Source organism: Paraburkholderia sp. RL17-337-BIB-A (assembly GCF_046025895.1).
Lineage (GTDB): Bacteria > Pseudomonadota > Gammaproteobacteria > Burkholderiales > Burkholderiaceae > Paraburkholderia > Paraburkholderia fungorum_C.
Genome location: NZ_JARESY010000001.1, coordinates 1,954,236 through 2,184,921, shown reverse-complemented (window position 1 = coordinate 2,184,921; position 230,686 = coordinate 1,954,236). Strand labels below are relative to the sequence as shown.

General features: G+C 61.6%; 185 protein-coding genes and 10 pseudogenes (1 of these 195 running past the window's edge). 101 read left to right on the top strand and 94 right to left on the bottom strand.

Annotated elements, in window-relative coordinates; all coding sequences use genetic code 11:
* The 3 genes in view from P0D84_RS09775 to P0D84_RS09765 are tightly spaced (each overlapping or abutting the next) and all read left to right on the top strand, a layout consistent with a single transcriptional unit that may run on beyond the window.
* Positions 1–938 carry the 3' portion of an SDR family NAD(P)-dependent oxidoreductase gene (locus P0D84_RS09775; protein ID WP_408335445.1) on the top strand. It extends 9,061 nt beyond the left edge of the window, so only the last 938 of its 9,999 coding nucleotides appear in the window; its start codon lies beyond the left edge, outside the window; the stop codon is at positions 936–938.
* Entirely contained in the window at positions 935–8,695 is a 7,761-nt protein-coding gene (locus tag P0D84_RS09770) for an SDR family NAD(P)-dependent oxidoreductase (protein WP_408335442.1), read from the top strand. The genes P0D84_RS09775 and P0D84_RS09770 overlap by 4 nt, the downstream gene beginning before the upstream one ends.
* Positions 8,685–13,910, top strand: a complete 5,226-nt coding sequence (locus P0D84_RS09765) for an SDR family NAD(P)-dependent oxidoreductase (RefSeq protein WP_408335439.1) — start codon at positions 8,685–8,687, stop codon at positions 13,908–13,910. Before P0D84_RS09770 ends, P0D84_RS09765 begins: the two co-directional genes overlap by 11 nt.
* Here the strand turns inward: P0D84_RS09765 and P0D84_RS09760 are convergent.
* On the bottom strand, positions 13,870–14,169 hold the full coding sequence (locus tag P0D84_RS09760) for a hypothetical protein (protein ID WP_169491107.1): 300 nt from the start codon (positions 14,167–14,169) through the stop codon (positions 13,870–13,872). The genes P0D84_RS09765 and P0D84_RS09760 overlap by 41 nt on opposite strands.
* Positions 14,170–14,181: 12 nt before the next feature.
* The gene (locus P0D84_RS09755) at positions 14,182–15,264 is read right to left on the bottom strand and encodes an IS630 family transposase (protein ID WP_211709225.1); all 1,083 of its coding nucleotides are present in this window, start codon (positions 15,262–15,264) and stop codon (positions 14,182–14,184) included.
* A 39-nt stretch (positions 15,265–15,303) separates the two neighbouring features.
* On the opposite strand from P0D84_RS09755, the pseudogene P0D84_RS09750 reads away from it, so the two are divergent.
* The 10 genes and pseudogenes from P0D84_RS09750 to P0D84_RS09705 all read left to right on the top strand — a co-directional run.
* Positions 15,304–15,423 (top strand): annotated as a pseudogene (locus P0D84_RS09750) (KR domain-containing protein); the annotation flags it as partial.
* A 21-nt stretch (positions 15,424–15,444) separates the two neighbouring features.
* Positions 15,445–16,122 (top strand): acyl carrier protein, encoded by a 678-nt coding sequence (locus P0D84_RS09745; RefSeq protein WP_408339750.1) that lies wholly within the window; start codon positions 15,445–15,447, stop codon positions 16,120–16,122.
* Positions 16,122–20,411 (top strand): type I polyketide synthase, encoded by a 4,290-nt coding sequence (locus tag P0D84_RS09740; protein WP_408335435.1) that lies wholly within the window; start codon positions 16,122–16,124, stop codon positions 20,409–20,411. Before P0D84_RS09745 ends, P0D84_RS09740 begins: the two co-directional genes overlap by 1 nt.
* Positions 20,412–20,431: 20 nt before the next feature.
* Positions 20,432–21,556: a beta-ketoacyl reductase gene (locus P0D84_RS09735; RefSeq protein ID WP_408335432.1), complete on the top strand. Its 1,125-nt coding sequence runs from the start codon at positions 20,432–20,434 to the stop codon at positions 21,554–21,556.
* The gene (locus P0D84_RS09730; RefSeq protein WP_408335429.1) at positions 21,553–26,979 is read left to right on the top strand and encodes an SDR family NAD(P)-dependent oxidoreductase; all 5,427 of its coding nucleotides are present in this window, start codon (positions 21,553–21,555) and stop codon (positions 26,977–26,979) included. Before P0D84_RS09735 ends, P0D84_RS09730 begins: the two co-directional genes overlap by 4 nt.
* The gene (locus P0D84_RS09725; protein ID WP_408335426.1) at positions 26,976–30,074 is read left to right on the top strand and encodes a MupA/Atu3671 family FMN-dependent luciferase-like monooxygenase; all 3,099 of its coding nucleotides are present in this window, start codon (positions 26,976–26,978) and stop codon (positions 30,072–30,074) included. The genes P0D84_RS09730 and P0D84_RS09725 overlap by 4 nt, the downstream gene beginning before the upstream one ends.
* Before the next feature lie 10 nt (positions 30,075–30,084).
* Entirely contained in the window at positions 30,085–33,069 is a 2,985-nt protein-coding gene (locus tag P0D84_RS09720) for an FkbM family methyltransferase (protein WP_408335423.1), read from the top strand.
* Between the two features lie 149 nt (positions 33,070–33,218).
* On the top strand, positions 33,219–34,001 hold the full coding sequence (locus P0D84_RS09715) for a thioesterase II family protein (protein ID WP_408335420.1): 783 nt from the start codon (positions 33,219–33,221) through the stop codon (positions 33,999–34,001).
* Positions 33,998–34,807 carry a methyltransferase domain-containing protein gene (locus tag P0D84_RS09710; RefSeq protein WP_408335417.1) on the top strand — a complete coding sequence of 270 codons (810 nt, stop codon included), beginning with the start codon at positions 33,998–34,000 and terminating at the stop codon, positions 34,805–34,807. The genes P0D84_RS09715 and P0D84_RS09710 overlap by 4 nt, the downstream gene beginning before the upstream one ends.
* 125 nt (positions 34,808–34,932) lie before the next feature.
* Positions 34,933–35,760: a 4'-phosphopantetheinyl transferase family protein gene (locus P0D84_RS09705; protein WP_408335414.1), complete on the top strand. Its 828-nt coding sequence runs from the start codon at positions 34,933–34,935 to the stop codon at positions 35,758–35,760.
* On the opposite strand, the pseudogene P0D84_RS09700 reads toward P0D84_RS09705, so the two are convergent.
* From P0D84_RS09700 to P0D84_RS09680, 5 genes and pseudogenes are all read right to left on the bottom strand, one after another.
* Positions 35,730–35,900, bottom strand: a pseudogene (locus P0D84_RS09700) (4-hydroxyphenylacetate 3-monooxygenase reductase subunit); the annotation flags it as partial. The gene P0D84_RS09705 and the pseudogene P0D84_RS09700 sit on opposite strands and share 31 nt — an antisense overlap.
* Positions 35,901–36,644, bottom strand: coding sequence for an SDR family NAD(P)-dependent oxidoreductase (locus tag P0D84_RS09695; RefSeq protein ID WP_408335411.1), 744 nt, complete (start codon positions 36,642–36,644; stop codon positions 35,901–35,903).
* A gap of 68 nt (positions 36,645–36,712) precedes the next feature.
* The gene (locus tag P0D84_RS09690) at positions 36,713–37,840 is read right to left on the bottom strand and encodes an amidase (RefSeq protein ID WP_408335408.1); all 1,128 of its coding nucleotides are present in this window, start codon (positions 37,838–37,840) and stop codon (positions 36,713–36,715) included.
* Positions 37,837–38,352, bottom strand: coding sequence for a nuclear transport factor 2 family protein (locus P0D84_RS09685; protein ID WP_408335405.1), 516 nt, complete (start codon positions 38,350–38,352; stop codon positions 37,837–37,839). Before P0D84_RS09685 ends, P0D84_RS09690 begins: the two co-directional genes overlap by 4 nt.
* A 20-nt stretch (positions 38,353–38,372) precedes the next feature.
* Positions 38,373–38,750 (bottom strand): hypothetical protein, encoded by a 378-nt coding sequence (locus P0D84_RS09680; RefSeq protein WP_408335402.1) that lies wholly within the window; start codon positions 38,748–38,750, stop codon positions 38,373–38,375.
* A 6-nt stretch (positions 38,751–38,756) separates the two neighbouring features.
* Here P0D84_RS09680 and P0D84_RS49045 point away from each other — a divergent pair, with 6 nt between their 5' ends.
* Positions 38,757–39,101: an ATP-binding protein gene (locus P0D84_RS49045; protein ID WP_459252199.1), complete on the top strand. Its 345-nt coding sequence runs from the start codon at positions 38,757–38,759 to the stop codon at positions 39,099–39,101.
* A gap of 47 nt (positions 39,102–39,148) precedes the next feature.
* Here P0D84_RS49045 and P0D84_RS09665 read toward each other — a convergent pair whose 3' ends face one another.
* Genes P0D84_RS09665 through P0D84_RS09655 form a run of 3 tightly spaced genes read right to left on the bottom strand, consistent with a single transcriptional unit; the run spans position 39,149 to position 42,306 of the window.
* Positions 39,149–40,465 (bottom strand): MFS transporter, encoded by a 1,317-nt coding sequence (locus P0D84_RS09665; RefSeq protein ID WP_408335399.1) that lies wholly within the window; start codon positions 40,463–40,465, stop codon positions 39,149–39,151.
* Positions 40,466–40,525: 60 nt separating this feature from the next.
* Positions 40,526–41,026 carry an aromatic-ring-hydroxylating dioxygenase subunit beta gene (locus tag P0D84_RS09660; protein WP_408335396.1) on the bottom strand — a complete coding sequence of 167 codons (501 nt, stop codon included), beginning with the start codon at positions 41,024–41,026 and terminating at the stop codon, positions 40,526–40,528.
* Positions 41,023–42,306: an aromatic ring-hydroxylating oxygenase subunit alpha gene (locus P0D84_RS09655; protein WP_408335393.1), complete on the bottom strand. Its 1,284-nt coding sequence runs from the start codon at positions 42,304–42,306 to the stop codon at positions 41,023–41,025. Before P0D84_RS09655 ends, P0D84_RS09660 begins: the two co-directional genes overlap by 4 nt.
* 104 nt (positions 42,307–42,410) lie before the next feature.
* On the opposite strand from P0D84_RS09655, the gene P0D84_RS09650 reads away from it, so the two are divergent.
* Positions 42,411–43,331, top strand: coding sequence for a LysR family transcriptional regulator (locus P0D84_RS09650; RefSeq protein WP_408335391.1), 921 nt, complete (start codon positions 42,411–42,413; stop codon positions 43,329–43,331).
* A 20-nt stretch (positions 43,332–43,351) separates the two neighbouring features.
* Here P0D84_RS09650 and P0D84_RS09645 read toward each other — a convergent pair whose 3' ends face one another.
* Positions 43,352–44,239, bottom strand: coding sequence for a LysR family transcriptional regulator (locus tag P0D84_RS09645; RefSeq protein ID WP_408335389.1), 888 nt, complete (start codon positions 44,237–44,239; stop codon positions 43,352–43,354).
* Positions 44,240–44,341: 102 nt separating this feature from the next.
* On the opposite strand from P0D84_RS09645, the gene catB2 reads away from it, so the two are divergent.
* The 3 genes from catB2 (at position 44,342) to catC (ending at position 46,879) form a co-directional block, all read left to right on the top strand.
* Positions 44,342–45,499 (top strand): muconate cycloisomerase CatB2, encoded by a 1,158-nt coding sequence (gene catB2 / locus P0D84_RS09640; protein WP_408335386.1) that lies wholly within the window; start codon positions 44,342–44,344, stop codon positions 45,497–45,499.
* A gap of 47 nt (positions 45,500–45,546) precedes the next feature.
* Entirely contained in the window at positions 45,547–46,455 is a 909-nt protein-coding gene (catA, locus tag P0D84_RS09635) for a catechol 1,2-dioxygenase (RefSeq protein WP_408335382.1), read from the top strand.
* Positions 46,456–46,588: 133 nt separating this feature from the next.
* On the top strand, positions 46,589–46,879 hold the full coding sequence (gene catC, locus P0D84_RS09630) for a muconolactone Delta-isomerase (protein ID WP_408335379.1): 291 nt from the start codon (positions 46,589–46,591) through the stop codon (positions 46,877–46,879).
* Between the two features lie 59 nt (positions 46,880–46,938).
* Here the strand turns inward: catC and P0D84_RS09625 are convergent, their stop codons facing one another.
* Together P0D84_RS09625 and P0D84_RS09620 are read right to left on the bottom strand one after the other, a co-directional pair.
* On the bottom strand, positions 46,939–47,916 hold the full coding sequence (locus P0D84_RS09625) for a PDR/VanB family oxidoreductase (RefSeq protein WP_408335376.1): 978 nt from the start codon (positions 47,914–47,916) through the stop codon (positions 46,939–46,941).
* 173 nt (positions 47,917–48,089) lie between these two features.
* Entirely contained in the window at positions 48,090–48,974 is an 885-nt protein-coding gene (locus P0D84_RS09620) for a LysR family transcriptional regulator (protein WP_408339746.1), read from the bottom strand.
* Positions 48,975–49,116: 142 nt separating this feature from the next.
* Here P0D84_RS09620 and P0D84_RS09615 point away from each other — a divergent pair, with 142 nt between their 5' ends.
* The gene (locus tag P0D84_RS09615) at positions 49,117–49,869 is read left to right on the top strand and encodes a sulfite exporter TauE/SafE family protein (RefSeq protein WP_408335373.1); all 753 of its coding nucleotides are present in this window, start codon (positions 49,117–49,119) and stop codon (positions 49,867–49,869) included.
* Between the two features lie 536 nt (positions 49,870–50,405).
* Positions 50,406–51,152, top strand: a complete 747-nt coding sequence (locus tag P0D84_RS09610) for a glucose 1-dehydrogenase (protein WP_408335370.1) — start codon at positions 50,406–50,408, stop codon at positions 51,150–51,152.
* 239 nt (positions 51,153–51,391) lie between these two features.
* Here P0D84_RS09610 and P0D84_RS09605 read toward each other — a convergent pair whose 3' ends face one another.
* The 4 genes from P0D84_RS09605 to P0D84_RS09590 all read right to left on the bottom strand — a co-directional run bounded on the left by P0D84_RS09605 (position 51,392) and on the right by P0D84_RS09590 (position 57,890).
* Positions 51,392–54,253, bottom strand: a complete 2,862-nt coding sequence (locus P0D84_RS09605) for an Hsp70 family protein (RefSeq protein ID WP_408335367.1) — start codon at positions 54,251–54,253, stop codon at positions 51,392–51,394.
* Positions 54,250–56,100 (bottom strand): Hsp70 family protein, encoded by a 1,851-nt coding sequence (locus P0D84_RS09600; protein WP_408335364.1) that lies wholly within the window; start codon positions 56,098–56,100, stop codon positions 54,250–54,252. Before P0D84_RS09600 ends, P0D84_RS09605 begins: the two co-directional genes overlap by 4 nt.
* Complete coding sequence (locus tag P0D84_RS09595) at positions 56,097–56,696, bottom strand: DUF2760 domain-containing protein (protein ID WP_408335361.1); 600 nt, start codon at positions 56,694–56,696, stop codon at positions 56,097–56,099. Before P0D84_RS09595 ends, P0D84_RS09600 begins: the two co-directional genes overlap by 4 nt.
* A 297-nt stretch (positions 56,697–56,993) precedes the next feature.
* Positions 56,994–57,890: a LysR substrate-binding domain-containing protein gene (locus P0D84_RS09590; protein WP_408339744.1), complete on the bottom strand. Its 897-nt coding sequence runs from the start codon at positions 57,888–57,890 to the stop codon at positions 56,994–56,996.
* Positions 57,891–57,972: 82 nt separating this feature from the next.
* On the opposite strand from P0D84_RS09590, the gene P0D84_RS09585 reads away from it, so the two are divergent.
* From P0D84_RS09585 to P0D84_RS09570, 4 genes are all read left to right on the top strand, one after another.
* Positions 57,973–58,683: an NADPH-dependent F420 reductase gene (locus P0D84_RS09585; protein WP_408335358.1), complete on the top strand. Its 711-nt coding sequence runs from the start codon at positions 57,973–57,975 to the stop codon at positions 58,681–58,683.
* A gap of 135 nt (positions 58,684–58,818) precedes the next feature.
* Entirely contained in the window at positions 58,819–59,541 is a 723-nt protein-coding gene (locus P0D84_RS09580) for a septal ring lytic transglycosylase RlpA family protein (protein WP_408335355.1), read from the top strand.
* Positions 59,542–60,120: 579 nt separating this feature from the next.
* Positions 60,121–61,527 carry a selenium-binding protein SBP56-related protein gene (locus P0D84_RS09575; protein WP_408335352.1) on the top strand — a complete coding sequence of 469 codons (1,407 nt, stop codon included), beginning with the start codon at positions 60,121–60,123 and terminating at the stop codon, positions 61,525–61,527.
* Positions 61,524–62,177: a hypothetical protein gene (locus P0D84_RS09570; protein ID WP_408335349.1), complete on the top strand. Its 654-nt coding sequence runs from the start codon at positions 61,524–61,526 to the stop codon at positions 62,175–62,177. Before P0D84_RS09575 ends, P0D84_RS09570 begins: the two co-directional genes overlap by 4 nt.
* Positions 62,178–62,296: 119 nt before the next feature.
* Here P0D84_RS09570 and P0D84_RS09565 read toward each other — a convergent pair whose 3' ends face one another.
* The 3 genes from P0D84_RS09565 to P0D84_RS09555 form a co-directional block, all read right to left on the bottom strand.
* Positions 62,297–63,070 (bottom strand): SDR family oxidoreductase, encoded by a 774-nt coding sequence (locus P0D84_RS09565; protein ID WP_408335346.1) that lies wholly within the window; start codon positions 63,068–63,070, stop codon positions 62,297–62,299.
* Positions 63,071–63,145: 75 nt separating this feature from the next.
* Positions 63,146–64,000, bottom strand: a complete 855-nt coding sequence (locus tag P0D84_RS09560; RefSeq protein ID WP_408335343.1) for an alpha/beta fold hydrolase — start codon at positions 63,998–64,000, stop codon at positions 63,146–63,148.
* A 74-nt stretch (positions 64,001–64,074) separates the two neighbouring features.
* The gene (locus P0D84_RS09555; protein WP_408335340.1) at positions 64,075–64,770 is read right to left on the bottom strand and encodes an alpha/beta fold hydrolase; all 696 of its coding nucleotides are present in this window, start codon (positions 64,768–64,770) and stop codon (positions 64,075–64,077) included.
* Between the two features lie 177 nt (positions 64,771–64,947).
* On the opposite strand from P0D84_RS09555, the gene P0D84_RS09550 reads away from it, so the two are divergent.
* Entirely contained in the window at positions 64,948–65,580 is a 633-nt protein-coding gene (locus P0D84_RS09550) for a CGNR zinc finger domain-containing protein (RefSeq protein WP_408335337.1), read from the top strand.
* Positions 65,581–65,678: 98 nt separating this feature from the next.
* Here P0D84_RS09550 and P0D84_RS09545 read toward each other — a convergent pair whose 3' ends face one another.
* Positions 65,679–65,993: a hypothetical protein gene (locus P0D84_RS09545; RefSeq protein ID WP_408335334.1), complete on the bottom strand. Its 315-nt coding sequence runs from the start codon at positions 65,991–65,993 to the stop codon at positions 65,679–65,681.
* A gap of 266 nt (positions 65,994–66,259) precedes the next feature.
* Here P0D84_RS09545 and P0D84_RS09540 point away from each other — a divergent pair, with 266 nt between their 5' ends.
* Together P0D84_RS09540 and P0D84_RS09535 are read left to right on the top strand one after the other, a co-directional pair.
* A complete protein-coding gene (locus tag P0D84_RS09540; protein WP_408335331.1) occupies positions 66,260–67,234 on the top strand; it encodes a response regulator in 975 nt (324 codons plus the stop codon).
* A 73-nt stretch (positions 67,235–67,307) separates the two neighbouring features.
* On the top strand, positions 67,308–68,747 hold the full coding sequence (locus P0D84_RS09535; RefSeq protein WP_408335329.1) for a sensor histidine kinase: 1,440 nt from the start codon (positions 67,308–67,310) through the stop codon (positions 68,745–68,747).
* 105 nt (positions 68,748–68,852) lie between these two features.
* Here the strand turns inward: P0D84_RS09535 and P0D84_RS09530 are convergent, their stop codons facing one another.
* A complete protein-coding gene (locus tag P0D84_RS09530) occupies positions 68,853–69,350 on the bottom strand; it encodes an acyl-CoA thioesterase (protein WP_408335326.1) in 498 nt (165 codons plus the stop codon).
* Positions 69,351–69,969: 619 nt separating this feature from the next.
* Here P0D84_RS09530 and katG point away from each other — a divergent pair.
* Entirely contained in the window at positions 69,970–72,228 is a 2,259-nt protein-coding gene (katG, locus tag P0D84_RS09525) for a catalase/peroxidase HPI (protein ID WP_408335323.1), read from the top strand.
* A gap of 312 nt (positions 72,229–72,540) precedes the next feature.
* On the opposite strand, the gene P0D84_RS09520 is transcribed toward katG, so the two are convergent.
* Positions 72,541–73,317, bottom strand: a complete 777-nt coding sequence (locus tag P0D84_RS09520) for an SDR family NAD(P)-dependent oxidoreductase (protein ID WP_408335320.1) — start codon at positions 73,315–73,317, stop codon at positions 72,541–72,543.
* A 212-nt stretch (positions 73,318–73,529) separates the two neighbouring features.
* On the opposite strand from P0D84_RS09520, the gene P0D84_RS09515 reads away from it, so the two are divergent.
* From P0D84_RS09515 to P0D84_RS09500, 4 genes and pseudogenes are all read left to right on the top strand, one after another.
* Positions 73,530–74,111 (top strand): TetR/AcrR family transcriptional regulator, encoded by a 582-nt coding sequence (locus P0D84_RS09515; protein WP_408335317.1) that lies wholly within the window; start codon positions 73,530–73,532, stop codon positions 74,109–74,111.
* Positions 74,112–74,192: 81 nt separating this feature from the next.
* Positions 74,193–75,587 carry an alpha,alpha-trehalose-phosphate synthase (UDP-forming) gene (gene otsA, locus P0D84_RS09510; protein ID WP_408335314.1) on the top strand — a complete coding sequence of 465 codons (1,395 nt, stop codon included), beginning with the start codon at positions 74,193–74,195 and terminating at the stop codon, positions 75,585–75,587.
* A gap of 377 nt (positions 75,588–75,964) precedes the next feature.
* Positions 75,965–77,446 carry an ISNCY family transposase gene (locus P0D84_RS09505; RefSeq protein WP_408335311.1) on the top strand — a complete coding sequence of 494 codons (1,482 nt, stop codon included), beginning with the start codon at positions 75,965–75,967 and terminating at the stop codon, positions 77,444–77,446.
* Positions 77,447–77,636: 190 nt separating this feature from the next.
* Positions 77,637–78,392, top strand: a pseudogene (locus tag P0D84_RS09500) (ISNCY family transposase); the annotation flags it as partial.
* A 41-nt stretch (positions 78,393–78,433) separates the two neighbouring features.
* Here P0D84_RS09500 and P0D84_RS09495 read toward each other — a convergent pair.
* The 4 genes from P0D84_RS09495 to P0D84_RS09480 all read right to left on the bottom strand — a co-directional run bounded on the left by P0D84_RS09495 (position 78,434) and on the right by P0D84_RS09480 (position 81,709).
* Positions 78,434–80,488, bottom strand: coding sequence for a recombinase family protein (locus tag P0D84_RS09495; protein ID WP_408335308.1), 2,055 nt, complete (start codon positions 80,486–80,488; stop codon positions 78,434–78,436).
* Complete coding sequence (locus P0D84_RS09490) at positions 80,485–80,718, bottom strand: hypothetical protein (protein ID WP_408335305.1); 234 nt, start codon at positions 80,716–80,718, stop codon at positions 80,485–80,487. The genes P0D84_RS09495 and P0D84_RS09490 overlap by 4 nt, the downstream gene beginning before the upstream one ends.
* Before the next feature lie 53 nt (positions 80,719–80,771).
* Positions 80,772–81,182 (bottom strand): helix-turn-helix domain-containing protein, encoded by a 411-nt coding sequence (locus P0D84_RS09485; protein WP_408204010.1) that lies wholly within the window; start codon positions 81,180–81,182, stop codon positions 80,772–80,774.
* Between the two features lie 227 nt (positions 81,183–81,409).
* On the bottom strand, positions 81,410–81,709 hold the full coding sequence (locus tag P0D84_RS09480) for a DUF5372 family protein (protein ID WP_408335302.1): 300 nt from the start codon (positions 81,707–81,709) through the stop codon (positions 81,410–81,412).
* A gap of 32 nt (positions 81,710–81,741) precedes the next feature.
* Here P0D84_RS09480 and P0D84_RS09475 point away from each other — a divergent pair.
* The 3 genes and pseudogenes from P0D84_RS09475 to P0D84_RS09465 all read left to right on the top strand — a co-directional run.
* Positions 81,742–81,930: pseudogene (locus P0D84_RS09475) on the top strand (ISNCY family transposase); the annotation flags it as partial.
* A gap of 19 nt (positions 81,931–81,949) precedes the next feature.
* Positions 81,950–82,150: pseudogene (locus P0D84_RS49180) on the top strand (transposase); the annotation flags it as partial.
* A 328-nt stretch (positions 82,151–82,478) separates the two neighbouring features.
* Entirely contained in the window at positions 82,479–83,048 is a 570-nt protein-coding gene (locus tag P0D84_RS09465; protein ID WP_408335299.1) for a hypothetical protein, read from the top strand.
* A gap of 147 nt (positions 83,049–83,195) precedes the next feature.
* Here the strand turns inward: P0D84_RS09465 and P0D84_RS09460 are convergent.
* The 4 genes and pseudogenes from P0D84_RS09460 to P0D84_RS09445 form a co-directional block, all read right to left on the bottom strand.
* Positions 83,196–83,529, bottom strand: a pseudogene (locus tag P0D84_RS09460) (transposase); the annotation flags it as partial.
* 430 nt (positions 83,530–83,959) lie between these two features.
* Positions 83,960–84,739, bottom strand: a complete 780-nt coding sequence (locus tag P0D84_RS09455) for an SDR family NAD(P)-dependent oxidoreductase (protein ID WP_408335296.1) — start codon at positions 84,737–84,739, stop codon at positions 83,960–83,962.
* 480 nt (positions 84,740–85,219) lie between these two features.
* A pseudogene (locus P0D84_RS09450) lies at positions 85,220–85,372 on the bottom strand (VIT1/CCC1 transporter family protein); the annotation flags it as partial.
* Between the two features lie 13 nt (positions 85,373–85,385).
* A complete protein-coding gene (locus P0D84_RS09445; RefSeq protein ID WP_408335293.1) occupies positions 85,386–85,967 on the bottom strand; it encodes a cytochrome b in 582 nt (193 codons plus the stop codon).
* Between the two features lie 336 nt (positions 85,968–86,303).
* Between P0D84_RS09445 and P0D84_RS09440 the strand changes: the two genes are divergently transcribed.
* From P0D84_RS09440 to P0D84_RS09425, 4 genes are all read left to right on the top strand, one after another.
* Complete coding sequence (locus P0D84_RS09440) at positions 86,304–87,650, top strand: PQQ-dependent sugar dehydrogenase (RefSeq protein ID WP_408335290.1); 1,347 nt, start codon at positions 86,304–86,306, stop codon at positions 87,648–87,650.
* A 557-nt stretch (positions 87,651–88,207) separates the two neighbouring features.
* Positions 88,208–88,453: a FeoA family protein gene (locus P0D84_RS09435; RefSeq protein ID WP_087753623.1), complete on the top strand. Its 246-nt coding sequence runs from the start codon at positions 88,208–88,210 to the stop codon at positions 88,451–88,453.
* Positions 88,450–90,309 carry a ferrous iron transporter B gene (gene feoB / locus P0D84_RS09430; protein WP_408335286.1) on the top strand — a complete coding sequence of 620 codons (1,860 nt, stop codon included), beginning with the start codon at positions 88,450–88,452 and terminating at the stop codon, positions 90,307–90,309. The genes P0D84_RS09435 and feoB overlap by 4 nt, the downstream gene beginning before the upstream one ends.
* The gene (locus P0D84_RS09425) at positions 90,216–90,635 is read left to right on the top strand and encodes a DUF6587 family protein (RefSeq protein WP_408335283.1); all 420 of its coding nucleotides are present in this window, start codon (positions 90,216–90,218) and stop codon (positions 90,633–90,635) included. The genes feoB and P0D84_RS09425 overlap by 94 nt, the downstream gene beginning before the upstream one ends.
* 634 nt (positions 90,636–91,269) lie before the next feature.
* On the opposite strand, the gene P0D84_RS09420 is transcribed toward P0D84_RS09425, so the two are convergent.
* Both P0D84_RS09420 and P0D84_RS09415 read right to left on the bottom strand, forming a co-directional pair.
* Positions 91,270–91,518 carry a hypothetical protein gene (locus tag P0D84_RS09420; protein WP_408335280.1) on the bottom strand — a complete coding sequence of 83 codons (249 nt, stop codon included), beginning with the start codon at positions 91,516–91,518 and terminating at the stop codon, positions 91,270–91,272.
* A 1,020-nt stretch (positions 91,519–92,538) separates the two neighbouring features.
* Positions 92,539–92,850 carry a DUF4148 domain-containing protein gene (locus P0D84_RS09415; RefSeq protein WP_408335277.1) on the bottom strand — a complete coding sequence of 104 codons (312 nt, stop codon included), beginning with the start codon at positions 92,848–92,850 and terminating at the stop codon, positions 92,539–92,541.
* Positions 92,851–93,643: 793 nt separating this feature from the next.
* On the opposite strand from P0D84_RS09415, the gene P0D84_RS09410 reads away from it, so the two are divergent.
* From P0D84_RS09410 to P0D84_RS09360, 11 genes are all read left to right on the top strand, one after another.
* Positions 93,644–94,315: a heavy metal response regulator transcription factor gene (locus P0D84_RS09410; RefSeq protein WP_408339742.1), complete on the top strand. Its 672-nt coding sequence runs from the start codon at positions 93,644–93,646 to the stop codon at positions 94,313–94,315.
* Complete coding sequence (locus P0D84_RS09405) at positions 94,312–95,706, top strand: heavy metal sensor histidine kinase (protein WP_408335274.1); 1,395 nt, start codon at positions 94,312–94,314, stop codon at positions 95,704–95,706. The genes P0D84_RS09410 and P0D84_RS09405 overlap by 4 nt, the downstream gene beginning before the upstream one ends.
* Positions 95,707–95,968: 262 nt before the next feature.
* On the top strand, positions 95,969–97,243 hold the full coding sequence (locus tag P0D84_RS09400; protein ID WP_408335271.1) for an efflux RND transporter periplasmic adaptor subunit: 1,275 nt from the start codon (positions 95,969–95,971) through the stop codon (positions 97,241–97,243).
* A 16-nt stretch (positions 97,244–97,259) separates the two neighbouring features.
* Complete coding sequence (locus tag P0D84_RS09395) at positions 97,260–100,364, top strand: efflux RND transporter permease subunit (protein ID WP_408335268.1); 3,105 nt, start codon at positions 97,260–97,262, stop codon at positions 100,362–100,364.
* Positions 100,365–100,380: 16 nt separating this feature from the next.
* Entirely contained in the window at positions 100,381–101,877 is a 1,497-nt protein-coding gene (locus tag P0D84_RS09390; RefSeq protein ID WP_408335265.1) for an efflux transporter outer membrane subunit, read from the top strand.
* 383 nt (positions 101,878–102,260) lie between these two features.
* On the top strand, positions 102,261–103,151 hold the full coding sequence (locus P0D84_RS09385) for a LysR family transcriptional regulator (RefSeq protein ID WP_408335262.1): 891 nt from the start codon (positions 102,261–102,263) through the stop codon (positions 103,149–103,151).
* Between the two features lie 172 nt (positions 103,152–103,323).
* Entirely contained in the window at positions 103,324–104,490 is a 1,167-nt protein-coding gene (locus tag P0D84_RS09380) for a CaiB/BaiF CoA transferase family protein (protein ID WP_408335259.1), read from the top strand.
* Positions 104,487–105,251: an enoyl-CoA hydratase gene (locus tag P0D84_RS09375; RefSeq protein WP_408335256.1), complete on the top strand. Its 765-nt coding sequence runs from the start codon at positions 104,487–104,489 to the stop codon at positions 105,249–105,251. The genes P0D84_RS09380 and P0D84_RS09375 overlap by 4 nt, the downstream gene beginning before the upstream one ends.
* A 23-nt stretch (positions 105,252–105,274) precedes the next feature.
* The gene (locus tag P0D84_RS09370) at positions 105,275–106,591 is read left to right on the top strand and encodes an MFS transporter (RefSeq protein ID WP_408335253.1); all 1,317 of its coding nucleotides are present in this window, start codon (positions 105,275–105,277) and stop codon (positions 106,589–106,591) included.
* Positions 106,592–107,201: 610 nt separating this feature from the next.
* Positions 107,202–107,336: a DUF3563 family protein gene (locus tag P0D84_RS09365; protein WP_408335250.1), complete on the top strand. Its 135-nt coding sequence runs from the start codon at positions 107,202–107,204 to the stop codon at positions 107,334–107,336.
* Positions 107,337–107,415: 79 nt separating this feature from the next.
* Positions 107,416–108,570, top strand: coding sequence for an alpha/beta fold hydrolase (locus tag P0D84_RS09360; RefSeq protein WP_408335247.1), 1,155 nt, complete (start codon positions 107,416–107,418; stop codon positions 108,568–108,570).
* A 664-nt stretch (positions 108,571–109,234) separates the two neighbouring features.
* Here P0D84_RS09360 and P0D84_RS09355 read toward each other — a convergent pair.
* On the bottom strand, positions 109,235–109,546 hold the full coding sequence (locus P0D84_RS09355; RefSeq protein ID WP_494478244.1) for an HU family DNA-binding protein: 312 nt from the start codon (positions 109,544–109,546) through the stop codon (positions 109,235–109,237).
* A gap of 113 nt (positions 109,547–109,659) precedes the next feature.
* Here P0D84_RS09355 and P0D84_RS09350 point away from each other — a divergent pair, with 113 nt between their 5' ends.
* Together P0D84_RS09350 and P0D84_RS09345 are read left to right on the top strand one after the other, a co-directional pair.
* On the top strand, positions 109,660–109,875 hold the full coding sequence (locus P0D84_RS09350) for a hypothetical protein (protein ID WP_408335241.1): 216 nt from the start codon (positions 109,660–109,662) through the stop codon (positions 109,873–109,875).
* Between the two features lie 135 nt (positions 109,876–110,010).
* Positions 110,011–111,181, top strand: a pseudogene (locus P0D84_RS09345) (tyrosine-type recombinase/integrase).
* A gap of 515 nt (positions 111,182–111,696) precedes the next feature.
* On the opposite strand, the gene P0D84_RS09340 reads toward P0D84_RS09345, so the two are convergent.
* A complete protein-coding gene (locus P0D84_RS09340) occupies positions 111,697–112,617 on the bottom strand; it encodes a LysR family transcriptional regulator (protein ID WP_408335238.1) in 921 nt (306 codons plus the stop codon).
* 155 nt (positions 112,618–112,772) lie between these two features.
* Between P0D84_RS09340 and P0D84_RS09335 the strand changes: the two are divergent.
* Both P0D84_RS09335 and P0D84_RS09330 read left to right on the top strand, forming a co-directional pair.
* Positions 112,773–113,009 (top strand): annotated as a pseudogene (locus tag P0D84_RS09335) (hypothetical protein); the annotation flags it as partial.
* A gap of 151 nt (positions 113,010–113,160) precedes the next feature.
* On the top strand, positions 113,161–113,829 hold the full coding sequence (locus P0D84_RS09330) for a response regulator transcription factor (RefSeq protein WP_408335235.1): 669 nt from the start codon (positions 113,161–113,163) through the stop codon (positions 113,827–113,829).
* A 220-nt stretch (positions 113,830–114,049) separates the two neighbouring features.
* Here the strand turns inward: P0D84_RS09330 and P0D84_RS09325 are convergent, their stop codons facing one another.
* Positions 114,050–114,352 (bottom strand): VF_A0006 family four-cysteine protein, encoded by a 303-nt coding sequence (locus P0D84_RS09325; RefSeq protein WP_408335232.1) that lies wholly within the window; start codon positions 114,350–114,352, stop codon positions 114,050–114,052.
* A gap of 105 nt (positions 114,353–114,457) precedes the next feature.
* Positions 114,458–115,261, bottom strand: a complete 804-nt coding sequence (locus tag P0D84_RS09320; protein WP_408335229.1) for a DeoR/GlpR family DNA-binding transcription regulator — start codon at positions 115,259–115,261, stop codon at positions 114,458–114,460.
* Positions 115,262–115,292: 31 nt separating this feature from the next.
* On the opposite strand from P0D84_RS09320, the gene P0D84_RS09315 reads away from it, so the two are divergent.
* From P0D84_RS09315 to P0D84_RS09305, 3 genes and pseudogenes are all read left to right on the top strand, one after another.
* Entirely contained in the window at positions 115,293–115,883 is a 591-nt protein-coding gene (locus P0D84_RS09315) for an NUDIX domain-containing protein (RefSeq protein ID WP_408339740.1), read from the top strand.
* Positions 115,884–115,888: 5 nt separating this feature from the next.
* Complete coding sequence (locus tag P0D84_RS09310) at positions 115,889–116,257, top strand: DUF4406 domain-containing protein (protein ID WP_408335226.1); 369 nt, start codon at positions 115,889–115,891, stop codon at positions 116,255–116,257.
* A gap of 155 nt (positions 116,258–116,412) precedes the next feature.
* A pseudogene (locus P0D84_RS09305) lies at positions 116,413–116,646 on the top strand (SDR family NAD(P)-dependent oxidoreductase); the annotation flags it as partial.
* 89 nt (positions 116,647–116,735) lie between these two features.
* On the opposite strand, the gene P0D84_RS09300 reads toward P0D84_RS09305, so the two are convergent.
* The 4 genes from P0D84_RS09300 to P0D84_RS09285 all read right to left on the bottom strand — a co-directional run bounded on the left by P0D84_RS09300 (position 116,736) and on the right by P0D84_RS09285 (position 120,848).
* Positions 116,736–118,094 (bottom strand): acyclic terpene utilization AtuA family protein, encoded by a 1,359-nt coding sequence (locus tag P0D84_RS09300; RefSeq protein ID WP_408335223.1) that lies wholly within the window; start codon positions 118,092–118,094, stop codon positions 116,736–116,738.
* A complete protein-coding gene (locus P0D84_RS09295) occupies positions 118,091–118,456 on the bottom strand; it encodes an AtuA-related protein (RefSeq protein ID WP_408335220.1) in 366 nt (121 codons plus the stop codon). The genes P0D84_RS09300 and P0D84_RS09295 overlap by 4 nt, the downstream gene beginning before the upstream one ends.
* A 31-nt stretch (positions 118,457–118,487) precedes the next feature.
* Positions 118,488–119,435, bottom strand: coding sequence for an amidohydrolase family protein (locus P0D84_RS09290; protein WP_408335217.1), 948 nt, complete (start codon positions 119,433–119,435; stop codon positions 118,488–118,490).
* Between the two features lie 66 nt (positions 119,436–119,501).
* Entirely contained in the window at positions 119,502–120,848 is a 1,347-nt protein-coding gene (locus P0D84_RS09285; protein ID WP_408335214.1) for an MFS transporter, read from the bottom strand.
* A 95-nt stretch (positions 120,849–120,943) separates the two neighbouring features.
* Here P0D84_RS09285 and P0D84_RS09280 point away from each other — a divergent pair, with 95 nt between their 5' ends.
* Positions 120,944–121,858, top strand: coding sequence for a LysR family transcriptional regulator (locus tag P0D84_RS09280; protein ID WP_408335211.1), 915 nt, complete (start codon positions 120,944–120,946; stop codon positions 121,856–121,858).
* Positions 121,859–121,901: 43 nt separating this feature from the next.
* Here P0D84_RS09280 and P0D84_RS09275 read toward each other — a convergent pair whose 3' ends face one another.
* The 3 genes from P0D84_RS09275 to P0D84_RS09265 form a co-directional block, all read right to left on the bottom strand.
* Positions 121,902–122,474: a hypothetical protein gene (locus tag P0D84_RS09275; RefSeq protein ID WP_408335208.1), complete on the bottom strand. Its 573-nt coding sequence runs from the start codon at positions 122,472–122,474 to the stop codon at positions 121,902–121,904.
* Positions 122,471–122,638, bottom strand: a complete 168-nt coding sequence (locus P0D84_RS09270) for a M15 family metallopeptidase (RefSeq protein WP_408335205.1) — start codon at positions 122,636–122,638, stop codon at positions 122,471–122,473. The genes P0D84_RS09275 and P0D84_RS09270 overlap by 4 nt, the downstream gene beginning before the upstream one ends.
* Before the next feature lie 131 nt (positions 122,639–122,769).
* Positions 122,770–123,384 carry a tetratricopeptide repeat protein gene (locus tag P0D84_RS09265; protein ID WP_408335202.1) on the bottom strand — a complete coding sequence of 205 codons (615 nt, stop codon included), beginning with the start codon at positions 123,382–123,384 and terminating at the stop codon, positions 122,770–122,772.
* 712 nt (positions 123,385–124,096) lie between these two features.
* On the opposite strand from P0D84_RS09265, the gene P0D84_RS09260 reads away from it, so the two are divergent.
* Together P0D84_RS09260 and P0D84_RS09255 are read left to right on the top strand one after the other, a co-directional pair.
* Complete coding sequence (locus P0D84_RS09260; RefSeq protein WP_408335199.1) at positions 124,097–124,744, top strand: hypothetical protein; 648 nt, start codon at positions 124,097–124,099, stop codon at positions 124,742–124,744.
* A 204-nt stretch (positions 124,745–124,948) separates the two neighbouring features.
* Complete coding sequence (locus tag P0D84_RS09255; RefSeq protein WP_408335196.1) at positions 124,949–127,996, top strand: EAL domain-containing protein; 3,048 nt, start codon at positions 124,949–124,951, stop codon at positions 127,994–127,996.
* 109 nt (positions 127,997–128,105) lie between these two features.
* On the opposite strand, the gene P0D84_RS09250 is transcribed toward P0D84_RS09255, so the two are convergent.
* On the bottom strand, positions 128,106–128,600 hold the full coding sequence (locus P0D84_RS09250) for a hypothetical protein (RefSeq protein WP_408335193.1): 495 nt from the start codon (positions 128,598–128,600) through the stop codon (positions 128,106–128,108).
* Between P0D84_RS09250 and P0D84_RS09245 the strand changes: the two genes are divergently transcribed.
* Entirely contained in the window at positions 128,574–128,777 is a 204-nt protein-coding gene (locus tag P0D84_RS09245) for a hypothetical protein (RefSeq protein WP_408335190.1), read from the top strand. The two genes, P0D84_RS09250 and P0D84_RS09245, sit on opposite strands and share 27 nt — an antisense overlap.
* 169 nt (positions 128,778–128,946) lie before the next feature.
* Here P0D84_RS09245 and P0D84_RS09240 read toward each other — a convergent pair whose 3' ends face one another.
* Complete coding sequence (locus P0D84_RS09240; RefSeq protein WP_408335187.1) at positions 128,947–131,220, bottom strand: alpha/beta hydrolase domain-containing protein; 2,274 nt, start codon at positions 131,218–131,220, stop codon at positions 128,947–128,949.
* Between the two features lie 254 nt (positions 131,221–131,474).
* Here P0D84_RS09240 and P0D84_RS09235 point away from each other — a divergent pair, with 254 nt between their 5' ends.
* Positions 131,475–132,140: a GntR family transcriptional regulator gene (locus tag P0D84_RS09235; RefSeq protein WP_408335184.1), complete on the top strand. Its 666-nt coding sequence runs from the start codon at positions 131,475–131,477 to the stop codon at positions 132,138–132,140.
* A 59-nt stretch (positions 132,141–132,199) separates the two neighbouring features.
* On the opposite strand, the gene P0D84_RS09230 is transcribed toward P0D84_RS09235, so the two are convergent.
* The 5 genes from P0D84_RS09230 to P0D84_RS09210 form a co-directional block, all read right to left on the bottom strand.
* Entirely contained in the window at positions 132,200–132,595 is a 396-nt protein-coding gene (locus tag P0D84_RS09230) for a RidA family protein (RefSeq protein WP_408335181.1), read from the bottom strand.
* A 166-nt stretch (positions 132,596–132,761) separates the two neighbouring features.
* Positions 132,762–133,586: an isocitrate lyase/PEP mutase family protein gene (locus P0D84_RS09225; RefSeq protein WP_408335178.1), complete on the bottom strand. Its 825-nt coding sequence runs from the start codon at positions 133,584–133,586 to the stop codon at positions 132,762–132,764.
* Positions 133,587–133,630: 44 nt separating this feature from the next.
* The gene (locus P0D84_RS09220; RefSeq protein ID WP_408335175.1) at positions 133,631–134,173 is read right to left on the bottom strand and encodes a carboxymuconolactone decarboxylase family protein; all 543 of its coding nucleotides are present in this window, start codon (positions 134,171–134,173) and stop codon (positions 133,631–133,633) included.
* 256 nt (positions 134,174–134,429) lie between these two features.
* Complete coding sequence (locus P0D84_RS09215; protein WP_408335172.1) at positions 134,430–134,930, bottom strand: methylated-DNA--[protein]-cysteine S-methyltransferase; 501 nt, start codon at positions 134,928–134,930, stop codon at positions 134,430–134,432.
* Positions 134,931–135,020: 90 nt separating this feature from the next.
* A complete protein-coding gene (locus tag P0D84_RS09210) occupies positions 135,021–135,974 on the bottom strand; it encodes an AraC family transcriptional regulator (RefSeq protein WP_408335169.1) in 954 nt (317 codons plus the stop codon).
* A 697-nt stretch (positions 135,975–136,671) separates the two neighbouring features.
* Here P0D84_RS09210 and P0D84_RS09205 point away from each other — a divergent pair.
* The 5 genes from P0D84_RS09205 to P0D84_RS09185 all read left to right on the top strand — a co-directional run bounded on the left by P0D84_RS09205 (position 136,672) and on the right by P0D84_RS09185 (position 143,479).
* Positions 136,672–137,517: an alpha/beta fold hydrolase gene (locus P0D84_RS09205; protein ID WP_408335166.1), complete on the top strand. Its 846-nt coding sequence runs from the start codon at positions 136,672–136,674 to the stop codon at positions 137,515–137,517.
* Positions 137,518–137,903: 386 nt separating this feature from the next.
* Entirely contained in the window at positions 137,904–138,560 is a 657-nt protein-coding gene (locus P0D84_RS09200) for a peroxiredoxin (RefSeq protein WP_408335163.1), read from the top strand.
* A 43-nt stretch (positions 138,561–138,603) separates the two neighbouring features.
* On the top strand, positions 138,604–139,674 hold the full coding sequence (locus P0D84_RS09195) for a rhodanese-like domain-containing protein (protein WP_408339738.1): 1,071 nt from the start codon (positions 138,604–138,606) through the stop codon (positions 139,672–139,674).
* 338 nt (positions 139,675–140,012) lie between these two features.
* Positions 140,013–142,328, top strand: coding sequence for a sigma-54 interaction domain-containing protein (locus P0D84_RS09190; protein ID WP_408335160.1), 2,316 nt, complete (start codon positions 140,013–140,015; stop codon positions 142,326–142,328).
* A gap of 962 nt (positions 142,329–143,290) precedes the next feature.
* On the top strand, positions 143,291–143,479 hold the full coding sequence (locus tag P0D84_RS09185; RefSeq protein ID WP_408335157.1) for a hypothetical protein: 189 nt from the start codon (positions 143,291–143,293) through the stop codon (positions 143,477–143,479).
* A 158-nt stretch (positions 143,480–143,637) separates the two neighbouring features.
* Here the strand turns inward: P0D84_RS09185 and P0D84_RS09180 are convergent, their stop codons facing one another.
* The 9 genes from P0D84_RS09180 to P0D84_RS09140 all read right to left on the bottom strand — a co-directional run bounded on the left by P0D84_RS09180 (position 143,638) and on the right by P0D84_RS09140 (position 154,511).
* A complete protein-coding gene (locus P0D84_RS09180; RefSeq protein WP_408335154.1) occupies positions 143,638–144,516 on the bottom strand; it encodes an ABC transporter permease in 879 nt (292 codons plus the stop codon).
* Positions 144,513–145,343, bottom strand: a complete 831-nt coding sequence (locus P0D84_RS09175; RefSeq protein WP_408335151.1) for an ABC transporter ATP-binding protein — start codon at positions 145,341–145,343, stop codon at positions 144,513–144,515. The genes P0D84_RS09180 and P0D84_RS09175 overlap by 4 nt, the downstream gene beginning before the upstream one ends.
* 70 nt (positions 145,344–145,413) lie before the next feature.
* Entirely contained in the window at positions 145,414–146,466 is a 1,053-nt protein-coding gene (locus tag P0D84_RS09170) for an ABC transporter substrate-binding protein (protein ID WP_408335148.1), read from the bottom strand.
* A 47-nt stretch (positions 146,467–146,513) separates the two neighbouring features.
* A complete protein-coding gene (locus tag P0D84_RS09165; protein ID WP_408335145.1) occupies positions 146,514–147,422 on the bottom strand; it encodes a TauD/TfdA dioxygenase family protein in 909 nt (302 codons plus the stop codon).
* A gap of 371 nt (positions 147,423–147,793) precedes the next feature.
* Positions 147,794–148,783 (bottom strand): ABC transporter substrate-binding protein, encoded by a 990-nt coding sequence (locus P0D84_RS09160; RefSeq protein ID WP_408335142.1) that lies wholly within the window; start codon positions 148,781–148,783, stop codon positions 147,794–147,796.
* Positions 148,784–148,890: 107 nt separating this feature from the next.
* Positions 148,891–149,595, bottom strand: a complete 705-nt coding sequence (locus tag P0D84_RS09155) for a class II aldolase/adducin family protein (RefSeq protein WP_408335139.1) — start codon at positions 149,593–149,595, stop codon at positions 148,891–148,893.
* A 92-nt stretch (positions 149,596–149,687) separates the two neighbouring features.
* Complete coding sequence (locus P0D84_RS09150; protein WP_408335136.1) at positions 149,688–150,791, bottom strand: Bug family tripartite tricarboxylate transporter substrate binding protein; 1,104 nt, start codon at positions 150,789–150,791, stop codon at positions 149,688–149,690.
* Between the two features lie 88 nt (positions 150,792–150,879).
* Positions 150,880–153,054, bottom strand: a complete 2,175-nt coding sequence (locus P0D84_RS09145; RefSeq protein ID WP_408335133.1) for a tripartite tricarboxylate transporter permease — start codon at positions 153,052–153,054, stop codon at positions 150,880–150,882.
* Between the two features lie 218 nt (positions 153,055–153,272).
* Positions 153,273–154,511, bottom strand: a complete 1,239-nt coding sequence (locus P0D84_RS09140) for a Rieske 2Fe-2S domain-containing protein (protein WP_408335130.1) — start codon at positions 154,509–154,511, stop codon at positions 153,273–153,275.
* A 351-nt stretch (positions 154,512–154,862) separates the two neighbouring features.
* Between P0D84_RS09140 and P0D84_RS09135 the strand changes: the two genes are divergently transcribed.
* Genes P0D84_RS09135 through P0D84_RS09125 form a run of 3 tightly spaced genes read left to right on the top strand, consistent with a single transcriptional unit; the run spans position 154,863 to position 157,762 of the window.
* Entirely contained in the window at positions 154,863–155,438 is a 576-nt protein-coding gene (locus tag P0D84_RS09135) for a MarR family winged helix-turn-helix transcriptional regulator (protein ID WP_408335127.1), read from the top strand.
* Positions 155,435–156,649: a Gfo/Idh/MocA family oxidoreductase gene (locus P0D84_RS09130; protein WP_408335124.1), complete on the top strand. Its 1,215-nt coding sequence runs from the start codon at positions 155,435–155,437 to the stop codon at positions 156,647–156,649. The genes P0D84_RS09135 and P0D84_RS09130 overlap by 4 nt, the downstream gene beginning before the upstream one ends.
* A gap of 54 nt (positions 156,650–156,703) precedes the next feature.
* Positions 156,704–157,762 (top strand): PDR/VanB family oxidoreductase, encoded by a 1,059-nt coding sequence (locus tag P0D84_RS09125; RefSeq protein ID WP_408335121.1) that lies wholly within the window; start codon positions 156,704–156,706, stop codon positions 157,760–157,762.
* 84 nt (positions 157,763–157,846) lie between these two features.
* Here P0D84_RS09125 and P0D84_RS09120 read toward each other — a convergent pair whose 3' ends face one another.
* Positions 157,847–158,875, bottom strand: a complete 1,029-nt coding sequence (locus P0D84_RS09120; protein ID WP_408335118.1) for a 2Fe-2S iron-sulfur cluster-binding protein — start codon at positions 158,873–158,875, stop codon at positions 157,847–157,849.
* A gap of 24 nt (positions 158,876–158,899) precedes the next feature.
* Positions 158,900–159,712 carry an IclR family transcriptional regulator gene (locus P0D84_RS09115; RefSeq protein WP_408335116.1) on the bottom strand — a complete coding sequence of 271 codons (813 nt, stop codon included), beginning with the start codon at positions 159,710–159,712 and terminating at the stop codon, positions 158,900–158,902.
* A gap of 627 nt (positions 159,713–160,339) precedes the next feature.
* On the opposite strand from P0D84_RS09115, the gene P0D84_RS09110 reads away from it, so the two are divergent.
* From P0D84_RS09110 to P0D84_RS09085, 6 genes are read left to right on the top strand one after another with little or no spacing between them, the layout of a single operon-like run.
* The gene (locus tag P0D84_RS09110) at positions 160,340–161,470 is read left to right on the top strand and encodes a porin (protein WP_408335113.1); all 1,131 of its coding nucleotides are present in this window, start codon (positions 160,340–160,342) and stop codon (positions 161,468–161,470) included.
* Positions 161,471–161,481: 11 nt separating this feature from the next.
* Positions 161,482–162,561, top strand: coding sequence for an ABC transporter substrate-binding protein (locus tag P0D84_RS09105; protein WP_408335110.1), 1,080 nt, complete (start codon positions 161,482–161,484; stop codon positions 162,559–162,561).
* 15 nt (positions 162,562–162,576) lie between these two features.
* Positions 162,577–163,479 carry an ABC transporter ATP-binding protein gene (locus P0D84_RS09100; RefSeq protein ID WP_408335107.1) on the top strand — a complete coding sequence of 301 codons (903 nt, stop codon included), beginning with the start codon at positions 162,577–162,579 and terminating at the stop codon, positions 163,477–163,479.
* Complete coding sequence (locus P0D84_RS09095; protein WP_408335104.1) at positions 163,476–164,318, top strand: ABC transporter permease; 843 nt, start codon at positions 163,476–163,478, stop codon at positions 164,316–164,318. The genes P0D84_RS09100 and P0D84_RS09095 overlap by 4 nt, the downstream gene beginning before the upstream one ends.
* A 48-nt stretch (positions 164,319–164,366) precedes the next feature.
* Complete coding sequence (locus tag P0D84_RS09090) at positions 164,367–165,065, top strand: class II aldolase/adducin family protein (RefSeq protein WP_408335102.1); 699 nt, start codon at positions 164,367–164,369, stop codon at positions 165,063–165,065.
* A complete protein-coding gene (locus tag P0D84_RS09085) occupies positions 165,062–166,057 on the top strand; it encodes a CobW family GTP-binding protein (protein WP_408335099.1) in 996 nt (331 codons plus the stop codon). Before P0D84_RS09090 ends, P0D84_RS09085 begins: the two co-directional genes overlap by 4 nt.
* Positions 166,058–166,135: 78 nt before the next feature.
* Here the strand turns inward: P0D84_RS09085 and P0D84_RS09080 are convergent, their stop codons facing one another.
* Positions 166,136–166,459, bottom strand: a complete 324-nt coding sequence (locus P0D84_RS09080; RefSeq protein WP_408335096.1) for a non-heme iron oxygenase ferredoxin subunit — start codon at positions 166,457–166,459, stop codon at positions 166,136–166,138.
* A gap of 140 nt (positions 166,460–166,599) precedes the next feature.
* Here P0D84_RS09080 and P0D84_RS09075 point away from each other — a divergent pair, with 140 nt between their 5' ends.
* From P0D84_RS09075 to P0D84_RS09060, 4 genes are all read left to right on the top strand, one after another.
* A complete protein-coding gene (locus P0D84_RS09075; RefSeq protein WP_408335093.1) occupies positions 166,600–167,886 on the top strand; it encodes an aromatic ring-hydroxylating dioxygenase subunit alpha in 1,287 nt (428 codons plus the stop codon).
* A gap of 48 nt (positions 167,887–167,934) precedes the next feature.
* Positions 167,935–169,107 (top strand): zinc-dependent alcohol dehydrogenase, encoded by a 1,173-nt coding sequence (locus tag P0D84_RS09070; protein WP_408335090.1) that lies wholly within the window; start codon positions 167,935–167,937, stop codon positions 169,105–169,107.
* On the top strand, positions 169,098–169,673 hold the full coding sequence (locus P0D84_RS09065) for a hypothetical protein (RefSeq protein WP_408335087.1): 576 nt from the start codon (positions 169,098–169,100) through the stop codon (positions 169,671–169,673). The genes P0D84_RS09070 and P0D84_RS09065 overlap by 10 nt, the downstream gene beginning before the upstream one ends.
* Before the next feature lie 127 nt (positions 169,674–169,800).
* Positions 169,801–171,096, top strand: a complete 1,296-nt coding sequence (locus P0D84_RS09060; RefSeq protein ID WP_408335084.1) for an MFS transporter — start codon at positions 169,801–169,803, stop codon at positions 171,094–171,096.
* An 81-nt stretch (positions 171,097–171,177) separates the two neighbouring features.
* On the opposite strand, the gene P0D84_RS09055 is transcribed toward P0D84_RS09060, so the two are convergent.
* Together P0D84_RS09055 and P0D84_RS09050 are read right to left on the bottom strand one after the other, a co-directional pair.
* Positions 171,178–172,161, bottom strand: coding sequence for a PDR/VanB family oxidoreductase (locus tag P0D84_RS09055; protein WP_408335081.1), 984 nt, complete (start codon positions 172,159–172,161; stop codon positions 171,178–171,180).
* Between the two features lie 49 nt (positions 172,162–172,210).
* Positions 172,211–172,966 (bottom strand): IclR family transcriptional regulator, encoded by a 756-nt coding sequence (locus P0D84_RS09050; protein WP_408335078.1) that lies wholly within the window; start codon positions 172,964–172,966, stop codon positions 172,211–172,213.
* A 198-nt stretch (positions 172,967–173,164) separates the two neighbouring features.
* Between P0D84_RS09050 and P0D84_RS09045 the strand changes: the two genes are divergently transcribed.
* From P0D84_RS09045 to P0D84_RS09035, 3 genes are all read left to right on the top strand, one after another.
* On the top strand, positions 173,165–174,514 hold the full coding sequence (locus P0D84_RS09045) for a Rieske 2Fe-2S domain-containing protein (RefSeq protein WP_408335075.1): 1,350 nt from the start codon (positions 173,165–173,167) through the stop codon (positions 174,512–174,514).
* Positions 174,515–174,652: 138 nt separating this feature from the next.
* On the top strand, positions 174,653–175,678 hold the full coding sequence (locus tag P0D84_RS09040) for an aldo/keto reductase (protein WP_408335072.1): 1,026 nt from the start codon (positions 174,653–174,655) through the stop codon (positions 175,676–175,678).
* Between the two features lie 45 nt (positions 175,679–175,723).
* Positions 175,724–176,785 (top strand): ABC transporter substrate-binding protein, encoded by a 1,062-nt coding sequence (locus P0D84_RS09035; protein WP_408335069.1) that lies wholly within the window; start codon positions 175,724–175,726, stop codon positions 176,783–176,785.
* A gap of 119 nt (positions 176,786–176,904) precedes the next feature.
* Here the strand turns inward: P0D84_RS09035 and P0D84_RS09030 are convergent, their stop codons facing one another.
* Both P0D84_RS09030 and P0D84_RS09025 read right to left on the bottom strand, forming a co-directional pair.
* Entirely contained in the window at positions 176,905–178,020 is a 1,116-nt protein-coding gene (locus tag P0D84_RS09030; protein WP_408335066.1) for an ABC transporter ATP-binding protein, read from the bottom strand.
* Between the two features lie 49 nt (positions 178,021–178,069).
* A complete protein-coding gene (locus tag P0D84_RS09025; RefSeq protein WP_408335063.1) occupies positions 178,070–179,809 on the bottom strand; it encodes an ABC transporter permease in 1,740 nt (579 codons plus the stop codon).
* A 486-nt stretch (positions 179,810–180,295) separates the two neighbouring features.
* On the opposite strand from P0D84_RS09025, the gene P0D84_RS09020 reads away from it, so the two are divergent.
* From P0D84_RS09020 to P0D84_RS09010, 3 genes are read left to right on the top strand one after another with little or no spacing between them, the layout of a single operon-like run.
* Positions 180,296–180,733: a carboxymuconolactone decarboxylase family protein gene (locus P0D84_RS09020; protein ID WP_408335060.1), complete on the top strand. Its 438-nt coding sequence runs from the start codon at positions 180,296–180,298 to the stop codon at positions 180,731–180,733.
* 60 nt (positions 180,734–180,793) lie between these two features.
* The gene (locus tag P0D84_RS09015) at positions 180,794–181,483 is read left to right on the top strand and encodes an FMN-dependent NADH-azoreductase (protein WP_408335057.1); all 690 of its coding nucleotides are present in this window, start codon (positions 180,794–180,796) and stop codon (positions 181,481–181,483) included.
* A 4-nt stretch (positions 181,484–181,487) separates the two neighbouring features.
* A complete protein-coding gene (locus tag P0D84_RS09010; RefSeq protein ID WP_408335054.1) occupies positions 181,488–181,919 on the top strand; it encodes a cupin domain-containing protein in 432 nt (143 codons plus the stop codon).
* A gap of 80 nt (positions 181,920–181,999) precedes the next feature.
* On the opposite strand, the gene P0D84_RS09005 is transcribed toward P0D84_RS09010, so the two are convergent.
* Complete coding sequence (locus tag P0D84_RS09005) at positions 182,000–182,395, bottom strand: hypothetical protein (protein ID WP_408339736.1); 396 nt, start codon at positions 182,393–182,395, stop codon at positions 182,000–182,002.
* 399 nt (positions 182,396–182,794) lie between these two features.
* On the opposite strand from P0D84_RS09005, the gene P0D84_RS09000 reads away from it, so the two are divergent.
* From P0D84_RS09000 to P0D84_RS08990, 3 genes are all read left to right on the top strand, one after another.
* A complete protein-coding gene (locus tag P0D84_RS09000) occupies positions 182,795–183,913 on the top strand; it encodes a porin (protein ID WP_408335051.1) in 1,119 nt (372 codons plus the stop codon).
* Between the two features lie 213 nt (positions 183,914–184,126).
* Positions 184,127–184,396: a hypothetical protein gene (locus P0D84_RS08995; protein ID WP_408335048.1), complete on the top strand. Its 270-nt coding sequence runs from the start codon at positions 184,127–184,129 to the stop codon at positions 184,394–184,396.
* Positions 184,397–184,514: 118 nt separating this feature from the next.
* On the top strand, positions 184,515–185,867 hold the full coding sequence (locus tag P0D84_RS08990) for an MFS transporter (RefSeq protein WP_408335045.1): 1,353 nt from the start codon (positions 184,515–184,517) through the stop codon (positions 185,865–185,867).
* Between the two features lie 31 nt (positions 185,868–185,898).
* On the opposite strand, the gene P0D84_RS08985 is transcribed toward P0D84_RS08990, so the two are convergent.
* The 4 genes from P0D84_RS08985 to P0D84_RS08970 all read right to left on the bottom strand — a co-directional run bounded on the left by P0D84_RS08985 (position 185,899) and on the right by P0D84_RS08970 (position 191,148).
* Positions 185,899–188,424: a penicillin-binding protein 1A gene (locus P0D84_RS08985; RefSeq protein ID WP_408335042.1), complete on the bottom strand. Its 2,526-nt coding sequence runs from the start codon at positions 188,422–188,424 to the stop codon at positions 185,899–185,901.
* Between the two features lie 883 nt (positions 188,425–189,307).
* Positions 189,308–189,688 (bottom strand): copper resistance CopC family protein, encoded by a 381-nt coding sequence (locus P0D84_RS08980; protein ID WP_408335039.1) that lies wholly within the window; start codon positions 189,686–189,688, stop codon positions 189,308–189,310.
* A gap of 25 nt (positions 189,689–189,713) precedes the next feature.
* On the bottom strand, positions 189,714–190,610 hold the full coding sequence (locus tag P0D84_RS08975) for a hypothetical protein (protein ID WP_408335036.1): 897 nt from the start codon (positions 190,608–190,610) through the stop codon (positions 189,714–189,716).
* A 103-nt stretch (positions 190,611–190,713) separates the two neighbouring features.
* On the bottom strand, positions 190,714–191,148 hold the full coding sequence (locus tag P0D84_RS08970) for a DUF2946 domain-containing protein (protein ID WP_408335033.1): 435 nt from the start codon (positions 191,146–191,148) through the stop codon (positions 190,714–190,716).
* A gap of 479 nt (positions 191,149–191,627) precedes the next feature.
* Between P0D84_RS08970 and P0D84_RS08965 the strand changes: the two genes are divergently transcribed.
* Positions 191,628–192,974 carry a TAXI family TRAP transporter solute-binding subunit gene (locus tag P0D84_RS08965; protein ID WP_408335030.1) on the top strand — a complete coding sequence of 449 codons (1,347 nt, stop codon included), beginning with the start codon at positions 191,628–191,630 and terminating at the stop codon, positions 192,972–192,974.
* 34 nt (positions 192,975–193,008) lie between these two features.
* Here the strand turns inward: P0D84_RS08965 and P0D84_RS08960 are convergent, their stop codons facing one another.
* The 5 genes from P0D84_RS08960 to P0D84_RS08940 all read right to left on the bottom strand — a co-directional run bounded on the left by P0D84_RS08960 (position 193,009) and on the right by P0D84_RS08940 (position 199,557).
* On the bottom strand, positions 193,009–193,725 hold the full coding sequence (locus tag P0D84_RS08960) for a ProQ/FinO family protein (protein ID WP_408335027.1): 717 nt from the start codon (positions 193,723–193,725) through the stop codon (positions 193,009–193,011).
* 1,003 nt (positions 193,726–194,728) lie between these two features.
* Positions 194,729–196,408 carry an IS1634 family transposase gene (locus tag P0D84_RS08955; RefSeq protein ID WP_408331403.1) on the bottom strand — a complete coding sequence of 560 codons (1,680 nt, stop codon included), beginning with the start codon at positions 196,406–196,408 and terminating at the stop codon, positions 194,729–194,731.
* A 694-nt stretch (positions 196,409–197,102) separates the two neighbouring features.
* A complete protein-coding gene (gene hpnK / locus P0D84_RS08950) occupies positions 197,103–197,927 on the bottom strand; it encodes a hopanoid biosynthesis-associated protein HpnK (RefSeq protein WP_408335024.1) in 825 nt (274 codons plus the stop codon).
* Entirely contained in the window at positions 197,917–199,203 is a 1,287-nt protein-coding gene (gene hpnI / locus P0D84_RS08945) for a bacteriohopanetetrol glucosamine biosynthesis glycosyltransferase HpnI (protein ID WP_408335021.1), read from the bottom strand. The genes hpnK and hpnI (P0D84_RS08945) overlap by 11 nt, the downstream gene beginning before the upstream one ends.
* A 12-nt stretch (positions 199,204–199,215) precedes the next feature.
* Complete coding sequence (locus tag P0D84_RS08940) at positions 199,216–199,557, bottom strand: hypothetical protein (RefSeq protein ID WP_408335018.1); 342 nt, start codon at positions 199,555–199,557, stop codon at positions 199,216–199,218.
* Between the two features lie 326 nt (positions 199,558–199,883).
* Between P0D84_RS08940 and P0D84_RS08935 the strand changes: the two genes are divergently transcribed.
* Both P0D84_RS08935 and P0D84_RS08930 read left to right on the top strand, forming a co-directional pair.
* Positions 199,884–200,543, top strand: a complete 660-nt coding sequence (locus P0D84_RS08935; RefSeq protein ID WP_408335015.1) for a response regulator — start codon at positions 199,884–199,886, stop codon at positions 200,541–200,543.
* Positions 200,543–201,943 carry an ATP-binding protein gene (locus P0D84_RS08930; protein ID WP_408335012.1) on the top strand — a complete coding sequence of 467 codons (1,401 nt, stop codon included), beginning with the start codon at positions 200,543–200,545 and terminating at the stop codon, positions 201,941–201,943. The genes P0D84_RS08935 and P0D84_RS08930 overlap by 1 nt, the downstream gene beginning before the upstream one ends.
* Before the next feature lie 62 nt (positions 201,944–202,005).
* Here the strand turns inward: P0D84_RS08930 and P0D84_RS08925 are convergent, their stop codons facing one another.
* The 4 genes from P0D84_RS08925 to P0D84_RS08910 form a co-directional block, all read right to left on the bottom strand.
* On the bottom strand, positions 202,006–203,058 hold the full coding sequence (locus P0D84_RS08925; RefSeq protein WP_408335009.1) for a lysylphosphatidylglycerol synthase domain-containing protein: 1,053 nt from the start codon (positions 203,056–203,058) through the stop codon (positions 202,006–202,008).
* An 89-nt stretch (positions 203,059–203,147) separates the two neighbouring features.
* The gene (hpnI, locus tag P0D84_RS08920) at positions 203,148–204,332 is read right to left on the bottom strand and encodes a bacteriohopanetetrol glucosamine biosynthesis glycosyltransferase HpnI (protein ID WP_408335006.1); all 1,185 of its coding nucleotides are present in this window, start codon (positions 204,330–204,332) and stop codon (positions 203,148–203,150) included.
* On the bottom strand, positions 204,329–205,750 hold the full coding sequence (gene hpnJ / locus P0D84_RS08915) for a hopanoid biosynthesis associated radical SAM protein HpnJ (protein ID WP_408335003.1): 1,422 nt from the start codon (positions 205,748–205,750) through the stop codon (positions 204,329–204,331). The genes hpnI (P0D84_RS08920) and hpnJ overlap by 4 nt, the downstream gene beginning before the upstream one ends.
* 454 nt (positions 205,751–206,204) lie before the next feature.
* Positions 206,205–206,408 carry a cold-shock protein gene (locus P0D84_RS08910; RefSeq protein WP_007181784.1) on the bottom strand — a complete coding sequence of 68 codons (204 nt, stop codon included), beginning with the start codon at positions 206,406–206,408 and terminating at the stop codon, positions 206,205–206,207.
* A 382-nt stretch (positions 206,409–206,790) separates the two neighbouring features.
* Here P0D84_RS08910 and P0D84_RS08905 point away from each other — a divergent pair, with 382 nt between their 5' ends.
* Together P0D84_RS08905 and P0D84_RS08900 are read left to right on the top strand one after the other, a co-directional pair.
* A complete protein-coding gene (locus P0D84_RS08905; RefSeq protein ID WP_408335000.1) occupies positions 206,791–208,236 on the top strand; it encodes an NAD-dependent succinate-semialdehyde dehydrogenase in 1,446 nt (481 codons plus the stop codon).
* Between the two features lie 75 nt (positions 208,237–208,311).
* Positions 208,312–208,911 carry a GNAT family N-acetyltransferase gene (locus P0D84_RS08900; RefSeq protein WP_408334998.1) on the top strand — a complete coding sequence of 200 codons (600 nt, stop codon included), beginning with the start codon at positions 208,312–208,314 and terminating at the stop codon, positions 208,909–208,911.
* Positions 208,912–208,977: 66 nt separating this feature from the next.
* Here P0D84_RS08900 and kdgT read toward each other — a convergent pair whose 3' ends face one another.
* Positions 208,978–209,994 carry a 2-keto-3-deoxygluconate transporter gene (kdgT, locus tag P0D84_RS08895; protein ID WP_408334995.1) on the bottom strand — a complete coding sequence of 339 codons (1,017 nt, stop codon included), beginning with the start codon at positions 209,992–209,994 and terminating at the stop codon, positions 208,978–208,980.
* Between the two features lie 330 nt (positions 209,995–210,324).
* Here kdgT and kduD point away from each other — a divergent pair, with 330 nt between their 5' ends.
* Positions 210,325–211,080, top strand: coding sequence for a 2-dehydro-3-deoxy-D-gluconate 5-dehydrogenase KduD (kduD, locus tag P0D84_RS08890; protein WP_408334992.1), 756 nt, complete (start codon positions 210,325–210,327; stop codon positions 211,078–211,080).
* A gap of 162 nt (positions 211,081–211,242) precedes the next feature.
* On the top strand, positions 211,243–212,127 hold the full coding sequence (gene kdgR, locus P0D84_RS08885; RefSeq protein WP_408334989.1) for a DNA-binding transcriptional regulator KdgR: 885 nt from the start codon (positions 211,243–211,245) through the stop codon (positions 212,125–212,127).
* 55 nt (positions 212,128–212,182) lie between these two features.
* Here kdgR and P0D84_RS08880 read toward each other — a convergent pair whose 3' ends face one another.
* Positions 212,183–213,115: a TauD/TfdA dioxygenase family protein gene (locus tag P0D84_RS08880; protein ID WP_408334986.1), complete on the bottom strand. Its 933-nt coding sequence runs from the start codon at positions 213,113–213,115 to the stop codon at positions 212,183–212,185.
* 585 nt (positions 213,116–213,700) lie between these two features.
* Between P0D84_RS08880 and P0D84_RS08875 the strand changes: the two genes are divergently transcribed.
* From P0D84_RS08875 to P0D84_RS08865, 3 genes are all read left to right on the top strand, one after another.
* Positions 213,701–213,826, top strand: coding sequence for a hypothetical protein (locus tag P0D84_RS08875; RefSeq protein WP_408334983.1), 126 nt, complete (start codon positions 213,701–213,703; stop codon positions 213,824–213,826).
* 52 nt (positions 213,827–213,878) lie between these two features.
* Positions 213,879–214,220, top strand: coding sequence for a hypothetical protein (locus tag P0D84_RS08870; RefSeq protein ID WP_408334980.1), 342 nt, complete (start codon positions 213,879–213,881; stop codon positions 214,218–214,220).
* An 80-nt stretch (positions 214,221–214,300) separates the two neighbouring features.
* Positions 214,301–214,549 carry a hypothetical protein gene (locus tag P0D84_RS08865; RefSeq protein WP_408334977.1) on the top strand — a complete coding sequence of 83 codons (249 nt, stop codon included), beginning with the start codon at positions 214,301–214,303 and terminating at the stop codon, positions 214,547–214,549.
* A 4-nt stretch (positions 214,550–214,553) separates the two neighbouring features.
* Here P0D84_RS08865 and P0D84_RS08860 read toward each other — a convergent pair whose 3' ends face one another.
* From P0D84_RS08860 to mprF, 8 genes are all read right to left on the bottom strand, one after another.
* A complete protein-coding gene (locus tag P0D84_RS08860) occupies positions 214,554–214,802 on the bottom strand; it encodes an OmpH/Skp family outer membrane protein (RefSeq protein WP_408334974.1) in 249 nt (82 codons plus the stop codon).
* A 202-nt stretch (positions 214,803–215,004) separates the two neighbouring features.
* On the bottom strand, positions 215,005–216,180 hold the full coding sequence (locus P0D84_RS08855) for a 4-hydroxybenzoate 3-monooxygenase (RefSeq protein ID WP_408334972.1): 1,176 nt from the start codon (positions 216,178–216,180) through the stop codon (positions 215,005–215,007).
* 330 nt (positions 216,181–216,510) lie between these two features.
* Positions 216,511–218,082 (bottom strand): threonine ammonia-lyase, biosynthetic, encoded by a 1,572-nt coding sequence (ilvA, locus tag P0D84_RS08850; protein ID WP_408334969.1) that lies wholly within the window; start codon positions 218,080–218,082, stop codon positions 216,511–216,513.
* Positions 218,083–218,333: 251 nt separating this feature from the next.
* The gene (locus P0D84_RS08845; protein WP_408334966.1) at positions 218,334–220,151 is read right to left on the bottom strand and encodes a serine aminopeptidase domain-containing protein; all 1,818 of its coding nucleotides are present in this window, start codon (positions 220,149–220,151) and stop codon (positions 218,334–218,336) included.
* 22 nt (positions 220,152–220,173) lie between these two features.
* Positions 220,174–220,434, bottom strand: a complete 261-nt coding sequence (locus P0D84_RS08840; protein ID WP_408334963.1) for an acyl carrier protein — start codon at positions 220,432–220,434, stop codon at positions 220,174–220,176.
* 178 nt (positions 220,435–220,612) lie between these two features.
* Positions 220,613–222,250 (bottom strand): amino acid adenylation domain-containing protein, encoded by a 1,638-nt coding sequence (locus P0D84_RS08835; RefSeq protein WP_408334960.1) that lies wholly within the window; start codon positions 222,248–222,250, stop codon positions 220,613–220,615.
* A gap of 357 nt (positions 222,251–222,607) precedes the next feature.
* Positions 222,608–223,873 (bottom strand): virulence factor family protein, encoded by a 1,266-nt coding sequence (locus tag P0D84_RS08830; protein WP_408334957.1) that lies wholly within the window; start codon positions 223,871–223,873, stop codon positions 222,608–222,610.
* Entirely contained in the window at positions 223,870–226,422 is a 2,553-nt protein-coding gene (mprF, locus tag P0D84_RS08825; protein WP_408339734.1) for a bifunctional lysylphosphatidylglycerol flippase/synthetase MprF, read from the bottom strand. Before mprF ends, P0D84_RS08830 begins: the two co-directional genes overlap by 4 nt.
* A gap of 591 nt (positions 226,423–227,013) precedes the next feature.
* Between mprF and P0D84_RS08820 the strand changes: the two genes are divergently transcribed.
* Positions 227,014–227,556 carry a PaaI family thioesterase gene (locus tag P0D84_RS08820; protein WP_408334954.1) on the top strand — a complete coding sequence of 181 codons (543 nt, stop codon included), beginning with the start codon at positions 227,014–227,016 and terminating at the stop codon, positions 227,554–227,556.
* A gap of 24 nt (positions 227,557–227,580) precedes the next feature.
* On the opposite strand, the gene P0D84_RS08815 is transcribed toward P0D84_RS08820, so the two are convergent.
* Positions 227,581–227,733 carry a hypothetical protein gene (locus P0D84_RS08815; RefSeq protein WP_408334952.1) on the bottom strand — a complete coding sequence of 51 codons (153 nt, stop codon included), beginning with the start codon at positions 227,731–227,733 and terminating at the stop codon, positions 227,581–227,583.
* Between the two features lie 236 nt (positions 227,734–227,969).
* Here P0D84_RS08815 and P0D84_RS08810 point away from each other — a divergent pair, with 236 nt between their 5' ends.
* Complete coding sequence (locus tag P0D84_RS08810; protein ID WP_408334949.1) at positions 227,970–229,367, top strand: MFS transporter; 1,398 nt, start codon at positions 227,970–227,972, stop codon at positions 229,365–229,367.
* A 45-nt stretch (positions 229,368–229,412) separates the two neighbouring features.
* Here the strand turns inward: P0D84_RS08810 and P0D84_RS08805 are convergent, their stop codons facing one another.
* Both P0D84_RS08805 and P0D84_RS08800 read right to left on the bottom strand, forming a co-directional pair.
* Positions 229,413–230,066 (bottom strand): glycosyltransferase family 2 protein, encoded by a 654-nt coding sequence (locus tag P0D84_RS08805; RefSeq protein WP_408334946.1) that lies wholly within the window; start codon positions 230,064–230,066, stop codon positions 229,413–229,415.
* A complete protein-coding gene (locus P0D84_RS08800; protein WP_408334943.1) occupies positions 230,063–230,668 on the bottom strand; it encodes a class I SAM-dependent methyltransferase in 606 nt (201 codons plus the stop codon). The genes P0D84_RS08805 and P0D84_RS08800 overlap by 4 nt, the downstream gene beginning before the upstream one ends.
* Positions 230,669–230,686 lie beyond the last annotated feature (18 nt).

Below are 230,686 nucleotides of genomic sequence, written 5' to 3'. Positions count from 1 at the left end.
GTCTGCTGGACGATGCACCACTGGCGGAGCAGAGCCGGGAAAGATTCGAGGCCGTCATGGCGCCCAAAGCGACCGGAGCGCTGCATCTGGATAACGCTATTGCAAATTTGCCACTGGACTTCTTTGTCTGTTTCTCGTCGGTGGCTTCGCTGCTGGGCGCGCAGGGTCAAGCCAATTACGCCGCTGCCAATGCGTTTGTCGACGGTCTCATGCAGCAGCGTCGCGCGCGGGGCTATCACGGTCTGAGCGTGAATTGGGGACCGTGGGCGGAAACCGGGATGGCGGCAAGGCTCGATCCGGTCTTGCGGCGACGCGTAACGGAGCAAGGATACGATTTCCTCGCACCTGAGCTGGGCATCGAAGCGCTTGAGCGCTTGTTGAGTGCCGATGTCACGCAAGCTTGCGTTGTGTCCATGAACTGGACACATCATGCCAGGAGTCTGGTCAACCCACTGCCTCTGCTGTCTCGATTACTGCCCCAACAATGGCACAGGGTCGGCCAAACGGCGCAGAAGCTACGGCATCAAATTGCCACCGCCACTGCGCCAGAACGCGTGCGTCTGGTTTCCAACTATTTATCTGGAGAATTAATAGAAGTCCTTGGCATTAGTGCAAGCCAGCCCATCGATCCGCAGCAAGGATTCAGCGAACTGGGGCTCGACTCGCTGATGTCGATCGAACTGAGAAATCGTGTGTCACGGGATCTTGAAATGCCGTTGTCCACTACAGTGATATTCGAATATCCCACGTTGCATTTGATGACCGAATTCCTGGTTAAGCGAATCGCGGCGCCCGCTGCATCGGCCACTCCCGCCGTAGCACCCGCACAAGACCACCCGAGCGAATCCGATGCGATCGAGACCGCTGTCGGGGCGCTTTCCGACGCAGAACTTGCTGCGCTCATCGAGCGTGAATGGATTGGCCTGGAGGGGCGATGAGCGAACTCAATCCGTTACAGCGCGCTGTTCTTGTCACGCAAAAACTGCGCACCCGTGTCGATGAACTGGAGGCGGCCCGCAACGAGCCAATCGCAATCGTCGGTATGGCGTGCCGTTTCCCAGGCAGAGCCGATAACCCGGAAGCGTATTGGCAGCTACTGCGCGAGGGCGTCGATGCGGTAGGTGAAGTGCCGCCGGATCGTTGGGACTGGCGCGAGCACTACTCGGACAACGCTGCGGCGCCTGGCAAGACATATGCGCGCTACGGGGCATTTCTGCAAAACATCGACGAATTCGACGCCGCTTTTTTCGGTATTGCGCCGCGCGAAGCACGCGCCCTGGACCCCCAGCAGCGGTTGGTGCTCGAGTTGGGATGGGAGGCAATGGAGCGCGCGGGCTATGCGTCCGGGAAGATGCGCGGCAGCAGCACCGGCGTGTACCTGGGCGTCACGACGGAGGACTATGCGCACAACACGCTGAGTTCGGGCAACCTGGAGGGGGTCGACGCCTACAATCTGCTGGGCAACGCGCGTGCAGTGGCGGCAGGGCGGTTGGCCTATGTGTGCGGATTTCAGGGTCCGGTCATGCAGTTGGACACGACTTGCTCGTCGTCGCTTCTGGCGGTGCATCTGGCCATTCAGGGTTTGCGTCAGAGGGAATGCGAGATCGCACTGGCCGGCGGTGTCAATGTGATGCTGTGGCCTGGCGGAGCGATTGGTTTCAGCCAGTTGAATGCGCTTGCGCGCGACGGTCGCTGCAAGGCCTTCGATGCCGGCGCCGACGGCTATGTGCGTGGCGAGGGCGGCGGCATCGTCGTGCTGCGGCGCCTCAGCGATGCGCTGAGGGACGACGATCACATCGTGGCGGTGATTCGCGGCTCGGCGGTCAATCACGACGGTCGCAGCAGTGGCTTGACCGTGCCCAACGGTTTGGCGCAAGAAGCCGTGATACGGCAAGCGCTCAAGAATGCGCAGCTTGAGCCAGAGCAGATTGGTTATGTCGAAATGCATGGTACGGGTACGTCGCTGGGCGACCCCATCGAGGTGAATGCGCTGGCGAGAGCATTGCCGACGAGGCGCGCTGCGAGACAGCTGGTTCGCATCGGCTCGGCCAAGAGCAACATCGGGCATCTTGAGGCGGCCGCCGGGATCGCCAGTCTGATCAAGGCGGCGCTCGTGGTGGAGCAGGGCGAGATTCCACCGCAGCTGCATTTTCGTACACCTAATCCCGAGATTTCATGGGGCGAAATCCCCATCGAAGTGCCGCTGGCGCTGACGCCCTGGCGTTCGCAGGATGCGCCGCGCCGCGCGGGGGTCAGTGCTTTCGGGATGAGCGGTACCAACGTGCATGTCGTACTCGAACAGCCGCCGGTGCCACGGGAGGGAGCCGGCGAGCGTGCCGGTTCGCATGTGTTGCATCTGTCGGCCAGGAGCGACGCCGCACTGCGGGCGCTGAGCGGACGGCTTGGGCATTTCCTCGTGACGCATCCCGATACTTCGTTGCACGACCTATGTTTTACAGTCAATACCGGGCGATACCGCTTCGAGAAGCAAATTGCGATTCACGCGCAAAACATCACCGAGCTGAAAGCGCAGCTCGATTCGTTTGCTGACGGAGGCAGTATTGCCTTGCCGTTGCCGGAGACTTCAAACGTTCAGGATTCTTCAAAAGGTCGAAAACTCGTTCTGCCGACATACCCGTTTGAGCGCAAACGACATTGGATCGATGCGCTGAAGCCATCGTCCGTCCCGCATGAGGTTCAGGACGACGAGGTACGCGCCTGGTTGTATGAAATAGCATGGCGCGAACAGGCATTGACTCATACGCCCGCAGAGAATTTTCCGTCGATCCGGACACTTGAGCCGGAGATTTGCCGGGTCAGACGTACAGCGCTGGCCGAACCCGATGCGCTGGCGTTCCCCGCCGTTCTGGCCGCATTAGAGGCGCGCAGCCTTGGATATGTGCGAGCGGCATTTGACCGCCTGGGCTGGAGTGCCGATCAGCAGCCCGGCTTGCTCTCCTGTTACCGGCGTCTGGTGACAAGAATGTGGGAGATGCTGGCCGAAAATGCAGGAGATGCACAGGTCGATGCGCAACCGCCGACGTGTGCCGAAGCGAATTTGCTGGCGGTGTGCGGGCCTCGCCTGGCTGACGTGTTATGTGGAGCGTGCAACCCGCTGGATTTACTTTTCCCGAACGGCGACGACAGCGCGGTCCGCGCGCTCTACGAATACTCGCCGAGTGCACGGGCGCTGAATGCGCTCATCGTGACGTCCATCAAGATGCTGATGCAGAGCGGCGCGCCGCTACGCATTCTCGAAGTTGGCGGCGGGACGGCCAGCACGACTGCGGAACTGGTGCCGATGCTGGCGAGAGGGCCGGACGCTGTCGCCTGCCAATACGTCTTTACCGACATTTCTCCGGCGTTCACTTCCAAAGCAAGCGATCGATTCAAATCGTTCGGATTCTTTACGAGTCATTTACTCGATATCGAGCGCGATCCGTCCGCGCAGGGATTCGTCGATCACCGTTTCGACGTGATCGTTGCTTCGAACGTCATCCACGCGACTCGAGACATTGAGGTAAGTCTGCGGCATCTGCGCGGCTTGCTTGCGCCGGGCGGCTATCTGCTGCTGGGCGAGGGGACCCGGCCTTTAAGATGGCTCGACCTGACCTTTGGCCTGACGGTCGGCTGGTGGCATTTCACCGACACGGCGTTGCGCAACCACGCGTTGATGTCTCCGGATGCCTGGCGCTCCGTGCTAGGGCGTCAAGGTTTTTCTGAGCGGGAGATTTACGTTCTTCCCGAATTGTCTGCACAGTCGTTGATCGTTGCCCGGACGGAAAACACGACACAAGCGAGTGAGCAAACGGCAACGGGATTCGACAGAGATGCCATTTATCGGGTGCCGGAGCGGCATGCCGGCGGTACACCTTTCGAACAGGTATGGCAGTCTTGCGGCGATGTCCTTGCCTTGGCGCAGTCGTTAGTCGCGCAGTCCCCGGAACCGGCAAGGCGGCTATGGATCGTGTCGCGCGGGGGCCTGATGCAGGCTCCCTTGCGTGGGATGCGCAAATCGATCGCGCTGGAAAATCCTGAGCTGCGTCCGACGTTGATCGAGATCGATGCGGAGTACGACGGAGACGTCGAAGCGCTGATTCGAGCCGAGGTGGACAACGCGGGTGCCGAGGAAGAAATTGCGTACCGGAACGGGCGCCGGTCGGTGGCGCGCCTCGTGCCGCTCGAGGCGCTACCCGTCAGCTTGCCGGCAGTACGGAGCGATGCGAGCTACCTGATCGCGGGTGGCTTCGGCGATCTGGGCCTGCTGGTGGCGGAATGGCTTGCCGGGCATGGCGCGACGCATATCACTCTGCTGGGGCGGAAGGAACCTTCGCCGGCAGCGCAGGCCAGAGTCGACGCATTGACACAACGCGGCGTGGACATGTTGGCCATTTTGGGTGATGTGGCGGACGTCGGGACAGTCGCTCATGCAGTGGCGCAGACCTGTCTTACCGGCAAGCCGCTACGCGGCGTGTTCCATTCGGCTGGCGTGCTGGACGATGCGACGCTGACAAGACAGTCAAAGCAAACGTTCGAGCGTGTGATGGCGGCCAAGGTCAATGGCGCATGGAATTTGCACGAACAGACTCGCGACATTCTGCTCGACTTCTTTGTCTTGTTCTCGTCGATCGCCTCAGTGATCGGTAGTCCCGGGCAAGGGAATCATGCCGCTGCCAGTGCGTTTCTCGATGGTCTGGCGCAGACCCGTGCGGCCGAGGGATTGCCGGCCCTCAGTATCAACTGGAGCACCTGGTCCGGGGTTGGAGCCGCCGCGCGCATCCATGCGGACGAGCAGATGATGAAGCGCGGTGTGCGGCCGATTTCCCCGCAAGATGGGCTCCGGGCACTCGACATACTGATGGGCGAGGGACACAGTCAGGCAGCGGTTGCCCCAATAGACTGGCGGACATTCACGTCGCGAGGCCGGGCGCTGCCCTTCCTGTCTGAACTCCTGACAGCGCGAAGCGCATTACCGGCGAGCGAGACGGCTACCGCGCGTTCGACACGCGTCACGGCCTCCTTCGACCGCGAGTCCCTTAGAGAGCATATTCGTGGCGAACTGGCCTCTGTGCTCGATTTTGCGTCGCCCGAAGACGTGCGCCCTGATATGGGTTTCTTCGATCTCGGGCTCGACTCCCTAACCTCGGTCGAATTGCGCAATCGTTTGAACCGGCATCTAGGCGTCGCTTTGCCGGGTACTCTTGCGCTTGACTATCCGACGCTCGATGCGTTGACGGATCATATTTTCAGTAAGCTCACGCCTGCTTCGGCAGCGTCAAGCGCACCGGAGGCACCGACTGTTCGCGCTACCGGGCGCGATGGCTACGAGCCTATCGCGATCATCGGCATGGCCTGTCGCTTCCCCGGTGCCAACGATCTGGAGTCCTTCTGGTCGCTGCTGGAGAAGGGGGGCGATGTGATTCGGGACGTGCCGCCGGATCGTTGGAGCCTGAACCGGTATTTCGATTCCAATCCGGATGCTCCCGGCAGGATTTCCACACGCTATGGTGGTTTTCTCGACGACATTCAAGGTTTCGATGCCGAATTGTTTCATATTTCCCGACGTGAGGCCGAAAGCCTCGATCCGCAGCAGCGGATTTATCTCGAAGTCTGCTGGGAAGCGCTGGAACGCGCCGGGATAGCGCCCGACCGTCTAACGGGAACGACAACGGGCGTCTTTGTCGGCGCTTCCGCGCATGACTATCTGCAAATGCTTCTGTCGCGTGGCGGCGAGGCTATCGATCAATATGTCGGCTCTGGCAACGCGGCGTGCATGATCGCCGGTCGGGTGGCCTACACATTCGGGTTTCAAGGTCCAGCAATCTCGCTCGATACGGCATGTTCATCATCGCTCGTTGCATTGCATCAGGCTTGTCAAAGCCTGCGCAGCGGCGAATGCGAAATGGCATTGGCCGGGGGAGTGAATGTCGTGTTGATTCCCGAAGTCAGCATCAACTTCTCAAAGGCCGGCATGCTTGCTCCAGACGGACGCTGCAAGGCATTCGATGCGGGCGCCGATGGCTACGTTCGCTCTGAGGGCTGCGGTGTGGTGGTCCTGAAGCGTTTGTCCCATGCACAGCGGGATCACGACACAGTGCTGGCCTTGATCCGGGGCTTGGCGATCAATCACGACGGACGCAGCAGCGGACTGACTGTGCCAAACGGGCCGGCGCAGCAGAAAGTAATTCGGGCAGCACAAACCCTGGCGGCAATAGCACCGGGCGACATCGACTATGTGGAAGCACACGGAACCGGCACCGCATTGGGCGATCCCATTGAGATGGAGTCCTTATCTGAGGTATTCCGCGATGGCCGAACCAGTGATCGTCCCTTGCTGATCGGCGCGGTCAAGACGAATCTGGGGCACCTGGAAGCCGCGGCCGGCATGGCGGGTCTGATCAAGACAGTGCTCGCATTCCAACACGAAGCGATTCCCAGGCATCTGCATTTTGAATCTCCGAATCCGCATTTGCCGTCTCCACAGTGGTTTCCGTACCGCATTCCGCAGGCGCTAACCGCGTGGCCCAGAGCGTCGCGAGTCCGCCGCGCAGGGTTGAATGCCTTTGGTTTCAGCGGAACCAATGCGCATATCGTGCTGGAAGAGGCGCCCGACGATATCTGGCGTATTGCGGAAACGGGGGTATCCCCGATTGCCGCCCCACGGGCTCACCTGCTCACGATTTCAGCTCGCACCCCGGAGACACTGCGAAATCTGGCCGTGGCGTACATACGTCGGCTTGAATCGTTGTCCGAGGCTCACTTTGCGGACTTCGCCTACTCGAGCACTGTAGCGCGCGCTCAAATGCGGTTCCGGATCGCGGTAACCGCCTCTTCGCCGAGGGAAGCCGCGCAGAAGATTTCCCAGGCGCTACGGGAAGACCGATACGAGAAGGATGTTTCAGACGAAGGGAAAACGCGTTGCTGCAGCGGCCCGCGCCACCGGGTCGACTTGCCGGTTTATCCGTTCGAGCGCAAGCGCTATTGGATCGATACGCCCGCTACGGAGGAATCAATACCGGCGTGGGCCGATTTGCTGTACCGGGTCGAATGGCGGCCCACGGTGGCAGTGGCGGCGCGTGAATCACACAAACGACACTGGATTTTTGCCTCGGCCGAGGACTCGCTCGGGACCTTGCTTGCCGCCGTACGGCAGGCGGCGGCTGACGGGGCAGGCAGGCAAATATGGATCGCCAGCCAGGGGGCCGTGGCGACCGGGCATGAAAAGCATGACCGGTTGCGTATCGACCAGGCTCCTGTTTGGGGTGTCGCCCGCGTATTGAGCCGCGAGCACCCGGAACTGTTCGGCGGAATTGCGGATATCGAAACCGAGGCTGCCGATTTGACCACCAGTTCTCTGCTTGAGACAGCGCCGCCAGGCTTCAGTGCGTGGCGCGCGGGGCAGTTCTATACGCCGCATCTCACTGCGCTTCCGTGGACGGTGGGCACGCCTCGCGCGCGGATATCGGCTCAGGCGAGCTACCTTGTAACCGGTGGTCTCGGCGCGGTCGGATCGCAGGTTGCGCAATGGCTGGCGCAGCGCGGCGCTCGCAGGCTGATTCTGGCCGGGCGTACGGCGCGTGCTGAAGCAGTGCATCGTCTGCGCGCCGACATGCCGAAGGATGTGGAGCTGGTCCTGGTGACGGCCGATGTTGCCAACGAATCCGATGTCAGGCGCTTGCTCGAACAATCACATAGCGATATGCGGCCCTTGCGCGGCATTATTCACGCGGCTGGCGTCACGGACGACGGTCTGCTGCTGCAACAGACCGCTGAACGTTTCGAACGGGCCATGGAGGCGAAAGCAAAGGGAGCCTGGCATTTGCACCAGCTGACATTGGCGCAACCACTAGACTTTTTCGTGCTCTTCTCGGCAGGCGCCGCTTTGTTTGGGGCGCCCGGCCAGGCAAGCTATGCGGCCGCCAACACGTATCTGGACGCGCTGGCGCACTACCGCCATCAGCTCGGACTGCCGGCGGTCAGCATCGATTGGGGCCTATGGGCAGTGGGCGGCATGGCTGCCCGCGATCGGGGCTATATAGACCGGCTGGCAAGCAACGGAATTCGTTCCATGGAAAGTCATGAGAGTCTGGCCATTCTTGAGCACATGCTGATCTCCACGACACCGCAAGTACTGGCAATGGATGTCGATTGGGACAGGTTCGCGCGGCATTGGCCCACGACCGGTGCCCCCATCGTGCTTGACGACGTGCTCTCAAGATCAGCCGACATGAGCGCTCGCAATGAAGGGAAAGCCACCGGTATTCGTGTGCGTCCGGCAAGCGTTTCACCGCAGCAGGCCGAGGCGGTCATTGGTGAGCGTGTCGCTGTGTTGGTATCTCAGGTTCTGCGGCGGGATGAGCCCAGTCGGATCGATTCAGAGCAAGGTTTCTCCGACATGGGACTGGATTCGATGTTGGCGCTGGAATTGAAGAATCGCCTTGAAGCAGAGTTTGAAATTTCGCTGTCGGCGACGATCGCGCTGGAGTTTTCCACGCTCGCATCTCTGACACGGTATGTGGCCGACCGTGTGCTTGCCGACGCGACCCCGTTACCTGAACCGCGGTCTCGCATGCCGTTGTCTAAATCGGTGGCAGTTGAAGAAACGGCCGATCTGGACACCTTGTCAGATGGCGAGGTCACCGCGCTGTTGATGCAGAAACTGGCGTCGCTTTCTGGGCCACCCCATGACAGATAAAGTTAAAGAGGGCGGCGACACCGGTGCTGTCATCCGGCAAGCGCTGCGTACTATCAACCGTTTGCAGGAACGGATTTCCCACCTCGAGTCAGCGCATGCCGAACCTGTTGCCGTCGTCGGCATGGCTTGCCGTTTTCCGGGAGGCGCCGATACGCCCGACAACTTTTGGGCGCTGCTGCACGACGGCCGCGATGCCTTGGGCCGAATTCCGCCGTCCCGCTGGGACAGTGAAGCGCTTTACGATCCGGGGCACCAGACAGCCGGGAAAATGTATGTGCGGGACGGTTGCTTTCTCGATCAGGTCGACGAGTTCGATGCGGATTTTTTCGGTATCTCGCCGCGTGAAGCCGCCAGCCTCGACCCGCAACAGCGACTCTTACTCGAAGTCGTCTGGGAGGCATTGGAGAATGCGGGTCTGCCGCCCGAAGCGTTGCGCAAGACGTCGAGCGGGATATTTGTCGGAATGGGACAGATCGACTATTCACGGCACGAACTGTTTAGCGGCGACCTCGCGGCGATCAATACGTACTCGGGTACGGGCAACGGATTTTCCTTTGCCTCCGGTCGGCTTTCCTATTTTCTCGGGTTGACTGGACCGAACATGGTCGTCGACACGGCTTGCTCCTCTTCGCTAGTCGCTGTGCATCTGGCGTGTCAAAGCTTGCGCATGCAGGAATCCCGTGTAGCGATCGCGGCGGGCGTGCACCTCATCATTTCGCCCGAGATCGCAGTCTTTCTGTCCCGTACGCAGGCCATCGCGCCTGATGGCATTTCCAAAGTATTTGATGCGGATGCCAACGGATATGGTAGAGGCGAAGGTTGTGGCGTGGTGGTGCTGAAACGACTAGCGGATGCGCTCGCCGACCACGACCGGGTACTGGCGGTCATCCGCGGTTCTGCAGTCAATCACAACGGCCGCAGCAGCGGCTTGACCGTACCGAACGCGCAATCGCAGCAGGTACTGCTGCATCAGGCATTACATAACGCAGCAGTGCGTCCGGAACAGATTGTTTTCGTCGAAGCGCACGGCACCGGTACGTCCTTGGGCGACCCGCTTGAAGTCGAGGCGCTTGGGGCCGTATTCGGCGCACGACGGGAGACTGCTGAACCTCTTTGGGTAGGGGGCGTGAAGGCGAATATCGGGCATCTGGAAGCCGCTGCGGGAATAGCGAGCCTGTTGAAGGTTATTCTCGCGCTGCATCATCGGGAAATTCCGCGACAAATTCATTTTAATAGCCCCAATCCGCATATCGACTGGCACGGTCTGCCTCTTTCGATTCCACGTAGTCCGATCGCGCTCCGTGCGGCGAAGCACCCGCTGCTGGCCGGGGTCAGCTCGTTTGGGATCAGCGGAACGAACGCCCACGTGATCGTCGAGCGCGCCGCGCAGGGCCCGGTCGAGGCAGTTGCGCACCATGCGTTGCCGTTGCCGTTGCCAGTCGTCATTTCGGCGAAGACGCGCCGGGCATTGTTCGAACTGGTCGGTCGCTACGAGCACTACCTCCATGCAAACCCCGGCGTTGCGTTGCTGGATTTCTGGCATACCACCGCGCTTGGGCGGACGCATCTGCCGCATCGGGTCTGTTTCACGGTGGCGTCAACCGAGGAACTGCTGGCGAAACTTGCGGACTTCCGGCATACGCAGACTCACCCTGTTGACCAGGATCTCAGCGGGCGAACCGCAAAGATCGGTTTTATGCTGACAGACATGGCGTGCCCAAATCCACCACGGGACGGCGAACTGTATCGCACCGAACCGGTATTCAGGGAGGCGGTCGAACGTTGCAATGTTGTTCTGGCCGCGGTGCCGGTAGCGAATCGGCTGCGGGGGGACCAGTTCGTCTTTGGGTTCGCATTATGGGCGTTGCTGCGCTCATGGGGTATCGAACCCGTCGCGGTGTCGGCAAGTGGGGTTGGCACCTGGGTAGCGGAGTATGCGGCCGGCCGCCTGACCTTCGAGGAGAGTTTGCGGCACGCGATCCAGGCCGGGGAAGCGCTTGCGGAAGATAAGCAGACTTTGTCTGCGGCAATACGCCAGCTCGGCGCGGGCGAACTGCGCGAAGCAGTCGATATCGTAGCTGAACTGCCGGGATGGGACGGACAGGTAACGGATAGGGTTCAACTGCTAACCCGCCTCGGCAGTTGGTATGAGCAGGGCGCCCGGATTGCGTGGGATGAGATGGGGCGTGTACACGGCGGACGGCGCATTGCGCTGCCAACCTACCCATTTCAGCGTATGCGCCACTGGATATCGGCACCCGGATCGACGGCGGCCATGCCGTCGGCCCAGTTGCCGACGACCAGCGGCCTGCTGCTGGGGCAGCGCCTGGATACCGCGCTCGACGAGGCGATCTTCGAAACAGGGATATCGACCCGATCGCCTGCCTACCTTGCTGACCATCGCGTTCATGAAACGCCAATCCTGCCGGCGACCGCTTACATCGAGATCGTGTTGCAGGCAGGGCGCACTCTGCTGGCGAGTGAGTGGTTGAGCATCCTGGACATGACGTTTGAAGTCCCGTTGCCGCTTAAAGACAGTGAGCTTCAAACATTACAGACCATCGTTTCGCAGACCGAAGATGCTCGAGTACTTTCCTTTCGCATCGCCAGCCGGTTCGGGGATACCTGGGTTACCCATTCGCGGGGCAAGATAGCTGCGGAAGATCAAACCGTACGGGACGAATGCAGCGATCCGCGCGGGTTGAATAAAGTTATTGGAGAGGCCATCGAGGCGGCTGATCTATATCGACACTTCGCCAGCCTGGGGCTGGATTATGGACCCCAATTCCAGGTGCTCGGTCGGGTGACTCGGCGTGGTGCCGAGTCGTTCGGTGAGGTTCGTCTGCCGGCGGACATTGCGGACACAGAGGGTTTCATGTTGCATCCGGCGCTGCTTGACGGCTGTTTGCAATTGCTTGGCGCGTCGCGTTATGACGCAGATGATGCCGCAACCTATGCGCCCTCCACGGCCCGACGAGTCAGGATCTATAGGAGAGCTGGCAACGCATGTTTCTGCCATGCTTCGCTTGGAGAGACACTGGAGCGAGGCAGCGACAGCCTGGAAGCATCGTTAAACCTGTTCGATCTGAACGGCAGGCTGTTGGCCACCGTCGAAGGACTATGTATCAGGCGTGTGGAGCGGCAGGAATTTCTTAAACACAATCATGAAGCGAAGCAGGACTGGTTTTACCAGATCGCCTGGCAGGCCCGGGAATCGGCCAGCGAGCCGCGCGATGCCGCCTCTTCGGAGCGCTGGCTGGTGGTCGCAGCGGCCAGTGAGTTTGCCTCCAGGCTCGCCGGGCAGATCCGGGCGCGCGGCGCGGCGGCCGAATTGGCGGACCCTTCTACCGAATATGGCGTCGACGACGCGACCGGCATGGTTTTCCTCGCCGATGCGAACGATGAGGCAACCAGTTCGGACGATGGTGCGAGGATTATCGAGCTCGTGCAGCGCCTGGTCAAACAGGATGCAGGCACAGTACCCCGCCTGATTCTGGTTACGCGGGGTGCACAACCAGTTGAGGGCGGATCCGACGCACTGAACGTTTGGCAATCTCCAGTGTGGGGACTGGGCAGGACAATCGCATCCGAGCATCCCGAATTGAAAAGCGTATTAATCGATTTGCCGGCCGTGCCGCAAGACGCCGATATCTCATTGCTGGCCAGCGAACTGGTTGTTGCACAGCGTGAAAACCAGCTGGCGGTGCGCGGCGGTTGCAGATGGGTCGCCAGACTGACTCGGACGAGGCGGCTCGGCGGCACGTCGCGAGTCAGATTGCGAGTGCCGGGAATTCTCGATGAATTCTCCGTCGAACCCATGCGCCGGAGCACACCGGGTCCGGATGAAGTGGAAATTCAGGCACAGGTCTCTGGATTGAACTTCAAGGATGTGCTGATTGCCTTGGGGGTTTTCGGCAAGGCCGATAGCACGGCATTCGGTTTCGAATGCGCAGGGCGTGTTGCCGCGCTCGGTAGCCGGGTGAAGGACTTCCAGGTGGGGGACTTTGTACTGGCCTACATGGCGCCGGGATGCCTCAATGACTTCGTCAATGTTCCCACCCGCTTCGTTGCGCCAATACCGGAAGGGTTTAGTCTTGAGCAGGCGGCGACGCTGCCGATCGCTTTTCTCACGGCTTTCTTCGGACTTTCGCATCTGGCTCAGGCTCGACGCGGCGAACGTGTCCTGATTCACGCTGCGGCCGGCGGCGTAGGACTGGCCGCGGTGCAGATCGCGCATTGGTTGGGGCTGGAGGTGTTCGCGACGGCCAGCCGCCCCAAATGGGGAATTCTGAAACAACTCGGCGTGAGGTATATCGGTGATTCGCGCAGTGTGGATTTCGTGCGGGAAATTCGCGAGGCCACGGAAGGAGAAGGCGTTGACATTGTTCTCAACAGCCTGAGCGGAGATTTCATCGCCGCAGGATTCAGCCTTTGCCGCAATCAGGCCCGCTTCGTCGAACTTGGCAAGAACGGCATATGGAGTCCGGAACACGTCGAGCAGGCGTTTCCCAACGTGCGCTATCAGCCTTTTGATCTGCTGGATGTTGCGCGCAATGACGCCGCGCTGCTTGCGCAACTCTGGCAGCAATTGGCGGTCCAGTTCGACGCCGGCGTGCTGCACCCGCTGCCGTACCGCACCTTTACGCTTACGCAGACCGCCAACGCCTTTCAGCATATCGCCCAGGCGCAACATATCGGCAAGGTCGTCATCAGCCGAAGCGCGGTCCGGCCCGACGCAAGTTATCTGGTTACCGGGGGGCTTGGCAGCCTGGGTTTGCAGGTAGCCGAATGGCTGGCAAGGCAGGGTGCCCGGCACCTCATTCTGGCCGGTAGGAAGCCACCCGGAGAATTCGCATGCGATCGCTTGCGGCAGCTCGCCGGAATTGGGGTCGATGTGTCCGTGAGGGCGCTCGATGTCAGCGATCCAGTTGCCGTGCGTGCGCTACTCGACGAACTTGCGTCGCGGCCTGAACTGCGCGGCGTGTTTCATACTGCCGGCGTGCTGGACGACGGGGTTCTCTGTCAACAAACCGCCAACCGCCTGTCTGCGGTGATGAAGCCCAAGGCGATTGGCGCGTGGCATTTGCACCAGATGACGTTGCCGCGTCCGCTCGATTACTTCGTCTGCTTTTCTTCCGGCGCCTCCGTACTAGTACAAGATCCCTCAAATAGCTTTAATAATTGTCTGGCTGCAAATAAGGTTGCAGGAGCGTGACAACCAGTTGAGCCATTTCGGCGAGCGAACCTGAGCCAGGCAGAGGTTCCCATCGCCCGCTATGGCTACGAAAGGCCGCACCATAAAGATTGCGGCCGAGTTCACTCAGGCGTGCCACAACGGTCGACTCCTGATTGTCCAGGCGCTTGATCAGCAGATGACGCCCGTAAGCCTGCGTGACCACCTGGTCGTGGCCCAACAATTCGCGCAGCTGACGCTGCAGTTCGCTTGCATGATGTTTCGCGGGTAAGGCAGGCATGACCGCTCCGGTTCAGGATGCGCCAGTTTGCAACGGGTAGCCGCGGAAAGTCCATCTGAAGGGACGTGCCGTCTGGTTGCGCTCGCGGATGAACTGCTCTGTACGCTCGCGAAGATGCGCCGTGCTGGTGTGGCTGGCGTGACGTAGCACACGGCGCGTATAGAGCCCAAACCACAGTTCGATCTGGTTCACCCAGCTCGCGTGCAAAGGGGTGAAATGGAAATGAAACCGTCCATCGTGCCGCGCATTGAATGCCTGCCACACGGCCTGGGCGCGATGCGTGTTCAGATTATCCCAGATCACATGCACCTGCTTGCCCGGATACGCGGCTGCCACACTGTCCATGAAAGTCACCAGGTCGTCTTGGGTACGCCGGTCGCGGCAGCTTCCCAGTACCCGTCCGGTATGAACATCCAGCGCGGCAATCAGCGACTGCGTACCGTGACGGATATATTCAAATTCCCGGCGGCGCAACCGTCCGGCTGCCGGGGCGCGCCCTGGATGCTTGCGCTCGATGGCCTGGATGCCGGTCTTCTCGTCAATACTCAGTACCACCGCATTCTTCGGCGCCTTGCGGTACAGCTTGCAGATCACGTTGACCTTCTCGCGAAACGCCGGATCCGGACTATGCAGCCACTGCTGCACCCGATGCGGGCGAACGTCGCCAGCCTGCAGGATGCGCTGCACATGGCTGCGACTGATTTGTTCGACGATCCCTCGCTCGACTGCACGCGTCACAATCTCATCGAGCGTCGGCGTGGCCCGACCTTGCGCTTCCTGCACTTCACACGCCAGTGCGATCAGCTGCAGCCGCGTCTCCTGCGTGATGCGCGGCGGACGACCACTGCGCTCTGCCTCCCGAATCCCCTGCGCGCCTTGCCGCGCAATGCGCTGGCGCCACTGGCTGACGGTCTGCACGGACACGCCCAGTTCCTGTGAGATCGCCGCGCTCGTGTAGCCCTCGTGAGCCATTAACGCGATGCGTGCCCGTGTCACATCGCGCTGTGCAGCCGTCGTGCGTCGGATCAGCGACTGCAGCTCCTGTCTTTCCTTTCTGGCCAGCTTCACTGGCGTTGCATGGCGTCCTCGACTCATACCGCCAGGATAAACCATGCAATCAATTATTAAAAGTAATTGCGGGATGTTGTACTAGGCCCCCCCGGGCAGGCGCCCTATGCAGCAGCCAATGCGTTCCTTGATGCGCTGGCGCATTTCCGGCGCAGTCAGGGGTTGGCCGGAACCAGTATTAACTGGGGCCCTTGGGCTGGCACAGGGATGGCGGCGAACGTTGCGGGCAGCGCGGCGGGACGCTGGGAGGAACGTGGCATTGAGGCCCTGGATGCCGCTGCGGCACTGCATGCCATGGAGCACATATTGAGCTCGGGAGAGCCCCAGGTTGCTGTACTTTCCATGCAATGGCAGAAGTTTTCTCGCGCCTTTCCGGGCTATGCGCTGCCGCCTTTCTACGACGATTCCGTCGGCGTAACACGAGAACCGGGCGTCTCCCGCCCGGTATTGCCGAAACTCAGAAACATGCCGATCAAGGAGCGGCTTGCGGGACTCATCGCTCTGCTGAGGCAGGAGATCGCCGCCGTGCTACATCTTTCAGCACCTTGTCATATAGGATTGCGAACCAGATTTTACGATCTGGGGCTCGATTCCCTTATGTCGATCGAATTGAAGAACCGTCTGGAGGTCGCATTGGGTCAGTCATTCGGCTCGACATTGGTGTTCGACTATCCGACGATCGAAGCGCTGTCGAATTACTTGACTGCGTTGATTTTTCCATCGGAAGCCGCCTCGGGAATGATTGAAGGTGCGGATGTGGAGTCGGTAGCCGGAGAGGCGCAAGTGGAGATCGCGGAGGTTCTCGATAAGGTCGAATCGATGACGGACGAAACGGCAATTCTGGCAATGAAACGCATGCGAGCTGGCGCAAGGAAACAGCACTAATGAGCGAAATATTGAAACGGCTTGCCAGGCTAACTCCGATCCAATTGGCGTATTCAGTCAGGAAGACGGAAACGCAGTTGGCACTCGCGAGCGCTGAGCCGATTGCCGTAGTCGGAATGGGATGCCGGTTTCCGGGCAATGCCTCTGACCCGAAGTCGTATTGGGAATTATTGCGTAGCGGCACCGATGCGATTACCGAAATTCCACACGACCGCAGGCATCTCGAAGATTTTTTCGACGCGGATCCCGAGGCACGAGGCAAGATGTATAGCCGGCATGGTGGCTTTATTGAGCGGATTCTCGATTTCGATCCCGAATTTTTCGGTATCGCTCCGCGCGAAGCTGTAAGTCTGGATCCTCAGCAGCGCTTGCTGCTAGAGGTGACGTGGGAAGCGCTGGAGCACGCGGGATACGCACCGGACCAGCTATATGGACGACAGGTAGGAGCCTGGGTAGGCATTACGAAATCCGAGTACGGCGCCAGCTATCTTGATGCAGTCGGTTACGAGGGTATCGATGCTTATCTTTGTTCAGGGAATGCGGGTAGTGTGGGCGCTGGGCGGATCTCCTATACCTTTGGCTTTACCGGCCCAAGTATTGCAGTCGATACCGCCTGTTCCTCTTCACTTGTGACGATTCATCTGGCGTGCGACAGCTTACGCCGTCGCGAATGCGAACTGGCCGTTGCCGGAGGGGTGAATCTCATTATTTCGCCCGAGGTTTTCATCAGTTTTTGCCGAGCCAGGATGCTCGCGCCGGACGGCCGTTGTAAAACCTTTGACGCTGCCGCGGACGGCTACGTACGTGGCGAAGGGTGCGGCATGGTCGTGTTGAAGCGCCTCGTCGACGCAATTGACGACGGGGACGATATTCTGGCACTGGTGCGCGGTTCCGCAGTCAATCAGGATGGCGCCAGCGGAGGCCTGACCGTGCCGAGCGGACCGGCACAGGAAGCCGTTATCCGACGAGCGCTCGAAAACGGCGGGGTTTCGCCCGAGCAAGTCGGCTTTGTGGAAGCGCATGGCACCGGCACTTCGCTGGGCGATCCCATCGAAGTGAAAAGTTTGGGCGCTGTATTCGGACAGCATTCCAGAGAACAGCCACTCGTAATCGGCTCGGTGAAAACGAACTTTGGTCACCTCGAAAATGCGGCCGGTATCGCAGGTTTTATCAAGGTCGTGCTGGCTTTGAAACACGAAGAAATTCCACCGCACCTGCATTTTCGCAACCCGAGTCCGCATATTGACTGGCATGATCTGCCGATCGAGGTCGCCGTTGAAGCGTTGCCGTGGCGGCGGGGTGAGCGGCGCCGTCTGGCGGGCGTCAGTTCTCTATCATTTAGTGGAACAAACTGTCACGTGGTGCTTGAGGAAGCACCGCTGCTGACGACTGATCCGGCAACGTTCCGGCGGCCGCTGCATTTGTTGACTGTTTGCGGCAGGAGCAAAGCGTCGTTGCGGTCACAGACAATTGCGACTCGCAATGCTTTGTCGGAAACGTCCAATACTGCCTTTGCCGATTTTTGCTTCAGTACGAATACCGGAAGACCGGCGTTTCAGCATCGGTTGGCTTTGGTCGCGAATTCGAGTCATGCCTCGCAACAGCAACTCGGCGAATTTCTCGAGCAAGGTGCATCGGCTGCGGTATTCACCGGTGTCGCTGGCGAGTCCGGCCCGAAGGTCGCGTTTCTGTTCACCGGTCAGGGATCGCAGTATGCCGGCATGGGACGCGAACTGTACGAAACTCAACCGGTCTTTCGAGAAGTTATCGACCATTGCGACGTGTTTCTAAAGGACGAACTACCCGTTCGTCTGCTTGACGTGCTGTTTCCTTCGCCGCAAAACGACAAACTGATCCACCAGACCGCTTACACGCAGCCGGCGTTGTTTGCATTTGAATATGCGCTCTATCGGCTATGGAGGTCGTTCGGCATTGAACCGACCATTGTCATGGGACACAGTGTTGGGGAATATGCCGCAGCGTGCGCGGCCGAAGTATTTACGCTGGCGGATGGACTCCGGCTGATTGCAGCGCGCAGTCGCCTCATGGGTGCTTTGCCCGCCGGCGGCACGATGGTTTCGGTATTTGCCGGACAAAGCGCGGTGGCACCTTATGTCGAGTCTTTCCGGCATGTCCTTTCGATTGCGGCGGTCAACGGACCGAACAGTACCGTAATTTCAGGCGCAGCCAATGCAGTGCGAGAGGTAACAGCGGCGCTGGAAAGAAATGGCTTCGCCGTGCAGCCGCTGGCGGTATCTCACGCGTTCCATTCGCCGCTCATGGCGCCAATGCTGCGCGAATTTGAACACGTGGCCCATCAGATCCGTTTCAATGCGCCGCTGCTCGGGCTAGTGTCGAATCTCGACGGCGCGAGAGCAGGGGCGTCGATTGCGAGCGCGCAATATTGGATTGATCACGTGCGGCGGCCTGTGCTGTTTGAGCAAGGCATGAAGACGTTGGCGGCTGACCACGTTGACACCTTTGTCGAGATCGGGCCAAAGCCCGTGCTAATCGGCATGGGCAAAGCCTGCCTGCCCGGTGTCGAAGCCCGGTGGCTAGCCGGCGCCGGCGCCGGGGTCGGGCCTGCGGGCTGGTCGTCGCTGCTGGAGTCGCTGGCCGAACTATTCGTGCGCGGCGCCCCGGTTGACTGGGGCGGCTTCGATAACGGCTACGCCCGCAGCCGGGTACCGGTCCCTGCTTCTATCTATGAGCGGCGTCCAATCGGGATTGAATCTGACCGACTGGCGAATGGTTTTCAAGTGCGGCGGACACTCCCCACCCATCAATTTGCACCGGCAACGGCGGAGCATCCATTGCTGCATCGTCGGATTCGCGCACCGTTGGTGAAGGAAGCCATCTATGAAACAGATTTCAGCACCTCGAATCAGCTGTGGCTCGGCGATCATCAGATTTACAACGTGACCGTGGTGCCCGCGGCAAGCCACCTGTCGTTGCTGATCGGCGCGGCTACGCTGGAATCCGGCGGCACATCCTGCGCGATTCGGCAGGTCGCTTTTCCGCAACCCCTGGTGCTGGATAAGCCAGGCCAACGAACTGTGCAACTGGTCGTCGAACCGGGAGAAGCACGACGCGCGTTCAGACTGACAAGCTGGACCGGCGACGCGGCCTCCTGGGCACTACATGCTAAGGGCGAGTTTGCGTCTATTCCTGAAACCGTAGCCGACGCGGTACCGCGAATCGTCGATCTCGACGCCATTCGGGCGCGCTGTCCAGGCAGCATGGCCGGCGAGGCGTTCTATCGCAGACTGGGCGAGCATGCGGTCGCATTAGGACCCGCTTTCAGCGTCGTTCAAAGTGTGTGGCTTGGCGACGACGAAGCGTTGTTTCGGCTGGTAGTTGCTCCACAAGTCGCCGACCCAGCCGGTTTTCAGGTTCATCCCACGGTTCTGGATGCCTGTTTCCAGGCTCTGGCGGCCCTGATTCCCGGTGATGCCGCTGGTACTTCTGTACCGACCCGGGTTGCGGCACTCTCCTATTTCGGGCAGAGGATGTCGTCCGCGGGATGGTGTCACGTGCGCTTGCATGCTCCCGCGCGTACAGACGCCGAGTTGATAGCTGAGGATGGCTCGGTAGTGTTGGAGTTGGCGGATATCCAATACCAGCAAGTGGATTCTGCCATGCTGATCAGTGAGCAGAGGCTCAACTGGCGTGACTGGTTGCACGACCTTACCTGGCACGACGAAAAGATTACCGCGCAACGCAGCGTACAAGACCAGACATGGGCGATTCTGGCGGATCGCGGCGGTATCGGTGTGGCGTTGGCACAGCGCCTCGACGCTTTGGGTTGCAAAACGGTCTTGCTGAAAAGCGCCACGATCGAATCTCCCGATGCCTACGACGGCGTAGTGCATTTGCAAGCGCTGGACTACCGGCTTGATAGCCATACGTCTTTCGACGATATCGAGAACGCGCATCGGCACGGATCGATCGCAGCGCTTAACCTGTTGCAGGCCACGCGTCGTCTGTTCCTCGTGACTCGCGGCGCCCAACCGGTGGGCGGCTCGCACGAGAGAACCGAAGTTGCCCAGGCAGCGCTGTGGGGTTTCGGGAGGACGGTTACCAAAGAACTGACGCAGAGCCGATGCACCTGTATTGACCTCGATCCGTTGTCCAGCGAGGCGGCAGACGAATTGCTTTGCGCGATTCTCGCCGACGACACGGAAGATCAGGTTGGGTTCCGGCAAGGCGTCCGTCGAGTAGCCCGGCTTGGACGCAATGCGATGGAGATTACGGAATCGGTGCCGACAGGCCAGACCGCAGCTACCTGATTACCGGCGGACTAGGCGCATTGGGGCTGCAAGCGGCGGCCTGGCTGGCGGAGCAGGGCGCCCGCCGGATCGTTCTAGCAAGCCGCCATGCCCCTTCCTCGAAAGCACTGGCGGCGCTCGATGCGATCCATGCAACCGGTGTGGAAGTTGTGGCCCACGCGGCCGACATGGCAAAGATCGAACAGGTCAGGGCATTGTTCGCCGAACTGGACGCCACTTCACTACCTTTGGCGGGCGTGCTGCACGCGGCAGGCGTGCTGCACGCGGCAGGCGTGCTGGACGACTGCGCTCTGGTGAATCAAAGCGCGGAACGTTTTCTCAACGTCTTCGCGCCCAAGGCTGCTGCATGGAATCTGCATTTGCTCACCAGAGAGCGTTCGCTGGACTTTTTCTGCTGCTTTTCCTCGGCCGCAGGCTGGCTCGGTTCACCGGGGCAAAGCAATTACGCGGCGGCCAATGCATTTCTTGACGGCCTGGCCCAGTTACGTCGCGCGCAAGGACTGCCGGGTGTCAGTATCGCTTGGGGGCCCTGGTCCGGTGCAGGCATGGCGCAGAGCCTCATGCGCGAAGCAGGCAAGCAAATCGAGCCGCTCGATACAAAGCAGGCACTGCTAGCGCTGAGCGCATTGCTGAATTGCGAAACAGCGTCTGTCGGCGTTATGCAGGCAGAACTGGCCAGAACGGCCACCGATGTCAATTACGACGACAGCGATTTTATTCAGCAATTACGGCGGATCCCAGTGGCGCAACGGCGCGCAACGCTTAGCCGGCACGCCGCCGCGTTGATCGCACAGGTCCTGGGACTGGCTTCGCCCGACAGGGTAAAGCCGCGTCATCGGCTATTCGATCTCGGTCTGGACTCCATCATGGCGACAGAGCTGAGCGGGCGCCTCGAACGGACTCTCGGTGTGCCGTTGGCAGCCACGCTTATTTTTGATTATCCAACGCTGGAGGCGCTGGTTGAACATCTTGCTACGTCCGTCCTGGCGGCGGAGTTCGTTGCCTTGCAGGTGCGAGGTCAGGATAACAAACAAGCCGACTTCAACGCGACCCGCGCAGCGGAACTCGACGCGCTTTCCGAAGATGAACTGGCCTGTCTGTTGGAGCAACGGTTATCTGATCTAAAAGAGGAACATGCTCGATGAGTGACAATCAACCAGGGGTCGAGCGTCGCGACCTGCTCACGCGCGCGCTCGTTCAAATCGAGTCCATGCAGCGCGAGCTGAAGCGGTTCGAAAACGCGAAAAACGAACCGATCGCGATTGTCGGCATGGGTTGCCGTTATCCCGGCGGCGCTGACAGTCCCGATGAGTTCTGGCAATTACTTCAGCAGGGTTACTCGGGGGTCTGCGAAATTCCAGCCGACCGTTTCGAGGTAGATGACTATTTCAATCCGGACCCGGAAGAACCCGGGAAAATCTATGTACGTCACGGCGCGTTTCTCGGACGCGTCAAGGAGTTCGACTCGCAATTCTTCAATATTTCACCTAACGAGGCCGCATGCCTCGACCCGCAGCAGCGCCTACTACTCGAAGTCAGCTGGGAAGCGTTCGAGTCTGCTTGCCTTCCGGCGGATCAATTGCTTGGCAGCAATACGGCGGTATTCATCGGCACCAGCAGTTTCGAGCACGCCAGTCATATTGGGCAGGCCTCGCCGCCGGAGCGTATCGACGCCTATTTCGGGACCGGGGGCGCATTGTCTGCAGCCGCAGGGAGATTGTCATACTTCTACGGGCTCAAGGGACCGGCGCTGACAGTCGATACCGCCTGCTCCTCGTCCCTCGTGGCCATTCATCAGGCCTGCCAGGCGTTGCGTAGCGGCGAAGCTGATCTGGCCTTGAGCGGCGGTGTGAACGTCCTGATGACGCCGCAAGTCTATTTGACGTTTTGCAAAGCCCGCATGCTGGCGCGCGATGGCCGTTGCAAAACTTTCGATGCTTCGGCCGATGGTTTTGTGCGTGGCGAGGGCTGCGGCCTGCTTGTATTGCAGCGCTTGTCCGACGCTCTATCCGAAGGGCGCCGTATTCTGGCCGTGATACGGGGATCGAGCGTCAACCAGGACGGAGCCAGCGGTGGGTTCACTGTACCCAGCGGCCCTTCGCAGCAGGCCGTCATTCGGCGCGCACTGGCGAGCGGCGGCATCGATGCGGCAGACGTTGGTTATATTGAAGCACATGGCACCGGAACGTCGCTGGGGGATCCTATCGAAGTAGGGGCACTCAATGCTGTCTTCGGTACTACCCGAGTAAACGGTGAGCCGCTCTGGGTCGGCTCAGTCAAGGCCAATATCGGCCATCTGGAGGGCGCGGCGGGCGGCGCCGGCATCATCAAGCTGATTCTTGCGCTTCAGCACGGCGAGATCCCAGCGCAATGCCATTTTGAAACGCCCAGTCCGGCCATTCCCTGGGAAAGGATACCGGTGCGTATCCCTACCGCGACGACGCCGTGGTTGCGTGGAGCACGGCCCCGCATCGGCGGCGTGAGTTCGTTCGGCTTTACTGGTACCAACGCCCATGTGCTGGTGGAGGAGCCGCCTGCCACTGTGCGGCCGGAGCGTGCGGGCGCTCCAGAACAACACTTGCTGCATTTGTCGGCGCGCAACGAGGACGCGTTGCAGCAACTGGCCGGGCGCTATGCGGAGTTTCTGACGGCCCGCACAGATGCCGATCTGGTCGACGTTTGCCATTCCGCCAACCGAGGCCGTACCGAATTCACCAACCATCTTGCTGTAACGGGCAGTACCGCTGCAGACCTGGCTCGGCAACTCATTGCCTATCAGACCTCGCGGGATGCACCGCAACCGGTGTTGGATCGGGCTGAGTGGGAATCGCTTGAGGACACCCAAGGGCAGTGGATTGATCTGCCCAAATATCCGTTCCAGCGCGCGCGTCATTGGTTCGAACCCGACCGTCGCGCAACGGCGTCCCATCCGCTGATCGGCAGATTGCCGGCGGGAGATCCGCAATGGACAGGAACGTTACGTTTTGAGCTCAATGCGGACAGGGTCACCTGGCTTGCCGATCATCGAGTGTTTGACCGTATCGTAGTGCCGGGTGCGGCCTATCTGGAAATGGCGCTGGCGCTTGGCGTCGCCCGATTTGGCGGCGGTGCGACGCTGAAGGACGTGTTGTTCCATGAGGCGCTGATACTGGAGGACGGTGGGGCAGCGCACATGGAAATTGGGTTGGAGTGTGGAGATGCCGGTGAATTGCGGTTCAGGATCAGCAGCGCAATGGGACGCGTGCATTGTTCGGGCATCGTCGAGCAGCTCGACGAGACGCTCGCAGTGCACGACGACCGATCCGGCACACCAATGGCAGATGCACGAGAACTTTCCATCGAGGAGTTCTACAACGCGGCGGCAGCTGTTTCGCTGCATTACGGTCCGGCATTTCAAGGATTGAAGGCGCTGCAAGCGAAACACGGCGAGGCTTGGGGCCTGGCGCGGATCGACCTGGACGCCACTGATTACAAGATTCATCCAGCGTTGCTGGACGCCTGGTTCCAGATCGTCGGCGCAGCGCAAACCACCGGTGCCGTTCAACGCACGCTGATACCGGCTGGCGTTGCACGGCTTGATTTCCGGGGCACGCCGGGACAAAGCGGTTCATGTCATCTGTACTTAACCGAGGTCCCGCGTGCGGAAGTGGGTGTGCACGCGAATCTTGATGTAGTCGATCAGAACAATGTGCAGGTTGTCCGTATCGTCGGCCTGACGTTTCTTCCGGTTGAACGCGACAATCTGTTCGGTCGGCCGGAAATTGAAAATCTGCTGTATCGCATGGAGTATCCCGAGAAGCCATTGTTGTCCGACCGACTGACTGCACCCGAAGAGATCTGTCGCATTCTGACGGAAACCGCGGTCCAACTCGGCGCGGATCCGGAGTTGCGGTTGTTCGGCGCGCTACAGGCGGAATTGGACCAGTTGAGTTTGCTTTATGTGGTCGAGGCATTCCGCAAGCTGGGTTGTCGCTTTGAGCCGTCTCAACGACTGGACACGGAGCAATGGGGTATTCGGGAGAAATACCTGCGCTTGCTGAACCGCCTGCTGACAATCCTCGCAGAGGCTCAAATCCTGAAGAAAACGGCCGAAGGCTGGATCGTTATTCGTGATCCGGATTTGCCCGACGCAGAGACGTTTCGGCAAGATCTTATGGTGCGCTATCCATGTGGAAAGGCTGAACTGACCTTATTGGGCCATTGTGGTCCCCGCTTGGCGAATGTATTGCTGGGACAGACCGACCCGCTGGAATTGCTCTTTCCGGGCGGAAAAGTCGATGCGGTGCAGGCCGTCTACGAGACGTCGCCGGGCGCTCGGGCGATGAACCAGTTGCTCGTTACCGTCCTGCAGTACGCGGAAGTTGCCGGAAAAAGCCCGGAACCGTTGCGCGTGCTTGAGGTGGGTGGAGGCACCGGAGGTGCGACAGCACACTTGCTGCAATATCCGGGCAGCAGCGCCGTCCGCTACATTTTTACCGACGTGTCGCCAACGTTCGTGGCGCAAGCCGCAGAGCGTTTCCGCGAGAAGGCGTTCTTCGAGGCACGCGAGTTCGATCTGGAGCAGGCTCCGGACGCGCAGCAATTGCCGCCTGGCTATTGCGACGTTGTTGTGGCAGCCAATGTGCTGCATGCCACGCGAGACCTGAGCGCTTCTTTGAGGCATATCCATCAGGTACTGGCTCCTCGCGGCATGCTTATCCTCCTCGAGGGCACTGGCGCGGAGCGATGGGTGGATCTGACTTTCGGCCTGAGCGAAGGATGGTGGCGTTTTGCCGATACGGACCTGCGCGCGGACTATCCGCTGTTAGCTGCCGAAGACTGGCTGAGCCTCCTGGAGGCCAGTGGGTTCGAACTGGCCCGAGCCGTCGGTATTCCCGCCGATGGTGGATCGGCGTCCGGCCAGCGAGTCATCTTCGCCCGCCGCAAACCGGAAACTGCGGGTGATGGGAAGTGGCTGATCTACGCAGATCACGCCGGTGTCGGTCAGCAACTGGTGCAACGTCTGGAGCAACAAGGAGAACGTTGCGATTTATTGTCACCGCCGCAGATGGCATGCAATTCTTCGGCGGCCGGCAATTATCGAGGTGCGATCTATCTGCGCAATCTCGACGCGAAAGCGCACGAAGATCTGGCGTCGGGATGCGGTGATGCTTTGGCCTGGCTTCAGGCGCTCCATCGTCTCGATAGCGCTAAAACTGCACCGGTCTGGTGGGTCACTTGCGCAGCAACTGCCGTGGCTGGGCGTTCGACGTTCGTCCCCGTCCAGGCAGCATTGGCCGGTATTGGCAGAACCATCTCAAGCGAACATCCGGAACTGCGGCTGCGCCAGGTGGATCTGGCTGATCCCATAACCGACATGGCTTCACTGGTAAGCGAGATACTCGAAGGCGACAACGAAGCCGTCGTTAGTTTGAGCGCGCAACATCGATATGTTGCCCGCCTTGCTCGGCATCCTCGTTTGCCCCGCGCAGAGGTTGCCGGCCGGGTAAGACCCGATGGCGCCTATCTGGTGACCGGCGGCCTGGGCGGCCTTGGCTTGTGCACCGCGCAATGGTTGATTGGACAAGGTGCCCGGCACATCTTCCTGATGAGTCGAAACCGGCCCAGCGCGGACGTTAGGACTACGCTGGAAAGGTTTCGTGGTCACGGCATCAACTTGACCGTTCACCAGGCCGACGTGACCGAGCCACAGCAGGTCGCGCATGTTCTGGACGAGATCCGTGCCGGGGGAATGCCGCTGCGCGGCGTATTCCATGCGGCCGGTGTGCTCGAAGATGTAATCTTGTTGAACCAGTCTGCCGAGCGAATGCTGGGCGTAATGGCGGCAAAGGTGGACGGTTCGTGGATTCTCCATGAGCTAACGATCAATCAGCCGTTGGATTTCTTCGTGCTGTACTCGTCGATTGCATCGCAGCTGGGGTCTGCTGGACAGGGCAGCCATGTAGCCGGCAATGCCTTTCTTGATGCGCTAGCGCATTCGCGGCGCACAGAGGGATTGCCTGCGACGACCATCAACTGGGGCCAGTGGAGTGAGATAGGCTCGGCAGCGCAAGGCAACTGGACCGACCGTGGGATCTCTCCGTTCCCGCCCGAAACGGGTATCGCGGCACTGGAGACGCTGTTGAGCGTGGAAGCGACTCAAGCCGGAGTATTGGCAGTCGATTGGCCGACATTCTTTGCGCAGTGGCGGGACGGCGGCGAGCCGCCCGAGTTGTTTTCCCGTTTGCGGACGAAACGCAAGGTGGCTTCTGGATTGCCTGGTGCCTCACGGCAGGTCGACACCTCGAATATTGACGGAGCAGTGCGGGAGATCGTCGCATCGGTACTCGGATTCCCGGCGGCGCAAGCAGCGTCAATCGATCCCCAACGCCCTCTGGTCAACGAGGGCCTCGACTCACTCTCGGCTTTGCAATTGACCCGCCAACTGAAAAATCGTTTCGGGACCGACATTCCGGCATTGCGGCTGATCGATGGCATGACCACGTCGCAACTGAGCCTGTTGATTCGGGCCGGACTCGGCCCTGGCGAATTCAAAGAACTGCCGCAACAGCGTAGGGGGCCGGAATGAACGATCGACCTGGCGACACCGCAATCGACCCCAACGGGCTTTCGTCCGCAGCGAAGCAGGCGCAACGCGGATCCGTACTGCGCGAGAAAGCGCAACAGGCCCGGACCATTTCTCCTCTGTCGTACAACCAGCGCGGACTATGGACCATTCATCAGAATAACCCGGACGGGGCCGCATATCATGTCGCGTTTGCGGCCCATATCGTTTCGCATATCCGCGTTCCAGCGCTGCGGAAGGCGTTTCAGTCGATTGCGGATCGTCATCCCGCTCTCCGAACTACCTTCACTTTGGAAAACGGCGAACCGGTCCAGGTGATTCACGCCGCGCAGGAGGTTGCTTTCGAAGAGCGGGCAGTCGATGGCAAAACCGTTGATGCTGAAGTTCGCCGCGATTACGAGCGCCCATTCGATCTCGAAGCCGGCCCGCTGATGAGGGTCACGCTGTTTCGTATCGAGCCGCAACGAAGCGTATTGCTCGTAAATATTCACCACCTGGTGTTCGACGGCTGGTCTTTATGGATACTGCTGAGCGAACTTGGCGAACTATACGAAGCAGCAAGGGGCGAGGGAGAACTGCCACCGCAGCAGATCCGGCACACCTATGTAGACTTCGTGCGCTGGCAGGCGGATCTGCTTGAAAGCGAACGCGGGCAGCAGCTTTGGAACTTTTGGCGCGAACGGCTGAGTGACGAACTGCCGGTCCTCGATCTGCCGACAGATCACCCGAGGCGCATCATGCAGGCGACGCGCGGATCGACGCACCTATTTGATCTGTCCTCAGGTCTTACCGACGAATGGAAGCGGTTTTCCCGGCAGGAAAGTTCCACACCGTTTCATACGCTGCTGGCCGCATGGAGTGTCCTGTTGTATCGCTACACGGGGCAGACGGATATCGTTGTAGGCGTGCCGATGACTGGCACAGCACGGGGCCTTGATGCCTTCCAGCAGGTAGCAGGCTGTTTCGTCAACACGGTGCCGGTGCGCATCGACCTTTCCGGCAATCCAGGTTTCCGGGTGTTGCTAGCGCGTGTGCGCAGCGCATTGCTCGGAGCGCTCGAACACCAGGACTATCCGTTTCCGCTGCTAGTTGAAAGGCTGAAAATCGCGCGTGACCACGGTCGCTCGCCGGTATTCCAGGTTGCCATGATTTATCAGAAGCCTCAGGCGGACAATTGGCTGATGGACTTGCTGGTCCACTCTGCAGCCCAGCGCCGCGTCAACCTCGGTGGGATGCTTCTCGAGCCGTATCAATTGGCCCAACAGGAAGGTCAGTTTGATATCACGCTGGAAGTGATGGAATACGAAGGATTGGTTTGCGCATTGAAGTACGATCGTGATCTGTTCGAACCGGCGACCATAGAACGTCTCGCCCAGCATTACCGGACTTTGCTGGAATCCATACTTGAAGATGCCGGCAAGCCCATTGGCGAGTTGGCTATTCTGCCTGCGCAAGAGCTGGTCGCATTGCTGGCGGACGTCCATCTCACAGCTGATGATTCTCAGCGCGAGCAGTGCATGCATCAAACTTACGAAGCCCGGGCAGCGCGTGTGCCCAAGGAGATTGCGCTGGTCTGCGGCAAGCGGGAAATTACGTTTGGCGACTTGAATGCACGAGCGAATGGCCTCGCCCGGCGGTTGGAGAGTCTTGGAGTGCGGCCCGATGTTCCTGTCGGCATTTGCGCTTCGCGCTCGATAGAAATGGTGACAGGCATGCTGGCAATCCTGAAGGCGGGCGGGGCGTACGTGCCGCTCGACCCTTCATTTCCGGAGGACCGGCTGGCCTGGATGATCGAGGACTCAGGCATACGCGTCGTACTGACCGAATCGGCACTGCAGCAGCAAGTACAGGACTGTGGCGCCAGTATCGTTCTGCTGGGCGAGCATACCTGCGGGGAACAGCTCGACACGGACGTCCGTCCTTGCCATTTGGCCTACGTGATTTATACCTCCGGCTCAACCGGGCGTCCGAAGGGCGTCATGGTGGAACACCGGCAAGTATCGAATTTCTTTTCGGCAATGGACGCCCGTCTGGAGCCCGGACCGCCCGCCACGTTCCTCGCGATAACGACGATTTCCTTCGATATTTCGGTGTTGGAGATCTTTTGGGCGTTGACGCGCGGCTTCAAAGTCGTACTGCAGGGTGACGCAAGCGACTATTTTTCGAAAACTTCCGAAATGGCGGCCAAACCGCTCGAATTCAGTCTTTTTTATTTTGCCAATGAAGGCGCTGGGGCAGCGCGGGATCGTTACCGCTTGTTGCTGGAGGGTGCGAAGTTTGCCGATGTGCATGGTTTCTCCGCTGTCTGGACGCCTGAGCGGCATTTCCACTCATTCGGCGGGCCCTATCCGAATCCTTCGGTGGCTGGCGCGGCGCTTGCGGCCGCGACAGAACGAATCCACATTCGCGCCGGTAGTGTTGTGTTGCCACTGCATTCTCCGATCCGGGTCGCCGAAGAATGGTCTGTGGTCGACAACCTGTCGGACGGCCGCGTCGGATTGTCGTTCGCCAGCGGATGGAATAGCAATGATTTCGTACTTGCCCCGCAAAACTATGAACACCGGAAATTGGCGTTGACCAAAGGCGTCGAGACGGTACGGCGTTTGTGGCGCGGCGAAACGATTGAATTTCCCGACCATCAAGGCAACGCGATTGCGGTCCAGACTTTGCCCAGGCCAATACAGGCAGAATTGCCGTTCTGGCTCACTTCGGCGGGGGATCCCGAAACGATCCAGAATGCCGGCCGGATTGGCGCCAACCTCTTGACCCACCTTCTGGGGCAAAGTTTCGAGCAGCTTGAAAAGAGCATTGCATTGTATCGCCAGGCACGGCGCGAGGCCGGTCATCCCGGAGACGGACACGTCACGCTGATGCTTCATACCTTCGTCGGCGCCGATCTTGATGCCGTCAGAGAGACCGTCCGCAAGCCATTTTGCGATTACCTGAGAAGCTCCAGCGGTTTGATGAGCAATATGGCAAGGAGCGCCGGGCATCGACGCGACGCTGGATCAATTCAGCGAGGGCGACTGGGATGCCCTTTTGTCGCGTGCGTTCGATCGATATTTCGGTACCAGTGGATTGTTCGGTACACCTCATAGCTGTCTGGAGGTGGTCGATAAATTGCAACTGCTGGGCGTCGACGAACTTGCCTGTCTGATCGATTTTGGGGTAGACAGCGATGTCGTGCTCGGCAGCCTGAAACATCTCGATGATCTGCGTAGGGTTGTGAGCGAGCGATCCGGTGCGAAAAGCGACGGGCTTTCAATCGCGGCGCAAATCCGCAGGCACAATGTCACGCATCTTCAGTGCACGCCTTCCCTTGCGCGCATGATGGTTGCCGATCCGGAGACGCGCGAGACATTGAAGACGCTCCAGTTTCTTCTGGTTGGCGGAGAAGCATTACCGTTCGACTTGGCGCGCTCGTTGCGTGACGCAGTCGGAGGTCTGGTTTTCAATATGTACGGCCCGACCGAAACGACGATCTGGTCGTCCGTCTGGAATCTATTGAATCTTGAAGATCGGGTAAGCGTCGGCACGCCAATCGCTAATACTCAGTTTTATGTCTTGAGCGAACACGGTCAGTTGGCACCAACCGGTGTGTCCGGTGAATTGCATATCGGGGGAAAGGGTATTGCGCGGGGCTATTGGAAGCGATCGGAGCTGACCAGTGAGCGCTTTATCGCCGACCCGTTTCGCAATGCCACCAATGCGCGCCTTTATCGCACCGGCGATCTGGCAAGGCGGCTGGCCTCCGGCGACATCGAAATTCTCGGTCGCATCGATTCTCAAACCAAGATTCGCGGTTTCCGCATCGAACTCGAGGAGATCGAGACGATATTAAACGAAGCGGCAGAAGTGGCCGAAAGCGTTGCCGTCGTGCGGGAAGACGAGGCGGGTGATCGGCGTCTGGCCGCGTATATACGGCTGGTTGAGCCGATTGCGGTGCCGACGCTACAGATCAACGAGGCCGTCAAGGCCACTTCAGACCCTGCGCGATTGATCGAACTGCCGAATGGACTGGAAGTGTTTCATCACGATGCGCACCAGACTCATGGGATCGCAGATGAGGTGTTCACCAATCACGACTATTTGCAGCATGGGATTACCTATTACGAGGGCGATTGCATCTTCGACGTGGGCATGAATATTGGCCTGTTCGCGCTTTTCGCGCATCAACAGTGCCAAAAGCCGGTGGTATACGGATTCGAACCGATTCCGCCTACTTTCGACATTGCGCGGCGCAACTTCGAGCTTTACTCCCTCGATGTCCGTTTGTTCAATTGTGCGCTATCGGACGAGGAGGGTACGGCGCAGTTTACCTTCTATCCGGAGATGTCGGGTTTGTCGAGTCAGTTCGGCGATCCGAAGGCGGACATCGATGAAGCCAAGTCGATGTTTTTCCATTTGCTCGATCACAACGAACATGACGAACGACGTCGGAAAGCTGCTGTACCCGACCTGAGGGACCTGGATGCGCTGATGCAGGCCCGTTACAGTGCCACCCATTTCGATTGCGCCCTGAGAACACTCTCCTCAGTCATCGACGCAAACGGCATCGACCGTATCGATCTTCTTAAGATCGATGTGGAAAAGGCAGAAGGCCATGTGTTGCGAGGCATCCGGCAGGAGCATTGGGCGCGAATCAGGCAGATGGTGGTGGAAGTGCATAGCGGTGCATTGCTGCAAGAGGTGACGGGTCTTTTGTCTACGCACCATTTCGAGTTTTTCATTCGTGATCTTTTCCGTATTCCTCCCGCTGATGGCCGTGCCTCAGTCGATATCTTTCTTATCTATGCATTCAATCCGGCAATGGACCCACGTTGTGCCACGCAGAGCATGGGCGCGGATAGGCTGACCATGCAACTGCGGCAGCGTTTGAAGGAAAAATTGCCCTCCTATATGGTGCCGGGAGAAATTCATCTAGTACCGGAAATACCTCGTACGCCGAACGGTAAAGTCGATCGCGCGGTGCTCGCCCTGGATAGGAAATGTGGACGCAGCACACGTGCGGCGCGGGTCGAACCCCGCACAGAGACTGAGCGAAAGATGGCGTCCATGTGGGCCCGACTGCTGAATGTTTCTGGCGTGGGCATTTACGACAACTTCTTTGAGTTGGGTGGACACTCGTTGTTGGCAACCCAGTTGCTTTTCATGATCCGTGACGAGCTCGGCGTGAACGTATCGCTGCAGACGTTGATGCAGCAAGATACGATTGCCGCGTTGGCGGAGTCCGTTGACAAATTGTCGTTGAATACCTGTGATGTACATATTTTGGCATCGCTCGACAAGGTTGCTGGCGAACCGTTCTTCCCGTTGACGTCTTTCGGCGGCAAAAACCTTTTTCTGGTTCCCGGCACGACGGGCAATCCGCTGGCTTATCGGCCGCTTGCCAAATATCTGGAGGGAAAGATACGACTCTTTGGTTGCATTACCCATCATGTGCTCGATTTCGATCACGGCTCGATCGAGGCGATGGCGTCTGAATTGACAGGGTCGGTGTCCCGTCTGCATCCCGTAGGACCCGTCCATCTTGCGGGACATTCGTTCGGGGCTGTCGTCGTATTTGAAATGGCAAGGCAATTGGGTGCGCAGGGGCGGACCGTCGGCAGTTTGACGTTGATAGATCTTCCTGCGCCGGGTTCAGCCGACTTTCGATTCAAGGCTCGGGACGATATCGACTGGCTAGTGGACATTGGAACCATGGCCGGCACTCTTTCTGGCAAGAATATTCTGCTTGAGCGGCAGGCGCTGGAGAAGCTCGAGCAGCGAGAGCAACTTCAGTTGGTATTGCGTCAGTTCCAGCAGGAAAAAATTGTTTCGGAGAGTGCGAGTCTGGACTTGATCGAGACGTTGTGGAAAACACATCGCCGCAGCCTCGATATTTTGCTCGCTTACCAGGCGGTCTATTGCGATGTCGATCTTGTTGTTATCCATGGTAATTCGAGTTCATCTGGAGCGGACGGTGCGTTGGGATGGTCAGGACTGACCGGAGGCAAAGTCCGTGCAGTCAAGGTGGCGGGGGATCATGTTTCAATGATTGCCGAACCGCATGTCAGGGAACTTGCAGCAGAGCTCATAAAAATTCTGAGGTGATCGCAACCGATTGGAATTACTGCAGAGAACGTAACCCGATTTCGTAAAGTAAGTATTCCAGTTTGATTTTAAGGGGGTAGGAATGCTCGGAAAAGAAGGAACACAAGGTGGATGACCCGTCGCGACGCCCATGTAACGCAAGGGAGGTTATGAAGAATCCGTGGTTCCGTGGTTGGAATGCGGTCTCGGGCGGCTCCCGTTTGCGACTGTTCTGTTTTCACCATGCAGGCGGTACCGCATCCTTTTTTCGGGAATGGCCGAGCTTGCTAGGTAACGATGTCGAGGTGGTTGCCGTCCAGTTGCCAGGAAGGGAAAACCGCCGAGGCGAAACAATGTGCACGTGTATGGATGCCTTGATAGGTGATCTGCAACAGGCCATGGTCGGGGAGCTGGATAAGCCGTTCGCTTTCTTCGGTCACAGTTTAGGCGCGTTGGTGGCGTTCGAGCTGGCGCGCTGTCTTGAGCTTTCGAGGCAACAAACTCCGTCGCACCTATACGTCTCCGGGCGGATTGCGCCGCAATGCTCCGATTCCTTGCCACCGATTGGACGGTACACAGACGACGAACTGCTCAGGGAGCTGCAGCTGCGTTACGGGGGAATTCCGCCCCAGGTGATAAAGGAGGAAGGCCTATTGCAATTTTTTTTGCCGGTTTTGCGTGCAGACTTGCAATTGCTGCAAAGCCACACATACATCGCTGAGCCGCGGTTGAAATGTCCAATCACGGCATTCACCGGGATTAGCGATCCGAATGTGCACATCGACAATCTCGAAAGATGGGCAGACCAGACGGTGTCGATATTTCGGAGCGAGCGATTCCCCGGCGGCCACTTCTATATCAAAGACGTAGGCGAGCAAGTGGCTGCAAGGATCCTCGAAAATGTCCGGACTGACGAACAGGTCGCCCGTCAATTATCTGTTGCCCGACAATGAAAAGCCAAACGATTGCATCTCAATTCGGCGACGTCGATGCGGAGCCGAACTCAAAGGAATATATCGACTATCTCGATGCCCGCGCGAATCTCCCCGGAGAGCCGGAGATAAGAATGCGTGCCATGGAAATGCTCGATATACGCCAGGGTCATCATGTACTCGACACTGGTTGTGGATCCGGTAACGCAATTCTGGCGCTTGCAGCGAGTACCGGTCCGAGCGGTAAGATCGTCGGGCTTGACTCTAGCGCCGTCATGATCGACGAAGCGCGCAAACGCATTCCAGCAAGTGCTTTGCCGGTAGAGTTTGTCGAGGGCAATGTGCTCGATCTGCCGTTCCTTGATGCAAGTTTCGATCGGGTGCGCGCAGACCGGCTGCTGTTGCACGTAGACGATCCAGTCAAAGGCCTGAGCGAAATGGTCCGGGTGCTGAAACCGGGCGGCCGTATTGTGGTTTGTGAGCCCGCTTCCAGTACCAGTTTTCTTGATAGCTATTATCCGGAAACCGCACGAAAGATTCTTGAGTGGGTCGGCTCGCTTGTCTGCCACCGGGACGTAGGGGGAAAGTTGCCTCGAATGTTTTACGAGGCAGCGTTGCGCGGGGTGCGGTGCATGCCACAGGCGATCCGCATCGAATGGAGCTTTGTTGAGGCCACATTCAGCACACTGCAACACAACGCCAACGTGGCAACATTGTTCACTTCGGGCGAACTGGATACCTTCCTGGACGATATGAAGGAGGCGCAGGCGCGCGGGTACTTCAACTTTAGCCTGAATATCTTCGTGACTTCTGCCTCGAAACCGTAAGTGAAAACGCGCCCCTTACCGAAGCATGGAGCACACCGGCTCAGCAATATCGTCACACTGCATCTGTGGGGGATCATAGCCAAATCACGGTCTCGCATTGGGGCGCGCGGCCGCATCCAGACGTCGTGCTGACGCTTGCTTGCGGTCAAACCGACATATGGTCTTGCTTCTATCACCAAATTTGCGATGAAGCATTGCTCAATCGATACCGGGCAATGTTGTCCGAGGGTGAGCGGCAACGGGAATTGCGCTTTCGTTTGCCTGAGCATCGACGGTGTTATCTGGTGACCCGTGCGCTGCTCAGAACCGTGCTGTCGCGCTACGCTAAACTCGATCCCGCAGCGTGGTCGTTCGCTGTCAACGCCTATGGCAAACCGGAAATAGCCAACCCTTACCTGGCAAACCAGCGCATCAGCTTCAATTTATCGCATACAGACGGACTGATCGTCCTGGGCATAGCGGCCGGGCGACCAATAGGCGTCGACGCGGAAAACATGCGCTCCCGTCCAGCACCGCTCTGTATCGCGCCCACCTTCTTTGCGCCTGAAGAGAGGGTGGCACTGCGTTCGCTCGCCCTCGACGAACAACAGGAGCGCTTTTTTAGCTATTGGACACTGAAAGAGGCGTATATCAAGGCTCGTGGTATAGGATTGTCAATCCCGCTCGACAAAATCAACATCCGTTTTTACTCCAGTCGGAGCATTGACGTTTCGTTCCATCCGTCTCTGAACGATGTGCCATCCAATTGGCGCTTCCGGTTATTCAGACCATCTCTCGATCACCTCGCGGCATTGTGTACCGAAGGTGACGAATTGATCGGTTGGGGGACGGAAATCGCGATCCGGAAACTGCTTCCGTTACGCGAGGAGGAGATAGTAACTTGCCCAGTGTTGTGGGAATCCGGATGCACTCCGGCTGCGCATCAATGCGATGCCAACCGCTTGATACGATGAAAATTCCGATCAAAATAGATCCGTCCATCCCCGTCGTTGCGCACGCTGATACGAGTGGTTTTATCAAACATCACCGAATGAGACCCCACCTCCTTCAAATCGACAATCTCACCCTGCAATCTCACGAGCGCATCGTGCACTTAACGCATGAACAGACCGCCGTTCACATCCCAGCACGCGCCGTTCGCGAAGTAAGCGTTCTGCGCAGCGAGCATGACGGCGACATCGGCGACATAATCCGCTGAGCCCAGACGTCCTGCGGGAATGTTGGCGATCACCGCTTTCAGCTTGTCGGGTGCGACGCTCTCGTGCACGATCGGCAGATCCATCGGTCCGGGTGAAATCGCATTGACGGTCACGCCCGCTGCGCCGAGGTCGCGGGCGAACACCTTGGTCAACGTGATCACACCGCCTTTGGCCGCTGCATAATGCGCGCCGGTGGCCGATCCGCCGTTCTGTCCCGCCAGCGAGGCGATGTTGACGATGCGGCCCGCGCCGGCATCGGCGAAATGCTGGCCGAACACCTGGCAGCCGAACAGCACGCTGCGCAGGTTCACGTTGATCACCTGATCGAATTGTTCGGCGCTGATCTCCATCACGGGTACGACTTTGGATGCCCCCGCGTTGTTGATCAATGCGTCGATACGGCCCCAGCGTTGCAGGATCGCATCGCGTGCGGATTCGAACGAGGTCTTCGAGGTGACGTCCAGATTCAGTGCGAAGGCGCTCGCGCCATCGGCGCTCAGCTCGCGGGCGAGAGCCTGTGCCGCATCGAACGCAATGTCGCCGATCGCCACGGCGTAACCCGTTGCGTGAAAGCGTCTAGCAATCGCGGCGCCGAGACCGCGCGCGGCACCGGTGACCAGTACGACTCTATTCTGCATTGCTGCTATTCCGTGAGAAAGCTACTGCTTTTATAGCGGCGTTGTGCATTGCCTGTTTGCGCCCGGCATCAGGCAGCGAGCGCCGCTTCGAAGCGCGCCGCAATCGCGCAGACCTGTTCATCCGCACCTTTGCGTCCGACAATCTGCAAGCTGGCCTTGAGCGGCGAGCCGGCGATAGGCAAGGGCAAGCTCAGTGCCGGATGTCCGCTCAGATTGAACGGCCGGATCAACGACGACATGGCGATAACCGAGGTGCCGCCGCGCGCCTCGTCGAGCGTGATAGGCAGCGCGGGTAACGTGGGAAGAATCAATACGTCGACGCTTGCCAGCGCATGGTCGACGGCTGCGGTGAATTGCCGGCGGACTGACTCCGCCGCCTCGAGTTGCGCCGCGGTCGTTTTCGCGGCGGCACGCAACCGTGCATCGAGGTCGGCTCCGAGCTTGCCGGTTTCCACAAGGTGACCGAATGCACGCGACGTTTCGGCGTTGATGACTGAGAGGCCCGCTTCGAAGGCGGCGGTAAGGCCTGCGAGTTCTACCGTGCGAGCGGAGCAGTCCGCCTGATTCGCTGCACGCGTCACGGCTTTAAGGATGTCAGACGTTGCGTCGACCTGCACGATACCGACATTCCACGCGCCTGCCTGTGACGCGTGGGCGGCATGCGCGTCGAAGTCGGTAGTGATCGCCTGCATCGCGGCTACGATCATCTGCATCTCGCGTGCGAACGGCCCGACGCAATCGAGCGTCGATTCGCGCGGTGCAACGCCGCGCCTGGAGACGCGCCCGAAAGTCGGCTTCAAACCGATCACGCCGCAACATGCAGCGGGGCCGCGAATCGAACCGCCAGTATCTGTGCCGAGCGCGGCGTCGGCGAGCTTCAAACCAACCGCCGCCGCCGAACCGCTCGACGAGCCGCCGGGAATGCGCAAGGCGTCCTGGGGATTTTGCGGCGTGCCGGTGTAGTCGTTGATACCGGTCATGCCGAACGCCAGTTCGTGCATGTTCGACTTGCCGACGATGTGCCAACCGCCATCGAGCAATCGCTCCACGACTTCCGCGTGCCGGGAAGCAGGGGCTGTATCCGCCAACGCGCGACTCGCGGCGGTGGTCGCGTAGCCGGCGATATCGATGGTGTCCTTGATCGCGATGGTCGGACCCGTGCCGCCCAGCGACAGGGTTTGGATAAACTCGTTCATGGGTTTGGTTTCCTTGTGTTGACGTGCCAGGGCGCATCGAAGAGACGCTCGGTGCGAAAGTACGTGATGAGCCAGTCGTGACCATTATCGGCAGGCGCGAAATCCACTTCGAGGCGCGCCGAGATCAACTCCGCTTGCGCGTCGACATAGCCGGACGCTTGCAGCATGATCCAACGACCTTTCGCGGTTGCGCCATCCACCGCGATGCTTTCCGACGTGAGGAAGTGCACGTTGACCGAGAAATGCGGCGACGGCGGCAAGTAACGCGTGAGCATCGCGAGAATTTCCGCGTGGCCGGTGAGGCGGCCGAACTTGCCGGCGTACTGCGGGCCAATGCCCTCCCAGATCGCGCCGGCAGCGAAGAGGCCCGCTAGCGCCTCGCCTTCGAGCGCACCCAAGGGCACGTCACAGAGCGCCATATAGCGCGCCATCGTGCGGCGCACCGCGGATTCGGCTTCGAGCGCGGCGAGCCGTTCGGTCAACATGGCCAGCGTCTTCGTGGTCTCGTTCATGGCGTCATGTTCCGGCATGCTCAGGCCGCATTGGCATGTTGCGGCGGCACTTGCAGCGCACGGCCGACACGCGCTTCGATCTTGCCGTAGCGCCACAGGTTGTACTCGCCGACCGGGGTGGTGCGATACAGATTGCACACGGCCACGGCGGTATCGAAGTCGCGCACGTCGGCCATGATGTAGAAAGTCCACGGCGAGTTGTCGGCATTGCCGACGGTGAGCCGGTCGTCGTCCATGATGCCGAGCACGTCGACACCGTCCATCGATTCGACCGCGGCCAGCATCTTGCCGTAGGCCTGCCAGACTTCGCCGATCTTCTCGCGCGGCAAGTCGAAGAAATTCTGCGTCACGCCGCAGCAGAACAGAACGCGTAGCGGCAGCTTCTGGTTATCGGACATTGTTGGGTGCTCCATGAAATCAATGCGATCGAGGCGCTGACGGATTGCGCGAATACTGCAGCACGGCGCGGTGAATTGCGCCTTGTCACGAGTCTGCGGGGCAAGCATGCGCGCGTGCAGGTCATCGATAACGGCTCGGGTGTGCCCGCCGAAGCGCATGGGCGGTTGTTCGACGGATTTTCGTCGTCGAAGGCGGGCGGCAATGGGCATCGGTTTGTCGCTGTGCAAAAACATCGTCACACGGCACGGTGGCGAGATCTGGGCCAAATCGGCACCGCAGGGCGGGCTTCAATGCAGTTTTACGCTGCCAATCGTGGCCGTTCCCGCCCGTTGAGCGCAGCAGATGTGTGACGGGCGCAACGGAAGCACCCGGCGCATGGGCCGGGTCGGGCTGACGCTCAATCATGCGTGGTGTTGACGTTCTTCGGAATGGTCACGAGCGTAATCGCGGTGATGAGTCCAAAGCCGATCAGCATCAATGCGACCGGCCACGCCGCATGCACCTTCGAATACAACGCGATGGCCACCACCGGCGCGAGTCCGCCGGAAAACACCGAAGCGATTTCGTGGCCTAGCGCCATGCCGGAATAGCGGACTTCGGTGGGAAAGAGTTCGCCCATCAGCGCGGGCTGGGTGCCGATCATCGCACCGTGGCAGAACGGCAAGCCGAGTGCGAGCGACAGGAACACGAGCAGCGGTTCATGCGTGTCGATCAGCCAGAACGCTGGAAACGCGATCACGACGAGGCCAAGCGCGCCGATCATATACACCGGCCGGCGTCCGATCACGTCCGATAGCCGGCCCCACAGCACGATCGTGACGAGTTCGAGCAGCATCGCGAGCATCACGCCGCCGAGCATCACCGGGACCGGCACGCCGACTGTTTTTCCGTACACCAGCACGAATGACAGGAAGATATAGGTGCCGCCGTTTTCGGCGACGCGCAGCCCCATGGCCTGCAACACCTGCTTCGGATGGTTGCGCAGCACGGTCAGCACCGGCATGTGCTTCGGTTTGGCAGCGGCGAAGTCGCGGCTCTCAGGCAGGCTCCGACGAATATAGACACCGACGCCGAAGATCAACACGCTCGCGAGAAACGGCACGCGCCAGCCCCACGACATAAATCTCTCGAGCGGCAGCCGCTGCACCAGGTAGAACGCGGCGGCCGACAACACGAAGCCGCCCGCCACGCCCAACTGACTGAACGACGCGTAGTAGCCACGGCGATTCGCGGGCGCGCTCTCGCTAATGAGCAGCACACCGCCGCCCCATTCGCCGCCTGACGCGATGCCTTGCACGATCCGCAAACAGACGAGCGCGATGGGCGCGAGGAAGCCGATCTGCGAGAACGTCGGCAGCAGGCCAATGCCGAAGGTCGCCACGCCCATCATCATCAGCGTGACGACGAGCGCGCGTTTGCGGCCATGCCGGTCGCCGATGTGGCCGAACACGATACCGCCCAACGGCCGCGCCAGAAAGCCGATCGCGAAGCCGGCGAAAGCGGCCAGCGTGCCCATCAGCGGGTCGCCGTGCAGCGGAAAGAACAGCGGGCCGAAGATTAGCGCCGCGGCGGTGCCGTACAGAAAGAAGTCGTACCACTCGAGCGCGTTGCCGAGCACGGAGGCGACGATGATCCGGCGCAGCCTGCGTGAGGTCGCCGGCGCGGCAGGGGCGGCAGGCGATCCAGCTGTGGGAGATAGCGTGTCGTTTGGCATCGTCGGGTTCGCTGATTCGCTTGTAAGGAGGGAGGGGACGCTAGCTCGAATCGTGACCAGTCACAACAGGAAGCCGATGGCGCTGAGCGCCTCGGTCGAATCGATCAGGCGAATCACCTTCTGCGCGATGCGCGGCTCGCCACTCGCGAAACTGATGCGATGCGTGAGGTCCGCCGCAAACAAGGTCAACTTGCCGCGCTTGTACGCAACGATGACTTGCGCCGAGTTCACTTCGACCTCGTCGCTCGAATCGCTTGTCAGCGTAAAGCGTGAGACCGTGCGCACGGTGCGGGCCGCGTCGCTCGCCGAGGCCGAATAGCCGGACGTCATGCGCTGCACGCGTTTTTCTCGCATGTCCTGATCGTCGTAGGCGTAGTTCAGCGAGGCGGCGAAATCCGTGGCGTCGGGCTCGATCGGCACCACGTAGAAGCCCGCCGGGTCCCACAGCGAAAGCCACTCGCGATAGTCTTTGCGATCCAGCAGTTCGGCTTCGCGCCAGATCAGTTCGATCGCATCGGCAAAGGTCTTCTGCGAGAACAGCGTGTTCCTGTCGTCCATCATGCTTGCTCCATCATCGTGCGCCATTGCGCGTACGCTTCGCGCATCCCGGTTTCGTCGGTGGCGTGGGCGGTCTTTTCGCCGTTCGGCGCCGTGCTCTCGCGATTCAGGCCACGATTCACGAGAATCGGCAGGTCAGGGCCGGCATGCGAGCCGCGCTGCACACGCTCCCATGCTTCGGCGTCGTCGGGGCTGCCGAAACCGAACGGCCCCTGGAAGTGTTCATGAATGCGCAGACGCACGCGGTTCGCTTCTTCCGGGCCGCCGTCCATCGCGAGGGCGACGTGGCGAATTTCGGTCTCGTTTGCGGAGATGGGCCGCAGCACGCGGAAAAACGCCATCGACAGCGCGAGGTTTGGAAACAGATTCAGGTTGAAGCCGACCCCCATCAGCGAACGCACGATGCGGCGCACTTCATCAGGCGCGTGTTTTTTCGCGAGCGTGGCGGCAAGTTCTTCGAAACGCTCGGGGATCGGTGCGCCGTCGTCGCGGTCGAGATCGACGAGTTCCGGCACCAGCACGGCGAGGCTATGGCCGTTGCCGAGCGAGCGGCAGAAGGCTTTATCGCTCGTCATGAAGCTCGTGATCGCGGCAGCGGTTTCGTCGTCGATCGATTTCATCCACGACTTGTGGACGACCGGGAAGTGATACAGATCGGTGGTGTTTTCAAGCTGGATCTTCCAGTTGCCGTTAAAGCGGAAGCGATGTTCGCCGTTGGCTTTGATCGGATAGCCCGCGCCTTGCTTCATGAACAGATCGATCCACGGCTTGGCGCCGCCGAGAAAATCTTCGAGCGGCTCGATCTCCTGATTGAAGCTCGCGAAGATCAGGCCTTGATAGATGCCAACCCGCAAACTGGCGAGCGGCAACTCGGTCTTGTCGATTACGCCTTCATAACCGTCGCCATAGGGCAGTGCGCGCAATGCGCCGTCGAGGCCATAGGTCCAGCTGTGATAGGGACACGTGAAGCCTTTCGCATTGCCCTTGTGCTGCTCGCACACCGTGGCACCGCGATGGCGGCAGCGATTTTGCAGCACGTTCACGGCGCCGCTTTTGTCGCGCACCACGATTACCGGCTGGCGGCCAATCGTGGTGGTGCGGAAGTCGCCGGGGTTCGGCAATTCGCTTTCGTGCGCGACCCAGATCCATGTCTTGTAGAAAATGCGCTCGAGTTCGGTTTCGAAAACCGCCGGGTCGTAGTACAGCGACGGGGCGACGCGGTCGGACTGCGCGCGCTGATACAAGGCGCTTGTGTCGACGGTCTGATATGAGGATTCGCTCATCGTTTCGTAGGTGGGGTGATCGATGAAGCAAAGTCTCGCTGAGGGACTGATATGCGTCAAATTGATCTAAAATAAAATATAAAATCAATCTCATGGATATCTCGATGAATTCACTGGACCACGTCGACCTCAATCTGCTGCGCGTTTTCCAGGCAATCGTCGAGGAGCGCAGCCTCACACGGGCCGGGCAGCGGCTCGCGCTATCGCAGCCGGCGATCAGTTATTCGCTGGGGCGTTTGCGAACCCTGTTCGACGATCCGTTATTCATTCGCACGCGCGCCGGCATGCAGCCCACGCCGATCGCACTCGAACTGTCAGGCATCGTTGCGCGGGCGCTGGATACGGTGCGTGAGGCACTGCGCTACGCGGAGCACTTCGACCCGGCGGTGAGCACGCGCACGTTTCGGTTATCGCTGTCCGATGCGGGCGAGTTGGCCTATTTGCCGCCGATTTGCGAGGCGTTGCACCGGCAGGCGCCGCGGGTGAAATTGCGTATCGAGCCTTTGCCGGTGGAAGAAATCGAAGATGCGTTGCGCGCGAGCCGGCTGGATTTTGCAATCGGCAATCTGCCTACGCTGACTGCGCGCACGCGTCATCAACCGTTGTTCGAGGAAACCTACGTTTGCATGACGCGCAAACGGCGCGGCTTGCCACGCACGAAAGAGTTGAGCATGAAGGCCTTTCTGGATGCGTCGCATGTGCAGGTCACGTCCGTCGAGCACAGCCACTATGCGCTCGACGATGCATTTCGCGCGCAAGGTGTGGGCCGGCATATCGCGCTGGAATTGCCGCATTTCGTGGCCTTGCCGAGCGTGCTGGCCGTGACCGACCTGTTCGCGACGCTGCCACGGCGTCTCGCACAGATTTTCAATCGGGACGGCGGGTTTCAGCTTTACGAGTTGCCTGTCACGTTGCCCATGGCGGCGGTCACGATGCATTGGCACGAGCATTTCGATCAGGATGAGGGCAACGTGTGGTTGCGCAATCTGATGGCCGATATCGTGCGGCGGTTTGACGAGCGTTGAGAGGGGCGCGGTGGGCGGCATCAAACCCGCTTGAACAACTCCCGCGCCAACGAACACAGCAACGTCGTCGCGGGCGACTCGTCCTGCAAGCGTCGGCTCATGATGATCGGCGACGCGATCTTGGCCGCCGGAACTGGCCGGTACACCACGCCATGAGCGCGCAAACCCTCTACGCTTTCCGGCACGAGACATACGCCCACTTGCGCCGCCACCAGACCCAGCGCGGTTTGCAATTCCCTCACTTCATGAATCGCCTTCGGTTCCAGCGCGTGGTCGTGCATCGCCGAGAGTTGCTGGTCCGCATAACTCGGCCGCGGCGTGCTCGGATAGACGATCAGCGTTTCCTGCGCGAGCGCGGCGAGCGTCAGCGGTTTCTTTTGCCTTGCGAGCGGATGGTCTTGCGGCAGTGCCGCAATCATCCGTTCTTCGACGAGTACTTCGCGCGCCAGTTGTGCATCGTCGAAACGCAAGCGGCCGAAGCCGACGTCGATACGGCCGCCTTTGAGGGCCGCGAGTTGCTCGATCGTAAACATTTCGATCAGCGATAGCTCGATATTGGGTGCGGCCTCGCGAAAGGCGCGGATCACCGCCGGCAGCGCGCGGTAAAGCGTGGACGGCACGAAGCCGATCACGATGCGCTCGGCCAGTTGCGCGAGACGTCGTGTGAGCGGGGCGAGTTCGTCGGCGTCGTCGACCAGGCGCCTCGCCTGCGCGTAGAAAATCCGGCCGGCTTCCGTCAGCCGCAGAGGCCGCGCGCCGCGTTCGAACAGCGGCAAGCCGACGCTTTCTTCGATCTGCTGGATCTGGCGGCTGAGCGGCGGCTGCGTCATATGCAGGCGATGGGCGGCCCGCGTGATGTTCATTTCTTCCGCGACCGCGATGAAATAGCGGAGTTGGCGAAGTTCCATGCATACCCCTAAGGTATGGAAGTAGTCGGAATCGGTGTTGGACTGCTTCGCGGGTTGTTTCTACTATGGAACCCTCGATCAAGCAGTTCAGGAGGGCAACGAATGATAGCAACACCCGTGAAGATCGAAAGCGTGGAGACGATTCTCGTCGACGTCCCGACGATTCGCCCCCACCGGCTCTCGGTCGCAACGATGAACTGCCAGACGCTCGTGCTGGTGCGTATCCGTTGCGCGGACGGCGTGCTCGGCGTGGGCGAGGGCACGACCATCGGCGGCCTCGCGTACGGCGAGGAAAGCCCGGAAAGTATCAAGGTCAACATCGACACGTACTTCGCGCCCCTGCTCAAAAGCATGGACGCGACCCGCCCAGGCGTGGCGATGGCGAAGCTGCGCGCGCTGTTTCAGGGTAACCGTTTTGCCAGATCCGCAGTTGAAACCGCCTTGTTCGATGCCCAGGCGCAGCGCCTCGGCGTGCCCTTGTCGGAACTGTTCGGCGGCCGCGTGCGCGATTCGGTGGATGTGGCATGGACCCTCGCGAGCGGCGACACGACGCGCGATATCGACGAAGCCGAGCGGGTATTCGAGGCGAAGCGGCATCGCGTCTTCAAGCTGAAGATCGGCTCGCGCGCGGTCGCCGACGACGTCGCGCATGTCGTGGCGATCCAGAAAGCCCTGGACGGGCGCGGCGAAGTACGGGTCGACGTGAATCAGGCATGGACCGAATCCGAAGCGATCTGGGCCGGCAAGCGTTTCGCCGATGCAGGGATTGCACTGATCGAGCAGCCGATCGCCGCGGAGAATCGCGCGGGCCTCAAACGTCTGACCGATCTTTCGCAAGTGCCGATCATGGCCGACGAAGCCTTACATGGCCCGGCCGATGCTTTCGCCATTGCCAGCGCGCGTGCCGCCGACGTCTTCGCCGTCAAGATCGCGCAATCAGGCGGTTTGACCGGCGCGGCCCAGGTGGCGGCGATCGCGATGGCCGCGAACATCGACCTGTACGGCGGCACGATGCTCGAAGGCGCGGTCGGCACGATCGCCTCGGCGCAACTCTTCAGCACGTTCGGTGAACTGAAGTGGGGCACCGAACTGTTCGGGCCGTTGCTGCTGACTGAAGAGATTCTGACCGAGCCACTGCGTTACGAGAATTTTGCCTTGCATCTTCCAGAAGGGCCGGGTCTCGGCATCACGCTCGACTGGGACAAGATCGACCGCTTGCGGCGCGATACGAGGAAGGGCGCAAGCGTCACCACGAACTGACGGTTCATCCGCTAGCCGCCAAGCACATTAAACGAAGGAGATACCCCATGAACAAGCAAGCCATCGACGCACTACTGCAAAAGATCAACGACAGCGCCACCAGTGAAGGTAATCCGCGCACCAAGCAAGTCGTCAATCGCATCATTCGCGATCTGTTCTACACGATCGAAGACCTCGACGTGCAGCCGGACGAATTCTGGACCGCGCTGAACTACCTCGGTGAAGCAGGCCGGAGCGGCGAGCTCGGTCTGTTGGCCGCGGGCCTCGGCTTCGAGCATTTTCTCGATCTGCGTCTGGACGAAGCGGAAGCGAAAGCCGGTATCGAAGGCGGCACGCCGCGCACCATCGAAGGTCCGTTGTATGTGGCGGGCGCGCCGCTGTCCGACGGCCATGCACGCCTGGATGACGGTACCGATCCCGGTCAGACGCTGGTGATGCGCGGCCGCGTGCTCGGCGAAGACGGCAAGCCGCTGGCCAATGCGCTGGTTGAAGTGTGGCACGCGAACCACCTCGGCAATTACTCGTACTTCGACAAGTCGCAGCCGGCCTTCAATCTGCGCCGCTCGATTCGTACGGATGCCGAAGGCAAGTACAGCTTCCGCAGCGTGGTGCCAGTGGGTTACTCGGTGCCGCCGCAAGGGCAGACGCAGTTGTTGCTCGATCAGTTGGGCCGTCATGGGCATCGTCCGGCGCATATCCACTTCTTTGTTTCGGCGCCGGGCTGCCGCAAGCTGACCACGCAGATCAATATCGACGGCGATCCGTATCTGTGGGACGACTTTGCGTTCGCCACGCGCGATGGCCTCGTGCCGGCCGTCAAGCAGGCCGAGGGTGCAGAAGGCAAGCCGTATGGCGTGGAAGGCCAGTTCGCGTTGATCGACTTCGACTTCACGCTATTCAAGGAGCGCGACAACCTGCCGGGCGCTGAAGTGGAGCGCGTGCGCGCCGAAGCCTGAGGCTCCGGCAGTCAGACGCTTCGAAGCCTGAAAGGCCTGGACGTACCGCATGAATCTATCAACCCTGGCTGCGCGGCATGGTTTGCCGGGTCGCCAGGGTTCTTTTATGACCGATCAGAAAAGGAGAGCAAGCATGCTGTTTCATGTTGAGATGACCGTCAATCTACCGACCGATATGGACGCCGAGCGCGCCGCGCGCCTCAAGGCCGATGAAAAAGCGATGTCGCAGAAGCTGCAGCAGGAGGGCGTGTGGCGGCACCTGTGGCGCATCGCCGGGCGCTACGCGAATATCAGCGTGTTCGATGTGGAAAGCCCCGCGCAGCTGCATGATGTGCTGAGCCAGTTGCCGCTGTTTCCGTATATGGATGTCGAAGTGCGCGCGCTGTGCCGGCATGCATCGTCGATTCGCGACGACGACCGCTAAGCGCTAGAAGGAGAAGGTGCTGCGAATGCAGCACTGGTTTGCATTGTGAAGGTTAAGCCTTAAAGATCGAGCACCAGCAACGGCGAGCTCGCGCGTGAGACGCAGCAGCAGATCACCTTACCGCTCGCGCGTTCCGCTTTACTCAGGCAATGGTCGCGATGCTCGGGCGTGCCGCTCACCACGTCGACCATGCAGGTGCCGCACACGCCTTCGCCGCATGACGTGTCGACTTCGATGCCGATCGACGCCAGCGCCGCGACGATTGTCGTGTGTTTATCCACGTGTACCGTTGCACCGCTGCTGGCGATCTGCACGTCGAATGCGTCGAGCGAATTCGCTTCACCGGCAGCAGCCGGAGAAGGTTCGGCCGCGAACCGTTCGAGATGGATCGCGTCGGCCGCAACACGTGCTTCACCGATCGCCACGACACGCTCCATGAAAGGCGCTGGGCCACAGATATAGATGTGCGTGCCGGCGCGCGCGTTGGCAACGCACTCGGCCAGCGCCGTGTCCAGTTGTTCTCGTTCGACGCCAAAATGAAACCGCACGAAATCACTGAATGGTGCACGCGACAGCAGCGGCAGGAAAGCGGCATGGTCCGCGCTGCGGGCGAAATAGTGCAATACAAACTGCTCGTTCTGTTTGAGCAGGCGGTACGCCATGCTCAGGAGCGGCGTGACGCCGATGCCCGCGGCAATCAGAATGTGCTCGCTTGCACCGGCGGCGAGCTGAAACAGATTGCGCGGCGCGCCGATCGTCAATTCGCTGCCGACGCTGACTTCGTCGTGCAGCGAACGAGAACCGCCGCGCGACGCGTCTTCGCGTTTCACTGCGAATAAATGCGCCTCACGATGATCCGGGTCGCCGCATAGCGAATATTGGCGCGTGACGCCCGAGGGGCCGGTGACGTCGATGTGCGCGCCAGGTTCGTAGTGATCGAACGGTTGACCGTCCAGACGCGACACGCTGAACGAGCGCACGCCGTGTGCTTCGTCGCGTACGCTGTCGACGCGCACGTTGAAGGTGGTTCTTTCCATGATCTTGCCGGCAAAAGGACAGAGAGGAGCAGAGCGGACGCCGCATGCATTGCGCGGCGTCCGGTTGTGCGTCAAGGATAAGAAACAGCCGACAATCAGGCAAATCGATTAAAAATCGGTTGTGGAATAAGTCGCACTGATAATAAAGTGCCAGGCGTGCACGCTCGCCGCCCTCAGATACCCGCCAGATGCCGGACCAGGGCTTTTTCCGGCCGTTTCAGCGCGTTCAGGTCGCGCATGCAGATCAGCAACTGCCGCGTGGCCCACGTGTCCGTCAATTCGATCGTGCGAATGCCCGGCGCGCCACGATAGCGTTTCGCGGCGGTGGCCGGCACGACGGCGATGCCCACGCCTTGTTCGACCATGCAGCAGATGCTCTCGAAGGTTCGCATGTGCGCGCGAACGCTGAGCGGTTGCCCGGATAACAGTGCGCGTTCGCCAAGATACGCGTGCAACGCGCTGCCCGTACTCAGCCCAATGAATTCACGATCGGCCACTTCCGCGAGCGTTACGCGACGGCGCGCGGCCAGCGGGTCGTCGCGGCTGGTGATCAGCACGAGTTTGTCGACGGCGAAGGGCAGCGTCTGCAACGCGCCATGTTCGACGGCATCCGAGATGATGCCGATCTCCGCCGCGCCGGTCAGCACCGCTTTCACGGTTTCGGTGCTTTGCCGTTCCTTCAGATCGATCTGCACATTGGGGTGATCGCGCAAAAACAGGCCGACCGCGGACGGCAGGAACTCGGTGATCGCGGCCGTATTGGTCCACAAGCGGATGCACGCTTTGCGCCCGGCCTGATGTTCGCCGAGTTCGCCTTGCATGCGGTCGATCTGGCCGAGCACGAGTCTCGCGTGATGCGCGAGCGTATCGCCTGTCGCCGTGGACTCCACGCCGCGCCGGCCCCGCTCCAGCAACGGCTCGCCCAAGGCGTCCTCCATGCCGCGCAAACGCGCGCTAGCCGACGGCAACGACATGTTCGCGCGCGCCGCGCCATGCGTGATGCTGCCGGTTTCGAGGATGTGAAGGAAAAGGCGGAGGTCGATCAGATCGAAGCGCATGGAGTCGGATTTGAGTTGGGGCTGCGCCCGCGGCTGAGTTCGAGCCTTAGGCATTGCCTAAGGCACAGTACGTATCTTACGCATTGTGGGCGGCGCCGCGGCAATCGAAAATCGCTGGCATGACTTTCAGAACACCATCCCGATGATCTCGTCCTTTGCTATGCGCGTGAGCGTGGTTGCGGCCACGTTCGTGGTGGCCGGCTTCGTCAAGGGCGTGACCGGCATGGGGCTGCCGACGGTTGCCATGGGCGTGCTCGGCACGCTGATGCTGCCGGCGCATGCGGCCGCGATGCTGTTGTTGCCGTCTTTCGTGACCAACGTCTGGCAGTTGTTCGCCGGACCCGGCGTGCGGATGCTGGTCAAGCGGTTGTGGCTGATGATGGCGGGCATCGTCGTGGGCACGGTTGGCGCTGCGTCGTTCATTGCCGGCGGGGGCGGCGAATGGGCCGTCGTCGGCCTGGGTGCCGCGCTGACGCTCTATGCCGCAGCCGGCCTGATGGCGTGGCGCTTCTCGGTGCCGGTGCGTCACGAGCGCTGGCTCTCGCCGGCGGTCGGCGCGGTCACCGGCGTAATCACCGGTGGCACAGGCGTATTTGTCGTGCCCGCGGTGCCTTATCTTCAAGGGCTCGCGTTAAAGAAAGAGGACCTGGTTCAGGCACTCGGTTTGTCCTTCACCGTTTCGACCATCGCGCTCGCGATCGGGCTGGCGCGCGAGCACGCGTTTGCCGTCGACGATCTGGGCGAATCGATGTTCGCCGTGATGCCCGCGTTGATTGGTATGTGGATTGGGCAGCGAGTGCGCGGGCGTATTAGTCCGGAGAGTTTCCGGCGCTGGTTTTTTGTCTGCTTGCTTGGCCTCGGCATTCAGTTGCTCGCGCGTGCGTTCGTTTCATAGAGAGATAGCGCGGGAAATGAAGGAGGGTGAGATCGTGTGGTCGGCTATTCTGGATACGGTGGGTGCGTTGGCGGTGTTGGCAAGCGTGACAGTGCAGATCGCGCTGATATGCAAACGCTGAAATCAATCAGACGTTTGCGACGTCGTTGTTTGGCCCATCTTTGATCGACGTGGCGCGATCCGCTCGCGCGCGTCAAACCCTTGTTTCGCGCGCCGTGTCGCCGGCCGCACGGTGGCCGCCATCGCGGTGGCTGCCTATGTGATCGTCCGGCGCATTATCGGCCTCGATACGCGTCACTTCGCCAGGCAGGAACGTGTAGCACAACACCGCGATCACTGCGCTTCCTGAGCGTCACGTGCCGATTGTTCGGCTCATCCGACGTATCTATTCGCCTTCAGCCGCTTTATCCCTACGCTCGGCGTGCCTACATTGTGTCCTGTGACAGCGCCACTGCATTTCCGCTTTCATCGACGTCAACCTGGCGAATCTTTCGCAAGCGCGACGTTGGCGCGAACTCCATCCAAAGGAAACGATCATGAGCAAGCTCACAGGTAAGGTTGCGGTTGTAACTGGCGCATCGAAAGGCATCGGTGCCGCGATTGCGAAGGCATTGGCGGCACAGGGTGCGTCGGTGGTGGTGAACTATGCGTCCAGCAAGGCGGGCGCGGACGATGTGGTCGCCGCCATCACCGCGGCGGGCGGCAAGGCGGTGGCCGTTGGAGGCGATGTGTCCAAAGCGGCCGACGCAAAGGGCATTATCGATGCGGCAGTCGAAACGTACGGGCGCCTCGACATTCTCGTCAACAATTCCGGCGTGTATGAAATGGCGCCGATCGAAGAGATCACCGAAGCGCACTTCCATAAGCACTTCAATGTGAACGTGCTGGGTCTGCTGTTGGTCACGCAAGCGGCGGTGAAGCATCTGGGCGAAGGCGCCAGCATCGTGAATGTCAGTTCGGTGGTCAGCCGCATCACGCCGCCGGGCAGCGCGGTCTATACCGCCACCAAGGGCGCAGTGGACAGCATCACGGGCGTCCTCGCAAAGGAACTCGGCCCGCGCAAGATTCGCGTCAACTCGGTGAATCCCGGCATGGTGGAAACCGAAGGCACGCATAGTGCCGGCTTTGTCGGCTCGGACTTCGAGACGTGGGCCGTCAGCACGACGCCGCTTGGCCGCATCGGTCAGCCTGACGATATTGCTGACGTCGCCGTGTTTCTCGCGTCAGACGATTCGCGCTGGATGACCGGCGAAAGCCTGATTGCCAGCGGCGGTTCGCGGTAAGCGGGAGATGCGCAGGGTGTGTTCGTGTGAGTGAGGCATAGGCGATACACCATCGCGAGACACGCGTGGCGCGTCAAGACAGGGTGAGCATGAAAAAGCCGCCGGGCAGCCTTTGCCTGGCGGCTTGAGGTTTTTTATGAGCCGTCACGCCTGTCGCGCTCAGCAACTCCACCGCGAACAACGTGCAACGCGAGAATCCCCTGGCGCAGGCGCAGGCCGTGCTGTCTTTCGAGCCGTCGCTATAGCGCTGCCGTTATCAGCTTCAGCCCCGCCGGCAGCGATTCGCCGAACACGCGGCCTTCGTCGGCGCTATCGAGTTCCACGATCTCGCTGACCATCGTGATCCACGCACGCGGCGCATTGGCCGCTTCGAGCCGGCGCACCACGGTATGACGCAAATCGTCGGACAGGTCGCGCGAGCGGTCGCCGGTCAGGCGAGCGATCTGCACGGCGGCGAATGCCGCGGGGTCGACCTTCTTCCAGTCGAGCGCGAGGATCGTGTTCAGCCAACGCGCCGCGACCTCCGGCGGCACGACGCCATGGGCGCTGCCATAGAACGGCCGCCGCGCACCGATGCGCCCGATCGCCCACCAGCTCTGATGATTTTCAGCAGGTTTCTTCAACCGGGTAAGCACCGATTCGCCGAGTTCGATCTTGCGTTCGACCGGAATGCGTTCGAGCGATGCGCTCAGCCGGACCATGTCGGTGAAGCCGGTTTTCGACACGTCGAACGGCAGCTTGTGGCGCGATTGCGCGGCCGTTTGCAGATAGGCCATTGCGTCGAGCACGCGCAGTTGCGCGGTCTCGTCGAGGCCACCCGCCGCGCGGCGCCAGAGCGTCCACCATTCCGACCAGACCTGACCTTCGTTGACGTACTGAATGCCGTCGTCGAACAGCGACCACAGTTGCTCGACCCGCCATTCGTCGAGCGGGTAGCCGAAACCCGGACGGACGCAATAACCGGCGAGATTCAGCCACAACCGTTCGTGGTCCGCCGAGCGCCGCCGGCGGCGGGCGCGTTCCCACAGCGCGCCGAACAGTTCACGCAGCAGCGCGCTATTCCAGCTCTCGCGCGGACCCAGTAGCTGTTCGAGTTGCGAGCGCAGGCGTTTGACTTCCTTGGGGTCCACCTTTTGCGCACGCGAGCCGAAACTGCGGTCGATATGCTCGATCGCTTCGTCGAGCGCGGGGTGCCGGGCTTGTAGCGGATCCGTCGACGAATCTACCTGGGCATCCGCACGACGCAGCTGGAATTCGAGCAGCCAGCGCTGCGCCGGATTGTCGAGTTCGATGCAGTGGACTTCGAGCGTGCCGACTTCCGTGAGTGACGTGGCGATCTGTACCGCGGTTTCGCCGCGCGATGGGCTCGCGCCGCGCGCTTGCACGATCGTCGCGATAGGGGGCAGCCGAACGAAGTCGCCTTGCGCAAGGTCGGCCAATTCGCCGGGTTGATAGACCGTGTCGGCGCTTGACGATGCCAGGTGAAAGCGCACAGGATGCCCGAGGCGCAGCGCGAAGGTGCGGTCTTCGATCCTGATCTCGTGGCCTTCTTCGGTGCCGCGCGGCAGCAGGCAGATGCCGCGTTGCGCCGGCAAGGCGTCGCGCTCGCCGTCGCTGGCTTCGTCCAGCACGAGGAAATAACTGCGCGCCGAGCCGCCGCCGATTTTCGGCGCCTGACCCGCGCGGGCGAGAGCATAAGCAACCGCGCCGCGCGCCACGGCGACGTCGGGATTGTCGTTGTGCAGCACGTTGAGCGCTGCGCCGCGCCACGTACCCAAGGTGCCGGACAAGCGCTGCGCGAGCGCGTGGGCGCGAAACACGCCGCCGTTCAGCAGCAGCGTGTCAGGCACCGGCAAAGGCGGGTCCTCGCCTTCGCCCGTATCAGAGGAATCGGGAGTGGCGGAACCGAGCGCCTTACGCGACTGCGCCGCGAAGCGGCTCAGAAACGCCGCGATATGACGCGTGACCGCCGCATCGGTGGCATAGGGCAGGCCGAATTCGACGATCGCGCCGCGCGCTCTGCCGGGCCGTTCGTTCGAGGCCACGGCGGGAAAGAATCCGTCGACGATGATCTGCTCGACTTCCTCGCGTGTGACCTGCGCTGTGCGCGCGCCGCCGATCAGCTTCGAGCCCGCGCCGAGCAGCGTGATAGAAGCGGAGTCCGGCGCTTGCGGGCCGAGCAGCTGTTCCTTCGCGCCGCGGCAACGCTCGACCAGTTGCGACAGACTCGCCGCCGACAAACGCGTGCGCTCGCCACCGGCTTGCGGCAAACGCGACTCGACCCGATGCGCGAGCGCGAGATCCATGTTGTCGCCGCCGAGCATCAGATGGTTGCCCACGCCGATGCGCGTGAGTTCCGGCTCGTTGTCGCGCAGGCTGACTTCGATCAGCGTGAGGTCGGTGGTGCCACCGCCCACGTCGCAGATCAGCACGAGCCGGGTATCCGCGAGTTCAGCGGCCAGGCTCTCGCGATGATGAAACAGCCAGTCGTAGAACGCGGCCTGCGGCTCCTCCAGCAGTCTTAAGGTGGGCAGGCCCGCTTCACGCGCCGCTTCCACCGTCAGCGCGCGCGCACCTTCGTCGAAGGAAGCGGGCACCGTCAGCACGACGTCCTGCGCTTCGAGCGGCGCGTCCGGAAAGCGCTGATTCCAGGCCGCTCGCACGTGCGCCAGATAGCTCGCGCTGGCTTCGACCGGCGAGACCTTGCGGACGTCGTCGGCGGCGCCCCATGGCAGGATCGGCGCGGTGCGGTCGACTGATGCATGCGACAACCAGCTCTTCGCACTCGCCACCAGCCGTCCCGGCACCTGCCCGCCGAGCGCGCGCGCGAGCCGGCCGATGACGACCGGCTGGCTTTCAGCGCCATCGGCAGAACCCTTTGCCGTACGCCAGGGCAACTCCAGATCGCCCGCGTTCAACTCGCCCGGCGCCGCGTGATAGCGCACCGAAGGCAGCAGCGGCCGCGCGGCGACTTCGCCGAGACTCACCAGCTGCTCGATCTCGAAGACGTGAATCGCCTGTGAGCCGGTCTCGGCATAAGCAAGCACCGTGTTACTGGTGCCGAGATCAATGCCGACGCTATAGCGCTTCATTGCTGTCATGCATTGGCGCCGCCGCGCACGTCGAACTCGACCTTCCAGCGTTCATCGGTGCCGCGCGGCATGGCTTCGAGTTCGAGCGTGCCGGCTTCCGTCACGCGCGCATGCAGCTTCACGGGAACGACTTCACCGGCGGTGCGGCCAGCGGAGGGCAGCGTCGCCTGGATTTCCTCGAGTTCCTGCAGTTCTTCGGGGCCCCAGAAGTCGAGCAGTGTGCCGACCTGATCCTGACGGCGCACCGACGATCCGAAGAAACGAAAATGCACCGGCTCGCCGACGACCAGCCCGAACTCCTGCGCCGGCAACTCGGCATCCGTGCCTTCCTCCATGCCGAACGGTGCGACGCACAGCGCCTGCACCGGCGGCTCGAGACCGGGGACGGCGGGCATCGCCGATTCGATCGCGATGTAGTACGCGCGTGCGGTGCCGCCGCGAATGCGCACGCCCTTGCCGCGCCGCACATAGCCGTAATAGGCCGCGCCGCGCGCAACGGCGAGATCGAGATCGGCGCCTTCGAGCAGGCGAGCCGGCGGCGCACCTTCGGCGCTGAGCCAGCCATTGAGCGTGCCCATGATCCGCTCGACCAGCAACGGCGACTTGAACACACCGCCGTTGAACAGCACGGCGGTGGGATGCAGGAAGGTCGCGCCTTCCGCCGTGGCGATATCGCGCAGCCCTTCGAGTTCGGCCAGCGCGCCGACCTGACGCCCGAGGAACGCCGCCAGATGCCGCGTGATGCCCGCGTCCTGCGCATATGGCAGGCCGAGTTGCGTCAGACCGGCACGCGCGCGGCTCACCGGGCGCGCCGCGCTATCCACTTGCGGGAAGAAGCCTTCGAGGATCGTCTGGGTCAACTCCGCGCGCGTCAGCTCGGTGCGGATCGAACCGCCGATCAGCTTCGACCCTCGGCTCGGCACGACGAGCGGCACGGTATCGGTAGTGGGATCGCTCAGCAGCGTTTCTTTCGCCGAGCGGCATGCGTAGGTGAGGGCGCGCAGTTGCCACGCGTCCGCCTGGGTGCCTAGCGCCGCGAGCTTGCGGGCCACCCCATGCGCGAGCGCGAGGTCCATGTTGTCGCCGCCCAGCAGAATGTGTTCGCCGACCGCGACGCGATGCAGTTCGAGATTGCCGTCACGCTCGATCACCGCGATCAGCGAGAGGTCGGTCGTACCGCCGCCCACGTCGACCACGAGAATGATGTCGCCGACCTTGACCTGCTTGCGCCATTGGCCGCCGCTCTTCTGAATCCAGCTATACAGCGCGGCTTGCGGTTCTTCGAGCAGCGTCATGCGGCCGTAACCGGCGGCCTCGGCGGCTTCGGCGGTGAGCTCGCGTGCGGCCGGATCGAACGACGCGGGGATCGTCACCGTGATGTCCTGCTGGCTGAACGGCGCGTCCGGATGCGCGTTGTCCCACGCTTCGCGCAGGTGGGTCAGATAGCGCACCGAGCTTTCGAGCGGCGAGACGCGCGCCACTTCAGGCGGCGCGTCGTTCGGCAGAATCGCCGCGCGACGGTCGACGCCCGGATGGCACAGCCAGCTCTTCGCGCTCGACACGAGCCGGATCGGCGTGGCCGCGCCACGGCTGCGGGCGAATTCGCCGACTGCGAATTCACGTTGGCCGGTCCACGGCAGGTACAGGTCGCCGGAGGCGAGTTCGTCCGGATGCGGCAGGTAGAGGAACGAGGGCAGCAGATCGAGGTTGTCGATTGCGCCGGGGCCCGTGAGTTGCGCGATCGGCAGCACGCCTTGAGTGGTCTTTTCACCGTCGCTGGCCGTGGTGTCCACGTAGGACAGCGCGCAGTGCGTGGTGCCCAGATCGATACCGATTGAGAAGCGTGCGTCGCTCATAGCTCCACCTCGGCCGGTGCGATCACCTTGGCATTGTGGCTGTCGGTCAGCTTCGGCAGACGCACTTCGTCGACACGCCAGCCGCGGTGGCTGATGCTGCCGTTGAACGGTGCCTTGCCGACCACGTTGCCGGTCAGGCGAACCGAGCTGGCGTCGAAACCTTCGGCGAGCGTCACGCGGCTGCCTTCGGCTTCGTCGCGCACCGGGCGGATCGTGAAATGCTCGCGCAGCGTCGCGCGGCAGCCGTCGTGCACGAGGCGGGCGGCAGCGCCGATGTCGGCGTCGCTATAGCCCTTGATGTCTTCTTCGATGAAATCGATGAAGCGTGCGTCGCGTTGCAGCAGGCCGAGCAGCTGGAGCGCGGCGTCCGGGTTTGCTTCCTTGAGCACGGGCGCCGCTTGAGGCACGGGCGCCGGGGCAGCGGCAGGAGCGGTCGCGGAGGCGGGTGCTTTTACAGGCGCGGCGCTCGCGCCGGCGGCGCCACCGTGACGCAGACGCAGCACCCCGGCGGCGAACTCGCCGTCACCGAGAATGCTGAAAAACGTACTGACGGCAAGGGAAATCCTGCCGAGAAAAGAGGGGTTCGAATCGGTCATGAATGCTCCTGAGGGGCTCTGTTAAAGAACGAGCTGTCCTGGCTGCGGCGCACGCGACGGGCCCGGCGAGCCTGATTGGGCTGCCGGACCGTCGTCGTCATGCGTCTTTGCGAGGGTCGGCGGCACGCATGCCGCCGAGGTCTGATTCATCCGCTCTTGCGCTGCGTTTTGCGCGCGCAAAACCCGTATTTTGCCTTGTCGCGCGCCCGACGCGGACAAAGCCGGCAATTCTAGCGGTGAATGGGTGGAGATTGGCGGCTAGCGGAAGGCGCCTGCCAGCTCTGGCCGGCGGCTCATTCACGCGGCGTGCGGCCCGAATTCGGCCACCACCTGGTCGATGAACGCGCGCAGTTTCGGGGTGGCGCGGCTCGCCGGAAATACCAGATGCATGGGGCGCGCGGGCGCTTCGTAGCCGTTCAGGAGACGCACCAGCCGGCCCGCGGCGAGCTCGTCCTTCACCGCCACTTCGGGCGCGAGCATCACGCCGCCGTCATTGAGGGTGGCGGCCAGCAGCGCCTTCACGTCGTTGGCCTGAAAACGGCCTGAGACCGGCACCACGTGTTCGCCTTGCGCATCGGCAAAACGCCATTCGGTCGCGACCGGCAAGTTCGTATAGACGAAGCCCAGGCACTCGTGCTCCGTCAGCGCTTGCGGTGTGAGCGGCTCGCCGCGTTCGGCGAGGTAACCAGGCGACGCACAGGCGATCAGCCGATACGGCATCAAGGGCCTTGCGATCAACGAGGAATCCGACAACGAGCCGAGACGGATCGCGGCTTCGTATCCTTCGTCGATCAGATCGACGAAACGGTCGGTCAGCGCCAGCTCGACCCGCACTTCGGGATGGGCCTTCAGATACCGCGTGATCATCGGCGCGAGACAGCAGACGCCGAAGGTCACCGGCGCGGTGATGCGCAACCGCCCGCGTGGCGCGGCCGATAGCTCCTGCGCGACCGATTCGGCTGCTTCGGCATCCGCCAGCAACACCTTGCAGCGCTCGTAGAAAATCTGGCCGATCTCGGTGAGGCTTTGGCGGCGCGTGGTGCGGTTGAGCAAACGCGCACCGACGCGCTCCTCCAGCGTGCTCACATGCTTGCCGGCCATCTGTGACGAGATGCCGAACGCGAGTGCGGCCGCGGCGAACGAGCCGCTGTCGGCCGTTTTCACGAATACAGCCATGCTGGTCAGACGGTCCATCATTCCCCACCCATAGTTTCGACAGTCGCCGAATTATGCCTATTTATCCGGCTTCAGTTTTGAATCATAGTGTTTCTCACCGATGGGCGGGCGCTCAACGGAGCGATCCTCAGATAGACATGGAGTGTGGAACATGAAGATAGGCATTCTCGGCGCCGGCTTTATCGGCCGCGCGATGGCGACGCTCGCGAAGAGCAGAGGTCACGAAGTCATGATCAGCAACTCTCGCGATCCGCGGACCTTGATCAGCACGGCCGCGGCAATCGGTTGTGCGCTCGGCACGGCGGAACAGGCGGCGGAGTTCGGCGACGTGGTGGTGGTTGCCCTGCCGTTCAGCAGCATTGATGCGCTGCCGGTTGCGGCGCTCGACGGCAAGACCGTGATCGACACGTGCAATCACTATCCCGAACGCGACGGCCGGAGCGAAGCGCTGGAGAGTCACTCGACAACGACGAGTCAGATGCTGGCCGCCGCGTTGCCGGGCGCGAAGGTGGTCAAGGCCTTCAACGCAATTCTGGCCAGGGACCTGGAAACGCACGGCAAGCCCGCCGGCACGCCGAAGCGCCGGGCGCTGCCGTTCGCCGGCGATGATGCGCAGGCCAGACACGTCGTGAGCGGGCTTCTCGATCAATTCGGTTTCGATCCGGTCGATGCCGGGGCGCTCGAAGACAGTTGGCGTTTCGAGCGTGCAAAACCGGTCTACTGCATTCCGCTGGATCGTGCGGGCATCGCCGAAGGATTGGCTGCGGCGAAGCGGGACGTTGAATTACCGCATGGGTCGTGGCGGCGTTGAAAGCGGTAGCCTCCGCCGCATTCCAATCGGCAGGAATGCAGATTGCGTCCCAACCTCCTGCATACACCCGTCATTCAGATGCCCGTTTCGCTGAATCAGGTGCCCGCTGCTTTTGACAGACTAAAAGGAGGGGCAATGGAAAGTGATCTTCATACCACGGAGAATCGGCTATTCGGCCGTCGTCTCGAAGCGGAAGGCGTGCGTGTGAAAACGCAACGGGCGCAGGTTGGGAGGGCGCTTCTGGTTCTGGTCCTGTCGTGCGGCCTGAGCACGGCAACTGCGGCGCCAAAGCCGGCAAGCACCACTGATGCCGCGCAGGCGAGCCCCGGGGCAAACGCCGTAAAGGTCAGCCCCACGGCAAATGCAACACAGGTGAGCCCCAAGGCAAATGCCGTGCAAGCGAACTCCACGGCAAATGCCACACAGGAGAGCCCCAAGGCAACTCACCACACCGGTCTTGACCGCACCGGCAAGGCACGCAAGGGCAGGGCCTCGTATTACGGTCGAAACTTCTACACGAAAAAGATGGCCGACGGTACGCCCATGGATCCGCAGTCCAATATCGCCGCGAGCAAGACGCTACCGATCGGCACCAAGGCCCGCGTCACGAATCTGCAAAACGGCGCCAGCGAGGTGGTCGAAATCAGGGATCGCGGCCCCTACGTCAAGAATCGAATCGTCGACGTGACGCCCAAGACCGCCGACAAGCTCGGTTTGAAAGAAGACGGTACCGCCCCTGTCGTCGTCAAGCCCATCGAAGTGCCGCAGGCCGACGGCAGCGTGAAGGCGGGCGCGGGCGCAGCGGATACCGCTGGAGGCAAGTCGTCAGTCGACGCGCAGGTTCGTCGTTCCCCCTAGCGTCAAACCGCTTCCTTCTGTGTCCGCATTGCTATATGCGAGTGCCATGTGAAAAGTTCTCTGGAAATCGTCAGGGAACCGAAGCAGTAGCGCTGCTTCAAATATCCTCGCGACGATTCTCGCGGCGCGGTGGCGACTGCTCAAGGCGGAAGGCATCGCGCTGACGCCGGTCAATAGCAAACGTACGACTTGCCGGTGCCGGAAAAACATGCAAAGCCGCGTTGAGGCCATGCTCGACGGTCGCGGCTAAATTGCATCCGGATGTCACACGGAAGATTCGACCAAACAATGCGATAGAACCAGGGCGTCTGTTATCGTTTCAGATATGACGTTTGATCCGACAAAATGCCCAGCGCTCGAACGGCTAACGAAACTTTCGGTTGCTCTCACTTCTGCCGTGGACTACATCTAATACTGAGCGCGGTTCAGCCTTGGTCCGCCGCTGTCAGTTGTCAGGCCGTGCAGCTCACCGACGCACGCCGGTTCGCCATCACGCGGGCGGCCCCCGTCCGGGTGAATAACAAGGTGAATGAGCAGGTGAACGCCTCACGCCCCGAACCATAAAAGGAGAGTGCCGTCATGGGTATGCGCCCAGATCCTACGTTCCACGCCTCACCGAAACTCGCGATGGATGCGCCCGCGGAAGAGTACGCCTACACGGTGCTGCTCAGCCCCGATTTCTCGCAGCCCGACGCACTCGCCGTCGTCGATGTGAAGCCGGGCTCGCCGACCTACAGCCAGGTGGTTCACACGGTGCCGGTGCCGCACAAGGGAGACGAATTCCATCATTTCGGCTGGAATGCCTGCTCGTCGGCACTGTCGCCGCTGACCGGCCACGCCTTTCTCGAACGGCGCTATCTGATCATTCCGGGCATGCGTTCTTCACGCATTTACATCGTGGACACGCATCCGCATCCGACGCAGGCGCGGATTCACAAGATCATCGAACCGGAAGAAATCTTCCGCAAGACGGGCTACTCGCGTCCGCATACGGTCCATTGCGGCCCGGAAGGGATTTACGTCAGCACGCTCGGCGGCGCAGGGAAAGACGGCACCGACGGGCCGCCGGGTATTTTCATCATGGATTGCGAAACGTTCGAGGTGCTCGGCCGTTGGGAGATCGACCGCGGTTTGCAGGAGAAACACTACGATTTCTGGTGGAATCTGCCGCGCGACTATATGGTGTCGAGCGAGTGGGCATTGCCGCCGCAATTCGAGAACGGGATCGTCCCCGAGGACCTTCTCTCGAACAGGTATGGGCATCGCATCCACTTCTGGGACCTGCGGGGCAGGCGCAATGTGCAGACACTCGACCTCGGCGCGAACCACCAGATGGCGCTCGAAGTACGGCCCGCGCACGATCCGAGCCGGGAGTACGGCTTTATCGGCGTGGTGGTCGACACGACCAACCTGGAAGGGTCGATCTGGACCTGGTGGCGCGAAGGCGGCGAGTTCCATATCGAGAAGACCGCGACCATTCCGGCCGAGCCCGCCGCCACGGAACTGTTGCCTCCGTTGCTTCAGGGATTCGGCGCGGTGCCGCCGCTCGTCACCGATATCGATCTCTCCATCGACGACAAATTCCTTTACGTCGCCTGCTGGGGCACCGGCGAGATGCGCCAGTACGACGTGACGGAACCCCGCAAGCCGAAGCTCACAGGATCGGTCCACATCGGCGGGATTGCACGGCGCACGCCCCATGCGAACGGTAAAGTCTTCGCGGGCGGTCCGCAGATGGTCGAGATCAGCCGCGACGGCAAGCGGGTCTATTGGACCAATTCGCTCTATTCGACCTGGGACAACCAGTTCTACCCGGACGGCGTGCCCGCGGCACAGGTCATGGCGCGGGCCGAGCCCGGCGGCGGCCTCGCGCTGGCGGACGATTACTGGGTGGACTTTCCCCAGGGATACCGGGCCCACCAGATCCGGCTCGAAGGCGGCGACTGCTCGACCGATTCGTTCTGTTATCCGTCGGTGGGCGTTTGATCGGGAGCGGCTGGTCGCAGACCAGCCTCTGGTTAGCCGTCCTCGCGAGTGGCCTCTATCACGGCGTCAATCCGGCGATGGGATGGCCGCTCGCGGTTTCCAACGGACTGATGCAAAGACGCGCGCGGGCGCTGCTCTCAGCGCTCGTCTATCTCGCGGCGGGGCATGTGCTGGCGATGTTCGCGGTGATCATGCCGTTCGCCGTGCTGGCCATCCTGCTCGCCTGGCAACGTCAGATCCAGGTCGGCGCCAGTATTCTCGTGATTGGCTTCGGCGCCTTCCTGCTGATCCGGCGACGCCATCCGCGTGTTCTCGCGCGCATCCCGCCGTCACGGCTCGCGCTCTGGTCTTTTGCCGTGGCCATTGCGCACGGTGCCGGACTGATGCTCGTGCCGATCTACCTCGGACTGTGCCGATCTTACGATCTGGACGGAGGGCACCAGGCCGCGCAAGCGCTGATCGGCGCCAATCTGGGCATGGCGCTGCTCGTCTCCGCCGTTCACGCTACCGCCATGCTGCTGGTCGGCGGACTCCTCGCCTGGCTGGTCTTCCGCTACCTGGGGTTGAAGTTCGTGTCACGGAGCTGGTTCAACCTGGATGCAATCTGGGCATCGAGCCTCATTCTGGTTGGCCTGCTCTCCCTGTTGTGACGCGTTTGCAAAGTTTTGCCGAACGGGAAATTGAAGAATGTCCGGCTGAGTATCAATCTATCAATCGACCCGCGGCGTTCTGGCCGTCTCGCGATCGTCCGGTTCAGACCGATTTGATTTCAGATCGACTTGACCTCGCCGCCATCCATCCTCAACGTCGAGCCCGTCATCCAGTGAGCTCCAGGCGAGACGATGAACGCCATCAGTTCGGCAATCTCCTCGGGCGTGCCGTACCGGGCGATCCCCGCTTCGAGAGGAAACCGCGCTGTCGCTTCTTCGACCGTCATGTGGTGCAGCGGCGCCCAATGTTCCAGATAGGATTGCCGCCGGCCGGTCATCACCGGGCCGGGCAGCACGCTGTTGACCTGCACGCCGTCTGCGATCCCGCGGTCCGAGAAGGCTTTCGCGAGAGCCACGATCGCCGCATTGATGGTGCCCACGGCGGCGTACGGTGCTTTGGGAAACAGCGCCGAGTTGCCCGACATCAGCACCACCGACCCTGAGGTTTTCTTCAACGACGGCCACGCCGCGATCGTCAAGCGCCGCGCGCCGTGCAGCTTGAGCGCGAAGCCTCGCTCCCATTGATCGTCGGTCATCTCGAAGACATCGATTTGCGGCACCGCGCCCGCGATGTTGAGCAACGCGTCGATCTGCCCGAACGCCGACAATGTCTGGTCGACGACGGTTTGCGCGGCCGCCGGATCGGACAGGTCGAGGTCGAGCGCAAGCGCCTCGGCGCCGGCCTTTTTGACTGCGTCGGCGGTCTGGTCGAGGTTCTCGCGATTGCGCGCAACCAGCACGATTGACGCAAAGTCTCGCGCCAATCTGATGGCGGTGGAGCGGCCGATACCCTGGCTCGCGCCTGTCACGATGGCTACCTTGCTGGACGGCATTTTCTATCTCCTCGACTCGTGCATGAGCCGCTTGAACATCGATTGAGTGGACAACAACCTTCCTGTGTTTCCAGATCAGCGAATCAGAAATCCGGAAATGGCCGCGGAGATGTCTGCCGCATGCGTTTCCAGTGCGAAGTGACCCGTATCGAGAAAACGCACGTCGGCGTCCGGTATGTCGCGCTTGAATGCCTCGGCGCCGGCCGGCAGGAAAAACGGGTCGTGCTTTCCCCACACGGCAAGGAAAGGGGGCTGGTGGCTGCGGAAATACTGCTGGAATGCGGGATACAACGCGACGTTATTCCGGTAGTCGCGGAACAGATCGAGCTGGACTTCGTCCGCGCCTGGGCGGCTCAGATAGAAGTCGTCGAGCGAGTAGCCGTCGGGGGAGACGGAAGCCGTATCCTGCACGCCATGGGTGTACTGCCACACGGTCGTTTCATGCGTCAGCATCGCGCGCAGTGCCTCGCGATTGGCGTGGGAAGGATCTTGCCAATAAGCGCGGATCGGATTCCAGCCCTCGCTCAAGCCTTCTTCGTATGCGTTGCCATTCTGCGAGATGATCGCGGCGATCCGTTCGGGGTGCCTGAGAGCAAGCCGGAAGCCCGTCGGCGCACCATAGTCGAACACGTACACGGCGAAGCGATCGAAACCGATCTGCTCGGTGAAGCGTTCGATCACGTTGGCGATGTTGTCGAACGTGTAGGCAAACGTATCGCGACCCGGCATGTCCGATTGACCAAAACCGGGCAGATCGGGCGCGACGATATGAAACTGTTCCGCAAGCAGCGGGATCAGGTCGCGAAACATGTGACTCGAGCTCGGAAAACCGTGCAGGAGCAGCAGCTTCGGCGCGTTCGACCGACCCGCTTCGCGGTAGAACACATTGAAGCCGTCTACATCAGCGTGACGATAGGCAATAGAGGACATGGTTCGACTCCTGATTGGGTGAATGGCGTGTTGAAAATGGCAGGCGTATGCCGCTATGACAGTTACAGATATCCCTAACGAGCCGAGACCGTTTCGATCGCTTCGACGATCACGTCGGTGACGGCGTCAGGTGCGGTGATCATGGGCGTGTGATCGACCTCGTGTGAATGCACGCGCGCGTTCATGCGCTGTGCCATGAAACGTTGCGTGTCGGGATTGATCATCCGGTCCTCGCCAGCGCTCAGGAACCAGCTCCGCCGGTCCTTCCAGAGCGGGCGTCCAACCGCCTCGCCAATGCACGAAACCGAAATGGGACGTTGAATCGCACCGAGCACCGTCAGCTCCTGCGCGCTGGCGTGCTGTGCGAACGCCGCCGCGAATGCCTCGTCGGGCAGCCAGATCAGGCCGTGCCGATCCGGTGACAGTTTGGGCGCCAGCGGGTGCGCGGCGCCGCGGTAGAACACATCGCCGACGGTTTCGCCTTCGTCAGGCGCAAGCGCGGCCACATAGACCAGCGCCTTGACGTTGCCGGCGCGCGTCGCGCCGAGCACAGCGCCGCCGTAGGCATGCCCTGCAAGCACAACCGGGCCTTCGATGCGTTCCAGCGTTCTGTCGAGCGCGGCCACGTCATCCTGCAGGGCACTGAGCGGCAACGGCGCCGCAACGGTATGAATGCCGCGTGCATTCAGACGTTGGATGACCTTGCTCCAGCTCGAACCATCTGCCCACGCGCCGTGCACTAGCACCGCAGTCGCATGACCAATCGACATTTTTCGCTCCTTTGAAGGAATTAGGCGCTGCGTGTCAGGCACTCACGTCGTGTTTGCGTCGCGTATGTAGTAACCTTATTAATGCGCATTTACAGGTTACAAACTAGCCATGTAACTTGTCAAGACCATTTTTAGAGGTTACAATGCTTTCATTGTCACTTCAGATCGCGATGAGAGATGGACGACCGTCAAATCCCTGCGATATTGCTGGCCGACGCGCCAGGCCTCGATTTCCTCAACTCGATCGCGACCCCGGTGGATGAACCGGTGGACTGGATCAGCGACGGGGAAGGTTTGCTGGCGTGGCTGGATCAGGCGGGGCTCGCGCCGCGCGCGGCGCTCGAAGACATACGGAACCGGTCGACGGCAGCCGAACTCGACGAGGTCGCGGCACGCGCGCGCGAATTGCGCGAGTGGTTCAGGGAATTTGTCCGGGAGAGGAGGGGGCGGCCGCTGCTTGCCACGGATCTACGCGAACTCGAACCGTTGAACCAACTGCTCGAGCAGGACCAGCAGCACGGCCAGATCATCGCGAACGCTTCGGAGGGGGTCACGCATTTCGAGCTTCGCGCGCAGCGGCGCTGGCAGGCGGCAGCGTCGCTATTAATGCCCATCGCCGAGGTGTTGGCGAAGCTGATATGTGAAGAGGATTTCACGCACGTGAAAGCGTGTGAAGGCCCCAAATGCACGTTGTTATTCGCGGATCACACGCGCGGTCACGCCCGCCGGTGGTGCAGCATGGCAATCTGCGGTAATCGCGCGAAGGTCGCGGCGCACCGCGCGCGGCTCAAGGAGCAACTGAACGATTAGGCGGGCCTCGACGTGGCTCGCGCCGGGTGCGAGCAAGGTCCGCCGCGCAACGGGCGCCGAACTGGTGGGAAAACGGCTCGCTTCACTGCGTTTCTACGTTAGTCGTTGGTAATGAAACGCCAGAGCGCGGCGCACTCGGTATCGGCAAGCTCGTAGCGAGGCATGGACTTGCGCAGCATGATGTTGTCCGGATCGATGCCGTCCCTGAGCGCGCGATAGAGGGTCGCCGGGTTATAGCGACTCGGGGGGCCGCCACGGCGGCTTATTGCATCGAGCAGATAGCTGGGCGTCAACGGCTGGGCGAAGGCAGTCGTCGACGCCGTTTGCGTGTGACAGTTGACGCATCGGGTAGTCCAGGCCGGCAACGGGCGGTCGTCGTCACGCAGGTGCGCTGACATCGCATGGAGAGACAAGCGTAGGCGCCGAATGCGATTCTACGGAGGCGAGTTGCTCGCGATTGTGCAGTGGCGCATATTTCTCGTGGGGCGTCGCGAGAACACGGCTTGATTGAGAGAAATTATTCCATTTGCATACTGTGACGCACACGTAGCGCAAGTTTGCACGTTCATGTGAAGTCCCCGGTACTATATGGGGCAGCGGGAATTGGCCCGGGAGCCAGCGTGAGAGAAACCGGCGTGTCAGCCGGTGCGAGGCGCGCCGCATATTCCACGTAAAAAACATGAACAACTTTATTCGCCCCCCAGTCTTCTATCCGTCATCTGTCGTTTTCGTGGATGACAACGACAGCTACCTCGATGCGTTGCGCCGATTTTTTCCGGATATTTCCACCAATCTGTTTTTCACGCGACCTCAAACCGCACTCGCTTTCATCCGCAAACATGCCCGCGAGAATTCGCTGCAGTTCGCGCCGGCGTCGGCCGGTCTGAGCGAGACGGGCCTCGAGCGCTTTGTCGAAAGCTCGGCGGAGCGAGACATACTGGCGCGCGATTCCCGATTTTCGGAGGTAGCCGCGGTTGTCGTCGATTACGACATGCCGGGACTGAGCGGCGTCGAATTCCTTTCGTCCATTTCCAATTTGCGTTGCGCGAAAGTGCTGTTGACCGGCGTCGCGGATGAAACCGTCGCGGTCAAGGCTTTCAATGCCGGCATTGTCGATCTGTATCTGCGAAAGACGGATGCGGACTCAGCCAGCAGACTGGTCCATTTTCTGAAAGACGCCAGAAAGCGGCATGGTTCAGAGGCGGGCTGGCTTGGCCTGGGCGAGAATGGCGTCACCTATTGCGACCCGAGAACGAGAAAGGTTCTCGACGAGGTGGTGGCCGCTGAAGGCATTGTCGAGTACTACTGGCGTCCGGAGCAGAATGCCATTCTGATGTTCGACCGTGAGGGCAACCCGAGCGTTTTCCTTGCGTGGGCTGAGAACGACTGGATCGCCCAGGCGGAGATCGTGGCGGATGAGAGCGGGCCGGTGGATCTGTTGAGGCGCATGGCGGTACGCGAGTCGATGCCCGTTTTCTGGCCGCACCTGGCGTTTCGTCCGGACGCGGGTTTCACGACGCTGACACCCCGAACCATCCCCGACTGGGACGACGCGTTCTATTGCTGGACCCGAATAGACGCGAAAGACCTGGGTTTGAACGCACAGACGTTTGCGCGATGGCGGAGCGACCGGAATCAGCACGCCCGCGGCTGACGGGTTGGGCCCTTCGCGTAGTCCGTTATGAATATGCCGGGATAGACCAACGTTTCCAGACACATCGAGCCACATGTACGCCATTCCGACTGCCTTTGTGTCCGCGCTGTTCGTGGTGTTCGGCCTTTACGTACTGATTACACAAGGCGTGACGCGTCTGTCAGCGCCATTCCTTTTGATGTGCGCGACCACGTTCGCGTGGCAGGGCACGTGGACCTTGCTGTTCCAGACCGAAAACCCCCATCTTGCAAGCGTGCTGGTCCGCGTCGGTTATCTCTTTATTCTCTTTCTGCCCACCACGTTCTATCACTTCGTCACCGAGGTGGCGGCAAGACGCCGTGAACGGCCGTTATTGCTCGCGTCTTACGGCGTGTGTCTTGTGCTGGCCGTGCTGCTGCCCGGCAGCGAAGTGGTTGCCGGCTACCGGCACTACTTTTTTGGCTACTATCCGAGCGCCGGGACGTTGCACCCCTTGCACGTGTTGCAAACCGTGTTGCTCGCCGGCCGCAGCGGACAGCTTCTGCTCGCCGCCCGCAAACAGGCTGGTGGCGAAGCGCGCAGGCGCCTCGACCTCTGCTTTGCGAGCCTTTGCCTGTATTCGTTTGCAGCGGTCGACTATGCGGTCAACTACGGCTACCCGTTCTATCCGCCGGGCGTGTTGTTCATCGCCCTCAGCCTGGGGCTGCTCGCGATCACGATCGTCCGCTACCACCTGATTCATCCCTATGCAATCGCGGCGACCATCGCGCACGAGATCGCGACACCGCTCGCGACGATCGCCATGCACGCCGATGAAATCGCCAGCGTCTGGTCCCACGTGTTCAACGGTTACCAGCTGGCCGTCACACACGGGCTTTACGACGATCATGAGATGCAAGCCGGGCAGGCCGAACGCATTAGCCAGCTCGCCACATCGATCAGACGGGAGGTGTCGGGCACGAGCGCAATGGTCGAGATGGCGCTCGCTTCGTTCACCCTCGATCGACTGGACCGCACCCGCTTCAGCCCGCATTCCATCCAGCAATGCGTGACGTCGGCGCTGGAACGCTATCCGTTCCGCGGCGACGAACGGGCGCGCGTTAGCGTGGCGCCGATCGACCCGGCCCTCTGCTTTTCAGGCTCGGACACGCTGGCGGTTTTTGTCCTGTTCAATCTGCTGAAAAACGCATTGCACGCCATTCATGTGAGCGGCGAGGGCGAGATTGCGATCAGTGCGGTGCCGGAGCAGGGGTTTTGCGTACTGCGATTCCGCGACACCGGCCCGGGCATCACGCCCGACGTCCTGCCGCATATCTTCGACGCCTTCTTCTCGACCAAGCGCCACGGCAGCGGCGCGGGAATGGGGTTGGCATTTTGCCGCCGCGCCGCGGAGCTTCTGGGCGGCAGTATCGAATGCAGTTCGACGCGTGGCGCCCACACCACGTTCACCGTGCGCTTGCCGGTACCCGGCTCGGTAGCGGATCGCGCACTGAAAAAAATGCCGGCGCGTTCCATGCGCCGGCGTCAGAGGTGAAGGTTAAGGTTGGAAGTTAGTGTTGAAACCCACTAGTAAAACTCAACGAGAAAACAGCGAGAAAAACCAGCGAGAAAACTTAACGGCGAAAGTCATTCGTCACGCTCAGGCGCTTAGCGCCGTCAACGGCAGCTCATACTCCTTGACCCGTTCGACGATACCTTCCGGGAACCGCCTGATCTTGCGGTCCCGTCCGGCGTACAGGATCTGCTGATAACCCTTCGAGACCTCGCGTCCATCCACGCAGAAGCGAAACAGCAGGTAGGCCGAGCACTGCTTGACCTGCACCGTGTTCAGATAGCAATCCACGTGCTGGAAAGGGAAGGTTTCGTGGACATATTCCTGGTGCGCGCGTTTGGTTACGAACATGCCGTCCGATCCCAGCAAGTCGTTGTGTATGCACTCATGAAACCACCGCTCGCGGCATACACCTTGCCACTCGAAATAGCGCGAGAAATACGTATTCATGAACGCGTTCGAGTCCTTGAGATAAATGTCGAACGTATGGTGGAAAGTCTTTAGCGGCTCCTGGGTCAGCGAGTCTTCGGAAAGAAGGGCGGATCCGCGATTCAGGGCGTTAGGGATGGGGTCACGCATCAACATACGATTTTCCTTTTGCAGGAATGGCTGCTCGCGGCAACCACGCATGCCTTCCTATATGGCAGGCACATCCCATTCTGTTGGGATGTGGGCTGCATGGCTATTGGCTGACAAACACGCCACGCAGAAATCCTGAATGACAGCTTGCATAAGAACGACATGTTCAGATGGGCAAATGTTTGCTGCAGTGCAAGAACGAACGGAAACATCGCTGCTCGATGCACAACGCATGTGTGGCCGATTGCGCTGGCACGACGGTATGTCCCTCATGCGCATTGAACGGCCGCTGTGTGGTGCGCCGAACGCTGCCCCAGAAGCGCTTGCCACGCCATAGTCATGGTCTATCACTGGCATTGCCACAATCCCATACTATTGGCGGCCACTCTCACGTATATTTTGAAGTGCAGCAGCCTGCCGACGCGAGCCATCCTCGTCCAATGCGCGCCACTTGATCCGTCACGGACGACGACCATGCACGTCGGGTGATCAACAGTGGTACACCAGAAACGCCCATTATGTGACTTCCCGCCAGCCCCGCCGGTGTAAGTCGGCGATGCACCATACATAGAATTCAGGAGCCGTAGCACAACAAGTAGTGGGTACGTCCTCAAGGAGATGACGCATGTCAGACGAAGCAAAATGCCCGTTTAACCACGCCGCCGGCGGCGGCACGACCAATCGTGACTGGTGGCCGAAGCAACTGCGGCTCGATCTGCTCAGCCAGCACTCCAACAAGTCCAATCCATTGGACAACAACTTCAACTACGCCGAGGCGTTCAAGAGTCTCGATCTCGCTGCGGTGAAGAAAGACCTCGCAGCCCTCATGACCAATTCGCAGGATTGGTGGCCGGCGGACTTCGGCCACTACGGTCCGCTCTTCATCCGCATGGCCTGGCACAGTGCCGGCACGTACCGCATCGGCGACGGCCGCGGTGGTGCGGGGCGCGGTCAGCAGCGTTTCGCGCCGCTCAACAGCTGGCCGGACAACGTCAGTCTCGACAAGGCTCGCCGACTACTGTGGCCGATCAAGCAGAAGTACGGCCAGAAACTTTCGTGGGCCGACCTGCTGATCCTCACCGGCAACGTCGCGCTCGAAACCATGGGCTTCAAAACCTTCGGCTTCGGCGGCGGTCGCGAAGATACGTGGGAACCGGACCAGGACGTCTACTGGGGCAATGAAAAGACGTGGTTGGGCGGCGACGTCCGCTATGGCAAGGGAGCCGCAGGCGATAACGAAGACGGCGGCGTGATCGTTGCCGACGTAGAAAAACACGGTGAAGAGGTAAGCCGCGACGACAACGGACGGATTCTGGAGAATCCGCTGGGCGCCGTGCAAATGGGGCTGATCTACGTGAACCCGGAAGGTCCCGACGGCAATCCCGATCCGGTTGCCGCGGCACACGACATCCGCGAAACCTTCGCGCGCATGGCCATGAACGATGAGGAAACCGTCGCGCTGATCGCCGGTGGCCACACCTTCGGCAAGACGCACGGTGCCGGTCCTGCCGACAACGTCGGTGCCGAACCCGAGTCCGCCGATCTCGAGAACGTGGGGCTGGGCTGGAAGAACAGCTTCGGCACCGGCAAGGGCGCCGACACGATCACCAGCGGTCTGGAAGTCACCTGGACCGCCGCGCCGACGAAGTGGGACAACGGCTTCTTCGAGAACCTGTTCAAGCACGAGTGGGAACTGACCAAGAGCCCCGCCGGTGCCAATCAGTGGGTCGCCAAGGGTGCCGACGAAACCATCCCGCACGCTTACGACCCGTCGAAAAAACTGCGGCCGACGATGCTCACCACCGATCTCGCACTGCGCCTGGACCCCGAGTACGAGAAGATTTCGCGGCGCTTTCTGGAGAATCCCGACCAGCTCGCCGATGCCTTCGCCCGTGCCTGGTTCAAGCTGACGCACCGTGACATGGGACCGCGCGCCCGCTACCTAGGCCCGGAAGTGCCCGCCGAAGAACTGCTCTGGCAAGACCCCATTCCGGCGGTCGATCACCCGCTAGTCGGTGAGCAGGAGATCGCCTCGCTCAAGCAGAAGATTCTGGCATCAGGGCTGTCTGTCTCGCAGTTGGTGTCGACCGCCTGGGCGTCGGCATCCACCTTCCGCGGTTCGGACAAGCGCGGCGGCGCCAACGGCGCACGCATTCGCCTCGCCCCGCAGAAAGATTGGGCGGTCAACCAGCCCGAGCAGTTGGCGAAGGTCCTGAAAGTCCTCGAAGGCGTTCAGGGCGAGTTCAACGGCGCGCAGTCCGGTAAGAAGGTGTCGCTGGCCGACCTGATCGTGCTGGCCGGCAGCGCCGGCATCGAGCAGGCGGCGAAAAACGCCGGCCATCAGGTGAGCGTGCCTTTCACGCCCGGCCGCATGGACGCCTCGCAGGAACAGACCGATGTGCAATCCGTCGGAGCCCTCGAACCCATCGCGGATGGGTTCCGGAACTACGTCAAAGGCAAATACAGTGTTCCGCCCGAAGCTTTGTTGATCGACAAGGCGCAATTACTGACCCTGACCGCCCCTGAGATGACCGCGCTCATCGGCGGCTTGCGCGTGCTGAACGTAGGGACCGGGCAGAATCCGCAAGGCGCCTTCACCCACAAGCCGGAAACGCTGACCAACGACTTCTTCCGCAACGTGCTCGACATGGGCACGGAATGGAAACCGGCTTCGGCGGCTCGCGAGGTGTTTGAAGGGCGTGACCGCAAGAGTGGCGAGGTGAAGTGGACCGGCAGCCGCGTCGATCTGGTCTTCGGTTCGCATGCTCAGTTGCGTGCCCTGGGCGAAGTCTATGCAAGCGAGGACGGGCAGGAAAAATTTGTCCATGACTTCGTGGCGGCCTGGGTCAAGGTGATGAACCTCGATCGGTTCGAGCTCGCCTGAACGGCGCGCGGGACCCGCCAGGGCTGTTTGTTGCCCTGGCGGGGTTTTACGAAAGGTAAGCTTGGAGGTCGCTGTGGGGCACACGCCTTTTCCGTGTCATGGCGAGAGCTTTCCTGAAAGGTCATCATGCATGCGCTAATACCAGCCGCCAGCGCGGCGGGTTAGACGATGACGCGGAGTCGGCTGGCGGCGCACCGTCGAGTGCATATTTACCGAAGTCGGAAGTCATGACGCAACCCGCGTTTTACGCGGGTTGGCCCAACGTCTTTATGGCGCGCTGTGTCGTTAAGGATGTCCTCGAGAAGCGGCCCTTCATCCCTTGCGGAACATAGGCGCTCCCCACGGCGCACCGATCGTGCCGCCGTCGACGACAATTTCCGCCGCGGTGATTCCCGAGGCGTCGTCGGACGCGAGGAAAAGCGCGGCCCTGGCAACTTCTTCAGGGGTAGCAAGGCGTGCCATCGGAATGCGCGGCGCGAATGCCTCTTCGGTCGCGTCGAGTGTGGCGCCGGCCCGAGCGCCGCGCGTCCAGATCGGCGTGCGCGTGCCGCCTGGAATCACGGTATTGACGCGAATGCCACGCTGCACGAGTTCGGATGCAAATACCTTGGCCATGCCGGTGACGCCTGCCTTCGTGGCGGAATAAGCAGCCGACCCAGGCGAGCCCAGTTCGCGCATCACGGAGCCGTTCAATACGATCGAGCCGCCGGCGCTCATCAGCGGAAGCGCCGCTTGAACCGTGAGAAAGACAGCGGTGAGATTGGTGCGAAGAATCGCCTCAAATGCAGCCGCGGTCGTGCCGCCGAGCGGCGTCGGACCGGAGATCCCAGCGTTGGCGAACACGATGTCGAGCGAGCCGAATGTTTCCTTGATCTGCTTGAACATTGACTCGATGGCGGTTTCATCGTCGAGATCGGCTTGAATGCCAAGCGCGTTTTCGCCCAGCTCGGATACTGCCTGATCCAGTTTCGCGCGATCGCGGCCGGTGATCGCAACGCGGGCACCTTCAGCAATCAAAAGCTTCGCTGCGGTAAAGCCAATGCCGCTGTTGCCGCCAGTGACGAGCGCTGTCTTTCCAGTAAAACGCATTTCCTTCTCCTGTGTATTACGCCGCGAGATCGCAGTGGCCGCGCCTGCTGGTGGCGCAAAAACCTCGCAAAAACCCTGTTAAGCAGCGCATGACAGCCGCCGCATCCAACCCGGCATGAGCATCGTCAACATCTCGTTCTGTATGTTGATCATCATGCACAAATTCAGTATTATGCTCGTCATGCAGATTGTCAAGGGTAGCGAGGTAAAAAATGGGTTACTCGCAGGCACAAAAGGCGGAGAGCCGGCAGCGTGTTCTGGAGAACGCGTCGCGGCAGATTCGCGAACACGGCATCGAAGCGCTCGGCGTCGCTGACTGCATGCGTAGCGCGGGGCTCACGCATGGCGCGTTCTATGGACATTTTTCATCACGCGATGCGTTGATTCTGGAAGCGCTCGAGCACGCGGTTAGTCAGAGCGAGAAGCGCATAGCGTCTCTGGCAAGCGGTGCGGTAAAGCGCGGGGAAACGCCTCTGCAGGCTATCGCCGAGGTTTTCCTCAACGAGCGTCACGTGAAGAATCCCGGCAATGGATGTGCGCTGTGCGCACTCGCCGGAGAAGCGCGGCATGCGAATCCGGACGTCAGGGAGAGGCTTACCGGCTACGTGCGCAAGCTCGCGTCGCAAATAGCGCAAGCCGCATCCAGCGATAGCAAAGAAGCTGCGCTGGGTAGCGTCGCGACCATCGTGGGAGCCATTACGCTGGCGCGCGCTGTGGACGACGACAAGCTGGCGAAATCGATTCTCTCCGCATCGCTCGCGCTGGTCATGACGCAGGAGGGCGGGGCGCGCTAGCCTTGCCGTGCCCTAACCGCAACGACAGAGTAAACTGGGTCGATCAGCACGTGATTGTGAACGCAACAACACAAGGACCTCATGAGTCGACTAGTCGTCGTTTCGAATCGCACTACAGACCCGCGAAAACCTGCAGCCGGAGGGCTCGCCGTAGCGTTACGTGAGAGCTTGCAGCAGACAGGTGGACTCTGGTTCGGCTGGAGCGGCAAGATCCGCGAAGCGGCGGATGGCGCGCAAGCCGGGCAGGGCGAAGTTCAAGTCCAAACGGCCGGCAACGTCACGCTTGCGACACTCGATCTGAGCCGCGAGGATCACGACACGTATTACCTGGGTTACTCCAATGATGTCTTGTGGCCGGTATTCCACTACCGGCTAGACCTGGCTAATTTCGACACGCGATTCGCCGCGGGCTATCGCAGGGTCAACCAGCTATTCGCGCGCAAGTTGTTACCGCTATTGAAGCCGGACGATCTCATCTGGGTTCACGACTACCAGTTGATCCCGCTCGCGGCCGAGTTGCGCGCCATGGGATGCACCAACCGCATTGGTTTTTTCCTGCATATTCCGATGCCGCCGCCGCTGATCATGGCAGCGATTCCGGAACACGAATGGCTGATGCGTTCGCTCTTCGCATACGATCTGGTGGGCTTCCAGAGCGAAGCCGACCTGACGCATTTTTCTCACTACGTTGAATCGGAGGCACAGGCGCAGCGGTTGAGTCCGGATCGCCTTCGGGCGTTCAATCGAACGCTGCGGGTCGGCGCGTATCCCATCGGCATCGACGTCGATGACTTCATTCGTCTTGCCGACTCGAAGGAAGGGCGCGACATGTTTGTCCGAATGCGTGACGAATATTCGCGGCGGCGTTTGCTGCTGGGCGTCGACCGGTTGGACTATTCAAAGGGGCTGCCGCAACGCGTTCATGCATTCCGCGAACTGCTGACTTACTACCCGGAAAACCGCGATAGCGCGACGCTGATCCAGATTGCCTCGCCGAGTCGCGAGGACGTCGGCGCCTACGACGATCTGCGGCGCCAGATGGATAGCCTGTGCGGCGCGATCAACGGCGACTTCGGTGAGCTGGACTGGATGCCGGTGCGCTACATTCATCGGAACGTGGCCCGTAAGCGTCTGCCGGGACTCTATCGCGCGAGTCGCGTGGCGCTCGTCACACCTTTGCGTGACGGGATGAATCTGGTCGCGAAGGAATTCATCGCCGCACAGGACGCTGCCGACCCGGGCATGCTGGTGCTCTCGCGGTTTGCCGGCGCCGCCGAGCAATTGAAGGAAGCGCTGCTGGTCAATCCCTACGATACGCAAGGCACGGCGCAGGCCATTCAGCGGGCGCTAACGATGTCGCTCGATGAGCGGATCAACCGGCACGAAGCGCTGCTTAACCGGATCCGCAAGTTCGACGTGCACTGGTGGAGTTCGACGTTTCTGCAAGCGTTGGAGGACTGCGGGGCGAAGGAATAGGCGGTGGTTGGGGACGCGGAACGGCTGACTGAACGATGCTTATCGGTGTTGGTCTTTGAGGCGTGTTGGGCAGTGTGAGTTGCTTGGTCATTTGACTCGCGTGCGTCGGCGGTCTGGCGCGGCGAATCGTCGATAGGTACTGGGTCCGTCAGTTTGGCTTTTGGAGTGCATGCAGGCTAGTGGGAACAGATTTGTGTGAAGCAACGGGTGCAGGACGACGTGGCAATTTTCAGATATTTGATTTTACATAATATAAATTATCAACATTTGGATTTGTAGAGGCTAAGTAGTAATGTCCGCTTTTAGCCAAGTTCAAATGTCCGCTTTTTCGCAGCGTAAGCTGACCAGCCGCCGGCGTTCCGGCGCGGGAGGCTTTAATGGCTGCGACCGAACGGATAACCATGACGATGCGCGAACTGGACAGGTTCAAGGTCATTCAGGACGTCGCCGACGGCAAGCTCAAGCCGTGGCGCGCGGCAGAACGGCTCAGGCTGACGACGCGGCAGATCCGGCGCCTGGTTGCGCGACTGCGCGAACATGGACCGGAAGGCCTCGTGTCGCGTCGGCGCTCGAGGCCCAGCAACAACCAGCTGGACGCGGTGATGGCCGATCGGGCACTCTCGATCATTCGTGATCGCTATGTCGATTTCGGGCCGACACTCGCGTGCGAGAAGCTGTACGAATGTCACGGCATCCGGCTTGCAAAGGAGACGGTCAGGCGTCTGATGACGGATGCAGGTCTCTGGGTGCCCCGCCGGCAGCGGCCACCGAAGATCTACCAGCCGCGTGCGCGGCGCGCGTGTCTGGGCGAGCTGATCCAGATCGATGGCTGCGATCACCGGTGGTTCGAGGAACGGGCGCCGGCCTGCTCGCTGCTGGTGTACGTCGACGATGCGACGAGCCAGCTGATGACGCTGCATTTCACAGCCACCGAGTCGACCTTCAGCTACTTCGAAGCGACGCGTGCGTACATTGAACGCCACGGCAAGCCTGTCGCGTTCTACAGCGACAAGTACAGCGTGTTTCGCAAGACGGGTGCGAACAAGGATGGCAACAGCGTGACCCATTTCGGCCGGGCGATGTACGAGCTGAACATCGACACGTTCTGCGCGAACAGTAGCCCCGCCAAGGGGCGCGTCGAACGGGCCCACCTGACGTTGCAGGACCGGCTCGTAAAAGAATTGCGGTTGCGTGGCATCAGCACGGCGGCCGGAGCCAATGCGTATGCGCCTGCCTTCATGGCAAATTACAACGCGCGCTTCGCGAAGCCACCAAAGAGCGGATTCGATGCTCACCGTCCACTCAGGGCTGACGAGAATCTTGATCTGGTGCTCACGTGGCGCGAGCCGCGCAAGGTGAGCAAGTCATTGACTGTGCGGTATGACCGCGTCACGTATCTGCTGAACGACACGCCCGAGCACCGCAAACTGATCGGCCGGTATATCGAGGTCTGGGAGTACCCGGATGGGCGTATCGAACTCCGCGCCGATGGTCATGCACTGTCATGCAGACAGTACGACCGGCTGACCGAAGTTGACCAGGGCGCGGTCGTTGAGCATAAGCGGCTGGGTCACGTGCTTCAGGTCTCGCAGGTGATCCAGGCTCAACGCGATAACAGTCGGATCGGAAAAGCGCCTTCGCGAACCCACCTCGGCGTTGCAACCAGGGTCCAAAGCCGCTCGCCAGGCAAGAAGAAGCAACGCGAGTTCACGCAGGCCGATATCAATGGTGTGATTCTGGAACAGTCGCAGCAGCGGCAAATGCAACAACCACGCAAACCTGGCCGTCGGTCTGCAAAGGTGATCGACGCAGACGTAAGCGCCCTGCCAGTTCAGGCGTCGTCCTTCAACAATGTGTGAGACAAAAGGCGTTAGAAACAAACCCCTTAAACCCGGACATTTCAACTTGGCCGGAAAGCGGACATTTCAGAATGGCCTCGACAGGATTGTAGCGGCAATATGAGAATGTCGTGTTCTGGCTATTTACAGATGTCGTGTTTTGCAGCGGGTGCCATGCTCGGCGTTTCCGGTCTGATTGCGGGAGCCCGCCATGCGTGCAGCCGAACTGGTGACACTGAACATGCGCGAACTCGACCGTTTAAAGGTGATTCAGGCGATTGTGGAGCTGGGACTGAAGCCCGGGCGCGCAGCTGAACGGCTCGGGCTGAGCGTGCGCCAGGTCGAGCGGCTGGTGATCCGCTATCGGGCTTCGGGTGCCGCCGGTTTGTGCTCGGGCCGACGCGATCGCCCGGGCAACCGGAAACTGGATGAAGGACTGGCTGTGCGGGCGCTGACGATCATCCGTGAACGCTACGCCGATTTCGGGCCGACGCTGGCCTGCGAGAAGCTGCACGAATGCCATGGGATCACGCTGTCGAAGGAAACCGTGCGGCATCTGATGACCGATGCGGGCTTATGGATTCCGCGCCGGCAGCGCCCGCCGAAGCTCTACCAGCCGCGGGCCCGGCGCGCGTGTCTGGGCGAGCTGGTGCAGATCGACGGCAGCGAGCATCCGTGGTTCGAGGCACGGGCACCGCAATGCACGCTGCTGGTGTATGTCGACGACGCAACCAGCCGGCTGATGGCGCTGCATTTCACGGCGACCGAATCGACCTTCAGCTACTTTGAGGCGACGCGTGGGTATCTGGAGCGCTACGGCAAGCCGGTCGCGTTCTATAGCGACAAGGCCAGCGTGTTCCGGCCGACGCACACGCAGACCGGCGACCGGGGCGTGACGCACTTTGGCCGCGCGATGTACGAACTGAACATCGACACGTGGTGCGCGAACAGCAGTTCCGCCAAGGGCTACGCTGCATAGTGCACCTCATATGTCGGTTGCGTTGGTGTTTATGCGGCCGAGCGTCGGCCACGGGTCTTTCCCTGATGCTGGAACTTTACTGGTGCGTCGGCGCCCGGAGGTTCGAAGAGATATCCGCCCTTGTCGTCGTAACGGTGCGCTACAAGCAGGCCCGCACGACGCCAGCTCTTGACGGTCGTCGGCGCCACGTCCAACCGCTCTGCGATCTCGTCTTGTGTAAGCATTCCACGTGCGCGCAGCCTGTCATGATGACTCGGTAGCCCGTGGGACAGCCGAATCCGCGTGATCATTCTGGAATTAAACCGCTTACCCCAGCCGGAGATGAGCTGCTGACGATTCAGCTGCTCCGCCGTTTCACCCTCGGTGTACTCGTCGAGAAGCCGGTCCATTTCGGCAACGACTGCGCGTGGGGTCTGCCGTAATATCCACGCTGGCATGGATAGCGGCACATGTAGCGTATGCGTGGCGCCACCGTTAAAGCGTATCTGAACGCAGATGTCTGCACCCTTGAGCAAAGTCACGTCAGCGATGAGCAGTCGCGCCATGCGCTTTCGCTCGCGATCAGGTGTGCGCGGATCGTTCCACAGACGAGGGAAGTCTCTGGCTAGTGCCATGATGTGCGCACGCTGTTTGTCGTCAAGTCCGGCATGATCAGCCTCACGCTTCTTTTCGTAGCAATCCTGAGCTTCGGCGAGAGCGCGAAGCGCATGGTTCCATTCCGATTCAAGCGAGTCCGCAACCAATCGATTCGCTGGATCCACCTGCATATAGCGGCGACGCGCCAGATCGGCCTCGTAGCGTGCCCGCTCGAACTCCTGGCGGTGCAGTCGGTCGCGCTCTTCAGAACGGCTGTCAAGTTCTTCCTGTACCGCCAGCGCGACCTCAAGCGTGACCGGCGTGACTGTCTCCACGAGCAACCTGCCAACAGCATCGTCAAGCTCGCCACCGTGAACATGCTGGCATACCGGCCGCCCATGTTCGATGCCGTGACGCTGGCACATGTAGTCCGGCACCCTGCGGGTGCCCTGGACGTGATAGCGCACCGTCATTCGCTCACCGCATCTGGCGCATATCGCCAGGCCCTGCAGCAGCGCCGGCCCCTCACGTGGCGCCCCCCTTTCCCGGTCGATGCCCAGTGCGTGGGCATTCTCGCGCAACACCTGAACATTCTGTTCGAACTCTTCCCAGCTCACATAGGCCTCGTGGGCGTCAGGGATCAGCGACACCCATTGCGCAGAGGGCAGCCGGACGGAGACCGTCTGACCATCGGGATGCTTTCGATAGCGCGTGCGCCCGAAGCAGTATGCACCTGCGTAACGCGGGTGATGCAGGACCCACAGCACACGTGAGTGATCCAGTTCGCCCCACTGCACATCGCCCTTTCGTGCCCCGCGGTAAATCCGGTGGGGGAACAGAAGACCCTGCACGCGAAATGCCTTGACCGTTGCCGTGGCCGAACCGGTGCGCCGGAACGTGCGGAAGAGCTGCCGGATACTTTCCTGGATACGTGCGTCGGGATCCAGACGCACGCGTGCCTCGGTGTCATACACAAAGCCGATGGGCAGCCGCATCTCCAGCTCTCCGCGACGTGCCTTGTTGAGAATTCCGCCGCGCAGTCGTGCCCGCATGACATGCAACTCAGCCTCGCTCATCGTGCCCTTCAGGCCGAGCAGCAACCGATCATTGAAGTGCGCGGGATCGTAGACGCCATCCTCGTCAAGGATCAGGCAGTCGGCCAGTGCGCAAATCTCCAGTAGCCGATGCCAGTCGGTGGAATTGCGCGCCAGGCGCGACACCTCGAGGCCCATCACAATCCCGGCGCGGCCCAGACTCACCTCGGCGACAAGACGCTGGAACCCCAGGCGATCAACCGCAGACGCGCCGGACAGGCCGAGGTCCGAGTCGATTACAACCACCTGATCAATGCGCCATCCAAGAGCGACCGCGCGCTGTCGCAGGTTGTACTGGCGCTCAGTGCTCTCGGTATTCTCGAACAGCTGTCGCAACGTGGACTGGCGGACATACAGGTAGGCGCTTCTTTTCAGATGCCGGGCCTGAACTTTCGCGTGCGTCTGATCGGTCATGCCATCACCTCCGCTGTCGCAATTGCCATCGCCGCCACAATGACGATCAGGTTCTGTTCGAGACCGACAGGCAGATTCAGCCCGCTCGGGCGCGTGACCGGTAATGGACTAAACGGAAACGCTTCGGTCACCGACTTCATCCAGACCGCCATGCCCTTGAACATGAACAGCGCCCGGCCTCGCATCAGCGTGGGACCACCTCCGCCTGTATCGAGAACCTCCTGGCGCAAGACCTCGTAGCATCGGCTCAGGGACTGGGCATCGCGCGCCGTTACGGGGGGATTTACCGTCGTTTTTTTTTCAAACGCGCCAGGGCGCGCTCCACGGTGCGTCGATGCACCGCCAGGCCAAACCGCCCCGCAATCCGATCGACCAGCTCCTGCACTTCCAGCCCAACGTGAGTCGCGCGCGCTTCTTCGATGAAGCGCGTCACCTCATCGGTGATCTTATGAGGTCCGTGCGGGCCGCGCTTGACCGGCAGCAACCCAGCCAGGCCGTCGCGCTCGAAGTCGGCCTGCGCCTTGTAGAAGGTCGGCCGACTGACTCCGAAGTGTGCGGCGGCATCCGCGATGGTTTGCCCTTCCACGCGTACGCGTCGCAGCATTTCGTAACGGACCTGAACCAGATCCCGGGGATCGAAGAAGTCGCTGTCGCTGAAGGCAGGATCATCGATGTCCTGCGGGCGCGGATTCACAGTGCCACTCTCTTCGAGAGCAGCGAGTTTGGGATCGGGTTTTCGGGTACGAGCCATATGTAATATAAATTATGACCATTTACAGTCGATGTCAAGGTCTTTTTCAAGACTGTCACCCGGCGCGCCTCATATCTTCAAACAAAGGCTCTCATCTGCTTCATCAGCTAATCATTTGCGGAAGTATTGCAGGCGCATCGAATGGCATAATTACATTTACACAGATGGCATTATTTCCTTGACAGCTTGCGCTTGCCTGTGTGCCCTTTTGAATGTCCGTTTGTTTCTCTGTACCGGGCGATTAGCATGGTCAATTGCAACAGATCTTCGATGCGGAAATGCGATCGTCCCGCCGAAACTGTCTCGAATGCATTTGGCGGCGCTGCGCTCGTCCAGCCTGCCGGCATACGTTTCAGATTCCCCATGTCGTCATGGAAGTAGACGCGATCCTCTCCCCACGCCTTGCGCCGGTCCACTAGCATGAACTCTCGCCCGTACAGCGGATGGAAGGGATGGGTGACCCGGAACAACTGCGTCGCATCGGTCAGATCACGTGCAGTTGACTGCTTTGAGGAAGGGCCGCGTCGAGCGTGCGCACCTGACGCTGCAGGACCGGCTCGTGAAGGAACTGCGGCTGCGCGGCATCAGTACCATTGACGCCGCGAACGCGTACGTGCCCGCCTTCATCGCGTCGTATAACGCGCGCTTCGCGAAGCCGCCGAAGAGCGCGTTCGACGCGCACCGACCGCTTTGAGAGGCATCGGTCACTCCTTGATCTGTGCGATCTATGCCAGCATCTCGCGCCGTTCTACAGTCCGATGGGGCCGCCATTGATTGATCCGGATCTCATGATCCGCATGTTGATCGTCGGTTACTGTTTCGGCATCCGGTCCGAGCACAGGCTATGCGAAGAGGTGCATGTGAACCTGGCGTATCGATGGTTCTGCCGCCTGGACCTGGAGGACGCCGTGCGCAGATCGCGTTTCCACGCTTTCCATCGTTTCCACGCGCGCCTCACGCGCGGGCCGGGCAGGCTGACGCCGGCCACCAGGGCGATGTGCGCCGCCCTGCCCGTTTCGCGTCACTTTCGCCACATACCGTCGATGCACGGTTAACGATTTCTTCATGCTCTGTCGATGGCACAGGCTCGCGCTTCTGACCACCATGAATCAGGTCAGCGTGAGCGGCGCGGTGTGCCGCCGCTGGCCAGCCTCTGCCCGACGCTTTATGCCTGTGCATGCGCCTCGGCATCACGCACACGCCAGCGAGGCGACCGCGGTCGATGACAAGGAGATGAACATGAAAAGCAAGCGTTTGACCTGTGCGGCGGCCGTTGTGGCTACCCTTCTGTCGTTGAGCGGTGCGGCGCATGCCAATGGCCCCACCTGTTCCAACGAAACGCTGAGAGGCTCGTATGGATTCAGCGCGCAAGGCGAAATACTCGGCATCATCGGCACAGATGGTGCGGTTCACTACGCGCAGTCGAGGCTGCTGCTCAACGACGTCGCCATCGTCAACTTCGATGGCAACGGCAACTTCACTCGCAGCGATGCGGGCAATATCGGCGGCTTGCCGAAAACGGGCGGCGCCTTCAATTCCGCGCAGTTCGGCACCTACGAGATGAATAGCGATTGCACGGGAACGATGACGATCAACTACGGCACGAAAGCGAGTCCCGCAGGCGTGGTGCTCGTCGTGAATATCGTTATCTCTTCGGATGCGACACTGGTGATGGGCGAGATGACCAGTGAGACGGTCCCCTTCGCTGCTGCGCCCCCCACCGTCGATGGCACGTGTGGGAACCCATGCTCCGAAGCGGTGCAAATCAGTTTCGAGGGCAAGAAGGTGCTCGCCTACGGATTCCGTTAGGCGGACGGACGGGACAGGGCTTCAGGGGAAAGCGGCAGCGACATCGGTACGTCGACGCTTGCCGCTTTGGTTCGCGTAGGCCGCGCGGCTTGCGCTGGCGCATCGGCGCGCGCGCACGCTCGAAGCTGCGGCGATCCCTCGGGCAACGTAGCTGGCATCACTGCTGAGTCGTGCCTGGATAACACGCGCGTTATGATTGGCCAGCGCAACCGCGGTGCAGTTATATCCCCGTCGCGCTATGAGTTGCTGCAGCCACACGCTGTGCAGGTCGGTCTTGGTCGTCGCGAACCGCAGCACCGCTCGCGCGCCGCGAATGAGCAAAGTGCTCAGGTAGGTGTCACCGCGCCGGCTGACACTGGCGCGACTTGCCCCCTGAAGAATACTGCCGAGGCACGAGGCCCAGCCAGGCAGCCAGGTGCCGGCCATTGCGGAACTGTCTGGCATCGCCGACTGCTGCGACGATGGCCGTCGCGGGCCCCGGCTTCAGCGTATGCAGGCATTCAGCCAGCGAGCCACGCGAAGCCTTTGCGATGCACCGCCCGCCCGCGACGATCGGCCCCGTGAAGCTGGAAGACCTGTTTCGCGAGATCGATACCGAGAATGTCGAATTTCATGACGAACTTCCTCACGTCAGGCTGACGTCCGTCAGTGTCTCCCGAAGGGAGGCGCCGGGTCCATCCCAGTAGAACCTGCCGACGCAATTCCTGTCGGGCTCGACGAGCGCAGCGGCATCGAGTTGATCAACGCAATGGGCAACCTGATCGGGCCCGGCAGCGCGCACGATGTCGCAAAAGACGGTCCTGAAACCGGACACGAGAAGGACCTCGTGCTAGAACAATGTAGTCCCCACTGCGTGACAAGTCCGTGGCGCGCCGATGGCAGTCCTGCCAGAAACTTATGCGTGGGCCGCACTACATAACTGGCGACATATTTCCATCCACATTGAGAGACGTTCCCGTCACGTAACTCGCGAGATCCGAAGCCATGAAACAGGCGACATTGGCGAACTCTTCTGCCGTGCCAACGCGTCCAAGCGGGACATTTTCGCCCAACTTCGAAAGAAACTCTTCATAAGAGCCGTGACCAGACTGTGAGTGTTTGCGTACCCATTGGTCACTCTCTATCAAGCCAACGTGCAGCGAATTGACGAGGACATTATATGGCGCGCCCTCTCCCGCCAACACTTTCGTCAACGCCATGCCGGCTGCGCGAGACACGGACGTGGGCGCGGATCCCGCTTTCGGAGCCTTTGCGCCTATATTGAGCACATTGATCACGCGCCCCCAGCGTCGTTCGATCATTTGCGGCCAGGCAAGTCGCGTCAGGCGAATTGCCGCGAATAGTTTCAGGTCGAGATCGGCCTGCCAGATCTCGTCGGAAATAGATGCGAACGGGCCGGTTTGCGAGACACCTGCGTTGTTGACTACCACATCGACCCGGCCAAAAGTTTTCATCACGTCGGAGTAAGCAGCCGCGATATCCTCGGCTTTTTTCACGTCACAGGGAAATACGTGAACGCGACCTTTTGCCGTCTTTGACACGATAAGCCGCGCCTCCTCGAGCGTCTCGGGGCTGCGTGCAAGCATCGCGACGTCAGCACCGCTTTGCGCCATCCTGGCAGCGATGGCTCGTCCGATCCCTTTGCTACCTCCGGTGATCACTGCGACCCGCCCATTCAGATTTGCTTCCATTGCACTCTCCCTTTGAAGAAGCCACGAAATGACGAATTGGGGAGTGTAGCAACTCGTCCGCTATTTGGCGCGCTCTCCAATCAGGTTCTGGGGCATCGCTAAACGATTGAACAACCACGCCAAGCAACGAATTATTGGAAGCTTATATAGATTCCAATGAAAGCGGCATCGCGGTCCACGCCGACGACACCGCGGCGGTGCGGCTTGGCGAATCACGGCCGAGATGGAATGGGCGCCGCTCTCCTTCGTATCTTGGAGCTCATTTTTTATTCATCATGAAGTACTACTGCGTCACAAAGCCATGTGGAGTAACGCAGCAATACGAGCATCTCTGTAATCGCCTTGAGATGTGGGCAGCAATTCGCCAGCGCAGCGTTGCGATCGAGTCAGATACGTGTCGCTGCATCTGCTGTGGTGACGCGTGGAATGTAGTCCACGGCTACACGTCGCCCTGGAATGCCCGTTACAACTGCCAGAAAGCGTCAGCACGAGATGGTCGTGTTCGGCATGCGCCGATGCGACGCCAATCAGCAGACTGGCGGTCGAGATGATCCCGTCGTTTGCACCGAGCACTGCAGCGCGCAACCAGCCAATCGGATTGATGCGATGGGGCTCTTCCTGTCCTTTGCGCATCGATTGCGAGGCCTCAATAATTCCGGTCGGCGTGCTGCCTTCCTGATTGCACCCGCTCAGGCAGCATCCGCTGCAAAACATGGTCCCTCAAAACAAAGCGATGAAAAAGCGCGGCCCCTATGTGCAGACCGATCAATGCGAAAAGCACCCATGCGAGGATGCCGTGCACGTCACCCATTTCGTGGCCGAACGCCGAACCCGGAGCGCTCAGGGCGGGATATGGCACGACGCCCAGCAAGCGAACCGTCCATCCGCGCGATGATGCGTTGATCCACCCAAGCGCTGGCACAAGGATCAAGGCGGCATACAGAAGAAAATGCGTGAGTCGCGACACAATCCTCAATGCGGGTGGCAAATCGTCCGGCGCGGGCCTGTGGGTCAGCCGCCAGACGACCCTGACAACCATCACGGCGACAAGCGTCGAGCCCACAGCGAGATGCCAGGCAATCAACCCAACGGGCTGCGTATCCTTATGGACACCAGGCATCGTCCAGCCGATCGCAAACTGAATCGCGATCAATAACACCGTAAGCCAGTGCAGTGTGCGCGCGACGGCGTCATATGCTGGTCGCGGACTTGCGTTGACCTTGACCACTGCCGATCCCCCGTTTGTCTAACTAATCGCCGTATTCGATCATGCGAGCGGCCCGCGACAACCAGAAAAACTGCCAGCATATGATCGGTGTGAATAATAAAGGATGCTAACAATCCCACCTTAAGGAAACCTGATGCTCCGCGCCGACTGATCCTAATTACCAGCTCGCCGACAAAATCGCACTGGCCGTGAAGAGATGATCGTCGGCATGCAGCTATAGGCACGAAGTACCGCGTTGACTCCTCAGACAGTTGGCTGGAAGACATACGGCTTCACAGGCCGGCTTCTTGCTCGTCAATCAGATCTGCTTGACTCAAGCTCGCCACAGGAAGGCACATGCACCTGTTCAGACATCTGGTTGTAGTATCGGTTTTGCCGTTTGCCGCATGCGCGCTAGGGCCATCAGGTCCAGCCGATACTGCGTTCGGCGCGTCGCCCGCCATTCCGGCGTACGAGTCGGCCTTGATTCCAATGGTCAACATCGCGCCCGTTCAGGCGCGCCCCGACGGCTTCATGCCTCGCGCTCCTGCCGGTTTCGCGGTCACCGAGTTTGCCAGCGGTCTAACGCATCCTCGCTGGCTCTACACATTACCCAATGGTGACGTGCTAGTGGCGCAAAGCGATGCGCCTCGTGAACACGACTCAGGAAGCGGCCTATCCGGCTGGATCCGACGACAGGTCATGAAGCGTGCGGGCGCAGGTGAACCGAGCCCCGATCGCATCGTGCTTCTACGCGATGCAAATGGCAGTGGCGTCGCACAGATGCAAACAGTGTTTTTGCGTGGCCTGCATTCGCCGTTCGGCATGGCGCTCATAGGCGATGAACTCTATGTGGCCGACACCGACGCGTTGCTGCGTTTCGACTATGTGCCGGGCGCCACGTCGATCGAAAGCCCCGGAGTCAAGGTCGCCGAGTTGCCGGCCGGTCCGATCAACCATCACTGGACGAAAAACATCCTGGCGGACCGCTCGGGCAGATGCCTATACATCTCGGTGGGTTCGAACAGCAACGCAGGCGAAAACGGCATAGCAGCGGAAGAAGGCCGGGCGAGGATCCTTGAGTTCAATGTGCAAAGCGGCAGCTTGCGTCCCTATGCGACAGGACTACGCAATCCGAACGGTCTTTCCTGGCAACCCGAAAGCGGTGCGTTATGGACGACAGTCAATGAGCGGGACGATCTCGGCAACAACCTCGTTCCGGATTACATGACGGCGGTAAGGGACGGCGCCTTCTATGGTTTCCCGTACAGCTATTACGGCCAGCATGTCGACACGCGAGTCAAGCCACAACGTCCGGCGCTCGTCGCGACCGCCATCGCCCCGGACTATGCTCTGGGCAACCACACGGCATCGCTGGGGTTGGTCTTTTATGATCGGACCGTCTTCCCGCCACATTACCGAGGTGGGGCTTTTATCGGTCAGCACGGCTCATGGAATCGCAAGCCACGCACGGGATACAAAGTGATATTCGTGCCGTTCGTCGACGGGAAGCCGGCCGGACTCCCCGAAGATTTTCTGACCGGTTTTTTGACGCCAGACGGTCACGCGATAGGACGGCCTGTTGGCGTTGCGCTGGATGCACGCGGCGCGTTGCTGGTAGCGGACGACGTAGGCAATGCTGTCTGGCGAGTCGCGCCTACCAGCGAAATTACCTCGGCGCACCCTCGATTTTCCGGCGAGTGACCTGATCCTGTCTTCAGACGCATGCGCGCGCTCCGTGAGCCGTGGGCGCGACATGACCGATGACAGTCCTTCTTCGTGATACCGAAAGCGCGGCATAGTCAGCGGCAGTGGTCGCCCAGCCGGTATGGGATATGGCAACGCGGATGTGTGCAGAGCGACGCCGGGCGGCAATCGCGCTCATCTCCATCGCATTACCTGGCACACTGACGACCGCTTATGCGCAAATGATCGTGATCGGCGTCGGTGCTGCGCTAGGGCTTGCGATGTGCCGGGCAACACCAACGACGGATCCCGGCCGCCTATCCCACCATCCGAATAAATTCCCCGCCTCCCGCGCCGTGGGGATCTCTGCCTTGATCCTTTTCTTCTCGGTCTTGCTGGGGCTTCCTGTGCTGGAATTGGCTCAGCGACATCCAATTACCATGACCGCGCGGTCGATGTCATGGAAGAACTGCGTGAAAGTATTCGTTCACCACGCAGCGATAGCATGGCCCGTATGCGTTGGCACAGGTAAACATCTATAATGAGAACGTTTCTCATTTCAAACTGTAAGCCAGATGCGCCTGCCCGAACTGCCCAAAGGTGCCCCCGCTATCGTGGAAAGTGTTCAAGATATCCACGCCGGCGATTCGATCGCCCAACGTCTGCGCGATCTCGGCTTTGTGCCGGGCGAACCCGTGCGCGTCGTAGCCTATGGCCCGTGGGGCGCGGACCCCCTTCTTATCCAGATCGGCTCGACCCGTTTCGCACTGCGCCAGGCCGAGGCCAATCGGGTCAGTGTGCGTGAGGTCGCCGGTTCATGAGCGAAGCAAGCTTGCGCGTTGCTCTCGTCGGCAATCCAAACTGCGGAAAAACAGCGCTATTCAACCAACTCACCGGCGGGCGTCAGAAAGTTGCCAACTACGCTGGCGTCACGGTCGAACGCAAAGAGGGCCGCTTCACTGCGCCTTCTGGGCGGCAGATCCAGTTGCTCGATCTGCCAGGCGCGTACAGTTTCAAATCCACCAGTCCGGACGAGCGTGTCACAAGGGATGTGCTGCTCGGCAACTATCGAGGCGAAGCGATTCCGGATCTCGTCGTATGCGTCGCGGACGCCACCAATCTTCGCTTGCATTTGCGCTTCGTACTTGAAGTGAAGCGGCTGGGGCGCCCGGTCGTGCTGGCGCTGAACATGATGGATGCCGCCGCGCGGCGCGGCATCACGATCGATGTTGCCGAATTGCAGCGCCGGCTCGGCGTGCAGGTGGTGCAGACGATCGCGGTTCAGCGCAACGGCGCCCGCGCGCTGATCGAACTGATCGACCTCGTGGATGCGCAGCCGTCAGACTCAACGCGCGTTTTAGCCGGAACGGCTAACAAAACGCACGATCAAGCCGACCTGCACGCCGAAGTCCGCGCGTTGCTGGCCGCTGCCGTGACGATGCCGCGCGCCACCGACGCGGTCGATGACGCCATCGACCGCTGGGCGCTGCACCCGGTGTTCGGTCTGCTGATCCTCACCGCGGTGATGTTTCTCGTCTTCCAGGCGGTCTATTCGGTGGGCAAGCCGATGACCGATGCAATCGGCGACGGCTTCACCTGGCTTGGCGTGCAAGCGGGGGCATGGTTGCCGGACGGTCCGCTGCACAGCCTCGTGACCGACGGTTTGCTGGGTGGCCTCGGCACCGTGCTTGGCTTCCTGCCGGAAATCCTGGTGCTGTTCCTGTTCATTCTGGTACTGGAAGAATCCGGCTACCTGCCGCGTGCGGCGTTCCTGCTTGACCGAATGATGGTGTCGGTGGGCCTTACCGGGCGCTCGTTCATCCCGCTGCTGTCCAGTTTCGCCTGCGCGATTCCTGGCGTGATGGGCACTCGTAGCATCACGGATCCACGCGACCGCCTCGCCACCATCCTCGTTGCGCCGCTGATGACCTGTTCGGCACGCTTGCCGGTCTACGCACTGCTGATCGGCGCGTTCATTCCCAACCATCGGGTGCTGGGCATTTTCAACCTGCAGGGGCTCATGCTGTTCGCGCTGTACGCAGCGGGCATTGCCGGCGCGATGGCAGTGGGCTGGGTCATCAAGCGTCTGCGCCGCGATCATAGCGAGCACGCACTCCTGATGGAATTGCCGTCATACCGCCTGCCAAAAGCACGTGACATTGCGATCGGCCTGTGGGAACGCGGCCACATCTTCGTGAAGCGGCTGACCGGCGTGATCCTCGCGCTGACGGTGCTGATGTGGTTTATCTCCACGTTTCCGTCGCCGCCTGTGGGCGCCACCGGGCCCGCCATCGATTACAGTTTCGCCGGCTACATTGGCCGCGGCCTGCAGTACATCTTTGCGCCACTCGGCTTCAACTGGCAGATCAGCCTGTCGCTGATCCCCGCGTTTGCCGCACGTGAGACGGCGGTTGCGGCGCTCGCCACCGTTTATGCTGTGGGCGGCGACGCCGACACGGTCGGGCTCGTACACGCATTGGCCGCTAACTTCTCTCTCGCGAGCGCGCTGTCGCTTCTGGTGTGGTTCGCGTTCGCGCCGCAGTGCATGTCGACGCTGGCGGTGATCCGCCGCGAAACGCGGTCGTGGCGCAATGTCGCGATCTCCTTTGGTTACATGTTTGTGGTGGCCTACGCGGCATCGCTGCTGACGTATCAGATTGCGAGGTGGTTCACGTGAGCCTGAGTCTCGGATTGCAGTATGTCGTGATTGCCTTCCTTGTGGCGCTAAGCCTGCTTCACACGTTTCGCAAGCTGGCGCCTCAATTGACGACGCGTTGGCAGGCCGTCGCCTCGGCCTGGCTTGTGCAACCGCAACGTGCGCGCGCAGCGCAGGCGCTGGGGCGCTGGCTGCGCCCTGGTCAGGCAACCGGCAACTGCGGGGATGGTTGCGGATCCTGCGGCAGTTGCGGCACCTCGCAGCCGTCATCGTCCGGAAGTTTGGAGCTGCAACCGCTCGAATTCCGGCCGCAGCAGAAGCGAAACACGAGCGCCACACGGCCATAATGGAAGTCGCGCTTCAATTGCCGCCAGCTTACATTCGAACGCCTTGCGGGGCCCAGCCGCACTACAGAAGCCTGTGTCGCCTTGCCTGCTGCGTCATTAAAAATGACCCGAGACCTCTTATGTTTGGCCTGGTTTGGTGACACCGATTCATCAGGATTTGAGCCTCGAGCGGTCTCAGGAGCTTGTGGACCACTGGATTGTCGACGCGCATGGCAATGATGTCGAATGACAGTCAATGGTTGCGGACTGTCATCCCGATCGAAAGCAGCGGTTCAATGGCAAGGTCTCTTTCCATTCGTCGGAACTCAGCCGCCGCTTACTCGATCCTGTCTCTCGGATTGCGTGCTTGATATGTTGACCCTTTGTGCGGTCGTCCAGAACGGTCCATATAGTTCAGGCCCTGCACAGATGACGGCGCATGATTTCTGTGTAACGAGATCGGCTTAAGCGGCCGACTGCGCACTTCTGCTACCGGGGGACGATCCGGCTCGCACGACACCGGATGCCTCCTGGCGGGCCACGACGGTTTCCAATTCCGCCCGACGATCAGCATCACTTGCGACGCGGCATAGTGCGCACGCGAACAGCACGAGAATGCCCCATGCGGACAGGCCAGCAGCCACGATCATTCCGGTCATGGTTGGCTCCCGCAGGGTGCAAATCCGCTGTACTGCCCGGTCATTTCGGCGAAGAACTTCGTAAGGCAGATGGCGAACGCACCTGCATCGGTCGGCAGTGCCGCTGTTCGAGCGCGTTCATGTCGGCAGCCCTCGTGTTGATCTACGACGCCGACGGCGATGATGTTCGCGGCCATCTTCCGCCGTTCTGCTGACGTCGGATCACCTCGGCGCAGTTCAAGCAAATCCCTTCCGTTCGTGCTCATCGTGGCGCTCACTGGATACAGATTCGGCTAAGTCAACAGTCCGGCGCTATACGTTCTTATTCAACCAGGGGACGAACGTGTACTCGTCGTACGCGTTGCTGCCGATATAAACCCAGTTATGCAGAACGTTTGACATGACTGACATTCACATGAAATCGCTGACTTCATGGAATCAAGATAGACGGACAACGCCAGGAAAACCATTCTACGAAGGGTCACAGCGGTTCTACGTAGACATAGTGCGCTTATACGTTTGTATACCTCGAGGCATCCCGGCATCCCGGCATCTCGTGTTCGAGTCTTGGCGGCGACGTAGCCCGATCCATTACCGTAAGCCAGTCATACGCAGATATGAGACATCCACGCCCAAGCAGGAGCAATGCCTGCCGTTCACAGAATGGTCTTTTTTGTCTTGCAGGTTTAGCTTGATTCGATCGTTGATGCATTCACGCGATGCGTCTGCAACGGCGCCATCTTCTTTAGTCAGCCCTGGATTATCGGGGCGATGACGGATACTCTGCCGATCTGCTAACCGAAGACGTCTACCACGAACCCGGCGAAACTAGCGTGAAGGATAACCAGTTGGCGCCGCGGACAACTTGCCGACACCGATAAGAGACGGCGTTTAGCATCAAGAAACGTCACATCGTTTCGACCGACGGCAGCCACGAAGGCGGTCCGCGCAAAGTACCTGGTCGCTCCAACCATGCTCAGTATCAACATCACCGCTGCCAGACGAAATATGACTGTCTGAAAGAAGCGCTCGGGTACACCGGCTATAAAAATGGCTGTCAATGCAACCAGCTGAATCAATATCGCCGCCGCTGACGCGGCTATCAGATGCGCACGAAAAGCACGCATGGTCTGCGGTGCTTTCGGGTTCGGCAACCACCTTGCCGAATTGAGCTTGGCTCTCGTGTTAACGCGTGTCCCCCGCATAACTTGATCAAACCGATTGACGTAGGCCAAAAAAACAGGCGTTAGCACCCTGATGGTCACCGCATGCAGTGACCATCAGTATCAATGATGGGAATAGATCGACTGGGCACTCGCCATCGTCGTGGGCGCACCCACCTGCAAAGAGCCACTCGCCACGCCACCCACTCCGCTGCTGTTCGATGCTGTGACATCCTGCGCGCCAACGTGTGCCTGCGCCGTCTGGATGTCAGCCGGATACTTCAACTTGCTCGGCCGGTAGCCCGCCTGTTCCACCCTGATCAGGTCCGCCCGGACGTCCGTACGCGTCACCGGCACACTAGCGTCCTGAGCAAAGGAGACGGTCGAAAGAGTGAGCAGCCCGGTAGCCAGGGCAGCATAAAAAAGCGTCTTCATCGTAGAGTACCTTCTAGAATGGGATGTGGTCGGCTTCGAACTGTGATTGAAATCACCGATTTCCTGCCTCGTCGCAACCGGAGTGCGCAGCGTTAATTCTGCATAGCGAAGGTGGACGTGTCCTGACGCTCACATTACATCGACGTCATGTTTGAATTTGAATGCCTGGAGTGAGCCGCCAATTGTTCCTTGCATCTATGCGTTGCGCACATTCACAGAACACGACTGCGGGCAGGTAACGCGATTTACGCCTGCGCAACCACCCGCAACGCTGACACCCGCCCCGATCCTGATACGAACAAAGCAACGACGCAGTCAGCACGTCGCATCGCCTTCATAGTGTCGCCATAGCTCCCCTGCATAACTTTCGAGCCTGGCTCCTCTAGATCAGACTACCTGGTGTGCAAACTGGTTGGGATGCAACAGGTGCGGATTGCGGCATCAGAGCCGTACATTGCTACCGGCCTCTCGCCCCGCTTTATCAGCGTCAACAACCCTCGGGGCTTGAACCGGATAAGTGTCCCGATTCATGACATTTTTGTCATTTTTCGTCCATCTTGACGCAAGGATGTCTTTCTTACAATTATCAACGTACAAGCGGTGTGACCGCCCCCATCAACGGCCGCGTGAAACAAGAGACCTCGCGCAATCGCGCATCCCGCCGGGGCGTAAAGATTCCACGGAGCCTACGGTACGGGGTAGTTGCTTGAAATTGCGTCGCTGCGCGGACGCAATTAGCGTCATGTACTATCTGCAATGGATTCACGACTTGCTGTGCGAAAGGGCTTTTATCATGCGTATCCTGATCGTCGAGGACGAACCGAAGATGGCCTCGTACCTTCGCAAAGGTCTAATGGAGGCAAGCTTCAACGTCGATATATCTAACGATGGCGAAGACGGTTTGTTCCAGGCGCTCCACGACGACTACGATCTGATCGTACTCGACGTCATGCTCCCGGGCCTCGACGGATTTGAGGTACTCAGACGCTTGCGAGCGCAAAAGCGCACACCCGTGCTCCTCCTGACGGCGCGCGATGCGGTGGAAGACAAGGTTGCCGGACTTGAATCGGGCGCCGACGATTACCTGGCGAAGCCGTTCGTCTACTCCGAACTTCTTGCGCGGATTCGCGCGGTACTGCGCCGACCCTCGCAATCAGTCGACCCTGTGCTGCGTGTCGGTGATATGGAAATCGACCTCATCAGGCGCCGTGTGCGTCGCGGTAACGTACGCATCGACCTGACTGCGCAGGAATTCGCGCTCGTGAAACTGCTCGCCGAGAGGCAGGGCGAAGTGGTCACGCGGGCAATCGTCACGTCACAGGTCTGGGACATGAACTTCGACAGCGATACGAACGTCGTTGAAGTGGCGGTCAAACGCCTGCGCGCAAAGATCGATAGCCCATTCGAAAAGAAACTACTCCATACGGTCCGTGGCATGGGCTATGTGATGGAAGAGCGACTATGACTGCGGCGGACGGAGCGTATTCGCTGCTTAGGCGTCTGAGTTTCGCTTTTACTATCGTCGCCATACTGGTGCTCTCGATGGCCGGCGGCCTCCTCTATCATTCGCTCTCCAGCCAACTCAGGCAGCGCGACGACAGCGAGATTTCGGTCAAGCTCGACGAGTTTCTATCGGCTGCTCGCAGATACGGTTCGGCGGAGGCAATCGGCAGCAATAGCGACGTGTTTCGAGAGGAATTGCTCACGCATCCCGCCATTTCATTCGCCATCCTGGATGGTCACGGAAGGGTATTGGCCGACTCGGCCCGGCGGGACCAGCGCTTGCGATCAATCGGGCCAGACAATCCCGCAGCACGGGAACCTTATTCATGCTCTCCCCCGTCCGTCGGGCCTTCGCGCTGCATATTCGGCGATGCAACGCTGCCTTCTGGTGAATCGGTACGCGTGCTGCTCGCACATGAAGCGACGACGCGCGAGTCCGTCCTGCGCGAGTACCAGGGCGATGTATGGCTCGTGCTCCTGGGTGGTTCCGCGCTGATGGGACTGCTTGGCTACGCCATTGCAAAACGGGGATTGGCACCAGTCAAAACAATCGGCCAGCGAATTTCCCGCATCGAAGCCCACAATCTTGGCGAGCGCCTCGATCTAAGCGGCGGTCCCGTCGAACTGCATGACATCGCGGTTCCGGTGAACCGGATGCTCGACAGGCTTCAACGTGCATTTGCGCGACTCTCGCAGTTCTCGTCCGATCTGGCACACGACATGCGCACGCCGCTCGCCAACATGATCAGCGCATCCGAAATCACTCTTTCGCGCGAGCGATCCACCGAGGAATACGAAGCGCTTATCGACTCGAACATCGAAGAATGCCAGCGGCTTCAACGGATGATCGAGACCATGCTGTTCCTCGCGCGAGCGGACCACTCAAAGGAACCGATCCGGCTGGGCGTGCTCGACTGCCATGAAGAATTCGCAAGGCTCACCTCGTACTTTGAAGGAATGGCCGAAAACAAGGGCGTCCATTTCGCAATCGACGGCGCAATCGAGGTCCACGCCGACCCGTCGATGCTTCGACGCGCCATCAGCAACCTCGTATCGAACGCGCTTGCTCATGCTGACGCCGAATCGGAGATCGAGCTGCGGGCCTACCGATGTGGCGAGTACGTCGCCGTAGGAGTCACTAACAACGGCCAAACCATTCCGCCGGAGCATATCGGCAAGATTTTCGACCGCTTTTATCGCATCAATGCTGCGCGGCAAGGATCGGCGAAAAACATGGGGCTGGGCCTCGCCATCGTACGATCAATCATGGAGTTGCATCGTGGCCGGGTCGAGGTCGTAAGCCACGCCGGCTTGACGACCTTTACGCTTTACTTTCCTTCCGTTATCGCCTGACACCCAGTCGCCGTTCCACACAATCACGCGGCATCCCTTCCTCGCAGAGTTCCGTTAGCTGATGCGCGCAAGATGGCGCGCGCCCGTCTTGCGTCGGCCACCTGATGTCGCATTCTGCGCGTGCCCTCCCAAGGTGTCCGAAATGACATCTTGCCGCCACCTCGTAATCAGACGCGCAACACGACAATACGCTCTCCAGCACTGAGGGAAGCCGTCGCCATACCTCAGCGTCCCAAGGTCTGTTCAATCATCGAGAGCTATCGTGAAGATTCGCCATCGCAAGCGTCTGCAGCTGTCTGTCGGGGGAGCGGGCATCCTCGTTCTTTGCGGCGCCCTGCTTTCCCTTCACTCACGGACTTCTCCCGCGGCTACCGGGTCAGCGCTGCCAGCTACGGCAGTCGATCAGGCTCCGCCGCTGCCCAATACCGTGGATCTGTCGCCCGAGGCGCTCGCGAACGTCAAATTGCAGTTCGCCAAAGCGGAGCTTCGGCCCGCTATGCATACCATTGCCGCTACCGGCGTTGTCGCATTCAATGCCAAGCGGCTCGCGCAGTTAGGCTCTCCTTCAAAGGCAAGGATCGTTGCTGTCGATGTCGCCACAGGCGACCATGTGCGTGCGGGGCAACGGCTCGCCACGCTCGACGAGTTCGACTTGAGCGACGTGCGTAGTCAGGTGGCAAGCGCGGCCGCCGCAGTGGCGGACGCGCAGGCCGCGGCCGATGCGGCCAATGCAGCACTGCAGCGTGGCACCGAGCTTGTCACCGGAGGCGGTATCGCGCAGAGTGAGCTCGACCGCCGCCGTGCTGCGGAGGTCAATGCACAGGCCATGTTGAAGTCGCGGCAAGCCGACCTGCAGAAGTGGCAGGGCATGCAGCAGCGTCTGATGCCGATCGGTGCCCCGGCGAGTCGAAACATTGGAACGGCCACGCTGGCCCGACTGAGCCCGGGCGATTCGCTGGGTGGGCTCGTCGCGCCTTTCGACGGTGTCATCAGCAGCGTAGGTGCCGCCGCCGGCGACATCGTCGACACGTCGTCGCCGATTGTGACGCTGGTCGACCTTTCGACAATGTGGGTGCAGGCCAACGTACCTGAGCGCGATGCCGCAGACGTACGCCCCGGTCAGACAGTGCTTGTCCGCATTGATGCGTATGGCAATCGACAGTTCAGCGGCCGTGTCATCGATGTCGCCGACCAGGTCGATACCAACACCGGCACCGTAGCGGTCCGCTGCGAGTTGCCTAACGGCGATGGCTCACTTCGCGCAAACATGTTCGGCACGGTCGAGATCCAGTCGCCGCTCGGTCGGGACACGACACTTGTGCCCGACACGGCGCTCCAGGATGTGAATGGACAGACAGCCGTATTCATTCCTTCCGGCAACGGTCATTTCACGTGGCGTGCCGTTCGCACCGGCTACGCCGCCGACGGCATGACGCAGATTCTCAGTGGCATGTCTGCCGGCACGTCCGTCGTCGCCGACGGCAGCTACTGGCTGAAGGCTGCGCTCATGAAGGGCTCCATTCCCGACGAAGGCTAATCCGCGAGCGTATGCCATGATTACCAAACTTGTCGAGGCGGCACTGCGAAATCGCGCCGCCGTGTTGATTCTCGTTGCAGTCCTGATTGTCGCCGGGCTATACAGCATCCAACGGCTGCCTTTCGATGCGGAGCCGGACATCTCGCCGCAACAGGTGCTGGTGACGACCCAGGCGCCTGGGCTCGCGCCAGTCGATGTCGAGCGCTCGATCACGGCGCCTGTCGAGCTCGCGCTGCAAGGCTTGCCAGGCATGCAGAGCCTGCGCTCAATCTCGCGTTACGGTCTCTCCGTGATTTACGTGCGATTCGCCGACGCGACGAACCTGTACCTCGACCGCAATCTGATCGGTGAGCGGTTGCAGACGATACAGCTTCCGCCAAGCACCAGCGCGCCGCAGATGGGGCCGCTGTCGGATGGCCTGAGCGAGATCTATCAGTTTCAGGTACGTGGCCACGGTCAGTCGCTGATGACGTTGCGCACACTGCTCGACTGGCAGATCGCACCGAAGCTGCGCCAGGTGGAAGGCGTGGTCGACGTGAATGTGAACGGCGGCCTCCTGAAGACGTACGAAGTGCAGGTCGACGACAATGCGCTCACGCGTTACGGCCTGTCGGTCGGCGACATCTTCAATGCCGCGCAGATGAACAATGGCGCAACTGGCGGCGCGACCATCGAGCACAACGGCGGAGAATCGATCATCCGCGGCGAGGGGTTGCTGCGTAATACGACCGACATCGGCAACATCGTGCTGCGTACCGCTGCGGGCGGCGCGCCGCTTTACGTTCATGATGTGGCGCATGTCGATGAGGCGCCCATGCCGCGGCTCGGCGCGGTCACGCGCGATGGCAAAGGCGAAGCTGTCGTCGGTGTCGTGCTGATGGGCATCGGGCAGAACACCCGCGTTGTCGCACAGCGCGTGCAGGACGCGATCAAGGAAATCAACCAGACGCTGCCGGCCGGCGTCGAGGTTGTGCCCTACTATAACCGCGCGGACCTGATGGACCGGGTGCTGCATACGGTCGCTCACAACATGGTTGAAGGTGCCGTGCTCGTTATCGCGGTGCTGCTTTTGCTGCTTGGGAATGCACGCGCAGGGCTGATCGTCGCCACGGCGATCCCGCTGTCGATGCTCGTCGCCGTCATTGCGATGTACGGGACGGGGATGTCGGGCAATCTGATGAGCCTGGGTGCGATCGATTTCGGCCTGCTGGTCGACGGCGCGGTGGTGATGATCGAAAACGTCGTGCGACGGCGTTCCGAAGCGCCCAATCAGCCGTTACGCCCGCTCGTGCTGGAGGCAGCCAGGGAAGTGTCCCGGCCTGTAACGTTCGCGGTTCTCATCATCACGGCCGTCTACCTTCCGATACTGAGCCTTCAGGGTATCGAAGGCAAAATGTTCCGGCCGATGGCGATGACCGTGATCTTCGCACTACTCGCGTCGCTCGTCCTCACGCTGACGGTCATGCCGGTGCTCGCTAGCCTGTTGCTGCGCGGCAAGGTCGCAGAGCGTGAAAGCCGCATCCTTCACTGGGTGCGTCTGCGCTATCAACCGATTCTCGCGCGTGCCGCGCAACAACCTGCGCTGACAATGGGGCTCGCCGTCGCGTTGCTCGCGGTGGCGGCCTTCGCCGCCACGAGGCTGGGCGCCGAATTCTTGCCGCGCCTCGACGAGGGGGCGCTAACCGTCACGACAACGAAGCTGCCCGGCATATCCGTGCCGTCCGCGGTAGAGGCGCAGACCATGGTCGAACGCACGTTGATGCGCTTTCCCGAAGTGCAGTCCGCTGTCACGCTCGGCGGCAGCTCGGAGATTCCGACCGACCCGATGGGCGTGGAGCAAAGCGACACCTTCATCATGCTGAAGCCGCAGTCCGAATGGAAGACGGCGCAAACCCAGGACGGCCTCGTCGCCGAGTACTCCGCGGCGCTGGATCGCGCAGTCCCAGGCCTGACGCTCGATTGGGCGCAACCGATCCAGATGCGCATGGACGACATGATCGCGGGCGTCCAGGCCGATGTTGCCGTGCAGATTCACGGCAACGATCTGCAAACGCTGCACGATACCGCCGAGCGGGTTGCGGCCGTGATCTCGCGGGTGCCGGGTGCGGCAGACGTCGAGGCGCAGCAAACGATTGGCCAGCCTTACCTGCGGATCATCGTCAAGCGCGACGCGGTGGCGCGGTACGGGCTGAATGCGAGCCAGGTGCTCGATCTCGTTCAGTCGCTGGGCGGCCGCAATGTCGGGACGATTGTCGACGGTGAAGGCCAGTTCGATATCCGGGTGCGCATGCGGCCGGAAGACCGCGAGGATGTGACGCGCATCGGCGCGCTACGCATCAGCAATGGCGATGGCCGGGCCGTCCCCCTGTCGGAGCTGGCAGACATCCGGATGGAGCCGGGACCGTCGACCATTGAGCGTGAGGAAGGCAGGCGCGTCATCCTCGTTCAGGCCAACGTGCGCGGACGCGACCTCGCCAGCTTCGTCCTCGCTGCGCAACACGCGGTTCAGACGCAAGTCAGGTTGCCGCCTGGCTACACCGTGTCGTGGGGCGGCAGCTTCAAGAACCTGCAGGACGCGATGGCGCGCCTTTACGTCGTGGTGCCCATCTCGCTTGTCACGATCTTTGCGTTGCTCTACCTGATGTTCGGCAATGCCAGTCTTGCAGCGCTCATCTTCTGCAACGTGCCGTTTGCAGCGATCGGCGGGATTTTCGCCCTCTGGATTCGCGGGCTGCCGTTCAGTATTTCCGCTGCGGTCGGCTTTATCGCGCTCTTCGGTATTGCCGTGCTCAACGGCGTCGTGCTGGTCAGCAGCATTGTCGAGATGCGGGCTCGCGGCCTGAGTGCCGTCGAGGCTGCGAAACAGGCTGCCGCGACCCGGCTACGGCCCGTGCTGATGACGGCGACCGTAGCCAGCCTTGGCTTTCTGCCCATGGCCTTCTCGATGAGCTCGGGCGCGGAAGTCCAGCGTCCGCTTGCGACTGTCGTGATCGGTGGCCTTGTGTCGGCAACCTTGCTAACGCTGCTGGTTCTGCCGACCGTTTATCCGTGGTTCGATCGCCGCAAGGGCACGGCGCGTCTTGCGCAGGTGCACGAGCGCGAAACGCAATTCGCAGAATGATGAGGGATGCTCTACCGTGACTGCCCTAAAACGTTTCCCCGTCCTGTTGATGCCGCTACTGCTGGCTGCATGCGCGGTAGGTCCTGACTTCAGGCAGCCGGCCGCCCCGAGCGGCGCGGATTACACGCATGATCCGCTGCCGTCGAAGACCGCTGCAGCTCCCGGCGCAGTGGGAGCGGCGCAGCAATTCTCTGTTGGCGGCGATATTCCTGGCCAATGGTGGACGCTGTTCCAGTCGCCCGAGCTCAACGCGATGATCGACCGCGCGTTCAAGGCCAGCCCTACCATCGCTGCCGCACAGTCTGCGCTCGCCGTGGCGCGCGAGAACATGCTTAGCCAGAAGGGGACGCTCTTTCCGAGCATCGGCGTCGACGCGTCAGGTAGCAGAAATGAAACGTCCACGGCGAGCCTTGCTCCCGTCGCCGCTAACAACCAGCGCATTTACTCGCTCTACACGGGTGAGCTGACCGTGTCGTATTCGCTCGACGCATTCGGCCTGAATCGCCGCATGATCGAATCGGCGGTCGCGCAAGCCGACAATCAGCGTTTCGAACTGGAAGCGGCCTATCTGACCTTGAGCAGCAATCTCGCGCTTGCAGCGTTCAACGTTGCTTCACTGCGTGGGCAGATCGCTGCGCAGCAGGAGGTGATCAAGGCCAATGCCGACCTGCTCGATATCCTCCGGCGCGAAAGCACACTCGGTGAAATTGCCGAGGCGGACGTCCTGCAACAGCAAGCGGTGCTCGCGCAGGCGCAGGCCGCGATACCTCCGCTTGAGAAGCAACTGGCGCTGCAGCGCGATGCGTTGATCGCGCTCATGGGCGGCTTTCCGAACGAGGATGTTGCGGCCGATTTCGACCTGTCCTCGTTGCACCTGCCTAAGGATCTTCCCGTCAGCCTGCCGTCGACCCTCGTGGAGCGCCGGCCCGACATTCTTGCCGCGGCTGCGGCCTTGCATGCGGCTAGCGCTCAGGTGGGTGTCGCGATCGCCAACCGGTTGCCGCAAATATCGTTGACAGCGGCCCTGGGAACTTCCCCCGCTGCCGTCGCAAATGCTTTTACGCCCTACAACCAGTTCTTCACCATCGTTGGGAAGGCCGCCCAGCCGATCTTTCAGGGTGGAGCGCTGCTGCATCGCCAGCGCGCGGCGCAGGCGGCATTCAATCAGGCCAGCGCCCAATACCGCTCGACGGTGATCAACGCGTTTCAGAACGTTGCCGATGTATTGCAGAGCGTGCAGGCGGACGCGAAGACGTTGCAGGCGGCCGTCAATGCGGAGCGGGCCGCCTTGCGCAGCCTGACTATCGCCCGTGAACGGCTGCGCCTGGGTGAATCGTCGTATCTGTCGGTACTCACCGCTCAACAGACGTGGCAAACGGCACGCATCGCGTCGATACAGGCGAGAACGGCCAGGCTGGCAGATACAGCGGCACTCTTTCAGGCCGTAGGCGGCGGCTGGTGGAACCGGTCCGATTCGCTCGTTTCGACGGCCGCGTCAAACGAATCACGCTAAAACAGATCATGAAACGACTTTGTATATTTCTTGCGGTTGTGATCATGCAAACCGGTTGCGCGACCCAGCCGCAATCGCGCCATCTCACCTCGAACCAACCGATGCCGGATGGCACAATAGTCGACTACGCCGGCGTGCCCTGCGGCAATCAGAATATGCATGTGAAATCGCCCGTCTGCCTGTTTCCGCGGACCCTGCTCGCGTCACCCGGAGCCCATATGGGGTTTTAATAATCGTCTCCGTTCAAGTCGAACGGCCGCCGTGGAGTCGGAGGGGCGTTGCCCGCCCGATATCATGCCCGGATTCGAGGCAGCGCCAGCCGAGCCCCCAACCGTCCGGCGTCTCTCCCCGCGCCAACTCCTTCGCTACGACCCGGAGCCCCCGTGAAATTCGACACCACCACCATCCGACTGATCCTCGCCATCGCTGAGGAGGGCAGCATTTCCCGTGCTGCCGACAGACTCAGTCTGGCAGTGGCGGCCGCATCCCGCCGAGTGACGGACCTGGAAGGCCAACTCGGCGCCAAACTCTTCAAGCGCGTACCGCATGGAGTCGAAATCACCGAATCGGGCCACAAACTACTCCAATACGTCCGGCAGATAGACAACCTCATCGACCGCCTCGATGGCGACGCGCAGGCGCTCAATCAGGGCCTCGACGGCCGCATTATCATCGGCGCGCCCAAGGCCGTCGTGATCCAGTTCCTGGCCCGCGAGATTGCCGACATCCAGCGCAAATATCCCGGCATCTCCTTGAAGATCGTCGAGGAGAACAGCAAGATCGTGCAGCAACTGCTGCGGGACAAGGTGATCGACGTCGGCATCTACGAGAAGAAAAGCGGCTTCCTGGATCTGGCGAAGTCCCCGTACAAAGAGGACCGCCTGGTGCTGGTCTATAACCGTCCGCATTTCCAGTTTCCCGACGGACCCGTGGGAATCGACGATATCCTCGATCTCCCTATCGTGAGTCTCGGCAAGGGCTCCGCGGTCCTGTCCGCCGTGAAGCGCGCGTACCGCAGCCGCGGACGGCTGTTCCCCAGCAATTTCACCGTCAGCGGCTTCGACACCATGCTGGCGATGGTGCGCCATGGCCTGGGCGTCGGCCTGATGCCGCCCGATGTCCTGCGCAGTTTTCATCCTGAGGAATCGCTGGCATCGGCCGAGCTCCAGGGCGACTGGCACCAGCGCAGCTACGTCCTGTCCTGCGTCGAGGGCCACGCTCAGAAGCAGACCCTGCGCAACGTGGTAACCGAACTGCTCGGCAGACCGACCTAGTCTCCGGGCGCGGGGCGCCCCGCCGCCCGGTTTCGCAACGCGCGAAACCAGACATGATCCAGGCGTTCTTGCGACGGCCTCGTCTGTAGCGGACAGTGAGAGCAGAAGACCGCTGGCCATGCCCTGCATGGCTAAGCGGGCTCACTCACACTTTCTACAGAGGAGACTCGGGATGACCGAATCGAAGCATCTGCCACTGCAGGGCATCCGCGTGCTGGACGTCAGCCAGGTCATGGCGGGCCCGTTCGCCTGCATGCTGCTGGCCGATATGGGCGCGGACGTAATCAAGGTTGAGCCGCCCGAAGGCGATCAGACCCGCGGCGCGATGGGCTTCAAGATGAAAGGGCCCGACAGCATGGGCTTCCTGAACATGAACCGCAACAAGCGCTCGCTCACGCTCGACCTCAAGAGCGACGAAGGGCGCGAGTTCTTCTACAAGCTCGCCAGGACTGCCGACGTGATCGTCGAAAACTACCGTCCGGGCGTGGTGCAGCGTCTGCGCATCGACTACGAGTCGATCAAGGCGATCAATCCGAAGATTGTCTACGTCAGTATCTCCGGCTTCGGGCAAAGCGGGCCATGGGCGTCGAGGCCCGGGTTCGACCTCATGGCACAGGCCATGTCCGGCGTGATGAGTGTGACCGGCTACAAGGACGGCAAACCCGTCAAGGCCGGAGTACCAGTGGCCGACATCGGCTGCGCGCTGTTCGCGGTCTACGGCCTGCTGTCTGCCTACATTGGCGCGCAGAAAACCGGTGCGGGTCAGCACATCGACGCGTCACTGTTCGATTCGGTCATGGCCTTCTCGATCTGGGACATGTCGGAATACTGGGGCACAGGCGTGCCGCCGACGCCCCTCGGCACCAGTAACAAGATGAGCGCGCCCTACCAGGCCGTGAGGGCGCGAGACGGGTACTTCGTGATGGGCGCCACCAATCAGAAGCTCTGGACGAAGCTGTGCGAACTGCTGGAGCGCCCGGACCTGGTCGCTCACGCCGACTATGCGAGCGTGTCGCTGCGACTGAAGAATCGCGAGGCGCTGATCGAAGCCCTGGAACAGGAATTCGCGAAGCGCAACAGCGCCGTCTGGGTCGACGCGATGCTCGGCGCCGGCATTCCGGCCGGCCCGATCCTGTCCTATCCCGAGGCGTTCGAGAGCGAGCACGCCACGCACCGTCGCATGTGCATGGAGATCGATCACCCTAACGAAGGCAAGGTCAAGAACATTGGCTTTCCCGTCAAGATGCTGGGCACGCCGCAGACGGTGCGTCGTCATCCGCCGCTGCTGGGCGAGCACAACGACGAGATCTTCGCCGAGATCGACGGGACGGCGCCATGAGCGAATTCGTCAGTCTCACGATCCATCAGCCGGGCGTAGCGGAGATCGTGATCGACCGCCCGGAGCGGCATAACGCAATGACGCTTGATATGTACGAGTCGCTGTTGACGCTGATCGCTGAGTGCGCGAAGAACAGCGGCGTGCGCTGCGTCCTGTTCCGGGGCGCGGGCGGCAAGTCATTCATGTCAGGCACAGACATCGCGTACTTCAGAGACTTCCGCACCGGCCGCGATGGCGTGGCCTACGAGGCCTTCGTCGAGCGGGTGATCGACACGGTCGAACGCATTGCGGTGCCCACCGTTGCCGTGATCGACGGGTGGGCCGTCGGCGGCGGCCTGGCACTGGCAACGGCCTGCGATTTCCGGCTCTGTAGCGACGGCTCGCGGTTCGGCGCGCCGATCGCGAAGACGCTCTCCAACACGCTGTCGTCGCGCAACATCGCACGACTGTATGCGGCGCTCGGCGTGCCGCAGGTCAAGAAGCTGTTGCTGCTCGCCGAATACCTGACCGCGCAAGAAGCGCTAGCGTGCGGCTATGTCTATGGCGTGTGCCCGCAAGACACACTGCAAGAGGACGCCCATACGCTCGCGCGACGGCTCATGGCACTTTCACCGGTCACTCAGAAGGCCGTGAAGGAAAGCCTGCGCCGCATCGTCGTCGAACAGCGGCTCGACGACGAAGATCTGATCGAAGAGGTGTACGGCAGCGCCCGTTTCAAAGACGCTGTGGTCGCGTTTACCTCGGGATCGTCGAAAAAATAACAACGAACAATGTGGAGTGAGACATGAAACGAATACAGCTCAAGGCGACCACTACCGTCCTGCTGATGTTGTGCCTGATGTACTTCATCACCTACGTCGACCGTGTCAATATCAGCACCGCAGCCGGGCAATTCAAATCCGAACTCGGGCTGAGCAACACGCAGCTCGGCTTCATTTTCTCGGCTTTCGCGTACCCGTACGTGATATTCCAGTTCATCGGCGGCTGGGTCAGCGATCGCTTCGGCGCCAAGCGCACGCTGATCGCCTGTGCCTTCATCTGGGCAGTGGCGACCACGCTGACGGGCTTCGCCGGCGGCTTCGCAACGCTCGTCGCGGCGCGGCTGCTGCTGGGTCTGGGCGAAGGCGCCACCTTCCCCGCCTCCACCAGCGCCATGGCGTCCTGGGTGAGGAAGGACAAGCGCGGCATGGCCCAAGGCATCACTCACTCGTCGGCGCGGCTCGGCAATGCGGTGGCGCCGATGCTGGTGCTGGCGCTGATGACCGCGTTCGACTGGCGATTCGCTTTCTACCTGCTCGGCGCGCTGAGTTTCGGCTGGCTGGTCCTGTGGTACGTGAGCTACACCGAAAAACCGGCGGATCATCCGCGCATCACCGCTGGCGAAATTGAGAGCCTGCCACCGCCGAGAGTTCGTCCGGTGGAAGTGCCCGGCACCTGGGCGCGTCTCTATCGTCGCCTGCTGCCTGTCTCTGCTGTGTACTTTTGCTACAACTGGATCCTCTGGCTGATGCTCGACTGGATGCCGCTCTACTTCATGCATAGCTTCCATCTGAACATCAGGAAGGCGGTCATTTTCACATCAGGGGTGTTCGTCGCCGGTGTGTTCGGCGATCTGATCGGTGGGCTCATCAGCGATAAGCTGCTTCGACGCACCGGCAACCTGAAGCTCGCACGCAGCGTCCTGGTAGCGTTCTGCATGACCATGACCGGCTTGTCGCTGATCCCGGTGGTGCTGATCCACGAACCGATGTATTCGCTGATTTTTCTCGCTGCGGCGATGTTCTTCAACGAAATGAATATCGGGCCAATGTGGGCTATTCCAATGGACATCGCTTATGACCGCTCGGGTACGGCCAGCGGCATCATGAGCGGAACGGGCTTCACGGCAGCGATCGTCAGCCCGGTTGTGGCGGGCTATCTGATCGACCGACTGGGGAATTGGAATGTCACCTTTCTGCTGTCGATCGGCGTGATGGCCTGCGGTGTACTGCTGACTTTTATCATGAAACCGGATATGCCGTTCGTCGCCACGCTGAAGCGAGCGGCGCCTTCGGAGCACGCAGGTCGAGATGCAGCGTTACCGATTGCCGATAAAAACTGAAAGAAACGTAAATGCCTTAGGGGACTTGCAGCGGGAGTGGATAGGCACGAGCGCCCTCCAATCCAGATATTGCCTGTCGGCCCACAGACCGGAGACACTGTGAGTCCCCGCAAAAAAACAATTACAGTCGGGCGTCGGGAACGATTCAGTGAGGCACAACCAGTAGGTCGAGCCCAGCGACAGCCCGTCATCGTTGAAATCGTAGCTCGCGTTGTGCAGCATGCAGGGGCCGAGGCCATGACCGCGGTAGCGCGTCTAGAAGAGTCGAACACCGCCGTGTCGGAGACTATCGAGCAGTGCATTTCGGCGTACATCTTCCATCTGTTCGCCGGGATGTGCGAGCTCCTTGATGACGGTCGCGCAAACGCACAAAGGATTGCGTGTGTCGGGGTGACATGAAACGCCGTACGTTTGGCATGCTTTGATGCATCCACGCGCTTGAATGAGAGTCGCCCGCATCACATACTGATCTCAAGGAAACGCCGTCGGATAGCTATCTACGATTAGAAAATATCGCGCAGTGCCAGAAGACCTTCTGCATGCACAACGGCAAAGCCTTTCCGCTCACTGGCGAAATCTTAAATAGCCTTCAACCGAATCGGGTGTACGTATGCTTTTCACTCTCCTATTAGAACGCCTCGACCGGTGGCTGCAAAATACCCAACAGACCCGCTCTGAAGGACACCTTGCAACTTCGAAAGATATTGCCGAGCTTGAGCGTCGGATGAAAGAGTTGGACGGTTAGCCCGGGCCAACCCCCGTTGGCTCCCATACCGTTGTACCCGAGGATTTGGTGGCACGGATGCTTGCAGCCTCGACGCGCATTGGGCAAACTCCTGCCACTTCAACAAATTGGTGATTTACGAATGGGACGTGTGACACATGGGCTGGCGGTTATCGCCACAGTGCTAGGCTTTGCCGCCGCAGCACAAGCGCAGGAACCGGCTACCGGCGGAGCTGCAGAGAAGTATTTTGAAGGAAACCTGCCGCTTGAAAGTGGGCAGGTCATCAAGGATTTTTCGATTTCGTACGCGACGCATGGCACCCTGAATGCCGAGAAGTCAAACGCCATCCTTATGGTCACTGCGATTGGCGGTAACCACCATCGGCTCGATTACCTGATCGGCCCAGGCAAGGCACTTGATACCAATAAGTATTTCATCATCACGACTGACGCTATCGGCAATGGGCTGACAACCTCGCCGTCCAATAGCCTCACCCAGCCCGGCATGTCGTTCCCCCACTTCTTGATTCGCGATATGGTCGAATCGCAATACCGACTTGTTACACGCAAATTCGGCATTGCGCATCTGGTCGCAGTCATTGGCGCTTCGATGGGCGGCATGCAGACTCTGCAGTGGGGCGTCAGTCATCCCGATATGATGGACGCGCTGGTTCCAATCGTTCCTCTGGGACGCACGCCGGCATGGACCAAAGCCGTGCTCGATCTCACGCGACAAGAGATCATGTCTGATCCTGCGTGGGATGACGGAAATTACAAACAACCTCCGCAAACGGGGATGCGTCTGTGGGCCGGTACGATGGCATTGATCACCCGTACGCCGGAACTACTCAAGAATACGATGCCGAAAAGCGACGACGTCGAGCCTTGGCTCCTTAAGACCGAAGATGACGGGTGGAAGAATTTCGACGCACGTAACTGGGTTTACCAGACGTGGGCCTACGATGCGCACGATATCGGCACCACACCAGGTCTGAACGGCGGCTACCATCAGGCGTTACGGTCGATCCGGGCGCGCACGCTGATTCTCGCCGGGGTCGGCGATCTGCTCAACCCGGAACCGGAGGCACTAGAAGCCGCACGCTACATCCAGGGCGCGCAATTTGAATCGATCGAACCACGCTGGCCGTCGGGTCATTTTTCCGCTGCCGGCGTAACGCAGCCGGAAGTGGATTTCCAGAATCGCGTAATCGGTACCTTCCTCACAAAAGTCTACGCGGACAGAAGTACGAGCTAAGGTGCGCCAGGCCGCTGCCCATGCGCTGCGACGCGAACGCTGCATGGGTGGTGGCGAAACGAGTCGCCATGGTCCTCGACACAAAGCCACGCGTCAAAGTTCGTTTCGGCCAAACTACAGTAAACCCCGCTCGATGTAGACCCGCGTGATCGCCCGTCGATGCTCTCCCGACATTGCATGTAGTCTGTCGGGCGACCCTTTCTTACTGCCGTACCTTGCCCCGCAGTCTGCACAGCGATAAGGTGTCTCGAGAAGTCGCACGTTTAGCAGATACGGGGCTTTATATCCGCACTGCCGGCAAGCTGCCTCAAGGGGCAACGAATGCGCGGGGCAAACCATAACTCTGTTTATCTGGTAGAGAGCACGGTCCCAACCAACCTGACCAATTGCATAGCCAAGCTCGAAAAGGACGTTGGGATTTGCACACGGACGCTGGGTACCTTGAGAAGTCACAGTCGTGATATCTGCGATAAAAACCTGCGCCGAGTTAATTCTTGTCGTTGATTTTGTCGGCGATGTTCGGGCTACCGGATGTGTCGCGCGTCGCCTCATCAAGCACGATCTTCATCTCTGTGTACTTCGCTTCCAAGGCTTTGGCAGCGCCCTTCAACTCTCGCGCAGGAGTGATCGCTCCTGGTGACGTCTGCCGGCGGTCGTGCCGGCTTCAGTTCCCGTTCACTGCGTCCTTGAATGCCTTGCCTGCCGTGAACTTCACAGTCTTCGCAGCAGGGATCTGGATTTCCGCACCGGTCGCGGGATTGCGACCAACGCGCGCGGCGCGGGCACCGGTCGAGAACGACCCGAAGCCGATCAGTTGCACCGTGTCACCTGTCTTGACGGCGTGTGTGATTGCGCCGATTAGTGCGTCGACAAACTCGCCCGTTGCAGCCTTGCTCTCGCCAGTTGCGGTAGCAACCGCATCTACCAATTCCTGTTTATTCATTGTCGCTCCGTTGTGGTCTTTGGAAGCCCTCACCCTACCCGATCGTCGCGCAGTCGCGCAATGCCGGCGAAACTGAACCACGCCACCGCTACCCGACAGTTATCTCCGGCACGACTCACTGCGCCCGTTGATCCAGGAACGATGAGGTGCCTGCGGAGTCGGGCAACGCGGCAAGCTCCGTCGGAACGACATCGCTTGCTTATTCCTTCGCTCCCTTTAATCCACGCTTCTCCCTGGCAACGGGTACAGCGGCCTTCGCTGCGGGTCTTCGGGAATTCGACCTTCAACCGGTCGATTTCAGCGGCGAGGCGGGTTTCGTCGGGCCGGACGTCGGGCATGACGGCGGTTTCAGTGAAATTTAGTAAATAATATAACGTAAACCGTCATATATCTAACTCACACGCGTCAATATTTTGACATTACGGCTATAATGTCGACATTATTGGAATCGATGCACATCCAAACGCGCCGACACCACCTGCCACCCGAAGCCGCCCATGACCGCCCTGCTGCTGCCTCCGCAGCCCATCGAAAACCTGGCCATCCCGTCTGAACTGGATGGCAGTGATGGCAACAATCGCTCCAGAAACGGCAGCGCGCAGATCGCCGCCCGTAATGATCTCGACGCGATCCGCGCATGGCTGGCCCGCTTCGTCGATACGAAGACCACTTTCGACAACTACCGCAAGGAAGCGGAACGCCTGCTGTTGTGGTCCGTGCTGCAGATGGGCAAGCCGCTGTCGTCGCTGACCCACGAGGACCTGCTGGTCTATCAGCACTTTCTCGCCGACCCGCAGCCGGCAGCGCGATGGACTGCAAATGGCGGTCGCAAGCACCCACGCGGCGATCCCCGCTGGCGGCCGTTTTACGGGCCGCTCTCCGCCACCAGCCAACGCCAGGCGATGGTGATTCTCAACGTCATGTTCGCGTGGCTGGTGCAGGCGGGTTACCTCGCGGGCAATCCGCTTTCGCGCCAACGCGCACGGCGCGCCAAGCCGCGCATCACCCGTTATCTGTCGCCCGAGCTATGGCTCGAGGTGAAATCGTCGATTCAGGCGATGCCAAAAAAAACGGACCGTGAGCGGGAGCACTTCGCACGCGTGCGTTGGCTCTTCACCCTGCTCTATCTGGGCGGCCTGCGCATTACTGAGGTAGGCGAAAACACGATGGGCCGGTTTTTCTGCCGGCGCGACGCGAACGGCGAGGATCTATGGTGGCTCGAAGTGCTGGGCAAAGGCGGCAAGGAGCGGCTGGTGCCGGCTACTGCGGAAATGATGGCGGAGCTCGGGGCGTACCGTCGCGAGCGAGGACTGCCGGCACTCCCTTCGCCGGATGAAGACACGCCCCTGATCCTGCCGATTGGACAGTCGCTCAAGCCGCTGACACGTGCGGCACTGCATCGGATTGTGAAAGAGGTTTTCAGCGAGGCAGCCGACGCGCTGCGCGCGCGGCGAAACATATGCGCCACGAGCCGATCAACTGGAGCAGGCTTCGGCGCACTGGCTGCAACATAGCGCCGGATCGCATATGGCGGATCAGCAGGCAGACTTGCGGCTCGTGCGTGACAATCTCGGGCATGCCTCGCTCACGACCACCAGTCAGTATCTTCACGTGGACGACGATCGTCGTCATCGTGGGACCGATGAAAAGCACCGCATTGACTGGTAGCCCACACGGACGTTCAACAATCCACTTCGGCCATTAGTCGCGCGGCGACGTCGAATGGCAGCTACCGTTCTGCTCAATGGGTGAAATCGACCCTCACCGGCCGCTTGCCCAAGTATGAACGCTAGGACAGGTTCCAAGCTATAACGGTCATTCACGCGGCAATCTCTGCGCGTACGGTTCGACACCGAACAGACCATTGCACCGCAGCCGAAAAAATATCCATTCAGCCTCAAGCGGACGCCTACCCACGACATCGCTCAGTTAGGCCGCATCCCGCCCACGCGACCGTCTAGTCAACTCTGTCACTCAGGAAGAGCGCTGACGTAGTATCGCGCGCTTCGCGTGGCCAACCGCGAAGATGAATCGTGGATGCCATGGAACCAGTATGGTCTGCTGTGGATTACCAAACGATGTGGATGACGCCAACCTCTTCCACGAACGCCAACAAGTGATCTGACGAAGCAACCCGGGCGAGTTTGTTGCGCACTCAACTCCTGCGTTCATGAGAGTTGAGTTCAGTCTTTCGTATGCGCCCAGGGCACGCTCGCAAGACATTCGCCGAGATAGGCCAGCATCGCTGTCACCCGCGCCGGCCTGAAACCGCCAGGCGGTGTGACGAGGTTGAGATGAACTCTCGCAATCTGCCAGTCTGGCAAGACTTCCTCCAGTTCACCGCTGCACAGCGCATCCCAGACAACGAACTCCGGTTGTAGCGCCAGACCCTGTCCCGCAAGCAGTGCCGGAATGATGGCCTCGGCATTGTTGCTGCTGATTCTCCCCTTCACGGACACCACGCACTCGTCTCCGGACGCATGATGGAAGCGCCATTGGCCGGGCGTCGGCAGATTGGTGTAGATCAGGCAGACATGGTCCGCGAGTTCCCGTGGATGCGTCGGGCGGCCGTGGCGGGACAGATAGTCCGTGCTTGCGACGAGCGGCCGGCGCACCTCGCAGAGCTTGCGCGAGCGCAGCGACGAGTCCGGCAGCTCGGCGATGCGCAGTGCCACATCGTACCCTTCGGCGACGACATCGATCACAGTATCTGTCAACGACAGGTCGATGTTGACGTCGGGATAGCGGTTGAGAAACTCGGGAATCAGCGGCGTCAGATATTTGAGGCCAAACGACATCGGCGCACTGACGCGCACCGTGCCGTGCGGCGTGAGCGCTTGCGCCGACGCCTCGGCTTCGACGGCTTCACCTTCGTTCAGGATGCGGCCCGCGCGTTCGAGGGCCATGCAACCCGTCGGGGTCAACGACAGCCGGCGCGATGTCCGATATAGCAGCGCTGTGCCGAGCCGTTGCTCCAGGCGGGCAATCGCCTTCGATACGGTGGGCTGCGACATGCCTAGCGATTCGGCCGCTTTAGCAAACGAGCCGAGATCGGAAACACGGGCAAATATGGCCCAAGCCTGAAGATCGGGAAGAGAAGGCATGAAAAAACCGGAATGGAATCCATTCGTTCCATTCTATTTATCAGGTTCAGAAGGTCAATTACTATCGCTGCTTCGAAATCGTTCCTGCGGGCGCCCTCATCCATGTCGATGGAACTCTAAGCGCGGACGGTCTTCATCACGCGATATCACGTTTGCTGAATCAACCTGGAGAACACGATGCTTCAGGCACAGCCAAGCCTGGAAAACTGCTGCTTTCGCCGGCCGATCACACTCCGATCCTGATCGACCATCAGTCGCAAATGGCGTTCGCCACGAAGTCAATCGATCCGGTTCTGCTGCGCATCAATGCCGCGCAGGTTGCGCAGGTGGGGAAGGATTGCTCCGTTTCGACGATCCTGACCGCGGTGGCATCGAAGACCTTCTGGGGTCCGACGTCATCAGGAAACACCGAGCGGGTCTCGTCGAAGAGGGTTGCGACGATTGTGGATGGATCGATAGTACGCGTTGGCGGCTGGGGCAATCAGACATTTAAAACCGTTAGTCCGACAAGGAAGGGCTTTCACCTGACGAAAGAGAGGTTCTATGAGATCCGTGAGCGAATTAGTCTACGTGGTCGACGACGACGGGCGCGTGCGAGAAGCACTCGCTGCGCTGTTGCGCGCAAACGGAAGAGACGTCCAGACATTCGACTCTGGCGAGGAGTTCCTGGACACCCCGCATCAAAATGTCGTTGCATGCCTGATACTGGATATGAGAATGCCAGGCATGAGCGGGCTGGAAGTTCAGAAGCTTGTCAGCAGCGACTCACAGATTCCGGTCATTTTCATTACCGGAAGGGCAGATGTGCCGTCTACGGTCCTGGCCATGAAGCGCGGGGCTATCGACTTCCTCACAAAGCCACTCGATGAGGACGCGTTGATGCGCGCGGTTGATGCGGCAATCGCCAGGGCGCACGTTCTTCGCAAGGAGGCGGAAGATACAGCGGCGCTCCAGGCTCTCCACCAATCTCTGACGCCTCGTGAGAAGGAGTTGTTGCCGTTGCTCGCAAGCGGCCGGCTCAACAAGCAGGCAGCCGCAGATCTTGGTATCACCGAATACACCGTGCAGGTGCATCGCGGCAACATCATGAGAAAAATGCAGGCGGATTCGTTTGCCACGCTCGTCAGGCAGGCAAGCAGACTGCAGCTTGAAACATCGTCGACGACGCGACGAACGGCGTCACCCGAGCGGCTGTTTCGAGAGCGAAGCTGACGCACGAATGTCCGGTTGCGCCGACGGGTGAATGGCGCCTCCTGGCCGGCCTCTGCCTGACAGCGATCGGCGGCACGCGGAACCGAAGCGGACCTTGGCATCTTCCTGAAGCAGCCGTTCGTGCCGGGGTCACGCCACGTCTCCACCGGGCGAGGTCAATGAACGAAATCGAAATTAAATCTTGCGAATCTCAGGGCTGCAATCGTCAACGGCGTCCTTCCTACATCTGATTTTGACGTCGGCATGCATGCAGAATCTCGTTGACCGCAAATGCTCCTCTCACGGTCTGCACATTTTGCAGGACACATAGGTGATAGGCTCTTTCGCGCGGCAAAAGCATTGCGCCATTTCTGTAAAGCGCGTCGCACGAGTTGCTAATCTCACGAGCCGCAAAGCTGCTCTGACTGTTTCCCAACGAATGCAGGATGCATTGATCGTACTCTGAATTATCACTACCGTACGCTAGCGCCGAGAGCGGGGTGGCGAGCGTGATCGAGAGAAACAGATAGGCGAGTTTGAGCATGATTGTGACCGACACTCAGGGATATAGCGGCGGGCAGTCACGGATTGTCAGCGATTCAGGCGTCGGTGTCGAGCGACCGGTTGTGGGGCCGCTCCCGGTCTGATGTCACGCACGTACAATACTCACCTTGGCAGTCTCTAGCGCTGCTGTCAACACAGGGTCATTCAACCCCTCGACCACTATTGTCTGCGCAAGCGTCAAGTCGCCTATTGCATACGCGGATGCTGAATTGAGTTTTTCCATCGACGCCAGAACGACTGTCTCGGCGGATCGCGCGGCAAGCGCGCGTTTCACATACGCCTCTTCGAGATCGCCTGTACTGAGCCCCGCCGTCGGATGAACACCGGTCACGCCCATGAAGTAAATGTCGGCGTGGATATGCGACATAGCCTCGATGGCTGCAGCGCCGACGTTCACGATCGAATGCTTGTACAGCCTGCCGCCGATCATGATCACTTCGATTGACGGATGATCGACCAGCGCAACGGCAACCGTCGGGCTATGCGTAACCACTGTCGCCGACAGGGAGTGCGGGATATGCTTCACAAGCTCGGCGGAAGTCGTCCCACCGTCGATGATGACAATCTGGCCCGACGCGATCATGGACGAGGCAGCTATCCCGATCGCGCGCTTGCCCGACGACTCCAGCGTGCGTCTCTCCGAAAACGCAGCAACGGCCGACGAGGCAGGCAATGCTCCCCCGTGAACCCGCTGCAGCAATCCTTCCGCGGCAAGTTCCCGCAGGTCGCGTCGTATCGTGTCCTCGGACACGCCGAAGCTTACGGCGAGCGCCCCCGCGAGCACCTGCCCGTCTCGGGCTAGCCATTCGAGAATCGTCTTCTTACGTTGAGTCGTCAGCATGAGACTGCACGTTTTTTCTTGATATTGAACGAATTCGCACGATATCATGAATACGCCCTTTCGTGAGTTGGAGCAATTCATGACTGCAACGCAAGACCGTGTACGCATCATCGATACAACCGTGCTATCCGACGATTGGTACGTGTTGAAGAAGACGACCTTCGATTTCCTGCGGCGCGACGGCACGTGGCAGCGACAGAGTCGGGAAACGTACGATCGCGGCAACGGTGCGACGATTCTGCTGTTCAATCGTGCCAGAAGGACGGTCATATTGACCCGGCAATTCAGGCTGCCTGCGTTTGTGAATGGCCACGACGGGATGATGGTAGAAGCTGCTGCGGGCCTGCTCGACAACGCATCGCCGGAAGAACGCATTCGTGCTGAGGCGGAGGAAGAAACCGGCTATCGCGTACACGACGTGCGGAAAATATTCGAGGCCTATATGAGCCCGGGATCAGTGACGGAAAAGCTCCATTTTTTCGTCGCTGAATATGATGCGACGACGCGCATCGGAGACGGCGGTGGAGTCGAAGCCGAAGGGGAAGACCTTGAAGTATTAGAACTTGCGCTGGACGATGCACTAACGGCCGTGGACCGTGGCGAAATCGTGGATGGGAAGACCATCATGCTTTTGCAACATCTCGCGCTGCGCGAACTGACGAGGTGGTGAACAAGATGACCTCTCAACTCATCCTCATCGCCGGCCCCTATCGCAGCGGGACACAAGGCGATCCTGCACGCATCGCGTCAAACCTCAGGCGGCTAGAACAAACGGCACTACAAGTCTATCAACGAGGACATATGCCGATGATCGGTGAGTGGGTGGCATTGCCTTTGGCTGCTGCGGCCGGCTCGAATGCAATAGGTGATGCGATCAGCGAAAAGTTCCTATATCCCGTAGCCAATCGGCTGATCGAGCAGTGCGACTCGGTGTTCCGTATTGAAGGCGAATCCAAAGGAGCCGACGAGGACGTTCGGCTAGCGCGCGAACTGGGGAAACCCGTGTATTGGAGCCTCGAAGACCTTCCAACATGCGCCGGGTAATTGTTGACGATCTACGAGGCGATACCGACTGGCCGTTATTGGCCGCGCGCTGCCGGATGCGGTTGGCGTATGTGATCGAACGGCACCTCTAGCGTTGATGGGCTGGACCCGCCCCCAACGGACTTTCAAGCTCCCGCGCAGCGGACATTCAATCAATGACCATGCGAGTTTCACTGCTCTACTTTGCACGCAACCTGGAAGGATTGAAAGCGGTCGAGGCCGAACTGGCCGTTTACGGCCATCCGGTCCATACCGCGCCTTGCGATCTCGCTGACGGCGAGGCGATCAGCGCTTACATTGCGGCCGCCGGCGAGGCGCCTGGCGGCATCGACATTCTGATCAACAACGCGTCCGGTTTCGGAGACGGAGATACCGAAGCCGGCTGGGAGGCCGGTATTCAAGTCGATCTAATGGCGACGGTGCGCGCGGGTCATGCCGCATTGCCGTTCCCGCGGCAAAGCAGCGTCCCCGCACGTTTTTACAAGCTATTGATCGACACGCTGAACGGCACGAGTTCACGCGGCACCAGCGCGGAACTGAGGCCAACCACAGGGCGAACGCGCGAGCCTGGTGAACTCGTCGCCCATTTGCCGGTGCCGGACGCGCCGTTCACCGCCAGTGGGTCGACCTCGCGGCGCAGCTTGTCGGCTTCCTTGCGCGTGCGGGTCTTCAGCGCGATGCGCAACACGACTTCATATGGCACCGATGACGACTCGCCCGACGACTCCCGATGCACGGCGTTCAAGCCGACATAATCCATGCGGATCTCCTCGGCCACGAGACTCACGCGCTTGAAGCGCTCAGTCAATATCTCCCGGGTGAGTTCCGCGCGTTCGAGCGCGCCCGGCCCGGCGAACAGCACCATTTCCTCGGTCATGAAGCCTTCCTCGAGACCGATCAGGGCCTTGAGGGTCGGCGTTCTGGGCAGGCCAGCCTGGTCGATGAACACCTCCACCTGGTCCTTGCCGATTTGCTTGAACGTGACACGAGTCAGGTCCGCAACCACATCGGGGCACAGGTAGCGCGACGGATCCTGCACTTCGTACAGCAGTTGTTCCTTGCAGGTTGCCTCGGAGACGACTCCGCCCGTGTTCGGCAACTTGGTAATGACGACGTAATCGTCGGTGACTTCGACGATCGGATTACCGACATCATGCAGGTTGGGCACGTTCTTGTAACCCGGATCCGCAAAGTAGCCGCCACTCACCTGGCAGCCGCATTCGAGCAGATGACCGATGATCATTCCCTTGGCCATCAGGTGATGGTCCTTGAAGTCCCATCCAAATTCGTGGGCGAGCGGGCCGAGGTACACGCAGGCATCGGCAACACGGGTCGTGATGACGATATCGGCTCCTTCGCGCAACGCCTGCACGATCCCTTCGGCCCCGAGATAGGTTTCCGCGGAGACGACCTTGTCGGGACTCGCCAGAACGCGTTTGCCATTTTCGATGAAGGTGAGATCCAGCTCCTCGAGCCGGTCGAGCAGCAGGCCGCCGCTGACCGCGGCGACCTTGAGGTTGGGGACGCCTTCCTCGCGCGCGATGGCGAGGATGCGCTGCGCTGCCGCCTGCGGATCGAGCCAGCCCTGGTTGGTGATGATCCTGATGCCCTTTTCCTTGCAGACCTTGATGATCGGCCGCATGCGATCATCGAGATAGGGGTCGTAGGGAACGGTCTCGCCATTCTCCATGCGCGCCACTTGAGCGGCGCTCATCGTCACCTCCGACATCGAATCGAAGCACAGGTAATCGATGTCGCCGTCGCGCACTAGCGCGCTGGCCGGCTCGAAGCGGTCACGCGACCAGCCGGTGGCGGATCCCAGTCGGATGCGTTTCATTGGGTGTCCTGCTTCAGCATGTGGGTTGATCTCTCGATATAGCTGTCGGGAACGGTCATCGGCATCGTCATCATCAGGGACGAAAGCGCCTTGCCCGATTCCTCGAAGGCAAGCGTTCGCGACCGGCCGCCTTCGAGCACGTCTTCAAGCACGAAATTCAGTGCGCCGATCGACGGCACTTCGTAGCGCGTAATGCGGCCCCGCGTGATCGGCCCGTAGAGCTTCTTCACCGCCGCGACGGTGACCTGCTCCAGCAGGATGGGGTAGTCGGCGAGTTCATGGGCGATCACCGACACGTTCGAATGGTTGCCCTTTTCGCCGGATCGGGAATGCGCGATTTCTCGCAAGCTTGTTTGTTTCACGTTGGTCAATCCGAGGTTTTCAGGAGAAGGATCAATCGATGGGTGACCCGGCACTTGCATCGCTGCTGGCGCCATCGCTCACGTCAGATTCGAAGCCGTACAGCCGCGCGGGGTTGTCGACGAGCAAGAGCCGACGCGCCGCTGGATCGGGCAGCCATCGAGGCACAAGGTTGAACAGCTCGCCCGTGTCGTGCCACGTGGCAAGGCCGACATGGGGCCAGTCGCTGCCCCAGAGCACCCGCTCAGGGGCAGCGTCGGCGAGTGTTTTGGCCAGCGGCACTATCTCGTCAAAATGGGTGGTCCCGTTCCTGGTCACCCTGTTTGCCCCCGACAACTTGACCCAGTGGCCGTGATCGCGCACCAACGCCAGCAACGCCTGGAATGCCTTGCCATCGGTGCCCTCGCCGGTTTCCACATGGCCCATGTGATCGAACACCACGGCGCAGGGCAATGCTTCGAGCGTCGTGCGAAGCGCGAGCAGCGTCTGGCCGTCCACATAGAGCTGCAGGTGCCAGCCGAGCGGTGCGATGCATCGCGCGAGCGCGTCGATATTGGACAGCGACGCACCGCCACCGAAAAGCGCGTTGATGCGGACTCCGCGCACGCCGGCGGCGTGCATGTCGGCCAATGTCTCATCTGTTGCGTGATGATGCGCGGGACCCTGCGTCGAACCGGCGACCGCAGCGTGCAGCACCGCGACACCTCTCAGGCGTTTCGGGTTGCGTCGAAGCGTCGCCAGCAGGTAACTGTTGTCAGTGCCATACACGCTGGGCTGCACCAACACGCCACGGTGTATCCGCAAACTGTCGAGCATGCGGAAGTACTCTTCCTCAGGCGCCGGAGCCGGCGTATAACGCCGTTGCGCGATGAGTCCGCTGCCGTCGGGCGCGATCACGTGCGCGTGCGAGTCGCACGTGCCGGCCGGCACATCAAACGCCGGTGCCGCATAAGTCCAGCTGCTCGGTAAGTCCGTCATCATCAGTTCATCTCATCTGTGAGAAGCCGCGTGTTCGCATCCGCCGCGAATACGGTGCCTGTACAGTCCTCAGGCGACCACATCGCCGGGGACCACGTTCGGCGCCTCGCGCTCGCGGCGCAATTCTGGCAGCCATAGGGTAATCAGCGCGCCGGCGAACAGCAGCATGCCGCACAGAACGAGCGCGTATTCGAGGTGCCCCGTGCTCTGCTTGATCCAGCCGAGCAGGAACGGACCGACATAACCGCCGAGGTTGCCGATCGTCGTGATGAGGGCGATCCCGGCCGCCGCGGCCGCACCCGATAGCAGAAGGCCAGGCAGGCTGGACACGATCGTGAACGACGTCAGGATGCCCATCATTGCCAGCGACAAACTGGCCATCGAAATCCAGGCACTGTGCGAAAAGAAGGTCGCCGCGCACAGCCCGACGCCCGCCGCGATGATGGCTCCTGTCAGGTGCCAACGACGTTCCCCACTGCGGTCCGAATGGCGAGCCACGCAGATCGTGCACACCGCGGCCAGCACGGACGGAATGGCGACGATCAGACCGTTGTCAAATGCATTCGACACGCCCAGACTATTGACGATTTGCGGCAGCCAGAAAGACAGCGCATACAGCGCGTCCACGATCGAGAAAGTGACGAACGCCAGCAACCATAGGGTGCCGCTGGCAAAGGCCGCGCGCGTGCTGTGCGAATGGGCCACCTCGGGGTGCTCGCGCATTTCCGCCTGGCGATCGGCGGCCATCAACGCCTTGTCGTCGGCCGTGAGCCAGCGCGCTTTGTCCGGGCTGTCGTCGAGATAGAAGTAAGTGATGACGCCCAGCAATGTTGCGGGCAGACCGGTCAGCAAGAACAGCCATTGCCAGCTGTGCAGCCCGGCCACCTCACTCATGTGCACCATGATCCAGCCGCACAGCGGTGCACCGACAGCCCCAGCCAGCGGAATGCCAATGACGAATAAAGCGGTGGCCTGACCGCGCAGCCGGCGCGGAAACCAGTAGTTCAGATAAAACACCACGCCCGGATAAAAACCGGCCTCGGCGATGCCGAGAATGAAACGGGTGACATAGAACGTCAACGGGGAATGGACCCAGACCATGGCCGCGCTCACCAGGCCCCAGATGAACATGATGCGGGCAATCCAGAAGCGCGCACCGACGCGACGCAGGATCAGGTTGCTGGGAATTTCGAACAGGCAGTACGCGATGAAGAAGATGCCGGCGCCCAACCCGTACGCGACATCGCCGATGCCTGCGTCGGTCGCCATGCTCAACCTCGCGAAAGAGATGTTGATCCGGTCGAGAAACGAGACGATATAAAGCAGCAGGAGAAACGGTAACAGACGAGCAGCAATCTTGTTGTACAGCGTGTATTCCCGATCCGAGCGAAAGCCTGTTGCACTGAAGAAAGCCATCACGTCTCCGATTGTTCTTTTGTATTGATCGGATACTAGGATCGCAAGACTTATAAAACAATTGCCGATTTTTTATTGATTGATATCATTCCCTTATGAATATCACCCTTCGCCAGCTTCGCGCGCTCGTGGCGGTGTCGCGCCTGGAGAGCTTTACCAAAGCGGCCGAGTTGCTGCACGTCACGCAGCCGGCGCTGACCGTCCAGGTAAGACAACTGGAAGAAGCACTCGATCTCAAGCTGCTCGACCGCACCACGCGGCAGGTCAAGCTCACCGAGGCCGGCAAGGACATCGTACCGATCCTGCAGACGCTGCTGCGCGAGCTCGATTCCGTCGTCAGCCGCTCGAAGGACTTGTCGTCCAAACGAGCGGGCTCGATCCGCCTCGGCTGCCTGCCGTCCGTCGCGGTGAGCGTCCTGCCGCTTGCGATCGCCGCGTTTCGCGAGCGATTTCCGAATGTGTCGTTTGTCCTGGCTGACGGTCTAGGCAAGCGCATCGTCCAGGACGTGCGTCAGGAGACCATCGAGTTCGGCATTACCGACGTCGACCTCGGCGCGCCTGACCTCGCCTCCGTATGGCTCTTCGACGAGACCATGCACGTGTTCTATCCGCGAGACCACCCCATTGCCCGATCCAGGGCAATCACCGTGGAGGAACTCGCAAAGTATCCGATCATCCTGATGGCGCCGGAGAGCAACGCGCGTACTGCCGTCGATCTCGCGTTCGCAAACCGCGACAGGCGTCCGAATGCCGGTTGCGAGGTCGTCTATATGTCGACGGCGATCGGTATGGTGCGAGCAGGTCTCGGCATAACCGTATTGCCACCCATGGCTGTCCAATCGGAAACCGCGCCCGACCTGGGGTCGCGCCCGGTCGACGACCCGGCCTTCATTCGCAGGATCGCGGTGGTCACCAAAGCCGACCGGTCGTTATCGCCGGCGGCCGCGGCGTTTGTCGATATCCTGCAGGTGACGGTGAAGCACCGACGTTCGTCCCGCGGTCGGCCGTAGTCCGCCCACGGTCGTCCGCGCCCAGCGCCATGTTCCGATAAATTCACCACGGAAGCAGGCGTACCGCCGCCTGCGCGCACCACCTTTGCCGCACGGTGGCGCAACACGCCTCCGAATCAATCCATCTGTTGCCGTAACACCCTCGCCTTGTTTGAATAGTAATGAAACGAAGCAGTGTTGCCATTGCGCCGAACACTTCGCTCATCTGCCGAGCGGCCTTCGCGGCGCTGTCGAAAGCAGCGATCAGGTCGCTGCGTTCCTGGTGCTCCAATGGTTTGCCTTCAACAAACTTTCCCGCGATATAGCCGGATGTCGTTTCAATGACACCCATCGACAGGTGTCCACGTTTTAACTCTCCGAAGTAGGATTCGGCGACTTTGCCGTCGGAGTAAGCACGCAGCACTCCGTATCCGTCCGCTATGCCCTGCGCGGAGCAACCGCCACTCCACCGGACGATAGTGAAATTCCATGAAGCAGGCAGTTCGAATCGGCATCCCGAACGCGTATCCGTCCCGTTCAGATCCGACGCGCAGCTGCCCTGCGGGAATGCCAGTATTGAAACCGTTGAAACGATCGCGATCAGCAAGCCTCGCAAACAAATCGATGAGCGCTTCATTTCAGTACGGCAGGCCAGCTTGCAACCAGGTCCTTGCCCGCCTCGAAATGCATGCCATCTTCCGTAGGAAAAGCGGCGCCCCAATACCATCCGTGTCGATTGAAGATCGGACAGAGAAGTGTCAGGCCGACCTGGACTTTGTTGTCCCCGCGCGTATCGAGCACGCCGGCTATCGCCAGGTCGACGGCCGTGCCCCACGAGCGATTTGGAAGTATTTTTTGTGCTGCCGCGCCTATAGCGACAGCACAACCTACCTGCGGTTCCGATCTGAGCGGCGAGGTCGGGCAACTCCTGCTCAATGTCCGAGAAAACCTCCCGCAAGCTGTCGACGGTCGGCAGCAGTCCCTGAACGCGAAACTTTCCGATCTTGGCGGGGCTCGCGCTCGTATCGTGATAACGGAGGCGGAATATCCGGCGCCAGCAGTGCCTGGCACAAGTACGTTGCAGCCAGATCCGTCGCATTGACGCGCAGGTAGAGCTCGCCCAGTTGCAGCCGTATGTTCGCAAGCCCGGGGTTGATCTTCAGAATCCGCTCGAGCGCAGCGATTGCCCCGCGTATGTCGTCGTCCGACGCCGCCGCGCAAGCGAATTCGAAGGACCGTTCAGCGTTCGCGGGATCAGCCATCATCGCGCTGAACGCGTCGCGATATTTCTGGCTATGGCGGGTTGCAGCGTCGTTTGGGTTCGCTTCGCCTGTACCGGTGGATTCCGACGATGACAAAGCGGGCTCCGTTTCGGTCGCCGTCATTGCGCTCGCGTTGCCGATGGCGAGCGGCGCCATCGTGATGATCGCCGCGATCAACCGATGATTGCAGACGAACAAAGCGGCGCGTACCCGCTTTTGTCGATTTGCGGTAATGGGTGCATTCGGCCAGCCGGATTCGTCTGTCCGCCGTGGTCCAGTCTTCACGCCAGTCTCCCAGGAAATCGTCGGACTTGATCAGTGCAAGCTAGTTAGCGATGCCGAAGTCTCTTCCGAGAAGACGAATGACTTGCCGTGTTTCTCGATTGGCGTGCCGGCCGAGTCTGGAAGTTGGCTGACTTTGTCGAAGCGAAGATCTTTTGGAGGCTCAAATGCGTGAAAGTCGATCGTCTCTCAACGAGAAGCTGGGACGATCGAAAAATGCGGACCTTTGTCATCGCCAATCCATAAGCGATCTTCAGTACTCATGCATGCCCGGCTTGTGCCCTGCACGGATCGCCGGTCGAAGAGCAGAAGCAAACGCAAGGACTTTCGCTGGCGCGATTGCAATGATGGCGTAGGTCTGCGATTCATTTAATAGAACATATAACGTAAACCATCATTTTTTTAATCTCTCCCTGGCAGCGACACCCAGCCGGAAAAAACCGCCACGCTGCGCACCCCCGCTGTTTCAAACATCCCTTTAGTGACCGTGCGAAGCTCCCTGTACTGCCACCAGCCGGTGGCAGCTCAATCGGGAGTTTTTACAATGTTAGACAGCAACCAAACAGCGAACGCCCGCACTTTTCCCGGGGCATTTTCCACTTCAGCAACAACAGACTACCGGTCCGACACACCGTCATCGGGCAGACGCGAAGCGCGCCTGCCATTTACGATACGTGTCGTCGATAACGATGAGGCGCTAACACGTGCACTCAGGATGCGGCAGGCCGCCTATCAGCGGCACGTGCCGGAGTTCGCGCGAACGATGGATCAGGAAGAGCCGTACGATCGCGATCCGGGCGGACTCGTGCTGCTCGCCGAGTCCAGGCTCGACCGCAGTCCGGTTGGGACGATGCGCATCCAGAGCAACTGTTTCCGCCCGCTCGCACTCGAGCAGTCGCTAGAATTGCCGGACTGGTTGTCCGGCCGGCTGGTCGGCGCCACGCGGCTTGGCGTGGAGGCCGGCGAGCCCGGCCGGATGGTCAAATTGGGGCTCTTCAAAGCGCTGTACCTATACTGCGTACGTGAACGGATCGACTGGATGGCCATCGCAGCCCGGACGCCGCTCGACCGGCAGTACGCAGCGCTGCTTTTTCGCGACGTTTTCGGCGACAAAGAGTTTATTCCGCTTGCCCACGCAACCAACATCCCGCACCGTATCATGGCGTTTGAAGTGGCCACCACCGAGCGGCGGTGGGGCGAGGCGCGGCACCCGCTCTACGAGTTCATGCTGGTGACACACCATCCGGACATCGACCTGAGCGCTGCGCCATCGCTGAACTGGGTCCGCGGCGCGGCTCCCTTCGGGGATAAGGCAAGGTCGTTCGGCTCGCTGCAGAACAGTGCAGATGCCGCGGTCGTCTAGTTTGCCTGCCGTGATCGAGGTTGTCATGCAGTGGCGGTGGATACACAAGGCCGCCTCAGGTTAAATGTGGGATTGCCGTAAAGAGAAGGAAGCATCGTCAGCGCCTTTCCAGTGCTGACGATGCTCGACGAAGCCCCGCCACCCGAAAGCGCGACTTGACCGGCGGGAAAGATGACAAAGTATCACCTAGACGGGCAGGCTTGAATGGAATGGTTTGAAGGCATGCGGTATCGGACCTGGAGCCGTTCCGGCCTGTCGATTAACGCATTCTCGCAGTTGTTTTGCTACTATGCGGTGCCGGTTGCGATCGGCATTCTGTCACTGCTCGTGTCGCTGTACCCCGCTGCCACGCCCGCGCCTGAAAACGGCACCCCCCTGGCGATGCGCATACTTAGCGATCCGGACGGCCACCTCGGCGTGGAGAGCGCCGCGGCCGCGCTCCGATCCCAGCCTTTGCAGACGAACTACGACACGCGTCTTAGCGAGGCGCCGATCTGGTTCGAGATCCATCCGTCGCAATCGGAAGCGGCGGCGAGCGCAACCACAACTTTGTTCCCGTCGCGCCATATTCAGCAGATCGCCTGTTTCGACGCCCTCACGCGGGTACCGATCGGCAGCGTATCGCGGACCCAGGCGTCATCGGGCGAGATGACCCGCTCAGGCAGCGGTATCGCGCTCATCTCCGAGCGGCTATATGGCGTGATTTGCCGGGCCATCTTCAGCGGACCCGCGGTGCTCAGCGCGTTCCAGTTGTCAGCGGACGAGCTGAAACAAAGAAACGACACGTTCTATCGCCGCTCCGGCTTGCTCGAGGGCGGCCTCGTGACACTGGCCGCCTTCGTGTTGATTACGGCGATCGTCAACCGTGACTGGGTCTATGTGCTTTTCGCCGCGTGGCTGTTCGGTAATTTGCGACTCGGTGCGATCTCGATGGGATGGGACGACCAATGGCTCGGCTATCCCATTCCGTCCGGCTGGATTTCACTCATTCGCAAGATCACCGTGCCGGTTTATTACATTTTGACCTGCACGCTCTTTCAAACACTTTTCAAAAACGATCTCTCCCGGGTGGGGTATCAGCGCCTGTTCCAGACGGTGCTTTTGTTCGGGCCGGTACTGCTGCTGGCATCGATCCTGCTGCCCGTGCCCGTTTATCTTCCCGTGATGTGGGGCATCGCCAGTTTCGCGATCGCGGTGCTGGTATTCATGCTCACACGCATCCTGACGGTCGCGCCGTCGAGAACCGCGCTCTGGTACAGCGCGGCCCTGGCCGTCGCGCTACTCGCGAGTCTCTCCGAGGTCGCCTCCGCGGTCTTCAAGACGCATGTCTTCTTTCCGGCATTCAATAGCGTCACTGCCGCGCTGGTGTCCAGTCTGATGGCCGCGCTTGCGATCGCCGAGCAGATCCGCGCCGAGCGGGCCGAGCGATTGCGCGTGCAGGCCGAATTGCGCCACGCCTATGAAACCACGCCAGTCGGTCTTTTCACGCTTGCCTCGGACGGCAGCTTCGTACGCTGGAACTCGGCACTCGAAACAATGCTGGACATGAAAGGCGGCACAGCGGGCCGGCACTGGGACGACTATTTCGCCGCCGACAGCTGGCAACCGATCTATACCCGTGCACTCAACAACGACTCGGCCGAGGTCGAATTGTCGCGCCTCAGCAGCCCCTTCGGCGCGAACTCCGCGAGCACGCCCGGCGCCGGCCTGCCGGCCTATGAAGGCGTGCTCACCGCGCCCAGGTCCGGTGGCGACAAACGGCGGCACTATCTGGTCCGGGCCGCCTACGCCGGCTCGCAACTGGAAGGCTCCATCCAGGACGTCACCGAGCGGCACCAGGCGATCGGTACCTTGAGCTTTCTGGCGGATCACGATCCGCTGACCGGCGCGTTGAACCGGCGTGGTATCGATAAACAGATCGGCCGCACGGAAGACGCAGCGGCGGACTCCGTGGCGGACCGGGCGGCGTCGCTCATCATCGCTTACCTGGATCTCGACCGCTTCAAGCTGATCAACGATCTGTTCGGCCATCACATTGGCGACGAGGTATTGAAGCAGGTCTGCCTGCGCATCGAATCGCAACTGGGCCCGAACGACCGCGTGTGCCGCATCGGCGGCGACGAATTCGTGATTCTGTTTCGCGAGTCCTCGATCGGGCAGGCCGAGTCGATTTCGCAGACGATCATCGATGTCATCGACTGCGAGCCCTACCGGATCGGTCGACGGGCCTTTCACGTCCGCGCGTCGCTTGGGTTGATCGAGGCGCCGCCGGGACTCAGCGCGGAAGATGCGATCTCCACCGCTGACGCCGCCTGCCGGGAAGCCAAACTGAACGGTAGTGGGCGGGTGGTCGTCTATACGCGCGATGCCGCAATGTTCGTCGAACGCGCGCGCGATCTGGATCTCATTGAACGCTTTAACGGCGAGTTGCCGCTTGCCGGGCTGTTCCTCGAAATGCAGCCGATCATGTCGCTGAAGACACCATACGACGCGCTCGATTTCGAAGTACTGCTGCGCATGCGCGCGCCTGATGGCACCATCATCCCGCCGTCCAAGGCCATCGCCGCCGCGGAGGCCAACGGTACGATTTCCGCGCTGGACAAATGGGTGATGGAAACGACCTTGGCCTGGATCGAGCAGCATCGCGCGAGGCTCTCGCACACCCGCTTCATTTCCATCAACGTGAGCGGCGCGTCATTGAACGACGAACACTTCGTGGCGGAGCTCGGCGAGTTATTCCTGCGGTACCGGAGCGCGGTGCCGATGTTGTGCATCGAAATCACGGAAGGTGTGGCGCTGCACGATCTCGACAACACCCGGCGCCTCGTCGACAACCTGCAGCGCCTCGGCGCAAAGGTCGCGCTCGATGACTTCGGCGCGGGCTACACGTCGTTCCCGTACCTGAGGGACTTGCCTGCCGACGCATTGAAAATCGATGGCGGCTTCGTGCGGGATATGCAGGAGCTTTCGGCGAACGCCGCGATCGTCGAAGCCATCATCGGGCTGGCGCGCAACCTTGGCATGCAAAGCATCGCGGAGTGGGTCGAAGACGCGCAAACACTTGAGATCCTGCAGGCGATGCGAGTCGATTACGTGCAGGGTTTTGTCATCGCCCGTCCCCAGTCGCCGGATGTGATCCTGGCGGCAACGTCGGCAGCCGATTTCATCAACGATCCCGCGATTCTTGCGCTGATCGGCCCGCGAATCATGCCGCCCTCGCACGATGGAACTGCAACGCAGGCGCTGCACTAGCCACTGTGCACGATGCTGTACGGCGCGAGCGGAACCTTGTCGACTCACGTCCGGCAGGATGCGCCTGCATCACGCTCTGATCGTCGGGATCGACGCTGCGAAAGAACCGTCAACGCGGGAAGTAGATCGCAATGAAACCAGGATTCTGATCCGTTGCGCCGCTCGCCGGAATGCCCTGTTCGACCAGCACGGTTTGCTGTGCGGCGTTGTGGTAGAGCTTCAGCCGGATAGTCTGCGGATCAGCCGGCTGACTGCTGTCGAGATAGCCGGCGCCCGACAATAACGCGGCAGCCTGCGCCGCGGTAAAGCTCTGGTTGATCGTCGTGACGGTGGTGGATGGATTGCCGTCGAATACGTTGTCGGAGAAACTGCCATCCGCGTTGACCGTCAACGTCGACGAAGGCGACGGCGCACCTTCGGCTTTCGCGCCGCAGTTTTCCCAGCCGTCGAACACGGCGCCGCTGGCGCCCAGAGCCGCCCAGTTCGCGGCCGGCGTGGCCGACACGCTCCAGGTAGGGTCCAGCAGCGCGGCCACACTCTTGATGTTGACGTCGGCGTTGCCCCGGCCACCGTGCCGATGCTGTTGGTCACCGCCGACACGCATGCCGTGCCGGCGCCCGGCACGCCGGCCGCCAGATGCGTGGCAACGAGCGGCGTGTTGCCGGCCGTCAGCAGCGGCGCGACCACCGGACTGATCAACATCGCATTGGTGGTCGTTGTGGCGGCGCTGAGCGACAGCGAAACCGCATTGACGCTGCCGAGCGTCAAGCTATTCGGGTAGACCGAAACATTCGCCGGGGCGGCCGGTGCGGCGCCGGCCCCCGACGACGTGCTCGGACCACCGTCGCCACCGCCACCGCCGCAGGCGACAATCAGCGCTGCGGTACAAACGGCGGCGGTGCGTCCTCCTGCTTTCTGCGTCACGGCGTTCGCCCTCAGCACACTGCGTCTCAAGGTTGCGGCAGCAATGTCGCGGACACGCTGGCCGCGTTCGCAATGAAGACGTTGCTGGCATCGTCCTGCAGCAGATAACCCTGGCTGACGAGTGCGTTCGCCGCGGCCGCAACCGCTGCCTGATACTTCGACCGGCTGCCGTTGTAGAGCGTCGCCAGCGTAGTGCGTGAATCGGTGCCGCCGGCCTGCGCGGCGGTATTCACCGCGAACGGAATCGCACCGCCGTTGGAAATGCAGCCGTCGCCGATCGCATGCCCCGCACCACGATAGTTCCAGCCGGTATAGGTGGCGAGCGGCGCGCTGACGTCGGGCACCAGCACACCGGTGGTCTCGTTGCCGTTGGCATCCACCTTCGGCACGAGAATGGTGTAGGCCTGCGCCGTGTTCACTACCGGCACCGCGTTGCTATAGTCGGTCACGAACAGCTGGTTGTATTCGCCGTTGAAGGTCAGTTGCAGCGGCGTGGGCGTCGCGGCCGGACCACTGGGCACCGACACGTTGGTCAGCGACGGGAAGCCCAGCGCCGTCTGGGTGGGCGCAACCAGATTGCCGGAGGCGACCGTCGGGTATTGCGACGCGGGCGGCGGCGTGCCCTTGCCGACCCAGTTGACGAGGGCCGGAATCAACGCGCGTTCGACTGGCGTTTCCTCGACCGGCGAGCCCGGCAACTGGCACTGGCTGCCCGCGGCAGGCACCGTGAAATTGCCGGTCGTCACGCCGCTTCCGCCGCCGTGCTGGGTCCCCGCGACCAGGTAGTAGCGGACATTCGGCGGCAACTGAATGTCGTTGCCGCGCCCGTCGGTGACGACCAGCGACGCCGCCCCGCCCCACCATTCGAACGAGCCGTCGAGTTGCATGATCTTCGGGCAGGTGTTGGTCGCCGTGCACTGCTTCAGGATACCGTCGGAGGCGCCGCTCACGGGGTCGGTCATCGTGGCGTAAGTGAACGGGAACTGGAAGCCCGGCATGAAGTGATCCTCATGCTGCTTCGACCAGCGCCCCGGCTGCGCGAACGCTGCATTGGTCCACGTGCGGCGAGCGGCGGAGATGATCGGAAACAGGCCGTCGAACACGATCTTGCCGTTCTTGTCCGCGTTGAAGCCCTGATACAGGAAGTCCTTGATGAAGCGGCCCGATTGCGAGATGCCCTCGCCGATCGCAATATCGAAGTTCGTACTGGTCGAACACGACGACGCGACGCATCCCGCGTTCTTCAGATCGTTGAGCGGATTGGCGACGCCCTGGGCGTCGGTCGTGTCGTAGCGAAGGAACGACACCAGGTCGCGCAACGCGGCGAAGCCGATGCCGTCGACGGTCGGGGCCGCGGCCTGATAGACGAAACTGTAAATGGTCCCGGCGTCAGGCGGAACCTGCGCGCCGTTCGGCCCCGGCACGGACGCGGGCGGCGTGAACGTCACGGAATAATTGCCTTCGTAGACATTGTTCGGCGTACTGACGTAGCTCCATGTCGTCACCGGCTGGGAAGGCGCGGTATAGGTTTCGAGGCCGCCAGGAATGCTGCCATACGCGGTGAGCCACGACTGGCGCGCGGTGAACGTGACCGAGCTCTTGTCGTTGAGATTGGCCGGCGGGTACGTCAACGGAATGGTGGTGGCTGGGCCGCCCGCATAGTCCGGAATGAATTCCTCGCGGCTCATGCCTGTCATCGGCGTGCCGTCCTTGTTGGTCGCAACGGGGAAGCTGGCGCCGAGCAGGCCCGCGCCGGCGGTCGTGCTGTTGCCGGCGAGCGGAACGTCGCCTTGCCAGCCGCTCCAAAGAATCGTATAGCCGTTACGCAGCAGCGACGGGAAGCTCGACGATGGCGGCGCGCCGGTGTCGAGCGCGCCGCCGCCTACGAAAGATGCCGCGCCGATCTTGCTGCCGCGATTCACCACGTCGTAGAACAGCACGCGTTTCGCGGCCGATGCATTCTGAGGCCGCAGGATCACGACGTCGGTCGTATAGGCGACGTAACCGTCGCTGCCCACCGGCGCGTTCTTGATGTTCACGATGCCCGCATTGAGCGGATTGTTTGGATCGAGCTCGCCATGCACGACGGCGGTGATCACCTGATAGGGACCCGCTGCGCCAGCCGGCGTCGCGCCGGCGAAAGCCGGCGCGCTCGAAATGACCTGGAAGCTCTTGATGAAGCCTGCACCGTGCGACACAGGAGGCGGAGGCCCATTGACCCCGTCTCCGTGCCCGCAGCCGCCGATCAACGCGATCCCTACACCGACTCCCACCGACACAGCTACGAACTGCATCTTCATGATCAGCCCTCCGAACACGGGTCAAGGAAAAGGACTGCGCGCGCGTATGGGCGCGTATGGAATTGACGGACTGTCATCGGTCGAAGACCGCGGATATGTCCGGAAGCCCTGTCAATATTTTGTAGGCCTTAATTTTTATATTTATAGCCGCCTCACGTATTTATAATTCGGCGGACACCGTTCTCAACTATCGTTTACGCGTACGGTGTCGGCAGGCTCGTTGTGGTCAACTCGATTCCGTCGGGAGTCCAAACATGACAAACAAGCTCACGCTTACAGACCGGCTGCGAGAATCCATCGAGGAAGCCATTGCGACCGGCGATCTTCCGCCTGGCGCGCGGCTCGATGAAGCGGAACTGATCGCGCGCTTCGAGGTGTCCAGAACGCCCGTGCGGGAAGCGCTGCTCCAGCTGGCGGCAGCCGGCATGGTCGAGATGCGGCCGCGGCACGGCGCGGTGGTCGCGAAAATCAGCCTGCACAGGCTGATCGAGATGTTCGAGGTCATGGCCGAGCTCGAGGCGATGTGCAGCCGGCTTGCCGCGAGGCGCATGAATGCGCAGGAACTGGAGGCGCTGCGCGAGGCTCACGCCGCCTGTCAGAAAGCGCGCGACACCGGCAGTCCGGACGAGTACTACCATCTGAACGAACGCTTTCACTGCCTGATCTATCACGGCAGCCACAACGGCTTTCTGCACGACCAGGCGAAGGCGCTGCATAAGCTGCTGCGCCCGTATCGGCGCCTGCAGTTACGCGTCAAGGGACGCGTCGCCGCCTCATTCGACGAACATCAGGCCGTCGTGGATGCGCTGGCGGCAGGCGACGGCGAAGCGGCCGCCGCCGCGCTGCGAGGCCACATTCTGGTGCAGGGCGAACGCTTCGGTGATCTGATCGCGGCACTCGCGCAAGTCAGCGCCGAGTAGCGCCGAGCTAGCGACGACGTGCTTGGTATGAACCCGACAAGCCGCTATTCGACGACGCGCTATGCAACGGCGGCAATGCAGTCGATCTCGATGTCGAAACGACCGGGCCACGCGGGCACGTTCACGAAAATTCGCGCCGGTGGATCGACGGGGAAGTAGCGTTGATAGACCGCGTTGACGGTAGCGAACTTCTCCACCGACGTGCAGTAGACGTTGCACTTGAGCACATGCGCCAACGATGAACCGGCCGTTTCCAGGCATAGCTTCAGCTGCTCCAGCACGAGTTCGGTCTGCCGTTCGATCGGCGCGTCGATGACTTGGCCGGTCGCGGGATCGAACGGCGGAAAGCCCGACACGTAGACGGTGCCGTCATGGCGTGTCACCGCTGAGGTGGGCGCCTTCCAGTTCTCCAGCCAGGTCGACAGCGGTTCGACACGAATGATTTCACGAGCCATGGTCATCTCCATGTGAAGGGGGTACGCGCGGCCCGATGTTTGGGTCTCATGCTGGGTGTTATGTCGAGTGTCATGTCAGGCCACATGTTGGGTGTCATGTCGGGCCACATGTTGGGCCTCATGCGAGGCCACATGTCGGGTGTCATCTGGGACATCACGCCGGGCCTCATGCACGGTCCTTGAAAATGTCATTGAGTTGCGAGCCGGAGGCTGCCCCGGCAAAGCCGTCGAAGCGTCCATCGGCCAGCGCCTGTGCAGCCTGCATGAAGCCACCCCACGCTGCCCGGGCCAGTGCGCCGCCCACACTGATTCGCCGCACGCCGAGCGCGGCCACGTCTTGCAGCGTGAGCGTCGAAGTCGAACCGATCAGCAGGTTGACCGGCTTGGGCGCCACCGCGGCGACCACGGCTTCGATCTGCTCACGCGTCGAAATGCCCGGCGCATACAGACAGTCGGCGCCAGCCGCCGCATAGGCCTTGAGACGCGCGATCGTGTCATCGAGATCGGGCAAGCCGGCGAAGAAGTTCTCCGCGCGGCCGATCAGCAGCGTATCGCCGCCGCTCTCGTCGATGGCGCGGCGTGCGGCCCTGACCCGTTCGACGGCGACCTCGATCGGGAAAAGCGAGGCCCTGGCGTCGCCGGTGGAATCTTCGATCGACAGGCCGGCAACGCCAGTTGCAACGGCCAGCCTGACGCTTTCAGCCACGCCGGCGGGATCCTCTCCGAAGCCGTTCTCGAAGTCGGCGTTGACCGGCAGGTCGGTCGCCTCGACGATATCGCGCAGATGCGCGAGGATGGCATCGCGCGGCAATGAATTGTCAGCGTGTGCGACGGACCAGGCGAAGCCGGAGCTGGTCGTGGCCACGGCCTGGAAGCCGAGTGTCTGCAGATAACGGGCGCTGCCGGCATCCCACGGATTGGGCAGGACGAAACAACCGGAGGTGTGCAATGCACGAAAGGCGGCGCGCTTCTCGGCGACGGTGCGGGTCATGACGTGTCTCCTGAAAGATGAGGAGCAGAAGCTCCTCGTGTTTGTCATTTGACTTCGAGGTCCACGACCGGGAAGTCGATTTCCGTATCGAACACATTGTTGACGAAGTTCGTCAGCATGTACTGTGCGCTCAATGCGATGATTTCGACGATGTTCGCATCGCTGAATCCCGCGGCGCGCACCGTTGCCAGATCGGCGTCGGATACTTTGCCACGGGTTGTCATCAATGTCCTGGCAAATGCCACGGCCGCGGCGGTTCGCGGATCGTCGGCCTGCCCCAACCGGTTGCGGCGGATTTCATCGGCCGGGATCTTCGCGATGTTGCTGGCCACGTACGTGTGCGCCGACAGGCAGTACTGGCAACCGTTCACCTGCGAGACAGCGAGCGCGATACCGTCGCGGGTCTTCACATCGAGCGTCTTTACCAATGCACTTTGAAGGCCCGCCCAGCCGTTCAGCGCGTTCGGGCTCAGCGCCATGACGCGGAACAGGTTCGGGGTCATCTTAAGACCCTTCGTGACGGCGTCGAGAACCGGCTGCGATGCGTCGGGGGTCTGCTCGGGTGTCGGAACGGCAATGCGGGACATGGTGGTTCTCCTGATCGTTGATCGTTGATCGTTTAGCGGATGGACTTGGGACCGTCTGCACGAAGCGTTTGCGTTTCTGCATTGCTGTGAAGTCTAGGTCCGGCACCTTTGCACGGGGTCCTGAAAACGATCGCAAAAGTCCAGCTGCGCGCCAACCGCGGATTCGCGACGCCAATAAAAATCGGCGCCTTGTACCGACATGAATCACGTCGATACAAGGCGCCGATGGAAAGCGCGTTCGAAAACGAAATCGAGCTTATGCGCGACGTCGCGGCGTTGCGTTGCCTTCAATCGCCATCAGCGCGGCCTTCCTTGGCAATCCTCCTGCAAAGCCGGTCAGGTCGCCTGATGTGCCGATCACGCGGTGGCAAGGTGCGACGATGGATAACGGATTGCGTCCACTCGCCGCCCCCACCGCCCGGGTAGCACGGCTATTGCCGACCTGGGTCGCGATCTCGCGGTAGCTGCGGGTTTCCCCAAAGGGAATGGTAAGCAACGCATTCCAGACCTTCTTCTGGAATGCGGTGCCGACGAACTCCGTGTCCAGTTCGAAGCGCGTGCGCGTGCCCGCGAAATACTCGTCAAGCTGACGCGCGGTTTCCATGAGCACGGGGTTGTCGTCGGCCTCGATCATCTCGCCGAGTTTCACTCGATTCGGCCGGTCGTTTTCCCAGAGAATCGCAACCAGTTTGGCGTGCGACGCGACAAGCTTGAGTTGACCCACCGGCGACGCAACCACTTTGTATTCGTAAGGCATCCTGTCTCTCCTTCCGTTGAATACGGCAAAGGAAGAATAGGCGGGATGGCTTTGCAGAAAGTCCGCGAGACAGCGCAGATCGTCCGGGAATCAGGTCGCGCGCGGGTCGATGCGGTATTCGGCGGGACCGGTGCCGTAGACCTCGCGGAAGGCCCGCACAAACGAACCGCGGCTCGCATACCCGGCGTTGCGGGCCACCTGATCCAGCGTGACGTCGCCGGTGCGCAACTGGGCCGCGGCCTGCCGCATGCGAATGTCGCGCAACACCTGCATCGGCGACTGGCCGAGCGCCTCCGAAAATCGCGCCATGAAGGCCGAGCGGCTCAGAAACGCGCTCTGCGCCAGGCTCGCGACCGTATGCGGCGCGGCGGCCCGCGCCACCATATCGGCAAAGGCCCGTGCGATCTGCGGATCGCCGAGCAGCGCGAAGCGCTCCATCCAGAGCGCATTGGACTTCAGCGAGCGGCGCACCAGCGCGACGATGACCTGTTTCAGCAGCGCACCGGACATCGCCCCCGCCCCGACTTCCTGCGCGGCCAGTTCGTCGAACGCCGTACGCAGATACACGTCGAGCCGGTCTGCCGCCTCGAAGTGCTCGACGATCGGTGTCGAGAGCGTCTGGAACAGATTGATCGAGGCGCCATAGGTGGCGCTGAAGTAGCCGCAGATCATCACGGTCATCGGCTCCTCGTTGCCGGCACGGAAGCGGTTGACGGAATCGACGACCTGCTTGTGCTCGCGCCCGAGGATGGTGGTCGGCGCGATTCCCGCATGATGGCCAGGCACTTCGAGCCTGAGCGGATGACGCGGTGGCACGATCAGCAGCGTATGCGGCTTCAGCTCGACCGGGCCGGCTCCTTCGATATGGAGCCTGCCCGCGCCGGAGAGGATGTAGTGGATGCCCGGCGCCGTATTGCCGTCCAGTTCGAGAATGAACCCGGGGCTGACCAGGCATTCAGACAGGCCGAGGACCTGAATCTCGAGAAGCGTCATCAGCTCGTTGAGGTCCTGTTGCGAGATGCGGGAGGTGCCGGGTGTGAGCAAGGGTTTATACCTCGATAGGATCGCGCGCCGGGCAAACCCGCGCTATCTGACTCGCGCCCATATCCACGCGATAGAACGCCCGATGGGCCAAAGATCGACTATTGAGGCATTTTCTCACCCCTTCCGTCAATTTCGATAGCGGCCTGATGCGCCTCGTCGATTGCGCGGCGGACGTGCTCGTAGAATTGCTGACCTGCATCCGTTGGCGTCGGGCCTCTCGTTGAGCGAAGCAGGTATCTGTTCTCGTTGGCGGGCAGCGCGCTCACGACGACACTTAGCATGTTTCCGGTCGTGTATTGCTGGTGATCAGCAGCGTCGCTCCACCCGCGGTCGGACAGCGCTTCATCGCCGCGGCCGGCGGCCACTGTGCAGAGACGCGCAGCGTGGCGAACGTTGCGCACGAGGGCGATTGGGCTCGCCTTTGGCCAATGCTGCTGCACGACGTGCCGACGTGCTCGGAAGAGACGATACGATGAAGCCGAAGCCGATCGCAATTCCGCGTTTCGAGAACTGGTTGTGGTCGCAACTGAAGACCATTCACTACCACCGCGCTGTCTTATTTTCCATGTCTTTTGTCAGATTTGTCCGTTGTGGTGCTGCGCGGCCCCGAATACGCTGACGGTCGCAGGCCGGATTTCAACAGAAGTCCCGGCATCTGCGGCCGGCTTCATCTTATCCACCTCAGAAAGGATTCGAAATGAAAGCGAATACGGGAAGTTCCTATATCACGACCGCGGATGGAACCCAGATTTTCTACAAGGACTGGGGCACGGGCCAACCCCTGGTCTTTCATCATGGCTGGCCTCTTTCCGCCGACGATTGGGACGCCCAGATGATGTTTTTCCTCGCGCATGGATATCGCGTGATTGCTCACGATCGCCGCGGCCACGGTCGCTCGACCCAGACTGTGAGCGGCAACGATATGGACACCTACGCCGCCGACGTTGCCGAACTCGTCAAGGCGCTCGATCTCAAGGACGCGGTGCACATCGGTCACTCAACGGGCGGCGGTGAGGTGACGCGCTATGTTGCCCGGCACGGCACCGGCAACGGACGCGTCGCAAAGGCGGTACTCATCAGCGCGATTCCGCCACTTTTCATCAAGTCGGAAAAGAACCCCGAGGGCGTTCCAAGGGAAGTTGTCGACCAGATCCGCAACGGCACGGCGAACCATCGTTCCCAGTTTTACAAGGACATCACGATGCCGTTCTACGGGTTCAACCGTCCTGGTGCGACGATCTCCGAAGGCATCCGCGAGAACTGGTGGCGGCAGGGCATGATGGGCGGCATCAAAGCCCAATATGACTGCATCCAGGTCCTGTCGGAAACCGAGTTCTACGACGATCTGGCGATCATCGATGTGCCTGTCCTGGTGATGCACGGCGAGGACGATCAGATCTGCCCTTTCGCTACCACCGGAGCCAAATCCGTCAAGCTTTTGAAGCACGGGACGCTTAAATCCTACCCGGGATTGCCGCACGGCATGCCAACCACCCATGCCGAGCAGATCAACGCCGATCTGCTGGCGTTCATCACGGCCTGATTGGCGTTTGCAGGAACAGCGTCAGACGACGCCTGGGCCCGTGTCCAGGCGTGAGCTGTTGCCGGCATTCCTATCGCGATGTCGGCTGGCAAGGCAATCGTCACAACGGCGGTTTCGCCCTGCGGTTTGCCTACGGCCAGGGTCTTTTTTGTTCTACCCTATAGGGGCGGCCCGCAGCGTGTCCCGATGTCTGTCCCGCATCACGGCTAGATGGGAAGTCTCTGAATCTGCTGCGCCCGCGGACGGTCCTTTGGCGCGATACCGTGCAGTCCGCAGGAGGATGATCCCGAATCACGCCAATCGCCTGACCAAACAGCCCGGCCCGGAGGACTTCACTCCGGCCGAGGCACTGGTACCCTGATGCACGCGACCTATGGAGACTGATGATGTCGATTCGACTAGGAGAAGACGCTCCCGATTTCACTGCCGAAACCACCGAAGGCACGATCCGTTTTCACGAATGGATCGGCGACCATTGGGCGGTTCTGTTTTCGCACCCGAAAGACTTCACCCCTGTTTGCACCACCGAACTCGGCTACCTGGCTGGCCTCAAACCAGAATTCGATAAGCGCAACACGAAAATTATCGGACTCAGCATCGATCCCGTCAGTGACCACCGGGAGTGGGTGAAGGATATCGCGGAGACCCAGGGCCACGAGGTCGGCTACCCGCTGATCGGCGACCCGGACCTGACGGTCGCGAAGCTCTACGACATGATTCATCCCGAGGCGAGCGGCGGCGGCCCGCGCACCGCGGTGGACAACGCAACCGTGCGTTCGGTGTTTCTCATCGGGCCGGACAAGAAGGTCAAAGCCATGCTCGTCTATCCAATGAGTGCGGGCCGCAATTTCGACGAAGTGATGCGGCTGCTCGATGCGCTGCAGCTCAACGCGAAACACGCGGTCGCGACACCGGTAAACTGGAAACCCGGCGAAGACGTGATCATTCCAACCTCCGTTTCCAACGACGCCGCAATGCAAAAATATCCGCAGGGTTTCAAAACCGTGAAGCCTTACCTGCGCTACGTTGAGCAACCCAAGTAAAGTTAAAGCGCTCGCAGGAGCGGGCCGCGGAGCAAAAATCGTGTTGATTTTCCGGCAGCTATTCGATCAGCAATCGTCAACTTACACGTATCTTCTCGCCGACAGCACAACGCGAGAGGCGGTGCTGGTCGATCCGGTTTTCGAACAGGTGCGCCGGGATGCCGCCCTGATCGAAGAGCTTGGCTTGCATCTGCTTTACACGATCGACACCCACGTCCACGCCGATCACGTGACCGGCGCATGGATGCTGAATCGCTGCACAGGCAGCCGGATTGCGATATCGGCTGCGAGCGGCGCCGAAGGCGCGGACCGCTATCTGAGCGAGGGAGACAAGGTCGAGTTCGGCGCGAGGTACCTGGCAATACGCGCGACACCGGGTCATACCGATGGCTGCATCACACTCGTACTCGACAACGAGAGCATGGCGTTTACCGGCGATTGCCTGTTGATCAGAGGCACTGGCCGCACGGATTTTCAGCGCGGTGACGCGCACGCCATGTTTCGCGCGGTCCACAACCACATTTTCACGCTGCCCGCCGCGTGCCTGCTCTACCCGGCCCACGACTATCGCGGTTTGACGGTGACCAGTGTGGACGAGGAGCGGCGCTTCAATCCACGCCTTGGCGGTGAACTGTGTGAAAGCGATTTCACCGGATACATGAGGAACCTGCACCTGCCGCATCCGAAACAGATCGACGTCGCGGTGCCCGCGAATCTGAAATGCGGCTGGGCGGCGAGCTACCCCGCGCAGATGGCCGAGCCCGATTGGGCGCCACTCACCTACAGCTTTGCGGGCATCTGGGAAATCAATCCCCAGTGGCTCGAGGAAAATCTGCGTGCGGTCGAGATCGTCGACGTGCGCGAACCCGACGAGTTCAACGGACCGCTGGGGCGCATCCCCGCCGCCACGCTCATGTCATTGGGCGAACTGGCCGGGCGTGCCGCCGAACTCCCGAAGGCGCGCCCGATCGTCACCGTCTGCCGGGCCGGCGGACGCTCGGCACAAGCCACGATCATGCTGCGGCAGGCCGGCTTCGAGCGGGTCGCCAACCTTGCCGGCGGCATGCTCCGCTGGCGTGCGGAAGGCCGCGTGGTGGAAAACGGCAGCATGTGACGGTATGTCCGGTTGATGGCCGACCGTCAACCACGCGGCGTGCGCTCCGACGCAGTGGAGCAATCGATCGCGATGGTGCCGTAAGCGCCCAAGGTTGAAATCGCTACATTGTTTGCAAGACATTGCGACGAGAATCCGCACATGCCCTTGGCGCGAAAATTAATTTCGAAAAGACAATAGCGGTAACAAGCCGTCATACTCTGTCTCTTCTAGCGGCGGACGGTCCCGGCAGCGCAATCGGAAGACTTCGCCAGACCCCAGATCAATGCATGACCGCCGTCTTTCGACGGCAATTTCCGCGTGGCGCCACGCGCGAATCATGTGGAGCGTACTTTGTAATGAGTTATACCCCTGTCGTTCCATTCACCCACGACAAGGCTGATTCCGGCGCCTTTGTGGGCGGCGCGCCCGCGTTTCACCAACTGGTTCGCATGATCGATCGGGTCGCGCCTACCGATCACCCGTTGCTCATTTTTGGGCCGACCGGTTCGGGCAAGGAACTGGTCGCGCGCCGTGTGCATGCGCGTAGCCTGCGCCACGACCAACCGTTCGTCGACGTCAATTGTGGTGCGATTCCAGAAAACCTCGTCGAAGCCGAATTGTTCGGCCACGTCAAAGGTGCCTTCACCGGTGCCGCCGAAAACCGCCAGGGACTTTTCCAGCAGGTCGGCAAGGGCACGCTGCTGCTCGATGAAATCGGCGAACTGCCGCTCGCGCTGCAACCGAAACTGCTGCGCGTACTTGAAACGCGGACGTTCCGTCCGATTGGTTCGTCAACCAGTCTGCACTTCGATGGCCGCGTGGTTGCCGCGACCCACCGCGACCTGCGCGAACTCGCGCGCGAAGGGCTATTTCGCGAGGACCTCTTCTACCGGCTCGCGGTCTTCGTGCTGGCGGTCCCCGGACTCGAGCAGCGTATCGAGGACATCCCTGCCCTTGCTAACCACTTCGCGTCGCAGCATGCGCGTCGGCTCGAGTTTTCGCCGGCCGCCCTGCGCCGGCTGAGCCAGCATGCGTGGCCGGGTCACATCCGGCAATTGCGCAATCTGATCAGCCAGTTGAGCGTGCTCGCCGAAAACACGCTCATCGACGTCGACTCGCTCGAACCGTTTCTCGCCAACGAAACCGGCGCGCCCGTGTCGCGCGCAAGCCTCGCCGATATGTTGTTGCAACTCGAAGGACGCGACAAACTCGCCGCCGCCGAAGACCTCCTGATCGACCGCGCGCTCGAGCGAACCGGGCGCAACAAGAGCGCGGCGGCGACCCTGCTGGGCGTGGGCCGCAAGACCATCGAGCGGCGTCTGAAGTCGCGCGATGAACATCACCAGGAAGCGCGCAAGTGTCTCGACCATGCGAACGCGCTGATCGAGGAGTCGAAGTTCGCTCAGGCCATTCCGCAGTTGCGCCGCTGCCTCGATCTGCTGCAGACGTGCCACGAACAGGAGACCGCGCGCCGTCTTCAGTTCGACGCCTACCGCCTGCTCGGCATGAGCTTGCGCAGCGTGCACGGCTGGCTGTACGCGGAAGCCACCGCCTGCTACGCCGCTGCGCTGGCCGTCGGCGAAGGCGTGTGTGCGCCGGCCGAAATCGCCGCGATTCAATTCGGCATCTGGACCACGCAACTGACGACGCTTCAACTCAAGCAGGCCCGCGCGACCGCCCAGAACATGCTGGAGCGCGCGCAGAACGGCGGCGACCGGGTCTCGCTCGACGAAGCGCACGTCGCGATGACCAACACCCTCTTCTGGCTCGGCGACAGCGAGGAAGCCCTCGCCTGTCTCGCGCGCGGCAACCTGCTTGGCGTGGCACGCGACGACACCCGTACCGGCTCGCAAGGGATCGACCTCGCTAGTCTCGCGTTGACTTTCGAAGGACTCGCCGCCTACCAGATCGGCGCATTCGCGCAAGCGCGGCGCGCCATGGAAATGTTGATCCTGCGCGCGTCCGAGCCGGGCACGCATGCGTTCGCTCATGCCGTCAATCTGCAGGGCGCGGCCTGGCTCGCCTGCCTGTTCGAAGACGTGGACCGGCTCGGGCATCTCGCGAGCGAACTCGAAGCGGTGTCGATCGCGAACGGCTTCGCGTTCTATCGGGGCGTGGGCCAGGTCCTCCGCGCGTGCCACCTCAGTTCGCGCGGCCATTCCGACGAAGCGGAAACCGTCATGCTCGACGGCTACGATAACCACGTCGTTTGCAATGGCGGCGCGCTGTTCTATTCCTTCAAGGCCTGGCAACAAGGCGAGCTGCTGCTGCGCGCCGGCCGCGCGAAGGCCTGCGAGGCGATTCTCGCTACCGCGATCGACGAGACGCTCGCCCGCCAGGAACGTGTCTACCTTGGCGAACTCCTCGTCACCCGGGCACGCGCGAAGTGGGCTCTCGGCGACATGAACGCCGCGGAACTGGGTCTGCGTACGGCGCTGTCCACCGCCCTCGCGTTCGGCTCGGTGCCGGCGCGCGTGGACGCCGCGCGTTACCTCGCCGACCTGCTGCGCTCCACGGGCCGCATCGCCGAAGCAATCGACACACTTGAGCGTGGGCTGCGCTCGCTGACGGCGGACCCGACCACTCGCTTCACCCGCGCCATGGGTTTGCTCGCCGAACTCCGGGACGCATCTTTTAACCGCGACAGTAAGGGGATCGTAAATGGCCTATGAATGGCGCCCGGAAGATCCGGAGCCGCTGTTATTGTGAGTTTGCGTTGCCGCGCCAGATCGACTTCACCCCACGCGGACGAAATGGCCCATCCCGCTGCCGATACTGGACATTTGGTCGAAATCGTCCAATTTAAGCGGAATGCGTGGACGGGATTGTCCAACGTCGCGAATGAAATTTGCCGATGTTCCCCCGTCCAGGCGGCTATCCCAATTTGGCATGGTCATTGCTTATACAAATCCGATAACAGCCACCGCCTGAACAAAACAACCCGGATCGGCGGTAGCAGTGGCTAGAGCATGCAACGAACTTTTCGAACACCGGGGAAGCTGAGAGACCAAATAAAGATCGCGCACTGCAATGTGTTCGACGCACCGACGTCATGCCTCGTCCCGTTTGTTTCTGGATAGCCGACGTCGCTAAACCGAAGGATCGCGACGAGCTGTCGCGATTGTTCGATTAGCCATCCGAACGATTGCCGACGCGCCGATCATCGCCAACGAAACCAAATCGTTGGTAACCGACTGAGAGAGGGCTGTGCTGTTGTTGTCGTTGTGACTGTCATGCGTCGACATATGGCGACCGAATGCTTCCACAGAGAAGATCGTTGCAATGCTTGACGCAGATAGGGCGGAATTCTTCTGGCTACGCACCAGACGTGCCGCTGCGAGGTTCGGCCGCCGTTGCCTTCCTTCCGGGACCAGCAGTGGCGGCCCGCCCGTTTTAATTGGCAATGCGCCAACCGCAGTCAATCTACCGATCGTCCGCAGAGCATTCAAATAGTCTGACTGCGGCCCTCGTCAACCCCGGCAGATTTCTCTGGCAGCCAGGCAAGCGGTTTTTTTGCATTGCATCACCGCGGATATCCACTGCGCGGAAAAGAACCTGCTTGAGCAACCCTACGCGGTGTCAGATTGTTAGTGACGTCGCGAACGGACCACACGGCCATCCACGGGGATCAACAATGCATCACCACATTTTCGAGAGCGAACTCGTTCACCTGGAACGCGTGATCGCCTGCGCGCCACAAAAACCCTTTCCGCCGAGATACTGGCGCGACCGCATCGAACATCTAAAGACCTGTCCGCAAGCACCGCTGTACCGCAACCGCATTGCCCGCCTGTCCCGCCTTGTCGCCGAACTGCGCGAATGAGGCGCGCTTTCCGTGGCTGATTGGCCTTTCGGCCAATCAGCCGGACGCGCACGCAGTAAAACTCACTCCCACTGCTTTCAGCCTGCACACGCGTCGGCAAATTCCGCTGGCGGACGCCGGTGTAAGCGGATCACGGAATCAGCCAGCGCACGGCTGAACTAATGCTGCACGCCCCAGCGCCGGACCGTCACGCGTTCAAGCGTATCGAACACCAGATGCTCGATCAGCAAACCGATCACGATCACCGCGGCCAGACCCGCGAACACACGATCCGTATACAGCTCGTTGCGATTCTGGAAGATGTACCAGCCAAGACCGCCACTTCCGGAACTCGCCCCGAACACGAGTTCGGCCGCGATCAGCGTGCGCCATGCAAACGCCCAGCCCACCCGCAAGCCCGCCAGAATCGCCGGCAACGCGGCAGGCACGAGAATCAGCAGCACATGGCGCATGCCGGTGAGGCCATAGTTGCGGCCCGTCATGCGCAACGTCGTGGGAACCGATTGAAAACCGGAGTAGGTATTCAGCGCCAGCGGCCACAGTACCGAATGGACCAGCACGAACAGCAGACTGCCCGTGCCGAGACCGAACCAGAGCAGCGCGAGCGGCAACAGCGCGATAGAAGGCAACGGATTGAACATCGCCGTCAGCATGGAGAGGACATCGCGGCCCAGACGCGTCGATACGGCAAGCGAAGTGAGCACAAAAGCAAGGGCGGCACCGAGCAGATAGCCGCGCAACAGCACGGACATCGACACGGCCGTTTTCTGCAGCAACTCGCCCGACCACACGCCTTGTACGAATGCGCTGAAGGTCGCCCCGAACGTGGGCAGCAGCAGATCGTTGTCGACCACGCGCGCGGCGATTTCCCATAGCGCGATCAACACCAGCGCGATCAGCGTCTTGCGCACCCAGCCTTGCGCGAAGACGCGCTTGCCGAGCGGCAGCGGCGCCTCGAGCACGAGTTCGCCGAGCGGTTCGAGCGGACGTTCGTATTCCTCGCGAACCGGCGGCAATAAAGTAGCGGGCGAACTCATTGCGCGGTCTCCGTCTCTTCGAACAACAGGTGATGAATACGCGCGACGCTGCGCTGAAAATCGCTGCGCCCGAAACTGTCCTGCGAATACTGATGGCTGTTGAGTTCCGCGCGCACACGCCCCGGATGCGGCGACAGCAACAGAATGCGGTTGCCCACCACCAGCGCTTCTTCGATCGAATGCGTGACGAACAGCAGCGTGAAGTTCACTTCTTCCCACAGACGCAAAAGCTCTTCCTGCATCTTGCGACGCGTAAGCGCATCGAGTGCGGCGAAGGGTTCGTCCATCAACAGCACGCGCGGCTGCATCGCCAGCGCGCGGGCAATCGCGACGCGCTGCTTCATGCCGCCCGACAACGTGTGCGGATAGGCGTTGGCAAAAGACGCCAGCCCCACCTTCTCCAGATAATGCAGCGCCCGTTCGTTCGCTTCGGCGCGCGAGAGCTTCTTCGCGACCCGCAGCGGAAAGGCGACGTTCTGCAGCACCGTCTTCCACGGCGGCAGCTGATCGAACTCCTGAAACACGACAATGCGATCCGCACCGGGACCTCGCACAGTCTGACCGTCGAGCGAGATACTGCCGGAGGTCGGTTCGATAAAGCCCGCCACGGCTTTGAGCAGGGTCGACTTGCCGCAACCCGACGGTCCCAGCAGCACGAAACGGTCGCCGCCGTAGACGTCGAAACTCACGTCATGGGTCGCGCGAACGATCCGCTCACGGGTGCGGTATTCGAGGTTGACGTGTTCGACCGCGAGCAGTTTCTGGCTCGTCGCCGGCTCGGCTTGCTCAGTGCGGTTCGGAAACAGCAAGGTAGGATTAGCCACCATCAGATCGCTCCCGGTAAGCGGGCCACTCGGGCCGATAAAGATCCAGCGAAATGCGGATAAGCATTCATGCTCAGCTGCCCGCCGCGGTCGCCGGGTCGTCGAAGAAGTAATCCTTCCACGACTTCGGTTCGTTCTTGATCACGCCGACGCGATGCATGAACTGCGCGAGGCCCAACGTGTTCTGCGGTGCAACCTTGAACTGCACCTGCGGATCCTTGATGACCTTCAGCAGCAGATTGCGGTCGATCTTCGACTGATTCACGCGGATGTAGATATCGGCCGCGGCATCGGGATTCGCCGTGACGAAGCGCGCGGCGTCCGCCATCGCGTCGACGAAGGCGCGGTAGGTCTTCGGATTGTTATCGCGGAATTTCTCCGTCGCATACAGAACGGTCGCCGAACTCGGGCCGCCCAGCACGTCGTACGAATTCAGCACGATGTGCGCCTTCGTATTACCCGCGAGTTCCTGTTCCTGAAACGGCGGATTGCCGAAGTGCCCGGTGATTTCCGTGCCGCCCGCGATGATCGCCGCGGCCGCGTCAGGATGCGGCAGCGCCTGGGTGAACTTGTCGAGGCGGTTGTAATCCTTGTCGCCCCAGCGTTTCGCCGCCGCGTATTGCAGCACGCGCGATTGCACCGACACGTCGACGGCCGGCACCGCGATGCGGTCCTTCTCGGTAAAGTCGGCGATCGTCTTGATGTTGGGATTGTTGCTGATGAGGTAGTACGGCAGATTGCCGAGCGACGCCACGCCCTTCACATTCTGCTTGCCATGTGTGCGGTCCCAGATCGTCAGCAAAGGGCCGACGCCCGCGCCGGCGATATCCACCGCGCCGGAGAGCAGCGCGTCGTTGACGGCGGCGCCGCCCGAGAGCTTCACCCAGTCGACCTTGATATCCAGCCCTTGCTTACGCCCTTCTTTCTCGACGAACTGCTGGTCGCGCGCCACGTTCAGCAGCAGATAGACGACGCCGAACTGTTCGGCCACGCGAATCTGCCCTTCGGCATGCGCGGGCGTGGCGGCGCCCAGGCCGGCCACACCCATCGACAGGGTGAGCAGCGTCGCGGTGAAACGGCGAGCGAAAGACGACCGCAAAGCGGTCGGGCGAGACATGGCGAGCATTGGAACTCCGGTCAGCGTGTGATGGTGTAAAGCGGGAAACGTTGCCGTCAGAACGGCACGTCGCCTTCAATGGTTGTGCGATACATTTTGCGGCGCAGATGATCCGGCGTACCGGCTGCGAGATGCATCAATGAGCGGTTGTCCCAGAACACCATGTCGTGTTCGGCCCACTGATGTCGGTACAGATGTTCGGGGCGCACGCTATGCGCGAAAATTTCCTCGAGCAATTGCTTGCTCTCGTCTTCCGGCAAGCCGATCACACGGGTCGTGAAATGCTCGCTGACAAAGAGCGCCTTGCGTCGGGTCTCCGGATGCGTGCGTACGACCGGCTGTACCACCGGCTTCACCTCGGCGATCTGCTCGGCGGTGAGGTTCGGGCGCCACGGGCTGCGCTTTTGCAGCTCGGCGTATTTCGCGAGATACGTGTGTTCCGCCGAACGCCCTTCGACTGCGGTGCGCAAATGCGCGGGCAACGTGTCCCACGCCAGATGCATGTTGGCGAACAGCGTGTCGCCACCTTCCGCGGGCAGTTCCTGCGCGTGCAGCATCGAACCGAGACTCGGCTTCTCCTTGTACGACAGGTCGGAATGCCAGAAATGGCCGGCGTCGCCGAGACCGATCGGCTGGCCGTTCTCGACGATGTTCGAGACCACCAGCACCTCCGGATAGCCCGGCAACTGGAATTGACGCAGCACGTGGATCTGCAGCGGACCGAAGCGGCGGCTGAAGGCGATCTGCTGATCCGGCGTGATGCGTTGATCGCGGAACACCAGCACGTGATGGTCCAGATGCGCACGGTGAATGCGCACGAAATCGTCCTGGCTCAGCGGCTGACTGAGATCGAGACCCAGGATTTCGGCGCCGACGGGGCCGTCGAACGCGCGAATCTCGATGCGCTGGGCCGGGTCGGCACGGCCAGTAGCGCTGGCGGCGGTGGATGCAAAGGCAATCGTCACGGGAAACTCTTCGTCGAAACTGGTCGGAGGACGCCGTCGAAGGCGCAGTCAGACGAATTTACCGGCTCGCGCGCGCGCCGACAACGAAGCAAATCCGATACACATATCTGCTGAAGTGATAAACCCGATGCTTTAACGCGTAGCGGGCATTGGGGCGGCGAAAAGGTCTGACGATTCGACCCTCGTTGAGCACAGCGAGGTGCTCCAACCGCGCTGCCTGCAGCGGCTCGCCTCACCATCCGAGCCAACCCTCACCCCGCCCCGCAACCATGCGCCAGATCGGATTCAGACGGGATGATTCTGGCAAAACGTCGTGACCGGCGCGACGGGAGCGCAGCCTTTCGCCCGTCCCGGTCCGCGTGATCGGCTCTTCAGATCCTGGCCGTTTCGTAAGTCGCCGGATGGAAGATTTCCTCAACCGACAACAGGCGCTTCGACAGACCCTGCGAATGGTGATGGCGCAGGAACGTCTCGAGCGTATTGCGGTTGGCAGGCACACCGTACGGCCAGTGATCGTTGCCGAGCAACTCGCGGGCCGCCTTCAACTGCTCTTCGACGAAGGGCAGCGTCACTTTGGTGGCCGACGTATCGGACAGCTTGTCGAGCGCAATCTGTTTCGATTGTTCGAACGCTTTCAGCACGGCGGCCGGCAGCCACGGATGCGCTTCGGCCAGTGTCTTGCGAATGCCGACCACGTGCATGATCGGGAACACCTGTGTGCGGCGGTAGTAATCCTTCGCGGCCTCGGTCGGATCGGGGAACAGCCAGCCGACGTTCGGGTTCTTGCCGGCGCACGCGGGCGGGCGCGGCGCCATGAACGCGTCGATGTCGCCGCGATCGAGCATCGCCGAAATCGTGTCGTCCTCGGGCGCGGCCTCGACACGGACGTCGGGCGGCAACTGCAGCTTGATCTTCTCCGGCCGGCCCGGCTCGTCGATGCCGCCGCGCACCCACGTGACGTCTTCCGGCTTCACGCCGAAATCGTCTTCGAGGATCGCGCGCGCCCACACGTTGGCGGTCAGTTGGTATTCAGGCAGGCCGATCCGTTTGCCCTTCAGGTCTTCCGGACGTTTGATGCGATCGGTGCGCACATAGATCGACGTATGACGGAACGCGCGCGACAGGAATACCGGCACCGCGATATACGGGCAGGTGCCTTCCGAGAACTTCACGGTATAGCTGGAGAACGACAGTTCGCTGATGTCGAACTCTTCATTACGGAACGCACGAAAGAACATTTCTTCGGGCGAGAGCGTCATGAAGACAGGATCGACGCCGTCCATCTGGACCTGACCGGAGATCAGCGGTCGGGTGCGGTCGTAATCGCCGGTGGCAATGGAGAGATTGAGTTTTCCGTTCATGATGGCCTGGCTGACGGGTAAAAGAAGTGAGTAAATAAGAAAGTAAAAAATGCAGTTCGGCGCAATACGGATCGCCCGCTGCGCCGGAAGCTGAAGCGCCGCCCGTTTCAATGCACGAGTGTGCGATGAACCTTGCGCCGCAGGAATTCGAAGTTGACGGCGAACTGCTCGGGGCGCGTCACGGTCTCGTGCAGCCGCTTGATGTCTTCGTCCGAAAAGCCTTCGCCCACGCCGCCCGCCGCCTGCGTGAGCAACTGGATCTGGCAGGCGCTTTCGAGCAGCAGCGCGAGCACGACCGACTCCTCGATCGAACGCCCGGTGACGGCGACACCGTGATTGCGCATCAGCACCGCCTTGCATGGGCCGAGCGCACGCGCGACACCGGAGCCCATGTCCTGGGTGCGGATCAGATTCATCGTGTCGGTGTAGTAAGGCACGCCGTCGGCGAAATGGCAGCTCGGCTGACTGATCATCCGCAGCGGCTGGCCGGTCGCGGAGAGCGCGACCGCATGCGTGGGATGCGAGTGGATCACGCTCATCACGTCGGGACGGGCCCTGAAAATCTCCGAATGAATGAACACCTCGCTATGACGCCGTCCCGCGCCGCCCACCTTCTCACCGTCGAGATTGCACACGACGATGTTCTCCACCGTGATCTCGTCGAAACCGTGGCTATGCGGTTTCATGAAGAAGTGAGCCGGGTCGCCCGGTACGCGGATCGACACGTGGCCGCGCGTCAGGTCGCCCTGGCCCTCGGCTTCGAGAATACGGCCGGCGTCGATCAGTTTCTGTTTGGCTTCGTCTGCGTTCATGGTGTGCTTGCGCCTTTTCAAGGAAGGTGGCGGCCTCGTCGCTTACCGATCGATTAGCGATCGGTTACCGATTAACGGGCGCCGCCGGGAGATCAGAATCGTCCACCCACAGCGGCCTTGGCTTTCGACAGCAGCGCCGGCGGGGTTTTATATAGTTCGTCGAGCAACTGGTCGATACGCTCGGGCGGCACGGGCCGCACTTCGAGACCGAGGCTCTTCGCTTCGGCGAGGAATGCCGGGTCTTTCATGGTCTGTGCGAACGCGGTGCGCAACGCGGCTGCACGTTCAGGCGGCAGGCCCGGCGGTGCCGCAAACGGGCGGGCGAACGCCTGGCTCGCCACGATCACCTTCAGCACCTGACGGGTTTCGTCGTTCGGCGCGAGGTCGATCAGAAGCGGCACGTTCGGCAGATCAGGATGCTTTTCGAGTGCCACCTGCACGAGGATGTTGATCTTCTTGTCCTTGATCCAGTCAGGATGACGAACCAGAATCGTGCTCCACGAGGTGCCGCATTCGCCGTCGATTTCGCCGCGCTCCATCGCAAGCGCGGTTTCGTTGCTGCCGGGATAGCCCGTGACCAGCTGGATTTTCGCGTTGAACAGTGTCTTGATCGTTGACGCCATCACGTCGGGATCGGAGCCTGCGCCCTGCCCGCCCATGCGCGAATCTTTCGTGATCAGGTCCTGAAACGTCTTGATCTTCGAGGTCTTCCACGTGAGGCACAGGCTGACGTCGTTATTGATGCTGCCGAGCCATGTCAGCTTGCGCGCATCGAAATTCGCTTCGCCGAGCAGCGGCTCCTCCGGCATCGTGCGGCCGAAGGTGCCGAACGTGGAGCCGTCTTTCGGCGCCACGCTGTACAGGTAGTTGATCGCTTTCAGGCTACCGGCACCGGGCATACTCTGCGGTGTGATCGTCGGCTTGCCCGGCAGATAGTTGCCGATGTATTTGGCCAGCAACCGCGCGTACATGTCGTAGCCGCCGCCGACCGAATAACCGATCGTCAGATTGACCGTGCGGCCGCTATAGAAACTCTGCGCGGCTTCCGCCGCATAGCCGCTTGCCGGTAAGTAACAGGCGGCCGACAACAGCGCAAAGGCGGCGGCACCCGCCGCACGCAATTGGCGGCGTGGCCAGCGCGAGCTTGAGCCGCATTGCGGTGGCGATCGGAACGACCGCGGCAGAAAAATCTTCATGGTGTGTCTCCGTCGATATCGGCCGATTGCGCCGCGAATCCGCTGCGCCGGCACCGTTGTGTGAAGCTCGTTGGCATGCCCGGTCTGCTCATATCAGGCCTCCGAGGCCTCGCAGCGCCGGCACGAAATCGCCCAGCAACGACGGCGGCCAGGGCGTCGCAAAGATCAGGTCGAACACGAGCCATAACGCCACCGTCATCGCGACCGACAACAGCAACGCATTGCGCCAGCGTTCGCCGAACTCGAAGTGCGCGAGCAGCAGCATCATCAGAAACAGCGCGGGCAACAGGCCGATCAGATACGCGAGACCCAGTGCGCCGCCAATCGCGAGGAAGAAGCGAAAGCCGCGTGCGCGAACCGTCGACATCGGCAGCGTGGGCGCGCCGAAACGATCGTCGTCGAGCGCCTCCAGCGGACCACGCACTGCGACGGAGGCTGCCGCCGCCATACGGTTCAAGGCGAGATCCCGGCGCGGCTCGACGGCCAGGCGCCGCGGCAACGGCTGGGCATGCGCATGCATGGCGGCGGCCGTCGCGGGTACGGCCGTGGTCGGCATGAATTCGTGGGTCGGTGAATCATGCGCACTGACCTGATTGATCAGCACCAGACAGGAGAAGAACAGCGCGGCGCAGGCAGCGGTCATCGGCATCAGCTTCGCGCCGAAGGCCCAATCCGACGCGGTCCAGATGGCCGCGACCACCGCGACGATCAACGCAATCGTGAAGAGCGAGTGATGGTCGAGCCGTTTGATCCGGAAATGCAGACCCGATCCGAGCCGCCCCTGCTTCACGGCGCGCCGCAGACCCTTGAGGGTCGGTCCGAGCACCACCCACAGCGCCGCGAGCAGCACGCCGATCACGATCGGCCGCGTGAACAGTTTGACGCCGTAAATCTCGCTCGAAATGAAGTAATAGCGCTCGAAAATGCTGCCGAGCACGAGCCCGAGAATCAGCGGCGGCCGCGGCCAGTTCAACCGCTTCATCACCCAGCCGACGAAACCGAACAGCACCATCGAGCACAGGTCACCCCAACTCTGGCTCGCATTGAACGCACCGAGAAAGATGATGCCGAGCACGAGCGGAATCAGCACGCCGACGCGCACCGTCGCGAGTCTGGAGAATAAGCCGCTGCCGAACAGGCAGATCACCGCGCCCATGATGTGCGAAATGGTGAGCGTCCAGATGATCGCGTAGGTCACGTCCAGATGCTTGGTCAGCATCTCCGGGCCCGGCGTAAAGCCATGCATGATGAATGCGCTCAGCAGCAACGCCATCGACGCGCCGGCCGGCATGCCGAACGCGATCGTCGGAATCAGATGGCCGCCTTCCTTGGCGTTGTTCGAACTCTCGGACGCGATGACGCCGCGAATGTCGCCCTTGCCGAAGTTCTCGGTATTCTTCTCGGTGCGGATCGCGTGGCCATAGGCCATCCAGTCGATCACCGCCGAGCCGAGGCCCGGCACCGCGCCCAGCAATGCACCGAGGCCGCTGCAGCGGAGCACCAGCCACCAGTTGCGCCCCGCATCGCGAACCCCGTCCCACTGGCTGCTCGGCTTGCCGTGCACCGCGCCGTCGGCACGCGAGATGCCGGTGCGTTCGATCGCCATCTCGGCCAGTTCAGGCAGCGCGAAAATGCCGAGCGTGACCGGCACGAGCGGCAAGTGGTCCCACAGGTAGAGCGATCCAAACGTCCAGCGCAGCATGCCGGTCTGCGGGTCCGAGCCGATCAACGAAAGCATCAGGCCGAACGACGCCACCGCCAACCCCTTGATCGGCGCCTTGCCGCTCAGCACCGCCACCATCGACAGACCGAAGATGCACAACGCGAGCAGTTCCGCCGAACCGATATACAGCACGACAATGCGCAACACAGGAATCGTCACGGCCAGCAGCAACGCGCCGAACACGCCGCCCGCGAGCGACGACGCATAGCCCGCGCCGAACGCGCGCCGCGCTTCTCCGCGTCTCGCCAACGGATGGCCATCGAGCACGGTCGCGGCCGCGCCGACCGTGCCGGGCACGCCGAACAGCACGGCGGGGATGAAGTCGGAGACCGTTGTCACGGCGGCCATGCCGAGCAGCAGCGCGAACGCGGTATAGCCGTCGAGGTGATAGGTAAACGGAATCAGCAGTGCCAGCCCGACGATCCCGCCGAGACCCGGCACGACACCGAGTGCGAGTCCGAGGACCACGCCGCCCAGCATGATCGCGAGGCGCAGCGGATCGAGGATCATCGTCAGCGCATGAAACGCGGCCGCACCCATCAGCACACCCTTCTGTCAGTCAGATTTCGCGCCACCACGCCACGTTTCGTATCCACGGGTTGTCTCCGGTTCGCGTCCGTGTGGGCTCGTTTGGGTCCTCGGACTGTATTCGGGGTATTGCGTCCGCGCCTGCCACCCGTCGGTCTGACTGCCTGCATGTATGCAGGCGAAAGTAGACGAGTCACGGCGCGGTGGGCATCCACATCCGCTACGCGCGGCTACTCGTAAATCGCCACGAGATCCCCGGCGATCGGCGAATACTTCGCGTGGGTGCGCAGCATGAAACTCGCGAAGCCGTCGCTGTTGTGATGTTTCTTGCGTTCGTTGGGCAAATCGATACGTTCGTTACGCGACACATCACGCACGATCCCCATCGGATCCTCGCCCTGCTCGACCTTTTTCATTTCCCGGCGCAGCACGCGCCGATAGAGCGCGACGCCCTGGTCGGTGGCGCCGAGATTCTCACGCGTGCGATCGGCCACCGTGCCTTGCGTGATCCACGCCATCATGTCCTGACCGTCGACGTTATCGACGATGAAATCGCCGTGCTCGTCCCTGAACGGCACGTCGTACACGTGCACACGCTCCTGGAGATGTTTCGGCACCTCGGCGTCTTGCGGTGGGATATACGCGTTGTACCAAAGGTGCAGCGTCTGTTCGTCGTCGACCGGCACGCGGATCTGGAACGAGTAATAGCGCGACGCCTCGTCGCCGTTGCCGACGGCCAGCATGTTCGGAAACACGATCGGGTGCCCGATGCGCCAGTCGTCGGAATCCTCGGAATGCCCGGCCAGCAGCCGATGTTTCGTGATGCCGAACTCGAATTCATTGAACGCGATCTTTTCGTGTTTCGCGCTGATCGCCACCTTGATGCCTTCCTGTTCCTTCTGGAATTCATAGTGATGACCATGCAGCCACTCGGTGTGAATCGGATCGAGCGAGTTCTCCATGATCTGCAGCCAGTTGATCGGCAACAGCGCGCGGCCCATCATCCGGATCGCCCCCGGTGCGATGAAGCCGTCGAAACGTGGCAACAGCGGGCGCGGTTCCGGGCCCATGTAGGCGAACAGCAGACCGCCCAATTCTTCGACGGGATAAGCGTCGGTGGCGACCTTGTCGCGGAACGCGCAGTTGTCCGGCTCGTTCGGCTGGCTCAGGCACTTGCCCTCCACGCTGAATTCCCAGCCGTGATACGGGCAACGAATGCCCTCTTCGGTCGGAATGCCGTGAGCGAACGACGCACGCCGATGCGGGCACTGCTCAGCGATCAAGCCGAGCTGCCCCTGACGGTTCCTGAAAAGCACCAGGTCTTCGCCAAGCAGGCGCACGCGTTTGGTCCAGCGATTCTCGAGTTCGACCGCGGCGCCGATCGGCTGCCAGTAGCGGCGCATCAGGTTGCCCATTGGCGTGCCCGGTCCAACGCGCGTTAAGGTTTCGTTCTGTTCAGCCGTCAGCATGGTTTTTGCGTCCCCAGGTTTTCAATGACGTCGGTTGATGATTCGACGGCGCACCGGCCCGGCCCTGATCTGTCGTGCAGCCCGTCGGTTGGCGCATTCGCTTTCCAAATCATCTTATACTTAGTCATCTAAGTTTAAATAATGGAAAACACTGATGTGACCTTGCGCGCGCTTCGGCAATTCCTCGTCAAGTCCACTGGCAAAAGGTTTTACGGCTTAAAATGCAGCTGTTTCACGGGTGGCCCCGCAACTGCCGCGCGCTCAAAAGACGGGACGTTGTTGACAACACAAACTTAGTTGGCTAATTTAAAAAACGCATGGTCACACACATGCCACGACAAAGGTGAATGCATGAGCAAGAGTGAAAAATCCACACGCGACCCACTGCCGGGCACCCTCCAGCATTGGCGTGAAGCGCTGCCCGAAGAACGGATGGCGCACCTCGTCAAGGACACCACGCGTGGATTCTCACGTTCGCTCCAGGCGCGGCTGCGCGAACATGCGGTGCAATACGGGCACTGGACGTTTCTGCGCATCCTCTGGCAAACCGACGGACTCACCCAACGCCAGTTGAGCGAGCAGGCGGGTGTGGCCGAGCCCACCACGTTCTCCGCGCTGAAGACCATGGAAGCACTCGGATATGTGACGCGCCAGAAACTGCCCGATAACCGCAAGCAGGTGCGCATCTTTCTGACACCTAAGGGCACGAGCCTGCGCGCGCTGCTGGTGCCCGCCGCCGTGGAGGTGAATCGCATCGCGCTGTCGGGCATCTCGGCCGATGACATTGCCGCCACGCGCCGCACCTTGCTCGCGATGATGGAAAACCTCGCGGGCGATCCGTTCTTTATGAACCGCGCGAATGCCGAATCGTTGAATGGCGAAAGCGGTCTGGGCATCGGCGACGACGCCGCGAGCGACGCACCATGAAAACCACGGGCGCTGGCACCGAACGGCCGATCCGTATCGGGATCGTGGGTTTCGGCACGGCCGGCCGTGCGTTCGTGCCCGCCATTGCCGCGCATCCCGGCTTCGATCTCACGGCCATCGTGGACCCCGCGCAAGCCGTGCGGCGCGCGGCCGTCGACGAATTCGGCTTCGCTGCGTATGACACCCTCGACGCGCTGCTCGAGCATGCCGAGGTCGACGCGATCTACGTCGCGTCGCCGACCACGCTGCATCGCGAACATGTGCTGCTCGCCTGCGCTGCCCGCAAACATGTGCTCGTCGAAAAGCCGATGGCCGCCAATCTTGCCGACGCGCAAGCAATGGTCGTCGCCGCCGAAAGCGCCAAGGTCGTGCTGCTCGTCGGTCACTCGCACAGCTACGATCTGCCGATTCACGCGATGCGCGAGCTGATCGACGCAGGCGAGCTGGGCCGCGTGCAAATGGTCAACACCTGGTGCTTCACCGACTGGCTGTACCGGCCGCGGCGTGCCGACGAACTGGACGCGCGCCAGGGCGGCGGCGTCACCCTGCGGCAGGGATCGCATCAATTCGACATCATCCGGCTGCTGTGTGGCGGCGCCGCGCGCAGCGTGCGGGCGAAAACTTTCGACTGGGATCCGCAGCGCAGCGCAATCGGTGCGCATACGGTATTCATCGATTTCGCGGACGGCGCCGCGGCCACCGCGATCTACAACGGCTACGGCCGTTTCTCCAGCACCGAACTGTGTGAAGGCGTCGGCGAGTGGGGCTTCAGGAGCGCGGGGCGTCCCGCCGCCGACCGCAGCGCCGGCGCCGGCACCGCAGCCAGACAGGTCCGCACGCCCGAAGAAGAATTGCTCGCGAAGCAGGCCCGCGCGAAACACGCGATTCCGGGCGATGCACCCTGGCAGCCGTTCTTCGGTCTCACGATCGTCAGTTGCGAGCGCGGCGAAATCCGCCAGTCGCCGCACGGCCTGATCGTCTACACCGATAGCGGCCGCGCCGATCTGCCCTTGCCTACAGGCGGCTCGCCCCGCTCGCGCGTGATGGCCGAGTTCCACGACGCGATCAGCGGACGCCGCGCGGCGCTGCACGACGGCGCCTGGGGTCTCGCCAATCTCGAAGTCTGCGAGGCGGCGATCGCGTCGTCGGCGAGCGGCCGCGATGTCGATCTCAAACACCAGGTCCCGCTGAACAGAAGCGTCAGCGTGTGAGCGCAAACGTGCCGGATTTTCCCAAAGGCGGCAGTAACGACTGTCCGATTGAAGATGACCGCTACCTTGATACAACCTTTCTTCGCCGACGAGCGTGCGACTAACGACGCTTGCACACCCTTGTTGCAGCAACCCGCTCGCCACGACGCGGCGAACCGGTTGTCGCTCGATGTCACGGCGAGAACCGAAATCGCCGAAGACATTGTTCTGTTCGAGTTGCAGGCACCGGATCGCGCCACGCTGCCCATCTTCTCGCCCGGCGCGCATGTACTGGTCCGCACACCGGCAGGCAGCGAGCGCCGCTATTCGCTGTGCAATGCGCCGGCTGAACGCGATCGCTATGTGATCGCGGTCAAGCTCGACGCAGGCGGTCGCGGCGGCTCGGCCAGCATGGTGGGCGATGTGCGGGTCGGCACACGGCTCGAGGTGGCGCCGCCCGAAAACTACTTCCCGTTGACGGACAGCGCGTCCAGCTATTTGCTGATCGCGGGCGGCATCGGCATCACGCCTTTGCGCGCGATGATCGCCGAACTCGACGCACGCAATGCCGATTACCGCCTGTTGTATTGCACCCGCACGCCGGAATCCACGGCGTTTCTCGATGAGCTGGCAACGCCCGAACTTGCCGCGCGTGTCACCGTGCATCACGACTACGGCGAGCGCGAGCGCTCGGTGGCGCTCGCGCCGTTTCTCGCGGCACGCGCAGGCAATACACATCTCTATTGCTGCGGACCGCGTCCGCTGATGCAGGCGGTGCGCGAGGCTGCTTCGCACTGGCCGTCGTCTGCCGTGCACTTTGAAGATTTCGGCACCAGCGAATTCGCCGGCGCCCACGGCGAACCTTCGGGCGAAAAAACGTTCACCGTCAGGCTCGCGCGCAGCGGCGGGTGTGTGAGCGTGCAGCCGGGACAAACGATTCTCGACGCGCTGCGCGCCCACGGCATCGATACGCCGAGTTCGTGTGAAGCGGGCACCTGCGGTTCGTGCCGTACGCGGCTGATTGCCGGCGAGGTCGAACACCGGGACTTCGTGCTCGACGAAGACGAGTACGACAGCGCGATCATGATCTGCGTGTCGCGAGCGCGCTCCGACGAGATCGTGCTGGATATCTGAAGTCGACGGACGGCGCGCGCCATCGAGCGGCGCGCCCGTCAGGGCACAGTGAGTTGCCATCGGTCGAGCGGCGCAGCTAAGCGCTCAATAGAACTGGTCGAAGTGAACCTGTTCGAACGGCACTTTACGAGCCAGCAGTGTGCGCTGGATCGCCATGCCCATCGCGGGCGGCCCGGCGAAATAGATTTCCATGTCGCGCAGCCGGTCGCCGAACAGCGAGTCGGCGAGGTCGTGGACGTAGCCCACGTGGCCGGTCCACGGTTCGCAGGCGTGTTCTGGTGTGTCGTCCGAGATCGCGGCCTCGAAGTGCAGGCGCTCATCGAAGCCCGGCAATTGCGCGAGCATGTCGCGGCCGCATACATCGCGCGCCGTTCTGCCGCCGTACAGGAAGTGCAGTTTGATATTCGCGAGTGAAGGATCCGCGGCCACACCACGCGCAATCGAGATCATCGGCGCGAGGCCCGAGCCGCCTGCAACGCAGAGTACGTCGCGCGGCACGGCGCGCCTGAGATAAGCCATGCCGTACGGTCCGTCGATGTCGATCCGCGCGCCGGATTCGAGCGTGTCGAACAGCACGGCGCTGCCCTGCCCGTTCGGCACACGGCGCACCTGGAAATGCAGGATGCGTGGTTGGTCGGCGATATTGCTCATCGAGTACGCACGCACGCCCGCGACGCCCGGCAGCTCGAGCAGCGCGTACTGGCCCGGTTCGAATTGCATGTCGGCGGACAGTTCGAAGCAGAACTCGTGGATGTCGTGCGTGATCGGACGGCGCCCGGTCAGCGTGCCGGTGACGCGGCGCGGCGCGTGAATCGGCGCGTAATGCGCCGCCGGACGCAGTTTGATGGTGCAGTCGCCGCGCGGCGAGCACTGGCAACCGAGGTAACGGTTGCGCGCGCGGTCTTTATCGGTCCATGCCGGTGCTTGCTGCCATTTGACGTCGACTGCGCCTTCGAGCAGTTCGAACTTGCAGTTGCCGCATGCGCCGACGTTGCATTCATAGGGAAACGCAATGCCCGCCCGCAATGCTGAGCGCAACAGCGTGTCCTGCTGGTCGCAGTTGAACGAGAGGTCGGAACCCGCGAGAGTGATGCGATGCGCAACGTCGGACATACTGTTCCCTTCATCAGATTGGCGTCATATCGGCGGCCGGTACCCCAACGTCGACGAGATACCTTCAGCCGCATTCAACAGGTGCGGCACGCATGCGCGCAGCGCCTTCCTGGTCAACCGCTGCGACGGGCCACCGACCCCCACCGCCGCCACCACCGCGCCGCTCAGGTCGCGCACCGGCGCCGCGATGCCGCGCATGCCCAACTCCGATTCTTCGTCGTCGATCGAATAGTTCTCGCGACGCACTTTTTCAAGCGTTTTCAGGAACGCCTGCGTATCGGTGTTCGTATTCGGCGTGCGCGCGACAAGACCGGCCTTCAGCACTCGCGCGACTACGTCGGGCGGGCGGAATGCGACCAGCACCTGGCCTTCGGCGGTGCAGAACGCCGGCTTGCGCACCCCGATGTACGAGCGCATGCGGATCGCCTGGTCGCTCTCCAGGTTGAACAGATAAACGATGCTGGTGTCGTCGAGTACCGCAAGGTGCACCGTTTCGCCCGTGTGTTCGCGCAGCACGTGCAGAAAGGGCACGGCCTGCTTCGACACGTCGATCCGGCGGCGCACCAGTGCACCCAACGTGAACAGCTGGATGCCGAGCCGGTAACGGCCGTTCTCCTCGTTCTGCTCCAGCAGGCCCTCGGAAACCAGCGTAGTGGCAAGACGATGAACCGTGCTCTTTGCAAGGCCCATGCGCTTCGCCAGATTGCTGATGCCGATCTCCGGCTCCTGCTCGGAAAATACCTTCAGTACGCGAATCGCCGCCGCCACCGACGACAACCGCCCGTCTCCCGCATCACCTTTTTCTTCCGGTATTGCTTGCGTTTCGGCACTTGTCATGGACTATACCCCAGTCTTTTAATTTGGAACAACGTTCCTTATAAAGGAACGATAACGTGTGCGGAGAAGAGTGCAGGTTCTGACCGAACACCCCTGGACACCCATTCCCGCCTTGCACTACCGACATGATATCCGGACCTCAAGCCTATGCGCGACAAGGCATTTACGGATGCGACGGCAATCATGACAGAGCGCCCCTGCAAGCAGGGATTACTGCGATGGGCTGCGCTCGCGTTCCATATACAACGCTATCGTTCCATCTGGCGTAACAACCAATACAACATGAGTAGATACCCTGAATGGCTTTTTCTTGACTTAGGTTCCTAAACAAAGCCACACTCCTTACATCGCTCTTCGTGGACCGGCGTTCCACATAAAAGAACGATATAAAAGATTCAGCCTAAGCATCTGCTTCAGTCTCACCGCATCACGGGCCAGGAATTGCAGCGTATTCGCGGATCGGTCTGACGAGCGGGTACCCGACGACCGAGTGCCTGGCCGTCAAGGCTGTGAATTTAGGCATCCAGAACGATCGTTCAGATCGTTTGGCAGCGCCTGCTCTCATCGGCTATCAGAACAACCCGGCATACGACCGGGACCCCAATCAATCGCTGGGATGGAGACAACATGAAAAAGACAGTCGCGCTTCTCGCCTTGCCCATGATGGCGGGAGTCGCTCACGCCCAAAGTTCGGTGACCCTGTACGGCATGGTCGATGCCGGCGTCGTTTATATCAACAATCAATCGGGTCATTCCAACATCGAATCGGTAACCGGCCAGACCAACGGCAGCCGTTTCGGCTTTCGTGGCGAGGAGGACCTGGGCGGCGGGATGAAGGCCATCTTCGTTCTCGAAAACGGTTTCGATCCGTCGAACGGCAAATTGCTGCAAGGCGGCCGGCTGTTCGGACGGCAATCCTATGTGGGCTTGCAAAGCCCGTACGGCGCGCTGACACTCGGCCGCCAGTACGATCCGATGACCGCCTACGTGGGCGAAATCGCCGCGACCTCGATGTGGGCGTGGGTCGCGACCCACCCCGGCGACTTCGACAATCTGAATTCGAACTTCCGCGTGGACAACGCGGTGAAATACACCACGCCCAACATGGCGGGCTTGCAGATCAGCGGCATTTTTGCGCCGGGCGGCGTGGCAGGCGACTTCGCGACCAATCGGATCTATACGGTCGGCGCCAACTATCAGCATGGACCGTTCACGGTCGCCGTGGCCTATGACCACCTGAACAACCCGGCCACTTCAGCATTCGACGGGACGGCGCAACCCGGCACGCCCGGCTTCACGTCGCCGGGCAAGAGCCCGGTGTTCAGCGGCTATCTGTCCGCCAATACGATGGAAATCTTCGGCGCGGGCCTCGCCTACACCCTCGGGCAGGCGAAGTTCGGGCTGGTCTATACGAACACGCGCTTCCACAACATTCTGCATACGCCGACAACGCCGAATACCGGTTCGGCGACGTTCAACAGCTACGAAGCGAACGCGCGTTACTACTTCACGCCAGCGTTTATCCTCGGCGCGTCGTTCGACTACACCCGGGCGGAAACCGCCAAATATGAGCAGGTCGACTTCGGCCCGGACTACTTCCTCTCGAAGAGCACCGACGTGCTGGTGGTCGGCGTGTGGCAGCACGCGTCCGGAATCGATTCGACCGGCAAGTCCGCGGTCGCCGCGATCGGCTCGCTCGGGCAATCCACCACGCCCACGCAGATCGCCGTGAAGTTTTCGTTGCGGCACCGCTTCTAAGGAGAGCACGAGTGAAGAGTTCAGGTTTGTTGCGCGTTGCCACGCTGACATGCGCCGTCGCGGCCGCGCTGCTGGTTTTGCCGGCCGCTCATGCGGCCACTGCGGCGGCCATCCCCGCGGCCGCCCCAACCGTCGTTCACGTCGGCATAGCGAACGCGAGTAGCGATGTCGCGTTCTTCATCGCCGACAAGAAGGGCTATTTCCGCCAGGAAGGCATCGACGCGCGTTTCGTACCATTTGATTCCGGCGCGAAGATGGTTGCGCCGCTCGGCGCCGGTCAACTCGACGTGGCCGGCGGCTCGCCCTCGGCCGGACTGTATAACGCGGTGGTGCGTGGCATCGGCATCAAGGTTGTCGCGGACAAAGGTTCGACGCCACCCGGCTACGGCTATCAGCCGCTGCTGGTGCGCAAGGACCTCGTTGCAAGCGGACGCTACAAGACGCTGGCCGACCTCAAGGGGATGAAGGTGGCGGGCAGCGCAACCGGCAGCGCGTCGACCTCGACCATGAATGAAGCGTTGAAAAAGGCCGGTCTGAAGACGAGCGATGTCGAGCGCATCTATCTCGGCTTTCCACAACACGTGATGGCGCTGGAGAACAAGGCCGTCGATGCCGCGCTGACAACCGAACCGTCCGCCACCGAAGCCGTGCGCAGCGGCGCCGCGGTGCGCGTGATGGGCGACGACCAGATCTATCCGAATCATCAACTGGCCGTGGTGCTGTATTCGAGCGTTTTCATCCACGATCATCCGGACACGGCCAAGGCCTTCATGCGCGCCTATCTGCGCGCCGTGCGCGACTACAACGACTCGCTCGCGAACGGCAGGATCGCCGGGCCGAATGCCGACGAGGTGATCGCGATACTCACGCAGTACACGCCGATCAAGGATGCATCGGTCTATCGCACGATCGTTCCGCAAGGCACGAACCCGGACGGCAAGCTCAACATCGCCAGCCTCGAAAACGACCTCGCGTTCTTCAAGCGCGAGGGCGTTGTCAAGGGCAACGTGACGGTCGCGCAGGTGGTCGACACCTCGTTCGTCGACGCCGCCGATGCCGCGCTCGGCCCCTATAAGCCACGCACCAAATAGCCGAGGATTACCGTTATGGCCACACCGCTAGTCTCATCGCCGTCGTCCGGTGAGTCGGTCCATCTGCCGCCGCACGCGTTGCAGTCGCACGAAACGGGGCATGAAGCCGCGCACGAGGACGCGGGCGCCAAGATTCGCCTGCGTCATCTGACCAAGTCGTTCCAGACGCAAGGCGGCCTCGTGACCGCGCTCGATAACGTGTCGCTCGACATTCCGTCCGGCTGCTTCTTCATGATCGTCGGCCCGAGTGGCTGCGGCAAGACAACCCTGCTGCGTATTCTGGCGAACCTCGAAACGCCGAGCTCGGGCAGCGTCGAGATCACCGCGCCCGCGGAATTCCGGCCCGGCAACTCAATGGTGTTTCAGGGCGACTCGCTGTTTCCCTGGATGACCGTCTACGACAACGCCGCTTATGGCCTCGCGCTGCGGCACGTGCCCAAAGCCGAGATTCGCGACGTCGTCGGCCACTATCTGAGCCGCACCGGCCTGACGCGCTTTGCGAAAGCGTATCCGCACCAACTGTCCGGCGGCATGCGGCAGCGCGTCTCGATTGTGCGGGCGTTCGCGAACGATCCGGACATCCTGCTGATGGACGAACCGTTCTCCGCACTCGACGAACAGAACAAGTTGCTGCTCCAGGAAGAACTGCTGCGCATCTGGGAAGAAACGCGCAAGACCGTGCTGTTCATTACCCATAGCGTCGACGAAGCCGTCACGCTCGGCGATCGCATCATGGTGATGACCGCGCAGCCCGGCAGCGCGAAGCAGATCGTCGACGTGCCGTTCGAGCGGCCGCGCTCGGTGCTGGAGTTGCGCGCACGGCCTGAATACGGCGAATTCGTTTATTCCATCTGGGGCCAGTTGCGCGATGAAGTCGAGCGAGCGCGCGCTCGCGATCTTGGCGGAAAACAATCATGAAAACAGTCGTAAAGACAGCACAGCAATTACCGGCCACGGCGGCCCGTTCGGCAAACGCCGGCAAGCGCCGCTCATTCGTATCCGGCAGACACCGCGACCGGCTGATCAGCATTGCATCGCCCGTCGTGCTGTTGCTTCTGTGGCAGATCGCAGCGCAAACCGGCTTGATCGACGAGCGCTTCTTCCCCGCGCCAACAAAAATCTTCGCGACCTTCGTCGCCCTCGTCAACGACGGCTCGCTGTGGGACAACACCTGGGCGACCTTGCAGCGGCTGTTCTGGGGCTGCCTGATCGGCGGTATTCCAGCGCTGCTGCTCGGCGTCGCGACGGGATTATCACGGCCGTTGCGCGCGGTGTTCGACCCGTTGATCGCCGCGACCTATCCGGTGCCGAAAAGCGCCATTTTCCCGTTGCTGCTGCTGATTTGCGGGCTCGGCGAAGCGTCGAAGATCGCCATGGTCGCGATCGGTGTTTTTTATCCGGTGCTCATCAATACCGCGACTGGTGTGCTGGAAATCAACAAAATTTATCTGGACGTGGGACGCAACTTCCGCGCGAGCCGCTGGCAGGTGTTCCGCACGATCGCGCTGCCGGGCGCCGTGCCGCACATCATGAGCGGCATCAAGCTCGGTCTTGGCCTCGGTCTGATGCTGATCGCGATTGCCGAGATGATCGGATCGAAAAGCGGTTTGGGTTACATGATCTGGAATGCGTGGGAACTGCTGTCGGTGGAACAGATGTACGTCGGCCTGCTGGTGATCGCTTTCCTCGGTTACGGCATTTCACTGTTATTGACCGAACTCGAACGCAAGCTGATTCCCTGGAAGGCAAGCCGCTGACCCTCGCCCTCTTTCCATTGGCGCTTAACCAACTCCACTCAAGCCACCATGGATAACTATCAGACAGAAAAGCAGTTGCTGGCGGACGCGATCCTGATGCTCGAACGGGCCGAGGTGATCGATTTCAACGGACATTTCAGCTGGCGCATTCCAGGCCGGGATCACATGCTGATCAACTCGGGCAAATCGGTGCGCAGCGCGCTGACTGCGCGCGACATCGTCACGATCGATTTCGACGGCAATCTCGTTGAAGGCGATGCGGTGCCGCCCATGGAGTTTCATATTCACGCGGAGATTTACCGGCGGCGTGCGGATGTCAACTCGGTCGTGCATTCGCATCCGCTGTGGTCGACGCTTTTCAGCATGACGGGCCGCGCCGTCGAACCGGTCATCATGCAGGCAGCCGTGCTCGGCGAAATCCGCCAGTTCGGCAAAACGGCGTCGATCAATCGTAAGCCGCTGGCCGAGGAACTCGCCGAGGCGCTCGGCCCGCACCGGGTCATCATGCTGAAGTCGCACGGGGCGGTGGTCGCCGCCGAGGGCATTCTCGAAACCTTCGTACTCGCGTTCTATCTGGAAGAGAACGCGCAACGCCAGTATCTGGCGAGCCAGCTTGGCGATCCAATGGTGCTCTCGGCGGAACAGGTCGAGACGATCGGCCGTAATCTGTGGAAGCCGAATCTGCTGCAGAAGGTTTGGGATTACCACGCGGGCAAGCTCTCCCGCGAGTCGTCGGCGAGCCCATGATCGAACGGATTCCGATCTATCTGCTGACGGGTTTTCTCGGCAGCGGCAAGACCACACTGCTTAAAAGCTGGTTACAGCAGCCGCTATTGCAGAACTCGGCATTGATCGTCAACGAGATCGGCGCGGTCGGTCTCGATCACGCCACGCTCGGCTATGCGAGCGAAGCATCGGCGCTGCTTGCCGATGCGTGTGTGTGCTGCACGGGCCTGCCGGGCCTGCATGAAGCACTGGAAAACCTGTTCTGGGCGCGGTTGCATCGCAGCGTTCCGCGCTTTGACGCAGTGGTGATCGAAACCACCGGGCTTGCTGACCCGGCGCCGCTGATCGCGTCGTTGCAAAGCCAGCAGTTCGTCAGCGAGCGTTATTACCTCGCCGGTGTCGTGACGACGCTAGGCGCCCCTACTGCCCTGCAAACGATGGCGGAATTCGCCGAAGCCCGCGCGCAACTGGACGCGGCTGGCGCGATCGTGGTGACGAAAACGGATCTGCTCGGACCAGGGGAACTCGATACGATTGGACGGGCATTGCAGCGCTCCAATCCTGCCACGCGCATGTTGTGTTCGATGCATGGGAGTCTTGGTGCGGAAGAAGCCTGGCATGCCGCTGCCGGCACCGCTGGGCCGCCCGCCGAATTGCCCGGCTCGTCCTCCTCGGCGCCAATGCACCGCTCATGGCGCGCCCCGCACGGCATAGGCTCACGGTTTGCCGGACGAGGCCGTCCAGTACATGGGGCCAACACGCGCTTCGAAGCACTCGCGGCGGCGCACGATATCGATTCGCTACACCGCTCACTCGACGCGCTAATCGCGCAGCATGGCGCAACGCTGCTGCGGATGAAAGGGATCGCGCGGCTCGTCGACGGCACGACGGTCGTCGTGCAATTCACCCGTGGTGATCGGGACGCGCAGTTGAGCGTCGCGTCCGATGCGACACGCCAGGCTACCGGAAACATGCCAGCCGGTGTGACGCTGATCTTCCGCTTGCGCCGATGACAGCGACACACGCGCATCGTAAAAACCCCTCGCGGCAGGGCTGAACGCGCACCGCGCATTCAGCACTACAAGACGGCCTCAGTCTTCGACAGCGATCGTGACCTCGTCCCCTTCCACCGACGTCGGATACGTCTTCAGCGGAATCATGCAAGGCGGTGTGACCACTTCGCCGGTGCGAATGTTGAACGCGCCGTTATGGAAATCGCACTCGACGGTGTCTCCCTCGATACACCCTTCCGACAACGACCCCGGACCATGCGTGCACGCGTCGTCCGTTACGAAGTATTCGCCCTCCAGGTTGAACACCGCCAGCGTGAGGCCGTGCTTTTCGATCCTGATGGCCTGCCCTTGCCCAACATCGCCCTTGTTGCACAACGCTATCCGCGCACACGTCTTCTGCATCTCCGTTCTCCATTCTCTGTTTGACAGCCAGTGAGCCGAATGATAACTTTGTTCTCATTGGAAGAACAGTGTTCTTATATACGGAACACATCGATTCAGAATAATTCACGAACACAACGGACATCAAAAGAGGCAACCGAATGCTGAAGAAACAGGACAACGATCTGCTGACCCAAACGAGCCCCGGCACGCCGATGGGCGAACTGTTCCGGCGCTTCTGGCTGCCGGCGCTGTTGTCGGAGGAAGTGGCGCAAGCCGGCGGCGAGCCCGTGCGTCTGCAACTGCTGTCGGAGCGCATGCTGGCGTTCCGCGATTCGGAGGGCAAGCTCGGCCTGATCGACGAGTTCTGCGCGCATCGCGGCGTGTCGCTGTGGTTCGGCCGCAATGAGGAAGGCGGCATCCGTTGCCCGTATCACGGCTGGAAATACGACGTGAACGGCCAATGTGTCGAGGTCCCGTCGGAGCCGGCGGAAAGCGGCTATTGCAGGAAGATCAAACTGAAGTCGTATCCGCTCGTCGAGCAAGGCGGCGTGGTCTGGGTCTACATGGGGCCGCCCGAACACCGGCCGCCGCTGCCCGCGTACGAGTTCTCGACCGTGCCCACCAGCCAGTCGTTCATGACCAAACGCCTGCAGGAAAGCAACTGGCTGCAGGCGCTCGAAGGCGGCGTCGATTCGAGCCACGTGTCGTTCCTGCATCGCGGCGCGCTCAACTCCGATCCGCTTTTCAAAGGAGCACGCGGCAACCAGTACAACCTGAGCGATTTCAGCCCGGTGTTCGAAGTCGTCGACGCAAGCGGCGGTCTCTACATCGGCGCGCGCCGCAATGCGGAAGACGACAAATACTACTGGCGCATCACGCCGTGGGTGATGCCCTGTTTCACGATGGTGCCGCCGCGCGGAGACCATCCGGTGCACGGCCATTTCTGGGTACCGATCGACGACGAGCACTGCTGGGCGTGGAGCTTCGACTACCATCCCACGCGCGATCTGACCACTGAAGAAGTGGATGCGATGAAGGACGGCAAGGGCATTCACGTGCGCTACGTGCCGGGCACCTATCGGCCGTTGCAGAACAAGGAGAACAACTACCTGATGGATCGCGCCGCGCAGAAGGCCGGCACGTCGTATAGCGGGGTCGAGGGCATCGGCATGCAGGACGCGTCGCTGCAAGAGAGCATGGGGCCGATCCAGGACCGCACGCGCGAGAATCTCGTCTCGACCGACAACGGCATCATCATGGTGCGTCACCGCTTGATGAAAGCCGCGCGCGCGCTCGCGGAAAAAGGCATTCAACCGCCCGGACGCGATCCGCAGGCGCAGCAGGTGCGCTCGGTGGCCATCGTGTTACAACGCGATCTGCCGTTCAACGAAGGCGCCAAGGACGCGTTGCACGCGGAAGCCGGCAAGGCCCACACCACGATCTAGCGAGGACGCACGCGCAGCCTTCCCGGAGTGCTGCGCGCGCGATACGGTATGAACCCATTGCAATCGCAAACCGCTGTGCCTTCATCCTCGCCCTCGCCTTCGCTTTCGCCTTCATCGGCGAGCTTCAGCGCGGCCGTGGCCGTCGAACCTGGGCGCACTGAAATCCGCCGTTTCGAGCGGCCTGCCACGACCGCGTCGACGGGACTGTTGCGCGTCGCCATCACCGGTGTGTGCGGCAGCGACGGCCCCTACTATCAGCAACTGCCGCAAAGCCGTGGGCCGCTGATCCTCGGGCACGAATCCGTCGGGCACATTGAAGAAGCCGGTGAACTCGCGCGCAAACGCTGGGGGCTGAAAGAAGGCGACTACGTCGCGCTCGAAGAGTACCTGCCGTGTGGCCATTGCGAGTACTGCCTGACTAACGAATTCCGTCTATGCGATGCAACCGACTGGCGGCTCGGCGGCATGCGTTATGGCGCAACCGGCTTACGTACCGAGCCCGGTTTCTGGGGCGGCTTCAGCCAATATCAGTTCCTTGAACTGAATACGGTGTTTCACCGCGTGCCGTCGAAGGTCGCGCCCAAACATGCGGCGCTCGCGCTGCCGCTTGGCAACGGTATCGAATGGGCCTATCTGCAAGGCGGCGCGGGGCCGGGCCAGACGGTCGTGATCCAGGGACCAGGGCAGCAAGGGCTATCGTGCGTTGTCGCGGCCCGTGAAGCCGGTGCGGCACAAATCATCGTGACGGGATTGTCCACGCCGACCGACCAGCGCCGTCTCGCACTCGCGAAGCAGCTCGGCGCGGATCACACCATTACGGTGGACACCGAAGACGTGCTCGAGCGGGTCGCCGATCTGACCGGCGGCGCCATGGCCGATCTCACCATCGACTGCGCGTCGGGCGGCACCGCCACCGTCACGACCGCGATCCAGCTGGCGCGCAAACGCGGCACCGTGATTCTCGGCGGCCAGAAACGCAAGCCGATCCCCGAGTTCAACAGCGACATGATCATCGCGCGCTTCCTGACGGTGAAGGGCATGCGTGGGCATAGTTATCAGTCGGTCGAACTTGCGCTTCAGCTGATCGCCGCCGATCGTCACCAGGTCACGCGCATGAGCACGCACACGTTCGGGCTCGCGGAAACGGACCTCGCGTTGCGCACGTTGCAGGGCGAGGGTGTCGAGGACGCCATTCATATGACGATCGATCCATGGATGTAATCCGCCCTCACTTCGCCTCGTCGAAGCCTGCCGTGTCTGCGGATTCCGTGGCGACGCAAGCACCCGAAGCGCGTTTTCGCATTCGTGCGGCGAATTCGACACCGCGTCTCGTGCGGGTCGTCGCGCTCCGCGAGCATGACGATGAAACACGCGCGGCTCTCCGCGCATATGGTTCGAATGTGCAGTTATCAAGCGCAAGCGAACTGGCTGCGCTGCTCGGTATTGGTATCGGCGGCATGCAGCGCCATGACTGGCCGCGCAAAATGAACGCGGCGTCCGGCGCGATCGCAACATGGCTGGGCGCGCCGGACCTCGCGATCATCGTCGGGCGCGAAGGCGACGATGCAACCGCCGCCGCGCTCGCCGCGCAAACCTGGCGCAGGCTCGGCGTGACAGTGTCGGCCGTGCTCCGGCCGGCGTCTGTGCATCCGGCGCAGACAGGCAACGCAACGGCCACATCCCGTTCTCATACCGCCGATCTGTTGCGCCCCTGGTGCACGATGGTGGTTCTCGCAAGCAGCAGCGACTATCTGGGAGACTTGCTCGACGCGCTCGGCGCGTCCTGAATTCCGGCATTATTCTGAAAACGCGCACGCGGCAACGGCACAACGCCGGCCGCCGCGCGTCAACCTCGCACCGCGACCCAACTGCCGGCAAGACGCAGACGCGGATATACGATGTGGAGAGAGACAGTTGAAGCAGGATATCAATCGATGGTGGACCGTCGTCGGCGGCGCCTTGTGCCTTTCGGTCGGCGCGGGCGTCATCTCGGCGTTCATGTTCGGCACCTTCATCAAGGCCATTGCCGCGCAGAGCGGCTGGAGCCGCGCACAGGTATCGCTGGGCCTCACGATCTTCGAATTCGCCATGGGGCCCGGCACGATCGTGCTCGGTTCACTGATCGACCGTTTTGGCGTGCGACGGCCCACGTTGTTCTTTCTGGCGATGTTCGCCTTGTCGATCGCACTGGTCGGCGTCATACCTGTGTCGTTGCCGTTGTTCTGTCTCGTGTTCGTGATGGTCGGCTTCTTTGCGCCCGGCAGTAATGCGCTGCCTTACGCGAAGGTGGTCTGCGCGCGTTTCGATCATCGGCGTGGCCTCGCGCTGGGGCTGGCGGTGGGCGGCACCGCGGTCGGCGCGATGTTGATGCCGCAATACGCGGGCTATCTGCTGCGCCATTTCGGCTGGCGCACCGGCTATCTCGGCGTGGCCGCACTGATGGCGGCCGTCTCGATTCCGGCGCTCTATTTCCTCGTCAAGATGCCGCCCGATCTCGATGCAAAACTGCTGCGCCGTACTCGCCAGCCGGCGGACAAACTGCCTTCGCTATGGAGCATCTTCAAGCATGACCGCACCTTCCGGCTGCTGGGGATCGCGATCTTCTGCATGTCGGGCGTGTTGCTCGCCCTGCTCTCACAGCTCGTACCGATGATGACCGATCGCGGCGAAACCGTGCGCAGCGCCGCGATCATGCTGTCGATCGCCGGACTCACGTCGGCGGTCGGCCGCCTGTTTGCCGGCTACCTGATGGATCGGGTTCACGCGCCCTATGTCGCGGCCATGTCGTTCGGCTTGACGCTGTGTGGCGTGATCATGTTCGCGGCGGGCGCGACCGGCGCGACGGCGATGCTGTCGGCGGCGCTGATCGGCGTGAGCATCGGCGCGGAAGCGGACATCATCACCTTTATCGTCAGCCGCTATTTCGACTTGCGGCTGTTCGGCCGCGTATGTGGCGGCATGTGGGCCTGCTGGGGCTGGGGCGCGGGCATCATGATCTTCGCCTCCGGGCTGTGCTACGACCTGCTGCATTCGTATCACGTCGCGCTGTGGGTGTTCGTCGGGCTCGTGCTGGTGTCGGTCGTGTCGATCTGCCGGTTGGGACCGTATGTTTATCCGGAGCAGCGCAGTCCTCGCGATACCGCGCCCGGCACGCGCGAGCTGGGTGGCGTCGCGGCGGAACACGCAAAATCCAGTTCCACCGCCGGCTGAGCTATTTTCTGATTTATTTCGATAGCCTAAGCGTGTGAAGCATGTCTCTCACGAGACATGCTTCACTTCAATGTCACGCGTTCAGAAGTCGATCACGAGCCGCCCGGATTTCGAACCGGAACAGCAGATCAGCATCGTATCGCCCGCCTGCTTCTCGCGCTCCGACAACACACTGTCGCGATGATCCGGGGTACCCGCCACCACCTTCACCTGGCACGCGCCGCAAATCCCCTCTTCGCACGAATACGGCGCGGCCACACCACCTTCGCGCAACACCTGCAGAATCGTCTTGCCTTCAGGGATCGCGAACGTCTGCCCGGTTCGATGCAACTCGACGACATATCCGCCCTCGCAGGCGGCCTGGGCTTTCGGCATGAAGTATTCGGCGTGCACCTGTGCTGCGTCGAGCGAAGCCGTGGCCGCTTCATACGCACTCAGCATGGGCAGCGGACCGCAGCAGTAGTAGTGCGAGCGTTGCGGCGCACGCGCCACGATTGCCGCGATATCGAGCGGCCGTCCACCGCTTTCCGCATCGACGTGCAGTTGCGCTTGCGGCATCGCCACCAGCTGCTCGACAAACGCGGCTTCGCGCCGTTCGCGGCACGCATAGTGCAATTCGAACGAGCGGCCGAGTTTCAGCAGGCGTTGCGCCATCGCCCAGATCGGCGTGATGCCGATGCCGCCCGCCACCAGCACCGTATGCCCGACGCTTTCGAGCAGCGGAAAATTGTTGCGCGGGCCGCCAACGGTCAGCGTCTGTCCGACGCGCAGTCTGTCGTGAATGAAGATGGAACCGCCCCGGCTGGCGCGGTCCCGTTTGATACCGATCACGTACGCGCGCGGATCGCCGTCCGCCGTCACGAGCGAGTACTGCCGCATGATGCCGTTCGGCAGATGCACGTCGATGTGCGCGCCAGGCCCGGCGGCCGGAAGCCTCGCGTTATCGAGCCGGCGCATTTCGTACAGGTTGATGTCGTCCGCCGCGTAGCGGATCGACGTCAGGCGCATTTCGATCGTGCCTGGTGCGCCGGCGTCCGCGGTGCGGACGGGTTCTGTCGCGGTCATATCCATTGCAAACCTCAGATTGCTTCGAAGAAACGTGGCACGCCGGGCGTCATGCGCCGTGCTCCTGGTTGATGATGGAAAGCGGCGGCAAACGCGGCCGCAGCTCGTTCGCCGTGTCGACCAGCAGTTTGCGAAACGATTTGATCTGATCCGGCGTGAAGCGCGTGAGCAAACCCGACACGGTCAATGCGCCCAGCAATTCATGGTTCTCGTTGGTCAGGCCCACGGCAATCGCCGCAAGGTCGGGATCGCGCTCGCCCTTCGAGACGACCCAGCCGCGTGTACGAATCGCCTCGAAGGTTTCCTCGTTGGCAAATTGTGGGTCGTAGGCGCAGAGAATTTTGCCGGCCGCCCCGCCCTTGAGCGGATGACGCGAACCTTCGTCCAGGTGGTGCCGCGCCGAGCGCTGCGAATTCACGCGGTACAGGCAAATGCGCTCGTCGCCGTCGCGCACGTAGAACGACGCGGTTTCGCGCGTGAACGTGGATAGCTTCTGCAATGCCGGACGCACCAGCGATTCGACGCTCACCGGCGCCGCGCTCAATGCGCCGAGCCGCCGCAATTCCGATCCGAGCCGGTATTTACCGGCCGCATCGCGCTCCAGAAACTTCATGTACACGAGCGATGCGGTGAGCCGCAGAATCGTGCTCTTGTATAACGACGAGCGCTGCGCCAGTACCGCCAGCGATAGCGCCTCGCCCGGCTGCCTGAAACATTGCAGCAGCGACAGCGACCGTTCAACGGCCTCGACGCGCGTGCGGCCTTCGTCGTCTTCGGTTTTGGGTACGGCGAGTTCGGTCTCCATCCTGGGCCTCCATGATCCGCTTTTTGATCCGCTGTTTGATCCATTCATTGACGCGTTTATACGCCGCCACGCGCGTTCTGTCGAACAGAATTTGTGCCGCTTGACGGACCGCCAGGTGAAACCTATTCTGAACCTGCAGACACGGTGCGGCACCTTCACGCCAGCACCGCTATCGCCCCCCAAATATCTGGAGACGACATGCTGACCCCAGCAATGAATGAGCGCCTCACGCGCGTGGGTCCGGGCACGCCCGGCGGTGAACTGATGCGCCGCTACTGGATTCCGATTGCCCCTTATTCCCAGCTCGACGACAACCCGGTACGCAAGGTCCGCGTGCTGGGTGAAGACCTCGTGCTGTACAAGGACAAGAGCGGCACGCTCGGCCTCGTCGGCGACCGTTGCCTGCATCGCAATGTCGATCTGCAGTTCGGCATTCCGGACGAATGCGGCTTGCGTTGCCCGTATCACGGCTGGCTCTTCAACGAAGGCGGAAAGTGTGTCGAGCGGCCGATGGAAGCCACACCGCGCGGCGAAATCAAACAGAAGCTGAAGGCGTATCCGGTGCAGGAACTGGGCGGCCTCGTGTTCGCCTACATGGGCCCGGCCCCGGCGCCCGCTCTACCCCGCTGGGACCTGTTCGTGTGGCCGAATGCGATTCGCCAGATCGGCATCATGCACATCAATTGCAACTGGCTGCAGTGCCATGAGAACACCGGCGACCCGACCCACAGCGCGTGGGCGCATGGCCACATGTTCCAGTACGTCCTCGAACAGCAAGGCCGCTTTGAAGAGGCGACCGCGCATGCCGAACATACGCTGCACACGCGCCTGAAGACCGGCATCGGCATCAAGGAACTGTATGCGAGCGAAACGGAAACCGGCATCGCCAAGGGCGTGCGCTACGCCAAAGATCTCGGTGCCGACTCCGACTACACGCGCGAACACTCGGCCGTGATCTTTCCGTTCTTCACGCAGACCGGCAAGACCGGCGCGCCGCGCAGCGAGTATCAGATTCGCGTGCCGGTCGACGACACCCACACGTATCACATCTGCTATCAGGTTTATGCGGCGCCGCCTGGGGTCGATGCGCCGAAGCAGGATTCCGTGCCCTGGTATGAACCGCCGCGCTTCGATGAGAACGGCAAGCCGATTCTCGACTACGTGCTCGCGCAGGACGCGCTGGTGTGGGACGCACAGGGCCCCATCACCGATCGCAGCACCGAATTGCTCGGCCGCACCGACATCCCCATCGTGCTGTTGCGCCGTCAGCTCGACGCGCAGATTCGCCGCGTGGAAGAAGGCCTGGAGCCGATCAACTTCTATCGCAAGTCGCCGGAAATTATCTACGGTTCAGGCAGTGCACCCGACTATAGTCAACCGCTCCTCAAACACAATTTCCGCAAGATGTATCACCGCGGTTTCTTCAACGACGACGCCGATCGCTATGGCCCCGCGCTCGAACTCGTGAAGGACCTGCATCGACGGATTGAGGAGTTCGAAACGGCAAGAAGCGAAGCCCGCGAAGGCGCCGACGCGAACGCCGGCTGATTCAGGCTGCTTTGCTTCACGCTGCTTGAGGCTGACGGCAAGCGGGTGGCAAGCGGGTTTCATTTTCCCCACGCGCGGCGCGTGCGATGACGTAATCGCGCGTGCTGCGCGCCGTCCATGGCGGACGAGGAACGAACGATGCACTACAGAACGATAGGCATGACCGGTCTCGACGTCTCGGAGATCGGCTTCGGCTGCGGCGGCAACGCGGGCTTGATGGTGCGTGGCAGCTTCAGCGAGCAGCGGGCGATCGTCGAACGTGCGCTCGAACTCGGCATCAACTATTTCGACAACGCGCCGGACTACGGTGACGGCGCTGCTGAAGAAAATCTGGGCGCCGCGCTCAAGACACTAGGCGCGCGGCCACTGATCAATTCGAAGGTCGAGGTCCGCGTGAACGATCTCGACGATATTGCGGGGCACGTAGTGCGCTCGACCGAGGCGAGCCTGCGGCGCCTCGGCATCGAATGCCTCGACATTCTGCAGATTCACAATGGGCCGCGCGCCGGCCCGACCGCACTCGAAGGACGCGGCTACAAGACGCTGAGCCTCGACGATTTCCTGCGCCCTAACGGCGCGCTCGACGGCTTGCAGCGTATTCTGCGCGACGGCAAGGCGCGCCATATCGGCTTCATCTGCCGCGGCAACGACGCCACGGAAGTTCAAACGCTGCTGGATACTGGCCTGTTTAGCATGATCAACGTGTCTTATACGCTGCTCAATCCGACTGCGGGGATGCCGTGTCCGCCTGGCTTGATAGTGGACCGGGACGGTGGCGACGTGATCGGCGCGGCAGCGCAGCGCGGCACCGGGACAGCTATTTTTAGCGCACTGGCAGGCGGTTTCCTGACCGACGAAAGCGTGTCGGGGGCGCAGCGCCATCCGCTTGCGCGCGGGATCGACCTGAGTTCGCCAGCGACATTCGACGCGCAGCACAAAGCGGCGCAATTGCGTTTCCTCGCACAGGAAGCGGGCTTGACGCTCGCGCAGGCGGCCTATCGATTCGTCCTCTCCCATCCTGGCGTCACGACCGTGCTCGGTGGTTTTTCCGCGTGCAATCAGCTGGAAGAACTGTGCGGTGTATCCGGCGCGCCGCCGTTCGACACAGATGCGTTCAGCAGACTCGATGCCGTGTGGCGCAGCAATTTCAACGTCGCGTCATAGAAGAACCCTGCTCTACCGTCTACTATAAAAACACATGGAGGCAACATGACTACCCGACGCTCGCTGATCAAGCTGTGCGCGCTTTGGCCTCTCGCCAGTTCAATGAATCCGGCGCTGGCCGCCGAGAAAATCTCGCCGAACATGGCGCTCACCCAGTACACCGGCGCGGACCGCGCCGACCGCATCCTGCGCGCGGCGAAAGACGAAGGCGAACTGACGTTTTATACCTCGATCGCGCAGTCGGATATTGCCCCGCTGATCGATCCGTTCGAAAGCCGCTACGGCATCAAGGTCAACGTGTGGCGCGCCGGCGATGAACAGGTCGTGCAACGCTGTGTCGCCGAGGCACAAGGCCGGCGCTATATCGTCGACGCCGTGCATACGGGCTCTTCGTTTCTCGACGCCTTGCGCCGCGAGAAGTTGTTGCAGCCGGTTGCGTCGCCGGTGCTCGAGCAGCTGATGCCGGAGACGATTCCCGCTCATCGCCAATGGGCCGCGACGATGCTGTCGGTTTGGGTGCAGGCGTACAACACGAGCCTGATTCGGCGCAGCGATCTGCCGAAGACATTCGACGATCTGCTTGCACCTCACTGGAAAGGCAAGCTCGGCATTGAAGCCAAGAGCGCCGACTGGTTTGCGACGATTGCAACGCAGATGGGGGGCGAGAACGGCGTCGAATTTTTCAAAACACTGGTCGACCGGAATGGCGTATCGGCCCGGGTCGGCAATTCGTTGCTGACCAATCTCGTCGCGGCGGGCGAAGTGCCGCTCGGCCTCGAGGTGTACAACTACATGCCCGCGCAGGCGAAACGCAAAGGCGCGCCGATCGACTGGTTTCTGATGGAACCCGCGGCCGCGCGCGCGAATGGCATCGCCGTGACGAATCACGCGCCGCATCCCGCGGCAGCCTTGCTGATGTACGACTATCTGCTCTCGGTCGACGCGCAGCGTGTTCTTGCGTCGCTCGACTATGTGCCGACCAACAGAACAGTGGCGTCGCCGTTGCAGGGCACGAAGATAACGCTAGTGGATCCGGCGATGCCGCTGAAAGAAAAGATGGCGTGGACGAAAACCTTCAATCAGATTTTCCTGCACGCCTCGGCTTGAAGTGGTTTGAATCGGCTTGAAGCGTAGAGCGTAAAACGCTCGCAGATGCCCGCTGGATTCGCGGACACTGCGAGCGTTTTAATTCACTACGTCAGGATCAAAAGCAGGATCCATCGCAATCAGGCGCGTTCGCTGCGCAGCGCAATGCAGCTTGCCGGATCGACCGAAAACCAGATCGGCTGACCGACCGGTGTCTTGTGCGAAGGATGCACGCGCGCGAGCACGATCTGCCCATTGATGCTGATCTGGAAGTCCAGCGTCTCGCCGAGAAACACCTTGGCGTGGACCGTCCCCTCGAAAACGTTGCGCTGTCCTTGCGCGGCTTCACGCGTCTCGTGCACCAGCACATTTTCTGGACGCAGCGAAATCACCACCTCTTCACCGTCACGGCATTCGACCGCATTCGCCACCGCCACCGTGCCAATCGCGGAATCGATGACGATGTTGCCGCTATCGTCTTCGCAATGCCGGACGGTGCCGTCGATGAAATTCGTCGAGCCGACAAAGTCCGCGACGAAGCGGCTGTTCGGCAAATCGTAAATCTCGCGCGGCGCCGCCTTCTGCACGATCTGGCCTTCCTTCATGACCGCGATTTCATGCGACAGCGCCAGCGCCTCCTCCTGATCGTGCGTCACGTAGATCGTCGTGATGCGCAGTTCGCGCTGCATCCGCTTGAGTTCAAAGCGCATCTTGTCGCGCAGCTTGGCATCGAGATTCGACAGCGGTTCATCGAGCAGCAGTAGCTTGGGCTCCATCACGAGCGCGCGCGCCAGCGCGAGCCGCTGCTGCTGACCGCCCGACATCCGCGTCGCGTCCCGATCGGCGACATGATCGAGGCCGACTGCCGTCAGCACACGCATCACCTTCTCTTCGATCTCGCGCTTCGAGTACTTTTTCGCGCCGACTTCCAGCGGAAAACTGGCGTTGCGAAACACCGTCATGTGCGGCCAGATCGCGTACGACTGGAACACCATGCCGAACTGCCGCCGGTTCGGCGGCACGAAGGTATCGCTGGTCGACGAATACATCGTCACGCCATTCACCAGAATCGCGCCGCCCACAGGCTTTTCGAGCCCCGCGATCGAGCGCAACGTCGTGGTCTTGCCGCAGCCGCTCGGGCCCAGCAGCGTAAAGAGCTTACCGGCTGGCACATCGAACGACACGTCACGCGCCGCGCGTACCCGCACGTTGTTGCCGTCTACATATTCGGTGTTCAGGGCTTGTACACTCAGCACGTCTTTCTCCGGAAAATTCGTTCCTGCGTCGGACAAAAAGTAAAGCGGTCTAGCGGTGATTGGCCTTCACGCCGAATTTCCCGCCCACATACTGTGCGAGCGAAACGAGCGCCAGCAACGCGATCACGAGCATCACGCTCAACGCGGAGAGCTCCACGTATTGCCCGTTCTGCCACAGCTCCCAGATCACGATCGAAACCGTCTCCGAGCCGGGGCTATACAACAGCACCGAACTCGACAACTCGCGAATCGATACGATCATCACGTAGATCCAGCCCGCCAGCAGGCCGGGTTTGAGCAGCGGCAAGACGATGCGGTAGAACGTCGTGGTCCACGTCGCGCAACTCATTGCGGCGGACTCTTCCAGTTCCTTGTGAATCTGCGTCATCGAGGTCGACGTATAGCGCATGCCATACGGCATGAAGCGCGTGATGTAGGCGAGCAGCAGGATCCACAGCGTGCCATAGATGCCGATGTCGACTTTCAACGACACGATCATGAACGACAGACCGAGTACGAGCCCCGGAAACACGAGCGGCAGAGAAGCCAGATGATTGAGCAAGGCACGGCCCGGCAGTTTCGTCTTGATGACGATCCAGCTGACCACCGCACTGAGCAACATGACCGCCGTCGCACAGCCAACCGACAGCACCAGGCTGTTCACGACCGCACTGCGCAGCACGGATAGATGAAGGATGTAACGGTACGCGTCGAACGAAAGATGATGCAGCGCGTCGAGCGACGGCGAACGATAGTACTTTTGCAGCGACGACCATAGCAGCACGACGAACGGCAACGCGACGAGCAGCAGGAAGTACACGAGAAAAATACCCACCGTGACGAAACGCCAGCGGCCAATATCGACGACGCGCGGCCGGAAACCCTTGCCGGTCATCGTCGCAAAACGGTCGTTGCGGCCGGTCACACGCGCCTGCAAATACAGGCATGCCGACGTAATCACGACGAGCAGCATCGAATAGGCCGAGGCGAGACCGATCTGGCTCGGATACTGTTCGATCGCTTCATAGATCGACGAAGTGAACACCTGGAGCTTGACCGGCAGACCGATCAACGCCGGCACCTCGAACGATTCGAGCGCTCGCACGAACAGGATCAGCAGCGTCGACGCGACGGCTGGCAACGCAAGCCGCAAGGTGATGCGCCACATCGTTCGGCCGAGGCCCGCGCCGCACATCAGCGACGATTCCTCGAGCGAGGGGTCCATGCCGCGAAAGGCGGCTGACATCAGCAGGAACGCCATGGTCGAGTAATGCAACCCGTCGACCCAGATCATGCCGCCGATGCTGTAGATGTTGAACACAGGTTTCGTGATGCCGAATAGCGCCGTGAGCGCGACATTCAGCACACCAATCTTTGGGCTCGCGAGAAAGATCCACGAAATGGTGAAGAGGATGCTGGGAATGATCAGCGGTACGATCGTGATCGCATAAAACAGCTTGCGAAAAGGCGTATTCGTGCGCTCGATGATCCATGCCAGCACGGTGCCGATCACGAACGAGACCAGTGCCGCGCCGAACGCAAAGCGCAGCGACGTCACCAGCGTGCGCAGCGTTTCCCAGGTGCCGAATGCCGTGACATAGTTGCCGATGGTGGCGACGGCCGGCGAATCCGCGATCTGCGGCGTGAAAAAGCTCTGCCAGAAGAGAAAGGTCAGCGGAATCAGAGCGAGCAACGAAACGACGACAACCGCGCTGCCGATGATGAACCATTTGCCGGAAATCCGGTTACGTCGGACGGCACCCGCTGCCACATCGGTTGTCAATTCCACGCATGCCCCTTTCTGGTTGGACACCTGGCCGCGCTCGCCGATGGCGAGGCTCGAGCAGACACCTACAATTTATTCTTAGGGACCTAATGATATCTACTAGAGAAAACACCGAGAGCGCTTGGCACGCCATGTTTTAAATGACAAAACTGCCATCTCGGTGTTTCTCGTAGGCTAATGATCGAGGGCTATTCGGCGAGCGGCCGCGCAGTCTCGCGCAGCTGCCCACGAAGCTAAGGGCCGGCGATCGCGCGGTCACGGCCACTAGCACGATGCTCGCCATCAGCCACGGAACGCTATTCGTGCAGATAGGTGAATCTGCCCGTTGTCGCAATGCCGGTAACAGCGCTCTGCGCCGGGTAAACCCGCCGCCCCAAAGTGGCCACCCAAAATTACAAGAAATCGGTCATTTAACTGAACCAGTTGAACAGCTAATCTGCACTTACCCCATCACTGTTGAGTGGGCCCCAAACTGTCACGGAGTAAATCATGGAACAACGTCTCGACTTCTACAAAGCCAGCCCCGCCGCCATCAAAGCGCTAGTCGGCGTCGAAGAACGCATCGGCAAATCGGCCATCGAGAAATCGCTGGCTGAACTGGTCCGTCTGCGCGCCTCCCAGATCAACGGCTGTGCTTTCTGCGTCGACATGCACACCACCGACGCCCGCAAAGGCGGCGAATCCGAGCGGCGTCTGGCCACCGTCGTGGTGTGGCGTGAAACGCCCTTCTTCACCGACCGTGAACGCGCCGCGCTCGAATGGACCGAAGCGCTCACGCTGGTGTCGCAAGAACACGTACCCGACGCCGTGTGGCAAGCCGTCCGCCCGCATTTCAGCGACGAGGAACTGGTCGACCTGACGCTCCTGATCTCTGCCATCAACGCGTGGAACCGCTTTTCGATCGCGTTTCGCAAAGTGCCGGCTTGAGGGCGCCGCCGCCGTGCCCGCGCGAGCCATTTCCGCCTGAACTCTTGAAGGAAAGAAGTCATGAAAATCATGCACGTCGATACGAGTGCCAAACGCGAGCAATCCAACTCGCGCGCGTTGAGCCGGTATTTTCTGGAGCGCCTGCGTGACGAAGGCGTGGATATCGAGGTCGATTACCTCGACGTCACGGTCGACACGCCGCCGCACGTGAATGAGGCATTCGCCATTGCGACCTATACGCCGCCACATGAGCGCACGCCTGCCATGAAGGCCACGTTGGCGGCATCGGATGCGCTGTGCAAGCGCCTGCTGGACGCCGACGCATTGCTCTTTGCGATGCCCATGTACAACTGGTCGATGCCCTCCGCGTTCAAGGCTTTCATCGACAGCATCACGCGCACGGGGCTGACCTACGTGAATGCGGAAGACGGCCACATAGAAGGCCAGCTTGCCCGGCAAAAGGTGCTTTTCATCACGACTCGCGGCGCGGACGTACGCGCCGGCACGCCCTACGCGTCGATGGATGCGCTGACGCCCGCGCTGAAGGCCGCTTTCGGATTTCTTGGTGTGGCGGATCCGTCTTTCGTCGACGCTCAGCCGTTGCAGTTTTCAGACCAGGCGGCGCGGCTCGATGCGCTCGAACGCGCGCGCGCCGAGCTCGACGCGATGGCGGCGAACTGGGCCAACCAGGTGAAGCCGGCCGCGGTGTTCGAAATGAACGACGATGCCATGGCATTGAACCAGGAGTAATCGCATGAAAATTCGTAGACTAATCGCGACGCTAGCGCTCGCCGGTCTTTCCATCGCGGGAAGCGCCCAAACCGTATTTGCCGCCGGTACGGCCGCTACGCCGGAGACGATTACGCCCGCGTTCAGCGCGGCAATCGCCAACGTGCCGGGCAAAACGATGACAGCGCTCGTCGTCGACTATGCGCCTGGCGGCAAGTCGCGACCGCATCGGCATGGACAGGCTTTTGTGGTCGGCTATGTGCTCTCGGGCGCGATCCGCAGCCGGGTTGGTCATGGCGAGGAGCGCGTCTTTCATGCGGGCGAATCCTGGACCGAGAAGCCCGGCGCGCATCACACGGTCAGCGAAAACGCGAGCGATACGGAACCCGCCAAATTACTGGCCATTTTCGTGGCGGACACGAACGATAAAAATCTCGTCACGTTCGACAAACCGTGAGCGCATGACGTGAGATGCATGAGGGTCCGCGCGCTTGCCCGCATGGACCTGGCTGTGCACCAGGCCATCGAGCCTGAGCCCTAGAACTTTGGATGACACTCGAAATTCACTGACGCCGCGTGCTCCGTCATCATCTGCACGCCGCTCACCGTTTCAGTCGTGACACTGCTCTGCATGCCGCGACGCTCGCAATAGTCCCGCGCCTCGCTGATTGCGTGTTCATGCGCGCGCGCCCAGGCCATCCGGCCGCCCGTCGCGCTCGCGGCTACCGTGTAGGTGCCGGGTTTGCCGGTGGCGGCAACATCGGTGGTCGATGCACATCCGATGAGGCTGGCGCACGCGGTCAGCACCGCGACCCACGCGCGCGCGCGGGTGCGCGTCGGGTTGCGCGCCTGGTTGGACAGTGCGCTTCGACGCTTTATCGCCAAGCATGCCCGCTCCTGCCCGGGCAAGTGATCTGAGACAGTGTTCAACATGATTCGCCTGCGGTTTTTGACCGTTTTATGAATCTCGAAATTATCCGCAATCAGGCGCGCCAGATCAGCCTCTTCATCCGAAAACACTGTTGCATCCGCCTGAACAATTGCCATCAGGCGGTGCCAGAGATGGGCGTCTCGCCAACCCGCGCCGTCTCGGATGAAATCTACGACGTCGCCTGCGTTGGCCGGGTTTAGCGAGTTTTTCCGACATGCAATATCTGCATTCTTCTCATAAAAACAATGCACTGGCTTTATCCCGCCAGTTGACTTGAAATTAGCACGGCCATTCCATTTTCTGGCGACCGGCCGGGTCGGTGAACCCGTACCGCGCTCGCCCCGCAGCAAGGCTGTGCAATCAAAGTCTGCGACAGGCGGATATAAAAAGAGGAGACATGCATGCGTTTTATCAATCATGGCGTTTGCGGAGCCACGCTGATTCTGGCCGCCGGTGGCGCGGCGGCCGCCGATTCGAGCGTCACCTTGTACGGCGTCGTTGACGCGAACATCCAGTATCTGGACAACGGCGGCGTCCATTCCTATTCCGAAAAGAGCGGTGGCTCGACCGGCTCCCTGTTCGGCCTGAAGGGTACCGAAGACCTGGGCGGCGGACTGAAGGCGCAGTTCGACGTCGAAACGGGCTTTAACGTGAACAACGGCGGCTTGTTCGCCGACACCTCGGCGCTCTTCTATCGTCAGGCATGGGTCGGCCTGAGCGACGCCCGCTACGGTTCAGTGACCATGGGGCGTCAGTACGAGCCGAGCTTCCGGGTCATCTATCCGTCCGATCCGTTTCGCGCGAACGAAGTGTTGTCGCCGTTTTCGGCCAACGTCCTCGCGGTCGACCGGAACACGCTGTCGACGCAATACGATTCCGGCCGCGCCAGCAATTCGGTCATGTATGCATCGCCGAATCTGAAGGGCCTGCAGTTTTACGGCATGTATGCGTTCGCCGCCACGGTGAGCCAGCCCGTGCCGGCCACGACGGGGAACATGCTGAACGTCGCGGCCACTTACTCGGGCTACGGTTTTTACGCGGGCCTTGCGTATGTGAACCAGCATCCGGGACAGGAAACCATCGCCGGCCTGCCCGCTTCGCTGAGCCTGCTCGGCACCGAACACTTCATCGGCGCGCTCGCTTACCGGATCGGCATCGTGAACTTGCAGTTCAACTATTCCTACAACCGCGCGAAGGACCCGGCGGCGGGATCGCTGGCAGCGCATCTGGGCACCGGCCATTCGCTAAGTATCGCGGAGTTGGGTGCGACGATCCAGGCCACGCCGGCCGACGTAATCGCGATTGCCGGCGTCCAGCGCAATGTGCGCGGCGCGCATGACAATACGCCGGGCATCGAAGTGGGCGTCGACCATTCGATATCCCAACGCACGAGCCTGTACATGCGGGCCGGCTATATGAAGAACAACGGCACCGCCACGGTGAGCTGGCCGGGCGTGACGGTGAGCGCGCCAGGCACGAAGCAGATTCTTGCGACGGTGGGGATGACGCATCGGTTCTAGGGCGAACCGCGGCAGGGTCGTTGCTATCTCCATTCCGTCCAATTGGCGGACACGAGAAGCTTTCATTCCTTTCAAACGAGACCACGATGGGCGTGCCGCATACGACCGCGGCGCACGCACACGCACACGCACACGCACGCGGGTTCGCATCCTTCTCCGCTCCGCCAGCATCCCACTCGATGCACCGTCAGCCGCCGGGGCGCATCGAGGCTCTTGGCGGAGATGTACAGATATGCCCGATCAGCGACCCATTCCACCGAGACCGGCGCTTCCGACCGACGCGCGCTGCATGATCGGCAATATGAAAACCACGGCGCTGGCGTCGCTGCGCGGTTCAATCGACTTCATGTGCTCCCACGCATCGACTCGCCGACCATTTTTGCCGGCCTGCTCGAGCCGTCGCGGGGCGGCGCTTTTTCATCGATCGGCGCGGCTTATCAGCTGGACCGGAATCTCGACCGCGTCCATATTCCGTGGACGTGATCCCAATACGTGAGCATGGCAGGCGCCGCGTAGCAAAACACTTTCGGAATCGCGCTTCACCGACTAGTCTGTAACTACACCAATCAACTACCCGGACGCTGAGCCGGAGGAGACATCGATGGAGATCGAAGCACGCACCATGACGCGCGTGACGGTTCGGCTCGTGCCGTTCCTGATCCTGTGCTATTTCATTGCCTATCTTGACCGGGTCAATGTCGGCTTTGCTGCACTGCAGATGAACAAGGCGCTCGGCCTTTCCGCGAGTGCATTCGGCTTTGGCGCGGGGATTTTCTTTATCGCGTACTTTTTTTTCGAAGTCCCCTCCAATCTGCTGCTCGAGAAATTCGGCGCGCGGCGCTGGATCGCCCGGATCATGTTCACGTGGGGGATTCTCGCTGGCGCGATGGCGTACATCCCGGACATTGCCCGCTTCACCGGGTTCTCGCCCGCGCACGTGTTTTACGGCTTGCGCGTCCTGCTGGGCGTGGCCGAAGCGGGATTCTTCCCCGGCATTATTTTCCTGCTGACGCTGTGGTTTCCCGCCGCGTATCGCGGCCGCGTAGTCGGCTATTTCATGGCGGCCATTCCGCTTTCAACGGTGATAGGGGGTCCGGTATCAGGCGCCCTGCTGTCGATGGACGGACGCGGCGGCCTGGCCGGCTGGCAGTGGGTCTATCTGATCGAGGCGCTGCCTGCCTTGCTGCTCTCGATCGCCGTGCTGTTCTATCTGACCGACAAGCCGGCCGACGCCAGCTGGCTTGCCGATGACGAACGCGACTGGCTGGTCGCCCGCCAGGCTCAGGAACGCGAGCATCGCGAGGCCGTGCATACGTTCAGCGTGAAGGAAGCGCTGTTCAATCCACGGGTGCTTGCCGTCGCGCTCATCTATTTCGGTGCGAACGCAACCAACTACGGGCTGAGTTTCTTTCTGCCGCAGATCGTCAAGGCTTTCGGCCTCAGCAATCTGCAGACCGGTTTCGTGACGTCGTTGCCTTATATCGTCGGCGTATTCAGCATGGTTTTTTGGGGGCGCCATTCGGACCGCAAGCTCGAACGCAAATGGCACGTGGCGATCGCGCTGCTGGTCGCGGCCGGCGGTATTGCGGCGGCGGCCGGGCTCGACAATCCCGTGGAGAAGATGATTGCGCTGTCGATTGCCGGCTTCGGCATCTTCGGCTGCCTGCCGGTGATCTGGACCTTGCCGGCGTCGTTCCTGTCGGGCGCGGCGGCCGCGGGCGGCATCGCCGCCATCAATTCCCTCGGTAATCTTGCGGGATTCTTCGGACCCTACGCGATGGGCTGGATCAAGGACAGCACCGGCAGCTTCGGCGCCGGGCTGCTCTGTTTGTCGGGAGCGGGACTCGTCGGGGTGGCGGCCGTGCTTCTGCTGCATCACGATACGTCGCTCGAGGCGTCGTGCAGTCTGCCAGATGCGGGGGCGGCAGGTCGGGCGAAGGTGGCGGGGTCTTAGAGCCGTCTGGGCGGCGCCGTACGTTTGAACCTCAGGGCGACGCGCTCGCGCTCGCCGGCGCGCTCGGGAAGGAGTTTGCCGTGCCGCCGGCGTCCGGTGGCATCACGTCGTCTGGTGTGGGCGTGGGCGCCAGGGCCGGTTCGCCGCTGCCATGCGCCGCACCGTCTACTGCCCCGCTCGCCGACACAGGCGTCGACGGCGCTTGAAGAAGCGGCGGCTGCGGCAACGGCTTCGGTTCAACAGCCGCGGCGGCCCCCGATGCAGCGTACGCCGATGCAGCGGCCGCCGATGCCGGTACAGACACAGCAGGCGCAGCAGGCGCACGCCGCGTCGTATTGCGCGCGACAACCGGCGCCTCGGTCTTCGCCGGCGATGCGCCGAACAGATGCTGGAACCACTCGCGCAACCTGCCTGTCCGGTCAGCAAACCAGCCCGGCTGCTGCTCGGTCGCGAACCTGACGCGGCTGTCGACCAGCTTCGATCTTTGCGCGCGCTGGAAAAAGTCGCCGACGATCGGCAACGCGCTGTGCGCCCCCTGGCCCCAATAGTCGCTGCGCAAGGTCACCCGGCTGTCGTTGAAGCCGACCCACGCGCCTGCCACGAGCTGCGGTTGGATCAGAATGAACCAGCCGTCCGCATTGCCCTGCGTCGTGCCCGTCTTGCCGGCGACGTCGCCGCGCACGCCGAAGCGGCTGCGAATGCTCGAACCCGTGCCGCGGCTCACCACGTCGCGCATCACATCGACGAGCGTGCGGGCGGCGTCGGCCGGCAACTCCTGTTTCGGCGGCGCCGGCGCGAATTCGGCCAGCACCTCGCCGTTGCGGTCTTCGATCCGCGTGACCATCACCGGCTCCACGTAAGCGCCGAGGTTGGCGATCGTGCCGTAGGCCGAGACCATTTCCTTCAGCGTCACCGGGCTCGTGCCGAGCGCGAGCGACGGCACCGGGTCGAGCTCACTGTCGCGCACGCCCATGGCGCGCGCCAGTTTCGCGACCTTGTTCGGACCGACCGTTTCCATCAACTGGGCGGTGATCCGGTTGCGCGAATAAGCGAGACCGTCGCGCAGGCTGATGGCGCGCTCGCTCGGCGCATCCTCGTCGTTCGGACGCCAGACTTCGCCACCGGCGAGCGGAATCTCGACGGGCTTGTCGATAAACGTGTCGCTGGGTTTCGCACCGTCTTCGAAGGCCGCGGCATAGACGAACGGCTTGAAGGTCGAGCCCGGTTGACGCCGTGCCTGCTGCACGTGGTCGAACGGGTCTTCGCTGAAGTCGCGGCTGCCGACCCATGCCTTGATCTGGCCATTGCGCGGATCCATGGCGAGAAAGTCCGCCTGCACACGGGTTTTGGATTCGCATACCGACTGCACCAGGTCGCGGTCGGACGAGACGCGTTTCATGGCGTCGTCGTCCGTCAGGCCGGCGTCTTTCGCGGCGCGATAGTCGGGCGTTTCGCGCAGGAAAGTCTGCAGCAGGTCCCGACCGTTCGCACAACCCGCGCGCGTACCCCACGCCGAATTGGCAATGCCCTGCAACTGGTTGCCCTGCAGGGTCACGGCCTGAGTGGCCATGGTCTGCAAGCGCGAATCGATGGTGGTGCGCACCACCAGTCCGTCGGAATAGAGGTTGTAGTCGTTGCGATCGGCCCACGCCGCGAGCCACTTGCGCAATTGCTGCGCGAAGTGCGGCGCGGGTCCGGGCGGCTCGGTCTGCCGCTCGAAATCGATGCGCAAGGGGCGGCGCACGAGTGTCGCATAGGCCGCGGGCGTGAGCTTGCCGTACTTGACCATTTGCGCCAGCACCGTGTTGCGCCGTTGCAGGGCGCGTTCCGGATTGAGCACCGGGTTGTAGTAGCTATTGCCCTTGAGCATGCCGGTGAGCGTCGCGCTTTCCAGCACGTTCAGGTCTCCGGCCGATTTGTCGAAATAGGTTCGCGCCGCCATCTCGATGCCGTAGGCGTTGTAGAGGAACGGCACTGTGTTGAGGTAGGTCTCGAGGATCTCGTCCTTGGTGTAGAGCGCCTCGATCTTGAAGGCCGTGATCGCCTCCTTGATCTTGCGGGTCAGCGTGGGCGCGCGGCCGATCTCGTCCGGATAGAGATTGCGGGCGAGTTGCTGGGTGATGGTCGAACCGCCCTGGCGGTCGCCGGAAAACGTGTGCAGCGCGGCTGATGCCGTGCGGCGCCAATCCAGCCCGAAATGCTGATAGAAGCGATGGTCTTCTGTGGCGATCAGCGCGTTCACCACGTTCGGCGAGATGTCCTTGAGTTTCACCCACTCGCGGTTCGAGGGCTTGAATTCGGCGAGCAGTTTGCCGTCCGCCGAGAGAATCTGCGCCGGCTGCTCGATTTTCGCCTTACGGATGTCGCCGATGCTCGGCGTGAATGGGATCAGGATCAGCACATACAGGAGCAGGAGCGCCGGGATGGCGGCGCAGGCCTTTGCCACGCCACGCAACGTGGGATGGCGTAGGTGCCAGAGGGCCCGGGCGATGGGCTGGTTCGCGAGGGTTAGCCCTTTTTCAAGGGTCTGTAGGAATTTGGGGATCAGGCGCTTCACTCGGGGTTACCGTTCTGCTTGACGAAGGCAGCATCGTAGCAGGGGCTGCCTGGTGGGGTTTGGGTTGGAGGTCTGGTTGCCTACGGCGTTGGGGTTTATTTGATTTGTTTGCCTGCGTGGCGCTTGTTTGTCTGTGCTTTTATGGTGTTGGCCTTTCCTTGAATTGATATTGGTCTATTAGCGTTGCCCCTGTGCGGGGCGGCACCTACTTCTCTTTGCCGGCTGCAAAGAGAAGTAGGCAAGAGAAAGCAGCTCAAACCGCAAATTCTTAAGCGGGTCCCCCGCACAGTCCCGGTAGTGGTGCATCTGGAATCTGTGTCCTCGCGCATTCGACGCCGGTGACAAGGCAGTCATACTTCCGGCGGCGCTACGCGCGCCGAAGGGTACTTCTCAAAACCGTCCGTTGCGTTTTTGCGCTCATGCTTTAGCTGGTGCAGTGGCACTTCCAGAGCTCCGTGGTGTCGCGCATCCCACGCTTCGCCGAGTCGACGCCGACGGCCCCACCCACACCAACCGAATCCATGGGTTGACATGATGAACCCTTCCGGCGAGCACGCAGTGCGAGGCGGGAAGTATGACTGCCTGGTCACCAGGGCTGAATGTGCGAGAACACGGATTCCAGATGCACCACTACCGTAGCTGTGCGGGGGACCCGCTTAAGAATTTGCGGTTTGAGCTGCTTTCTCTTGCCTACTTCTCTTTGCAGCCGGCAAAGAGAAGTAGGTGCCGCCCCGCACAGGGGCAACGCTAATAGACCAATATCAATTCAAGGAAAGGCCCACGCCATAAAAGCACAGACAAACAGGCGCCACGCAGGCAAACAAAACAGGGAAAGGCCACCACCGTAGACAAACAACCAAACCCACCGCCGCAGGCACTTCCCTTACTTCACTTGAAACCCATAATCCCCATGCGTCCGATGCCCATCAGAAGCCACGGCCACCCAATGCACGGTATAACGCCCCGCCACAAGCGGCGGCAACGGCACCACGATCAGTGCCGCCTGACGCGCATCGACCGCGGATTTCTCCGTGTTAACCTGCTTGCCGCTCGCATCGGTAACAGTCAACGAACTGAACGACGGCTCAAGCGGTCCATCAAACATCACGCGGACCTGAGCAGGCGACGCCACCGTCGCGCCCGCACCCGGCTCCTGCTTCGCCGGAAAAACATGAGCGAATGCGGCACTCGCAAACACGAACCCGGCAATCATCAACGGCACCTTCGCTGCCGCCCGCAGCCAGTCATGTCGATCGGTTTTCATCGCTTACTCCTACTATGTTGCTGCGTTACTGGAAGAGAGGTTTGCCGATCGTGGTCGGCGCGACATCGTCGAAGAAGATGTGAGCCTGCACCAGAATGCCCACATGCGATCCGCTGGCGTGGTTGATCGGGATTTGCGCTTCAACGCCGAACTGGCCATAGCGATTGATCCAGATGAAACCCGGATTGACCGTGCCGGTTGTCTGCCCCTGGCTTCTCGACAGCGGAATCTCCACCAGAGGAATAACGTTCGCCAACGGCTGTGGCAAGCCAATGTCGTGCACGTGCTGCTGCAAATACGGCAAGCTGTACTGCACCGTGAAGCCATAGTTGAAGGCGTTCGGCTGCCCCGCTCCTGTCGTCAGCGCCGGACCGGCCTCGCCCGTGATCGCGATCGGCCTCAGATAGGCGAGCGAGTCAGGAAGATCGCCCATCCCCTTGCCGGCATAAATCGTCGGCGAGACCGTCGAAAAGTTGTCCGCGATCGCACGGCTTCCCGTGCCGCCGAGTTCCGCGTCCACACCGACGGAAGTCATAAACTCGTGTTCATCGTTGACGTACAGCAAATACTTAAAACCAACGCCGAAATTGTCGAAGCCGCGCGCCTTCGGATTGTTCTGCATCGCATACGTGCCGTCGACGGACACCGCAAGCCGCGGCGTGATCAGCTTGTCGTATTCGAAGTCGAAGGTATTGATGCTTTGGTCGCCGTTGTCGCCCGGCACACGCTGATGGCCGTACTCGAAGTTGGCTTCGTCGCCGACGCCGGGGTCGTCGACGGCCATCGTCGACGGAAAGACGCGATCACCCGCAATCGCGTGGGCACCGGCAAGTGAAGGAGCGAAGAGCAATACGCTGGCGGCAGTCGCGACGAGCGACCTCGCGCGCAGCGGTATCGCGCTGCACGTTGCTTGGGTTTGCATGGTTCATCCTGTTCATGGGTCGTGACAATGCAGGCGCGCGCGTCCAGGGACGGACGCGCGGCGGCATCGCGATGCGCTCGCGCATCGCGCCGTTGCGACTTGATCAGGACGTGAACGGAGGGGCGCGAGGTTGCGCTAAGGTAAGCGCTTCGACGCGGCGAACGCTCTCAAAGCGCGTGGCGACGGTGTGCTGCGTCGCGCGGACGGTGACGGAAAACAAGGCCTCGACGCCTGGCATCACGGGCATGTGAGCGAGCAGGCTGCAATAGCCGCAGGCGTCGCCGCCGGGCATGGCCGAGTGCTGAGTGGGTTTGCTGCCCGGGTCATCCGATGCCTGATCTGGCATCGGGGGCATCGACGGCATGGAGTCCATGGACGGCATCGAAGCCATCTCCGGCATCGAGCAATAGTCGCTTTCCATGCCGGTGTCGCTGCCGTCGCGCGCAGCGAGCGAATGCGAGATCGTCGGCGCGAGCGTGGCCATCAGGATCGCAAACAATCCCAACCAACTGCCGATCTTCCGATGGAAACGACTCAAGATGCGCTCGGCGACACGATTAGAAACTGTCGCGAATTATGCCATGGCACACCGCGCATGCTGGCCGGTGAGGCGCCGCTTATGCCAAACATTTTCCTCATGCGCCGCGCGCGCCTCCACTGCACTGTTGCGTTGCTGCACTGCTGCGGCACTCTTGCACTATTGCGCTGTCCCGCCGCTGCGCTGCTGTTGGGCTATTACGCCGCCCCACCGCTGCACCGCTATTGCGCTGTTGCGCTACCCCACTGCTGCACTGCTGTCGCGCTGTTGCGCTGTTGCGCTGCCCCACCGCTGCGCTGCTGTTGCACGGCCTCCCGCCCCACCCTCTACCGCAGCACCGCTGCGCCGCTGCAATGGCGGAACTCACTTACCGCTCAATGGCCCGACGACCCTACGCAGTCAATAGAGCAAACTGCCAGCGGCAAATCCGTCGCGGACAGTGGACAATGCCTCATCCCGGCTATCGGCACGGAGTGTCCATGAAAGCGCATCGCCCGCGTCCTCCGCATTTTCCCGGCGATCATTCGCATGCGGAGTGGCGCGATCACACGCTGTCTTACGTCATCGTGGCCGCGCTTGTCGTGGCGATGGTCACGCTGATCGTCTGGGGGGTCGATCCGGCGCCGCCGAAAACCATCACGATAAGCGCGGGCCCGCACGACAGTTCGTTCCTCGTCACCGCGGATCAGTACAAGAAAATCCTCGCCCGCAACGGCATCACGCTGAAGGTGCTCGAATCCGATGGCTCGGTGGAGAACCTGCATCGTCTGCTGGATCCGAAACAGCATGTCGATCTCGCGCTTGTGCAAGGCGGTGTGGCTGATGGGCTCGATACGTCGTCGCTGATGTCGCTCGGCAGCGTTTTCTATATCCCGGTGGTGGTGTTCTATCGCGGCACGGGCTTGAGCGAGCTGTCGGCACTGGAAGGCAAACGGATTGCGATCGGCCGCGAAGGCAGCGGCACGCGGCTGCTCTCGCTCAAATTGCTGGACGCGAATGGCATCGAACCGGGCGGCGACACCGTGCTGGTGCCAAGCGATGGTTTGCAGGCCGCCACGCAACTGGTGGCGGGCGAAGTCGACGCGGCGATTCTGAACGGCGACTCCGCCACGCGCGGCTTGATGCTGCGGCTCTTGAAAGTGCCCGGCATCTCCGTGATGAATTTCGACGAAGCCAGCGCCTATACGCGCCTCTTTCCCTATCTCGACGAAATCGATCTACCGCCGGGCGTGCTGGATCTGAAGCGCAGAATTCCGCCCGAGACCATCCATCTGATCAGCCCGACGGTCGAACTCGTGGCCCGAACCAACCTGCATCCGGCCATTTCCGACTTATTGATCGAGGCCGCGCAGGAGGTGCACGGCATGCCTGGGCTCTTGCAGCACGCGGGCGAGTTCCCGAGCCCGGTCGCCCACGAATATCAGATCAGCGAAGACGCGCAGCGCTACTACAAGACCGGCAAGAGTTTTTTATACCGCGCGCTGCCGTTCTGGCTCGCGAGCATCGGCGACCGCACGCTCGTTCTATTGCTACCGATGGCGGTGCTGCTATTTCCGGCGATGCGCTTGATCCCGTCGCTGTACGGATGGCGCGTACGCTCGCGCATCTATCGTTATTACGGTGCGTTGATTGCGATTGAACGCGGCGCGCTCTCCGACTCGACTGACGAGGAGCGCAAGCGGTTGGTCGCGGAACTCGATCAGATCGAAGCTTCGCTTAACCGCTTGCGCATGCCGCTTGCTTACGCCGACGCGTTCTACGTGCTGCGTGAGCACGTCGGCTTTGTGCGCAGCCGCCTGGCGGCGGCGCAGGGCCGCTACCCCTAGGCGGGGCGGCGGCCCTGGTCTCGGGCCTGGTCGTTTACGCTTCGGCGGAGGCCGACGGCGCTGCCGGCGGCGTTGTCGATTCAGCGGCCGGGTTGTCCGTCGAGGCAGGATGCGGCTGGCTGTGCGCGTCGCCCTGGGGGATGGTTGCTGCTGGCGTTGCTGTGTCCGCCGAAGCGCCCGACGCGAGCGCAGTGCTTGCGGCATTGGCGGACGCATCCACCGGCGCAGCTGCTTTCGCCGCGCCCCGGCCCGCACGATGCGCCTGCAGACGCTGCGCGCCAGCCGCTTCCTGCGCCGTCACCTTGCCTGCTTCGCTGCCCGTGACATCCACGCGCGCGGCGCCTTCGGCCAGGCACTTCCAGTAGCGGCTGCCGCGGCACCAGGTCTTGATGGCGTCGCGCAACTCGGCTTCGCTCAGCGACAGCTCCTTCGCGTGAACCACGAGGTCCTCGAAGATGCCGACCTTGAGCGGCAGCTTGGGCGCCGGATTTTTCGGGAACGCGTTCGGGAAGCGCTTTTGCAGCTTACCGATCGACTTCACCACCGGATCCACAGGCTTCGCGTCGACCTTGGCGTCAACCTTCGCGTCGACCTTGGCGGCGGGCGCGGCGCGGCGCGGCGGTGCCGGCTTGCGGGCAGGCTTCGCGCCGGGCTTGGCGACCGGCTTCGCGACGGGCTTGGCCGCAGGTGCGGCTTCGGCGCGTGCCGCAGCCAGTTGCTTCTTCAATTCAGCGAGTTGTTCGAAACCCATAGCGCACAATCAATCGAGAAAGACAGGATTGTAGCAGCGTGTTGGAAGAGACTTGTGACATGCGGGGATGCGCTGGCGCGCCGGTGGCGGTGAATGTTCTGTTTGGGGCGCGATTGAGCGCGAGAGTTTGGCTTGTATGTTCCGCGTGTTCGCGGTTTTTGTGGTCGCCTGACAGTGGGGCTTGCTTTTTTGCCTGCGCGGCGGGAGTGGGTTGTTTGCCTACGGCGTTGGGCTTTTCTTGATCTGGGCGCCTGCGCACGCTTGTTCGTCTGTCTGCCTCGTGGCGTTGGGCTTTCCTTGAATTGGTATTGGTCTATTAGCGTTGCACCTGTGTGCCTGGGGTGTTGGCCTTTCCTTGAATTGATATTGGTCTATTGATGTTGCACCTGTGTGCCTGGGGTGTTGGCCTTTCCTTGAATTGATATTGGTCTATTGGTGTTGCACCTGTGTGCCTGGGGTGTTGGCCTTTCCTTGAATTGATATTGGTCTATTAGCGTTGCCCCTGTGCGGGGCGGCACCTACTTCTCTTTGCCGGCTGCAAAGAGAAGTAGGCAAGAGAAAGCAGCTCAAACCGCTAATTCTTAAGCGGGTCCCCCGCACAGCTACGGTAGTGGTGCATCTGGAATCCGTGTTCTCACACATTCAGCCCTGGTGACCAGGCAGTCATACTTCCCGCCTCGCACTACGTGCTCGCCGGAAGAGGCCACCGGGAACACGGGACTTCGTTCGTGCACGCCGGGGTCACGGGCTTCGCTTGGGCAAGCACTCATCAACTGGCCCCACACTACGTGCGTCGCGGATGGGGCTGCCTGGGAACCCAGGGCTTTGTTCGTGCACGGTTTGGGGCCACCAGCGCCGCCTTGGCGAAACGCCCCGGCGACGGCGGCGAGAGGCAGAGGCAGAGGCAGAGGCAGAGGCAGAGGCGAAAAGGCTATACACCCGAGTTCGACAGATTTTCGTGTAAGTGATTGATTTTGCTGAACCCGGGGGTGCAAATTTGCCACTACAAGCTACGGATTGTCGGTATCGGCAGGTTTAGGGCATCGAAGAGTTCCTTCTGTTCAGGAGTCAGTGTGGACAGGCCGGTTGCGCTTTGGCGCCGATGAAGGACGACCTGATGAAACTGGATGCGCCGGACGATTTCCAGCGCACGCTCGGGCGAGCAGGCTTTGTCGCGGGCCTTCAGACGCATGCGCATCACGCGATACAGCACGAGCGCCAGAAAGCAGATCATCGCGTGTGCGCGAATCCGGTCGGGCAGGCGATGGAACACCGGGCCGATCTCGATTTCGGACTTCAGTACGCGGAAGCCCCGCTCGATGTCAGCCAGCGACTTGTAGCGCTTCACGACGTCGATCGGGGTGAGCTCCGGCACGTTGGTCACGAGGATCAGCTTGCCGTCCATCATGCGGGCGCGGGTCAGTGCACGCTCATCGATGTCGTAGGTGAACAGGTCCGATTTCAGATCAACCCTGACGATCGATGCGAGCTTCGCTTCGCAGACTGCCTGATAAAGACGCGCCTTGGCACCGCTGTCGGAGAGCTTGCGGCCCTTGTGCTTGCGCCCGCCGTCCTGTCCATCGAGCTTGTCGGCCCAGCGCGCTGCGTCCCGTTCAAGTTCGGCAATATGCTTATCGCGCCGGGCACCCATTTCTGCGGCGAAGTCCGGCCGGTGCGCGACGATCAGCCGGTGACCCTGCCACTTGAATTCTCCGATGACTTCGGTGCTGGCCTTCAGGCAGGTGTCGTTATGGAAGCTGGCGAGCAGTTCGTCGAAATCGCTATAGCGTCGCGCCGCGACGGCCAGGATGAATTCCAGTGGCTGGTCATGGACCTTGATGGACTGGATCGCTTCCAGGTTATCCAGCGACAGCAGGCCGCGATCGGCCACCAGCACGACGCGGCGAACCGGATAGCGCGCCAGCACCTTGGTGATCGTTGGCACGAGCGTGTGCGTCTCTGCCGCGTTGCCGGCAAACACTTCGTGATGGATCGGCAGGCCGTCGGCGGTCTGCACGACGCCGAGCATCACCTGGCGCGCGATGTCCCCTTCCTTCGCAAGCCCGTACTGACGGATCTCGCCTGCCATTTCCGAGTGGCCTTCGGTACGGATCGTCGTCAGGTCGTAGAACACGATCGAGAGTTCCTGGTCGATCAGCGGGCGCAGCAGCGCGGCAGACACCTCCTCCAGTGCATCGGCGCACTCGACCAGCGTATCCATGGTGCGCAGCAGCCGTTGATGCGTGACCGTCTCAGGTGCAACGTCCGGCACCATGGTCGCTTCGAGCCATCGCGTGATGCCCAGCTTCGATTCCGGATCGCACAGCCGGTTGAACACCATCACGCGCAGCAGGCGCTCGGCGTCGAACTGGTGATGCGGTCGCAGCACGCGACGGAACGCATCGGCAAAGCCCAGTTCTTCCCACAGCGCCGTGAGCATCCAGGTGTCGCCAACCGACAGGCCCGACGTAAAGGCGGCCTCGCCGGTGCCCTCATTGAGCGTCGGTTTGCCCGCCGCACGCAGCAACCCGTTGATCAGTGCATCGTTACCGCCGGCCTGTACGCTCTCCAGTCGTCCCAAGGTAGCAATCACGCGCTGACGCGACACACCCAGCTCATCGCGAAAGGATTCCATGAGCTGGACGTACTGGCGTGGACCCGAAGACGTGACTTTGATAAACATGCCACAACTGTAGTCACGAATATGGCTTGTTTCAAGCTGTATTGTGGTATCGGCGTGCCACTACAGAGTTATTCAAGGTCCGCGCATCAAGTGTTTGATTTGTCAGCGCCTTTGCCCGCAAACTGCCCCGAAAATCGGTTTAAGCTGTCGAACTCGGGTATACACGCCGCCCCACGGCGTCAAACGAACCGTGAGCGCGAAAGCGCAGCGGACGGTTTTACGAAGTGCCCTTCGGCGGAAGCGCGAGCGCAAAAATGCAGTAGGCGGTTTTAGACGTACCCTTCAGCGGAAGCGTGAGTGCGAAAACGCAGCGGGCGGTTTCAAGAAGCGCCCTTCGGTGCGCGTAGCGCCGCCGGAAGTATGACCGCTGTGTCACTCACGCCGAATGTGCGAGAACACAGATTCCAGATGCACCACTACCGCGACTGCGCGGGGGACCCGCTTATGCGCTGGCGGGGTGAGCCGCTTTCTTTGCTTATCTTTCTTTGCGGCGGCAAAGAAAGTAAGTGCCGCCCCGCACAGGGGCAACGCTAATAGACCAATAACAATCCAAGGAAAGGCCAACACCCCAGGCACACAGCGGCAACGCTAATAGACCAATATCAATTCAAGGAAAGCCCAAAGAGCCAGTTCAAGAAAAGGCCAACACCATAAAACCACATCCAAACAACCGCCCCCCAGGCAAAAAAAAACCTCAAACCTTCAACACATCCCCAAACCCGCCCACCCGGGCACCCAACTCCCGAATCACATCAGCGACCCTCGGCGACAAGAGCGCCTGCAACTCATCAACATGCCGATACTCCCGCATCCCACGACTCAAAACCCGATCGCCGGCAACCGCAGGATGACAATAAATCTCCCCCACCCCATCGGGTAAATCGGCCAGCGCAGCAAGCCACGCCGCCTCATCCATCCGCCCACTATTAGCAATCCCAACAACATAATCGTTGTGCACGATCCCAGCCCGGTCCAACCTCGCCCGCACCTGCGAGATCCACGGCCGCAACCACAGCGGCGCGCTCACCTCGAACGGCAAACGCATCGCCCGCATCCCATACTCGCGGCCGATCTCCAGAACCAACCCAAGCACCGTCGGATGCACATGAAAATGCTTGTGGGTATTGACATGATCGAGCGTCAAACCCGTCCTCGCAAAAGCCTCGAACTGCGCGCGAATCTCCCGCGCCAACTGTTTGCGAACATGCGGCAAAAAGAAAAACCGCACCCCGTCCCGCACCATGTTGTCACCGAAACGGCCATGCTCGTCGAGCAATGCGGCAATCCCCGCGCGCGGCGCGACCGCGTCGCCGTCAGCCAGCACGAGATGCAGACCGACGCGCAACGCGGGCAGTGCGCGAGCACGCGCCACCGCATCGCCCGCGGCAGGCGCACCGATCATCAGGCTCGCGGCCGTCAGCACGCCGTGCCGGTGCGCCTGTTCGACCGCCAGATTCACCCGCTGATCCAGACCGAAATCGTCGGCAGTAACGATCAGCCCGCGCCGCCTAGCCGCCATCCGAAGTCTCCATGACATCCATCGCACCCAACGCCGCACCACGCGTCGTCGGCGCCGACGCCGACGCGCCGACCGGCACGCGTGCGCCACGCCACGTCACATGCGAACCGAACGCGCCCGCGAGCCATTGGCATGCCAGCAAGGTGTCGCGCAATGGCACGAGCGGCAAATCGCGCCAAAAAGTGCGTTCATGTCGCGCGGCACGCGCATGCAGCAGCATGCGCGCGGCAAAACCAGCCACCGTGCTGACGCCGCTCCCGAGCGCCGCCCACAGGTGCACGCCGTCGAAGGGACCGTTCGCAAGGCTGCCGGTGAGCCATGCGCCGGCAAGAAGCCACGGCGTCGGGAAGGTGACGAACAAAAACGCAAAGCCACGTGGGCTCACCGAGCGGATCGTGCGCAACCAGCGCGTCTCACGCTGCCACAAGGCGGAAAAAGTCGGCTCGATGACATCGGTGGCCACCATCACGCGCGAAAGCACCGTCCGAAGCCCGAGCGCACGCACGTGTTCGGCGAGCCAGTAATCGTCCGCGAGACAGTTTTTCAGGGCCTCGAATCCGCCGATGCGCTCGAGCGTCGCGCGGCGTAACGCAAGCGTCGCGCCGAAACCGAACCGGCGCGACCCTGCCGCATGCGCGACCCGCACCGATGGCGCAAACCACTCGTTGATGAATAGCGCGCCAACCCGTGGCCAGAAACCGCCGACGCTTTGCGCCACGTAGAGACAGGTCACCACCCCCACACGCGGATCGGCAAGCGGCGCCGCCACGCTGTCGAGATAATCGGCTTCGACTGCGATGTCGCTATCCGCAATCACAATCACGTCATGGCGCGCCCGCTCCGCCATGTTGATCAGATTGCTGACCTTGAGATTGCTGCCGTGCACCCGCGGATCGATCGCTAGCTCGATGTCGCGCATCGGAAACGCGGCCTGCAAACGGCGCACCACGGCGATGGCGGGATCATCCGGCGACGAGACACCGAGCACGAGCTGGAAGTGCCCGTGGCGCTGGTCGCAGAAGGTTCTGAGATTCTCGTAGAGACGTGGCTCCGCGCCGCATAGCGGCTTGAGCACGCTGACGCCGACATTCGCAAAAGGATGCTGAGGATGAGAAGTCCGGGCGGCGGCACTCGTGGCGTGCGTAACACTCGCGGCCCCGCTACGGCGCGCGGCGAAGAACGGCATGGCCACCGCAGCCACCATCGCATAGAGCGAGGCCGGGACGCAGCCGGATAACAGAATCCACTGGCATGCCGTCAATGCGTGCGCCACCATCGCCTGTTTCCGTCAGTGCCCGGCCAGCACGAATGGTCTGCCGGTAAAGCGCAGATGCAGAATCACGAACCAGCGCCGCGGACAATCCGCTTCGATCAAAACGGGCCGGCCGGCAGACGTTGCGTGGTGGCTTTGAATCGCGAGGTCGAACGCTGCGCGCGCGAATTGGCGCATCACGAGGACGCCGCTGACGATCAGTGCAAGCGCGATGAACTGGAACGTCGTGGAACTAAAGACCTGCTGTGAAACCGGCAAGACCAGCAGCCCCAGCAAGGCGAGTACTTCGGTACCCATGGCCGTGAGCGCAGCCGCCATCAGATGGGCTCGCAGCATGTCGGCGGTGACTGGCTTCATGACTGGGGCTCGTGACCTGAAAAAACGCACGCCAATGTGGAGTGGCGCGAATGACTGGCAAAAGCGCCGACCGTACATCCCGTCGAAGTGCTTACGATTAAGTTGCGATGATCTGACAACACGACATCGTTTCGCGTGCTCATATCAGCCACGCGATAGTGACCTGTTGAGCCGCGATAGTAGCGATTCGAACTGAAGGAAACCTTAAGGAAGAAAGAGGTATAAAGCGTGTCATGAACATGCTCGTTACACTGCGGGTATGCGGCTCGGTGCTTACTCAAAAGCCACCGCCGCTATGGAATAGACATCGAACGGAATTTCTCCCCATGCGTGTACTCCTCGTAGAAGACGACGACCTGATCGGCTGCGGCATCGAAGCGGGACTGCGTCAAGCCGGTTTCACGGTCGACTGGGCACGCGACGGCCACAAGGCCAGCCTCGCCCTCGACACCACCGCCTATGCACTGGTACTGCTCGACCTCGGCTTACCCAGGGTGCCGGGTATGGAATTGCTGAAACGGCTGCGCGACGCCGGCAAGGACGTGCCGGTGCTGGTGCTGACCGCGAGAGGCACGGTGGTGGACCGCGTCGGCGGCCTCGAAGCCGGCGCCGACGACTACCTCGGCAAGCCCTTCGATCTGACCGAGCTGATCGCCCGCTGCCGGGCGCTGCTGCGCCGCGCTCAAGGGCGCAGCGTCGAGGTGATCCGCTATCAGGATCTGACGGTCAATCCCGCCGCGCAAACCGCCGAACTCGGCAATACGCGCGTGCCCCTCACTTCGCGTGAATGGGCGATCCTGATGCAGTTGCTGACCCACCAGGGCATTCCTCAGTCGCGCTCGCGCCTTGAAGAAAGTTTGTATGGATGGCAGGAAGAAATCGAAAGCAATGCGATCGAGGTCCATGTGTCCAATCTGCGCAAAAAGCTCGGCCCCAAATTGATCAAGACCGTGCGCAATATCGGCTACGTGGTGGAGAAAGCGTAATGTCGGCATCCATCCGCCGGCGTCTGGTGCTGCTGGTCCTGACCAGTATCGTGCTGATCTGGGGCATCGCGCTGATATCGAGCTATCGTCAGGCCTCGCGCGAAGTCGGTGAATGGGAAGAGGCGCGCCTTGCGGAACTCGCGCAAATCCTCGCGCTGCTCGACGAGCGCAATCTGACCGCGCTCGCCAACGCGCGCATCGACGTGCGCGAAGAAGAAAAAGGCGGCGAACCTGGCGCCAACAACAGCGACGACGACGACACCTTGCCGCGCGACGCGCTCTTCCAGGTACTCAGCGCGAATGGCGACGTCCTGGCCGGCAGCCCGCAATTGCACGCGTTGCACGCGTGGGATTTGCCTGTGCCGCCCGCAAGCGGCGCGCAAGACATGACGCTGGCCGGTCAGATGTGGCACTCGTTCACCTTGCGCGATGCCGCGCTCGGCCACACCGTGCGCGTGTTCGAACCGGCCAATACACGCAGCGACCTGGTGAGCGGGGTCGCGAGCCGGATCGCCCGGCCCACGCTCATCGCGCTGCCGGTGCTGGCGCTGCTGGTGTGGTTCAGCATCGGCTGGAGCCTGGCCCCGTTGAAGACGCTCTCGGGCGCCATCCGCGCGCGTGACATCAACCGTCTGGAACCGGTCGACATCGGCCGGGTGCCGACCGAGGTACGGCCACTCGTCGACGCGATCAATCTGGTGCTGTCGCGCTTGCGGCACTCCCTCGAGCGGGAACGTGCGTTTACCGCCGACGCCGCCCATGAACTGAAGTCGCCGCTTGCCGCCATCAAGGTGCAGGCACAGGTCGCACTGGCCGAACCGGACACGGCGCTACAGCGGCTGGCGATGGAGCGCGTGGTGCAAGGCGTCGATCGCAGCGCGCGGCTCGCCGAACAGTTGCTGCTGCTCGCGCGTCTGGATGTGCACGAAAAACTCTCCACCGCGCCACTCAGGCCCGCGGCGGTGGCGAAAGACGCGTTGCTCGCCAACGAACGCAATGCGCAGCAGAAGAACATTCGCGTCACGCTCATCGGCGACATGCGTGCCGAGATCAACGCGGAGCCCGTGCTAATTGGCATTCTGCTCGACAATCTGCTGGATAACGCCATCAAATACGGACGCGCCGGCGGCTGTATCGAAGTGGCGATACAGCATGCGGTCGGCCGCGTGCAGCTCTGCGTGCGCGACGACGGCCCCGGCGTCGCGCCCAACGATCTCGCGCGCCTCACGAACCGGTTCTTCCGCGCGACCGGCACTCAGGCCACCGGCAGCGGCCTGGGCCTCTCGATCGTCGCGCGAATTGCCGAGCATTTCGGTGCGAGCCTGCATCTCGGCACGGGGATCGAAGAGCACGGCCTCGCGGTGGAGGTGTCGTTTCCCGCTTATGCGGGCGCGCATTGAGGGTGTCGCGCTAGCGCCGGCTCGTTTCACCCACGGCCGTCCGCTCCGCCCGCTCTGCCTGGTTACGTCGGCTCTGCCCGTTCCGCCCGTTCTGGCCGCTCTGCCGGTTCTGCCCGCTCTGCCGGTTCCATCCGTTCCGTCCGCCTCGGCTCGCGATTCGACGACTCGGCAAACTGCCACGCAATAAGTCCTGGCACGAAGATCAGCAGATCACGAATGCGCCGCGCGCCGGCGAGCGCGAGGCAGATGGAAGGATCAAGACCCAGCGCGCCGCCGATCAGAATGAAACCGCCCTCCTGCACACCCAGGGCGCCTGGTACGAAGAACGCTGCACTGCTGATCGCCTGGATCAGCGATTCGAACACCACCGCTTCGACCAGCGTGATCTGAACGCCGAGAAAGTACAGCGCGAGCCAGATCTCCAGTGACGTCAGGAAGCACTGCAGCGGTTGCCAGAAGAACAGATAGCGCAGCACCGCGCCGCGCCGGCGCCAGATCAGCTTGATGACCTGGTCGATCTGCGCGGACTGCCCAACGAGCGCGGCGAGCTTGCCGCTCGTCATACGATTGAGAACCCGCGTGATGCGCTCGAACGGACTGGCATGCTGCACGAGTGCGAACAGTACCAGCAGCGGTGTCAGCACCACCACGCCCCACGCCAGTTGACCGGCGAGCCGCAGGGTATCGGAATGCGCATGTGCGAACAGAAAACCGATGCCGACCATCGTGAACAGCAACTGGCTAATGACCGTGAGCTGCATATCGACGACGATGCTGCCGACCGACATGGACGGCCGCACGCCCCAGCGCTTGAGCATCCGGAACGACACCACCTCGCCGCCGACACGCGCCACCGGCAACATGCAATTGACGGATTCGCGCACCCAGACCAGATGCAGCATCGTAGCGATAGTTGGCCGGTTCGCGCCGCGAATCAACGAGCGCCAATCGCAGGCATTGGCGAGCATCGGCAGAACGTGCGCGAGCGCGGCCAGAAAAAGGCCGCTGCCCGCAGCGCGCAGTGCGCCGAGCACGGCGACGGGATTGTCCTGCCAGACCAGCCACAGCGACACCAGCAAGCCGGCAAGCGCGGCGATGCGGCCGAGATGCTTCATCACGCGGCCACCCTGCGCGCGTGCTTCAAGGCCGTCATGCCCACTGGCCTGGCGTCGCTAGCCGCCTCAAAAAAGCCATACATCATGCCTTACCCAACCTGCTGTTCATCCGTCATTCCATCCTGCACGGCCGACAACAGGCCGTCGCCATCCACCTTGAAACTGAAACCGCGCCAGCTCACGCGCGAGGACCAGAAGCTCGCCACGAAAATCGAAAACGATACGATATCCCACAACGGCAACAGCCACAGGTCGCGATGCGCCTGCTGCAACGCGCGATCGGACAGCAGTTTCAGGACGAGCCGCACGCATACGGCAACCAGCGCGAGCGGCCACGACCACAGCGCGCCGCCCGAGAAGGCGATGGCGAGCAGCGCGAACGCGAGCGGATGAATCAGCGCCGAGCCGAGATGGCCGAGTGGATCGATGCGGCGAATCGTACGGCTCCAGCGCAGTTCGTGCGCGATCAGTTGCGTCGCGCTCGATTCCACGCAGGCATGTGAGATCGTGAACGGTGGAATCACCACCTTCTCGCCGATCATGCGCACGGCCTCGCCGATTGCATGGTCTTCGGCCAGATGCTTCACGAACGGCGTGAATCCACCGATTTTTTCGAGGGTTTCGCGTCGCATCGCAATGGTCTGCCCAAAGCAGGGTCGGGCAAGACCGAGCGCCAGGCCTGTCACCACGCCGGGCAGGAACTGGTAGTTGGTGGCCTTGGCCGACATGCGCGGCCAGAAACCAGGATCGGGCGCACCGCGATACACGCAGGTGACGAGCCCGACACCAGGCTTCTGCAACTCGCCGATCACATTGCGCAGATAATCCGGCCCGACGCTGACGTCGCTGTCGGCGAACACCAGCACGTCGTGCCGGGCCCGCGGCAGCATATTGAGGATGTTGCTGATCTTGCGGTTCGGTCCGTACAGGCGCGGGTCGGCGACCACGGTGATATCCGCTTCGGGATGCAGCTTCCGCAGATCGTCGACGGTTTGCAAGGCGGGGTCGGCCGAATCGTGTACGCCGAACAGGAATTGCACGGAGCCCGGATAATCCTGCTGACAGAAGCTCGACAGATTGGTGAGCAGCGCCCACTCATTGCCGTGCAACGGTTTGACGATCGTGACCGGCGGAAAACTGGTCGGCTCGGACACCGCTCTCGCAAAGAACCGGCCGATCAACGCACCGGCCAACACTGTGTAGGCGATGCCGAACACCGCACCCGCCGCACACGCATAGGCCAGCGTGACGGCAAGCAGATGCAGGGCGCTCACGCTTGGTGAGCGCGCAGGAAGCGGAAGAATTCGACGCCTTCACGCAAGCGCCGTTTCATCATGTCCCAGCTCGTCAGCATCTCACGCAGAATTTCCCAGATCTTCGACGGACGGAAATAGAAGCGCTTATAGAAGTTCTCGAGCTGGTGGTAGATCTCGTCGCGCGACAGATGCGGATAACCAATCGCCGCCAGTTGCACCCCGGACTTGCTGACGAGATTGATGACCTTGTTCTCTTCGAGCCAGCCGTTTTCGACCGCCTGGTTGTAGAGCGTCGTGCCAGGATACGGCGCGGCGAGCGACACCTGGATCGTATGCGGGTTGATGTCCTTCGCGTACTCGATGGTCTTCTGGATCGTGTCCTGGGTCTCGCCAGGCAGCCCGAGAATGAAGGTGCCGTGAATCTTGATGCCGAGCTTGCGGCAATCTTCGCTGAAACGCCGGGCAATGTCGGTACGCAGACCTTTCTTGATGTTCAGCAGAATCTGATCGTCGCCGGACTCGTAGCCGACCAGCAGCAGACGCAAGCCGTTTTCTTTCATGATCTTCAGCGTCGCGTACGGCACGTTCGCCTTCGCGTTGCATGACCACGTCACGCCCAATTGTCCAAGACCGCGGGCGATTTCCTCGACGCGCGGCTTGAAGTCCGTGAAGGTGTCGTCGTCGAACATGATCTCCTTGACTTCAGGCATGTTGTCGCGAATCCACTTCACTTCTGCGAGCACGTTCTCGACCGAACGGGTGCGGTAGCGATGCCCGCCCACCGTTTGCGGCCACAGGCAGAACGTGCATTTCGAACGGCAACCGCGGCCCGTGTAGATGGACACGTAGGGGTGCTTCAGATAACCGATGAAATAGTTGTCGATCTTCAGGTCGCGCTTGTAGACCGGCGCCACGAACGGCAGCTCGTCCATGTTCTCGAGAATCGGACGCGCTTCATTGTGCTCGATCGAACCATCGGGGGCGCGATAGCTGAGACCTTTGATCCCGGCGAACGGCTTACCCTCGGCGACTTCCTGGCAGGTGAAGTCGAATTCTTCGCGGCAGACGAAATCGATCGCCTCGCTCGCGGTCAGCGAATTGTGCGGATCGACCGCGACCTTCGCGCCGACCATGCCGATCAGCATCGAAGGCTTACGTTTTTTCAGGTCTTCGGCAAACAGCGCATCGGTGGGAAACGACGGTGTGCTGGTGTGAATGACCACCAGATCGTATTGCTGTGCAATATCGAGCGATGCGTCGACGGAGAGACCGTCGGCGGGGGCGTCGAGTACGCGGCTGTCGGGCACGAGGGCGGCGGGCTGCGCGAGCCACGTCGGATACCAGAACGAGCGCACTTCACGCTTGGCCTGGTAGCGCGAACCCGCGCCACCGTCGAAGCCGTCGTACGACGGCGCCTGTAAGAACAGGGTCTTCATGAATGCTCCAGCAAGCCTTTGATTGGCGCTTTCAGTTTTCTGTCGGAAAACTATCGGAACTATTGCCCGCTGGCATACGCACGGGGCAAAGGAATCGCGCAAATACTACGGAGCAAAGCTGAAGGAAACCTTAAGGAAAATACCTCTCACCGTGTCGCCCAGCGCCTCGGAGGGCTGGTGCGCGAGATCGAGGTGGCCGCGCCACATTCGCGTGAGCAGCGCGACGGCGCGCTCGCCGGTGTGCGAAACGAATTGCTGGGTGGGATCAGTGCGGTGCAGAGCGTCTACGCTTAATGCGATTCGGGTTCGGCGTTTGGCGTTTGGCGTTTGGCGTTTGGCGTTTGGCGTTTGGCGTTTGGCGTCTTATGCGAAGCGCACGACTAAATCGCGCTTGCCGCACGCAAAAAAAAATCTGCCGGTCCACGCACCTGCATGCGCGGACCGGCCACTCCTTTCACACCGGCTTGATATCCGCCGCCTGCTTGCCCTTCGGTCCTTGCTTGATTTCGAAGCTGACCTTCTGGTTTTCCTGCAGCGATTTGAAACCTTCGCTGCGAATTTCCGAGAAATGGGCAAACAGATCCTCGCCACCGTCGTCCGGTGTGATAAAGCCAAAGCCCTTCGCGTCATTGAACCACTTCACTGTACCGGTTGGCATGTCGATTCCTCGTGCACCTTGGTTGATTGGATTGCATTCGCCGTCTTTCGCCTGCCGCTTTCGAGTATTGCCCTGGGTGCTGCCTTGGCCCACCCGTGGCGTCATCGAAAGCTGTCGGCTCCCGCAGGTTTCTGCTACTGCTGCTTGACTTTACGCCTGTTTGAGCGGCGCCGCTCAAGCATGCGTTTCTCCGCGGCGGCAAACGGAGCAGCAAGACGCGTGCCGCCACCCGCCATGACCCCAGCGCCGGTACGATTGCGCGCAATCAGATAAGATGATTGCTATCGGCAGTCCATCCATGGCCGCGCAAGTCCAGCTTATCGCTCCGCGATCCGCCTCACATCCGCGCGACCTATCGCTTTCCCACTAACAGGAACCCAGCATGGCCACTTCGAGCTATACCGATACCCGACTTCTGATTAACGGCGAGTGGTGCGACGCCGCCAGCGGCAAAACCCTCGACGTCGTCAATCCCGCCACCGGCAAGCCGATCGGCAAGGTGGCCCATGCCGGCATCGCCGATCTGGACCGGGCGCTGGCCGCTGCTCAGCGCGGCTTTGAAGCATGGCGCAAGATCCCGGCCAACGAGCGCGCCGCGACCATGCGCAAGGCCGCCGCGCTGGTGCGCGAGCGCGCCTCCGACATCGGCCGCCTGATGACGCAGGAACAGGGCAAGCCGTTCGCCGAAGCGCGCCTCGAAGTGCTCGCCGCGGCGGACATCATCGAGTGGTTCGCCGACGAAGGCCGCCGCGTCTACGGGCGGATCGTGCCGTCGCGCAATCTGGCGGCGCAGCAAACGGTGCTCAAGGAACCGATCGGCCCGGTGGCCGCATTCACACCGTGGAATTTCCCGGTCAATCAGGTCGTGCGCAAGCTGAGCGCGGCGCTCGCCTGCGGCTGCTCGTTCCTCGTGAAGGCGCCCGAGGAAACCCCGGCATCGCCGGCGGCGCTGCTGCAGGCCTTCGTCGAGGCAGGCGTGCCGGCTGGCACGGTCGGCCTCGTGTTCGGCGATCCGGCTGAGATTTCGAGCTACCTGATTCCGCATCCGGTGATCCGCAAGGTTACCTTCACCGGTTCGACGCCGGTCGGCAAGCAGCTGGCCGCGCTGGCCGGGGCGCACATGAAGCGCGCGACAATGGAATTGGGCGGTCACGCGCCTGTCATCGTGGCCGAAGATGCCGACGTGGCACTGGCCGTCAAGGCCGCCGGCGGCGCGAAATTCCGCAATGCAGGCCAGGTCTGCATTTCGCCCACGCGCTTTCTGGTGCACAACAGCATCCGCGAAGAATTCGCTGCGGCGCTCGTCAAGCACGCCGAAGGCCTCAAGCTCGGCGACGGTCTGGCAGAAGGCACCACCCTGGGGCCGCTCGCCAACGCACGCCGTCTCACCGCGATGAGCAAGGTGCTCGACAACGCGCGCAAGACCGGCGCCAAGGTCGAAACGGGCGGCGAACGCGTGGGCTCGGAAGGTAACTTCTTTGCGCCGACCGTGCTGACCAACGTGTCGCTCGAATCGGACGTGTTCAACAACGAACCGTTCGGCCCGATCGCCGCGATCCGCGGTTTCGACACGCTGGAAGAAGCAATCGCTGAAGCGAATCGTCTGCCGTACGGTCTGGCGGGTTATGCGTTCACGAAGTCGTTCCGCAACGTGCATCTGCTGTCGCAACAAGTGGAAGTCGGCATGTTGTGGATCAACCAGCCTGCCACGCCCTCGCCGGAAATGCCGTTTGGCGGCGTGAAGGATTCGGGCTATGGCTCGGAAGGCGGTCCGGAAGCAATGGAAGGCTATCTGGTCACCAAGGCGGTTTCGGTGATGGCGGTTTAAGACGGGGCTTTCAGACTTTTATCGGCTCACTGTGAAAGGCCCGCGAACGCGCGTTCGTGGGCCTTTTTTCCTGTTATGAACCACCCCACCCTCGAACCTATGCAACCCACGCTGACGGGACACACGGTCGAACTCAGGCCGCTTCAACAGGAACACGCACAAGGTCTGCTCGACGCTGCCGCGGACGGTCGGTTGTGGAACATGAAGCTGACCGTCGTGCCGGGCCCCGAAACCATTGGCGGGTATATTGCAACCGCACTCGATGGACGCGCGGCCGGGACCGTGATGCCGTTTGTAATCGTGAGACGCGACACGGGGGCGATTGTCGGCAGCACGCGGTTCTGGAAAATCGACCGGGTGAACCGGAAGCTGGAAATCGGCCACACGTGGTTGGGCGAATCGGTGCAGCGCTCGGCGGTGAATACCGAAGCGAAGTATCTACTGTTGAGTCATGCGTTCGAAGCGATGCAGTGCGTGCGCGTGCAGTTCACGACAGACGAACTCAACGAAAAATCAAAAGCCGCGATTCTGCGGATCGGCGCGAAGCAGGAAGGGATTGTCCGGCACGAACGGATCATGCCGGATGGGCGCAAGCGCAATTCGGTGCGCTTTAGCATCATCGATGAAGAGTGGGCGCAGGTGAAGGCGATGCTGGAGGGGAAGCTGGGGCGGTGAGCCCCGTCTCACGTTACTCACTTCACGCCGCCGCGTTCCCGCACAATCCAGCCGCCCCACACTCTCTCAAACGTGCACGTCCCGCTCCTTGAGCGGTGGCTGCGTCGCCCCCACAAACTCCTCGCGCAACGCATCGCGCGCGTGATGCCGGCGCACCCACAGCGCGGTAAGAATCGGCACAAGAATCGCGGTCACGAGACATGCCGTCGCGACCATCGCCGTCGCTGCCGGCACGAGCGGCTTGAAGCGCGGAATCATCTCGCCGATGATCGCCGGGTTCGCCACCGCGGCCCCCGCCGTCGACGAAGCCGCCAACCCCGCCGCCCCATTGCCGCCCGCGATCCAGCGGTCCGCGAGGATCAGCGGAATACCCGTCACGACGATCACCCCAAGACCCAGCACGATCCCCGGCAAGCCGCTCTTGACGATCACGCTGAGGTCGATGCCGCTACCGAGCGCAAAGCCGAAGAACGGGATCAGCGGATGCACGCAACGACCGAAGAATTCGCGCAACTCGCCATCCAGATTCCCCAACGCGAAGCCGATCAGGAACGGCAGCACCGCACCCACGAAAAGCCGCGGCTCGAAGAACGCGACACCGGTCGCGCCGAGAATGATCATGCTGACGAGCGGTCCCGATTCGATCGACATCAACACGAACGCGCCCGCTTCCTCCTTGCTGCCGTATTGCTGCATCACAGCCGCATAGAGACCGCCGTTGGTCATGTCCATCGAGGTCGTGATCGCCAGCACCGAGAGGCCGGCGAACAGCCCTGCCTTGACGCCGTCGATCGGAATGAAGCGGGCAGCGATCAGCGTCGCAATCCAGGCCACCACCATTTTGGTCACGAGCAGCGTGCCCGACTTGCGCAGCACCATGCCCGTCGCCCGCAGGTCGATCGTCGCGCCCATGCAGAAGAACCACACCGCCAGAATCGGCACGGTGCCGGTAATCAAGCCATTGGAGAACGAGCCGAGATATTTTCCCGCGCCCGGCGCAAACGTGTGAACACAGGCGCCGAGCAGCAATGGCACCAGCATCAGCCCGCCTGGAATGCGGTCGATGGCCTTCTTGAGCTTCATGCCTCCTCCATGGACTTTGCGTCCCGTTATCGGGTGGATCACCCGTGGGTAATTGTCCCGTTCTTACGCCGGGCGACTCCCTTTCGGCGCAATATAGCACCACGATAGGAACAACGTTCCGATTTTGATAGACTTCCGGCTCATCGTTTACCCGCTGCCATCTGCAAGCCTTGTCATGCTTGATGCGGCAGTGCAATATTTTCGGACCGATGTTCCATATTGAATATTTCGCACTACAGTCGAAGGCAGAACGGACGCGCGCGGTCGAACTGCCCGCATCACTCGGCAAGGCACCACAGGCAACGCGAACGCCATAGGAACCTACGCAACGTGAACACCTTCTATCTCACCGGCAAGGTCGCCATCGTCACCGGCAGCAACACGGGCCTCGGCGCCGGCATGGCCGTCGCGCTCGCCACGGCGGGCTGCGACATCGTCGGCGTGAGCCGCGCCGACGCCGGCGCGACGCCCGCGCTCGTCAAAGCGGCCGGGCGCCGCTTCGCGGACGTGCGCGCCGACCTCGCGTCGATCGCCCCGGTCGACGACATTCTGCGCGCCACAATCGAAGCGTTCGGCCGCGTCGACGTGCTCGTGAACAACGCGGGCATCATCCGCCGCGACGACGCACTCGACTTCAGCGAAGACGACTGGGACGCCGTCATGGACGTCAACCTGAAGAGCGTGTTCTTTCTTTCGCAGGCCGTGGCGCGGCAATTCGTGACGCAGCAAAGCGGCGGCAAGATCATCAACGTCGCGTCGATGCTGTCGTTCCAGGGCGGCATACGCGTAGCGTCCTATACGGCTTCTAAAAGCGGCGTGCTCGGTCTCACGCGATTGCTCGCGAACGAATGGGCCGGGCACGGCATCAACGTGAACGCGATCGCGCCGGGCTACATGGCGACAGCAAACACGGCGGCGCTGCGCGGCGACGCGCAGCGCAACGACGAAATTCTCGGCCGCATTCCAGCCGGGCGCTGGGGTACGCCGGCGGATCTCGCGGGGCCGGTCGTGTTCCTCGCCTCGTGCGCGTCGGACTATGTGCACGGCCATACGCTTGCAGTAGACGGCGGCTGGCTGGCGCGCTAGCGTGGCGCAAGCAGAGGTCGCGCGGATCGCGGGACGCGGTATGCTCCCGGCGCCGGGGTTTGATCGGCACTGGTCGGCACTATCGGCATCGGGTTGTGATCAGGTTTCGAGCGCGTTTTCAGTGCGTTTTGAGCAGACAGGCATCAACAGGAAATCAGAGAAATGGCAGCAATGGGCAAGCAGCGCAAGGACGGCGACGTCGCACACGAGCCGGACCCGGACAGCACGGGCTGCGTGACCAACGACCGTGGCGAATCGGCTTCGTCGGTCGGTCGGGTCTTCGCGATTCTCGGCGCGATCGGCGACAGCGGACAGATCGGCATCAGCGAACTGTCGCAGAAGCTCGGCATGTCGAAGACCACCGTGCACCGCGTGATCCAGACGCTGAAGGCGCTCGGCTATGTCACGCAGGAAATCGAAACCGAGCGCTACCGGCTGACGATCCGCCTGTTCGAACTCGGCGCGAAGGCGCTGGAGAGCGTCGATCTGGTGCGCGAAGCCGACGTCGAGATGCGCCGCATCGGCCAGGTCACGCGCGAGGCGGTGCACCTCGGCGCATTCGACGAAGACGCCATCATCTACATCCACAAGATCGACGCCGATTACGGGTTGCGCATGCAGTCGCGAATCGGCCGCCGCAATCCGTTGCACAGCACGGCGATCGGCAAGGTGCTGCTGGCGTGGATGGACCCGGCCGAAGCGCGCGAGGTGCTCTCGCACGTGGAATTTCGCAAGTCGACGCAAAAGACGCTCGCCAACGCCGACGCCGTATCAAGCATCTTGCCGCGCGTGCGCGAGCAAGGCTACGGCGAGGACAACGAGGAACAGGAAGAAGGACTTCAATGTCTCGCGGTGCCGGTATTCGACCGCCTGGGCCGCGTGATCGCCGGTCTGTCGATTTCGTTTCCGACCATGCGCTGCGGCGCCGACACGAAATCACACTACGTCGCGCTCCTCAAGCAAGCGGGGCTCGCGATCTCGACGCGGCTCGGTTACCGCGAGGCCAGCGCGCCGGAGCATCTGGCCATCGAACAGGGTTCCCCTTAAACCCGAACACGCCGCTAGAGCCGCCTCAATCAGGGGCCCGAGCGGCCCACATGGTTCAAGCGGCCTTCACGGCCGGCTTCGGTTCGACGCTGCGTGTAAAGCTGCGGCGACCGTCGACGCTCACCGGCACATCGCCCTTCAGCGTCACGCGACGCACCACACGGTGCGCGTCGCCGTAATCGTTGACGGCGTAGTGCTGGGTCGCGCGGTTGTCCCAGATCGCGATGTCGCCTGCCTGCCAGCGCCAGCGCACGATGTTCTCGAGTCGCGTCACATAGGATTGCAGCAGTTCCAGCAGATGCGCCGACCCACCCGGCGTGAGACCGACGAAGCTCTTCACGAAATGACCGAGAATCAGCGTCTTTTCGCCGGTTTCCGGATGGACGCGCACGACCGGATGCTCGGTCTCATAGCGTGTCGACACGAACGCTTCGCGATAGCGTTTGTAGGCCTCGGCATCGCGTCCACGCTCGCCGACGTTGGCGTGGTTCGCGTAGTCGTATTCATTGCTGTGCACCGCCCACAGTTGTTCCGCGAGTGCCTTGAGCGGCGGCGGCAGATCGTCGTAAGCGGTGGCGGTGTTCGCCCATACCGTATCGCCGCCCACGTCCGGAATCGTCACGCCGCGCAGAATCGAGGCCTGGGGATAGGCATCGACGAAGGTCACGTCCGTGTGCCACGAATTCGCGCGGCCGCCGCGATGCGAATCGAGTTCGAGCAGGTAGTCGGTGCCGTCGATCACCGGCACCGTCGGATGCGAGACCGGCTCACCGAGCAGCTTCGCGAAGGCTTCCTGATCGGCGTCTTGCAGATGCGTCTGGCCGCGGAAAAAGATCACCTTATGGCGCACCAGCGCGGCGCGAATCGCTTCAACAGTTGCCGGTTCGAGCTGGTCCGACAGGCGCACGCCACGAATTTCCGCGCCGATGCGGCCGGTAACGGGATGAATGTCCAGTGCGTTGGACGTCGCGAGACTGAGATTCGACATGCGATGCAACTCCTAAGGTTGAGAACGGGACAGTCGGCGCGCCGTGCGGCACGCAGGGCGAAAGTCGTTAGCTGAAGGCGGCAGTGGCGCGAACCGGCCAGGCGCCGATCAGCTCGACAGTGCTTTCATCGATCTAACCAGTGTTGACGGCGCACGTAAAAGACTTGTTTTTTCTGTGCTTATCACGCACTCGGGAATAACTATCGCGCGCGGATGCCATGACGTCGAAATCGTCATGATCGAGGCCGCACCTTCCAAGTCTGCAACTGAATGTATCCGTCTGGCATACGCCCCACGATGGGCCGCGTCGTGCATGTTTCTGTTGTTCACACGTATGCGCGTCGGTTTGCCGGAGCCCGGCGAGTACATGACGGCCTCACACTTTTCATAGCGTGCTCAACGAGTTGGCCGCTGACTGCCTGCATGCCAGTGGAACGACTAATCGCAGCGCTGCAACGTATTCCCGCACTCTGCTGTGTACCCAGCCGACATACGCAGGAATCGACACGTCCTGTTACACACGAACACACCGGTAATCCGGCCGCTCAGTAGAGTTCGATCACACGCAATCGGGAGAGCAACATCATGAAACGAATTTTCGCGCTGGTTCTATTGGCTATCACCCTCGGCAGTGCATTGGGTGGTTGCATCTTCGTCCCGGAGGGTGGTTATCACGATCATGACCACTATCACGATCACGACCATTACTAAGCGGCGCCCGCGCAGCGCACTCCACTATCAATCGAACAACCGGGAATAAAACATGAACAATTCACGAAGCCGCTGGCTGTCCATGGCAATCGTTGCGGGTCTGGGGATCGGGGTATCTTCTGTCGCGCTGGCGCACGTCGATGTAGGCGTGAATATCGGCGTGCCGGGCGTGGCCTACGCGCCCGCGCCGGTCTATGCTCCCGCGCCGCCCGTGGTGGTGGTGAGTCCTGGCTGGCACGGCGACCGCTATTACGACGGTCACCGCTACTGGGAACGACGCGAGTGGGAAGGCCGCCATCACGAGCGCGAATGGCATGATGCGCGCGGTTATCGCGATGGCCCGCATGGCGATTGGCACGGCCATGGCGACGATCACGGCCGCGACTACCACTAATGACGCATGGGCCGTGGCGGCGTCATCAGGCCGCCGGCCCGCATACGCATTCGCGCCACACCTTTTGCAGGAGCGACGATTTGGTACGCAGCGATCCACGGCGAGTAACGGCGCAAATCGACGGCACAATCATCTCCGCCGAATACAGCGAACAGACCGGCCAATTGTGTTTGCGTCAGGACGGCGCCGTGCTTCGCGAATGGTTTCCACCTCATTCGTGGATCGCGATTGCGTCGGTCGCCGGCGCGCGGCACTGGGGCACGCGGCCTAGCGACGAGGATCTTCAGGCCTTATTGCGCAATGAGATGACCCTGTTGCGCGCGCCATGACCGCTTAACGTACGTTGTGGATCGGCGGCGAATAGGAGCTTACCGTCGTATCGCTGCCGTAGCCGGCTTGCCATGTGCCGCGACTGGCAGAACCGTAACCGCTGGTATCGGTCTGACGCGCGCCCTGCTGCGCGGAAACTTGCGCTTGCGTATCCTGTGCATTTTGCGGGACCGCCTGATTCGATTGAGCAAACGAGGCGATCGGCGCGCCGAGAACAACGGCAATAGCAACAGCGTTGATGAGCGATTTCATGAAACCACCTCTAGAGATTGTCTTTTACGCGCCGCGGATGTAACGCGTAGTACGGTAAAAGAGAGTCTAGGGGTGGACCAGGCGCGGATAAATCCTACATTCCTGAATTCACTGTTTCCGTTGACACGACAATGGTGAATCCTCACCCATCAAGTTCGCCGATGCGAGCTGGGGCACCGCGCGCCGCGGCGCCACGCGCGGATTATTGCGCGACCGCGACGCCTACATAGTTCTCCGCCATCGCGGTAGCTGCCGCACGCGACGTGGTCACATATTCGAGCTCGGCTATTTGCAGTTGCTGCTCGAACGGCGAGGCGCCTTCAATGCGGTGCATCATGCTTGTCATCCAGTACGAGAAATGTTCCGCGCGCCAGATGCGTTTGAGCGCGGTTTCACTGTAACCGTCGAGCAGATCGGTGCGATTTTCGACGTAGAACGCGCTCAGCGCCTGGGTCAACACGCGCACGTCGGCGACCGCGAGGTTCATCCCCTTCGCACCGGTGGGCGGCACGATATGCGCGGCGTCGCCGGCGAGGAAGAGCCGACCATGCTGCATGGTGGCCGACACGAAACTGCGCATGCCGACAATGTTCTTCTGGAAAATCTTGCCGTCGACGATTTTCTGGCCGTCGTGCGAATCGACGCGTGCGTGCAGCTCAGCCCAGATTCGATCGTCGGACCAGTTGTCGACGGATTCCTTGGGATCGCATTGGAAATACATGCGCTGCACGTTCTGCGAGCGGGTGCTGACCAGTGCGAAACCGCGCTCGTGCCGCGCGTAGATCAGTTCATCCGACGAGGGCGGTCCTTCGCACAGAATGCCGAACCAGCCGAACGGATAGACGCGTTCGAAGTCCTTGCGCAAAGCCCGCGGAATCGACGCACGCGATACGCCTTGCGAGCCGTCACAGCCAATCACGAAGTCGCATTGCAGTTCGCATGCTTCGCCTTCGTGGCGATAGCGGATCGAAGGCTGCACGGTATCGATACCGTGCAGCGACGTCTCCGTCACGCCGAAACGCAGTGCCCCGTCGGCCGCCACGCGCGCGGCAACCAGGTCTTTGATGACTTCGTGCTGCGCGTACACCGTGATCGAATGGCCGGTGAGACCCGTCAGATCGATGCGCCGCCGCTTGCCTTCGAACGCCAGTTCAAAGCCGTGATGCAGCGCGCCCTCGGCCTTCATGCGCGCGCCGACGCCGGCTTCGGTGAGCAGGTCCATCGTGCCCTGTTCGAGCACACCGGCGCGGATGGTGGATTCGATCTGTTCGCGAGTACGCGATTCGAGCACGACGGAGTCGATGCCGCGCAAGTGAAGAAGATGGGAAAGAAGCAGGCCCGCAGGCCCGGCGCCGATGATGCCAACTTGGGTGCGCATGAGTTGTCTCCTGAATGCGGTGTTTGATATGCACGCAGTTTGACAATCATGCGCCGTATCGCGCAACGCGATATGGTGGATAGGCTGTATCCAGTTTTGAGATAACGTGCGGACCCGATTGAACGACGCTGCTGAGCACGAACGAGATCTAACGGCGCCCAGACAGCGTTTGCAGCGATTCGACGGGTAGCGGCCCGTTCATATCGCCTTGCATGTGCTTAAGGTAAACCCCGAACACTTTTCGCCGCTTTGGTGCCGTGTTCGTAGCGGCGTTGCGCTGCGTACCTCGCATCTCCGGACCTCGCGGCGGCCTGACTGCGCCGACCGTTTCTACGCGAGGAACAGGCGATAAACAGGATTCCTGGTCTCTTCCCAGTGCGGATAACCAAGCGTCGTCAGAAAGCGTTCGAATTCGCTGTTCTCGCTCTCCGGCACCTGGATGCCGACCAGAATCGAACTGTAGTCCGCGCCCTGGTTGCGGTAGTGGAACAGGCTGATATTCCAGTTCGGCGCCATCGACGATAAAAACTTCATCAGTGCGCCCGGCCGCTCCGGAAACTCGAAGCGGAACAGACGTTCGTCGTGAGCCAAGGGCGAGCGGCCGCCGACCATATAACGGATGTGCTGCTTCGACAGTTCATCGAACGTCAGATCAACGGTGGCAAAACCGTGCGCTTCAAACACGCCTGCGATCTGCGCCGATTCGCTGCGGTTCCTGATCTGCACGCCCACAAAGATATGCGCTGAATTCGCGTCCGCAATGCGGTAGTTGAATTCAGTGACACTGCGCGTGCCCACCAGTTCGCAGAAACGACGGAAGCTGCCGCGCTCTTCGGGGATCGTCACCGCGAACACCGCCTCACGTGCTTCACCGACTTCCGCGCGCTCGGCCACGAAACGCATGCGGTCGAAATTCATGTTTGCGCCGGACGTGATCGCGATCAGCGTCTGGTCCTCGAGACCTTCGCGCTCGGCATACTGCTTGGCGCCTGCCACCGCCAGCGCGCCGGCGGGTTCAAGCACGCTGCGGGTGTCCTGAAACACGTCCTTGATCGCCGCGCATAAAGCATCGGTATTCACGAGCAATACGTCGTCGAGATATTCGCTGCACAGGCGGAAGGTTTCTTCACCGACGAGCTTCACCGCCGTGCCGTCCGAGAACAGGCCGACTTCATTTAACGTCACCCGTTCGCCGGCTTTCAGCGAGGCGGCCATCGCACACGAGTCATCGGTCTGCACGCCGATCACCCTGATCTCCGGACGCACCGATTTCACATACGCGGCCACACCCGCGGCCAGGCCACCGCCGCCGATCGGCACGAAGATCGCGTGGATCGGGCCTTGATGCTGGCTCAGAATTTCCATCGCGACCGTGCCCTGGCCGGCGATCACGTAGGGATCGTCGAACGGATGGACGAAGGTCAGCCCACGCTCTTCCTGCAGCTTGACCGCGTGCCCGTATGCATCGCTGTAGGACTCGCCGAACTGCACGACTTCGACCGTCGCGCCGCCATGCGCGCGCACCGCGTCGACTTTTACCTGCGGCGTGGTGACCGGCACAACGATGATCGCCTTCACGCCCATGCGTGCCGCCGAGAGCGCCACACCCTGTGCATGATTGCCCGCGGACGCGGTAATGACACCGCGTTCCAGCGCATCCGCCGGAATATGCGCCATCTTGTTGTACGCGCCGCGCACCTTGAACGAGAACACCGGCTGGTTGTCCTCGCGCTTCAGATAAACCGGATTGCGCAGCCGTGCCGACAGATTCGGCGCGCGTTCGAGTTCGGTCTCGCGGGCCACGTCGTAGACGCGCGCGGTCAGGGTTTTCTTCAGATAGTCGTGGCGCAATGCCACGCTATCGGCGGCGACGGCCGCCCGTTTGAGTTCATGTAACGGCAAGGCAAACTCCTGTGCGGCAAGGTCAAGTCAACAAAGAAGTCACCAGGAGGCAGGCAGAAAGCGGACATAAAAAAACCCGCCTCGTGGGGCGGGTTGATGTCACTGCTATCAGACGCGCGCTAACCCACCATTCGATGAATGGTGCTAATAATCAGCGCAATACGGATGTCGAGGCAGTTCATACGTTCGATCTTCGTTGACTTGACGGGCTTTGTCAATCCCTGTTCGCGCGCCGCAAACAGTACGAACACTCAAGACCGCCGCGCCTGCGCGACGCGCAACCCGGACTTCGACGCAACAGCGTCAGGTCGCGCACCGAGCACTCTTTCGCGCAAAAACAGATCGAACTGCGCCATTACCGCATCGCGCGCAGCATGCGAAAAAAGCGCATGGTCGACCTTGCCGACCACTTTCGCGTTGACGTTCTTCAGCTTGGCAAGCTGGCTGCCGTTCGGTCCAAAATGAATCGCCAGTTCGTCCAGCCCCTCGTCGAGTGGGCCATACATCAATGCGGTTTGTACGCCCTTGCGCTCCAACTCCAGCGCCAGTCTGCGGATCGCGCCACCCGCCATCGGCCGGCCGAGCAGATGTTCGATCGCGGTACTGACACGCACGCTGATGCGCGCGCAGAGACGTCGCGCGAGTTCGGTCACGATGGCGCGGCCGTGCGCGCGACCGGTGAGCAGGCGCAGCCACTTGCGCGGATTGCGCATGGAAAGCCGATAAACGCCGCTCGACGCAACGTGCCGGGTACTGAGCCTGGCTCGTGCGCCGCCCCACTCGAAAAACGGCAGATTGACTAACGCGCAGCCAATCACGCCAGCATGCGCGAGCGCCGTATGCATGCTCACATAAGCGCCCGTGCATACGCCGAACATGACGGTCTTCGGATGGCCCGCCGCCGCGAGACAATCGACCCCGGCTTTGGCGTCCGTCACCGCGTGCCGGGCGTACACCACATCGAGCGTGAGCGAGTCGTCACGGCGAACGCTATCGCCGAGGCCGCCGAGGTCCATCCGCAACGACGCGATCCCAAGTGCCGCGAGGCGCCGCGCCATCAGCACCGCAATCCGGCTATCGCCAACCCGGTGTACGCCGCCCGTGTTGACGAACAACACAGCAGGCGCACCGTCGAGCGCGCGCCGCGGTTGGCAGAATATGCCGACATAGCGGCCGCCGCCGAACACCACGGGCGTTTCGCAGCCGTCCGCGAAATCGATCCGCGCGGCTCCGCCCGGATCGACTATCGCCGCTGCGGGCTCACCCGCGCTGAGCGCGCTTGCGCCCAGCCATTCCAGCACGCTGTCGAAGCCGTGGCGCGGCGGCATGCTGTAGCGAGGATCAAGCAGGAACTTGCCGTATTCGCTGAACACCTGCAGATCCGCCTGCGCGCCCTGAGCCTGATAACGCGCGACCAGGCGTTTCAGCCGCGCGCTCTCAGCCAGGTCCTGCACCAGCACGCGCCGCGCAGGACGTTGCGTACGCTGTTCGAGATCGACGTGCGCGAGAGACTCGAGCGCGTCGGGATAGAGGCGGAATCCGTGTGCGCCGACCGTGCGTCCCGCCTCGGCGTCGGCGCTGCTTTCAAGTCCGATTTGCGCACTGAGCCAGCTTTGATGCTGCATCTCCAGCTCACGGATGTAGCTCTTGCCCGAACTCACCGGCGCCAGCAGCACGAGATTTTCGACACCGCCGAGCTCTTCGGCGGCCAGCGCCGCGAGTGTGGCGCCGAGACGCAGTCCGCAGAAACTCAGGCGCGTCACACCGGTTTCGGCACGCAGCCACGCCGCGGCCGCCTTGATGCTGTCGAGCCATGCGCGCAGGCGCTGCGGATCTTCTTCGCTGCCGCTCGAGTCGCCGGTGCCGGGATAGTCGAAGCGCAGGGCAGGCATGCCGCGCACGGCGAGCGCCTCGGCGAACTCACGCCAGCCGCGATGAATGCACAGCGCCTCGTAGCCGAACGGGTTGCACAGCACCACCCCCATTGCGGACTGAGCGCCCGACGGCCGGTGCAGCCATCCCAGACAGCCGTCGAAGCTTACCGGTCTCATGGTAGGAAGGTTCGTCATGATCGGTCGCGGCGGCGCCACGTCAAGTTCGCGACGCGAGCGACTCTTCCGGCACGATTCGCGCAATCGTGTTTGCGAGCGAATCGATGCTCCGAAACAGATCGTGCGTAATCAGCACGCCTGGAATTTCGATAACGAAGTTCTCTTCGATGGCCATCATCACGCGGACCGAGCCAAGCGACGATAGCCCCGCCGCGTAGAGATCGTCGTGGTCGCCGAGCGTGTCGACCGGCACGTCGAGACAGGCGGTCTCCCGAAGAATGCTGCGCACATGATCTTTCATTTGATACCCCCGATACCTGAATTTTTACGCAAGACATCGATGCATCGAGAACATGCAAGGATGTACCGCTTGTACTCAGCTTGTACTTGGCCCGATTTCGAATAGTCCCTACTTCGAAAACTTTTTCAGCGCCTCGATAAACTCTTAAGCCATCCGAAGCATAGTGTCGTGCGGCCTGTCAGGTGACCACGTCGCCGCTTGCACAGCGTTCGGCGAGCGCCTTCCTGTCAATCTTGCCGTTCACGTTGAGTGGCAACACGTCGAGCGTCACGATCCGTTGCGGCACGGCGTACGCGGGCAGCCGCTGACGGCATGCCTGCAGAATCTGCACAGCGCTGCCCTGTGCGTTCGTCACGAAGGCAATCAGGCCGCAAGCCTGGCCCGCTTCGTCGACGGGCCAGGCGAGCACCGCGCAGAGCGCCGTGTGGCTGCATATCCGGACGACGTGTTCGACCTCTTCGAGCTCGATCCTGTTGCCGCGAATTTTGACCTGCGTGTCCAGCCGCCCTTGAAACACGATGCCCTGCCCGGCTGCTTCGCGCGCGGCATCCGAGCTTCGGTACCAGCGCGACGCGCTGTAGCCTGGATACGTCGCCGCAACGAAGCGGCGATTGCCGGGTTCGTCCGCCGACAGATAGCCCGCGGCCACCTGGGGGCCGCCGATCAGCAGTTCGCCGCTTGCGCCGGGCACGACCGGCCTTAACGCGGCGTCGACGATCAGCAGTTCCATTCCCGGCAATGCGCCGCCGAGCGGCATGACCGCATGCTGTGGATCGTCGAGAAATTCCGCCGTGACTTCGAACGCCGCGCAGGCCACCGTGGTTTCGGTCGGCCCGTACATGTTCAGCACCCGGCTGTTCGGCGCAGCGCGCCGCCACGCCTGGACCAGCAAACGCGGCAACGGCTCGCCGCCGAAGATCGTCACGCGCAGGCTCGGAAATTCGTTCTGCCCCAGTTTGCGAAACTGCTGCATGAAACCGGCTACCGAGGGCACGCTGCTCCAATGCGTGATCGCGTGCTGCTTGATGAAGGCCGCGTTGTAGATCGGCTCGACGGTCTTCGGTACATACAGGCAACCGCCGTTTGCCCAGCACACGAACATGTCATGTACCGACGGATCGAAAGTGAGCTCGCACAATTGCGCATAGCGCGCACCAGGCAGCCTGCCTAGCGTGTGCAGTTGCCCCGCCACGTAGGCGGTAGCGTTCGCGTGCGAGATCGGCACGCCTTTGGGCGCACCGGTCGAACCCGACGTGAAGAGGATGTAAGCGAGATCGTGCGGTGCACGGGATATGGCGGATTCTGTCACCCCTGGCTCGGAAGGCAGTCTCTTCAAGCCGTCGCCGAAGGCTGAAGCAGTGCGCGTGGCGTTCATCTCTCGAGTGTCTTGAGCGCCCCGATCGTCTCCTGCGCGCTCCCCATCGTCATCATCGAGCAGCAGAATCCGCGGACAGTCATCAAGCAACGCCAGCACTTCGTCGAGCAACGCGGCACACTGCCGATCGACCAGCAACAGCGGCGCGCCCGACTGCTCGATCACGGCGGCGATGCGCGCGGCGGGTACGAGCGGATTGAGCGGCACATAGGCGAAGCCGGCCTTGAGAATCCCCAGCAGCCCCACATAGGCGGCCTTGCTGCGATGCGCGAACAGGAGACAGCGCCCGAGCTGGCCGGGCGGCATTGCGGCCGTTATCCCGGCGGCGATCCGGCGCGCCCGCGAGGCGATCTCGTCATAGCAATACAGTCGTTCATCGACCCACAGCGCGGGACTATCCGGCTCGCTCGCGGCAGTTTCGAAGAAGAAGGAATCCAGCATTCACGGCCTCGGTCCATGGGGCATCGCACCGGACTCGCATCGGCGAGCCCCAAGCGGGCGCGCGAGCAGTTGCCAGTCATGCCGGGAGCACACGACCAGGCAGCAAAAGCTGCCCAGCGACGCGCTGCGTTATCGCAGGAAAATTTCACAAGAGAGATTCACGGACGACACGCCAGCAAAACCGCCTCAACACACAAAACGTATGAGGAGATTGTCGTCAGGTCTTCGTAAGAATCATAGAGGCCAAGGAGACCGATATATGTGCGATACCACTCTCAACAGACGAATGAACAGACTCCGGCCCGCCCGCCGCGCGCGGGATGATGTGGCCCTTCGCGTCACACGCCATGCGGCGTATCAATCATGCACGCCGCTTGCCTTCCTGAAAGCGCCGAGAATGCGTTGCTCCAGCGCGTTGTAGTCGCCACCGAAGTGATGATCGCCCGACGTGCGAATCACCGTGATGCCGCTCCTGGTGAGCGCCGGACACAAGGTGTCTTTCTCGTTCTCACCGTAGAAACACTGCACGAGCGCGGGCGGCACGCGCGTCAATTCCGGCTGCACCTTCAAGGCCTTATCGCTCGCCGGCATGCCAAGCCAGCCGCCCACACGAATCTGGAAATCGGCGTCAGGCGCGAAGCCGAGCAGCGCAATCAGCGACACTTTCGCGCGCAGCGCTTCAGGCAAACGGTTATAGGCGAACGGCATCACGTCGGCGCCGAACGAATAGCCGACGAGCGCAATGTGCTCCGCATGCCAGCGTGCGCCGTAGGTCTGCATCACGCGAGCGAGATCGTGGCTCGTCTGCGCCGGGGTCTTTTCGCTCCAGAAATAACGCAGACTGTCGATGCCGATCACCGAGACGCCGTCTTTCTGCAACGCGAGCGAGATAGTCTTGTCAAGGTCGCGCCAGCCACCGTCGCCGGAAATCACGATTGCCATCAGGCCGTTCGGATGCGCCGCCGGCAATTCGATCAGCGGCAGATCGGAGACATCGTCATCGTTTGTCGATGCCGTCTGCAAATGCGGCGTGACCATCGCAACGAGCCGCGCGCGATCGCCGTTGCCGGGCGTCGCCTTTTCCACGAAGCCCGGCACCTTGTCGCGGATGATCGTCGGGTCCGGCGGGCACGGTTGAAAGCGCGCATCCAGATTGCGCTCGGCATCCACCGAGACCGCGCCGGCCACCGTATTCGACGGCGCCTGTTCGAGCACATGCATCGCGAGCGTCGCGCCCTGGCCCGTACCCGCGACGATCGGTGCGAAATAGCGGCTCGATTGCGATTGCCGTTCGAGTTGATGGCTCAAGGCTTCAGCATCGCCCACCAGTTGATGGCAGGCTTCTTTTTTCGCGCCCAGATTGGCCGCATAGCGCGCCGTATCCACGCCGACGGTCAACGCGCCTGCCTTGGCGAGCGCATCGGCGGTTTGCTGATCGGCCGCGCTCCAGCCGGCAGCCCCCGAGTAAAGCACCACAAAGCCGCGCAACGGGCCGGCGGGTTGCGTCACCGTCACGTCGCCATAACGGCCGCCCGATACGGTAGTGGTCGTGGCAAAAGCAGCGGCGCTGCCAAGCACGAGGCTCGCCGCGACGGCGAGCTTGTAAAGCGGATGCAATGTCATGAACGCCGGCCTCCCGCCAGCAATGACAGGTCCGCGAGCGTGAAGAACACGCCCATCGAACCCGACGCCGCGAGATAGCGCGGCTCCCAATGCGGCTGGAACTTGCTCTTGAAAGCGCGCAGTCCGCGGAAGTTATAGAAGCGGCCGCCGAAGCGCCACACGATCCCCGCCAGCCGATGCCAGCGCGACGCGAGCGGCGTCGGCTGCATGCCGGAGAGCGGCGCGATGCCCAGACTGAGCGAGCGAAAACCCGCCTGCTTCAGATGCAGCGCGAGTTGGGTGAACAGATATTCCATCGCATACGGCGACGCACTTTCCACGTGCCGCATCACACCGACCGTTGCCTCGGTGTTCATATCGGTCGTCATGAAGGTCACGAAAGCGGCCGGCGCGCCGTTCTGGCGCACCAGCATTACGGATTGCGCGGCGAGATACTCGTCGGTAAACGCGGCCACCGAGAAGCTCTTTTCGCGCGCATCGCGGCTGTTGAGCCAGCCGTCGGAAATCTCACGCAGCGTTTCGAGCGAGGCCGGCACAGCGGCCTGATCGATCACTTCGACGGTAAAGCCGTCACGCTCGCCACGCTTCAACGCATAGCGAAGATGCGCGCGATGCGGGCCCTTCAGATCGAAATCGTCGAGCACGACATGGGCTTCCTCGCCAAGCTTCATCAGCGTGAGGCCGGCGTCGAGATAGAGCGGCAAGGCATTGGCGCGCACCTGATAGAACGCGGCGCGACCGCCGTGCGCATGCGCAAGCGCGACGAACTTGCTGATCAGGCCGGCCCATTCTTCGCGCGGACCGACCGGATCATGCAGCGCAGCCCATGTGCGGCCATTTTTCGCATACATCAGGAAGGCCTCGCGCGACTCGGAAAAGAGGAAGCTCTTGTCGCCCATCAGCGCGAGACCGGCGTCGCTGCGCTCCTGCGCGCGCACGATACGCGCCGCGTCTTGCAAATCTTGCGGAGGGGGGATCACGAAGCGGCCCGCCGCGGGGCGCAGCAACTGCCAGAACGCGAAAATCGCCGCGAACAGGCTCGCGGCCAGCGTCGCGCGCAATGCACGCGGTGCGCGTTCGTCGAACGCGAATTGCCACCACAGGTCGCGCGTGTACGGCACGTCGCGGAACGCAAACAGCATGACCCAGACGGCGAGCGCGAGAACCATCGCCACCGAGACCAGCCAGCCCGCCGTAAAACGCTCGGCAAACAGCGACGAATGACGGTTGAAACGGCGGCGCGTGGACAGCAGCAGCGCAATCAGCATGCCGAGCACGCCCGCTTCCACGAAGGCAAGACCTTTGGTCAGCGACAGCGCGAGGCTCAGCACCGCCAGTAGCAAGGTCATCCACCACGCCGCATCCAGACGCCGCAGCAAACCGCGCGCGACGAACAACAGCAGCACACCGAGCACGCTGCACAACATCTGCGAGCTTTCGAGCACCCACAGCGGCAGCACGTCGCGCAAAATCAGAATGCGTTGCCAGAATGCGGGCGTCGCGCTCGAAATCACCAGCATGCCGCCGACCACGAAAGTCACGAGGCTCAGAAACAGCGGCGCGAGTTTATAGGCACCTGCCGCGTGCCGCAGCGGCAAACGGCTTTTCAACGCGCGGCCTTCGAAGCCGGCAAGCAGCGCCGCCGAGACGATCAACGGGACACCAAAGTAAATCGCGCGATATGCGAGCAGCGCCGCAAGCATCTGATGCGTTTGCACACTGCCGTTCAGCGTGAACACCATGGCCGCTTCGAACACGCCGACACCGCCGGGCGTGTGGCCGATCATGCCGAGCAGCATGGCGGCGGCATAGACCGTGATGAAGGTCACGAAGCTGACGTCCGCATGCGGCAGCAGCGCCCACAACGCGAGGCCCGCGGCCACCACGTCGAGTACGGCGAGGGCCACTTGCGCGAGCAGGTCGCGGCGCGCCGGAATGTCGAGCGAAAGCCATTCCCAGCGCGTGCGGATCGGGCGGGTGTCGCGGTGGCAGGCGGCAGCTACAAGTCCGAGCACGATAAGCAAGGCGGCTCCGCACCAACGCAATGTGAGCGGCGGCAGATGCAGCAGCGCCGCGAGCGGATCGGCAAGGCACACCATGCCGAGGGCCGTCATCAGCACCAGCGCGAGCGCCAGCGAAACGCTCGTGAACACGGTCATGCGGCCGATCTGTGCGGGCGTGACGTTCGACACGCCATAGACGCGCGCGCGCACGGCGCCGCCTGTCAACGCGCCGAAGCCGGTCGCGTTGCCGAGGGCGGAGCCTGCGGTCGCGCCGATCCATAGCGCCGCGCGCGGCACCGCGGCGCCCAGATAGCGCAAGCCGACTGCGTCGCGGCCGACCAGCGCGATATAGCTGAGCGCGGTCGCACCGAGCGCCGCGGTCCACTCGCCCGCCGTCAGGTGCCGCAGTTGGCCGATGACCGAGCGATAGTCGACCGCTTGCGAGAGATGTTGCAAGACGACCAGCAGCAACCCGCAAATGACGAGTGCGAGCACGGGCGAGAGGATGCTCCGTTTACCAAGCGCTTTCGATACACGGTCGAACATCGCGCCTGGCCGGTCGAATTTATTGTTGTATCGGTGGAACATGGTCAATGCGGGCCTTGCGGGAGCTGTCGCGGCGACGGATCGTCTGCCACGGCATCGCCTTACATCAGCGATTACGAATAGATAACGGCAGTAGGTGGAAAAGGTTGACAGTGTTAGTCAATTCATCGGGTTTTAACCTGGACCGCCATTGAAGCTAATGCGCTTCGCGGCGTGACAGAGCAATCCGCGTGGATTAAACGGTCGATATTGCCGATTGGACTGTTGTGCTGCGTGCGGACTGCTGCGCTCGACAGGGGGCCGAAGTCTAAACGCTTATTGCAGATCGCGAGAGGAAGATATTTGATCGGACTGGTGTCGACCGCGCTTCTGATGAGCGCGTTGTCCGCGCAAGCGACCAAGGTACCGCGGCAGGACGCGTCGCATATCCGCAAGTAACGCGCGGCAATCCGAGCCTTATTGTGAGCGAGTCGGCACTCGCGTGCCGGCGGTCCAGAGGCCGCCTCCAGGCGCCCAGAAGCGGTTTGATGCTCTAATCGATGACGACGCATCGATGTCGAAACACGCTTCCCTCAGGACAGGAGACACAGATTGACGAACGAAAACCAACTCGAGCGCTGGCTCGCGCGCGAGCAGGAAGTATTGGCGGCACTGAACGCCGGGCCGGGCCCCGGTGTCGCCAGCCCCGAACAGGTGGCGGGCAAGACTGGCCTGGAAGTGATGCAGGCGATGATGAACGCGGAACTGCCCTACGCCGCGATCGCCCGCACACTCGACTTCACCATCGTCGAAGTCAGTGCGGGGCACGCGGTGTTTCAGGGCACGCCGCTCGCCCAGCATCTGAATCCACTGGGCACAGTGCATGGCGGCTGGATCGCTACCTTGCTCGATTCCGCGCTAGGCTGCTCGGTACACACGATGATGCCGGCAGGCCGCGGCTACACCACCGCCGAGCTAAGCGTGAATTACGTGAAAGCGGTGACGCCGCGCGTGCAGCGCGTGCGCGCCGAAGGCAAGGTGATCCACTGCGGACGGCAGCTGGCGACGGCGGAAGCTCGCCTTGTCGGCCCCGACGGCACGCTCTACGCGCATGCCACGACGACCTGTCTGGTATTCGAGATTCCGGGCCGCTAAAGAATACGGCCGATACGGAAACGCTTACTGCGGGCGGCGGTGCGCTTCAGCAAGCACAGCGCAGTTTTGCAGATGCAGGTTCAGCGCGTGCAAAGCCAGCGCGCGGACCTTGCCCAGCCACGTGGTGTTAGCGGCGGGTGCGGTGCGGGTGGTAGCGACGTTGGATGCGGTGTTCATGACAGACTCCTGTATAGGGTTTGTACCTAGGGAATAACCCGATTATAGTCGTCTCCCGCCGCACTGCAACAAATATCGATAATCCGCCGACATGTTGTGTCACGGCCACAGGCGCGACCTACGAAATCTCAAAAAGGGGCGGCATCGCGCGCTGCACTATTAACCATCCGCACCGTACAGGTGCAATAATGCCCCCTTTGCCTGCGACCATTCGCCGCGGACTGCTCCCGCCCCTCATGACTGTCGTCCAGAAAGCCCTGGTTGCCCCCCTCATCGTCGCCTGCGCGATGTTCATGGAAAGCGTCGATGCCAACGTGATCGTCACCGCCTTGCCCGCCATGGCGCGCGATTTCGGACGCGATCCGGTCACGCTGAAAATCGCGGTGACGAGCTACGTGCTGGGTCTCGGCGTCTTTATCCCCGTATGCGGCTGGCTCGCGGACCGCTTCGGCGCACGCACGGTTTTCCGCACGGCGATCGGCATCTTCGTGACCGGCTCGCTCTTATGCGCCGCGTCGAATTCACTGGCTACCTTTACCCTCGCCCGTTTCGTGCAAGGCGTGGGCGGCGCGATGATGGTGCCGGTCGGGCGGATCATCATCTTCCGGGTGGTCGAAAAAGCGGACTTCATCCGCGCGATGAACTATCTGAGCGTACCCGCGATGCTCGGACCGGCCGCCGGCCCGCTGCTTGGCGGCTTCATCACCACCTATCTGCACTGGCGTCTGATTTTTTTCATCAACGTGCCGATCGGCATTCTCGGTATCTATCTGACCAACCGGCACATCGCCAACACACGCGAGCCCGACCCGGGGCCGCTCGACTGGATCGGCTTTTTTCTGTCGGCGGCCGGCGCGGTGTTGCTGCTGCTCGGATTGTCACTGGTCGGCGGTGAGCTCATTTCGAATCAGGACGCGTTCGGCATGTGCGCAAGCGGCGCCGTGCTGCTCGCGGGCTATGTCGCGTACGCCCAACGCGTCGAACTCCCGCTGCTCGATCTGCGCTTCTTCAAAGTGCCGACGTTTCAGGCGAGCGTGCTCGGCGGCTCGCTGTTTCGTATCGGTCTCGGCGCGTTGCCGTTTCTGCTGCCGCTGATGTTGCAGGAGGGACACGGCATGAGCGCGTTCGAGTCCGGTCTGATCACGTGCGGGTCCGCGTTCGGCGGCATGTTCATGCGCACGGTCGCCTCGCGCGTGCTGCACCGCTTCGGCTTCCGTTCGGTGCTGGTGGTGAACGCGGCCCTGTCGGGGATTTCGATCGCGGCGTGCGGACTATTTTTCCCTGGCACGCCGACCTGGATCATCTGGTTCGTTGTGTTGCTCGGCGGCTTCTTCCCGGCGCTGCAATTCACCAGTCTCAACTCGCTGACTTACGCGGAAATCGCCACCCGCGACGTGGGACGCGCAACGAGTCTCGGCAGCGTCGTGCAACAGATGTCGCTCGGCCTGGGCGTGACGGTGGGCGGTATCGTGCTGCAGATTTCGCGCGTGCTGCAAGGCCATCCGGGCATCATGTGGTCGGATTTCTGGCCCGCGTTTCTGGTGGTGGGCTTGTGCTCGTTTGCGTCGATTCCGGTCACGTTGCGTATGCCGCATCGCGCCGGTGAAGAAATCTCGCGAGGCGGTCGGGGATAAAGGCTCGCCTTGTCAATCTCGAGCGGGCTTCCGGCACCGCTCGCATCAGCCCGTCGCCCATGCGGCCAGCGTATCGCCGAAACCGCCGCGAGCGCGGGTCGCGGTACGCGCGCTCGTGATCACGCGCGGCGCGGCACTCCATGCAATGCGGGCACCGGTCGCGATCAGGCGGTCGACGAGCGCAACGTCTTCGCTGCACGTGAGCGGTGGAAAGCCGCCGGCTAGTCGATACGCCTCGGCGGAGACGCCGAGATTCGCGCCGTGCACATGACGGTGGCCATCCGCGTCCACATAGGTCTTGCGAAAATATTCGCGCACGCTGTGCGGATGAGCGGTCCAATCGTCGACGGCAATCGAGCCGCACACCGCGTCCGCGTCCAGCGACAATTGTGCGACCAGCCAGCCCGGCGACACGCGGCTGTCGGCATCGGTGAAGGCAAGCCAGCGGGCGCCGTCCGCCAGCAGCAAATCGGCGCCCGTCGCACGCGCGATGCCGACATTGCGCGCCTTCAGCGTCAATGTCTCGACACCGTAGGCACGCGCGATCGCCCCGGAAAAATCGCTACAGGCGTCGAGCACGACGACGATCCGCACGGTTTCAGGGGCTAGATCAGCATGCCGCGAGGCTTCGATCAACGCGGCCAGACAAGGCGCCAGCAACGCCTCTTCGTTATGCGCCGGAACGATCACGCCGATCATAGGAGCCCCTCGCGTTGTGCCACCGAGCGCGCATCGCGCGACCATACGTCGATCAACAGATCGGCTTCGTCGTGATGCGCGAGACGCGACAGACCGCAGCGCGCGTCGAACAAGGCGTGGGCGGTGTCGGCGGATTCGAGCGCTTCGGCAAACGGACGGCGCCAGTGGCAGGCGAGCAGCGTGCCGTCCGTCGTGAGCGAGGCGGCGATTCGCGCGGCCAGCGTTTCGAGGTCGGCTGAATCGAGGTAATAGGCAAATTCGCTGATCACGATCAGATCGAACGGTCCCGCGTCAACCGGCCATTGGCGCGGCACCGTGCGCTGTTCGACGCGAACCTGCGGCAGCCCGGCAACCCTTTCGCGCGCAAGACGTACCGCTGTTTCGTGCAGATCGGCGGCGAGCAGCGCGTCACAGCGGGCTGCCAGTTCGGCCGTCAGTTCGCCGTTCGCGCAGCCCGGCTCGAACGCGTTGCGATAGCGCGGACGCGGCAGCAGCGCAAGCGTGAGCGAACGCTTGCGGCGTTCGTACCAGCCTTCACGCAGATTCCACGGATCGTCGCTGCTTTTGTAGAGTTGATCGAAGTACATCGCTGGGGAGGACATGTCAGCGGCCCTCCATGA

Bases quoted from the DNA above. Each gene is read 5' to 3' on its own strand.
- P0D84_RS09155 (WP_408335139.1), bottom strand. From the start codon at position 149,595: ATGAACGCAGACGAAGCCAAACAGAAACTGATCGACGCCGGCCGTATT.
- P0D84_RS09745 (WP_408339750.1), top strand. From the start codon at position 15,445: ATGGCGGCGAACGTTGCGGGCAGCGCGGCGGGACGCTGGGAGGAACGT.
- hpnK (WP_408335024.1), bottom strand. From the start codon at position 197,927: ATGGCGGCTAGGCGGCGCGGGCTGATCGTTACTGCCGACGATTTCGGT.
- P0D84_RS08875 (WP_408334983.1), top strand. From the start codon at position 213,701: ATGAAACGAATTTTCGCGCTGGTTCTATTGGCTATCACCCTCGGCAGT.
- P0D84_RS09255 (WP_408335196.1), top strand. From the start codon at position 124,949: ATGGAATGGTTTGAAGGCATGCGGTATCGGACCTGGAGCCGTTCCGGC.
- otsA (WP_408335314.1), top strand. From the start codon at position 74,193: ATGAGTCGACTAGTCGTCGTTTCGAATCGCACTACAGACCCGCGAAAA.
- P0D84_RS08930 (WP_408335012.1), top strand. From the start codon at position 200,543: ATGTCGGCATCCATCCGCCGGCGTCTGGTGCTGCTGGTCCTGACCAGT.
- P0D84_RS09665 (WP_408335399.1), bottom strand. From the start codon at position 40,465: ATGCCAAACGACACGCTATCTCCCACAGCTGGATCGCCTGCCGCCCCT.
- P0D84_RS09765 (WP_408335439.1), top strand. From the start codon at position 8,685: ATGACAGATAAAGTTAAAGAGGGCGGCGACACCGGTGCTGTCATCCGG.
- P0D84_RS09205 (WP_408335166.1), top strand. From the start codon at position 136,672: ATGAAAGCGAATACGGGAAGTTCCTATATCACGACCGCGGATGGAACC.
- P0D84_RS09180 (WP_408335154.1), bottom strand. From the start codon at position 144,516: ATGAGTTCGCCCGCTACTTTATTGCCGCCGGTTCGCGAGGAATACGAA.
- katG (WP_408335323.1), top strand. From the start codon at position 69,970: ATGTCAGACGAAGCAAAATGCCCGTTTAACCACGCCGCCGGCGGCGGC.
- P0D84_RS09110 (WP_408335113.1), top strand. From the start codon at position 160,340: ATGAAAAAGACAGTCGCGCTTCTCGCCTTGCCCATGATGGCGGGAGTC.
- P0D84_RS09420 (WP_408335280.1), bottom strand. From the start codon at position 91,518: ATGAGCACGAACGGAAGGGATTTGCTTGAACTGCGCCGAGGTGATCCG.
- P0D84_RS09230 (WP_408335181.1), bottom strand. From the start codon at position 132,595: ATGGCTCGTGAAATCATTCGTGTCGAACCGCTGTCGACCTGGCTGGAG.
- P0D84_RS09365 (WP_408335250.1), top strand. From the start codon at position 107,202: ATGCTTTTCACTCTCCTATTAGAACGCCTCGACCGGTGGCTGCAAAAT.
- P0D84_RS09740 (WP_408335435.1), top strand. From the start codon at position 16,122: ATGAGCGAAATATTGAAACGGCTTGCCAGGCTAACTCCGATCCAATTG.
- P0D84_RS09625 (WP_408335376.1), bottom strand. From the start codon at position 47,916: ATGGAAAGAACCACCTTCAACGTGCGCGTCGACAGCGTACGCGACGAA.
- P0D84_RS09555 (WP_408335340.1), bottom strand. From the start codon at position 64,770: ATGTCGATTGGTCATGCGACTGCGGTGCTAGTGCACGGCGCGTGGGCA.
- P0D84_RS09145 (WP_408335133.1), bottom strand. From the start codon at position 153,054: ATGGGTGCGGCCGCGTTTCATGCGCTGACGATGATCCTCGATCCGCTG.
- P0D84_RS09760 (WP_169491107.1), bottom strand. From the start codon at position 14,169: ATGCCTGCCTTACCCGCGAAACATCATGCAAGCGAACTGCAGCGTCAG.
- P0D84_RS08955 (WP_408331403.1), bottom strand. From the start codon at position 196,408: ATGTTTATCAAAGTCACGTCTTCGGGTCCACGCCAGTACGTCCAGCTC.
- P0D84_RS09520 (WP_408335320.1), bottom strand. From the start codon at position 73,317: ATGCGTTTTACTGGAAAGACAGCGCTCGTCACTGGCGGCAACAGCGGC.
- mprF (WP_408339734.1), bottom strand. From the start codon at position 226,422: ATGTTCGACCGTGTATCGAAAGCGCTTGGTAAACGGAGCATCCTCTCG.
- P0D84_RS09190 (WP_408335160.1), top strand. From the start codon at position 140,013: ATGAGTTATACCCCTGTCGTTCCATTCACCCACGACAAGGCTGATTCC.
- P0D84_RS08905 (WP_408335000.1), top strand. From the start codon at position 206,791: ATGGCCACTTCGAGCTATACCGATACCCGACTTCTGATTAACGGCGAG.
- P0D84_RS08910 (WP_007181784.1), bottom strand. From the start codon at position 206,408: ATGCCAACCGGTACAGTGAAGTGGTTCAATGACGCGAAGGGCTTTGGC.
- P0D84_RS09690 (WP_408335408.1), bottom strand. From the start codon at position 37,840: ATGAACGAGTTTATCCAAACCCTGTCGCTGGGCGGCACGGGTCCGACC.
- P0D84_RS09250 (WP_408335193.1), bottom strand. From the start codon at position 128,600: ATGCGTGTCGGCGGTGACCAACAGCATCGGCACGGTGGCCGGGGCAAC.
- feoB (WP_408335286.1), top strand. From the start codon at position 88,450: ATGAGCGAAGCAAGCTTGCGCGTTGCTCTCGTCGGCAATCCAAACTGC.
- P0D84_RS09465 (WP_408335299.1), top strand. From the start codon at position 82,479: ATGAAAAGCAAGCGTTTGACCTGTGCGGCGGCCGTTGTGGCTACCCTT.
- P0D84_RS09550 (WP_408335337.1), top strand. From the start codon at position 64,948: ATGGACGACCGTCAAATCCCTGCGATATTGCTGGCCGACGCGCCAGGC.
- P0D84_RS09115 (WP_408335116.1), bottom strand. From the start codon at position 159,712: ATGACAAGTGCCGAAACGCAAGCAATACCGGAAGAAAAAGGTGATGCG.
- P0D84_RS09725 (WP_408335426.1), top strand. From the start codon at position 26,976: ATGAACGATCGACCTGGCGACACCGCAATCGACCCCAACGGGCTTTCG.
- P0D84_RS09730 (WP_408335429.1), top strand. From the start codon at position 21,553: ATGAGTGACAATCAACCAGGGGTCGAGCGTCGCGACCTGCTCACGCGC.
- P0D84_RS08925 (WP_408335009.1), bottom strand. From the start codon at position 203,058: ATGAAGCATCTCGGCCGCATCGCCGCGCTTGCCGGCTTGCTGGTGTCG.
- P0D84_RS09645 (WP_408335389.1), bottom strand. From the start codon at position 44,239: ATGGAACTTCGCCAACTCCGCTATTTCATCGCGGTCGCGGAAGAAATG.
- P0D84_RS09530 (WP_408335326.1), bottom strand. From the start codon at position 69,350: ATGTTGATGCGTGACCCCATCCCTAACGCCCTGAATCGCGGATCCGCC.
- P0D84_RS09070 (WP_408335090.1), top strand. From the start codon at position 167,935: ATGAACCCATTGCAATCGCAAACCGCTGTGCCTTCATCCTCGCCCTCG.
- P0D84_RS09710 (WP_408335417.1), top strand. From the start codon at position 33,998: ATGAAAAGCCAAACGATTGCATCTCAATTCGGCGACGTCGATGCGGAG.
- kdgT (WP_408334995.1), bottom strand. From the start codon at position 209,994: ATGAAGCTCAAGAAGGCCATCGACCGCATTCCAGGCGGGCTGATGCTG.
- P0D84_RS09150 (WP_408335136.1), bottom strand. From the start codon at position 150,791: ATGAAGATTTTTCTGCCGCGGTCGTTCCGATCGCCACCGCAATGCGGC.
- P0D84_RS08965 (WP_408335030.1), top strand. From the start codon at position 191,628: ATGAAAGCGCATCGCCCGCGTCCTCCGCATTTTCCCGGCGATCATTCG.
- P0D84_RS09660 (WP_408335396.1), bottom strand. From the start codon at position 41,026: ATGATGGACGACAGGAACACGCTGTTCTCGCAGAAGACCTTTGCCGAT.
- P0D84_RS09380 (WP_408335259.1), top strand. From the start codon at position 103,324: ATGACCGAATCGAAGCATCTGCCACTGCAGGGCATCCGCGTGCTGGAC.
- P0D84_RS09215 (WP_408335172.1), bottom strand. From the start codon at position 134,930: ATGCCTTACGAATACAAAGTGGTTGCGTCGCCGGTGGGTCAACTCAAG.
- P0D84_RS09055 (WP_408335081.1), bottom strand. From the start codon at position 172,161: ATGACCGCGACAGAACCCGTCCGCACCGCGGACGCCGGCGCACCAGGC.
- P0D84_RS09100 (WP_408335107.1), top strand. From the start codon at position 162,577: ATGGCCACACCGCTAGTCTCATCGCCGTCGTCCGGTGAGTCGGTCCAT.
- P0D84_RS09005 (WP_408339736.1), bottom strand. From the start codon at position 182,395: ATGTTGAACACTGTCTCAGATCACTTGCCCGGGCAGGAGCGGGCATGC.
- P0D84_RS09235 (WP_408335184.1), top strand. From the start codon at position 131,475: ATGACAAACAAGCTCACGCTTACAGACCGGCTGCGAGAATCCATCGAG.
- P0D84_RS09650 (WP_408335391.1), top strand. From the start codon at position 42,411: ATGAATTCACTGGACCACGTCGACCTCAATCTGCTGCGCGTTTTCCAG.
- P0D84_RS09200 (WP_408335163.1), top strand. From the start codon at position 137,904: ATGTCGATTCGACTAGGAGAAGACGCTCCCGATTTCACTGCCGAAACC.
- P0D84_RS09120 (WP_408335118.1), bottom strand. From the start codon at position 158,875: ATGTCCGACGTTGCGCATCGCATCACTCTCGCGGGTTCCGACCTCTCG.
- P0D84_RS09320 (WP_408335229.1), bottom strand. From the start codon at position 115,261: ATGATATCGTGCGAATTCGTTCAATATCAAGAAAAAACGTGCAGTCTC.
- P0D84_RS09655 (WP_408335393.1), bottom strand. From the start codon at position 42,306: ATGAGCGAATCCTCATATCAGACCGTCGACACAAGCGCCTTGTATCAG.
- P0D84_RS09405 (WP_408335274.1), top strand. From the start codon at position 94,312: ATGACTGCGGCGGACGGAGCGTATTCGCTGCTTAGGCGTCTGAGTTTC.
- P0D84_RS09080 (WP_408335096.1), bottom strand. From the start codon at position 166,459: ATGCAGAAGACGTGTGCGCGGATAGCGTTGTGCAACAAGGGCGATGTT.
- P0D84_RS09755 (WP_211709225.1), bottom strand. From the start codon at position 15,264: ATGAGTCGAGGACGCCATGCAACGCCAGTGAAGCTGGCCAGAAAGGAA.
- P0D84_RS09565 (WP_408335346.1), bottom strand. From the start codon at position 63,070: ATGCCGTCCAGCAAGGTAGCCATCGTGACAGGCGCGAGCCAGGGTATC.
- P0D84_RS08805 (WP_408334946.1), bottom strand. From the start codon at position 230,066: ATGATCGGCGTGATCGTTCCGGCGCATAACGAAGAGGCGTTGCTGGCG.
- catC (WP_408335379.1), top strand. From the start codon at position 46,589: ATGCTGTTTCATGTTGAGATGACCGTCAATCTACCGACCGATATGGAC.
- P0D84_RS09315 (WP_408339740.1), top strand. From the start codon at position 115,293: ATGACTGCAACGCAAGACCGTGTACGCATCATCGATACAACCGTGCTA.
- P0D84_RS08990 (WP_408335045.1), top strand. From the start codon at position 184,515: ATGGAGATCGAAGCACGCACCATGACGCGCGTGACGGTTCGGCTCGTG.
- P0D84_RS09135 (WP_408335127.1), top strand. From the start codon at position 154,863: ATGAGCAAGAGTGAAAAATCCACACGCGACCCACTGCCGGGCACCCTC.
- P0D84_RS08810 (WP_408334949.1), top strand. From the start codon at position 227,970: ATGACTGTCGTCCAGAAAGCCCTGGTTGCCCCCCTCATCGTCGCCTGC.
- hpnI (WP_408335021.1), bottom strand. From the start codon at position 199,203: ATGGTGGCGCACGCATTGACGGCATGCCAGTGGATTCTGTTATCCGGC.
- P0D84_RS08870 (WP_408334980.1), top strand. From the start codon at position 213,879: ATGAACAATTCACGAAGCCGCTGGCTGTCCATGGCAATCGTTGCGGGT.
- kdgR (WP_408334989.1), top strand. From the start codon at position 211,243: ATGGCAGCAATGGGCAAGCAGCGCAAGGACGGCGACGTCGCACACGAG.
- P0D84_RS09020 (WP_408335060.1), top strand. From the start codon at position 180,296: ATGGAACAACGTCTCGACTTCTACAAAGCCAGCCCCGCCGCCATCAAA.
- P0D84_RS08900 (WP_408334998.1), top strand. From the start codon at position 208,312: ATGAACCACCCCACCCTCGAACCTATGCAACCCACGCTGACGGGACAC.
- P0D84_RS09095 (WP_408335104.1), top strand. From the start codon at position 163,476: ATGAAAACAGTCGTAAAGACAGCACAGCAATTACCGGCCACGGCGGCC.
- P0D84_RS09175 (WP_408335151.1), bottom strand. From the start codon at position 145,343: ATGGTGGCTAATCCTACCTTGCTGTTTCCGAACCGCACTGAGCAAGCC.
- P0D84_RS09575 (WP_408335352.1), top strand. From the start codon at position 60,121: ATGGGTATGCGCCCAGATCCTACGTTCCACGCCTCACCGAAACTCGCG.
- P0D84_RS09075 (WP_408335093.1), top strand. From the start codon at position 166,600: ATGCTGAAGAAACAGGACAACGATCTGCTGACCCAAACGAGCCCCGGC.
- P0D84_RS08975 (WP_408335036.1), bottom strand. From the start codon at position 190,610: ATGCAAACCCAAGCAACGTGCAGCGCGATACCGCTGCGCGCGAGGTCG.
- P0D84_RS08935 (WP_408335015.1), top strand. From the start codon at position 199,884: ATGCGTGTACTCCTCGTAGAAGACGACGACCTGATCGGCTGCGGCATC.
- P0D84_RS09310 (WP_408335226.1), top strand. From the start codon at position 115,889: ATGACCTCTCAACTCATCCTCATCGCCGGCCCCTATCGCAGCGGGACA.
- P0D84_RS09290 (WP_408335217.1), bottom strand. From the start codon at position 119,435: ATGATGACGGACTTACCGAGCAGCTGGACTTATGCGGCACCGGCGTTT.
- P0D84_RS09285 (WP_408335214.1), bottom strand. From the start codon at position 120,848: ATGGCTTTCTTCAGTGCAACAGGCTTTCGCTCGGATCGGGAATACACG.
- P0D84_RS09535 (WP_408335329.1), top strand. From the start codon at position 67,308: ATGTACGCCATTCCGACTGCCTTTGTGTCCGCGCTGTTCGTGGTGTTC.
- P0D84_RS09455 (WP_408335296.1), bottom strand. From the start codon at position 84,739: ATGGAAGCAAATCTGAATGGGCGGGTCGCAGTGATCACCGGAGGTAGC.
- P0D84_RS09580 (WP_408335355.1), top strand. From the start codon at position 58,819: ATGGAAAGTGATCTTCATACCACGGAGAATCGGCTATTCGGCCGTCGT.
- P0D84_RS08860 (WP_408334974.1), bottom strand. From the start codon at position 214,802: ATGAAATCGCTCATCAACGCTGTTGCTATTGCCGTTGTTCTCGGCGCG.
- P0D84_RS09325 (WP_408335232.1), bottom strand. From the start codon at position 114,352: ATGCTCAAACTCGCCTATCTGTTTCTCTCGATCACGCTCGCCACCCCG.
- P0D84_RS09240 (WP_408335187.1), bottom strand. From the start codon at position 131,220: ATGAAGATGCAGTTCGTAGCTGTGTCGGTGGGAGTCGGTGTAGGGATC.
- P0D84_RS09245 (WP_408335190.1), top strand. From the start codon at position 128,574: ATGCTGTTGGTCACCGCCGACACGCATGCCGTGCCGGCGCCCGGCACG.
- P0D84_RS09715 (WP_408335420.1), top strand. From the start codon at position 33,219: ATGAAGAATCCGTGGTTCCGTGGTTGGAATGCGGTCTCGGGCGGCTCC.
- P0D84_RS09505 (WP_408335311.1), top strand. From the start codon at position 75,965: ATGGCTGCGACCGAACGGATAACCATGACGATGCGCGAACTGGACAGG.
- P0D84_RS08940 (WP_408335018.1), bottom strand. From the start codon at position 199,557: ATGAAGCCAGTCACCGCCGACATGCTGCGAGCCCATCTGATGGCGGCT.
- P0D84_RS09090 (WP_408335102.1), top strand. From the start codon at position 164,367: ATGGATAACTATCAGACAGAAAAGCAGTTGCTGGCGGACGCGATCCTG.
- P0D84_RS09560 (WP_408335343.1), bottom strand. From the start codon at position 64,000: ATGTCCTCTATTGCCTATCGTCACGCTGATGTAGACGGCTTCAATGTG.
- P0D84_RS08815 (WP_408334952.1), bottom strand. From the start codon at position 227,733: ATGAACACCGCATCCAACGTCGCTACCACCCGCACCGCACCCGCCGCT.
- P0D84_RS08800 (WP_408334943.1), bottom strand. From the start codon at position 230,668: ATGTCCTCCCCAGCGATGTACTTCGATCAACTCTACAAAAGCAGCGAC.
- P0D84_RS09585 (WP_408335358.1), top strand. From the start codon at position 57,973: ATGGGCGGGCGCTCAACGGAGCGATCCTCAGATAGACATGGAGTGTGG.
- P0D84_RS08840 (WP_408334963.1), bottom strand. From the start codon at position 220,434: ATGAAAGATCATGTGCGCAGCATTCTTCGGGAGACCGCCTGTCTCGAC.
- P0D84_RS08960 (WP_408335027.1), bottom strand. From the start codon at position 193,725: ATGGGTTTCGAACAACTCGCTGAATTGAAGAAGCAACTGGCTGCGGCA.
- P0D84_RS09395 (WP_408335268.1), top strand. From the start codon at position 97,260: ATGATTACCAAACTTGTCGAGGCGGCACTGCGAAATCGCGCCGCCGTG.
- P0D84_RS09225 (WP_408335178.1), bottom strand. From the start codon at position 133,586: ATGACCCGCACCGTCGCCGAGAAGCGCGCCGCCTTTCGTGCATTGCAC.
- P0D84_RS09410 (WP_408339742.1), top strand. From the start codon at position 93,644: ATGCGTATCCTGATCGTCGAGGACGAACCGAAGATGGCCTCGTACCTT.
- P0D84_RS09440 (WP_408335290.1), top strand. From the start codon at position 86,304: ATGCACCTGTTCAGACATCTGGTTGTAGTATCGGTTTTGCCGTTTGCC.
- P0D84_RS09695 (WP_408335411.1), bottom strand. From the start codon at position 36,644: ATGCAGAATAGAGTCGTACTGGTCACCGGTGCCGCGCGCGGTCTCGGC.
- P0D84_RS09770 (WP_408335442.1), top strand. From the start codon at position 935: ATGAGCGAACTCAATCCGTTACAGCGCGCTGTTCTTGTCACGCAAAAA.
- P0D84_RS09260 (WP_408335199.1), top strand. From the start codon at position 124,097: ATGCGGCAGGCCGCCTATCAGCGGCACGTGCCGGAGTTCGCGCGAACG.
- P0D84_RS09275 (WP_408335208.1), bottom strand. From the start codon at position 122,474: ATGAAGCGCTCATCGATTTGTTTGCGAGGCTTGCTGATCGCGATCGTT.
- P0D84_RS09065 (WP_408335087.1), top strand. From the start codon at position 169,098: ATGGATGTAATCCGCCCTCACTTCGCCTCGTCGAAGCCTGCCGTGTCT.
- P0D84_RS09220 (WP_408335175.1), bottom strand. From the start codon at position 134,173: ATGTCCCGCATTGCCGTTCCGACACCCGAGCAGACCCCCGACGCATCG.
- P0D84_RS09370 (WP_408335253.1), top strand. From the start codon at position 105,275: ATGAAACGAATACAGCTCAAGGCGACCACTACCGTCCTGCTGATGTTG.
- P0D84_RS09000 (WP_408335051.1), top strand. From the start codon at position 182,795: ATGCGTTTTATCAATCATGGCGTTTGCGGAGCCACGCTGATTCTGGCC.
- P0D84_RS09185 (WP_408335157.1), top strand. From the start codon at position 143,291: ATGCATCACCACATTTTCGAGAGCGAACTCGTTCACCTGGAACGCGTG.
- P0D84_RS09605 (WP_408335367.1), bottom strand. From the start codon at position 54,253: ATGACAGCAATGAAGCGCTATAGCGTCGGCATTGATCTCGGCACCAGT.
- P0D84_RS08880 (WP_408334986.1), bottom strand. From the start codon at position 213,115: ATGTCGAATCTCAGTCTCGCGACGTCCAACGCACTGGACATTCATCCC.
- hpnJ (WP_408335003.1), bottom strand. From the start codon at position 205,750: ATGAAGACCCTGTTCTTACAGGCGCCGTCGTACGACGGCTTCGACGGT.
- catA (WP_408335382.1), top strand. From the start codon at position 45,547: ATGAACAAGCAAGCCATCGACGCACTACTGCAAAAGATCAACGACAGC.
- P0D84_RS09140 (WP_408335130.1), bottom strand. From the start codon at position 154,511: ATGCTGACGGCTGAACAGAACGAAACCTTAACGCGCGTTGGACCGGGC.
- P0D84_RS09300 (WP_408335223.1), bottom strand. From the start codon at position 118,094: ATGAAACGCATCCGACTGGGATCCGCCACCGGCTGGTCGCGTGACCGC.
- P0D84_RS09435 (WP_087753623.1), top strand. From the start codon at position 88,208: ATGCGCCTGCCCGAACTGCCCAAAGGTGCCCCCGCTATCGTGGAAAGT.
- P0D84_RS08845 (WP_408334966.1), bottom strand. From the start codon at position 220,151: ATGACGAACCTTCCTACCATGAGACCGGTAAGCTTCGACGGCTGTCTG.
- P0D84_RS09045 (WP_408335075.1), top strand. From the start codon at position 173,165: ATGCTGACCCCAGCAATGAATGAGCGCCTCACGCGCGTGGGTCCGGGC.
- P0D84_RS09620 (WP_408339746.1), bottom strand. From the start codon at position 48,974: ATGCGCTTCGATCTGATCGACCTCCGCCTTTTCCTTCACATCCTCGAA.
- P0D84_RS09010 (WP_408335054.1), top strand. From the start codon at position 181,488: ATGAAAATTCGTAGACTAATCGCGACGCTAGCGCTCGCCGGTCTTTCC.
- P0D84_RS09615 (WP_408335373.1), top strand. From the start codon at position 49,117: ATGATCTCGTCCTTTGCTATGCGCGTGAGCGTGGTTGCGGCCACGTTC.
- P0D84_RS09540 (WP_408335331.1), top strand. From the start codon at position 66,260: ATGAACAACTTTATTCGCCCCCCAGTCTTCTATCCGTCATCTGTCGTT.
- P0D84_RS09685 (WP_408335405.1), bottom strand. From the start codon at position 38,352: ATGAACGAGACCACGAAGACGCTGGCCATGTTGACCGAACGGCTCGCC.
- P0D84_RS09085 (WP_408335099.1), top strand. From the start codon at position 165,062: ATGATCGAACGGATTCCGATCTATCTGCTGACGGGTTTTCTCGGCAGC.
- P0D84_RS09160 (WP_408335142.1), bottom strand. From the start codon at position 148,783: ATGAACGGAAAACTCAATCTCTCCATTGCCACCGGCGATTACGACCGC.
- P0D84_RS09280 (WP_408335211.1), top strand. From the start codon at position 120,944: ATGAATATCACCCTTCGCCAGCTTCGCGCGCTCGTGGCGGTGTCGCGC.
- P0D84_RS09600 (WP_408335364.1), bottom strand. From the start codon at position 56,100: ATGAGCGACGCACGCTTCTCAATCGGTATCGATCTGGGCACCACGCAC.
- P0D84_RS08855 (WP_408334972.1), bottom strand. From the start codon at position 216,180: ATGCGCACCCAAGTTGGCATCATCGGCGCCGGGCCTGCGGGCCTGCTT.
- P0D84_RS09130 (WP_408335124.1), top strand. From the start codon at position 155,435: ATGAAAACCACGGGCGCTGGCACCGAACGGCCGATCCGTATCGGGATC.
- P0D84_RS09610 (WP_408335370.1), top strand. From the start codon at position 50,406: ATGAGCAAGCTCACAGGTAAGGTTGCGGTTGTAACTGGCGCATCGAAA.
- P0D84_RS09340 (WP_408335238.1), bottom strand. From the start codon at position 112,617: ATGCCTTCTCTTCCCGATCTTCAGGCTTGGGCCATATTTGCCCGTGTT.
- P0D84_RS09495 (WP_408335308.1), bottom strand. From the start codon at position 80,488: ATGACCGATCAGACGCACGCGAAAGTTCAGGCCCGGCATCTGAAAAGA.
- P0D84_RS09015 (WP_408335057.1), top strand. From the start codon at position 180,794: ATGAAAATCATGCACGTCGATACGAGTGCCAAACGCGAGCAATCCAAC.
- P0D84_RS09040 (WP_408335072.1), top strand. From the start codon at position 174,653: ATGCACTACAGAACGATAGGCATGACCGGTCTCGACGTCTCGGAGATC.
- P0D84_RS09035 (WP_408335069.1), top strand. From the start codon at position 175,724: ATGACTACCCGACGCTCGCTGATCAAGCTGTGCGCGCTTTGGCCTCTC.
- P0D84_RS09330 (WP_408335235.1), top strand. From the start codon at position 113,161: ATGAGATCCGTGAGCGAATTAGTCTACGTGGTCGACGACGACGGGCGC.
- P0D84_RS08835 (WP_408334960.1), bottom strand. From the start codon at position 222,250: ATGCTGGATTCCTTCTTCTTCGAAACTGCCGCGAGCGAGCCGGATAGT.
- P0D84_RS09595 (WP_408335361.1), bottom strand. From the start codon at position 56,696: ATGACCGATTCGAACCCCTCTTTTCTCGGCAGGATTTCCCTTGCCGTC.
- P0D84_RS09375 (WP_408335256.1), top strand. From the start codon at position 104,487: ATGAGCGAATTCGTCAGTCTCACGATCCATCAGCCGGGCGTAGCGGAG.
- catB2 (WP_408335386.1), top strand. From the start codon at position 44,342: ATGATAGCAACACCCGTGAAGATCGAAAGCGTGGAGACGATTCTCGTC.
- P0D84_RS08830 (WP_408334957.1), bottom strand. From the start codon at position 223,873: ATGACATTGCATCCGCTTTACAAGCTCGCCGTCGCGGCGAGCCTCGTG.
- P0D84_RS09170 (WP_408335148.1), bottom strand. From the start codon at position 146,466: ATGCTCGCCATGTCTCGCCCGACCGCTTTGCGGTCGTCTTTCGCTCGC.
- P0D84_RS09415 (WP_408335277.1), bottom strand. From the start codon at position 92,850: ATGAAGACGCTTTTTTATGCTGCCCTGGCTACCGGGCTGCTCACTCTT.
- P0D84_RS09515 (WP_408335317.1), top strand. From the start codon at position 73,530: ATGGGTTACTCGCAGGCACAAAAGGCGGAGAGCCGGCAGCGTGTTCTG.
- P0D84_RS09050 (WP_408335078.1), bottom strand. From the start codon at position 172,966: ATGGAGACCGAACTCGCCGTACCCAAAACCGAAGACGACGAAGGCCGC.
- P0D84_RS09590 (WP_408339744.1), bottom strand. From the start codon at position 57,890: ATGGACCGTCTGACCAGCATGGCTGTATTCGTGAAAACGGCCGACAGC.
- P0D84_RS09125 (WP_408335121.1), top strand. From the start codon at position 156,704: ATGACCGCTACCTTGATACAACCTTTCTTCGCCGACGAGCGTGCGACT.
- P0D84_RS08980 (WP_408335039.1), bottom strand. From the start codon at position 189,688: ATGAAAACCGATCGACATGACTGGCTGCGGGCGGCAGCGAAGGTGCCG.
- P0D84_RS09680 (WP_408335402.1), bottom strand. From the start codon at position 38,750: ATGTCCGATAACCAGAAGCTGCCGCTACGCGTTCTGTTCTGCTGCGGC.